At 59.9% G+C, this 230,686-nt stretch carries 203 protein-coding genes, 2 tRNA genes and 1 pseudogene (1 of these 206 cut by a window edge); 107 read left to right on the forward strand and 99 right to left on the reverse strand.

The features are described from left to right. Positions 1 to 111: 111 nt before the first annotated feature. Positions 112 to 2,058: a M23 family metallopeptidase gene (locus GSF67_RS17805; protein ID WP_006313945.1), complete on the forward strand. Its 1,947-nt coding sequence runs from the start codon at positions 112 to 114 to the stop codon at positions 2,056 to 2,058. Between the two features lie 69 nt (positions 2,059 to 2,127). Here the strand turns inward: GSF67_RS17805 and clpB are convergent, their stop codons facing one another. From clpB to GSF67_RS17835, 6 genes are all read right to left on the reverse strand, one after another. Then, positions 2,128 to 4,752 carry an ATP-dependent chaperone ClpB gene (gene clpB, locus GSF67_RS17810; protein ID WP_006313943.1) on the reverse strand — a complete coding sequence of 875 codons (2,625 nt, stop codon included), beginning with the start codon at positions 4,750 to 4,752 and terminating at the stop codon, positions 2,128 to 2,130. A 364-nt stretch (positions 4,753 to 5,116) separates the two neighbouring features. Beyond that, positions 5,117 to 5,902 carry a DUF4167 domain-containing protein gene (locus tag GSF67_RS17815; protein ID WP_176072057.1) on the reverse strand — a complete coding sequence of 262 codons (786 nt, stop codon included), beginning with the start codon at positions 5,900 to 5,902 and terminating at the stop codon, positions 5,117 to 5,119. A 396-nt stretch (positions 5,903 to 6,298) separates the two neighbouring features. Continuing rightward, positions 6,299 to 7,168 (reverse strand): peptide chain release factor N(5)-glutamine methyltransferase, encoded by an 870-nt coding sequence (gene prmC / locus GSF67_RS17820; protein WP_006313938.1) that lies wholly within the window; start codon positions 7,166 to 7,168, stop codon positions 6,299 to 6,301. Further along, on the reverse strand, positions 7,165 to 8,247 hold the full coding sequence (gene prfA, locus GSF67_RS17825; RefSeq protein WP_006313937.1) for a peptide chain release factor 1: 1,083 nt from the start codon (positions 8,245 to 8,247) through the stop codon (positions 7,165 to 7,167). Before prfA ends, prmC begins: the two co-directional genes overlap by 4 nt. 29 nt (positions 8,248 to 8,276) lie before the next feature. After that, positions 8,277 to 10,544, reverse strand: coding sequence for a phosphoenolpyruvate--protein phosphotransferase (gene ptsP / locus GSF67_RS17830; protein WP_006313936.1), 2,268 nt, complete (start codon positions 10,542 to 10,544; stop codon positions 8,277 to 8,279). 175 nt (positions 10,545 to 10,719) lie between these two features. Continuing rightward, on the reverse strand, positions 10,720 to 11,997 hold the full coding sequence (locus tag GSF67_RS17835; protein WP_010973614.1) for an aspartate kinase: 1,278 nt from the start codon (positions 11,995 to 11,997) through the stop codon (positions 10,720 to 10,722). 392 nt (positions 11,998 to 12,389) lie between these two features. Between GSF67_RS17835 and GSF67_RS17840 the strand changes: the two genes are divergently transcribed. After that, positions 12,390 to 14,237, forward strand: a complete 1,848-nt coding sequence (locus GSF67_RS17840) for a DEAD/DEAH box helicase (protein ID WP_006313934.1) — start codon at positions 12,390 to 12,392, stop codon at positions 14,235 to 14,237. 272 nt (positions 14,238 to 14,509) lie between these two features. Here GSF67_RS17840 and GSF67_RS17845 read toward each other — a convergent pair whose 3' ends face one another. Both GSF67_RS17845 and nspC read right to left on the reverse strand, forming a co-directional pair. After that, entirely contained in the window at positions 14,510 to 15,748 is a 1,239-nt protein-coding gene (locus tag GSF67_RS17845; RefSeq protein ID WP_006313933.1) for a saccharopine dehydrogenase family protein, read from the reverse strand. 60 nt (positions 15,749 to 15,808) lie between these two features. After that, positions 15,809 to 16,906 carry a carboxynorspermidine decarboxylase gene (gene nspC / locus GSF67_RS17850; RefSeq protein ID WP_006313932.1) on the reverse strand — a complete coding sequence of 366 codons (1,098 nt, stop codon included), beginning with the start codon at positions 16,904 to 16,906 and terminating at the stop codon, positions 15,809 to 15,811. 282 nt (positions 16,907 to 17,188) lie between these two features. Between nspC and GSF67_RS17855 the strand changes: the two genes are divergently transcribed. From GSF67_RS17855 to galE, 3 genes are all read left to right on the forward strand, one after another. Beyond that, on the forward strand, positions 17,189 to 17,530 hold the full coding sequence (locus GSF67_RS17855) for a YqjD family protein (RefSeq protein ID WP_006313931.1): 342 nt from the start codon (positions 17,189 to 17,191) through the stop codon (positions 17,528 to 17,530). A 4-nt stretch (positions 17,531 to 17,534) separates the two neighbouring features. After that, on the forward strand, positions 17,535 to 17,969 hold the full coding sequence (locus tag GSF67_RS17860; protein ID WP_006313930.1) for a hypothetical protein: 435 nt from the start codon (positions 17,535 to 17,537) through the stop codon (positions 17,967 to 17,969). A 172-nt stretch (positions 17,970 to 18,141) separates the two neighbouring features. After that, positions 18,142 to 19,125: a UDP-glucose 4-epimerase GalE gene (gene galE / locus GSF67_RS17865; protein WP_006313929.1), complete on the forward strand. Its 984-nt coding sequence runs from the start codon at positions 18,142 to 18,144 to the stop codon at positions 19,123 to 19,125. A 100-nt stretch (positions 19,126 to 19,225) separates the two neighbouring features. On the opposite strand, the gene GSF67_RS17870 is transcribed toward galE, so the two are convergent. Beyond that, positions 19,226 to 19,801 (reverse strand): PRC-barrel domain-containing protein, encoded by a 576-nt coding sequence (locus GSF67_RS17870; protein ID WP_006313928.1) that lies wholly within the window; start codon positions 19,799 to 19,801, stop codon positions 19,226 to 19,228. Between the two features lie 236 nt (positions 19,802 to 20,037). Here GSF67_RS17870 and GSF67_RS17875 point away from each other — a divergent pair, with 236 nt between their 5' ends. Continuing rightward, a complete protein-coding gene (locus GSF67_RS17875; RefSeq protein ID WP_035215803.1) occupies positions 20,038 to 21,756 on the forward strand; it encodes a sensor histidine kinase in 1,719 nt (572 codons plus the stop codon). Positions 21,757 to 22,016: 260 nt separating this feature from the next. Here the strand turns inward: GSF67_RS17875 and GSF67_RS17880 are convergent, their stop codons facing one another. Together GSF67_RS17880 and GSF67_RS17885 are read right to left on the reverse strand one after the other, a co-directional pair. Beyond that, a complete protein-coding gene (locus GSF67_RS17880; RefSeq protein WP_006313926.1) occupies positions 22,017 to 23,006 on the reverse strand; it encodes a sensor histidine kinase in 990 nt (329 codons plus the stop codon). A 95-nt stretch (positions 23,007 to 23,101) separates the two neighbouring features. Next, complete coding sequence (locus GSF67_RS17885) at positions 23,102 to 23,896, reverse strand: response regulator (RefSeq protein WP_006313924.1); 795 nt, start codon at positions 23,894 to 23,896, stop codon at positions 23,102 to 23,104. A gap of 137 nt (positions 23,897 to 24,033) precedes the next feature. Here GSF67_RS17885 and GSF67_RS17890 point away from each other — a divergent pair, with 137 nt between their 5' ends. Together GSF67_RS17890 and GSF67_RS17895 are read left to right on the forward strand one after the other, a co-directional pair. Further along, positions 24,034 to 24,240, forward strand: a complete 207-nt coding sequence (locus GSF67_RS17890; RefSeq protein WP_006313923.1) for a NepR family anti-sigma factor — start codon at positions 24,034 to 24,036, stop codon at positions 24,238 to 24,240. After that, positions 24,240 to 24,806 carry an RNA polymerase sigma factor gene (locus tag GSF67_RS17895; RefSeq protein WP_006313922.1) on the forward strand — a complete coding sequence of 189 codons (567 nt, stop codon included), beginning with the start codon at positions 24,240 to 24,242 and terminating at the stop codon, positions 24,804 to 24,806. Before GSF67_RS17890 ends, GSF67_RS17895 begins: the two co-directional genes overlap by 1 nt. A 67-nt stretch (positions 24,807 to 24,873) precedes the next feature. Here GSF67_RS17895 and GSF67_RS17900 read toward each other — a convergent pair whose 3' ends face one another. After that, on the reverse strand, positions 24,874 to 25,344 hold the full coding sequence (locus GSF67_RS17900) for an Lrp/AsnC family transcriptional regulator (protein WP_006313921.1): 471 nt from the start codon (positions 25,342 to 25,344) through the stop codon (positions 24,874 to 24,876). Positions 25,345 to 25,519: 175 nt separating this feature from the next. Between GSF67_RS17900 and putA the strand changes: the two genes are divergently transcribed. Beyond that, the gene (gene putA / locus GSF67_RS17905; protein ID WP_006313920.1) at positions 25,520 to 29,206 is read left to right on the forward strand and encodes a trifunctional transcriptional regulator/proline dehydrogenase/L-glutamate gamma-semialdehyde dehydrogenase; all 3,687 of its coding nucleotides are present in this window, start codon (positions 25,520 to 25,522) and stop codon (positions 29,204 to 29,206) included. A 41-nt stretch (positions 29,207 to 29,247) separates the two neighbouring features. Here putA and GSF67_RS17910 read toward each other — a convergent pair whose 3' ends face one another. The 4 genes from GSF67_RS17910 to GSF67_RS17925 all read right to left on the reverse strand — a co-directional run bounded on the left by GSF67_RS17910 (position 29,248) and on the right by GSF67_RS17925 (position 33,599). Further along, on the reverse strand, positions 29,248 to 30,075 hold the full coding sequence (locus GSF67_RS17910; protein ID WP_176072058.1) for an ABC transporter ATP-binding protein: 828 nt from the start codon (positions 30,073 to 30,075) through the stop codon (positions 29,248 to 29,250). A gap of 8 nt (positions 30,076 to 30,083) precedes the next feature. Then, positions 30,084 to 30,866, reverse strand: a complete 783-nt coding sequence (locus tag GSF67_RS17915; RefSeq protein ID WP_006313917.1) for an ABC transporter permease subunit — start codon at positions 30,864 to 30,866, stop codon at positions 30,084 to 30,086. A 20-nt stretch (positions 30,867 to 30,886) separates the two neighbouring features. After that, positions 30,887 to 31,840 (reverse strand): aliphatic sulfonate ABC transporter substrate-binding protein, encoded by a 954-nt coding sequence (locus GSF67_RS17920; RefSeq protein WP_006313916.1) that lies wholly within the window; start codon positions 31,838 to 31,840, stop codon positions 30,887 to 30,889. A gap of 229 nt (positions 31,841 to 32,069) precedes the next feature. Continuing rightward, positions 32,070 to 33,599 (reverse strand): aldehyde dehydrogenase family protein, encoded by a 1,530-nt coding sequence (locus GSF67_RS17925; RefSeq protein ID WP_083815923.1) that lies wholly within the window; start codon positions 33,597 to 33,599, stop codon positions 32,070 to 32,072. Between the two features lie 212 nt (positions 33,600 to 33,811). On the opposite strand from GSF67_RS17925, the gene GSF67_RS17930 reads away from it, so the two are divergent. Further along, positions 33,812 to 34,714, forward strand: coding sequence for a LysR family transcriptional regulator (locus GSF67_RS17930; RefSeq protein WP_006313913.1), 903 nt, complete (start codon positions 33,812 to 33,814; stop codon positions 34,712 to 34,714). A gap of 33 nt (positions 34,715 to 34,747) precedes the next feature. Here GSF67_RS17930 and GSF67_RS17935 read toward each other — a convergent pair whose 3' ends face one another. Further along, complete coding sequence (locus tag GSF67_RS17935) at positions 34,748 to 35,635, reverse strand: DMT family transporter (protein ID WP_006313912.1); 888 nt, start codon at positions 35,633 to 35,635, stop codon at positions 34,748 to 34,750. 381 nt (positions 35,636 to 36,016) lie between these two features. Here GSF67_RS17935 and GSF67_RS17940 point away from each other — a divergent pair, with 381 nt between their 5' ends. Together GSF67_RS17940 and GSF67_RS17945 are read left to right on the forward strand one after the other, a co-directional pair. Continuing rightward, positions 36,017 to 37,348 carry a UDP-glucose/GDP-mannose dehydrogenase family protein gene (locus GSF67_RS17940; RefSeq protein ID WP_006313911.1) on the forward strand — a complete coding sequence of 444 codons (1,332 nt, stop codon included), beginning with the start codon at positions 36,017 to 36,019 and terminating at the stop codon, positions 37,346 to 37,348. Positions 37,349 to 37,434: 86 nt separating this feature from the next. Next, complete coding sequence (locus tag GSF67_RS17945; RefSeq protein ID WP_006313910.1) at positions 37,435 to 38,454, forward strand: NAD-dependent epimerase; 1,020 nt, start codon at positions 37,435 to 37,437, stop codon at positions 38,452 to 38,454. Here the strand turns inward: GSF67_RS17945 and GSF67_RS17950 are convergent, their stop codons facing one another. The 3 genes from GSF67_RS17950 to GSF67_RS17960 are packed head-to-tail and all read right to left on the reverse strand — an operon-like array spanning position 38,455 to position 42,213. After that, positions 38,455 to 39,501, reverse strand: coding sequence for a glutathione synthase (locus GSF67_RS17950; RefSeq protein ID WP_006313909.1), 1,047 nt, complete (start codon positions 39,499 to 39,501; stop codon positions 38,455 to 38,457). Positions 39,502 to 39,511: 10 nt separating this feature from the next. After that, positions 39,512 to 41,389, reverse strand: a complete 1,878-nt coding sequence (locus GSF67_RS17955) for a flavohemoglobin expression-modulating QEGLA motif protein (RefSeq protein WP_006313908.1) — start codon at positions 41,387 to 41,389, stop codon at positions 39,512 to 39,514. Further along, entirely contained in the window at positions 41,389 to 42,213 is an 825-nt protein-coding gene (locus tag GSF67_RS17960) for an N-formylglutamate amidohydrolase (RefSeq protein WP_006313907.1), read from the reverse strand. Before GSF67_RS17960 ends, GSF67_RS17955 begins: the two co-directional genes overlap by 1 nt. Before the next feature lie 287 nt (positions 42,214 to 42,500). On the opposite strand from GSF67_RS17960, the gene GSF67_RS17965 reads away from it, so the two are divergent. The 6 genes from GSF67_RS17965 to GSF67_RS17990 are packed head-to-tail and all read left to right on the forward strand — an operon-like array spanning position 42,501 to position 46,380. Further along, positions 42,501 to 42,722, forward strand: coding sequence for a hypothetical protein (locus GSF67_RS17965; RefSeq protein ID WP_006313906.1), 222 nt, complete (start codon positions 42,501 to 42,503; stop codon positions 42,720 to 42,722). 18 nt (positions 42,723 to 42,740) lie between these two features. Beyond that, the gene (locus GSF67_RS17970) at positions 42,741 to 43,301 is read left to right on the forward strand and encodes a type 1 glutamine amidotransferase domain-containing protein (protein WP_006313905.1); all 561 of its coding nucleotides are present in this window, start codon (positions 42,741 to 42,743) and stop codon (positions 43,299 to 43,301) included. A gap of 58 nt (positions 43,302 to 43,359) precedes the next feature. Beyond that, positions 43,360 to 43,800 carry a PPC domain-containing DNA-binding protein gene (locus tag GSF67_RS17975; protein ID WP_006313904.1) on the forward strand — a complete coding sequence of 147 codons (441 nt, stop codon included), beginning with the start codon at positions 43,360 to 43,362 and terminating at the stop codon, positions 43,798 to 43,800. Between the two features lie 55 nt (positions 43,801 to 43,855). Then, positions 43,856 to 44,716 carry a TIGR02587 family membrane protein gene (locus GSF67_RS17980; protein WP_006313903.1) on the forward strand — a complete coding sequence of 287 codons (861 nt, stop codon included), beginning with the start codon at positions 43,856 to 43,858 and terminating at the stop codon, positions 44,714 to 44,716. Positions 44,717 to 44,723: 7 nt separating this feature from the next. Then, a complete protein-coding gene (locus GSF67_RS17985) occupies positions 44,724 to 45,134 on the forward strand; it encodes a TIGR02588 family protein (protein ID WP_006313902.1) in 411 nt (136 codons plus the stop codon). Positions 45,135 to 45,153: 19 nt separating this feature from the next. Further along, complete coding sequence (locus tag GSF67_RS17990) at positions 45,154 to 46,380, forward strand: FAD-binding oxidoreductase (protein WP_006313901.1); 1,227 nt, start codon at positions 45,154 to 45,156, stop codon at positions 46,378 to 46,380. A gap of 6 nt (positions 46,381 to 46,386) precedes the next feature. On the opposite strand, the gene GSF67_RS17995 is transcribed toward GSF67_RS17990, so the two are convergent. Continuing rightward, positions 46,387 to 46,872, reverse strand: a complete 486-nt coding sequence (locus tag GSF67_RS17995) for an MgtC/SapB family protein (RefSeq protein WP_006313900.1) — start codon at positions 46,870 to 46,872, stop codon at positions 46,387 to 46,389. Between the two features lie 173 nt (positions 46,873 to 47,045). Between GSF67_RS17995 and GSF67_RS18000 the strand changes: the two genes are divergently transcribed. Further along, positions 47,046 to 47,546 (forward strand): ferritin-like domain-containing protein, encoded by a 501-nt coding sequence (locus GSF67_RS18000; RefSeq protein ID WP_006313899.1) that lies wholly within the window; start codon positions 47,046 to 47,048, stop codon positions 47,544 to 47,546. A 70-nt stretch (positions 47,547 to 47,616) separates the two neighbouring features. Here GSF67_RS18000 and GSF67_RS18005 read toward each other — a convergent pair whose 3' ends face one another. The 13 genes from GSF67_RS18005 to GSF67_RS18065 form a co-directional block, all read right to left on the reverse strand. Then, positions 47,617 to 49,953 (reverse strand): glucose/quinate/shikimate family membrane-bound PQQ-dependent dehydrogenase, encoded by a 2,337-nt coding sequence (locus tag GSF67_RS18005; protein ID WP_006313897.1) that lies wholly within the window; start codon positions 49,951 to 49,953, stop codon positions 47,617 to 47,619. A 95-nt stretch (positions 49,954 to 50,048) separates the two neighbouring features. Continuing rightward, positions 50,049 to 50,390: a hypothetical protein gene (locus GSF67_RS18010; protein WP_006313895.1), complete on the reverse strand. Its 342-nt coding sequence runs from the start codon at positions 50,388 to 50,390 to the stop codon at positions 50,049 to 50,051. A gap of 76 nt (positions 50,391 to 50,466) precedes the next feature. Next, positions 50,467 to 50,763 (reverse strand): hypothetical protein, encoded by a 297-nt coding sequence (locus tag GSF67_RS18015; RefSeq protein WP_006313893.1) that lies wholly within the window; start codon positions 50,761 to 50,763, stop codon positions 50,467 to 50,469. Positions 50,764 to 50,909: 146 nt separating this feature from the next. Next, positions 50,910 to 51,953: a helix-turn-helix domain-containing protein gene (locus GSF67_RS18020; RefSeq protein ID WP_006313891.1), complete on the reverse strand. Its 1,044-nt coding sequence runs from the start codon at positions 51,951 to 51,953 to the stop codon at positions 50,910 to 50,912. A 117-nt stretch (positions 51,954 to 52,070) separates the two neighbouring features. Next, on the reverse strand, positions 52,071 to 52,856 hold the full coding sequence (locus tag GSF67_RS18025; RefSeq protein ID WP_006313889.1) for a 3-hydroxybutyrate dehydrogenase: 786 nt from the start codon (positions 52,854 to 52,856) through the stop codon (positions 52,071 to 52,073). A gap of 4 nt (positions 52,857 to 52,860) precedes the next feature. After that, positions 52,861 to 54,816, reverse strand: coding sequence for an acetoacetate--CoA ligase (locus GSF67_RS18030; RefSeq protein ID WP_176072059.1), 1,956 nt, complete (start codon positions 54,814 to 54,816; stop codon positions 52,861 to 52,863). Further along, positions 54,813 to 55,697, reverse strand: coding sequence for a 3-hydroxyisobutyrate dehydrogenase (gene mmsB, locus GSF67_RS18035; RefSeq protein ID WP_006313878.1), 885 nt, complete (start codon positions 55,695 to 55,697; stop codon positions 54,813 to 54,815). Before mmsB ends, GSF67_RS18030 begins: the two co-directional genes overlap by 4 nt. A gap of 13 nt (positions 55,698 to 55,710) precedes the next feature. Continuing rightward, positions 55,711 to 57,306, reverse strand: a complete 1,596-nt coding sequence (locus GSF67_RS18040; protein ID WP_035215765.1) for a GMC family oxidoreductase — start codon at positions 57,304 to 57,306, stop codon at positions 55,711 to 55,713. Between the two features lie 74 nt (positions 57,307 to 57,380). Continuing rightward, complete coding sequence (locus GSF67_RS18045; RefSeq protein ID WP_006313874.1) at positions 57,381 to 58,388, reverse strand: branched-chain amino acid ABC transporter permease; 1,008 nt, start codon at positions 58,386 to 58,388, stop codon at positions 57,381 to 57,383. A gap of 1 nt (position 58,389) precedes the next feature. Beyond that, positions 58,390 to 59,277, reverse strand: coding sequence for a branched-chain amino acid ABC transporter permease (locus GSF67_RS18050; RefSeq protein ID WP_006313872.1), 888 nt, complete (start codon positions 59,275 to 59,277; stop codon positions 58,390 to 58,392). 2 nt (positions 59,278 to 59,279) lie between these two features. Next, positions 59,280 to 59,981 (reverse strand): ABC transporter ATP-binding protein, encoded by a 702-nt coding sequence (locus GSF67_RS18055; RefSeq protein WP_006313865.1) that lies wholly within the window; start codon positions 59,979 to 59,981, stop codon positions 59,280 to 59,282. A gap of 1 nt (position 59,982) precedes the next feature. Next, a complete protein-coding gene (locus tag GSF67_RS18060; RefSeq protein ID WP_006313859.1) occupies positions 59,983 to 60,789 on the reverse strand; it encodes an ABC transporter ATP-binding protein in 807 nt (268 codons plus the stop codon). A gap of 29 nt (positions 60,790 to 60,818) precedes the next feature. Further along, entirely contained in the window at positions 60,819 to 62,027 is a 1,209-nt protein-coding gene (locus GSF67_RS18065) for an ABC transporter substrate-binding protein (RefSeq protein ID WP_006313854.1), read from the reverse strand. Positions 62,028 to 62,240: 213 nt separating this feature from the next. Here GSF67_RS18065 and GSF67_RS18070 point away from each other — a divergent pair, with 213 nt between their 5' ends. Both GSF67_RS18070 and GSF67_RS18075 read left to right on the forward strand, forming a co-directional pair. Next, a complete protein-coding gene (locus tag GSF67_RS18070; RefSeq protein WP_006313852.1) occupies positions 62,241 to 63,158 on the forward strand; it encodes a LysR family transcriptional regulator in 918 nt (305 codons plus the stop codon). A gap of 136 nt (positions 63,159 to 63,294) precedes the next feature. Next, positions 63,295 to 64,317, forward strand: coding sequence for an LLM class flavin-dependent oxidoreductase (locus tag GSF67_RS18075; RefSeq protein WP_006313850.1), 1,023 nt, complete (start codon positions 63,295 to 63,297; stop codon positions 64,315 to 64,317). A gap of 51 nt (positions 64,318 to 64,368) precedes the next feature. On the opposite strand, the gene GSF67_RS18080 is transcribed toward GSF67_RS18075, so the two are convergent. After that, positions 64,369 to 65,487, reverse strand: coding sequence for a mandelate racemase/muconate lactonizing enzyme family protein (locus GSF67_RS18080; protein ID WP_176072060.1), 1,119 nt, complete (start codon positions 65,485 to 65,487; stop codon positions 64,369 to 64,371). 228 nt (positions 65,488 to 65,715) lie between these two features. Here GSF67_RS18080 and GSF67_RS18085 point away from each other — a divergent pair, with 228 nt between their 5' ends. Then, complete coding sequence (locus GSF67_RS18085; RefSeq protein ID WP_006313847.1) at positions 65,716 to 66,390, forward strand: GntR family transcriptional regulator; 675 nt, start codon at positions 65,716 to 65,718, stop codon at positions 66,388 to 66,390. A gap of 62 nt (positions 66,391 to 66,452) precedes the next feature. On the opposite strand, the gene GSF67_RS18090 is transcribed toward GSF67_RS18085, so the two are convergent. The 8 genes from GSF67_RS18090 to GSF67_RS18125 all read right to left on the reverse strand — a co-directional run bounded on the left by GSF67_RS18090 (position 66,453) and on the right by GSF67_RS18125 (position 74,933). Next, positions 66,453 to 67,298: an ATP-binding cassette domain-containing protein gene (locus GSF67_RS18090; protein ID WP_006313846.1), complete on the reverse strand. Its 846-nt coding sequence runs from the start codon at positions 67,296 to 67,298 to the stop codon at positions 66,453 to 66,455. Then, on the reverse strand, positions 67,295 to 68,134 hold the full coding sequence (locus GSF67_RS18095; protein ID WP_006313845.1) for an ABC transporter ATP-binding protein: 840 nt from the start codon (positions 68,132 to 68,134) through the stop codon (positions 67,295 to 67,297). Before GSF67_RS18095 ends, GSF67_RS18090 begins: the two co-directional genes overlap by 4 nt. A gap of 3 nt (positions 68,135 to 68,137) precedes the next feature. Next, positions 68,138 to 69,052 (reverse strand): ABC transporter permease subunit, encoded by a 915-nt coding sequence (locus tag GSF67_RS18100; protein WP_006313844.1) that lies wholly within the window; start codon positions 69,050 to 69,052, stop codon positions 68,138 to 68,140. Continuing rightward, the gene (locus tag GSF67_RS18105; protein ID WP_006313843.1) at positions 69,049 to 70,056 is read right to left on the reverse strand and encodes an ABC transporter permease subunit; all 1,008 of its coding nucleotides are present in this window, start codon (positions 70,054 to 70,056) and stop codon (positions 69,049 to 69,051) included. Before GSF67_RS18105 ends, GSF67_RS18100 begins: the two co-directional genes overlap by 4 nt. Before the next feature lie 62 nt (positions 70,057 to 70,118). Next, positions 70,119 to 71,723, reverse strand: a complete 1,605-nt coding sequence (locus GSF67_RS18110; RefSeq protein ID WP_006313842.1) for an ABC transporter substrate-binding protein — start codon at positions 71,721 to 71,723, stop codon at positions 70,119 to 70,121. Positions 71,724 to 71,840: 117 nt separating this feature from the next. Beyond that, positions 71,841 to 73,028 carry a Xaa-Pro peptidase family protein gene (locus GSF67_RS18115; protein WP_006313841.1) on the reverse strand — a complete coding sequence of 396 codons (1,188 nt, stop codon included), beginning with the start codon at positions 73,026 to 73,028 and terminating at the stop codon, positions 71,841 to 71,843. Positions 73,029 to 73,572: 544 nt separating this feature from the next. Further along, the gene (locus GSF67_RS18120) at positions 73,573 to 74,322 is read right to left on the reverse strand and encodes an SDR family oxidoreductase (protein ID WP_006313839.1); all 750 of its coding nucleotides are present in this window, start codon (positions 74,320 to 74,322) and stop codon (positions 73,573 to 73,575) included. Continuing rightward, positions 74,319 to 74,933: a nucleoside 2-deoxyribosyltransferase gene (locus tag GSF67_RS18125; RefSeq protein WP_035215762.1), complete on the reverse strand. Its 615-nt coding sequence runs from the start codon at positions 74,931 to 74,933 to the stop codon at positions 74,319 to 74,321. Before GSF67_RS18125 ends, GSF67_RS18120 begins: the two co-directional genes overlap by 4 nt. 163 nt (positions 74,934 to 75,096) lie before the next feature. On the opposite strand from GSF67_RS18125, the gene GSF67_RS18130 reads away from it, so the two are divergent. The 4 genes from GSF67_RS18130 to GSF67_RS18145 all read left to right on the forward strand — a co-directional run bounded on the left by GSF67_RS18130 (position 75,097) and on the right by GSF67_RS18145 (position 79,194). Beyond that, positions 75,097 to 75,723: a ribonuclease D gene (locus GSF67_RS18130; protein WP_006313837.1), complete on the forward strand. Its 627-nt coding sequence runs from the start codon at positions 75,097 to 75,099 to the stop codon at positions 75,721 to 75,723. A gap of 84 nt (positions 75,724 to 75,807) precedes the next feature. Then, entirely contained in the window at positions 75,808 to 77,037 is a 1,230-nt protein-coding gene (locus GSF67_RS18135; RefSeq protein WP_006313836.1) for a hypothetical protein, read from the forward strand. A gap of 47 nt (positions 77,038 to 77,084) precedes the next feature. Beyond that, complete coding sequence (locus tag GSF67_RS18140; RefSeq protein ID WP_006313835.1) at positions 77,085 to 77,393, forward strand: hypothetical protein; 309 nt, start codon at positions 77,085 to 77,087, stop codon at positions 77,391 to 77,393. 259 nt (positions 77,394 to 77,652) lie between these two features. Next, positions 77,653 to 79,194 (forward strand): hypothetical protein, encoded by a 1,542-nt coding sequence (locus GSF67_RS18145; protein ID WP_006313831.1) that lies wholly within the window; start codon positions 77,653 to 77,655, stop codon positions 79,192 to 79,194. Between the two features lie 99 nt (positions 79,195 to 79,293). Here the strand turns inward: GSF67_RS18145 and rpsA are convergent, their stop codons facing one another. Both rpsA and cmk read right to left on the reverse strand, forming a co-directional pair. Next, positions 79,294 to 80,994, reverse strand: a complete 1,701-nt coding sequence (gene rpsA, locus GSF67_RS18150) for a 30S ribosomal protein S1 (protein WP_006313829.1) — start codon at positions 80,992 to 80,994, stop codon at positions 79,294 to 79,296. 170 nt (positions 80,995 to 81,164) lie between these two features. Beyond that, positions 81,165 to 81,797 carry a (d)CMP kinase gene (gene cmk / locus GSF67_RS18155; RefSeq protein WP_006313827.1) on the reverse strand — a complete coding sequence of 211 codons (633 nt, stop codon included), beginning with the start codon at positions 81,795 to 81,797 and terminating at the stop codon, positions 81,165 to 81,167. 226 nt (positions 81,798 to 82,023) lie between these two features. Between cmk and GSF67_RS18160 the strand changes: the two genes are divergently transcribed. Together GSF67_RS18160 and GSF67_RS18165 are read left to right on the forward strand one after the other, a co-directional pair. Beyond that, entirely contained in the window at positions 82,024 to 82,413 is a 390-nt protein-coding gene (locus GSF67_RS18160; protein ID WP_006313825.1) for a TIGR02300 family protein, read from the forward strand. 152 nt (positions 82,414 to 82,565) lie between these two features. Next, positions 82,566 to 82,641: transfer RNA gene (locus GSF67_RS18165), tRNA-Ala, on the forward strand. A gap of 75 nt (positions 82,642 to 82,716) precedes the next feature. Here the strand turns inward: GSF67_RS18165 and GSF67_RS18170 are convergent. Both GSF67_RS18170 and GSF67_RS18175 read right to left on the reverse strand, forming a co-directional pair. Beyond that, positions 82,717 to 83,220, reverse strand: coding sequence for a thermonuclease family protein (locus GSF67_RS18170; protein WP_006313821.1), 504 nt, complete (start codon positions 83,218 to 83,220; stop codon positions 82,717 to 82,719). Positions 83,221 to 83,292: 72 nt separating this feature from the next. Further along, positions 83,293 to 83,667: a PAS domain-containing protein gene (locus GSF67_RS18175; RefSeq protein ID WP_006313820.1), complete on the reverse strand. Its 375-nt coding sequence runs from the start codon at positions 83,665 to 83,667 to the stop codon at positions 83,293 to 83,295. 206 nt (positions 83,668 to 83,873) lie between these two features. Here GSF67_RS18175 and GSF67_RS18180 point away from each other — a divergent pair, with 206 nt between their 5' ends. From GSF67_RS18180 to GSF67_RS18210, 7 genes are all read left to right on the forward strand, one after another. Beyond that, the gene (locus GSF67_RS18180) at positions 83,874 to 84,776 is read left to right on the forward strand and encodes a hypothetical protein (protein WP_006313819.1); all 903 of its coding nucleotides are present in this window, start codon (positions 83,874 to 83,876) and stop codon (positions 84,774 to 84,776) included. A gap of 69 nt (positions 84,777 to 84,845) precedes the next feature. Beyond that, positions 84,846 to 85,817, forward strand: a complete 972-nt coding sequence (gene nadA, locus GSF67_RS18185; protein ID WP_006313817.1) for a quinolinate synthase NadA — start codon at positions 84,846 to 84,848, stop codon at positions 85,815 to 85,817. Next, a complete protein-coding gene (locus GSF67_RS18190; RefSeq protein WP_006313816.1) occupies positions 85,814 to 87,382 on the forward strand; it encodes an L-aspartate oxidase in 1,569 nt (522 codons plus the stop codon). The genes nadA and GSF67_RS18190 overlap by 4 nt, the downstream gene beginning before the upstream one ends. 1 nt (position 87,383) lies before the next feature. Beyond that, on the forward strand, positions 87,384 to 88,241 hold the full coding sequence (gene nadC / locus GSF67_RS18195; RefSeq protein ID WP_006313815.1) for a carboxylating nicotinate-nucleotide diphosphorylase: 858 nt from the start codon (positions 87,384 to 87,386) through the stop codon (positions 88,239 to 88,241). A gap of 145 nt (positions 88,242 to 88,386) precedes the next feature. Then, positions 88,387 to 88,638 carry a GlsB/YeaQ/YmgE family stress response membrane protein gene (locus GSF67_RS18200; protein WP_006313814.1) on the forward strand — a complete coding sequence of 84 codons (252 nt, stop codon included), beginning with the start codon at positions 88,387 to 88,389 and terminating at the stop codon, positions 88,636 to 88,638. Positions 88,639 to 88,650: 12 nt separating this feature from the next. Next, on the forward strand, positions 88,651 to 89,070 hold the full coding sequence (locus GSF67_RS18205) for a DUF3597 domain-containing protein (RefSeq protein WP_006313813.1): 420 nt from the start codon (positions 88,651 to 88,653) through the stop codon (positions 89,068 to 89,070). A 22-nt stretch (positions 89,071 to 89,092) separates the two neighbouring features. Next, complete coding sequence (locus GSF67_RS18210) at positions 89,093 to 89,281, forward strand: hypothetical protein (protein ID WP_006313812.1); 189 nt, start codon at positions 89,093 to 89,095, stop codon at positions 89,279 to 89,281. 75 nt (positions 89,282 to 89,356) lie between these two features. Here GSF67_RS18210 and cydX read toward each other — a convergent pair whose 3' ends face one another. The 7 genes from cydX to GSF67_RS18245 all read right to left on the reverse strand — a co-directional run bounded on the left by cydX (position 89,357) and on the right by GSF67_RS18245 (position 97,742). Beyond that, entirely contained in the window at positions 89,357 to 89,479 is a 123-nt protein-coding gene (gene cydX, locus GSF67_RS18215; protein ID WP_006313811.1) for a cytochrome bd-I oxidase subunit CydX, read from the reverse strand. A gap of 39 nt (positions 89,480 to 89,518) precedes the next feature. Beyond that, entirely contained in the window at positions 89,519 to 90,676 is a 1,158-nt protein-coding gene (cydB, locus tag GSF67_RS18220) for a cytochrome d ubiquinol oxidase subunit II (protein WP_128822077.1), read from the reverse strand. 6 nt (positions 90,677 to 90,682) lie between these two features. Beyond that, the gene (locus GSF67_RS18225; protein WP_006313809.1) at positions 90,683 to 92,260 is read right to left on the reverse strand and encodes a cytochrome ubiquinol oxidase subunit I; all 1,578 of its coding nucleotides are present in this window, start codon (positions 92,258 to 92,260) and stop codon (positions 90,683 to 90,685) included. A gap of 67 nt (positions 92,261 to 92,327) precedes the next feature. Next, complete coding sequence (locus tag GSF67_RS18230) at positions 92,328 to 94,019, reverse strand: amino acid ABC transporter ATP-binding/permease protein (protein ID WP_006313808.1); 1,692 nt, start codon at positions 94,017 to 94,019, stop codon at positions 92,328 to 92,330. Next, complete coding sequence (gene cydD / locus GSF67_RS18235; protein ID WP_006313807.1) at positions 94,016 to 95,791, reverse strand: thiol reductant ABC exporter subunit CydD; 1,776 nt, start codon at positions 95,789 to 95,791, stop codon at positions 94,016 to 94,018. Before cydD ends, GSF67_RS18230 begins: the two co-directional genes overlap by 4 nt. Positions 95,792 to 95,803: 12 nt before the next feature. Then, on the reverse strand, positions 95,804 to 96,382 hold the full coding sequence (locus tag GSF67_RS18240; RefSeq protein ID WP_006313806.1) for a GbsR/MarR family transcriptional regulator: 579 nt from the start codon (positions 96,380 to 96,382) through the stop codon (positions 95,804 to 95,806). A 328-nt stretch (positions 96,383 to 96,710) separates the two neighbouring features. Beyond that, positions 96,711 to 97,742 carry an L-idonate 5-dehydrogenase gene (locus tag GSF67_RS18245; RefSeq protein ID WP_006313793.1) on the reverse strand — a complete coding sequence of 344 codons (1,032 nt, stop codon included), beginning with the start codon at positions 97,740 to 97,742 and terminating at the stop codon, positions 96,711 to 96,713. A 214-nt stretch (positions 97,743 to 97,956) separates the two neighbouring features. On the opposite strand from GSF67_RS18245, the gene GSF67_RS18250 reads away from it, so the two are divergent. The 3 genes from GSF67_RS18250 to GSF67_RS18260 all read left to right on the forward strand — a co-directional run bounded on the left by GSF67_RS18250 (position 97,957) and on the right by GSF67_RS18260 (position 100,771). Next, positions 97,957 to 98,712, forward strand: coding sequence for an SDR family oxidoreductase (locus tag GSF67_RS18250; RefSeq protein ID WP_006313791.1), 756 nt, complete (start codon positions 97,957 to 97,959; stop codon positions 98,710 to 98,712). Between the two features lie 43 nt (positions 98,713 to 98,755). Next, a complete protein-coding gene (locus tag GSF67_RS18255) occupies positions 98,756 to 99,649 on the forward strand; it encodes an NAD(P)-dependent oxidoreductase (RefSeq protein WP_006313789.1) in 894 nt (297 codons plus the stop codon). Positions 99,650 to 99,787: 138 nt separating this feature from the next. After that, positions 99,788 to 100,771 carry an aldose 1-epimerase gene (locus GSF67_RS18260; protein WP_006313785.1) on the forward strand — a complete coding sequence of 328 codons (984 nt, stop codon included), beginning with the start codon at positions 99,788 to 99,790 and terminating at the stop codon, positions 100,769 to 100,771. Positions 100,772 to 100,789: 18 nt separating this feature from the next. On the opposite strand, the gene GSF67_RS18265 is transcribed toward GSF67_RS18260, so the two are convergent. Beyond that, on the reverse strand, positions 100,790 to 101,251 hold the full coding sequence (locus tag GSF67_RS18265) for an Lrp/AsnC family transcriptional regulator (protein ID WP_006313784.1): 462 nt from the start codon (positions 101,249 to 101,251) through the stop codon (positions 100,790 to 100,792). A gap of 167 nt (positions 101,252 to 101,418) precedes the next feature. Between GSF67_RS18265 and GSF67_RS18270 the strand changes: the two genes are divergently transcribed. From GSF67_RS18270 to GSF67_RS18320, 11 genes are all read left to right on the forward strand, one after another. Beyond that, a complete protein-coding gene (locus tag GSF67_RS18270; protein WP_035215794.1) occupies positions 101,419 to 102,132 on the forward strand; it encodes an aspartate/glutamate racemase family protein in 714 nt (237 codons plus the stop codon). Next, positions 102,133 to 102,903 (forward strand): class II glutamine amidotransferase, encoded by a 771-nt coding sequence (locus GSF67_RS18275; protein WP_006313781.1) that lies wholly within the window; start codon positions 102,133 to 102,135, stop codon positions 102,901 to 102,903. 484 nt (positions 102,904 to 103,387) lie between these two features. Then, positions 103,388 to 105,850, forward strand: a complete 2,463-nt coding sequence (locus GSF67_RS18280; protein ID WP_006313780.1) for a glycogen/starch/alpha-glucan phosphorylase — start codon at positions 103,388 to 103,390, stop codon at positions 105,848 to 105,850. Continuing rightward, on the forward strand, positions 105,850 to 108,057 hold the full coding sequence (gene glgB / locus GSF67_RS18285; protein ID WP_176072061.1) for a 1,4-alpha-glucan branching protein GlgB: 2,208 nt from the start codon (positions 105,850 to 105,852) through the stop codon (positions 108,055 to 108,057). The genes GSF67_RS18280 and glgB overlap by 1 nt, the downstream gene beginning before the upstream one ends. Positions 108,058 to 108,078: 21 nt before the next feature. After that, entirely contained in the window at positions 108,079 to 109,341 is a 1,263-nt protein-coding gene (gene glgC / locus GSF67_RS18290; protein ID WP_006313778.1) for a glucose-1-phosphate adenylyltransferase, read from the forward strand. Between the two features lie 5 nt (positions 109,342 to 109,346). Further along, positions 109,347 to 110,789 carry a glycogen synthase GlgA gene (gene glgA / locus GSF67_RS18295; protein ID WP_006313777.1) on the forward strand — a complete coding sequence of 481 codons (1,443 nt, stop codon included), beginning with the start codon at positions 109,347 to 109,349 and terminating at the stop codon, positions 110,787 to 110,789. Between the two features lie 4 nt (positions 110,790 to 110,793). Next, complete coding sequence (locus GSF67_RS18300) at positions 110,794 to 112,422, forward strand: alpha-D-glucose phosphate-specific phosphoglucomutase (RefSeq protein WP_006313776.1); 1,629 nt, start codon at positions 110,794 to 110,796, stop codon at positions 112,420 to 112,422. A 104-nt stretch (positions 112,423 to 112,526) separates the two neighbouring features. Beyond that, the gene (gene glgX, locus GSF67_RS18305; RefSeq protein ID WP_035215759.1) at positions 112,527 to 114,482 is read left to right on the forward strand and encodes a glycogen debranching protein GlgX; all 1,956 of its coding nucleotides are present in this window, start codon (positions 112,527 to 112,529) and stop codon (positions 114,480 to 114,482) included. Positions 114,483 to 114,536: 54 nt separating this feature from the next. Beyond that, complete coding sequence (locus GSF67_RS18310; RefSeq protein ID WP_006313774.1) at positions 114,537 to 115,025, forward strand: MaoC family dehydratase; 489 nt, start codon at positions 114,537 to 114,539, stop codon at positions 115,023 to 115,025. A 27-nt stretch (positions 115,026 to 115,052) separates the two neighbouring features. Next, positions 115,053 to 115,784, forward strand: coding sequence for a transporter substrate-binding domain-containing protein (locus GSF67_RS18315; protein ID WP_006313773.1), 732 nt, complete (start codon positions 115,053 to 115,055; stop codon positions 115,782 to 115,784). A gap of 12 nt (positions 115,785 to 115,796) precedes the next feature. Then, positions 115,797 to 116,837: a DUF2332 domain-containing protein gene (locus tag GSF67_RS18320; RefSeq protein WP_006313772.1), complete on the forward strand. Its 1,041-nt coding sequence runs from the start codon at positions 115,797 to 115,799 to the stop codon at positions 116,835 to 116,837. Here GSF67_RS18320 and GSF67_RS18325 read toward each other — a convergent pair. Genes GSF67_RS18325 through GSF67_RS18345 form a run of 5 tightly spaced genes read right to left on the reverse strand, consistent with a single transcriptional unit; the run spans position 116,834 to position 122,327 of the window. Next, positions 116,834 to 117,388 carry a sarcosine oxidase subunit gamma gene (locus GSF67_RS18325; RefSeq protein WP_006313771.1) on the reverse strand — a complete coding sequence of 185 codons (555 nt, stop codon included), beginning with the start codon at positions 117,386 to 117,388 and terminating at the stop codon, positions 116,834 to 116,836. The genes GSF67_RS18320 and GSF67_RS18325 overlap by 4 nt on opposite strands. Then, the gene (locus GSF67_RS18330) at positions 117,381 to 120,341 is read right to left on the reverse strand and encodes a sarcosine oxidase subunit alpha (protein WP_006313770.1); all 2,961 of its coding nucleotides are present in this window, start codon (positions 120,339 to 120,341) and stop codon (positions 117,381 to 117,383) included. The genes GSF67_RS18325 and GSF67_RS18330 overlap by 8 nt, the downstream gene beginning before the upstream one ends. Beyond that, entirely contained in the window at positions 120,338 to 120,652 is a 315-nt protein-coding gene (locus tag GSF67_RS18335; protein WP_003508553.1) for a sarcosine oxidase subunit delta, read from the reverse strand. Before GSF67_RS18335 ends, GSF67_RS18330 begins: the two co-directional genes overlap by 4 nt. 11 nt (positions 120,653 to 120,663) lie before the next feature. Further along, the gene (locus GSF67_RS18340) at positions 120,664 to 121,074 is read right to left on the reverse strand and encodes a hypothetical protein (RefSeq protein ID WP_006313769.1); all 411 of its coding nucleotides are present in this window, start codon (positions 121,072 to 121,074) and stop codon (positions 120,664 to 120,666) included. Beyond that, the gene (locus GSF67_RS18345) at positions 121,074 to 122,327 is read right to left on the reverse strand and encodes a sarcosine oxidase subunit beta family protein (protein WP_176072062.1); all 1,254 of its coding nucleotides are present in this window, start codon (positions 122,325 to 122,327) and stop codon (positions 121,074 to 121,076) included. Before GSF67_RS18345 ends, GSF67_RS18340 begins: the two co-directional genes overlap by 1 nt. 316 nt (positions 122,328 to 122,643) lie before the next feature. Between GSF67_RS18345 and rpsU the strand changes: the two genes are divergently transcribed. Both rpsU and GSF67_RS18355 read left to right on the forward strand, forming a co-directional pair. Then, positions 122,644 to 122,871 (forward strand): 30S ribosomal protein S21, encoded by a 228-nt coding sequence (gene rpsU, locus GSF67_RS18350; protein WP_006313768.1) that lies wholly within the window; start codon positions 122,644 to 122,646, stop codon positions 122,869 to 122,871. Positions 122,872 to 123,006: 135 nt separating this feature from the next. After that, a complete protein-coding gene (locus tag GSF67_RS18355) occupies positions 123,007 to 123,903 on the forward strand; it encodes a tetratricopeptide repeat protein (protein ID WP_006313767.1) in 897 nt (298 codons plus the stop codon). 71 nt (positions 123,904 to 123,974) lie between these two features. On the opposite strand, the gene GSF67_RS18360 is transcribed toward GSF67_RS18355, so the two are convergent. Then, entirely contained in the window at positions 123,975 to 124,241 is a 267-nt protein-coding gene (locus GSF67_RS18360) for a DUF6074 family protein (RefSeq protein ID WP_010973537.1), read from the reverse strand. Between the two features lie 344 nt (positions 124,242 to 124,585). Here GSF67_RS18360 and GSF67_RS18365 point away from each other — a divergent pair, with 344 nt between their 5' ends. Together GSF67_RS18365 and GSF67_RS18370 are read left to right on the forward strand one after the other, a co-directional pair. Beyond that, entirely contained in the window at positions 124,586 to 124,864 is a 279-nt protein-coding gene (locus GSF67_RS18365; RefSeq protein ID WP_006313765.1) for an exopolysaccharide production repressor protein, read from the forward strand. Between the two features lie 110 nt (positions 124,865 to 124,974). After that, entirely contained in the window at positions 124,975 to 125,964 is a 990-nt protein-coding gene (locus tag GSF67_RS18370; RefSeq protein ID WP_006313764.1) for a glycosyltransferase family 2 protein, read from the forward strand. A 233-nt stretch (positions 125,965 to 126,197) separates the two neighbouring features. On the opposite strand, the gene GSF67_RS18375 is transcribed toward GSF67_RS18370, so the two are convergent. Together GSF67_RS18375 and GSF67_RS18380 are read right to left on the reverse strand one after the other, a co-directional pair. Next, positions 126,198 to 127,166, reverse strand: a complete 969-nt coding sequence (locus GSF67_RS18375) for a polysaccharide pyruvyl transferase family protein (protein WP_006313763.1) — start codon at positions 127,164 to 127,166, stop codon at positions 126,198 to 126,200. A gap of 51 nt (positions 127,167 to 127,217) precedes the next feature. Next, positions 127,218 to 128,183: a glycosyltransferase family A protein gene (locus tag GSF67_RS18380; RefSeq protein ID WP_006313762.1), complete on the reverse strand. Its 966-nt coding sequence runs from the start codon at positions 128,181 to 128,183 to the stop codon at positions 127,218 to 127,220. Positions 128,184 to 128,300: 117 nt separating this feature from the next. Between GSF67_RS18380 and GSF67_RS18385 the strand changes: the two genes are divergently transcribed. From GSF67_RS18385 to GSF67_RS18430, 10 genes and pseudogenes are all read left to right on the forward strand, one after another. After that, on the forward strand, positions 128,301 to 129,779 hold the full coding sequence (locus tag GSF67_RS18385; protein WP_035215757.1) for a lipopolysaccharide biosynthesis protein: 1,479 nt from the start codon (positions 128,301 to 128,303) through the stop codon (positions 129,777 to 129,779). Positions 129,780 to 130,150: 371 nt separating this feature from the next. Next, positions 130,151 to 131,299, forward strand: coding sequence for an acyltransferase (locus tag GSF67_RS18390; protein ID WP_010973532.1), 1,149 nt, complete (start codon positions 130,151 to 130,153; stop codon positions 131,297 to 131,299). Positions 131,300 to 131,303: 4 nt separating this feature from the next. Beyond that, positions 131,304 to 132,095 (forward strand): glycoside hydrolase family 16 protein, encoded by a 792-nt coding sequence (locus GSF67_RS18395; RefSeq protein WP_006313759.1) that lies wholly within the window; start codon positions 131,304 to 131,306, stop codon positions 132,093 to 132,095. Positions 132,096 to 132,120: 25 nt separating this feature from the next. Next, positions 132,121 to 133,302, forward strand: a complete 1,182-nt coding sequence (locus GSF67_RS18400) for a hypothetical protein (RefSeq protein ID WP_006313758.1) — start codon at positions 132,121 to 132,123, stop codon at positions 133,300 to 133,302. Between the two features lie 17 nt (positions 133,303 to 133,319). After that, a pseudogene (locus GSF67_RS18405) lies at positions 133,320 to 134,317 on the forward strand (glycosyltransferase family 2 protein). After that, positions 134,314 to 135,258, forward strand: a complete 945-nt coding sequence (locus GSF67_RS18410; protein WP_006313754.1) for a glycosyltransferase family 2 protein — start codon at positions 134,314 to 134,316, stop codon at positions 135,256 to 135,258. Before GSF67_RS18405 ends, GSF67_RS18410 begins: the two are co-directional and overlap by 4 nt. Beyond that, entirely contained in the window at positions 135,258 to 136,238 is a 981-nt protein-coding gene (locus GSF67_RS18415; RefSeq protein ID WP_006313753.1) for a glycosyltransferase family 2 protein, read from the forward strand. Before GSF67_RS18410 ends, GSF67_RS18415 begins: the two co-directional genes overlap by 1 nt. An 84-nt stretch (positions 136,239 to 136,322) precedes the next feature. Beyond that, the gene (locus tag GSF67_RS18420; RefSeq protein ID WP_176072063.1) at positions 136,323 to 137,228 is read left to right on the forward strand and encodes a UTP--glucose-1-phosphate uridylyltransferase; all 906 of its coding nucleotides are present in this window, start codon (positions 136,323 to 136,325) and stop codon (positions 137,226 to 137,228) included. Positions 137,229 to 137,335: 107 nt separating this feature from the next. Then, the gene (locus tag GSF67_RS18425; RefSeq protein WP_035215786.1) at positions 137,336 to 139,684 is read left to right on the forward strand and encodes a polysaccharide biosynthesis tyrosine autokinase; all 2,349 of its coding nucleotides are present in this window, start codon (positions 137,336 to 137,338) and stop codon (positions 139,682 to 139,684) included. A gap of 124 nt (positions 139,685 to 139,808) precedes the next feature. After that, on the forward strand, positions 139,809 to 140,753 hold the full coding sequence (locus GSF67_RS18430; RefSeq protein ID WP_006313749.1) for a glyoxylate/hydroxypyruvate reductase A: 945 nt from the start codon (positions 139,809 to 139,811) through the stop codon (positions 140,751 to 140,753). Between the two features lie 24 nt (positions 140,754 to 140,777). Here the strand turns inward: GSF67_RS18430 and GSF67_RS18435 are convergent, their stop codons facing one another. Then, positions 140,778 to 143,753: a PAS domain-containing protein gene (locus GSF67_RS18435; protein ID WP_006313748.1), complete on the reverse strand. Its 2,976-nt coding sequence runs from the start codon at positions 143,751 to 143,753 to the stop codon at positions 140,778 to 140,780. Between the two features lie 363 nt (positions 143,754 to 144,116). On the opposite strand from GSF67_RS18435, the gene GSF67_RS18440 reads away from it, so the two are divergent. From GSF67_RS18440 to GSF67_RS18450, 3 genes are all read left to right on the forward strand, one after another. After that, positions 144,117 to 145,115: an ABC transporter substrate-binding protein gene (locus GSF67_RS18440; protein WP_035215784.1), complete on the forward strand. Its 999-nt coding sequence runs from the start codon at positions 144,117 to 144,119 to the stop codon at positions 145,113 to 145,115. A gap of 219 nt (positions 145,116 to 145,334) precedes the next feature. Then, positions 145,335 to 146,222 (forward strand): proline/glycine betaine ABC transporter permease, encoded by an 888-nt coding sequence (locus GSF67_RS18445; RefSeq protein WP_006313746.1) that lies wholly within the window; start codon positions 145,335 to 145,337, stop codon positions 146,220 to 146,222. Further along, positions 146,215 to 147,276 carry a glycine betaine/L-proline ABC transporter ATP-binding protein gene (locus GSF67_RS18450; RefSeq protein ID WP_006313745.1) on the forward strand — a complete coding sequence of 354 codons (1,062 nt, stop codon included), beginning with the start codon at positions 146,215 to 146,217 and terminating at the stop codon, positions 147,274 to 147,276. The genes GSF67_RS18445 and GSF67_RS18450 overlap by 8 nt, the downstream gene beginning before the upstream one ends. Here GSF67_RS18450 and GSF67_RS18455 read toward each other — a convergent pair. Beyond that, on the reverse strand, positions 147,268 to 148,512 hold the full coding sequence (locus GSF67_RS18455; protein ID WP_006313744.1) for a TIGR03862 family flavoprotein: 1,245 nt from the start codon (positions 148,510 to 148,512) through the stop codon (positions 147,268 to 147,270). The two genes, GSF67_RS18450 and GSF67_RS18455, sit on opposite strands and share 9 nt — an antisense overlap. 52 nt (positions 148,513 to 148,564) lie before the next feature. Between GSF67_RS18455 and GSF67_RS18460 the strand changes: the two genes are divergently transcribed. The 3 genes from GSF67_RS18460 to GSF67_RS18470 are packed head-to-tail and all read left to right on the forward strand — an operon-like array spanning position 148,565 to position 150,506. Continuing rightward, the gene (locus GSF67_RS18460) at positions 148,565 to 149,152 is read left to right on the forward strand and encodes a YigZ family protein (RefSeq protein WP_006313743.1); all 588 of its coding nucleotides are present in this window, start codon (positions 148,565 to 148,567) and stop codon (positions 149,150 to 149,152) included. A 50-nt stretch (positions 149,153 to 149,202) separates the two neighbouring features. Then, positions 149,203 to 149,871 carry an RluA family pseudouridine synthase gene (locus GSF67_RS18465; protein WP_006313742.1) on the forward strand — a complete coding sequence of 223 codons (669 nt, stop codon included), beginning with the start codon at positions 149,203 to 149,205 and terminating at the stop codon, positions 149,869 to 149,871. Positions 149,872 to 149,879: 8 nt separating this feature from the next. Next, a complete protein-coding gene (locus tag GSF67_RS18470) occupies positions 149,880 to 150,506 on the forward strand; it encodes a class I SAM-dependent methyltransferase (protein ID WP_006313741.1) in 627 nt (208 codons plus the stop codon). On the opposite strand, the gene GSF67_RS18475 is transcribed toward GSF67_RS18470, so the two are convergent. Beyond that, positions 150,507 to 150,692, reverse strand: coding sequence for a hypothetical protein (locus GSF67_RS18475; protein ID WP_006313740.1), 186 nt, complete (start codon positions 150,690 to 150,692; stop codon positions 150,507 to 150,509). A 184-nt stretch (positions 150,693 to 150,876) separates the two neighbouring features. Between GSF67_RS18475 and GSF67_RS18480 the strand changes: the two genes are divergently transcribed. Beyond that, positions 150,877 to 152,106: a PQQ-dependent sugar dehydrogenase gene (locus GSF67_RS18480; RefSeq protein ID WP_006313739.1), complete on the forward strand. Its 1,230-nt coding sequence runs from the start codon at positions 150,877 to 150,879 to the stop codon at positions 152,104 to 152,106. Positions 152,107 to 152,193: 87 nt separating this feature from the next. Next, the gene (locus GSF67_RS18485; RefSeq protein WP_006313738.1) at positions 152,194 to 153,210 is read left to right on the forward strand and encodes a DNA topoisomerase IB; all 1,017 of its coding nucleotides are present in this window, start codon (positions 152,194 to 152,196) and stop codon (positions 153,208 to 153,210) included. Between the two features lie 107 nt (positions 153,211 to 153,317). Here GSF67_RS18485 and GSF67_RS18490 read toward each other — a convergent pair whose 3' ends face one another. Both GSF67_RS18490 and GSF67_RS18495 read right to left on the reverse strand, forming a co-directional pair. Next, positions 153,318 to 154,040 carry a response regulator transcription factor gene (locus GSF67_RS18490; protein ID WP_006313737.1) on the reverse strand — a complete coding sequence of 241 codons (723 nt, stop codon included), beginning with the start codon at positions 154,038 to 154,040 and terminating at the stop codon, positions 153,318 to 153,320. 1 nt (position 154,041) lies between these two features. Beyond that, positions 154,042 to 155,277: a sensor histidine kinase gene (locus GSF67_RS18495; protein ID WP_006313736.1), complete on the reverse strand. Its 1,236-nt coding sequence runs from the start codon at positions 155,275 to 155,277 to the stop codon at positions 154,042 to 154,044. Positions 155,278 to 155,585: 308 nt separating this feature from the next. Here GSF67_RS18495 and GSF67_RS18500 point away from each other — a divergent pair, with 308 nt between their 5' ends. The 6 genes from GSF67_RS18500 to recX all read left to right on the forward strand — a co-directional run bounded on the left by GSF67_RS18500 (position 155,586) and on the right by recX (position 161,666). After that, complete coding sequence (locus tag GSF67_RS18500) at positions 155,586 to 156,602, forward strand: ABC transporter substrate-binding protein (RefSeq protein ID WP_176072064.1); 1,017 nt, start codon at positions 155,586 to 155,588, stop codon at positions 156,600 to 156,602. Between the two features lie 102 nt (positions 156,603 to 156,704). Continuing rightward, positions 156,705 to 158,168: an ATP-binding cassette domain-containing protein gene (locus GSF67_RS18505; protein ID WP_006313734.1), complete on the forward strand. Its 1,464-nt coding sequence runs from the start codon at positions 156,705 to 156,707 to the stop codon at positions 158,166 to 158,168. Continuing rightward, positions 158,165 to 159,106, forward strand: coding sequence for an ABC transporter permease (locus GSF67_RS18510; protein ID WP_006313733.1), 942 nt, complete (start codon positions 158,165 to 158,167; stop codon positions 159,104 to 159,106). The genes GSF67_RS18505 and GSF67_RS18510 overlap by 4 nt, the downstream gene beginning before the upstream one ends. Beyond that, positions 159,103 to 160,050, forward strand: a complete 948-nt coding sequence (locus GSF67_RS18515) for an ABC transporter permease (protein WP_006313732.1) — start codon at positions 159,103 to 159,105, stop codon at positions 160,048 to 160,050. Before GSF67_RS18510 ends, GSF67_RS18515 begins: the two co-directional genes overlap by 4 nt. 34 nt (positions 160,051 to 160,084) lie before the next feature. After that, complete coding sequence (locus GSF67_RS18520) at positions 160,085 to 161,005, forward strand: SMP-30/gluconolactonase/LRE family protein (protein WP_006313731.1); 921 nt, start codon at positions 160,085 to 160,087, stop codon at positions 161,003 to 161,005. A gap of 70 nt (positions 161,006 to 161,075) precedes the next feature. Beyond that, positions 161,076 to 161,666 (forward strand): recombination regulator RecX, encoded by a 591-nt coding sequence (recX, locus tag GSF67_RS18525; protein WP_006313730.1) that lies wholly within the window; start codon positions 161,076 to 161,078, stop codon positions 161,664 to 161,666. Between the two features lie 3 nt (positions 161,667 to 161,669). Here the strand turns inward: recX and GSF67_RS18530 are convergent, their stop codons facing one another. From GSF67_RS18530 to GSF67_RS18555, 6 genes are all read right to left on the reverse strand, one after another. Next, positions 161,670 to 162,068 carry a cytochrome c family protein gene (locus GSF67_RS18530; protein WP_006313729.1) on the reverse strand — a complete coding sequence of 133 codons (399 nt, stop codon included), beginning with the start codon at positions 162,066 to 162,068 and terminating at the stop codon, positions 161,670 to 161,672. 98 nt (positions 162,069 to 162,166) lie between these two features. After that, positions 162,167 to 162,694: a DUF992 domain-containing protein gene (locus GSF67_RS18535; RefSeq protein ID WP_003498285.1), complete on the reverse strand. Its 528-nt coding sequence runs from the start codon at positions 162,692 to 162,694 to the stop codon at positions 162,167 to 162,169. 247 nt (positions 162,695 to 162,941) lie between these two features. Next, positions 162,942 to 163,751 (reverse strand): ATP-binding cassette domain-containing protein, encoded by an 810-nt coding sequence (locus tag GSF67_RS18540; protein ID WP_006313728.1) that lies wholly within the window; start codon positions 163,749 to 163,751, stop codon positions 162,942 to 162,944. Positions 163,752 to 163,785: 34 nt separating this feature from the next. Continuing rightward, a complete protein-coding gene (gene fhuB / locus GSF67_RS18545) occupies positions 163,786 to 165,750 on the reverse strand; it encodes a Fe(3+)-hydroxamate ABC transporter permease FhuB (RefSeq protein ID WP_006313727.1) in 1,965 nt (654 codons plus the stop codon). Continuing rightward, a complete protein-coding gene (locus tag GSF67_RS18550) occupies positions 165,747 to 166,649 on the reverse strand; it encodes an iron-siderophore ABC transporter substrate-binding protein (RefSeq protein WP_035215754.1) in 903 nt (300 codons plus the stop codon). The genes fhuB and GSF67_RS18550 overlap by 4 nt, the downstream gene beginning before the upstream one ends. A gap of 28 nt (positions 166,650 to 166,677) precedes the next feature. Further along, complete coding sequence (locus GSF67_RS18555) at positions 166,678 to 168,810, reverse strand: TonB-dependent siderophore receptor (protein WP_010973505.1); 2,133 nt, start codon at positions 168,808 to 168,810, stop codon at positions 166,678 to 166,680. A 187-nt stretch (positions 168,811 to 168,997) separates the two neighbouring features. Between GSF67_RS18555 and GSF67_RS18560 the strand changes: the two genes are divergently transcribed. The 5 genes from GSF67_RS18560 (at position 168,998) to GSF67_RS18580 (ending at position 174,342) form a co-directional block, all read left to right on the forward strand. Continuing rightward, positions 168,998 to 169,909, forward strand: a complete 912-nt coding sequence (locus GSF67_RS18560) for a LysR family transcriptional regulator (protein ID WP_006313724.1) — start codon at positions 168,998 to 169,000, stop codon at positions 169,907 to 169,909. Positions 169,910 to 170,164: 255 nt separating this feature from the next. Continuing rightward, positions 170,165 to 170,428 (forward strand): hypothetical protein, encoded by a 264-nt coding sequence (locus GSF67_RS18565; RefSeq protein WP_006313723.1) that lies wholly within the window; start codon positions 170,165 to 170,167, stop codon positions 170,426 to 170,428. 167 nt (positions 170,429 to 170,595) lie between these two features. Further along, positions 170,596 to 172,263, forward strand: a complete 1,668-nt coding sequence (locus tag GSF67_RS18570) for a phosphoethanolamine transferase (protein WP_006313722.1) — start codon at positions 170,596 to 170,598, stop codon at positions 172,261 to 172,263. 66 nt (positions 172,264 to 172,329) lie between these two features. Then, positions 172,330 to 172,983 (forward strand): response regulator transcription factor, encoded by a 654-nt coding sequence (locus GSF67_RS18575; protein WP_006313721.1) that lies wholly within the window; start codon positions 172,330 to 172,332, stop codon positions 172,981 to 172,983. A gap of 21 nt (positions 172,984 to 173,004) precedes the next feature. Beyond that, complete coding sequence (locus GSF67_RS18580; protein ID WP_006313720.1) at positions 173,005 to 174,342, forward strand: HAMP domain-containing sensor histidine kinase; 1,338 nt, start codon at positions 173,005 to 173,007, stop codon at positions 174,340 to 174,342. Positions 174,343 to 174,396: 54 nt separating this feature from the next. On the opposite strand, the gene GSF67_RS18585 is transcribed toward GSF67_RS18580, so the two are convergent. Then, entirely contained in the window at positions 174,397 to 175,701 is a 1,305-nt protein-coding gene (locus tag GSF67_RS18585; protein ID WP_035215748.1) for an MFS transporter, read from the reverse strand. Positions 175,702 to 175,995: 294 nt separating this feature from the next. On the opposite strand from GSF67_RS18585, the gene GSF67_RS18590 reads away from it, so the two are divergent. The 5 genes from GSF67_RS18590 (at position 175,996) to GSF67_RS18610 (ending at position 181,523) form a co-directional block, all read left to right on the forward strand. Further along, positions 175,996 to 177,111, forward strand: coding sequence for an RHE_PE00001 family protein (locus tag GSF67_RS18590; protein ID WP_006313718.1), 1,116 nt, complete (start codon positions 175,996 to 175,998; stop codon positions 177,109 to 177,111). A gap of 246 nt (positions 177,112 to 177,357) precedes the next feature. Beyond that, on the forward strand, positions 177,358 to 177,588 hold the full coding sequence (locus tag GSF67_RS18595) for a helix-turn-helix domain-containing protein (RefSeq protein WP_006313716.1): 231 nt from the start codon (positions 177,358 to 177,360) through the stop codon (positions 177,586 to 177,588). Between the two features lie 226 nt (positions 177,589 to 177,814). Beyond that, positions 177,815 to 179,059, forward strand: coding sequence for an adenylate/guanylate cyclase domain-containing protein (locus GSF67_RS18600; RefSeq protein ID WP_006313715.1), 1,245 nt, complete (start codon positions 177,815 to 177,817; stop codon positions 179,057 to 179,059). 229 nt (positions 179,060 to 179,288) lie between these two features. Beyond that, on the forward strand, positions 179,289 to 180,281 hold the full coding sequence (iolG, locus tag GSF67_RS18605) for an inositol 2-dehydrogenase (RefSeq protein WP_006313714.1): 993 nt from the start codon (positions 179,289 to 179,291) through the stop codon (positions 180,279 to 180,281). A 357-nt stretch (positions 180,282 to 180,638) separates the two neighbouring features. Further along, a complete protein-coding gene (locus GSF67_RS18610; RefSeq protein ID WP_006313712.1) occupies positions 180,639 to 181,523 on the forward strand; it encodes a DMT family transporter in 885 nt (294 codons plus the stop codon). Here the strand turns inward: GSF67_RS18610 and GSF67_RS18615 are convergent. Beyond that, positions 181,520 to 182,599 (reverse strand): ornithine cyclodeaminase, encoded by a 1,080-nt coding sequence (locus tag GSF67_RS18615; RefSeq protein ID WP_006313711.1) that lies wholly within the window; start codon positions 182,597 to 182,599, stop codon positions 181,520 to 181,522. The two genes, GSF67_RS18610 and GSF67_RS18615, sit on opposite strands and share 4 nt — an antisense overlap. A gap of 13 nt (positions 182,600 to 182,612) precedes the next feature. After that, a complete protein-coding gene (gene rocF / locus GSF67_RS18620; protein WP_006313710.1) occupies positions 182,613 to 183,533 on the reverse strand; it encodes an arginase in 921 nt (306 codons plus the stop codon). A gap of 129 nt (positions 183,534 to 183,662) precedes the next feature. Here rocF and GSF67_RS18625 point away from each other — a divergent pair, with 129 nt between their 5' ends. Together GSF67_RS18625 and GSF67_RS18630 are read left to right on the forward strand one after the other, a co-directional pair. Next, complete coding sequence (locus GSF67_RS18625; RefSeq protein ID WP_006313709.1) at positions 183,663 to 184,100, forward strand: Lrp/AsnC family transcriptional regulator; 438 nt, start codon at positions 183,663 to 183,665, stop codon at positions 184,098 to 184,100. Positions 184,101 to 184,222: 122 nt separating this feature from the next. Next, a tRNA-Gln gene (locus GSF67_RS18630) sits at positions 184,223 to 184,296 on the forward strand. Between the two features lie 60 nt (positions 184,297 to 184,356). On the opposite strand, the gene GSF67_RS18635 is transcribed toward GSF67_RS18630, so the two are convergent. Next, positions 184,357 to 185,199: a LysR family transcriptional regulator gene (locus GSF67_RS18635; protein ID WP_006313708.1), complete on the reverse strand. Its 843-nt coding sequence runs from the start codon at positions 185,197 to 185,199 to the stop codon at positions 184,357 to 184,359. A 91-nt stretch (positions 185,200 to 185,290) separates the two neighbouring features. Between GSF67_RS18635 and GSF67_RS18640 the strand changes: the two genes are divergently transcribed. Both GSF67_RS18640 and GSF67_RS18645 read left to right on the forward strand, forming a co-directional pair. Next, positions 185,291 to 185,692: a 4-oxalocrotonate tautomerase family protein gene (locus GSF67_RS18640; protein WP_006313707.1), complete on the forward strand. Its 402-nt coding sequence runs from the start codon at positions 185,291 to 185,293 to the stop codon at positions 185,690 to 185,692. Between the two features lie 43 nt (positions 185,693 to 185,735). After that, positions 185,736 to 186,629: a DMT family transporter gene (locus tag GSF67_RS18645; RefSeq protein WP_006313706.1), complete on the forward strand. Its 894-nt coding sequence runs from the start codon at positions 185,736 to 185,738 to the stop codon at positions 186,627 to 186,629. A gap of 36 nt (positions 186,630 to 186,665) precedes the next feature. Here GSF67_RS18645 and GSF67_RS18650 read toward each other — a convergent pair whose 3' ends face one another. The 5 genes from GSF67_RS18650 to bioB are packed head-to-tail and all read right to left on the reverse strand — an operon-like array spanning position 186,666 to position 191,775. Next, the gene (locus tag GSF67_RS18650) at positions 186,666 to 187,652 is read right to left on the reverse strand and encodes a beta-ketoacyl-ACP synthase III (protein ID WP_035215782.1); all 987 of its coding nucleotides are present in this window, start codon (positions 187,650 to 187,652) and stop codon (positions 186,666 to 186,668) included. Between the two features lie 37 nt (positions 187,653 to 187,689). Continuing rightward, positions 187,690 to 188,982, reverse strand: coding sequence for an adenosylmethionine--8-amino-7-oxononanoate transaminase (locus GSF67_RS18655; RefSeq protein ID WP_006313704.1), 1,293 nt, complete (start codon positions 188,980 to 188,982; stop codon positions 187,690 to 187,692). Continuing rightward, positions 188,979 to 189,617: a dethiobiotin synthase gene (gene bioD / locus GSF67_RS18660; RefSeq protein ID WP_006313703.1), complete on the reverse strand. Its 639-nt coding sequence runs from the start codon at positions 189,615 to 189,617 to the stop codon at positions 188,979 to 188,981. Before bioD ends, GSF67_RS18655 begins: the two co-directional genes overlap by 4 nt. Beyond that, positions 189,614 to 190,759 (reverse strand): 8-amino-7-oxononanoate synthase, encoded by a 1,146-nt coding sequence (locus GSF67_RS18665; protein WP_006313702.1) that lies wholly within the window; start codon positions 190,757 to 190,759, stop codon positions 189,614 to 189,616. The genes bioD and GSF67_RS18665 overlap by 4 nt, the downstream gene beginning before the upstream one ends. Then, a complete protein-coding gene (bioB, locus tag GSF67_RS18670; protein ID WP_006313701.1) occupies positions 190,756 to 191,775 on the reverse strand; it encodes a biotin synthase BioB in 1,020 nt (339 codons plus the stop codon). The genes GSF67_RS18665 and bioB overlap by 4 nt, the downstream gene beginning before the upstream one ends. 232 nt (positions 191,776 to 192,007) lie before the next feature. Between bioB and GSF67_RS18675 the strand changes: the two genes are divergently transcribed. The 9 genes from GSF67_RS18675 to GSF67_RS18715 all read left to right on the forward strand — a co-directional run bounded on the left by GSF67_RS18675 (position 192,008) and on the right by GSF67_RS18715 (position 198,948). Continuing rightward, positions 192,008 to 192,454, forward strand: coding sequence for an acetyltransferase (locus tag GSF67_RS18675; protein ID WP_006313700.1), 447 nt, complete (start codon positions 192,008 to 192,010; stop codon positions 192,452 to 192,454). A 99-nt stretch (positions 192,455 to 192,553) separates the two neighbouring features. Then, positions 192,554 to 193,453: an AraC family transcriptional regulator gene (locus tag GSF67_RS18680; RefSeq protein ID WP_006313699.1), complete on the forward strand. Its 900-nt coding sequence runs from the start codon at positions 192,554 to 192,556 to the stop codon at positions 193,451 to 193,453. Between the two features lie 82 nt (positions 193,454 to 193,535). Continuing rightward, positions 193,536 to 194,456, forward strand: a complete 921-nt coding sequence (locus tag GSF67_RS18685; protein ID WP_006313698.1) for a hypothetical protein — start codon at positions 193,536 to 193,538, stop codon at positions 194,454 to 194,456. Positions 194,457 to 194,552: 96 nt separating this feature from the next. Beyond that, on the forward strand, positions 194,553 to 194,963 hold the full coding sequence (locus GSF67_RS18690) for a hypothetical protein (protein ID WP_006313697.1): 411 nt from the start codon (positions 194,553 to 194,555) through the stop codon (positions 194,961 to 194,963). Between the two features lie 87 nt (positions 194,964 to 195,050). Further along, a complete protein-coding gene (locus tag GSF67_RS18695) occupies positions 195,051 to 195,281 on the forward strand; it encodes a hypothetical protein (protein ID WP_006313696.1) in 231 nt (76 codons plus the stop codon). After that, positions 195,278 to 196,756, forward strand: coding sequence for a TolC family protein (locus GSF67_RS18700; RefSeq protein WP_006313695.1), 1,479 nt, complete (start codon positions 195,278 to 195,280; stop codon positions 196,754 to 196,756). The genes GSF67_RS18695 and GSF67_RS18700 overlap by 4 nt, the downstream gene beginning before the upstream one ends. 14 nt (positions 196,757 to 196,770) lie before the next feature. Then, a complete protein-coding gene (locus tag GSF67_RS18705) occupies positions 196,771 to 198,120 on the forward strand; it encodes a multicopper oxidase family protein (RefSeq protein WP_006313694.1) in 1,350 nt (449 codons plus the stop codon). A gap of 43 nt (positions 198,121 to 198,163) precedes the next feature. Further along, the gene (locus tag GSF67_RS18710; RefSeq protein WP_006313693.1) at positions 198,164 to 198,640 is read left to right on the forward strand and encodes a plastocyanin/azurin family copper-binding protein; all 477 of its coding nucleotides are present in this window, start codon (positions 198,164 to 198,166) and stop codon (positions 198,638 to 198,640) included. A 23-nt stretch (positions 198,641 to 198,663) separates the two neighbouring features. After that, on the forward strand, positions 198,664 to 198,948 hold the full coding sequence (locus tag GSF67_RS18715; RefSeq protein ID WP_006313692.1) for a copper-binding protein: 285 nt from the start codon (positions 198,664 to 198,666) through the stop codon (positions 198,946 to 198,948). Positions 198,949 to 198,987: 39 nt separating this feature from the next. On the opposite strand, the gene GSF67_RS18720 is transcribed toward GSF67_RS18715, so the two are convergent. Further along, complete coding sequence (locus GSF67_RS18720; RefSeq protein ID WP_035215745.1) at positions 198,988 to 200,508, reverse strand: MFS transporter; 1,521 nt, start codon at positions 200,506 to 200,508, stop codon at positions 198,988 to 198,990. A 133-nt stretch (positions 200,509 to 200,641) separates the two neighbouring features. On the opposite strand from GSF67_RS18720, the gene GSF67_RS18725 reads away from it, so the two are divergent. Beyond that, positions 200,642 to 201,514, forward strand: coding sequence for a LysR family transcriptional regulator (locus GSF67_RS18725; protein WP_035215780.1), 873 nt, complete (start codon positions 200,642 to 200,644; stop codon positions 201,512 to 201,514). On the opposite strand, the gene GSF67_RS18730 is transcribed toward GSF67_RS18725, so the two are convergent. Then, on the reverse strand, positions 201,511 to 202,128 hold the full coding sequence (locus GSF67_RS18730) for an exonuclease domain-containing protein (protein ID WP_006313689.1): 618 nt from the start codon (positions 202,126 to 202,128) through the stop codon (positions 201,511 to 201,513). The two genes, GSF67_RS18725 and GSF67_RS18730, sit on opposite strands and share 4 nt — an antisense overlap. Before the next feature lie 218 nt (positions 202,129 to 202,346). Between GSF67_RS18730 and GSF67_RS18735 the strand changes: the two genes are divergently transcribed. Then, positions 202,347 to 203,129, forward strand: coding sequence for a pyrroline-5-carboxylate reductase (locus tag GSF67_RS18735; protein WP_006313688.1), 783 nt, complete (start codon positions 202,347 to 202,349; stop codon positions 203,127 to 203,129). A gap of 55 nt (positions 203,130 to 203,184) precedes the next feature. Here GSF67_RS18735 and GSF67_RS18740 read toward each other — a convergent pair whose 3' ends face one another. The 7 genes from GSF67_RS18740 to GSF67_RS18770 form a co-directional block, all read right to left on the reverse strand. Further along, complete coding sequence (locus tag GSF67_RS18740) at positions 203,185 to 204,783, reverse strand: MFS transporter (RefSeq protein ID WP_006313687.1); 1,599 nt, start codon at positions 204,781 to 204,783, stop codon at positions 203,185 to 203,187. Beyond that, entirely contained in the window at positions 204,780 to 205,220 is a 441-nt protein-coding gene (locus GSF67_RS18745) for a DoxX family protein (protein ID WP_006313686.1), read from the reverse strand. The genes GSF67_RS18740 and GSF67_RS18745 overlap by 4 nt, the downstream gene beginning before the upstream one ends. Further along, positions 205,217 to 205,411 (reverse strand): hypothetical protein, encoded by a 195-nt coding sequence (locus tag GSF67_RS18750; RefSeq protein WP_006313685.1) that lies wholly within the window; start codon positions 205,409 to 205,411, stop codon positions 205,217 to 205,219. Before GSF67_RS18750 ends, GSF67_RS18745 begins: the two co-directional genes overlap by 4 nt. 18 nt (positions 205,412 to 205,429) lie before the next feature. Continuing rightward, positions 205,430 to 207,412, reverse strand: a complete 1,983-nt coding sequence (locus GSF67_RS18755; RefSeq protein ID WP_006313680.1) for an amidohydrolase — start codon at positions 207,410 to 207,412, stop codon at positions 205,430 to 205,432. Next, positions 207,412 to 207,699: a XapX domain-containing protein gene (locus tag GSF67_RS18760; RefSeq protein ID WP_035215742.1), complete on the reverse strand. Its 288-nt coding sequence runs from the start codon at positions 207,697 to 207,699 to the stop codon at positions 207,412 to 207,414. The genes GSF67_RS18755 and GSF67_RS18760 overlap by 1 nt, the downstream gene beginning before the upstream one ends. Positions 207,700 to 207,772: 73 nt before the next feature. Continuing rightward, on the reverse strand, positions 207,773 to 208,462 hold the full coding sequence (locus GSF67_RS18765; RefSeq protein WP_006313678.1) for a hydrolase: 690 nt from the start codon (positions 208,460 to 208,462) through the stop codon (positions 207,773 to 207,775). 138 nt (positions 208,463 to 208,600) lie between these two features. Next, positions 208,601 to 209,533 (reverse strand): VOC family protein, encoded by a 933-nt coding sequence (locus GSF67_RS18770; RefSeq protein ID WP_035215778.1) that lies wholly within the window; start codon positions 209,531 to 209,533, stop codon positions 208,601 to 208,603. Positions 209,534 to 209,651: 118 nt separating this feature from the next. Here GSF67_RS18770 and GSF67_RS18775 point away from each other — a divergent pair, with 118 nt between their 5' ends. From GSF67_RS18775 to GSF67_RS18795, 5 genes are all read left to right on the forward strand, one after another. Next, positions 209,652 to 210,551 carry a LysR family transcriptional regulator gene (locus GSF67_RS18775; RefSeq protein ID WP_006313676.1) on the forward strand — a complete coding sequence of 300 codons (900 nt, stop codon included), beginning with the start codon at positions 209,652 to 209,654 and terminating at the stop codon, positions 210,549 to 210,551. A gap of 756 nt (positions 210,552 to 211,307) precedes the next feature. Then, positions 211,308 to 214,277, forward strand: a complete 2,970-nt coding sequence (locus GSF67_RS18780) for an S-layer family protein (RefSeq protein WP_035215776.1) — start codon at positions 211,308 to 211,310, stop codon at positions 214,275 to 214,277. A 544-nt stretch (positions 214,278 to 214,821) separates the two neighbouring features. Then, positions 214,822 to 216,867, forward strand: a complete 2,046-nt coding sequence (locus tag GSF67_RS18785; RefSeq protein WP_006313673.1) for a hypothetical protein — start codon at positions 214,822 to 214,824, stop codon at positions 216,865 to 216,867. A gap of 101 nt (positions 216,868 to 216,968) precedes the next feature. After that, the gene (glf, locus tag GSF67_RS18790; RefSeq protein ID WP_006313667.1) at positions 216,969 to 218,126 is read left to right on the forward strand and encodes a UDP-galactopyranose mutase; all 1,158 of its coding nucleotides are present in this window, start codon (positions 216,969 to 216,971) and stop codon (positions 218,124 to 218,126) included. Positions 218,127 to 218,342: 216 nt separating this feature from the next. Next, positions 218,343 to 223,535: an S-layer family protein gene (locus GSF67_RS18795; RefSeq protein ID WP_006313666.1), complete on the forward strand. Its 5,193-nt coding sequence runs from the start codon at positions 218,343 to 218,345 to the stop codon at positions 223,533 to 223,535. Positions 223,536 to 223,643: 108 nt separating this feature from the next. On the opposite strand, the gene GSF67_RS18800 is transcribed toward GSF67_RS18795, so the two are convergent. The 7 genes in view from GSF67_RS18800 to GSF67_RS18830 are tightly spaced (at most 57 nt apart) and all read right to left on the reverse strand, a layout consistent with a single transcriptional unit that may run on beyond the window. Continuing rightward, entirely contained in the window at positions 223,644 to 224,354 is a 711-nt protein-coding gene (locus GSF67_RS18800) for a ribonuclease activity regulator RraA (protein WP_006313665.1), read from the reverse strand. 33 nt (positions 224,355 to 224,387) lie between these two features. After that, a complete protein-coding gene (locus GSF67_RS18805) occupies positions 224,388 to 225,185 on the reverse strand; it encodes an NAD(P)-dependent oxidoreductase (protein WP_006313664.1) in 798 nt (265 codons plus the stop codon). A gap of 9 nt (positions 225,186 to 225,194) precedes the next feature. Next, complete coding sequence (gene araD, locus GSF67_RS18810) at positions 225,195 to 226,919, reverse strand: L-arabinonate dehydratase (protein WP_006313663.1); 1,725 nt, start codon at positions 226,917 to 226,919, stop codon at positions 225,195 to 225,197. A gap of 37 nt (positions 226,920 to 226,956) precedes the next feature. Then, positions 226,957 to 228,036: an ABC transporter ATP-binding protein gene (locus GSF67_RS18815; RefSeq protein ID WP_006313662.1), complete on the reverse strand. Its 1,080-nt coding sequence runs from the start codon at positions 228,034 to 228,036 to the stop codon at positions 226,957 to 226,959. Positions 228,037 to 228,058: 22 nt separating this feature from the next. Continuing rightward, a complete protein-coding gene (locus GSF67_RS18820) occupies positions 228,059 to 229,102 on the reverse strand; it encodes a carbohydrate ABC transporter permease (protein ID WP_006313661.1) in 1,044 nt (347 codons plus the stop codon). Further along, the gene (locus GSF67_RS18825) at positions 229,095 to 230,063 is read right to left on the reverse strand and encodes a carbohydrate ABC transporter permease (protein WP_006313660.1); all 969 of its coding nucleotides are present in this window, start codon (positions 230,061 to 230,063) and stop codon (positions 229,095 to 229,097) included. Before GSF67_RS18825 ends, GSF67_RS18820 begins: the two co-directional genes overlap by 8 nt. Before the next feature lie 57 nt (positions 230,064 to 230,120). Then, positions 230,121 to 230,686, reverse strand: the end of a protein-coding gene (locus tag GSF67_RS18830; RefSeq protein WP_006313659.1) for an ABC transporter substrate-binding protein. The gene runs 706 nt beyond the window's last position; the window shows 566 of its 1,272 coding nt (coding positions 707–1,272); the start codon falls outside the window, past its right edge — the gene reads right to left on this strand; it ends in the stop codon at positions 230,121 to 230,123.

A 230,686-nucleotide genomic window follows, 5' to 3' on the forward strand; every position in this document is an offset into this window, starting at 1 on the left:
GCGCTGCAATGTATTTGCCTTGACGTCGATGGATTTGACTCACGGCTTTGAAAGTTGCACATCTTCGCCTGAAGTTTCTGGAGAGCGCATGACCGACGGGGCACAGCTAGTATGACTGCGGATCGCAATGTGATCCGGTCGCTAGGGACGGAGCCGCCAATTCTGGCGGAAGGACGCCGTGCACCCGATCGTCGCGAAATTTCGCTCCGATGGCTCTCCGGTACGTTCCTGACCGGTATTACCTCTTCCATATTGATGGGTGTTGCGCTGTTTGCCGCTCTCGACGGCCGCCAGCAGCTTGCTATTCCCGCCGAGGCCTTCGCCAAGGCGGATATGGGCAACAATGCCACGGAAGCCGCACGTCGCGGCACGCGCCTCGTCGCGCCGAATATCGCGGCCCGGCCGTCCGACCGGTCGATCATGGAAGTTTCCACCGTCATCAATGAAGGCGACAAGGAAGTGGTCCGCAAGGTCCCCTTCTCTCACGTCAAGATTCCGCTGGCTTCCAATTACGCCAAGCAGGACGACTATCCCGCCTTCGACCCTCTGAATATCTTTGCAAGCAATGACGACAAGGATGCTCCCGCCCCGGCGGCGAGCCGGACAGGCACGATCTACGGTTCCGAGGTGGAGTCCGAAGTCAGTCTGAAAACCGTCGCCTTTCCCGTCCAGCATTCCAAATATGCCTTTGCCGGCTCCCTGAGCTTCGATGAGGTCGAGGAGGCGGTACGTTCCAACGGCTCGATCCTGACCGACGGTAACGAGCAGGTTGCGGCCCTTTATTACATCGACCCGCGCCGTTTCGATAATGATGAGGGTGACGTCGACATTACCGCAGGCCTCGCTGCCCGCGTCGTTGAACAGAACATGTCGGTTTCCACCCCGCAATCGCCGTCCGTGCCCGTCAAGGAATATGCCGACGACGTGATCCCTTCCCGCCAGACCGAGACGATCGAGGCCGCCCTGTTCGGCGCCGGTTATTCGAAGGCGCAGTCGTACGAGATTGCGAAGCTTCTGTCGCCGCAGATCCAGTCGGAGAATGTCGAAAGCGGCGATGTCCTGCGCGTCGGCATTATTCAGGAAGACGAAAAAAGCGACATCGTGCGCGTCAGCCTTTACCGCAAGGGCCGCCACATGGTCACCATGGCGATCGACGACCGCAAGAATTTCGTCAAGGCCAGCGAACCGCCGAAGCTCGACGCGGTGGCGACCGCCTTCGACAGCACACCGGCACCGGCCGCCGGCCGCGATCTGCCCAGCGTCTATGACGGGGTTTACCGTGCGGCTCTCGCTTATGGCATGAACCAGAGCATGGTCTCGCAGCTGATCAAGCTTCTCGCCAGCAGCGTCGATTTCCAGGCGCAGCTTAAACCGACCGATACGCTGGAAGCCTTCTTCTCGGTGGAGGATGCGGACGGCAAGGCGACGGACAAATCCGAACTGCTCTACGTCAACGCCAAGTTCGGCGACAACGAAACACGTTTTTACCGGTTCCAGAGCCCGGAAGATAACAGCGTCGATTATTTCGACGAGAACGGCAAGAGCATCCGGCAATTCCTGTTGCGCAACCCCGTTCCGAATGGCCGCATGACCTCCGGTTTCGGCATGCGTCGCCATCCCGTCCTGAAATTCAGCCGCATGCATACCGGTACAGACTGGGCGGCAGCCCGTGGCACGCCGATCATCGCGACCGGCAACGGCACCGTGGAAAAGGCCGGCTGGGCCTCCGGTTACGGCAACCAGACCTTGATCCGCCATGCCAATGGCTATGTATCCTCCTATAATCACCAGAGTGCGATCGCCAAGGGCGTCACCGAAGGTTCCAAGGTCCGGCAGGGTCAGGTGATCGGTTATGTCGGTTCGACCGGCCTTTCGACCGGTGCGCATCTGCATTACGAGCTGATCGTCAACGGCACCAAAGTGGATGCGATGAAGGTGCGCCTGCCGGGCGGCAAGTCGCTTTCCGGTGTGGCGCTGGCGCGTTTCTCCGACGAGAGAAAACGCATCGACAACCTGCTCAACATCGATGAAAAGCCCAATCAGGTGGCGAGCCGCTGATCGCCAGCGAATTCCAGACCGACAGTGTCGACCAAATGAAAAGGGCTCCGTTTCCGGAGCCCTTTCGTTTTATGCCGCATCGGCCGTTTCAGTCTCGGCCTCACCCTTGGCGGGCTTGACCTTGAACAGCAACCGGTCGGTGCCCGAGGTTACCTTGACCCGCGAACCATCGGGGATTTCGCCGCCGAGGATCATTTCCGCAAGCCGGTCCTGAACCGATTTCTGGATCACCCGCTTCAGCGGGCGCGCACCATAAGCCGGATCGTAACCCTTGTTGGCAAGCCAGTTGCGGGCATCCTCATCCAGTTCGAGCGTGATCTTGCGATCGGCCAGAAGAGAGACGAGGCGCTTCAGCTGGATTTCGACGATCGCACCCATTTCGTCACGCCGCAGGCGGTGGAACAGGATGATATCGTCGATACGGTTGAGGAATTCCGGCCGGAAATGCGACCGAACCCGCTCCATGACCAGTTCGCGAACCGAATCCACATCGTCGTTGTCGCCCATCTGCGTCATGAATTCCGAACCGAGGTTCGAGGTCATGATGATGATGGTGTTCTTGAAATCGACGGTGCGACCCTGGCCATCCGTCAGGCGGCCATCATCCAGCACCTGCAGCAGGACGTTGAAGACATCCGGATGCGCTTTTTCGATCTCGTCGAACAACACGACCTGATAAGGCCGGCGTCGAACCGCTTCCGTCAGGGCGCCGCCTTCTTCGTAGCCGACATAACCGGGAGGTGCACCGATCAGCCGGGCAACGGAGTGTTTCTCCATATATTCCGACATATCGAGGCGAACCATCGCGGTTTCGTCGTCGAACAGGAAGCGGGCGAGCGACTTGGTCAGCTCGGTCTTGCCCACGCCCGTCGGGCCGAGAAAGATGAACGAACCGATCGGCCGGTTGGGATCCTGCAGGCCGGCGCGCGAACGGCGAACCGCCTTGGACACAGCCTGAACGGCCTCACCCTGCCCGACAACGGACTTGGCAAGCTCGTCTTCCATACGCAACAGCTTTTCACGCTGGCCTTCCAGCATCTTGTCGACCGGAATGCCGGTCCAGCGGGAAACGACATGGGCGATATTATCAGGCGTCACCACTTCCTGCACCATCGAACCGGCACCGCTGCTGTCGCGGGCTTCCGCCGCAGCCAGTTCCTTTTCGAGGCCGGGAATAATGCCATAGGTCAACTCGCCGGCACGCTGGAACTGACCGTTGCGCTGGGCGATCGCCAGTTCGTTGCGGGCCTCGTCGAGCCGCTTTTTCAGATCAGCGGCATGGCCGAGCTTCTGCTTTTCCGCCTGCCAGCGGGCCGTCAGCGCATCTGCCTTTTCTTCCGTATCGGCCAGTTCATCCTCGAGCTTCTTCAAACGATCGACGGAGGATTGGTCCGTTTCCTGCTTCAGGGCTTCGCGCTCAATCTTCAGCTGGATGATGCGACGATCCAGTTCGTCCAGCTCTTCCGGCTTGGAATCCACCTGCATGCGAAGACGCGAGGCGGCCTCGTCCATCAGGTCGATTGCCTTGTCCGGCAGAAACCGGTCGGTGATGTAACGGTTGGAAAGCGTCGCAGCCGCAACCAGGGCCGAATCCGAGATGCGGACCTTGTGGTGCTGCTCGTATTTTTCTTTCAGACCGCGCAGAATCGAGATCGTATCTTCGACGTTCGGTTCATCCACCAGAACGGGCTGGAAACGGCGGGCAAGGGCTGGATCCTTCTCCACATGCTTGCGATATTCATCGAGCGTGGTGGCGCCGACGCAGTGCAGCTCACCGCGGGCAAGCGCGGGCTTCAGCAGATTGGACGCATCCATTGCGCCATCGGCCTTGCCGGCGCCGACCAGCGTGTGCATCTCATCGATGAACAGGATGATGCCGCCATTTTCAGCCTCCACCTCGTTCAGAACCGCCTTCAGGCGCTCTTCGAACTCACCGCGATATTTCGCACCGGCGATCAGCGCGCCCATGTCGAGCGCCATCAGCTTCTTGTCCTTCAGGCTCTCCGGCACGTCGCCATTGACGATGCGCAACGCAAGGCCTTCGGCAATCGCCGTTTTACCGACGCCCGGTTCACCGATCAGCACGGGATTGTTCTTGGTACGGCGCGACAGGACCTGAATGGTGCGACGAATTTCGTCGTCACGACCGATGACAGGGTCGAGTCTACCCTCGCGGGCTTCCTCCGTCAGGTCGCGCGCATATTTCTTCAGCGCGTCAAAGCCCTGTTCGGCGTTGGCGCTATCGGCCGTGCGGCCCTTGCGAATATCGTTGATGACCTGATTGAGTGCCTGTGCGGTCGCACCCGCCTTTTTCAGGGAAGCCGAGGTGGAAGCCGAGCTTTCGATCGCAAGCGCCTGCAGAAGACGCTCGACGGTCACGAAACTGTCGCCAGCCTTCTTGGCAAGGTCTTCTGCGGTCGAAAATACCTTGGCGAGTGGAGCCGTCAGCGAAAGGCCGCCATTGCCGCCGGAAACCTTGGGCAATTTCGCAAGCGCCGCGTCATTGGCAAGACGCGCTTCCTTGGCGTCGCCGCCCGCACGCTCGATCAGCGATGCGGCCATGCCCTGCTCATCATCAAGCAGAACTTTCAGAACATGTTCGGGCGAGAACTGCTGATGGTTTTCGGCAAGCGCAAAGGTTTGCGCAGATTGCAGAAAACCGCGAACGCGCTCGGAGTATTTATCAATATTCATAGTCGAACCTCCATAGACCGGCCCGCCCGCTTTCGGCACGGCTCCGGGTGTTAGGGTTGAGGCTCCCTCAAAGGCAAGCCCCGCTACGACAGCCGTGTTCAAAGGATTTCACGATCGTCGCCTCTCGATGGTCGGTCGCCGGCGAATGCGGTTTCCGTCCATCCTGCACGAATATGGGAGGCATTTTCATGGGTTTAAAGGGGCGAAAATCCACTGCGCGGGAAATTTTCGCCTGACTTGACCGGCATCAATTCCGCCCTGCGATCAGACTTGGACGGCGACCGGTCTCACACCCATCGCCAAAAACAAAAAAACTCCGGCAAGCCGGAGTTTTTCAATCGCAGAGCTTGTTTGATGACGCTGCTTATTCAGCAGCATTCTCAAGCGTCGTTGCTGCAGCATCTTCACCAGCCGGTGCTTCTTCACCGTCGGCACCTTCCGTAGCGGCGGTGCGACGCGGACGACGCGGACGCGGACCGGTTGCCCGACGCGTCTTGGGTGCTGCGGCCGGTGCTTCCACCTGCTGCTGCTCTTCCTCGACGGCCACTTCCATGGGCGTACCTTCGATGACGGGCTGTGGCGCCTGGCTGGCGTCGTAGACCGGCGGCTGCTGGTCAGTGGCCACCTGCGGCTGGCGCGGCTGACGCTCCTGCCGTTCGCGGCGTTCGGGACGCTCACGACGCTCCTGGCGTGGCTCGTTCCGCTCAGTACGTTCCTGGCGTTCCGGCTGCTGCGCGCGCTCGACCTGTTCGGCCTGCTGCTGCGGTGCAACGAAGTTATCGTCGCCGTCGTTCATATCCATCTCGTCGCCATCGGCGGCATTGTACTCGCCGCGGTCGTCGCGCTGGAAGCGTTCCTGCATCTGGGCCTGAGTCGACGCGATGATGCGGTTGTAATGTTCAGCGTGCTGCAGATAGTTCTCAGCGATCACGCGGTCGCCGGAACTCTGCGCGTCGCGCGCCAGGGCCGTGTATTTTTCCGCTATGTGCTGGGCTGTGCCACGGATTTTAACATCGGGGCCGGAGCTGTCATAAGTCCTGGTGAGCGGGTTACCGCCCTTGCGGTTAAAGTTGTTGTTGTTACCGCCACCATTGTTATTGTTGTTGCTTCCACGCCCCCGGCCGCGCTTGTTCTGCTGTCCTGGCCTCATCAATTGCTCACCTGAATTCTGTTTTGCTGACAATCTGATTATTTTCATGCAATTCCGGGCGGAAAACCGCTGGAAATTTTTCCTGAAATTGCTGCACCACGCGCCCTGCTGAAGATAACCCCAGACAAGACCTCGCGTATGACGACCGGTCGCGCAAAATGCTGCAACGAGCCACCTGCGAACAAAGTTTACTGATTCACATGCCGGAAACGCCCAGCCTTCAGGGCTCTAAAAGAACCCGCTTCGGGACTGAGACCCATACCCTGACGAATCTAAATTCGTCCTCAGCCACCCGGCATGTGGGCGCAAACTATCCCGCTTCCCGCGGAAATCCAAGCCTTTTCTTTTGCTGTGCAAAATATCCTTGCAAAAAATCCGCAGACATATCGCGAAAAACTATCTCCGGAAGGTCAAAACTCTGTCGTTACCGCCATAATCCTTCACGGCATCCAGAAGAGAGAAGCCGTGGGAAGCAAATATAGCGGAAACATCAAGCCTTTGATCGAAACCGATCTCCACACCGACAATGCCGTTTTCCACAAGAAAGCGGCCTGCGTCGGCAGCGATGAGGCGGTACGGTGCAAGGCCGTCCTGACCTCCGTCCAGCGCGGCCATCGGATCGTGGTTACGAACCTCTTGGCCGAGCGTTGCGACGATATCAGTTCTTATATAGGGCGGATTCGACACAATTATGTCAAAGCGACCAGAGATTTTTTCAAACCAGTTACTGCGAATGGTTTCGAAGCGTGAACCGAGACCATTCCTGGCAGCGTTTTTAGCAGCCGTTTCCAGTGCATCGGCTGAAATATCACTGCCGATACCGGACGCCTGCGCACATTCCTTTAAAAGCGCCAGGCAGATCGCACCCGTTCCCGTGCCCAAATCCAGAATGCGGGCGCTGCCCTTTCGGGAAACCGCCTCTTTTAACGCCGGCAACAGCGTATCGACGAGAACCTCTGTGTCCGGGCGCGGTTCGAGCGTTTCCTTCGAGAGAAGAAGATCAAGGCCATGAAACTCGCGGTGGCCGAGAATGCGATGCACGGGTTCACCCTCAGCCCGCCTTTCGATCATAGCCGCAATACGAGCGCTTTCGTCCTGCGTGACCGGATGCTCAGGTTTCATCACGAAATCTGTCAGTGAGAAACCGGTGACATCAGCAATCAGCAGGCGGGCATCAACGAGCGGATCGGCGACACCAGCCGCCTGCAGCCGTTTGCGGGCGGCGATAAGCTCTGCCGAAACCGTTGCGTCACCGCCGCCGCTCAAAGCTGTTGTTCGCCAAGTTGCGCCAGCTGGCCGGCCTGATAATCGGCGATCAGCGCATCCACAAGTTCATCGATCTCACCTTCGATCACGCGATCGAGCTTATAGAGCGTGAGATTGATGCGGTGATCGGTAACACGGCCCTGCGGAAAATTATAAGTGCGGATACGTTCGGAACGGTCGCCGGAACCGACCTGGCTCTTGCGGTCGGCCGAGCGTTCGCTGTCCACCTTCTGACGCTCGATGTCATAAAGACGCGAGCGCAGGACCTGCATGGCCTTGGCGCGGTTCTGATGCTGCGATTTCTCCGAGCTGGTGACGATCAGGCCCGTCGGAAGATGGGTGATGCGAACGGCGGAGTCGGTGGTGTTGACGTGCTGGCCCCCTGCGCCCGAAGCACGCATCGTGTCGATGCGGATGTCTTCCGGGCGGATTTCAACGTCGATGTCCTCCGCTTCCGGAAGCACCGCGACGGTGGCGGCCGACGTGTGAATGCGACCGCTCGCTTCCGTTTGCGGCACACGTTGCACACGGTGCACGCCGGATTCGAATTTCAGCTTGGAGAACACCCCACGCCCGGTGATCGTGGCGATGATTTCCTTGTAACCGCCCGCTTCGCCTTCGCTGGCGGAAAGCACTTCCACCTTCCAGCCCTTGGTCGCAGCGAAGCGCTCATACATGCGGAACAGATCGCCGGCGAAAAGAGCTGCCTCGGACCCGCCGGTGCCGGCGCGAATTTCAAGGATCGCGCTTTTTTCATCCGCCGCATCCTTGGGGAGCAGCAGGACCTGCATGTCCTTTTCAAGCTCACGGATGCGCGTCTCGACCTCCGGCAACTCCATTTCCGCCAGATCGCGCATGTCCCTGTCGGTGGTTTTGTCGGCAAGCAACGCTTCCAGATCGGCGGCCTCGGAAATGGCTTTCTCGTAGTCGCGGATTTTCTTCACAACCGGCTCGAGTTCGGAATATTCCGAAGCCAGCTTCACATAGACATCCGCTGCCGGGCCGGCCGACATACGCGCTTCGATCTCGCCGAAACGTCGTTCCAACTCGCGCATTTTTTCGACGGGAAGCTTCGCCACCAGTCACTCCAATAATGAAACAGGTCGTTTTAAATGGGAATGGAATGCGTCGCGGCAAAGCGTAACAACACCTCGCGCGCACTTTCCAGCGAATTGTGATCGTCCAGCGCCGCGTTCAGCTCTTCGGCAAGGTTGGCGGCATCGAGCCCGAGCAGCATCGCCTTGACCGGACCGATCGCCGTCGGAGACATAGAAACCGAGCGGAAACCAAGGCCGATCAACGCCATGGCCGAAAGTGGCTTGCTTGCCATTTCGCCGCAAAGCGTGACGGCGGTGTGGTGTTTCTCACCGGCGCGCACGATATCGCGCAGAATGCGCAGGAACGGCTTGCCGAGATTGTCAAAACGATCCGACACCCGTGCATTGCCGCGATCGACCGCCATCGAGAACTGGAACAGGTCGTTCGAACCGACGGAAACGAAATCCACCTCCTGCATCAGCTCATCGAGCTGCCACATCAGGGACGGCACTTCCAGCATCGCGCCGAATTGCAGCTTTTTCGGCAGCGCGTGGCTGAACTTCGACAGATGCTGCACTTCTTTCTGCAACAGGTCGCGCGCGGCGCGGATTTCGGACACTTCCGTCACCATCGGCAACATCATGCGCAGTTCAGCACCTGAAGCGGCACGCAACAGCGCGCGCATCTGCGTGCGCATCAGGCCCGGACGATCAAGTGACAGGCGGATCGCCCGCCAGCCGAGTGCCGGGTTTTCCTCTTCCTGGCCGCGCATATAGGAGACGACCTTGTCGCCGCCGATATCCAGCGTGCGGAAGGTAACGCTCTTGCCCTTGGCCTGCCGCAGAACGGAGCGGTAGAAAGCTTCCTGCTCCTCGCCCTTCGGCATATTGGAGGCGATCATGAATTGCAGCTCGGTGCGGAACAGGCCAATGCCATCGGCGCCGGATTCCTCCAGCTGCGGCAGGTCAACCAGCAGGCCCGCATTCATCTTCAGATTGACCTTCTGGCCATCCTTGGTGATCGGCTCGACATTGCGCAGCGCGCGGAACTGTTCCTGGCGCTTGGCGCGCAGGCGAACTTTTTCCTCATAGGCGCGCTGCAAATCCGACATCGGGCGCAAATGCACCTGGCCGTCATCGCCATCGATGATGATCGGATCGTTATTTTCGGCAAGTGCGACGATGCCGGTCGCCTGCCCGATGATCGGGATACCCATGGCGCGCGCGACAATGACGACGTGGCTCGTCACCGCGCCGTCTTCGAGCACCAGTCCGCGCAACTTCTCACGCGGATAATCCAGCAGTTCGGCAGCCCCCATGGCGCGGGCAAGCACGATGGCATCGAGCGGAAAATCCTGCGCGGGATTATGACCGCCGAAACCGATCAACTGGCGCAGCAGCCGGTTGGCGAGATCGTCGAAATCATGCATGCGCTCGCGCAGATAGGGATCGGTCAGGCGCATCATGCGCGCCTTGGTGTCGCTCTGCACCTTCTCGACCGCGGCTTCCGCCGTCAGGCCGTTGCGGATCGCCTCTTCCATGCGCCGCACCCAACCCTGATCGTGGGCGAACATGCGGTAGGTTTCCAGAACTTCGCGATGTTCGCCTTCCGTAGGCACGTCGCGGCGTTGCAACATGTCGTCGATGGAGAGCCGCAGCGAACCTATCGCATCGGCAAGACGCCGGATTTCCGTATCCGCATCCTCGTTCAGAAGATTGGTGACGACGATTCGGGGATCATGCAGCACGACATGACCAAGGCCGATGCCTTCGCCGTAGGCATCGCCATCGATGGACACGGCGCGCGTCAGGTCGAGTTCCACGCCGGGGCGGGTGATCTTCTTCAATTCACCGCTCGCCACTATTTCAGCGATGAGCATCGCAGTTGTCTCGAGCGCTTCAACCTCATCCTCCCGGTATGTTCGGCTGGCCTTGTTCTGGACCACAAGAACGCCAAGAGTGCGACCGGAGCGCAAAATCGGCACGCCGAGGAAGGAATGATAAATTTCCTCACCGGTTTCAGGAAGATAGCGGAACGCGGGATGCGCCTGCGCATCGGAAAGATTGAGCGGCTGGGCGGAAGCGGCAATGGTGCCGACAAGACCCTGCCCCATTTTCAGCTGGGCAAGATGCACGGCATCCTTGTTGAGACCTTCCGTGGCATAAAGCTCCAGCACGCTGTCGGAGCGCAGCACATAGACCGAGCAAACCTCCGCAACCATGTTGCTGGCTATCTGACGGACGATCTGGTCCAGACGCTCCTGCGGCTCAAGGTGCTCCGCCATCATTTCGCGCAGCCGCTTGAGCAGGACGCGCGGACCTGCGGAAAGATCTCTCATCGCGTTTGCTCCCCGACGCTTCCGATCCGAATGTCATAATATTCGAGAATCAAAACGTCATTTAAAAATTTATAGCGCGAGAAGCGCGTCCCGCAAGGGACACGCTTTCATGAAACGCCACATCGGAAGAACGCAACTCCGAAGAATCGGAGCATCGGGAACCGATGTCTCGGGTTCAAGCCTTATCGAGACCGTAAGCGGAATGCAAAGTGCGAACCGCAAGTTCGGCATAGGCGCCGTCGATCAGGATCGAAATTTTGATCTCGGAAGTGGTGATCGCCTTGATGTTGATGTTCTTCTCGGCCAGCGCCTTGAACGCGCTGGCGGCAACGCCGGCGTGGCTGCGCATGCCGATACCGATGACCGAAACCTTGGCGAGGCCCGTTTCGTTCTGCGCGACGTCGAAGCCGATCTGGCCCTTGTTCTCGTCCAGAACGCGCAGAGCCTTGGCAACGTCGCCCGAAGGAACTGTGAAGGTCATGTCGGTGCGCGAACCATCTTCGGAGATGTTCTGCACGATCATGTCGACGTTGATATGCGCTTCGGCGAGCGGTCCGAAAATCGCGGCGGAGACGCCCGGACGGTCGGCGACGCGACGCAGCGAAATCTGTGCTTCATCCTTGGCATAGGCGATGCCGGTTACGACTTCCTGTTCCACGATTTCATCCTCGTCACAAATCAAAGTACCGGGCGGGTTGATGAGGTCGCCCATGCCCGGCGCATCGGGATCCTCGAAACTGGAGCGAACGAAGGTGCGCACCTTGTGTACCATGGCAAGCTCGACCGAGCGAACCTGCAGAACCTTCGCACCGAGAGACGCCATTTCGAGCATTTCCTCGAAGGCGATCTTCTTCATGCGGCGAGCCTTGGGCTCGATGCGCGGATCGGTGGTGTAGACGCCGTCGACATCGGTATAGATGTCGCAACGATCCGCCTTGACGGCAGCGGCGATGGCGACAGCCGACGTATCCGAGCCGCCGCGGCCGAGCGTCGCGATGCGATTATCCGGGCCAATGCCCTGGAAACCGGCAACCACGGCAACCTGCCCCTCACCCATGCGATGAACGATATCCGAACCGTCGATCTCGAGAATGCGGGCGGCGCCATGCGCATTGTCGGTGCGGATCGGGATCTGCCAGCCCTGCCAGGAGCGTGCGTTGATGCCCATGGATTGCAGGGTGATTGCCAGAAGGCCAGAGGTCACCTGCTCGCCGGAGGCGACAACCGCGTCATATTCGCGCGCATCATAAAAGGAGGCGGCATTGGTGCCGGCCACCTTCGCAGCATTCTGCACCCAGTCCACCAGCTCATTGGTTTTGCCGGACATGGCGGAAACGACTACGGCCACTTCATGGCCGGCATCCACTTCGCGTTTCACATGCCGTGCGACATTGTGAATGCGTTCGAGGTTCGCGACGGACGTGCCGCCGAATTTCATGACAATGCGAGCCATAGCCTTGACCAGTACCATCCCATTTTCCCGCCGGCTCCTTCAGGAAAACGGACGGACAAGAACAAACCCAGTCGGCCCTTTCTTTAAAAAGAGCCTCAAGTTGCGGGTCTCTTAGCGAAAAGGAGGGGGGCACGCAATGCCGTTTATGAACCATGCGGTACGCCTTTTAGGCCGCCTTCAAGACGGAGGAAGACACCGCAGAACCGTTAACAGGATAAAACACCCGTAAAAGAGCGTACCGCGGTGCACTGTACAAACGGGCCTATTCGCAGTATGAGCGCGGCAATGCAACCGGCCAGATGGCCGAAATGGCCCGTATCGGCTGCCCCGGAGACATTAGGACCTATTGGTTTCGGGCGGATGCGGGCAGCTTCATATCCGAAAGACGGTAGATGACAGACACCCAGGGTATCGCCCCGGCGATCGCGCAGGCGTTGGAAAAACGCGGCTACAAAGACTTGACCCCCGTACAGCAAGCCATGCTTGCGCCCGAACTTGCCAACAAGGACGCGCTGGTTTCCGCGCAGACCGGCTCCGGCAAGACGGTTGCCTTCGGCATAGCGCTTGCGACCACGCTGCTGTCGGAAAATACCCGCTTCGGTCAGGCTTCCGCACCGCTGGCGCTGGCAATCGCACCCACCCGCGAACTCGCCATGCAGGTCAAGCGCGAGCTGGAATGGCTTTATGAATTCGCCGGCGTCTCCATCGCATCCTGCGTCGGCGGCATGGATATCCGCAACGAGCGCCGGGCGCTGGAGCGCGGCGCCCATATCGTCGTCGGCACGCCTGGTCGCCTGTGCGACCATATCAAGCGCAATGCACTCGATCTATCGTCGATCCGCGCCGTGGTGCTTGACGAGGCCGACGAGATGCTCGATCTCGGCTTCCGCGAAGATCTGGAATTCATTCTGGAAGAATCACCCGACGATCGCCGCACGCTGATGTTCTCGGCCACCGTGCCGCGCAGCATCGCCAAGCTGGCCGAAAGCTACCAGAAGAATGCGGTGCGCATCGCCACCGCTTCCGAACAGAAGCAGCATGTCGATATCGAATATCGCGCGCTTCTGGTGTCGCCTTCCGATCGCGAGAACGCCATCATCAACGCGCTGCGCTTTTACGAAGCCCGCAACGCCATCGTCTTCTGCTCCACCCGTGCCGCCGTCAACCATCTGACTGCCCGGTTGAACAATCGCGGCTTCTCCGTTGTAGCTCTCTCCGGCGAACTGACGCAGAACGAGCGCACACATGCCCTGCAGGCCATGCGTGACGGACGCGCCCGCGTTTGCGTGGCCACCGACGTAGCCGCCCGCGGTATCGACCTGCCGGGTCTGGAACTCGTCATCCATGCCGACCTGCCGACCAATTCCGAAACGCTTCTGCACCGTTCAGGCCGTACCGGTCGTGCCGGCCAAAAGGGCGTCAGCGCCATCGTGGTACCGGTCAGTCAGCGCCGGAAGGCCGAGCGCCTGCTTGAGGGCGCCAAGGTCAGCGCCGCATGGGTGCGCCCGCCTTCAGTAGAAGAGATTGTGGAGCGCGATGGCGCCCGCCTTCTGGCCGACCCGACGCTCAGCGAAGCGGTAACAGATGACGAACGCGATTTCGTCAACAAGCTGCTTGAACAGCACGGCGCGGAAAAAGTCGCCGCCGCCTTTGTGCGCCTTTATCATTCGGGACGTTCGGCACCGGAAGACATTTTCGAAGTCGCGCTCGACAACACTCGCAAGCCCCGTCGCGACAGCTTCGAAACAACCGAAAACAACGCGCCGCGCCGCGACCGCTCCGATTTCTCCGACAGCGCATGGTTCTCGCTGTCCGTTGGCCGAAAGCAAAGCGCCGAGCCGCGCTGGCTTATCCCGATGCTGTGCCGCTTCGGCAAGATCACCCGCCAGGATATCGGCGCGATCCGCATGCAGCAGACGGAAACCTTCGTGGAACTTGCGGCCGACGCCGTCGACCGTTTTACCTCCGCCATCGGCAAGGACATGATGCTCGAAAAGGGCATTCGCCTGAAGCAGATGGAAGGCAAGCCGGAAATGACCGGCAACGCCCGTGAAGACACAAGGCCCGCCACAGCGCAGCGCAAATTCACGAAATCCGACAATGCGGGCGCTCCCCGAGACGACCGCAAGGCTGACGACAAGCCCTGGAAAAAGAAAAAAGCCTTCGGCGACAAGCCGAAATACGAAGGCAAGAAGGACAAGCCTTTCGAGAAGCGTGGGCCGAAGCCGACGAAAGGCTGAGATCACTCTGCCACTGACGACGACGGGGCGTACCTGCTCTCAACATCATCCTCGGGCTTGTCCCGAGGATCTTTTACCTATTGGTTTTTCAACGGGATTGTATCCTCGGCACAGGGCCGAGGATGAGGTGGCGTAGCTGGTTAGACTCCTCTTTCCATCGACTGGCATTACGCCCGTTTTGCGTCCAGTGCGTGATAGATAGGCTGCATAGCCAAGAAAAAAGCCCCGCTTCCGCGGGGCTTTTTCGTCTCTATCCGTCAAGAATGCTGCGCTTAGAACTCCAGCGCGCGATCGCCGTTTTCGTCCTTGATGCGGTTCGGCAGACCAATCTTGTTCAGGATGTTCAGGAACGGCTTCGGCGGCAGTTCTTCCACATTGGCCATCTGCTTCACGTCCCATTCGCCGGTCGCGATGAGCATGGCAGCGGCGACCGGGGGAACGCCGGCGGTGTAGGAAATGCCCTGCGAGCCAACTTCTTCGTAAGCTTCCTTGTGGTCGGCCACGTTGTAGATGAAGACTTCGCGTTCCTTGCCGTCCTTGATACCCTTGACGATATCGCCGATGCAGGTCTTGCCGACATAGTCAGGCGCCAGCGACGACGGATCGGGCAGCACGGCCTTCACCACTTTCAGCGGCACGACTTCCAGACCTTCGGCCGTCTTGACCGGCTTCTCGGATAGGAGTCCGAGGTTCTTCAGGACGGTGAAGACGTTGATGTAGTGATCACCGAAACCCATCCAGAAGCGCACATCGGCACCGTCCATATTTTTCGACAGCGAATGCACTTCGTCATGGCCGGTCATATAGGCCTTCTGCTTGCCGACGACAGGCAGATCGAATTCCTGGCCGACTTCGAACATCTGGTTCGTCTGCCACTCACCCTTCTGCCAGGAATAAACGACGCCGGTGAATTCGCGGAAGTTGATTTCCGGATCGAAATTGGTGGAGAACCAGCGGCCGTGGCTGCCGGCATTGATGTCGACGATATCGACCGAGGTGACCTTGTCGAAATAGTCATCCTTGGCAAGGCGAGCATAGGCATTGACCACGCCGGGGTCGAAACCGACGCCGAGAATGGCGGTAACGCCCTTTTCCTTGCATTCTTGCGCACGCTTCCACTCGTAGTTTCCGTACCACGGCGGCGCCTCGCAAATCTTGGTGGGATCCTCGTGGATCGCCGTATCCATATAGGCAACACCCGTGTCCATGCAGGCACGAAGAACGGACATGTTGACGAAAGACGAACCGACATTGATGACGATCTCTACGCCGGTTTTCGTAATCAAGGCTTTCGTCGCCTCGATATCCATAGCGTCAAGCGCATGGGCCTCAAGTTTCACATCTGTCTTGAGGCTCTTCTTTTCGCGTACGGACTCGACAATCTTGCGGCACTTTCCCAAAGTCCGTGACGCAATATGAATGTCTCCCAATACATCGCTGTTCTGGGCGCATTTATGCGCCACGACCTGTGCTACGCCACCGGCGCCGATGATCAGAACGTTCTTCTTCATTTCAGGTGATGCCTCCTTTTCCCCGCAGGGATAAGCTTCGTTGGATGTTGAAACAGGGTTTTAAGACAGGCTTTGCTCGAAATCGGCAAAGTCGAATTCACGAACGGCGCGCACGGAGCCGTCCAGTTCCTTGATGGCAATCGTCGGCATCTTCACGCCGTTGAACCAATTCTTCTTGACCATGGTGTAACCGGCCGCATCTTGGAAGGAGATACGGTCGCCCACCTTCAGCTCCTTGTCGAAGCGGAAATCGCCGAAAATATCGCCGGCGAGGCAGGACTTGCCGCAGACCATGTAAGGATGTTCGCCCTCGTTCGGCGAGACCTTGGCGGTTTCGCGGTAGATCAGCAGATCGAGCATATGCGCTTCGATGGAGCTGTCGACGATGGCGAGGTTCTTGCCGTTGAACAGTGTGTCGAGAACCGTCACCTCAAGCGTCGTGCTCTTGGTGATCGAGGCTTCGCCCGGCTCCAGATAGACCTGCACGCCATATTTTTCGGAGAAAGCGCGCAGACGGTCGCAGAACTGGTCGAGCGGATAATCGTCACCGGTAAAGTGGATGCCGCCGCCAAGGCTCACCCATTCGGCACGCGACAGCAGCGATCCGAATTTCTCCTCGATCTGCGTCAGCATGCGGTCGAACAGCGAGAAATCACCGTTTTCGCAATTATTGTGGATCATGAAACCGGAAATGCGGTCCATGACCTTATCGACCTTCGCGACATCCCACTCGCCAAGACGGCTGAAGGGACGCGCAGGATCGGCCAGATCGAAGCTTGAGGAGCTGACCTGCGGATTGAGGCGCAGACCACGGGTGATGCCGGATGCTTTATCCGCAAAACGCTCCAGCTGACCGATCGAATTGAAGATGATCTTGTCGGCATTGGCGATCACGTCGTCGATTTCGTAATCGGCATAGGCAACGGAATAAGCATGGGTCTCGCCGCCGAATTTCTCGCGGCCGAGGCGCACTTCGTAGAGCGAGGACGAGGTGGTGCCATCCATATATTGCGACATGAAATCGAACACCGACCATGTGGCGAAGCATTTCAACGCCAACAGCGCCTTCGCGCCGGATTTTTCCCGCACATAGGCAATCTTCTCCATGTTGCGAAGAAGTTTTGTCTTGTCGATGAGGTAATAGGGCGTCTGCAGCATGTCGTTTCACATATTGATTGAAGTCAAGGTCGGTCTTGGATGATGGGCCTTATATGATGCTTGTGACAGGAAAACAAATGTCCGGGGTCGAATTCCTCGAAAATCGCCCCCGACCGGAAATGCCAGTGAAGAAAACATATGGTCGCGCGGAACCAAGCCGGCATGGGCGCGTTTGAATGACGGATAGACGGGTGTCTCGCCCGCCGAAACGAAGGTTAGGGGGCGGCGGCAATCAGTGAAATGCCCTCGTTCCATCAACGATGTTCAGGAAGGACTTCCCTTATGGCAAGCGTGCGCAACGTCAACGACAAGATCCAGCAATCCCTCGAAAACGGTGATGCAGCCGATGTGGCGGCACAGCTCGCTCAGCTTCGCGAAGATCTGGCAAATCTTGCCAAGAGCGTGAAGGCGCTCGGCGTCGGAGCGTCGCACGAGTTGAAGGCACAGGCTTCCCGCGTTGCCGACGACGCGATCTCGGCGTCGAGCGACATGGCCGACACGGTCCGCAACGAAATCTCCACGCTCAACGACAATCTGACGGACCAGGTTCAGAAGAACCCGCTCCAGTCGCTCGGGATTGCTGTCGGCGTCGGTTTCGTTCTTGCTCTCCTGACCCGCCGATAAGCCCATGCTTGAAGCATTGCTGGTCTATCTGGGGGAGACCCAGCGTGAAGGGCGCGTCGTTACGCGACGATTGCGCACGACGATAATCCTGTCGGCTCTGACCGCGATCTTCTTCCTGATCGCCTTCATTGCCGCGGTGGTGGCAGGGTCGATCTATCTCGCCAAACATGTCGGCGCAGGCCCCGCAGCACTCGTCGTTGCCGGTGCTGCCTTCCTGCTCGGCGTCATCATGCTGGTGGCACTCACCATCGTCAAACGGCCAAGAGTATATGCTGCAAGGCCCACCTTGGCGCCTTTGACGGCGGCACCGCTTGCAGCACCCCTCGCCCTGCAATCGCTGCTGACGCTGGCCATTCAGGCGCGTCCCTATGCGACGCTCGCCGTGGCTGTCGCGGCCGGTTTTCTGGCCACGAGGGCCGGTACCAAAAAGACCAAGTAATTTCTTGGCGGCACGCAAAAGGCAAACCGCGCATCCAGGCCATGGATGCGCGGTTTTTTTTATGTTACCGGCGAAGGATAGATCGGCTGATGGCATCCCGCGCCACGCCGCCCTCATTTGAACAAAGTGACATACAGTCTCGGCGCGTCCGTAATTTTCTGAAAGGCCATTGATGAAGAAGAAAGTCCTTGTCGTCGGCGGTGCCGGCTATATCGGTTCTCACACCTGCCTTCTCCTGTCTGAGCGAGGATATGAACCGGTTGTTTTCGACAATCTCTCCAACGGGCATGAGGAATTTGTCCGCTGGGGGCCTTTCGAACAGGGCGATATTCGCGACCGGGCGCGGCTGGACGAGGTCTTCGCCAAGCACCGACCGGAAGCCGTCCTTCACTTCGCCGCGCTTATCGAAGTCGGTGAATCTGTCAAGCAACCGGTGGCTTTTTACGACAATAACGTCATCGGCTCGCTCAACCTGCTTTCCGCCGCCATCGATGCCGGTGTCACGTCGTTCGTTTTCTCCTCCACCTGCGCAACCTACGGATTGCCGGAACAGGTGCCGATCGACGAGACACACCGGCAGGCGCCGATCAATCCCTATGGCCGCACCAAATGGGTGGTGGAGCAGGCGCTGAAGGATTACAGCACCTATAAGGGGCTGCGCTCGGTGATGCTGCGTTATTTCAACGCTGCGGGCGCAGATTTCGAAGGCCGCATCGGCGAATGGCACAAGCCGGAGACCCACGCGATCCCGCTTGCCATCGAGGCTGCACTCGGACGGCGCCAGGGCTTCAAGGTGTTCGGCACGGATTACGACACACGTGACGGCACCTGCGTGCGCGACTATATCCACATTCTCGATCTTGCCGATGCGCATGTGCGGGCAGTGGACTACCTGCTGGATGGCGGCGAGACTGTCGAACTCAACCTCGGCACCGGCACCGGCACCACGGTAAAGGAGCTGCTAGCGGCAATTTCGGAAGTCTCCGGCCGCCCCTTCCCCGTGGAATATACCGGACGGCGCGATGGCGACTCCACCACCCTCGTTGCCAATAACGACAAGGCCAGAGAGGTTCTCGGCTGGGAACCGCGCTATTCCCTCTCGGATATCATAAAATCTGCCTGGGCGTGGCATTCATCCCGCAATGCCGGGGACTGAACAAGCTTAAGCCAACACAAAAAAGCACCGGCCAAATGGCCGGTGCCTTCGCGGGACGACTGATAATCGCCTGTCCCGCTCCTGCCTCCCAGGTATGGAATTAAGGCTTGGTTGCCGATGTGGTCGTGCTGTCAGGGGCGGCCGGCACTGCCGCATTCTTTTCGCTGGCCTTCTGTTCCAGCGTCTTGAATTCCGGCGCGGCCTTCAGCGTTTCCGCCGTTTCAGTCGTGGTCAGGCGGATAGTGCCGTCCTGCGTGTTACGCGTCATTGTAACCTTGTCCATAGGAATGGCCACATCCTTGGCACCGATGCCGAGGAAGCCGCCGACACCAATCACGGCTGCGACAAGACCACCGTCCTGTTCCATGATGAGGTTGGTGACATTACCGATGCTCTCGTCAGCGCCGGTATAAACGGATTTACCGATGTAATCATTGGCGCTGACCTGATTTTCACCCTGCTCGGTGATGTAACCGCCACCAGTTGTCGCCGCGGCGCTATCGGCTGCCGTCGGAGCCGCCGGTGTCATCGGCGTTGCAGAAGGGCTTGCCGGCTCGGTCTGCGCGCTCGGGTTTGCCGGTGCAGGCTGTGTGGTTCCCTGAGCGATGGCGAGCGGCGCGAAAGCAGTCGTACCCATCAGTGCGGCGGTAAAGATAGTCGCGAGTTTCCTAGTCATTTTCGTACCTTCCTTTCATCGTTCTCAACTGGCCGGCGGTGATATTTCCTCCCGCTCCTCGACCGGTTCGATTGGCAAACGGCACGGTTGTGGAAATAGTTCCGATTTTTTCGATCACGGCTTTGGGAGATACCGTGAACCGCAGCAACCAAAGGTAAAAAATCAGCCATTGCTAACGGACGACAGCGCGCTATTATTCCTGCCGTAACAATGCCATGACTGCCGGAGTTTTTTATATGCCTCGACCCGGCAACAGACTGAAAGAAACGATTTCGGCTTTGCGTCGGCGCAGCGCCAATTTTTTCCCGACGGCTTCCATCGGCACTTATCTGGTGGTGATGGCGACCGTCATTACGCTGCCGCTTATCCTTTTCGTCGGTTATCTGATGTTGCGCCTCGAGGCGGAAAAACGCGACGACCTGCAACGGGAAACAATCGAGGACGTGCGGGTGGTTTCCCGCAACATCGACCGTCGCCTGCAGGAAATCGCCACGTCACTCAATCTGCTGTCGCAATTCCCCGAGCTTGAGAATGGAAACCTCGCTGCGTTTCAGGGACGCGTTGCCGAAAGCCTGAAACGGGAGGGCCTCTATGCCCTTCTCGCCACCAAAGATGGTCAGCAGCGGCTTAACACGCGCGTTCCCTACGGCCAGCCGCTGGGCAAGATCCCGGCCGAAGCAAATCTCGCCAAGGCAATTGAATCCCGCCGCATCACCGTCTCTGACCTGTTTTTTGGTTCCACCAGCAAAGAATGGGTATTCAACATCACCATGCCACTCGATCCGGAACTCGGATCGGCCGGAGACGCGTTGATCCTGACGCAGAATGCCAGTGATCTCAGCCGGCTCATTCCCACGGAAAACCTGCCGCGCCATTGGGCGGTCGCGATCATCGATGGCACCAACCGCGTGGTCGTTTCCAGTGCACAGGATGAGGCGGAAGTGGGCAAACCCTTTGTCAACCCCGCCATACTTTCGGAAATGCAGGCCTTCAGCGGCAATTTTTTCGACGGCAAGGGTAATCTCTACGCCTATGCGCAATTGCCAGGCTGGCAATGGAAGACCGTGATGTGGGGACCGCTTGCCGCGAGCCAGGCGGCGCTGATCGACACCTGGCGGCAGATGATGATCGGCAGCCTTGTGCTGGTGCTGATCGCCATCGGCGGCGCCTATCTCGTCGGCCGGCAATTACGCAGCTCCATCCGCGATCTGACCCACATGGCTGAGCGCATCGGTGAGGGCGAAATCGTGGCCCCCGTCGATACCAAGATAAAGGAGGCCAACCAGGTCGCCATCGCACTCTCCAACGCCTCCTTCGACAGAAGCCAGTCGGAAGAGCGGTTGCAGCTCTTGCTGCACGAGCTGGTACACCGCTCCAAGAACATTCTGACCCTGGTTCAGGCGATGATACGACAGCTGGGCAGGGAGAATAAAAGCATTCCGGAGTTTCAGAAGGAGGTGGATCACCGCCTGCGCGGCCTTGGGATGTCGATCCGGGCTCTCGCGGAAGTTCAATGGCAGGGTCTGCCGATCCGCAAGCTGATCGAAACCCATCTCGATGTTTTCGGCACGGTCGTGGAACGCTTCAGGCTGGAGGGCGACGATTTCATGCTGTCTCCGGAAGCGGCGCAAAATTTCGGGCTCGTGGTGCATGAGCTGACGACGAACTCCATCAAATATGGCGCACTTTCGGTTCCGCCGGGAAAAATAACCGTAAGCTGGAAAGCGCTCGAAAAAGACGGCCGGCAGATGCTCCATCTGGTCTGGACGGAGACAGGCGGGCCGCCCGCAACTGAGCCGAGCCGCAAGGGCTTCGGCACCACCGTCATCAAACGCCATGCGGAAGGCGCTTTCGGCGGAAACGTTACCACCGAATATCGCGAGACCGGCTTTGAATGGTCGCTGGAAGCGCCGATGCGCTATTTCATCCCCAAGCGAACCGAGCAGACACACTGAGCCGTCTTCGTCTGGGACAGCCAAAATTGGCCTCTGTCAAAAAAAATGCATTTTGTGGGAACCGAATGGGGCGGCGTGCATTTTTACTACAGGCCAAGCAATTCCCCCGTCCCCGCCTGAAGCTTGGCTGACTATAAACGGGTTTCACCCCTGAAAACCCGTCATAAAAATAGCACGGCTCTCTAATGGGCCGTGCTTTTTTTGTTGATTTCGGGCGTGGAAACGACCGCGCAGCCTCACTCTCACCTCCGCAATCATTGTCATGCGACCGCTGCGTCACCCGAAGGGAATTTGAGGCTATAGACGATCCGTTCCGGCGTAAGCTTATATTCGGCAACGCCACCGAGAGCGGAAGGCACCACCTTTTCCAGCACCACGCTGCCGAAACTGCCGCGCCTGGCCTCAGCCGGTTCCTTCGATGGCATCATCGGCTCGTTCCATTCGACGATGTAAAAATCACCGTCCTGGCGACACTGGAGAGAGATCGGCGGGTGATAGGCCAGATTGCCGCTGTGGCTGACGGTGTTGACGACCAGCTCATGGAAGGCGAGCCCGATATAAAGCGCACCATTCGGGTTGAGCAGCAGGTTTTCGCCTTCAATATGGATGAGGTTGGGATACTCAGGCACATATAGATCGAATTGCTGCCGCAGAAGCTCGAATATGCGCGCACCGCGCCAGTCCGAATCCGTGATGAGATCCTGGCTCTGGGCAAGGGCATGCAGCCGGCCGCGGAACTTGCGCAGGAAATCATCCTTGGTGAGGCTGAAACGGGCCGTCTGGCCGGCAAGGCTCTGAATGATCGCAAGAAGGTTCTTGGAGCGGTGGCTGACCTCGCGCAGCAGCGAGCGCAGAAGCTGTTCGCGCCGCCTTTCCGCCGTCACCTCCCGGATGGTGGTCTTCATCACCACCTGGTTCGACTGGTTGAAGGTGGAGTGGACCTGAAACTGGAAGACGCGGTCATTGCCGGCATTAACTTCCAGCATCCCACGGCTGCCTGCCGTGTTCATGTCCTTCTTGAGTTCAGCCAGTCGGACTGAGAGATCATTGCCAAACAGATTTTCATCAGTCGGGTGCGAATCCGCCGGAAGTTTCCAGACATCCGGCAGATTGGCCACGAATATATAGTCGCGGTTCCAGTCCTGCAGCATGACTGTCTCACCCGAATCGAGCAAGGCAAGAACAAGCGAATCGTGAAGCTCGCTTTCGTCCCTCTCCGCGTTATGCCATGCCAGCCGATGCAAATTCATCTCCTTGCAGAAAGCCGCGGGAAAGCCCCACGACCATAACCGCCAACGCCCGGGCACCACACCGGTTCCCGGTCAGGCTGCGGTTTCGGCAAATTTCAAGCCGCGACGCGTGAGCTTTCGTTGAAAAACAGGGCCTGGCTGATAAGCGCTTTCACCATGTCCGGATTAAACGGCTTCGTCACGAGGAAGGTCGGCTCCGGTCGCTCGCCTGTCAAAAGACGCTCGGGGAAGGCCGTGATAAAGATCACCGGGAGGGTGGTCATCTGCAGGATGTCCTTCATCGCGTCGAGACCGGAGCTGCCGTCGGCGAGCTGGATATCGGCAAGGATCATCTTGGGCTGGGTGCGATGGAAGAGATCGAGCGCTTCCGTGTGGGTGCGGGCGATGCCCGTGACGCGATGGCCGAGATCGGTCACCATCTGCTCGATATCCATGGCGATCAGAGGTTCGTCCTCGATGATCATGATATCGGTTGCCACCTGCCTTGCGATTTCAGAGGCCGCCTCGTCGATCAGTCTGCTGACCTGATCTTCGGACACTCTCAGAACCTCTGCGGTTTCCGATGGCGTGAACTCTTCAACCGTCGTCAAAAGGAAAGCCTGACGGGCCAATGCCGGCACGGCGGAGAGGTTCGCGGAGGCGCGTTTTTCCCAGCCGGACAGGTTTTCGTCGGTCTTAATATTGATCGTGACGGAACTAAAGATCGATACGAACAATTGATAGAGCGAAACGCGATCGCTGCTTGTCTGCGGAAAAATGCTGATATCGGCGATCAGAGCTTCGAGTGTTGCCGCAACATAGGCATCGCCCGTTGATTGTGAGCCGCAAACGGCACGCGCGAACCTGCGAAGATATGGCAGGTGCGGTGCGATGCGTGTAGAAACTGACATGGAATTCTCCCCTTTCATGCGGTCTGCAACGCAAACCCAAGATAGCAACGTGTGTATCGCAAAAAAAGTTCCGGACCGCCGGAACTATTTTTTTAACCGCGCATTCTTGCCACGACACAAAAGGAATACCGGACGTTATGAGCATGTTTCAATCGGACCAAGATTCGCCGGACAACTCGGCGCCCCCCCAGGTTCCACATTCCGGGCGGGCGGTGATTTCCCGCAAGCTCAGGGAGCTCTATGATGCCGTTCAGGAAGAAGGCATCCCTGACAAATTCCTCGATCTTCTCGAAAAACTCGATGAAGCCGAAAGCAAGGCCAACATGAAGGCTTCGGAGGAATGATGGCGAAAGAGCCGGAGCAGACAGAATATAATTTCAAGCGGGAAATGCTGGCGGCGTTGCCGAACCTGCGCGCGTTTGCGATTTCGCTTATCCGTTCGAGGGACCGTGCAGACGACCTCGTGCAGGACACGATCATGAAGGCCTGGGCCAAACAGGACAGCTTTCAGCCCGGCACCAACATGCGGGCATGGCTGGTGACGATCCTGCGCAACGAATTCTACAGCCAGATTCGTAAATCCGGTCGTGAAGTGCAGGATACGGACGGGGTCTATACCTCGCGCCTTTCCGTGCCGCCGGAACAGCACGGGTCCGTCGACCTTCAGGATTTCCGCACCGCACTCGCAAAATTGCCCGACGACCAGCGCGAAGCCATCCTGCTGATCGGTGCCTCGGGTTTTGCCTATGAGGAAGCTGCCGAGATTTGCGGTTGCCCGGTCGGCACGATCAAGAGCCGTGTGAGCCGTGCGCGGCTGCGCCTGCAGGAACTGCTCGGTATCGAAAACGAAAATGAATTCGGTCCTGATGCGCAGATGAGCGCGGTCACCGCCGCCGCCACGGCGGGCTGAAACAACGGAACTGGCAATGACAATGAACGGGCAGACTCGCGTCTGCCCGTTTTTCCGTATCCGCTTTTCAAATACCAGTTTCCTTGACCGACTGCATGACCACGAAGGTCGAGGTATTGGCGACAGATGGCAGACTCGAGATTTTTTCACCGAGCACCCTGCGGTATTTGCGGATGTCGCTGGTGCGGACCTTCAGGAGATAATCGAAGGCGCCAGCGATCATGTGGCACTCCTCCACTTCCTTGATCTTGCGCACCGCCGTGTTGAACTCCTCCAGCGCCTTTTCCCGCGTGTCGGAAAGCTTGACCTCGGCGAAGGCAATGTGATCGACGCCGAGCTTCTGTGGATTGAGCATGGCCCTGAAGCCGAGAATATAGCCCTCATCCACCAGCCGCTTCAGCCGTGTCTGGCAGGGCGTCTTGGAAAGGCCGACCGTTTTTGAGAGTTGCAATACGGACATGCGCCCGTCTTCGCTGAGCACCTCGAGAATCTTGAGATCGAAGTGATCCAGACCGTCTGTTTTTTGACTGTTTGCCATGCGATTTTACGCCGTTCTCTCATCATAAAAGTTCATATTGCCTGTTTTATCCTGAAAATAAGGCCATAGCAATTTTTGCGGCAATGATATTGTGAGTACCAGGATGACAAGCGGCGGGCGGAGGACACGCTGCCGCCGACGATCTGCCTTCAACAGCGTTTTCAGGATTTTCAGAATGGCCGATGGTGCAAGCAATGCCGGTGTAACTATCCAGCAGGCGGGAAACAGTATCTTCCAGAATTTTGCGCCGCCGGTGCGCGAACAGAGCCTGCTGCGCAAGGCGGTCACTGCCGCCTACCGCCGGGCAGAAGAAGAATGCATGGCGCCTTTGATCGAAGCGGCGACGGTGACGGCTGACCAGGCGAAAGCCATTCGCGACACCGCCCGCAAGCTGATCGAGGCGCTGCGTGCCAAAACCAAGGGCACAGGCGTCGAAGGGCTGGTGCAGGAATATTCGCTTTCCAGCCATGAGGGCGTGGCGCTGATGTGCCTTGCCGAAGCGCTGCTGCGCATTCCTGACACCGCCACCCGCGACGCGCTGATCCGCGACAAGATCGCGCGTGGCGACTGGAAGTCCCATATTGGCGGCGGGCGTTCGCTTTTCGTCAATGCCGCCACCTGGGGTCTCGTCATCACAGGCAAGCTCACTTCGACCGTCAATGACAGCGGCCTTTCAGCGGCGCTGACGAAGCTGATCGCCCGCGCCGGCGAACCCGTCATCCGCCGTGGCGTCGACATGGCGATGCGTATGATGGGCGAGCAGTTCGTGACCGGCGAAACCATCGGTGAGGCGATCAAGCGCTCCAAGCCGCTGGAGGAGCAGGGCTTTCAGTATTCCTATGACATGCTGGGCGAAGCCGCGACCACCGCAAAGGATGCGGAGCGTTATTACAAGGATTATGAAAACGCCATCCACACCATCGGCAAGGCCTCCGCCGGCCGCGGCATCTATGGCGGGCCGGGCATTTCCATCAAGCTTTCGGCGCTCCATCCACGCTACGCCCGCGCGCAGGCCGAGCGGGTGATGGCGGAGCTTCTGCCGCGCGTGAAATCGTTGATGCTGCTCAGCAAGACATACGATATCGGCCTCAATATCGATGCGGAAGAAGCCGACCGGCTGGAACTGTCGCTCGATCTTCTCGAGGAACTGGCGCTGGACAAAGACCTTGCCGGCTGGAATGGCCTCGGTTTCGTGGTGCAGGCCTATGGCCGCCGCTGCCCCTTCGTTCTGGATTACATCATCGATCTCGCCCGTCGTTCGGGCCGCCGCATCATGGTGCGTCTCGTCAAGGGCGCTTATTGGGATGCGGAAATCAAGCGTGCGCAGGTGGACGGGCTGGAAGACTTCCCGGTCTTTACCCGGAAAGTGCATACCGATGTCTCCTACATCGCCTGCGCCCGCAAGCTGCTCGACGCGCGCGATCTGGTCTTCCCGCAATTTGCGACCCACAATGCGCAGTCCATGGCGACCATCTATCACCTCGCCGGTCCCGATTTCAAACTCGGCGACTACGAGTTCCAGTGCCTGCACGGCATGGGCGAACCGCTTTACAGCGAAGTTGTAGGCAAAAAGAAACTCGACCGCCCCTGCCGTTTTTATGCCCCCGTCGGCACCCATGAGACGCTGCTGGCCTATCTCGTGCGCCGCCTTCTGGAAAACGGCGCGAACTCCTCCTTCGTCAATCGCATTGCCGATCCGGCCGTGCCGGTAGACTCGCTGCTGGAAGACCCGGTCGAGGTGGTGAAGGCCTACGCCGTTCCCGGTGCGCAGCACGACCGTATCGCCGCCCCCGCCGATCTCTTCGGCCCGGAACGGAAAAATTCCGCCGGCCTCGACCTCTCGAATGAAACAACGCTCTCCGCCCTCGACAAAACACTGAAGGCGGGTGCAGCAACGGAATGGAAGGCTGCGGCGCCACAGGCTGGCGGCCAGACGCGCCCGGTCCTCAACCCCGGCGACCACGACGATGTCGTCGGACATGTGACGGAACCCACCGAGGCCGATGTCGAAGCCGCCATGCAGCGGGCAGCCGCTTCAAGATGGCCCTCCACCCCGGTGGAAGAACGCGCCGCCTGCCTGGAACGCGCCGCTGACGCCATGCAGGCCGAAATTCCTGCGCTGCTGGGCCTCATCATGCGCGAGGCGGGAAAATCCATGCCGAACGCCATTGCCGAAGTGCGCGAGGCCATCGACTTCTTGCGTTATTATGCAGCGGAAGCCCGCAGGAATTTCACCGCCGGCGAAACGCCGCTTGGCCCGGTCGTCTGCATCAGCCCGTGGAACTTCCCGCTCGCCATCTTCATCGGGCAGGTGGCCGCAGCGCTGGTCGCCGGTAACACGGTTCTGGCAAAACCCGCCGAAGAAACCCCGCTTATCGCCGCGCAGGGGGTGCGCCTGCTGCATGAGGCGGGCGTTCCGCAAGACGCCGTGCAGCTTCTGCCGGGCGACGGTAAGACGGGTGCGGCGCTGGTCGGCTCACCACTGACGGCGGGCGTCATGTTCACCGGCTCCACGGAAGTGGCGCGGCTCATTCAGGGCCAGCTTGCCGGCCGGGCTCAGGCCAATGGCCAGCCGGTGCCGCTGATTGCCGAAACCGGTGGCCAGAACGCCATGATCGTTGATTCCTCAGCTCTCGCCGAACAGGTTGTCGCCGATGTCATCGCGTCTGCCTTCGACAGTGCTGGCCAGCGCTGCTCGGCACTGCGCATCCTCTGCCTGCAGGAAGATGTGGCGGACCGCACGCTGACCATGCTGAAAGGCGCGCTGCACGAATTGCGCATCGGCCGCACGGATCAGCTCTCCGTCGATGTTGGCCCCGTCATCACCGCCGAGGCCAAGGGCATCATCGAAAAGCATATTGACGGCATGCGGTCGCTCGGTCACCGCATCGAGCAGATTGCGCTTGCGGGAGAGACCGGCAAGGGAACCTTCGTGCCGCCGACCATCATCGAGATGAAATCGCTCGCCGATCTGAAGCGCGAGGTCTTCGGGCCGGTGCTGCACGTCATCCGCTTCAAGCGCGATCATCTCGACCGGCTGATCGATGAGATCAACGCCACCGGCTACGGCCTGACCTTCGGCCTGCATACGCGTCTCGACGATACGATCCAGCATGTGCTCTCCCGCGTTGCGGCCGGCAATCTTTATGTGAACCGCAACATCATCGGCGCGGTGGTCGGTGTGCAGCCCTTTGGCGGACGCGGCCTTTCCGGCACCGGCCCCAAGGCCGGCGGTCCGCTTTATCTCGGCCGCATGACGGAGAAAGCGCCAAAGATAGACCGCATCGCCAGCCAGCAGGATCAGGCCGCGGTCGATCTCGCCCGCTGGCTGGATGAAAATGGTCAGACCGTCGCGGCCGAAGCCGCACGCCAGGCGGCTGCGCTTTCCGGCCTTGGCTTTGAGGCCGAGCTGGCCGGCCCCGTCGGCGAGCGCAATGTCTATGCGCTGCATCCGCGCGGCAAGATCCTGCTGGTGCCGGCAACCGAACAGGGGCTTTACCGTCAGCTTGCGGCAGCACTCTCAACCGGCAACTCGGTTGTCATCGACAATGCTTCGGGACTGGAAAAGGCGATCTACGGCCTGCCGGCAAGCGTGACCTCGCGCATCGTCTGGGCGGATGACTGGGAAAAATCGGCACCCTTCGCCGGCGCGCTGGTCGAGGGCGATGCGGAACGCGTTGTTGCGATCAACAGGAAGATCGCCGCCCTGCCCGGCCCGCTGGTTCTCGTTCAGGCAGCGACGACGGACGCACTTTCCGGCGAAAGCCAGCCCTATACTCTCGACTGGCTGGTGGAAGAGGTCTCCGTCAGCGTCAACACCACGGCCGCCGGCGGCAATGCCAGCCTGATGAGCATTGGCTAAAACATGGTCCCGGCAGGGTCTCGGCCCTGCCGCTCCATCCTTTATCCGTTGATATCACCACGGCCGAAGAGCTGGTTCAGAACCTGTTCTTCCAGCCTTGCGAATTCCGGCGTGCCGTGGCGGCGCGGGCGCGGCAGTTTCACATCGAGATCGAGCGCGATGCGCCCCTCATCGATGACGACGATGCGATCGGCAAGCGCCACGGCCTCCGACACATCATGGGTGACAAGCACGGCGGTGAATTTTTGCTTGCGCCAGATACGCTCCAGCAGAAGCTGCATTTCGATGCGGGTCAGCGCATCGAGCGCCCCGAGCGGCTCGTCCAGTGCCAGGATTTGCGGATGGGCGACAAGCGCGCGCGCCAGCGCCACGTGTTGCTTCTGGCCACCGGAGAGCACATAGGGCCACTCGCCCGCCCGGTCCTTGAGACCGACCTCGTCGAGAATGCCGAGCGCCTGTTCCCTTGCCGCTTCGCCTTTGGCGATGCCGATCAGTCCCACCGAAACATTGTTTGCGATCCGCTCCCACGGCAGAAGCCGCGGCTCCTGAAACATCATGCGGGTGCGGTTCGATGGGTCTTTCGAGACGGTGCCGGTCGTCGGCGTGTCGAGGCCCGCCAGAATGCGCAAAAGCGTGCTCTTGCCACAGCCGCTCTTGCCAATAACAGCCAGAAACTCGCCTTCCCGCACATCGAGATCGATGCCACGCAGGACCGGCTTGTCGCCAAAGCTTTTCGTGACGTTGCGGAAGCTGAAGGCGACCTTGCCTTCAGCCGGTTTGGCGAGGTGTTCGATCTTCACCTCGGTTCCGGCCGGAAGGGATGGCGGGGCTTCGGGGCGTCTCAGCGTCGTCACATTACCGGTCGACATGGGTTACCTCAGACTTTCTTGAAGGCTGGATGCCATTGCAGGAAGATGCTTTCGAGGAAGCGGGCGAAACTGTCGGCGAGCTTGCCGAGAAGCGCATAGATGAGGATCGACAGCACAACGACATCGATCAGCAGGAACTCGCGCGCCTGCATGGCCATGTAGCCGAGGCCGGAGGACGAGGAGATGGTTTCCGCCACGATCAAGGTCAACCACATGATGCCGAGCGCATAACGCAGTCCGGTGAAGATGGATGGCAGCGCGCCGGGCAGAATCACCCGCCGGAACAGCGTGAAGGGCGACATGCCGTAGGTGCGGCCCATCTCCACCAGTTGCGGATCGACCCCCTGAATGCCGAGCAGCGTGTTGATGTAGATAGGGAAAAACACGCCGAGCGCGACGAGAAAGAGCTTCGCTTCCTCATCGATGCCGAACCACAGGATGACGAGCGGAATGAGCGCCAGATGTGGGATATTGCGGATCATCTGCAGCGTCGTATCGGTGAAACTGCGGGAAAATCTAGACAGGCCATTGGCGAGCCCGAAGATGAAGCCGATGGAGCCGCCGATGGCAAAGCCGGCGAGTGCGCGGGCGGAACTGACGCCGATATTGGCGATAAGTTCACCCGAGAGCAGAAGCCGCCAGAAGGCTTCCGCGACAGCGGAGGGGGCCGGAAGCACGTTGGCAGAAATCAGGCCAACACGCGCCGCCACCTCCCATCCTGCAAGGATGAGGGCGGGAAGCAGCCAGCCGGTGGCCGCGCCACCTATCTCGATACGCTTTCCAGTGCTCATGGCATCCCCTCCGGTCTGGCTCAGTTGGTCGCACCCGACCAGACGGCATCCTTGATGCTGATCTGTTTCGGGATGAGGCCCAGACGATAAAAGCGGTCGGCGGTTTCCTGCTGGCTGGCGACGATTTTGTCGTCGATCCTGGTGATGCCGAATTCCGAGCGGTTGGCGGCAAGCGTCTGCGCCTCCAATGGAACGCCCGTCACCTCGTGCAGGGCAGCCGCCACCTTGTCGCGGTTGGCGGCAGACCATTTCGCCGCTTCGCCCAAGGCACCGACGGTGGTGTTGATCGTATCCGCATGGGATTTGGCATAATCGCGATTGGCGAGGAAATAGGTGCTGACATCAAGAACCTCGCTGGTGCGAGCCAGAGTGACCGGCTTGTAGCGGGTTTCGGCAATCGCGTAGAATGGATCCCATACGGCCCAGGCATCGATCTTGTCGCTGGCAAAAGCAGCCGCGGCATCGGCGGGGCTGAGATAGGTCACATCGATATCACTGAGTTTCAGGCCGTTTTTCTCCAGCGCCGCCACCAGCAGATTGTGGGCACTGGTGCCCTTGCCGACACCGACCTTCTTGCCCTTGAGATCGGCAACCGATTTGATGCCGCTTTCAGGCTTGGTGAAGATCGCCTCGCCCTTGCCGTTCGAAGGAAGCGCCGCGACATAAACGATGGCTGAACCCGCCGCCTGTCCGAAAATCGGCGGTGCATCACCTGTCCAGCCGACATTGATGGAACCGACATTCAGGGCTTCCACCAGCGGCGGGCCTGCCGTGAACTCCACCCAGGACACCTTGACGCCCTTGGCCTCGAGCGCCTTTTCGATGACGCCCTGCTGCCTTGCGATAACCGGCAGGCCGGTTTTCTGGTAACCGATCTTCAGTTCTTCCGCAGCCTGTGCGGCAAAAGGAAGAACAGAAAGAGCGGCGGCGGCGATAAGACCGGCGGAAAGAGCGCGTCGGGTAATGGCTGGCATTTCATCTCCTATCACCAGCCCCACTGGCCGGTCTGCGATATGGAGCAATGCTAGGGTTTTCAATAAAAACGATAGAGAGACAATAATTCAATATAACGGATATGGCAGGAATAAAATTCCGCCACCATCATGCTTCTCCGCAAATATTGGCGGCGGCTCATTTTTAGCCCCAAACGAAAACGCCGGCGCACGCGGCGCCGGCATATACATCAATCGTCCTAGGATGTGCTTATTCGATATCGAAGGAAACGCCCTGCGCCAAAGGCAGCGCCTTGGAATAGTTGATGGTGTTGGTGGCGCGGCGCATATAGGCCTTCCAGGAATCCGAACCGGATTCGCGGCCGCCACCGGTTTCCTTCTCGCCGCCAAACGCGCCGCCGATTTCCGCACCCGATGTGCCGATATTGACGTTGGCAATGCCGCAATCCGAGCCTTCCGACGACAGGAAACGTTCCGATTCCTGGATGTCGCGGGTGAAGATCGACGAGGAAAGACCAGCAGCAACGGCGTTATGCGCGTCGATCGCCTGGTCGAGATCGCTATACTTCATGACATAGAGGATCGGCGCAAAGGTCTCTTCCAGCACCGGACCAACCTGCTTCGGCATTTCGACGAGTGCAGGTTTCACGTAATAGGCATCTGCCGCACCGGTATCCACACGGCCGCCGCCATTCACAACGCCACCGGCCGCCTTGGCAGCCTCAAGCGCCTTTTGCATGCCGTCAAAGGCCGCCTTGTCGACCAGCGGGCCAACGAGTGCGGAACTTTCCAGCGGATTGCCGACGGAGACGGACGCGTAAGCCTTTTTCAGGCGCGGCACGAGCTCGTCATAGACGCTGTCATGCACGAAAAGCCGACGAAGCGTCGTGCAGCGCTGGCCGGCGGTGCCCATGGCGCCGAAGGCGATGGCGCGCAGCGCCATGTCGAGATCGGCAGACGGGCAGACGATGCCGGCATTGTTGCCGCCAAGTTCCAGAATGGCGCGGGCGAAGCGCTTGGCCAGACGCGGACCGACATCGCGGCCCATACGGGTCGAGCCGGTGGCGGAGACGAGCGGCACCTTGGCATTGTTCACCATGGCTTCACCCACGGCGCGGTCACCGATCAGCAGCTGGGACAGACCTTCCGGCGCATCGCCAAAGCGGGCGGCGGCGCGCTCGAAGATGCCCTGCACGGCAAGGGCCGTAAGCGGGGTCTTCTCCGAAGGCTTCCAGACCACCGAATTACCGCAGACGAGGGCAAGTGCGGCATTCCACGACCAGACGGCAACGGGGAAATTGAAGGCCGAGATGACGCCGACGACGCCAAGCGGATGCCAGGTTTCCATCATGCGGTGGCCGGGACGTTCGGTGGCGATGGTGAGGCCGTAAAGCTGGCGGGACAGACCGACGGCGAAATCGCAGATATCGATCATCTCCTGCACTTCACCGAGGCCTTCGGACGGGATTTTGCCCGCCTCCAGCGAGACGAGACGGCCAAGATCGGTCTTGAAGGCGCGCAGTTCTTCGCCCAGCAGGCGGATCAACTCACCACGACGGGGCGCCGGCACATTACGCCAGGTCCTGAACGCCGCATCCGCCTTGTCGACCACGGCTGCGACACCTTCGACCGACACGGACCTGAGGCTCGCGATCTGCTCACCCGTCACGGGGCTGAAGGACGCCATGTCGCCGCCGGTATAAAGATCGCGGGCAACACCCATCTTGTCGAGCAGAGCCGCGGCTTCCTGTTTCACGTCAAGCTTCGTCATCGCATCCATGTCCATCGTCCTTGTGGTTGAAAGGGGAGGAAAGGCCGTTTGGATACGGCGCTTTCAACTCCCGTCACTCATCTTTCCCCGAATTTTTCATTCGTTGTTTGAAACTGGGCCGGCAGCGCTGGAAAACACCGTTCCATTCTTTCCCGTAATCATATATGGCCATAACGACCCTTTTCCAATGAGGAAAGCGGGTAAGTTGATGCGAGAATAGAATGGATCCGCGCAGAAGACTGGTTCCTGATATCATTACCCTGCAAGCGTTCGAATGCGCGGCACGGCATGGCAATTTTACGCGCGCGGCTGAAGAACTCAACCTCACGCAGAGTGCCGTCAGCCGACAGATCGGCGAGCTGGAAGCCCAGACGGGAATGCAGCTCTTCGAGCGCATCCGCAGACGGGTCGTGCTTTCGGAAGCCGGGCGCAAATTCCTGCCCGATGTGCGGCGCCTGTTGCAGCAATCCGAACAGTTGATGGTGCGTGCGGTTTCCGCCGGGACGTCGCATGCATCCCTTTCCGTAGCAACACTGCCGACATTCGGAAGCCGCTGGCTGATGCCGCGCCTCTCCCGCTTCATCGATGCCAACCCCGATATGACGATCACAATCGGCTCACGCTCGCATCCCTTCGATTTTGACGAGGAAGGTTTCGATCTCGCCATTCATTATGGCCAGCCAATCTGGGCACATGGCACCTGTACGTTCTTATGCAATGAAGTGATCGTGCCGGTTGCCAGCCCTGCTTTGCTCCGCCGCGCCGGCGTGAACCGAGCACAGGATCTGGCCCGGCAACCGCTGCTGCATGTCACGACGCGGCCGAAACTCTGGACGGAATGGCTGGAAATGAACGGCGTGACCGCAGACAATGCCTATCAGGGCAGCCGTTTCGACCAGTTTTCGATGATCATCGAGGCCGCCGCGAGCGGCATCGGTTTTGCCCTTCTGCCGCGATATCTCATTGAGGCAGAGCTTGCCTCCAGCCGCCTCGAAATCGTATTCGACATCCCCTTGCAGACCGACAAGAGCTATTATGTCGCCCTGCCGGAGGGACGTCAGGACAATGTACTTGCCCGCGCCTTTCAGGCGTGGCTGCTCGATCAGGTGGGCAAGCCGGTCTAGGCCGTTATGTACGCCTGTGTCGATAATCGACGATCAAAGTCGATTGCGGAAGAACGGGTTCCAGCGCACGGTGCCGAGCCTGACTTTTTCGCGGATCATCGTCAAAAGCCCCGATGCAGCGATGACGGCGAGACCCAGCACCGCGATGGCGTCAGGGTATTCGTGGAAGAAGGTCATGCCGATCGCCACTGCCCAGAGGATTTGCGAATAATGCGAGGGCGCGATCTGGCTTGCCGGCGCAATGCGGGTGGCGACCAGAAGTGTGATCTGTCCCGTCGCCGTGCAAAGGCCGATGAAGGCGAAGGCCAGAAGCTGGTGCAGGTTGGGCATGACGAAATCAGGAATGGAAGCGATCCCATTGAAAGTTAGCCCGTAAATCAACAGCACACCCATGATCGAGGTGCGTTTTTCCTTGCCCGCCAGCGAGCGCAAAAGCACGATGGTCATGGCCGCCAGGAACGCCACGCCGATGGCGGCGATATGGCCGAGTTCCAGCGTCTTGAAGCCCGGGCGTACGACGAGGATGACACCGACGATGCCGGCCAGAACCGCCGCCCAGCGCCATGGGCCGATATTCTCCTTCAGCACCACGGCAGAAAGCACGGTCACGAAAAGCGGCGACAGAAAGATCAGCGCATAAGCTTCGGCCAGCGGAATGGTGGTGAAGGCATAGATGCCGAAAATACCGGCGAAGAGACCGGAAATCGCGCGCCCATGCACAGCAAAGGGCCGGCTCATGCGCCAGAATTCGCGCCACCTTTCCTCCCGTGGCTTGCTGAAGAAGATGAAGATGCCGGAAAAGAGGATGCTGAAGAAGCCGATCTCGAAAACGCTGATCTGTGACCCAAGCGACTTGATCGTGGCATCGCCCATGGAAAAGGTCGCATAAGCGAACAGACCGAGCAGAAAACCCTTTTGCATTTGACTTCCCCGAACATCGACCGCAACGCAAAGCATCCCCCGGCCGCGTGGCGCGACCCGAGCACCCTATTAAAGGGCAGACAGTCTGGCAGATTTGATCCTCGACCCTATGGCTAGACCCGGCTACCTATGAGTGCAAGCCGCAAAAACGGCAAAATTGCCGGATTGGACGCAGCTGGTGCAAATGGCTGCAAGGTGCGGCAAATTTGTCCCGCCAAGGCCATCACATCACCGTCATGGAAAGAGGTTAGCCGGTGTTGATCGTGGCGCTTGGCGACGGACATGAAGGCGGCTAAACATCATCATGCGATTTTTCACCCGCCGATTTCCCCGGCCGGTGCAGCCGCGTTAACATGGCCTCGCTAACCGAAAGGAAAAAGAATGCGGATTGTGATGATCGGTTCGGGTTATGTCGGCCTCGTGTCCGGCGCGTGTTTTGCAGATTTTGGCCATGATGTGGTCTGCGTCGACAAGATGCCGGAGAAAATCGAGGCTTTGAAAAGCGGCCATATTCCGATCTTCGAGCCGGGTCTGGAAACCATCGTCGCCAACAACGCCAAGGCTGGCCGGTTGAGCTTCACGACAGATCTTTCCGCCGCTGTCGCCAATGCCGATGTCGTCTTCATCGCGGTCGGTACGCCTTCGCGGCGCGGGGATGGACATGCCGATCTCGGTTATGTCTACGCGGCAGCGAAAGAGATCGCCCATGCTCTTGATGGTTTCACCGTCATCGTCACCAAATCCACTGTTCCCGTTGGCACCGGCGACGAGGTGGAGCGCATCATTCGCGAGGAAAACCCCTCGGCCGATTTTGCCGTGGTTTCCAACCCGGAATTCCTGCGCGAAGGGGCTGCCATCGAGGATTTCAAGCGGCCGGACCGCATTGTCGTCGGCCTCTCGGATGAGCGCGCACGCCCTGTGATGACCGAAGTTTACCGCCCGCTTTACCTCAACCAGTCGCCGCTGCTCTTCACCACAAGGCGCGCTTCCGAACTCATCAAATATGCCGCCAACGCCTTTCTGGCGATGAAGATCACCTTCATCAACGAAATGGCTGACCTCTGCGAAAAGGTCGGCGCCAATGTGCAGGATGTTTCCCGCGGGATTGGTCTCGATGGCCGTATCGGCTCGAAATTCCTGCATGCCGGCCCCGGTTATGGTGGCTCCTGTTTCCCGAAGGATACGCTGGCGCTCGCCAAGACCGCGCAGGATTATGATGCGCCGGTACGGCTGATCGAAACCACCATCGCCGTCAACGACACGCGCAAGCGCGCCATGGGCCGCAAGGTCATCAATGCGGTGGGCGGTGACGTGCGCGGCAAGAAAATCGCCGTGCTGGGCCTGACCTTCAAGCCGAACACTGACGACATGCGCGACAGCCCGGCCATCGCCATCATCCAGACCCTGCAGGATGGCGGCGCAAAGGTGGTCGGCTACGATCCGGAAGGCATGGCGAATGCCCGGCACCTGATGGAAGATATCGACTATGCGGCCGGCCCTTACGAGGCAGCGGAAGGCGCCGACGCCGTCGTGATCGTGACGGAATGGAACCAGTTCCGCGCGCTAGACCTGCCGCGCCTCAAAGCCATCATGAAAAGTCCTGTGCTCGTGGATTTGCGCAATATCTACCGCACGGACGAGGTCGCCGGCCATGGCTTCATCTATGCCGCGGTGGGTCGCCCGCATGAAGGCAGTTCGGGCAACGACACCTGAAGGCTTCGCTTTCGCAATTTCATCAAGAGATTTTCCGCGCTTCGGTCTGACCGCAAACGCACCAACGGATTCGGGACATAGTCATCATGCGTTATCTGGTTACCGGCACGGCAGGCTTCATCGGTTTTTACGTTGCGAAACGGCTGCTGGATGCCGGACACTTCGTCACCGGCTTCGATGGCATGACGAAATATTACGATGTCAGCCTGAAGGAAAAACGCCACGCCATCCTTGCCCGCTCCAACGGCTTCCGGGCCGAGATCGGCATGCTCGAAGATACCGATGCGCTGAAGCGGGCGGCAGAAGCCGCCGAACCAGAAATCATCATCCACCTCGCCGCACAGGCCGGTGTTCGTTACAGCCTTGAAAATCCGCGCGCCTATATCGATTCCAATCTCATCGGCTCGTTCAACATGCTGGAGCTTGCCAGAAGCCTTAAGGTCAAGCACCTGATGCTGGCATCGACCTCCTCCATCTACGGCGCCAATGAAAAAATCCCCTTTGCGGAAAGCGACAAGGCCGACGAGCCGATGACGCTTTACGCCGCCACCAAAAAATCCATGGAATTGATGGCGCACAGCTATGCGCATCTGCACAAGCTGCCCACCACCGCCTTCCGTTTCTTCACGGTCTATGGCCCGTGGGGACGCCCGGATATGGCGCCGATCAAATTTGTGGACGCCGTCTCCAACGGCCAGCCGATCGATATTTACGGGCAAGGCAATATGAGCCGTGATTTCACCTATATCGATGATTTGGTCGAAGGCATCGTCCGGCTGAGCGCCGTGATCCCATCAGAGGAAAACCGCGTGACACAGGAAGGCGTGACCGACACGCTTTCGCACCATGCACCTTTCCGTGTCGTCAATATCGGCGGCGGCCAGCCGGTGGAGCTGATGCACTTTGTCGAAACGATTGAGAAGGCAGTCGGCAAGCCGGCGATCCGCAACATGCTGCCGATGCAGCAGGGCGACGTGCCGCGCACCTTCGCCTCGCCGGATCTTCTGAGGGCATTGACCGGTTATGTGCCGCAGACCCCGGTCGAAGAGGGCATCAAGGCCCTCGTCGCCTGGTATCGCGGGATGAACGGAAACCGCACGGAATAGTCAAAGCGTCGCCAGCAGCCTGTTCGATAGGGCACCGCCGGATGCCGCCTGCATCGACACCTTGGTTTCCACTGCCTCGATGATCGTATCGCTGAAATCGACATTGGTGAGTTCAAGGATATTCGCCAGCCCGCCCGGCGAGAAGACGTTCACCTCCAATATCTTGTCACCGACGATATCGAGGCCGACAAGGAACATGCCATCCTCCACCAGCTTCGGCCGCATCATTTCGGCAAGCTCAACGATTTCATCCGTCACCTTCACCGCTTCGGCCGTGCCGTTCGCGTGAATATTCGAACGAAGGTCGCCCTTGGCCGGCACACGGCGAAGCGCGGCATATTGCCCGTCGCGCATCAAAGGCCTGCCATTCATCATGAAGAACCGCACATCGCCCTCTTTCGCGGCCGGCAGATAGGCCTGCGCGATCAGGTACCCCTCAAGGCTCACCGCCTCGAAAATCTGGTTGAGATTGGTCTCTTTGCTCGACCCGATCTTGAAGACATTCTTGCCACCGGAACCCTGCAGGGGTTTGACGATGACCCCCTTGGGATGGGTATCGGCAAAGGCGCGGATTTCGTCGACATTGCGGGAAATCAGTGTCGTCGGGCGAACGATTTCAGGAAAGCTCTGAAAATAGAGCTTGTTCTGCGCAAGCGCCAGGCCTTCGGGATCATTGAGCACCACGACGCCGCGCTGCTCGGCAAGCCGGCCAAACAGAATGCCCGCATGGACAGCCCATGGCCGCGTCGTCTGGTCGAGCGAAGGGTCGTTTCTCAGCATCAGCGCATCGATTTCCTCCACATCCATGGTCATGCGCTCAAGCGCCTTGTCCTGGAGCGCCGCATGGAAAGCCTCGGGCTTCTTGTATTTTCCCTTGCGGATGACAGTGGCGTGAACCGCCAGGGTGTCATCGGAGCGTAGGGTAAAATCCCCCGGTGTCAGATAGACCACATCATGCCCACGATTGAGGGCCGCCATGGCCAGCAGGCCCGTCGCGAAGGTCGGCCCCTCGGTTTCGATGGAATTGACAAAAAATGCGATACGCATGAAGCCCCTCCTATAATGTCGCCAGTTCGGCGATTGATAATCCCGCCCGGATTTTCTCCAGGCGCTCATTGGCCTTGGCGGGCAATAAAAATGCAGGCCTGACCCCAGGCGGCCGTAACAGGCCGCGCAAGGCCAGCTCCTGCATGACCGGAAAATGTTTGGCGGCGATCTTTCCCATCCAGAAGGGATCGAGCGCGCCACCCCTGCGCAGATGGTCCAGCACCTCGGCCAGCCCGCGCAGATAAATCGCATCCTTGGAAAGACCGCCGCCACGATAGATGCGCAGCACCATGTTAAAGGCGCCCGCCTCATCAAACCCATGATCGCGGGTCATGATGCGGAAGGTCTCCACGAACGTCGCGCCGTCAAGCATGGCGGCGCAGCCCACGACACGACCGGCGATCAGCCGCAGGCGCTCCCGCGTCATGCCGCCGGCCAGATGCTCCGCCAGCACCGCCAGCCCCTCCTGCACGCCCTCATAACCGGAAAGGCCGGTGCGGAAGAGCCTGAGGCCCTGGGACGAGCCATTGAAATAGGTGAGAAGATGCACGCCGATTTCATGTGACAACAGCGCCTCGACACGTCGCTCTTCCATAACCGTGTGGCGGGAAATCAGCAGCTTCTCGCCCGTCACCATCAGGCCAGGCGGAAGGTCGTCGCGGATTTCGACACGGGCCTTGAACTCCGGTTCCTCTCCCAGATAGGTCTCGACCATCTCCCGAGATTTCTTGGCGACCGCGTAACAATCCACCATGGCGATTTCGCTGGTTTCTTTCGCACGCGGGCAATCCTCGAGCACACGAAGTGCAAGGGTCAGAAGAGCGGGTTCGACAGCGCCATAGAGGGCGCGTGAAAAATCGGTAAAAGTGCGACGGTGCAGGCTTGCAAGCATCGTCAGTTGCAGGTCGATCTCCTGCTGTTTCTCCCGATAGAGATGATAGAGAACCGGGTCTTCCAGATGCTCGAAAACAATGGAATAGAGCTTGCGTTTCTGCTCTTCGACATCGACGCCCAGCGGCCGGTAAAGCAGGCGCGGCGCAAACTGGAAGCTGCCATCGCGAAACTCCTCGAAGGCTCGGCGGGCATTGATCGGCGTGACGGACAGAAGAAAATCGAAGGATGACACGATCTCGTCAACCGAGCGGTCAGCGCGCCGGACGGCGTCGACAAAGGCCTTGCGGCCGAGCGCCCGATGGCTGGTGACCGTCAGCGCATCCGTACCGGACGAAAATGACGAGAATGCCTGTAAACCCGCGTCGAAAAGATCGGCGATCATCGTCTCACGCAGGCCGGGATAGTCAGCACCGGATTCCGGCTGGCGATAGATCGGCGCAAAGCGCACGCTGATGCACGGAAAATCCAGTCCGGCATTCTGAAACCGGAGGACCGGATCGGCTTCCGGCTCCGGCCGGGTGATACGCGGCGTGCGAAAACGCACTTCGGCATCACACACCGCCTTGATGAAAACCCGGCGGGCTTTCTGCGTCTCAGGTTCGGCCGTTGCCGAAACGGAAACCTCGTAATGTGGCAGGAAGGGAGAATCATCAGCCAGCAGGATATCGTGTTCGAGTTCACCGATGTCGAGCACGATGAAAGCACCGAAGCGCTGCCGCATGGCAGCGCCGACGGCCTCGATCAGGGGTGCCGCCTCCTGAATATTCGAAGCGATGAGATAGGAGGCATGGGCGGCGGCGATATCGCGCGCGGCGAGATTTTTCGTACCCCCGGTCAGGTGCAGGCAGAGGAACGGCAACGGCCGGTCGATGTGGAGCCTGCCGTCCTTGCCGACATCACGGCGGATCGCCTTGCCAGCCTCAAGACAGGAGACGACGTCATCCACCAGATCGGCGATGGGGGAAAGTTCTCGGCGAGCGGAGGAACCGGCCATCACCGCGACCTCAGACAGTCTTCGAGAACCGGCTGAAGGGCAGCGATCGTCTCTCTGATGTCCGATACCACACGTCTGTCCGGCTCTCCGGTCCATTCATCCATGAAAAATTTCTTGAATTCGATCGCGATGGCGCAGCCATTTTCGGCAAAGCGCTCATGGATGAAGCGGGTCTGTTCCCCCTTGCCCTGAAAGGCCACGTTCTCGCGCACATCGAGGCGGCGGCCGCCAATGGTCGCGGATGCGAAATGCTGTCCCACCGCACTGACGACATCGTTCCAGCGGCTGCGATCCATGGAAAACGTGCCGATATTGATATCCGGTGCTTCCGCCTGGGCAGTCGGCGGCTCGCCGGCACCCTGGCGGCGGTGATTGTAGCTGTGCACATCCAGTACCACGAAAGGCCCATGCCGCCGCTCGACGGACGAGAGAACGCTCTCAAGCATCGCGTAATAATCCGCATGGAAATCGAGTGAATGGCGAACAGCGTCTTGCGATGGCTCCTCGCTCCACACCTCAAGCCCCCAGGATTGCTCCGGCTTCAGATAGATCGCCTGATCGGCCGCACGATTGAGATCAATTTCGAAACGCGAATGATGAACAACGAGGCGGTTTGTCAGTCCCGCAATCATCTCGCCGGTGAAAGGGTCTTCCTCGCGCAATCTTTGTTCCGGGGAAAGCGCCATCAGGCTGGCTATATCCGAACGGATGAAATGACCATCATGAATGGCCGTACCGATGACTGGCGACCGACCAAAGTCGATCGTCCAGAAACCTTTGTTTTCGGTATCGCCGCGATATTTGTCGTCGTTTCTGGCTGCCATGCTGCCTCCCTGCATGGGGTGTAAAACAATGGAAGACGCCGGTTTGTTCCGGTTAAAATTGCGCACTATTCATTTGCGCGGGGCGATAAAGCCCTTCGAAAAACTGGGGAACCATACCGGAAAGCCCACGTTGTTCTGGCAGGAGGGCCGCCGTGTCAAACGGACACGATGGTGCTGAAGAACACCGGGATTTTTCCGTTTTCTCCCGGTGGCCAACGAAATGGCAGCCGAGCTTCTTACCCATCCGGCGTCCCTCCGTCCGATTTCCACCCTGAAGGAGCCGCGACATGGAAAAGACCGAAACGCGCAAACTTGCGGAAGAATATCTGCGGCTTGGCGGCACACGTCAGGTGATGATCGACGATAACAAGACATTCGTGCGCCAATGGGAGAACGAACCTGCCGACGCCGAACAGTTTTGGCAGGCGCATATCGAAAAACTCGATGCCGAGCGCCGCAAGGACGTGGAATTTTTCCTGCCATCCATCAATTCCGACAAAGAAGACTGAATTTAGAAGGAGACAGACATGACTGCCATCAATGCTGCAAAGATTCTCATTCTCGCGACAGACGGCTACGAGCGCTCTGAGTTGCGCGTGCCCTATGAACAGCTGAAGGCCAGGGGTGCCGACGTGAAGATCGCCTCCATCAAGGAGGGCGAAATCAAGAGCTGGGATGAAAAGAACTGGGGCGACAGCATCGCCGTCGACCTTTCCGCCAAGACAGTGAAAGTGAATGATTTCGACGCGCTGGTTCTTCCCGGCGGCCAGATCAACCCCGATATTCTCCGCCACGATGAGGATGCAATGCGGGTCGTTCGAGATTTCGTCAAGTCCGGCAAGGTCGTTGCCGCCATCTGCCACGCGCCGTGGCTTCTCATTGAAGCCGATGCGCTCCGTGGCCGCGACGCCACCTCTTATTGGTCGATCAAAACAGACCTCAAAAATGCGGGCGCCAACTGGAAGGACGAAAAAGTGGTGACCGACAAGGGGATCATCACCTCTCGCAGCCCTGACGATCTCGATGCATTCGTCGCAAAGATCGTGGAAGAGGTCGAAGAAGGCCGCCACGAACGACGCGCCGCTTAAGATACCAGCACATTGTCGTGCCGCCGGCTTCCGGCGGCACTTTTTTTGGGAGAACGATATGAAAAGCAGATTACTGGCAGGCGGCGCGGAGCGCACCTTCATCCTTATCGTGGATCCCGAGGAGGAGGCCTTTGACGCTATCCGCCGTTTTGCCAGGGCAGAAAATATAAACGCTGCTTCGGTCACGGCGATCGGCGCCTTTGCGACCGCGACGCTCGCATTTTTCGATCTTAAGACGCAGGACTATCAGGAAATACCGGTCGCCGAGCAGAGTGAGGTCCTGAGCCTGCTGGGTGATATCACGCTGGACGAGAACGGCGTGCCTAATCCGCATCTGCATGTGGTTCTCGGTTTTGCCGATGGGTCCACCAGAGGCGGACATTTTCTGAAGGGCGTGGTGCGTCCTACGCTGGAAGTGGTCATTCGCGAAACGCCCGCAGAACTCCGGCGCAGCTATAACAGGGAATTCGGCATTGCTCTGATCGACCCTGCAAAATAAACCGGACGGAACCGGAAAAACGCCATCGCGTTATCTCCTCGCATGAGGGGTCGGGATGGCGGCAGTAGTCAATAGAAAACACGCAGACGATGACGAGGTCAGACAGTTTCTGACCGGTCTGGCGCGCGGCACCGCGGGCGCATTGCTGTTTGCGCTGCCCATGCTGATGACCATGGAAATGTGGTTCCTCGGATTATACGTCAATCCATGGCGGCTTCTGTTGCTCTGCATCCTCAATCTGCCGCTGCTCTTTCTGCTCGCACGCCGCATCGGTTTCGAAAAGACGGATTCCTGGCGCCAGGCCTGGCGCGACACGCTAACCGCCTATGGGCTCGGCATCATGGTGAGTGCAGCCGTGCTTTTGTTGTTCGGCATTCTGAACGACCAGCTGACCGCCTCGAATATCGTCGCCAAGGTCGCGTTGCAGTCGGTGCCGGCCAGCATTGGTGCGCTGCTCGGCCGCAGCCAATTGGGTCAGCGCTCGGACGCGGAAGACGAGGAGGAGGGCGAATATTCTGGCGAGACGGGTTATCTTCACGAGCTGTTCATGATGATGGTCGGCGCGCTCTTCCTCAGCCTCAATGTCGCTCCGACGGAAGAAATGATCCTGATCGCCTACAAAGTGACGCCCTATCACATCCTGGCATTATGCCTGCTCTCCATCGCCATCATGCATGGCTTTGTCTACGCTCTTCACTTCAGGGGCTCGCATCGCCTGCATGAAGGGCAGCAATGGTGGCAAGCTTTCATTCGCTTCACCCTGCCCGGCTATGTCGTTGCCATCGCCATCAGCATCTACACGCTCTGGACATTTGAGCGCCTCGACCACACCTCGCTATCCCAGATCATGAATGCCGCCGTTATTCTCGGCGTTCCAGCCTCTATCGGCGCGGCATCGGCCCGGCTGATCCTGTGAGGAGAAGATGACGATATCGAAAGATGGAAAACAGACGGAAAGCGCCGATCCGCATTGGATCGAATGGGTGACGGGAACCATCTCCACCTTGCTCGTCGCCGCCATGTTCGGCTGGATCGCCTATGACATCTATCGCTATTCACCCGAAGAGGCCCGCTTCGAGATTGCCGTCACCGGCGTGGAGGGGCAGACCGGGCAATATCGAGTGAAATTCGCCATTCATAATCTTTCCATGACCACCGCGGCGCAGGTGCATGTGCGTGGCGATCTGGAGCAAAACGGCGCCTCACCTGAAAACGCCGACGTCACCTTCGATTATGTCGCGTCGGAATCGAAGGACAACGGCACGCTTTTCTTCCGCAGCGACCCCCGCAACGGAACACTCACCCTCACTGTCGCCGGCTATACCGAGCCTTGACCCATCCAGGACACCCCCCATGCCGACATCGGAACTGACGAAAGAACGCGATCTCAGGGATTCAAAGCCGATATGGGCCGATACCCCACGCATCGGCATCCGCAGCACGCACACACCCGCTGCCAACCATTACGACACGATCGTCGTCGGGGCCGGCATCAGCGGCGCGCTGGTATCCCATGCGCTGCACAGGCCCGGACAGACGATGCTCATCATCGACCGGCGCGAACCTGTCATGGGCAGCAGCGTGGCCAGCACGGCGATGATACAGCACGAGATCGACACGCCGCTGACGGAACTCAGAAAGATGATCGGCAAGGATGCCGCCGACAGGGCATGGCAGCGTTCCGCCCGCGCCGTCCTGCGTCTGGAGGAAATCGTTTCTTCGCTCGGAATTTCCTGCAGCATGAAACGCAAACAGGCGCTTTATCTCGCCGGCGATGAAATGGGCTCGCGCGCACTGAAAGCCGAAGCGGCTGCACGTGAAGAGGCCGGCATCGAAGCCCGCTTCCTCTCCACCGGAGAACTACGGGAGCAGTATGGGCTGGACCGGACCGCCGCCATCCTCAGCGACATCTCGGCCTCGGCCAATCCAGCACAGCTGACGGCCGGCCTGCTGCGCCATACGGCGGCCGCAGGCGCGGAAATCGTCTCGAAGCTCGAGATTACCGACCTCAGAAACCGCGGCGACGAGGTTGTTCTCGCCACTGCCGACGGCAAAATCCTTTCCGCCCGCAGCGTCGTCTTCTGCACCGGTTATGAATTCCTGAAAATGCTGGAAAGCCCGAAACATCAGATCATTTCCACCTGGGCGCTGGCGAGCAAAAAAGGGCTCGATCTACCCGACTGGCTGGAGAGCCATATCGTCTGGGAGGCGTCCGATCCCTATCTCTACCTGCGCACCGACCGCGACGGGCGGGTAATCGCTGGTGGAGAGGATGAGGAAAACCCCACCGCCTACCAGTCGGAGCGCAAACTGGCCGCCAAGGCGGAGGCGATCCGCCGCAAGGTCGAAAAGCTTATCGGCATCGATATGGGTGCACCGGACTATCGCTGGGCGGCGGCCTTCGGCACAACTACCACCGGTCTGCCGCTGATCGGCGCCGTGCCGGGCATGAAAAACGTTTATGCTGTGATGGGCTTCGGCGGCAACGGCATCACCTTCAGCCAGATCGCTGCCGAAATCGTGGCAGCCGCCGTCAGTGGCGGCAAGGATCCCGACGCCGATCTCTTCCGCTTCGGCTGATGCCCGTCAATCCTCCTTGATGCCGGCCGCCACCTGCAGGTGGCGGATCGCCCACAACACAACGATACCGGCGCCAGCGGCAACAAGGGCGAGCGGCCACATGCCGAGACCGGCAGAAAGGCCGATCGCCGCAGATAGCCACATGCTGGCGCCCGTCGTCAGGCCTTTGACGTCACCCCGGGTATAAACGACCACGCCCGCCGCGAGAAAGGCGATGCCCGCCGTCACGGCCTCTACCAGCCGAATGGGATCAAGCCGCGCCGCCTCATGGCCTTCCGCCATCGTTTCCATCATGTGGATAGTGATGATGCAGAAGGTAACGGCGGCGAGGCCGATCAGCATGTTGGTACGCAGGCCGGCGGTATTCTTGTGGAATTCCCGCTCCAGACCGATCAGGCCGCACAGGATGACCGCGCCGAACACACGCACCACCAGCACCTCGAAGGGGATGGAAATATTCATGGAAAATTCTTCTGCCAGACTTTGGGGCATGCTCGTCTCTCCTGCCGAAATGTCTCACACTAAGTGTGCAGAGAGACGTTGGTTCCGCGCGACAATATAAAGGTTGCACGCAACGGAGCCGGAACCATTGCGGCGGCGAAAGGTTTGTTTCCCGTGCGCATGGACGCACATCACACAGTTTCACTATCATGGGAGATGAAACGATGGCCGAGAAGAAACTCGACGACCTGTTTTATGACACGCTGAAGGATATCTATTTCGCCGAAAGGCAGATCTTGAAAGCCCTGCCAAAAATGGCGCGGGCAGCGACCGATCCGAAGCTGAAACAGGCTTTTGAAAAGCACAAGGAAGAAACCCAGGGCCACGTCGAACGCCTGCAGGAAGTGTTCGAGATCATTGGCAAACGGGCACAGGGCAAGACCTGCGAGGCCATTCAGGGCATCATCGCCGAAGGTGAAGAGATCATCGAGGATTTCAAGGGCACGCCTGCCCTCGATGCTGGTCTGGTGTCCTCCGCACAGGCGGTCGAGCATTATGAGATCGCCCGCTATGGCACGCTGAAAGCATGGGCGGAAAAGCTGGGCCACACCAAGGCGGTCTCGCTGCTGGACGCTACGCTCAAGGAAGAATCAAAAACCGACGAGGCGCTGACAGCACTCGCCAAGACCTCCGTTAATGCCGCCGCTGAGAAAAAGGCAGCGTAAGGTGCACAGCCAAACAAAAAACCGGAATGGTCACCCATTCCGGTTTTTTTGTGCCTGAAAGGTGAGGACCTCAGGGCAGCGTATACGCGATGACGTAATCACCGGGCTTGGTTCCGACCGAACCGTGGCCGCCCGCGACCATCACCACATATTGCTTTCCGTTTTCGAGCGAGTAGGTCATGGGCGTTGCCTGACCGCCGGCTGGCAAACGCGCTTCCCAGAGTTCTTTGCCCGTGGTGAGATCATAGGCGCGCAGATAGTTGTCGACGGCCGCACCGAGGAAGGCGACGCCGCCCTTGGTGATCATCGGTCCGCCAATGCCCGGTACGCCCACCTTGAATGGCAGCGGCAGCGGCGTCATGTCATAGACCGTGCCGTTCTTGTGCTTGTAGGCGACATCACCGATCCGCAGATCGGCACCCGCGACATAACCCCATGGCGGGGCCTGGCAGGGGATTTTCAGCGGACCGAGGAACGGTCCCATGAAGACGCCATAGGGCGCACCGTCATTGCGGTTGAGGCCTTGTTCGCTGCCCTTTTCATCCTGTCCCTTCGGCGGAATGTCGGCGCGCGGCACGAGCTGCGAGGTGAAGGCGAGATAGGTTGGCATGCCGAACATCACCTGACGCTCGGGATCCACCGCCACGCTGCCCCAGTTGAACGTGCCGAAATTGCCGGGATAGATGATCGAGCCGTTGAGCGAAGGCGGTGTATAGCGGCCCTTGTAATTCAGCTGATGGAAGCGGATGCGGCAGGCGAGTTGGTCGAACATGGAGACGCCCCACATGTTCTTTTCCTGCAGCGGTTCCGGCTTGAACGACAGCGCCGAGGTTGGCTGCGTCGGGGATGTGAAGTCTTCAGGGATGGCTCCGGTCGGCGCCGGTTCCTCGGTAATCGGCAGAAGCGGCTCACCGGTGCGCCTGTCGAGCACGTAGATGTCGCCCTGCTTGGTGGGACCCACGAGGGCCGGAACCGTCTGGCCATCCTTGGTGATGTCGAGCAGCACCGGCTGGGCCGGCACATCCATGTCCCAGAGATCGTGATGTACCGTCTGGCGCACCCAGCGGTCCTTGCCCGTATTGATATCGAGCGCGACAATCGAGGAGGAATATTTCTCGACATTCTCGCTGCGGCCCATGCCAAGCTGGTCCGGCACCTGGTTGCCAAGCGGCACGTAGACGAGGCCGAGGCCTTCGTCATAACTCAGCACCGACCAGCTGTTGGGTGAGTTGGTCGTATAGGTCTCACCCGCCGCGATAGGCTCGGTCTTCTGCGGGTTGCCGGAATCCCAGTTCCAGATGAGAGCACCGCTATTCACATCGAAAGCGCGGATGACGCCGGACTGCTCCTGCGTCGAATAATTGTCGTTCACCGCGCCGCCGATGATGATTTTGCCAGCCGCGATGACCGGCGGCGAGGTCGAATAATAATAACCGGCGGGATTGTACTTCATGCCCTGTTCAAGATGCAGCACACCCTGATCGGCAAAGGAGGTGCAGACCTGGCCGGTGGCCGCATCGAGCGCGATCAGCCGCGCGTCCGAGGTCGGCAGGTACACGCGCTGGGCGCAGGCCGTGCCGGCAGCGGCGTTCGGTTCGGCATAATAGGAAACGCCACGGCACGTCTGGTGCTGGCGATCAGGATTGAGACCGACATTGGGATCGTATTTCCATTTTTCCTTGCCGGTGGCGGCATCGATGGCGATCGCCCAATTATGCGGCGTGCAGATATAAAGCGTATTGCCGATCTTCAGCGGCGTGACCTGATAGGTGGTCTCGCCCACATCATCAGGCAACTTCACGTCCCCCGTCTGATAACGCCAGGCTTCCTTCAACTGGGAGACATTGTCGACGTTGACCTGCGTCAGCGGCGAATAACGCTGGCCATAGGGTGTGCGGCCATATTGATGCCAGTCACCGTCAGGCACTTCGCCGCCATAGACAGGTGCCGCAGATGCGATCTCCTGCGGTAACGAACCCGCCTGATCATGCGGGTCCTGCGCCATGGAATAGCCGGCAACTGCAAAGGAGGCGAGAACGGAAAGCACCAGCGGCCAAGCGTTAGGGCCGTAACTCAGACCGGTCGGGCTTGAAAAGCCAAGCGGTTTCCTGACCCACGGCACCAGCAGCCAAAGGCCAATGAGAATAATGACGCCGCCGCGCGGTCCAAGCTGCCACCAGTCAAAGCCGACTTCCCAGACTGCCCAGGCAAGCGTCGCGACAATGAAAACGGCATAAACGTGAAGGGCGGCGCGATTGCGCTTGAACAGCAGAACGGCCGTCAACAGAAAGGCCAGTCCGGAAAGAAGATAATAAAAGCTCCCGCCCAACATGACGAGTTGAGAGCCGAAGCCGAACAGCGCAAGGCCGATCAGCGTAAGAATGACCGCAGTGACGGTGACTGCCATGAATGAAACCCCCGATTCCTGTCACTTTGTGTGAAATGGAATCGGGCGCAATCTGGTTCCATACAAATTATCATCATGGGGATTTCACCCCGTGATCACGGATTACGCGGTGCCCCGGTCGAATCCTGCGGCGTCGGATTAGTCTCGGTCGATGCCGGCGGTGCCGCGCGGCCATTGGCCGGATTGTTGTCGAAGGTGCCCGAGCCTGACGGCTGCTGCGGCACCGGCGCGGTCTCGGTCTGCGGGTTCTGCGGCAGGTTCTCGTCCGGTTCGAAAACCGAATATTCAACGACAGCCCACACAACCAGCGCAAGCAACACGCTGACAATCAAGATGACGAGAACGGGACGCCCGCGGGATCCCTGTCGCGCACGCGTTGCCGTCTCGCTTTTTGGCGCATCCCGACTGTCGAGATAGCCGGTGTTTTCCCTGGCCATGTCTTTCACTCCCTGTAACCGTTTGGGACCTAATCCTCCGGGATAGGGTTTTGTTCCAGACGGCAGAAGAACGACCTTAACCGCACTCGACCGGCAGACGGGATCGGTTTGAACCGTCACAGTCCGCCACCTCCACCGCGCTGAAGCTTTGCCCGAGGCCGAGCCAGGATACCGGCTGCCGGGCTTCGTCCTCATCCGTTTCCCACGAACAGTCTGCGGGACTGCCGGAACCCGCCAACGGCAAGGGCGGCGTCACACTTCGAAAGTCCGAGCCGAAACGGGCAAAGGAAAGGTATTTTTTTACCCCGCGGCGCCATCCGCGCCACAGGATCAACAGGTCCAGAAAAGCAGGAATTCTCAACATCATGATCATCAGGCAATATTTCTATGAAAAATAACCCGCAGATTTTGACATGTTGGACGCGCATTTGCACCCCTGTTGCAACGCAAACGGGACGAATGGTTAAATTGTGCCAGCGAACCGTCATAAAGTGCCAGCTAAAATTCGACTGATCGGTATCAGCGCCCCAGCTGCACGATCCAGCGCATCCACTCCGCACTGTCCGGCTTCAGAATCTCCGAGGTGACATCACGGTTTTCCGACGCGAAGTGGCGGATCTGGCGCGGGGAGAGGCCGAAGGTCTTTTTAAAGACGCGGCTGAAATTTTCCGGATTGGTGAAACCGTAAGCCGCCGCCACATCGGCAATCGTCATGTGTGATGATTGCGGTGCCCGCAGAAAATCCATGGCGCGTTCGAGACGGCGATGGGTGATACAGGCCGAAAAGCCGCCAAGCGGCTCGAACAGCCGATAGACCGTGCGGCGCGACACACCGAATTCGCCCATCACCTTTTCCACCGACAGGGCAGGATCGAGCAGGTGATTGTCGATATAACGCCGGATAGAGGCCCGCAGCGCCCGCTGCACGCCCTGCGCATTGTCTTCCCGGACGTGGTTGTTGATGGCAGCGGTCGCGAGCTCCAGAAGCGGCGAGACCGTGGCCGCGCCGTCATTGGCATTCATGACATCAAAATGGCGATAGATGCTCGTCATCGTTTCCCGCAGGAGCGATACCAGCGGCAGACCGGCCGGCAGCACACGTTCGTGATGATTGCCGGAGCCGATAAGCCTGCCTTCCAGCAACCGGCGCGGCACTACCAGGCTCAGATGATCGTGATCGGTCGTCGCGGTGGCGAGCGGTTGCGCCATGTCGATGATATAGAGGTCTCCCGGGCCGGCCGTTTCACCCGTGCCTCGCCGCGACATGCTCTTGCCGCTGGCATAAAATTGCAGGAGAAAACCATCCATGCCGTCACGGGCAAGCTTGTTGCGCGACCGGTCGAAATCCTGCGCGGAGGATTGCGTGCGGCCAAGTGCGACATTGCCGATGAAAGCGGCATCGACACTGGCGAAGAAACCATCATCTTGCGAGCTACGCAGCCGGGCATCGAACAGCACGTTGATCGAATCCCGCCACAACCCCATCGCATCGCGCTTCGGCACATGGCGCGTATCGAAACGCGATCGCGCCAGCGGCGCTTCAAAAGACCCTGTGTTCATCATGCCGCTTTTCCGTGAACACGGCGCTCACCTCGCCGTCCACGAAAACTATACAGGATTGAAATCGCCTAACAATGCCGGAAGGTGGCGAGACGGTTCGCAAAGGCAGACACATAAAAATTATTTCGCCGTCCAGCCGCCGTCGATGGAAATGGTAGTGCCGGTAATGGAGCGCGCCATATCGCCCGCAAGATAAAGCGCCATTTCCGCCACTTCCTCCGGCTGCACGAACCGTCTGGTCGGCTGTGGCGCAAGCATCACCTTCTTCACCACATCGTCCTCGCTCATGCCATGCACCCGCGCCTGATCGGCCACCTGGGCTGCAACCAGCGGGGTCCAGACATAACCCGGGCAGATGGCGTTGCAGGTGATGCCCAGCTCGGCCACTTCCAGCGCCACGCTTTTCGTCAGCCCAACCACGGCGTGTTTGGTTGCCACATAAGGTGCCTTGAAGGGTGAGGCGCGTAATCCATGCGCGGACGCGATATTGACGATGCGGCCCCAGCCCCTTTCCTTCATGCCCGGCAGGGCTGCGTGGATCGTATGGAAAGCGCTGTCGAGCGAGATCGCGACGATGCGCGAGAAATCGGCAAAATCGAACTCGTCGATCGGCGCGACCTTCTGGATGCCGGCATTGTTGACCAGCACATCGATATGGCCGAACTCGGCGATGACTTTTTCCGGAAGGTGCGCGCTCTCGTCGTAATGGGCGAGATTGGCGGAAAAATAGACCGGCCGGTGGCGCGCCACTGTCGCAACCGCTTCAAGGGCCTGCACGCCCTCCGCCGCCGTCTCCACACCGTGGACGGCGACCAGAAACCCGGCTTCGGCAAAACGCTTGGCGATGGCGAGCCCGATGCCGCTGGTGGAACCCGTGACCAGCACGGTTTTCGGTTGATCCTCCATCGGTCTAGTCCTTCAGCTGCGGCAGGTTGCGGAAAAGTTCGAGCGATTCCGGATTTGCGAGTGCATCGGTATTCTTCACTGGCCGGCCATGAATGGTTTCGCGCACCGCGATTTCGGAAATCTTGCCTGAACGGGTACGGGGAATGGCACTGACGGCGATGATCCTTGCCGGCACATGCCGCGGCGTCGCACCTGAACGGATGCGGCTGCGAATGGTCTTTTCCAGCTCCTCCGTCAGGACCGCGCCTTCCTTCATGCGTATGAAAAGGATCACCCGCTGGTCGCCGTCAATATCCTGCCCGACGGCAATGGCCTCCTCGACATCAGGCACGGTTTCCACCTGCCGATAGATTTCCGCCGTACCGATACGGACCCCGCCGGGATTAAGCGTCGTGTCCGAGCGGCCATGGATGACATATCCGCCGGAGGGGCGCAGTTCGGCAAAATCACCATGTGCCCAAATACCGGGAAAACGGTCGAAATAGGCGGCGTGATAACGTGAGCCGTCCTCATCGCCCCAGAATTTGACCGGCATGGACAGGTGAGCATTGCGGCAGACAAGTTCAGCGGCGACGCCGCGAACGGAACGGCCTTCATCATCGAGCGTATCGATATCCATGCCAAGCATCGCGCCCTGCAATTCACCGCGATGAACCGACTGCAGCGGATTGCCGCCAAGAAAACAGGCGCAGATGTCAGTACCGCCAGAAATGGAGGCGAGATGCACATCCGCCTTCCAGTCGCGATAGATATAATCGAAGGATTGCGGGATGAGCGGCGAGCCGGTGGAAACGATTGTCCGCAACGATGAGAGGTCATGGCTCTCGCGCGGCTGCAGGCCCGCTTTCAGGCAGGCGTCAATGAACTTCGCCGACGTGCCGAAAGTGGCAATACCCTCGGCATCGATAAGGTCAATCAGCCGCGCGGTATTTGGATAGCCCGGATTACCGTCATAGGTCACCAGTGTCGCGCCGAGTGCCAGACCGGAAACCTGCCAGTTCCACATCATCCAGCCGCAGGTGGTGAAATAGAAGAAGCGTTCGCCCTGCCTGATATCGCATTGCAGCTTCTGCTCCTTCATATGCTGAAGAAGCAGCCCGCCGCCGGAATGGGTGATGCATTTCGGCTTGCCCGTCGTACCGGAAGAATAAAGGATCGTCAGCGGCGCCTTCACGGGCAGACGGTTGAAGGCAATCTCGCCCGCCGCATAGGGCGCGACGAAATCCGCAAGCGTCAAACAGCCAAGATCGGCGAGGCTTTCGGCAACCAAATCACCAATCAGCACGATCTTTTCAGGCCTCGCACTTTCCGCCACGGCGCGGATGGTCGGGCCGACATCGATGCGTTTGCCGGCATAACCATATTCCGGCACGGCGATCAGGATTTTCGGGTCGATCTGCGACAGACGGTCCGAAGCCCCTGCCGGGCCGAAATCCGGCGAGCAGGACGACCAGATGGCCCCGATGGCGCTCACGGCCAGATAACTGACGATCGCCTCGATATCATGCGTGACGATGGCGCCGACACGGTCGCCCTCCTTCACGCCCGCATGGACCAGCGCCTGCACCATGCGCGACACTTCATCATAGAGCTTCCTGCGGCTTATCTCGCGTCGTGTGCCATCGTCGCGATAGGCGATGATGGCCAACCGTTCATCGGCATCGCGCAACAGGTTTTCCGCATAATTGAGCCGCGCGCCGGGATAAAACTCGGCGTCCCGGATCGTCGCGCCGGCTTTGAATGCCGCCTCGCCGCGCGTGCCGATGATCGCGAGTTCGTCCCACAGCGCATCGTAAAACTCATCCGGGGCGTCGATGGACCAGCGCAAGAGGCCGGCATAATCATCGGCAGCCAGACCGTGCAGCGGTGCGGTTTTCGCCGCGAAAGCAAAAAGCGCCGAGTGCTCCAGCCTTTCCCGCGGCGGCACCCACAGAATATCGGATGGCATGGTCTCCATCATGCTTCGCCTCCGCGCAGCATTTCGACAATGGCGGAAAAATCACGCCCGCCGCCACCTTCGCCAACGAAACTCTCATAAAGCGCCGATGCTGCAGCCCCAAGCGGGGTGGAAACACCCGTGCCATTGGCCGCTGCCTGCGACAGCTTCAGATCCTTCAGCATCAAGGCCGCCGCAAATCCGGGCTGGTAATCCTTGTTGGCGGGTGATGTCGGCACCGGCCCCGGCACCGGGCAATAGGTGGTGAGCGACCAGCATTGCCCCGAGGAGGTGGAAGCAACATCGAACAGCGCCTGGTGCGAAAGGCCGAGTTTTTCGCCGAGCACAAAGGCCTCGGAAACCGCGATCATGGAAATGCCGAGGATCATGTTGTTGCAGATCTTCGCCGCCTGGCCATTGCCGCCTTTGCCGCAATGCACGATCTTCTTGCCCATCGCCTCCAGCACCGACTTTGACGCCGAAAAAGCCTCCGGCTCGCCGCCACACATGAAGGTCAGGGTGCCGGCCGCCGCCCCGCTGGTGCCGCCGGAAACGGGCGCATCGACCGAGGGGCAACCGGCGGAAGCGGCCAGTTCATGCGCCTTCAGCGCGCTTTCCATATCCACCGTCGAACAATCGATGAGCAGCGTTCCGGCGGATACCTTTCGAACCAGGTCGCCATAGACCGACACAACATGTTCGCCCTTCGGCAACATGGTGATGACCACGTCCGCCGCGTGCGTGGCCTCAGTCGCATCCGCCGCAACGGGAATTCCGGCCTCTCTCGCCGCCGTGCGGCAGGCTTCGGAAAGATCAAAACCCCTGACGGCGTACCCCGCCTTGACGAGATTGGCGGCCATCGGCAGGCCCATATGTCCCAGCCCGAGAAAAGCGACGGTCTTCATCGGTGCGTTCCTTTCAGCGATTATCCGCAAGGATCATGTCGGCAGCCTTTTCGGCAATCATGATCGTCGGGGAATTGGTATTTCCGGAGGTGATGCGCGGCATCACCGAGGCGTCGGCGACGCGCAGCCCGGCGAGCCTGCGGAATTTCAGCCTGTTATCGACAACGCTCTCCACATCCGACCCCATGCGCAACGTGCCGACGGGGTGGAAGATGGTGGTGCCGATATCGCCCGCCGCCTTGGCCAGATCATTGTCGTTTTCGAAAGACGGGCCGGGCCGGTATTCCTGCGGGTTAAAGCGGGAAAACGCCGGCTGGGCGACGATGCGGCGCGTCAGCCGCATGGCGTCGATGGCCACCTGACGATCGCCTTCGGTGGAAAGATAGTTCGGGCGGATTTCCGGCTGCATGGCGAAATCCGGTCCTTTCACATGCACTGAGCCCCGGCTTTCCGGCCGCAGATTACAGACACTTGCGGTAATGGCCGGAAAAGTGTGAACCGGATCCCCGAACTTGTCGAGCGAAACCGGCTGGACATGATATTCCAGATCGGCGGTTTCCTTTTCCGGCGAAGAACGGGTGAAGACGCCAAGCTGGCTCGGCGCCATCGACATCGGTCCTGAGCGGGTCAGCGCATATTCCAGCCCGATCCGCGCCTTGCCGAACAGGGTGGAGGCCCGTTCATTCAGCGTCAGAACGCCGGAAACCTTATAGACCATGCGCAATTGCAGATGGTCCTGCAGGTTTTCGCCCACCCCATGAACCTCCGCCACCGTGTCGATACCGGCGGCCTGCAAAACGTCGCCACGGCCGACACCGGAAAGCTCCAGAATATGCGGCGAACCGATCGCGCCGGCTGATAGCACCGTCTCGCGCCGTGCGCGCATCTTTTTCAGGACGCCGTCATGGTGGAACTCGACGCCCGTAACTCGGCCCTCCTCGATGATCAGCCGCTTGACATGCGCTTTGGTCAGGACCGTGAGGTTCTTGCGGCCAAGTGCCGGCTTCAGAAACGCCTTGGCCGTGTTCCAGCGCCAGCCCGAACGTTGGTTGACGTCGAAATAACCGGCACCTTCATTGTCGCCCCGATTGAAGTCATCGGTCGCGGGAATGCCTGCTTCGCCTGCCGCCTTCTGGAAGGCGTCCAGCACATCCCAGCGCACGCGGGCTTTTTCCACCCGCCACTCACCGCCGGCGGAATGCAGGTCGCTCTTGCCGCGGTAAAAATCTTCCGACTTCATGAAATAGGGCAGGATGTCGCTCCAGCCCCAGCCCTCGCAGCCAAGCTGGCGCCAGACATCGTAGTCCCGCGCCTGGCCGCGCATGTAGATCATGCCGTTGATGGAGGAGCAGCCGCCCAGAACCTTGCCGCGCGGATAGATCAGCGCGCGGCCATTGAGCCCCGGCTCTTCGGCCGTCTTGAAACACCAGTCGGTGCGCGGATTGTTGATACAATAGAGATAACCGACGGGAATATGGATCCAGTGGTAATTGTCATTGCCACCCGCCTCCAAGAGCAGGACACGGTTGTTCGGATCCTTTGAAAGGCGGTTGGCAAGGACACATCCGGCACTCCCCGCCCCGATGACAATATAGTCATATTCGCCCATGTCGTTCTCCATGCGCCACCCTTGCCGCGTCGTCCCGGACGCGGAGGAGGCTTTTCAAGTGTTTTCAAAAATATCTAGCCGCGGTGCTGGAAGCCGAGTTTTCTCCCAAGCCGCGACGCGTAAAACTCGCCGATCAGACCGCGCCGGAACACCAGGACGCAGGCCATGAATACAAGGCCGGTAATGATGGTGACCGGGAAATCCGATGTCGCAAGATAGTTCTGCAAGGTGACCACGAGGCCCGCGCCGAAAATCGGGCCAATCATGGTGCCGATACCGCCGAGCAACGTCATCAGAATGACTTCGCCAGACATCTGCCAGGTCACATCCGTCAGCGTCGCGAACTGGAAGACCAGCGCCTTCAGGCCCCCTGCAAGACCGGCCAGCGCCGCCGACATGACGAAAGCACCGAGCTTGTAGCGCTGCACGCTGTAGCCGAGCGAAATGGCGCGCTGCTCGTTTTCACGGATGGATTTCAGGATCATGCCGAAGGGCGAATTGACGAAACGCCAGATGACCAAAAGTGCGAGCACGAAGGCGGCCAGCACCGTATAATAGATGTTGAGCGGCGCATTAAGGTCGAGAAGGCCGAAGAGATGGCCGCGCGGCACGCCCTGCAGGCCGTCCTCGCCATGGGTAAACGGCGCCTGAAGGCAGAAAAAATAAAACATCTGCGACAAGGCAAGCGTGATCATCGCGAAATAGATGCCCTGCCGGCGAATGGCGAAAAAGCCGATCACGAGGCCAAGAAGCGCCGCACCCGCCATGCCGATGATGAGACCTATCTCCGGCGTCACGCCCCATTCCTTCACCGAATAGGCGGTAAAATAGGCAGCACCGCCGAAAAATGCCGCATGGCCGAAGGACAGCAGCCCGGTGTAACCGATCAGCAGATTGAAGGCGCAGGCAAACAGGGCAAAGCACAGAAGCTTCATCAGAAAGATCGGATAGACGAACATCGGCGCGGCGATGAGGACGGCAAGCCCCGCCAGAATGAGCACGGTCTTGATGGTGCCGGCAGTCGTCGAAACTTCCGTCTGCGGCATCGCTCCGGCGGTGGGGCTATGGGTGGCTTTGGACATATCAGGCGTCCTTTCCGAAAAGTCCGGCGGGGCGGATGAGCAGCACAAAGGCCATGATGACGAAGATGACGATATTGGAGGCCTCAGGGTAAAACACCTTGGTCAGGCCTTCGGCGATGCCCAGCATGTAACCGGTGACGATGGCGCCCATGATCGACCCCATGCCGCCAACGACGACCACAGCGAAGACGACGATGATGAGGTTGGTGCCCATCAGCGGCGAGACCTGATAGATGGGTGCGGCCAGCACGCCGGTGAACCCGGCAAGGCCGGCACCCAGCGCATAAGTCAGCGTCAGCAGCACCGGCACGTTGATGCCGAAAGCCTGCACCAGCGTCGGATTTTCCGTCGCCGCCCGCAGATAGGAGCCGAGCCGCGTCTTTTCGATCAGCGCCCAGGTGGCGATGCAGGCGACCAGCGAAATGACGACAACGAAGGCGCGATAATTTGGCAGGAACATGAAGCCGAGATTGGTGCCGCCGGCAAGCTCACGCGGCACCGAATAGGGCTGGCCCGCCGCACCATAAAGCCAGCGGAACGTGCCTTCCACCACCAGCGCCAGACCGAAGGTGAAGAGCAGCCCGTAAAGCGGGTCAAGATCATACAGCCGCGACAGCATGAAACGTTCGACGATCGCGCCGAAAAGCGCGACGACGAGCGGCGTCACGATGAGCGCCATCCAGAAATTGATGCCGAAATATTGCAGGCCGAGGAAGGCGACAAAAGCCCCGAGCATATATTGCGCCCCATGGGCAAAATTGATGACGCGCAGCAGGCCGAAAATGACGGCAAGGCCAAGCGATAGCAGCGCATAAAACGAGCCGTTGATAAGGCCGATCAACAATTGCCCGAGCAGGGCCTGAATTGGAATGCCGAAGATCATCGTCATCGTTAAACCCCCAGCACTTTATTGAGTTCGCCCATGCGGGCCGAAAGCTCGCCCACCGGAAAATTGCTGACCATCTGGCCATGATCCATCAGGTAGAAGCGATCAGCGATACGGCTGGCAAACCGGAAATTCTGCTCTACCAGAACCACGGTCATGCCGCGGCTCTTCAGTTTTTGCAGCACTTCGCCGATGCGTTGGACGATGACGGGCGCAAGCCCCTCGGTCGGTTCATCGAGCAGCAGCACCTTCACCCCGGTGCGCAGGATGCGCGCCATGGCCAGCATCTGCTGCTCGCCGCCGGAAAGCTTGGTGCCGGGGCTGGTGCGGCGCTCATGGAGGTTGGGGAACAATTCATAGATTTCATCAAGCGTCATGCCGCCGGAGGCGACCACGGGCGGCAGCATCAGATTTTCCTCGACACTCAGCGTCGCGAAGATGCCGCGCTCTTCCGGCACGAAACCAATGCCGTATTTTGCCGTGCGATGCAGCGGCACCGGCATCATATCTTTGCCACCAAGCTTGATGACGCCCTTGCGGTTGCGGATGATGCCCATGATGGTGCGCAGCGTCGTGGTCTTGCCCACGCCATTGCGGCCGAGAATGGTGATTGTTTCACCCTCGCCGACCGTTAGATCGACGCCGTGCAGCGCCTGGCTTTCGCCATACCAGGATTTCAGGTTGGAGACTTCCAGCATTGCCGCCATATCAAGCCTCCTCCGTGCCCATATAGGCCGTGCGCACGCGCGGATCGGCGGAAACGGCGGCATAATCGCCCTCCGCCAGAATTTCGCCGCGCTGCAGAACCGTGACCTGATGGCAGATATCGGCCACGACCTTCAGATTATGTTCGACCATCAGCACCGCGCGTGTCTTTGCCACCTCGCGGATGAGCTCGGCGACATGGGAGACATCTTCCCCACCCATGCCGGCCATCGGCTCGTCCAGCAGCAGAACCTTCGGATCGAGCGCCAGCGTGGTGGCGATTTCGAGAACCCGCTTGCGACCGTAAGACAGATCGGCCGCAAGCGCGTTTTTTTCCCTCATCAGGCCGACCATGGCGATCAGTTCCTCGGCGCGGGCGTTCAGCCTGTCGAGCGAGGAGAGCGGCAGCCAGAATTGCGTTGCAAGGCTATTGGGCCGCTGCAACGCCACCCGCACGTTTTCCAGAACCGTCAGATGCGGAAACACCGCCGATATCTGAAAAGAACGCACGAGACCGAGACGCGCCACCTTGTCCGGTGGCGTCTTTGTTATATCCGTTCCCATGAAGGTGATCGCCCCGCCCGTCGGCTGGAGAAACTTGGTCAACAGATTAAAGACCGTCGTCTTGCCGGCGCCGTTCGGACCGATCAGCGCATGCACGCGGGCATGATGCACGTCGAGATCGACGTTTTTCACGGCCGCGAATGCGCCGAAGGTTTTGGTGAGACCACGCGCCGAAAGAACGACACGAGGTTTGGCCTGCCCGGCAGGGGGGTCGGCCTGCCCGGCGGGGGCGGGAGCGATCATCATGAAACTTTCCCCTTTTTTACGTCAGTCTTTTATTGCGTCACCAGCGGGCAACCACTTTTTGTGGGGTCCATGAAGGCTTCCTTGCCGGGGATGGTGGCGAGCACCTTGTAATAATCCCAGGGCTGCTTGCTCTCATCCGGCTTCTTCACTTCCATGAGATACATGTCATGGATCATGCGGCCGTTGGCGGCCACATGGCCGTCCTTGGCGAAGACGTCGTTAACAGGCATTTCCTTCATGGCCTTGGCGACGGCATCGGCATCGTCAGTGCCGGCCTTTTCGATGGCCTTCAGATAATGCAGCACGGCGGAATAGGTACCGGTATGGATCATGTTGGGCATGGCGCCGGTGCGTTCCTTGAAGCGCTCACCGAATTTGCGCGATTCATCGTCGCGGTCCCAATAAAATCCTTCCGTCAGCGTCAACCCTTGAGCCGCCTCAAGACCGAGGCCATGCACTTCCGCAAGCGTGAAGAGGAGCGCAGCAAGCCGCTGGCCGCCGGCGACGATGCCGAATTCGGACGCCTGCTTGATGGCGTTGGAGGTATCGAGACCGGCATTTGCGAGGCCGATAACCTTCGCACCCGAGGACTGCGCCTGCAGCAGGAACGAAGAATAATCCGTCGTCGCCAGAGGATGGCGCACCGAGCCGAGCACCTTACCACCATTGGCCTTGACGAAATTGCTGGTGTTTTCTTCCAGCGAATAACCAAAAGCGTAGTCTGCGGTGAGGAAGAACCAGCTGTCACCGCCCTGCTTGACGAGCGCGCCGCCGGTGCCGACCGCCAGCGAATAGGTGTCATAGGCCCAGTGGAAACCATAGGGGCTGCACTGCTTGCCGGTCAGTTCGGTGGTTGCCGCACCGGTGTTGATGGTAATCTTCTTCTTGTCTTTCGAGAGCGCCTGTACGGCAAGACCCACCGACGACGAGGTCAATTCCATGATCGAATCGACCTGCTCGGTATCGTACCATTGCCGGGCAATGTTGGAGGCCACATCCGCCTTGTTCTGGTGGTCGGCGGTGACGACCTCAACCGGCGCACCCAGCACCTTGCCGCCGAAATCCTCGACCGCCATCTTCGCGGCTTCATAAGAGTATTTGCCGCCGAAGTTGGCGTAGACGCCCGACTGGTCGTTCAGGATGCCGATCTTGACCTTACCGTCGGAAATCTCGGCCGCATAAGCGGCAGTGCCGGCGGCCAGTGCCATGGCCGTGGATAAAACGATACTCTTGCGCATGACTTCTCCTCCCAGAGATGATTGCGAGCCTCAGATTGTCTGTGCAGCGGTGAACCGAAACCGTTGCACCCGAATGGCCGCACCGCCCTCCTCAAAGCGATGCATCCTCAGCCTAGACTTCTCGAATTCGGCCGTTGACACAAGAGCCGGGCATTATCAAATTACGAACAGGAACTGTTCATTTTTGAACAGAACTCTTGACGGGAGACGGAAATGGCCACCCCTTTCACCTGGGACGACCTGCAATATTTTCTGGCGGTGGCCCGCACCGGACAGCTCTCATCGGCCGCCCGCAGCCTGCGCACCAGTCACGCCACCGTCTCCCGCCATATCGACCGGCTGGAATTCTCGCTTAAAACCAAGCTGTTCGAGCGAAATCCGCGCGGTTACGAACTAACGACAGTGGGACGGCGGCTGGTGGATACCGTCGAGCGCATCGAGGCGGAGGCGGAACGGCTGCAATCGGATATTTCCGAAAGCGGCAGCCTGCTGCGCGGCGTGGTGCGCCTGAGCGCTCCTGAAGGTTTTTCCAATTTTTTCTTCGTGGAAAGGCTGAAGGACTTCGCCGCAACCCATCCCCACATCATGGTGGAAATGGTGACGATCCAGCAGATCATGGCTTTGTCCCGGAAAGAGGCGGATGTGGCGGTCACACTCGATCCGCCGAAAGCGGGTCCATACATCAACGAACAGATCATCGATTACACGCTGCATATCTATGCCTCGCGCTCCTATCTTGCTGGCCACCCGAAAATCACCCGGCGCGAGGATCTGCCGAATCATTTCTTCATCGGTTACGTGCAGGACCTGATCTTCTCGCCCGGCCTCGATTATATGCGCGACGTGTGGCCCGGCCTGCGCCCCAACTTCCAGTCCTCGAGCATTTTCGCGCAGCTGACCGCCACGCTGAGTGGCCGTGGCCTCTGCATCCTGCCGAACTTCATCGCCGCGCGCTTTCCGGATTTGCAGATGGTGCTACCAGGCGATGTCGAGCTGCGGCGCGGTTACTGGCTGACCAGCCATCAAGATTTTGCCAACGTGCCGCGTGTGCGCTCGCTGATGGATTTCATTCTCACCACCGCGCGTGCGCATGAAAATCTCTTCATTCTCGATCGCAAGTCGATCACCTGAAACGGCCATCGTTCACATTTCGGCGACACCGTGTCTCCGGATGACCGGTTGGAGGAAATCCGGCCCTGCTTATATGACAGACAACAACGAAGCCGGTTTGTGAAAACCGGCATCCTCCGACATCTGGAAGGTCATCATGAAAAAGATCGGATTTCTATCCTTCGGCCACTGGACGCCGTCGCCCCAGTCGCAAACCCGCTCCGCGGCCGACACGCTGCTGCAATCGATCGACCTCGCCGTGGCTGCGGAAGAACTGGGGGCTGATGGCGCCTATTTCCGCGTGCACCATTTTGCCCGCCAGCTGGCCTCGCCCTTCCCGCTTCTGGCCGCCGTCGGCGCCCGCACGAAGAAGATCGAGATCGGCACCGGCGTCATCGACATGCGTTATGAAAACCCGTTCTACATGGTGGAGGATGCCGGCTCGGCAGACCTCATCGCCGGCGGGCGCCTGCAACTCGGCATCAGCCGCGGTTCGCCGGAGCAGGTGATCGATGGCTGGCGTTATTTCGGTTATCGCCCGGCCGAAGGTGAGAGCGAAGAGGACATGGCGCGGCAGCATACCGAGGTGTTCCTCGAGCTTCTGAAGGGTGAAGGCTTCGCTGAGCCGAACCCACGGCCGATGTTCCCGAACCCGCCCGGCCTTTTGCGTCTGGAACCCCATTCCGAAGGGCTGCGCGAGCGCATCTGGTGGGGCTCAAGTTCGAATGCGACGGCAGTCTGGGCGGCAAAGCTTGGCATGAACCTGCAAAGCTCCACCCTGAAGACAGACGAAACGGGTGAGCCTTTCCATGTTCAGCAGGCGCAGCAGATCCGCACCTTCCGGGAAGCCTGGAAAGAAGCCGGTCATACACGTGAGCCGCGTGTATCTGTCAGCCGCAGCATCTTCGCGCTCGTTAATGATCGTGACCGGTCCTATTTCGGTTACGGCAATGAAGGTGACGACAAGATTGGTTACATCGACGACAAGACGCGCGCGATCTTCGGACGCAGTTATGCCGCCGAACCCGAAAAGCTGATCGAACAGTTGAAGGCGGACGAAGCGATCGCCGAGGCCGACACGCTGCTCCTGACCGTGCCGAACCAGCTGGGCGTCGATTACAACGCCCATGTGATCGAGACGATCCTGAAGCAGGTAGCGCCGGCTCTCGGCTGGCGATAACGGCTAGTTCTCGAAATGAGTAAGGCGGCGCATTCTCTGCGCCGCCTTTTTTTATTTCACCGCCTTGCCATAACGGGTGAAGCTTTCAGCCAGCGGCGTGGTGCTCGCGCCCGGCTGCTCCGGCCGTTTGTAGACACCGTCACGCACATGGATCGGCTCTTCGAAATGATCCTTGATCCACGGAATATATTCGAGGATGGTCGATGCGGGGTGCCAGTAGCTCAGATGCACATGCACCTGGCTCATCTCACCCGCATGCGGCACGACGGGCAGGCGGTGGGCGAGTGCGAGGTCGGCGACCTGGATATATTCGGTGATGCCGCCAAGCCGCGTCACGTCAGGCTGGACATAGGCAACCGCGCCGGCATCGATGAAGGAACGGAACGCATCCACCGTATAAAGCTGCTCCCCCAGCGCAATCGGAATGGAGGTGTTGCGCGCCAGCCGGGCATGGCTGGTGACGTCGTCATACCAGAGCGGTTCCTCAAACCAGTAGATATCCAAATCTTTCGCTGCCGCGCAGAAACGCTGGCAGGTTGGCAGGTCCCACTTGCCGTTGCCATCAATGGCGATACGAACAGCGGAACCGACACGTTTGCGAACGGCGGTAAGGCGGGCAATATCGATGTTCGGATCGTCATGCCCGACCTTGATTTTCAGGCGCGTGAAACCGTCTTCCTCCACCGCCCTGGCGCTGCCCGCCAGCAAGTCTTCCAGCGAGAAGGAAAGCCAGCCGATATCGGTATTATAGGCCTCCACCCCTGCCGTGCGGGCGCCGCCGAGATAGTGCCAGAGCGGCACGCCGGCCTTTTTTGCCTTGATATCCCACAGCGCCACGTCGATCGCGGCGAGCGCCAGATGGGTGATCCCAGCCCGGCCGACCCATTGCAGAGAGGGATAACGGCCTAGTTTCGTCCAGAGCCTTGAATGGTCGGATGCATCCTCGTCCAGCAGAAGGGGCGCATAACAATCGCTGATGCAGGATGTGATCAGCCTGTCGGACGGCAGATGCGCGTGGGTGCCGGTGAAACCATACCCCTCGATCCCGTCGCTCGTCGTGATTTTCGCACCGACAACGCCCCAATGGGTGATGCTGTGGGTGGAATCGGAAATGGACTCCGATGTCAGCGGCAGATGCAGGATAAAAGGTTCGACAGCAGCTATTTTCATGATCGGTCATTCCTCGTTGCTTGAACGGCTTGCGAGGAGAAATAGACACGCTTCCGCGATCCACGGACGCGGTGACGGTTTTGGTGAAGCGACCCCCCCGCCCTCCTCCGACGGTTGGTATCCAATGGGGATAGAGCTAACGCAAAAACGGCTTTTGTAAAATAAAAAATTTTTTATTTTTAATATTCAGCCATTGCCTGTCCCGCGAAGCTGGGGGATGATGCCGTCATGAACACGCTGGTCAAAGTCACACTCGCCGATCAGGCGCATCGGGAACTACGCGCCCGCATCGTCAGCGGCAGATTGCGCGGCGGCGAACGCCTGCTGCCGAATGAGCTTGCCGCCGATCTTGGCATCAGCCCCACGCCCGTCAAGGAAGCCTGCCTGAAGCTCGAGGCCGATGGCCTGGTGGTCAATTCCTCAAGGCGCGGCATGGTGGTGCGTGATTTTACCGTGGAGGATGTGGAGGAGCTCTACGCCGCCAGAATGCTGCTCGAAAAAGGTGCGGTGGAAGTGGCTTTCGATGCCGGGCAATTAAACGACGCCCTGCATGCGCAACTGGTGGAAAGCCTTGCTCAACATCGCGCATTCGCCAAGGGCTCAACACTCGATGAATTGTCGAGAGCGCTTTTTTTCGATCGCAGCTTCCATGCAGCGCTCGTTTCCGCCGCCCGCATTCCGGTCATTTCCGGCACGCATGAGCGTATTCTCGACCAGACCCACACAGTGTTCGTGTCGATCCTCGGCGATTACGCCCGCTCTGTCGAAGAACACCAGAATATCGCCGACGCCATCGCCGCCCGCAGCAAGGTCCAGATCGTCGATGCACTATGGCGGCATCTGGAACGCAGCCGGCAGAACACGTTGCGGCAAGTGCGTTTGCTGAAAGAGGCCGTTGGCTGAGCCGAAAAAGAAAAGGCCGGAAATCCGGCCCTTTCGACTGTTGATCGTTCCACCCATCGACCTCAGGCCGTCGCGGCCTGCCGTGCCGCCTTGCGGCGCTCCACGCGGGCGCGGATGGCGTCGACATCCGTGATCGGTGTCGCGGCAAAAAGCTGGCGCGTATAAGGATGCTTCGGATCGGCGAAAAGTTCCTCGCGCGAGCCCTGCTCCACGGCCTCGCCCTTGGAGATGACCAGCACGTCGTCGGCGATATAGCGGACCACGGAAAGATCGTGGCTGACGAAAACATAGGTCAGCTTGAATTCTTCCTGAAGATCGCGCAACAGGTTCAAGACCTGCGCCTGCACCGAAAGATCGAGTGCCGAGACCGGCTCATCCAGAACCAGCAGCGCCGGATTCAGCATCAGCGCACGCGCAATGGCGATGCGCTGGCGCTGACCGCCCGAGAACATGTGCGGATAGCGGTTGAAATGCTCAGGGCCGAGACCGACCTTGACCAGCATGGCCTCAGCCCGCTCGCGGCGCTCGGCAGCCGGTATTTTCGTGTTGATGATGAGCGGTTCCATCAGCACGTCGCCCACTTTCTGGCGCGGGTTGAGACTGCCATAGGGGTTCTGGAACACCATCTGCACCTTGGAGCGCATCTGCGTGTCCGGCCGACGCCTGGAGATATCGACTGGCTTGCCGTCGATCTTGAGCTCACCGCCCGATGCCGGGTCGATCAGCGCGATGATACGGGCAAGCGTCGACTTGCCCGAACCGGATTCGCCGACAATGGCCAGCGTCTTGCCGCGTTCGACGGCAAAATCGATGCCCTTCAGCGCCTGGACGGTTTTTGCACCGCCGAACAGGCCGCCCGGAACGTGATAATGGCGGGTAATACCCTTGCCTTCGACAACGATACTCATCGAACGCCCTCCTTGCCGAAGAAATCGGAGACCGTGGGCAGACGGTCGCCGGTGGCATTTTCCGGCAGGGCCGAAAGCAGTGCCTTGGTATAGGGATGCTGCGGGGCTTCGAAGAGGCTCAAGACGTCCGCCTCCTCCATCTTGCGGCCCTTATATTGCACGACGACGCGGTCGGCGGTTTCCGCCACTACACCCATGTCATGGGTGATGAGGATCAGCGCCATGCCATATTCTTCCTGCAACTTCATCAACAGGTCGAGGATCTGCTTCTGGATCGTCACGTCGAGCGCGGTCGTCGGCTCGTCGGCGATCAAAAGGCGCGGTTTGGAGGCAATCGCGATGGCGATCATCACACGCTGGCACTGGCCGCCCGACATCTGGTGCGGATAGGCCTTGAGCTTCGTTTCCGGCTCGGGAATGCCGACGGCCTGGAAGAGTTCCAGAGCACGCGCACGCGCGGCAGCACCGCTCATGCCGAGATTGAGGCGCAGAACTTCCTCGATCTGGAAACCGACCGTGAAGGACGGGTTGAGCGAGGCGACGGGTTCCTGGAAGATCATGGTGATCTCCCGGCCGATCACCCTGCGGCGCTCCTGCGACGACATGTTCAAAAGGTTCTTGCCGTCGAAGGTCATCTCATCGGCGGTAATCGTCGCCGTATCGGGCAGAAGCCCCATGACGGCGAGCATCGATACCGACTTGCCGGAACCGGACTCACCAACGATGGCCAGTACCTCGTGCTTGTCGACGGAAACATCGATGCCGTCGACAGCCGTGAAGGCACCGGTGGCCGTGGCGAATTTGACGGTGAGGTTCTTGATTTTCAGCAGGCTCATTGCTCAGCTCCGCTTCAGTTTGGGATCGAGCGCATCACGCAGGCCGTCACCCATCAGGTTGATGGCCAGCACCGAGATCAGGATCGTCAGGCCGGGAAGGGTCACGACCCACCAGGCACGCAGGATGAACTCCCGCGCTTCGGCGAGCATCGTGCCCCATTCGGAGGCGGGCGGCTGTGCACCCATGCCGAGGAAGCCGAGCGCCGCAGCATCGAGAACGGCGGACGAGAAGGACAGCGTCGCCTGAACGATCAGCGGCGCAAGGCAGTTCGGCAGGATCGTCTTGAACATCAGCCGCAGATTGCCGGCACCGGCCACGCGGGCAGCGGTGACATATTCACGTCGCAACTCGCTCATGACAGCGGCGCGCGTCAGGCGCGCAAAATGCGGCTGATAGACGATGGCGATGGCGATCATGGCGTTGGTCAATCCGGGACCCAAGATCGCAACCAGCACCAGAGCGAGCAGCAGCGACGGAAACGCCAGGATGACGTCCATCACGCGCATGATGACGGTATCCACCCAGCCGCCGAAAAAGCCGGCGACGAGACCGATGACGATGCCGCCAACAAGGGCGATGGAAACGACGACGACGCCGATGAACAGCGAATACTGCGCACCATAAATCAGCCGGGACAGCATGTCGCGACCGACGGCGTCGGTGCCGAAGAAGAAGCCCGCACGGCCACCTTCCTGCCAGACCGGCGGCACGAGCAGCGCATCGCGATATTGCTGGGTTGGATCATGCGGCGCGATCAGCGGCGCAAAAACCGCCACCAGCACCAGCAGAATGAAAACGGCAAGGCCGATGACGGCACCGCGGTTCTGGCGGAAATAGAACCAGAAATCGGCGATCATCCGGCGGCGGATGGCAGCGTCCGAAAGGCGGACGCCGGGGGTGGTGATCACATCGGTCATTTGTGACGGATCCTCGGATTGATGAGGCCATAGGTCAGATCGACAAGCAGGTTGACGATCATCACCAGACCCGCGATCAGAAGCAGGCCGCTCTGCACGACGGGATAGTCGCGGCGCGAGATGGAATCGATCATCCACTTGCCGATGCCCGGCCAGGAAAAGATGGTTTCGGTCAGAATGGCGCCAGCCATCAGCACGCCGATCTGCAGGCCGATGGTGGTGATGACCGGGATCATGGCGTTGCGCAACGCATGAATGCCGACGACGCGGGAGGCCGACATGCCCTTTGCCCGTGCCGTGCGAACATAATCCTCACCCAGGACTTCCAGCATCGCCGAGCGCGTCTGGCGCGCGATCACCGCCAAGGGAATGGTGGCAAGCACCACCGAGGGCAGGATGAGATGCGACAGGGCAGACGCGAAAGCGCCCTTCTGTCCTGAAATCAGGCTGTCGATCAGCATGAAACCGGTGACGGAGGGGAAGAAATACATCAGCGAAATACGGCCCGACACCGGTGTCCATTGCAGGATGCCGGAGAACATGATGATGAGCAGCAGCCCCCACCAGAAGATCGGCATGGAGAAACCGACAAGCGCCGTCGTCATGGAAATCTGGTCGAACCAGGAACCACGACGAATGGCGGCGATGACGCCGACCGGCACGCCGATTACGGTGGCGATGATGATGGCGACAAGGCCAAGCTCGACCGTCGCGGGGAAGAGCGCCAGGAACTCGGTCAGAACGGGTTTCTTGGTGACCAGCGAATTGCCGAGGTCGCCCTGAAGCAGCCGTCCGAGAAAATGAAGATATTGCTGCCAGATCGGCTGGGCGAAGCCGAGCTGTTCGGCAAGCTGCGCATGCCGCTCAGGCGATATGCCACGTTCGCCCGCCATCAGCAGCACGGGATCTCCCGGCAGGACGCGCACGAAGGCAAAGGCGACGATGGTGATCCCGAGGAATGTCGGAACGAGATAGAGAAGTTTGCCGAAAATGAACCGGATCATGGTTTTTTCCTGAAAAGACGCGCGGAAGAACAGGGTTCTTCCGCGCGTCCAGTTGTTTGGGATTACTCAGCGATATCGACGTTTTCGAAGGTGAAGTCGCCAAGCGGGCTCATGGTGAAGCCGGAAACCTTGGCGGACATCGGAACGAACTGCGTGGAGTGCGCAAGCGTCGCCCACGGAGCCTGTTCCTTGAAGATCACCTGCGCCTGCTCATAAAGCTTGGTGCGCTCGGCGACATCAGTGGTCTGCTTTGCCTTGGAAAGAAGTTCGGAGAACTCCTTGTTGCACCATTGCGCACGGTTTGCACCGCCTTCGCCGGTTGCGGCGCAGGAGAGCAGAACGCCCATGAAGTTGTCAGGGTCACCGTTGTCGCCGGTCCAGCCGAGAATGACGGCACCGTCGCGGTTCACTTCGGTCGACTTCTTGAGGTATTCACCCCATTCGAAGGAGACGATCTCGGCCTTGACGCCAACCTTTGCGAAATCCGACTGGATCAGCTCGGCGGTGCGGCGGGCATTCGGCATGTAGGGACGCTGAACCGGCATCGCCCAGATCTTCATCGTCAGATCCTTGACGCCAGCAGCTTCGAGAGCCTTCTTGGCCGCTTCCGGATCGTATGCGTCGTCCTTGATGCTGTCGTTATAGGACCACATGGTCGGCGGGATCGGGTTCTTGGCAACCGTGCCAGCGCCCTGGAACACGGCGTCGATGATCGCCTGCTTGTTCATCGCCATGTTCAGCGCCTTGCGCACTTCCGGCTTGTCGAAAGGCGCGACGGTCGTGTTGTAGGCGAAGTAGGCGACGTTCAGACCCGGCTGCTCGTCGAGCTTGAGGTTCTTGTCGGCGCGGATCGTGGAAAGGTCAGCAGGGGCCGGGTAAGGCATCAGGTGGCATTCGCCGGCCTTCAGCTTCTGCAGGCGAACGGCCGCGTCAGGCGTGATCGCGAAAATCAGATCGTCGATCTTCGGTGCATCACCCCAGTAGTCGGCATTCTTCTGGTAGCGGATGACCGCGTCCTTCTGATAGGCGACGAACTTGAACGGACCGGTGCCTATCGGCAGGTTGTTGAAGTCTTCCTTGGTGCCGGCCTTCTCAAGCGTATCGGCATATTCCTTCGAGACGATCGATGCGAAAGGCATGGCGATGTTGGCGAGGAACGGCGCTTCCGGGCGGGTCAGCACGAACTTGACGGTGTAATCGTCAACCTTGACGATTTCCTTGATCAGCGACGGCATTTCCATGGAGTTGTAATATTCGTAGGTGATGCCTGCGATATACTGGTTCCACGGGTTCTTGGTATCACCCTGACGGTTGTAGCTGAAGATCACGTCATCGGCGTTGAAATCGCGGCTCGGCGTGAACTTGTCGTTGGAGTGGAACTTCACACCCTTGCGCAGGTGGAAGGTGTATTCCAGACCATCGCTCGAAACGTCCCATTTTTCGGCAAGGCCCGGCTCGACCTCGGTCGTGCCCTTCTTGAACTCGGTCAGACGGTTGTAGACCGGATGCGCGGAAGCGTCGAAGGTGCCGCCTGCGGTATAAGGCGACGGATCGAAGCCTTCCGGCGATGCCTCGGAGCAATAAACGAAGGTCTTTGCCATGGCTGGCATGGCGGAAGCCATGGCAAGCGCAGAGGCGATAAGCAAACTGCGGGTCAGCGTTTTCATCTGGTGGTCCTTTCCCTCTTTTTCTAAGTTCCTGCGGCCCCGTTGGGGGCCTACCTCTTCTGGTCAGCGACGACGCGGAAACCCGTGTCGCCGTTCGGTCTTTCGCCTTCCGACCAATTACCCGGCGACCGGCTGAAACAGCCGGTCGAGGTTCGTTTCCGGTGGGCAGAACCAGCGTGGCCCCGCCTCCGTCATGTAAGCAATATCCTCGAGACGGACGCCGCACTCGCCATAAACGCACAACATCGGCTCGATGGAAAAACACATGCCCGGCTCAAGCGCCGTGGCATTTCCTGCAACGATATAGGGTTCTTCGTGAATATCCAGCCCAAGCCCGTGGCCGGTGCGGTGCGGCAGGCCGGGAACCTGATAATCCGGGCCGAAACCGGCCGCTTTCAGGCTGTCGCGCGCCGCCTTGTCGACATCCTGGCAGGCGGCACCCAGTGTGGCGGCCGCAAAGGCCGCAGCCTGCGCGTCGCGTTCGGCATTCCAGAGAAAACGCTGGCGCTCGGTCGGCGTGCCGAAGACATAGGTGCGGGTGATATCGGAACGATAGCCGTGAAGAATGGCGCCGAGATCGACCAGCACCATATCACCTTCGACAAGCGTCTGCGCATAGGGCACGCCATGCGGATAGGCCGTCGCCTCGCCGAACTGCACCGCCACGAAAAGCGGCTTCAGGCCGAGCGCAATATGGGCGGCGTTGACGAAATCGGCGACTTCGGTGGTCGAGATCCCCGGACGCAGCCCTTCGAAGACGGCCTTTTGCACGCCGTAGCTCGCATCCATCGCCGTCTGGATGAGCGCGATCTCGGCCGCGGACTTGACCTGTCGCTGGGCGACGATCATCGGCTGGGCGGAAATGATCCGGCCTTCCAGGCGCTGCATCAGGGCGGATGCGAAGACAAAGGGGGTTGCGGGATCGATGGCGACAAAATGACCGGGACAGGAAAGTGCGCCAATGCGGCTTGCCATCAGGTCGAAGGGACTTTCATCCTCTTCCCAGACGGCAACGTCACCCGCAATGCGGATGAGTGTCTGCAGTTTCGGCTCTTCAAAGGTCGGGCTGATATAAAGCGGCGCACCCTCGGCTGGAATAAGAGCACCATGGATACGCTCGGAAAGGCCAAGCGACAGGCCGGTATAATAGGTCAGCGACGACGATGCATCGAGCCAGACCGCCTTCACATTTTGCTGGATCATCCGCGCCTGAAGGCCGCGTAGTCGCAACCTGAACTCGTCTTCAGCGATCGATGAAACCGCGATCGGCTGAAATCGCTTCAGCGCCTCTTGAAACTCTGCCATTCTCTCCCCGCCGCTTTCGGGCTCACGGACACAAGCGTGCCGGCAGCCTCCCAAGCGTTCTTTTCCACATGCTTAAACACAGGCATGGGCCTAAGCAATGGGCTGGCAGGGTGCAGCGCCATAAAACTGCGCATATTCATCTAGACATAACGAAATCGTGATCGACGCACGCCGGATTCCCGCGCAGCTTGCCTTGACGCCGAAATATGAAATTCCCCCGGAAATCCAAGGGTAATATGCCCCACATCCCGAACAGAGCCGGGACGCCGCAAAAACACCAGAAGAAAAAGATGCCCAGAAAAGGAAAAAGCCTGCCGCGGGAGGAGGTGCGGCAGGCTTCAAACTTGATCGGTGATTGGGAGGAGGAGTACCACCGATCCACATCGAGCGACACTGGGAGGAGGAGTGCGTCGCTTCGATGATTTGAATATAGCGGTCTCAGCGATTTTTTCCAGAGCAAGTCTCGCAATGCAGCATTGCATTTTTGCATAGCTCGAAAATTCCTGCTTTGTTTTTTAGCACTCCCACAGAAATCGTTGAGAAATCAGCTTTCCCGATAGACTTGGAAACCGGCGAAGGACTGGTTGACGGGCATCAGTTCAAGGCTGTTGATGTTGATATGCTTCGGCTGCGAGGCAACCCAGTAGATCGTATTGGCGATATCGTCGGCCGTAATCGGATTGACGCCCTTGTAGAGATTATCCGAAGCTTCCTGATTGCCGCCGGTGCGCACCAGCGTGAATTCCGTTTCGCACATGCCGGGTTCGATCGAGGTCACCCTGACACCCTTGCCGTGCAGGTCGGAGCGAAGACCGAGCGAGAACTGCCGCAGGAAGGCTTTGGTACCACCATACACGTTGCCACCCAAATAGGGGTAATGGGCGGCCACCGACGAGAGGTTGACGACGATGCCCTTCTGTTGGATCAGCGTCGGCAGAAGATGATGGGTGATGTTCAGGAGACCGGTGATGTTGGTATCCACCATGGTCTGCCAGTCCTTCAGCGCCACCTGCTGAGCGGGCGCGGTGCCAAGTGCCAGACCGGCATTGTTGACGAGAATGTCGATATCCCTGAAATCAGCGGGCAAAGTCGCCAGCGCCTTTTCGGTCGCATCCTCGTCGGTAATGTCGAAGGCGATACCATGAAAGGCCAGGCCGAGTTCAGCCGCAAGCGCCTCCAGCCGTTCCGCCCGCCGGCCCGTGCCGATGACCTTCCAGCCTTCTTTGGCGAAACGCCGTGCCGTGGCCTGCCCGAAACCGGACGTCGCGCCGGTGATGAGGATGGTGCCGCTCATGATGATGCCTCCACTATATCAGTTTTTTCAGGGTCAGTCTGTGTCAGTAATTTTTCAGCCGCCGCCGCGAGACAACGTTTATAGGCGGCCAGATCCGTATAAAGCGCCTCTTCCGGCGCATCGCCAACGATGATCACACCGCCGCGCCGCACTATCCCGCCATGCAGCATGAGATTGTCGACCATGTCGAAATTCTCGATCGACAGCCCGTCCGGTCCACGATACCGGCCCGTTTCATCCAGCGCCACAACGTCGCTATAATGCGCCTTGATGCGGGTGAAATGATTGGCGGCGACATTGGTATAGGCGAAAACCGGCTTGCCCAGCGCGGACATGAAGCCCAGTTCGTAGCTCGTGCCGGTATCGGCGGCGATGCCGCGGAAAGGGGTGAGATTGGCAATCACCGCATCCGCCTCCAGCATCATCCGCTCATCGACTTCATTGATGTTGCAGCCATGGCCGATCCGCGTATCCGCCGGCGGAATCTGCAGGTCACCCGGGGAAAGCGGGATAAAGCCTGCCTCCCGCGCCAGCGACGCCTTGAGGTCGAGCATTTCACGCGCATTCGGGAGAAAGACTTCCGGGCCGGCGAGATAGATTTTCTTTGTCATCGGGAATTCATGCGATCTGTCAGGAAAGGATGATCCGAAACTAACCCGGGGTGTTTCGCAAAGGCAAGCCGCAGCAGCACGGAAACGGTCCATAAAGCGGTATCGCCCAGACGCTCTTTCCTTTATAGCCGGTGCCACAGACAGGAAATTTCCGGAGCAAGACATGGCAGCCATCATCCGTTATCACGAAGGCGATATTTCCGCCGAAGATGCCGCGCGCTACAAGGGCGCCATCGCCATTGATACGGAAACGCTGGGGCTGGTGCCGCGCCGCGACCGTCTCTGCGTCGTGCAGCTTTCGTCCGGCGACGGCACGGCGGATGTTATCCGCATCGCCGCCGGCCAGAGGCAAGCGCCGAACCTCGTCCACATGCTGGCCGATCCCGCCCGCCAGAAGATTTTTCACTATGGCCGTTTCGATATCGCCGTTCTCTTCCACACCTTCGGTGTGACGACCACGCCGGTCTTCTGCACCAAGATCGCCTCGCGCCTCTGCCGCACCTACACAGATCGGCATGGGCTGAAGGACAATCTCAAGGAAATGCTGGAAGTCGATATTTCCAAGGCGCAGCAATCCTCCGACTGGGCGGCCGAGACGCTGTCACCCGCACAGCTCGAATATGCCGCTTCCGACGTGCTTTATCTGCATGCCCTGCGCGACAAGCTGACGGCGCGCCTTATCCGCGATGGCCGCATCGAGCATGCCGACGCCTGTTTCGCCTTTTTGCCGACCCGTGCGAAGCTTGATCTTCTCGGCTGGGACGAGACGGATATTTTCGCCCATAGCTGAGCGCAGCTGCACTTGGCTTAAGCACTGATTTACCGAAATTGCCTATTCTCGGCCGCAACTTTGGACGGCCGGGGACTTTAAAGGATGATCACTCCGCTACAGCAGACGGCGGGCATTGCAGTCAACGACATCATGCGGTCGATGGTGGAAGCCATCGAGGACCGCCAGCGCGAAGAGCGTGAAAAGGCGAACGGCACCAAAAAGGACGATGCGGTCAAAACCCAGCCGCAACCGGACGAAAGCCATCGCGTCGCCAATCAAAAGATAAGTTCCTACCTGTTCGGCATCATGAAGCCGGATGCTGATGCTTTCGCCTCCCTCGTCTCGCGCTTTTCCTCCGCTCTCGGCGTCACGCAGGAAGCCGACGAGTCGAGTTTCTCCTTCGCCCGGCGGCTTCAGGATGCGCTGACCCTCACCGACAATTTCGAAAAGACCGATGCGCAGGGAAAAGCCACGACGATTTCCCTGACCTCCTTCGGCGTTTCGGAAACGCAGGTCACGGATGTGCTGAACAACGGCGTCACCGCCAAGACCGATCCCATGGCCGCCCTCGCCGCTCGTATCGCAAAGGGTGCCGGCCTGACGGGCAAGGAAGAGGATTTTGGCGAGCAGATGTCGAAAGCCATCATGGCGATGCGCGCGACCTTGCCGAAAAATGTCAGCGATCTCGAAGAATCCACCGGCCTCAAACAACTCGGCATCTCCGCCCGGCAGATGATCGCCGCCATCGCCAACCCCTATGGCGACGAGGCGCGCGCCGTGAAGGATGCCCTGAACGATCAGGCGCAGGGCACCCGCTTCATGACGCGGGAAACCCTGAAAATCATCCAGCGCCTCGAAGACGTCGCGGACCCGAAGACCAAGGAAGAGTTGCAGGCCGAGCGTGGTGAAGAACGCATCGGCGAAATCAACGATGCCGAAGTGAAGGCCGAGCGCGAAAAAGATATCAAGGCCCTCGATGTGCAGGGCAAGCTTGAAGACGTGCAGAAACTTCAGGACGTCGTGAAGGAGCATATCGATGCTTCCAAGAACGACAAGACCGGAGGTGCCGACACACAGAAGCCGGTCGATATTTCACCGGAAACCGCCCTGATCTCCGTGCTTGCGGCGACACCGAAGGAAGACGCCGCCCCGGCTGAAAACGAAAATGACCCCGCAAACACAGAGGCGGCCGCCAATCCCGCCGATGCGGAAAACGAGGCCAAAAAACTGCTCGATGCGCAGGGGCTCGTCAAAGACGCCCGCACTGCGATTCTGCCGATCTCGATCGACGATAATGGCCTTTACGAACTGCTGAAGAAAAAGGCGGCATGATTGCCGCTTGCGACGTCACTTGAGCGAAACATGATGTGAGTTCAGACATGACCAATATTTCCGGCCTATCCGGCAGCGTCGTTTACGACAACGAGCCCGATGCAGCGCAGGCACTGCTGTCGATGGCCGCCCCGCCACTCGTTCCCGATGACGCGGCCTTTGCCGCGGCCGGTGACGAGGACCAGCTCATCGCGCCCGCGGAGATGCAACTGGAACGACGCCTTCCCAAAGCAAGCTGGCTCGACGCCATGCCGCCCGAGGCTTTTGAGGATGCAACCAGCGACCCCGACCATATTTCCTCTGTCAACTCCGACGATAATGGCCTTTATCGCATGTTCATCGGTATCTCGCCCTGAGCGCGCCGTCGCGCGCAATGCGTTGGTTAGCCAAATCTTAATATCTGCAAGCCAAGATTGAACCAGATGATTCTATATGCGCAGAAACCGGGATAACGGCCGAGGCGTATATGGCGCTCCCGCATGAGCGGGCGAGATGACACCTGTACATCACCGGCGCGGCGATTTTTCAACATTCAAGCCAGATGCGGATCAGAGAGCCAATGGGGATTGGTCCTTTCGCAGCCAGCCGCGGTCACCGATAGGAACGGAGCGCAGCATGTTACCGCCTGTACAGAAAATTGCGGCTGCCGATGCCGCCTATGGCACGAACTTACCGCTGACGCCGCGTGCACAGGTGAAGGATGCCGTGCCGCCGCAGACGAGCAATCCTGTCCCTGAAAATAGCAGCAGCCTTTTCGCCCGCGCCGCAATCGCCTCCCTTACCAGCGAATTCCAGCTTTCCCGCAGCACGGCAGTTCTGGCGGAAGCGCTGGGCAAGCTGATGAACCTGCCCCGGCGGGATGGCGAAGCCATCGAGACCTATGTGACGCGGCTGACGGAGGCCCTGCGCACCCTGCCCGCTGCCCAGCGTATGGCGCTGGAACAGCAGGTCGGAAAAGCCTTGCAGGGCCTGACCCTTGCGATGCTCGCCGAAATCCTGAAACAGCCGACCGGGCCGGATGCCGCCCGCCTGGCGCTACTGATCGAGCTTTCTCGCTACAGGGGAATGGATCTCGCGACCAAGGCGGTCGTGTCTTCCTATCAGCAGAACAATCCCGCTCCTGCACAGCCCGTCCAGCCGAAACAGCCGAACGCTCCGAGCCAGAATGCAGAAAGCCGACAAAACCCGGTGGCGACGGCACAGCCGGCGAGTTCCGCGATAGCGAGCCGGCTGCTGCCCCTGCTCATCGGCCCGCTTGCCTTTAGCGGCGCAGCAGTGAAGGCCACGGTGACGGCGCTGACCGCACCGCCGGATGCGCGCGTCCCTCTTGCCGCCCCGCCTGCCGACACAGCCGAATTGCCCGGCGATGCGACGAAACCCGGCGCAAAAACGGAAAACACCCTGCGTCCGCTTCCGCCGCAAACGGACAGCGCGCCCAAGGAAATCCCGGCAGAGCCACGCCCGGCCAATCTACCACGCGGGGAGATCAGCGAGACACGCCCTGCCCTTCCGCATCGCGAGATGATGAAGATTGAGCAAAAGGAAGCCCGCCCGGTCTTGCCGTCCATCGCCGGCCAGGCGGAAGGCGACGGCGAGACTGTCGCCAATCTTCTGCCGACCGCCACGACCGGCAAACTTCCCGCCAGAGCGAACGCAACACAGCAGCTTCCGATCACGCCACAGGGCGTTCCGGCGCAGCCTCTCGAAGACCAACCCGCCGAAAAAGCCGCCTTCGCCACGGCCAATGCCCGCCCTTCGGGCGACGAAACCGAGACCATGACCGCTCGCCCCGATGCCCAGCCGTTGCCCCGCGGCACATTGGATCCGGAAGCGAAAATGGCCATGCTGGAGCAATCGGCCTCGCAATCCCTGATCGCCGCTGCCCTCGTAAAGGACGGCACGCCATTACCGCTCGTTGCTTATCCGCCGGCAGATGAAGATCATGAATCGGAAACACCACCCCGCGGCGGCGGTCCATTTTCCGAGGATGAAGCAGAAGGCGAGGCCGAGGCCGGCGCTGACAATTCCGATGATCAGGGGGAAACGGAAGAATGCATCGCCGCCAATGACGCGATCGACGAGCAGGAAAGCGCGCCCGCAGCGGCTTCCGACGACAGTGCGGAGAATTATTATCTCAGGATGAGCGGCATGCTCTGAGAAGAGTGCAGCTGTTCCCGCTCACCTGCTCAACATGCGAGCAATAAAAAACCCGCCGGAAAATTCCGGCGGGTTCTTCATGTCATAAGATCGAAGCGATTATTCGCCGCGGTTCTTCAGAGCCGCGCCGAGGATGTCGCCGAGCGAAGCGCCCGAGTCGGACGAACCGAACTGTGCGACGGCTTCCTTCTCTTCAGCGATTTCCAGAGCCTTGATCGAAAGCATGACCTTGCGGTCCTTCTTCGAGAAGTTGACGACGCGGGCGTCGAAAACCTGGCCAACTGCGAAACGCTCCGGACGCTGATCGTCACGATCGCGTGCGAGGTCGTTGCGGCGGATGAAGGAGGTGATGTCCTCGTGGTTGACGAGCTTCACTTCCACGCCACCGTCGTTAACGGCGATGACTTCGCACGAAACGACTGCGTTCTTGCGCAGGTCGCCGGAGGTTGCGGCTTCGCCGACAGCATCCTTGCCGAGCTGCTTGATGCCGAGCGAGATGCGTTCCTTCTCGACGTCAACATCGAGAACGACGGCCTTGACCACGTCACCCTTGTTGAACTCTTCGATGACCTGTTCGCCCGGACGGTTCCAGTCGAGATCCGACAGGTGAACCATGCCGTCAACATCGCCTTCGAGGCCAATGAACAGGCCGAATTCGGTCTTGTTCTTGACTTCGCCTTCGACTTCAGTGCCGGCCGGATGGCTGAAGGCAAATGCCTGCCACGGGTTTTCCAGCGTCTGCTTGAGGCCGAGCGAGATACGGCGCTTGGACGGATCGACTTCGAGAACGACAACGTCGACTTCCTGGCTCGTGGACAGGATCTTGCCGGGATGGACGTTCTTCTTGGTCCAGGACATTTCGGAAATGTGGATCAGGCCTTCGATGCCCGGCTCCAGCTCAACGAATGCACCGTAGTCGGTGATGTTCGTGACGGTACCGGAGATCTTCTTGCCAACCGGGTACTTGGCGGAGATGCCATCCCACGGATCGGACTCGAGCTGCTTCATGCCGAGCGAGATACGGTGGGTTTCCTGGTTGATGCGGATGATCTGAACCTTGACCTGCTGGCCAATGTTGAGGATTTCCGAAGGATGGTTGACGCGGCGCCATGCCATGTCGGTAACGTGCAGCAGGCCGTCGATGCCGCCGAGGTCAACGAACGCACCGTAGTCGGTGATGTTCTTGACGACGCCGTCAACAACCTGGCCTTCTTCGAGGTTCTGAACGATTTCAGAACGCTGCTCGGCGCGCGACTCTTCGAGAACCGTACGACGCGAAACAACGATGTTGCCGCGACGCTTGTCCATCTTGAGGATTTCGAAGGGCTGCGGGTTGTGCATCAGCGGGGTAACGTCGCGGATCGGACGGATGTCGACCTGCGAACGCGGAAGGAAGGCAACAGCGCCGTCCAGATCGACGGTGAAGCCACCCTTGACCTGGTTGAAGATAACGCCTTCAACGCGCTCGCCAGCTTCGAACTTGGCTTCGAGCTTGACCCAGCTTTCTTCGCGACGAGCCTTCTCGCGCGACAGAACGGCTTCGCCCAGAGCATTTTCGATGCGCTCGACGTAAACTTCGACTTCGTCGCCGACCTTCAGCGTGCCGTCCTTGGACTTCGCGCCGAATTCCTTGAGCGGAACGCGACCTTCGACCTTCAGACCGACGTCAACGATCGCGACGTCCTTCTCGATTGCCGTGACGATACCCTTGGCAACATAGCCTTCGGCAAGATCGTTAGAGGCAAAGGATTCTTCGAGAAGCGCTGCGAAATCGTCGCGCGTGGGGGTAGATACTGACATGAAATCTCCTGAATGCATCCGCGCGGGGGCGAATACAAAGCGCCGGTGGGCTAGTGTTGTTGATACCCGAACCCATGCCCGCCTTTTTCAAAAGGCTTTCCGGCGCAAGGACATGTCTTCAGGCAATTCCGGACTAAACGCAGACGGCGGCAAGCCGTTCCGCGAAAAACCTATCTCTTCAGAGCGGCGTCGATAATCGTGCGCGCGGCCTGAAACGCCGCCTCTATACTCATTTCCGACGTATCTAGCAAGTGCGCGTCTTCAGCCGGCCTCAACGGGCTGTCGGCGCGGCCCATGTCGCGCTCGTCGCGTTTTTTCACCTCGGCGAAAATGGCATCATAATCGCCATTACCGCCATTGGCCAGAATCTCATCGTAACGGCGCCGCGCCCGTACATCGGCAGAGGCCGTGACGTAGAGCTTCACCGGCGCGTCAGGGCAAACCACAGTGCCGATATCGCGTCCGTCAAGCACCGTGCCCGGCTCCCTCGTGGCAAAAAGCTGCTGGGCTTTGACGAGCGCACGCCTCACCGGCGTCATGACAGCAATTTTCGACGCCGCCTCGCCAATCTCGTGCCGGGAAAGAACGGCGCGGTCGAGCCCCGCAAGGTCCAGCTCCAGCGCCATTTTTTCCGCGACCGCTTCATTATCGAGCGGCAGGCCGGCATCGAGAAGAGCCTTGGCGGTTGCCCTGTAGGTCAGCCCGGTATCGAGATGATGAAAGCCATAGGTCTCCGCGATCTTGCGCGAAAGCGTTCCTTTGCCCGCCGCAGCGGGCCCGTCTATGGCAATCGTAAAGGTCATGAAGCGTCCTGTCGGTGCATCCGTTATAGATATAATAAAGTGTGTCATGCCTCTCTTTTTATATCAGCATTCACACATGGGGCTTGCGCCATGGGAGGCAGCACCCGAAGTTTGTCTTTGACACGAAAGAGCGCAACGATTAAGGGGACCGGCTATAAATTTTACCGTCTATGCCGGTTTTACGGCGTACACACCGAAACTCATTCGACAATTTGAGGCTTAGACAGTGGCAAAAACGGAACTTGGTACCAAGCGTACAGACCCCGATACCGGCAAGAAATTCTACGACCTGAACCGCGACCCGGTCGTTTCTCCCTATAGCGGCAAGTCCTGGCCGCTCTCCTTCTTCGAGGAAAGCACGGCTCAGGCCAAGATGGAGCAGGCTGAGGAAGAGGAAGTGGCGGAAGTCGACGCCGAAAACACGGAAGTCGAACTCGTTTCGCTGGAAGATGCCGATGGCGACAACAGCGGCGACGATATCCCTGATCTGGGCGACGACGACGATGATGTCGAAATCGACGACGACGACGACACCTTCCTCGAAACCGATGACGAAGATGACGACGACGACATGTCCGGCATCATCGGCGTACCGGGCGACGACGAAGAAGCTTGATTTTACTTGATAATTCGGCCCGACGACAAAAAAATGACGCCGGGCCGTTTTTTATGCTTGCACTCGCCGGAAAGCCGCAGTAGTAAGCCGCCACCGAACGGAACAACAACCGCTTCGGTTCCCGGAACCGGAAGAAATGCCGGAACCCTTATGGGGCTATAGCTCAGCTGGGAGAGCGCTTGCATGGCATGCAAGAGGTCAGCGGTTCGATCCCGCTTAGCTCCACCAAATCTTCTCAGACAAAAATATCTCACATTCGGTCAACCGGTTTATCCCGTTGCGCAACGCGGCTTGAAGCAATCGTTATTGCAACAACGCCCGCACATCCTGCCCGTTGATCCGGCACTCCAAAGATCGGGGCGTACTGCCCTCCTTCCCCATCTCGCGACACTCCAGATATCGGCCGCGCAGGCGGTTCTGCAGCGCCTTGAAGGCATTGAGGCCGCAGGCGTAACGGCGGCCGTCGGGACCGGTGCAGACGCGGTTGCGTTCGATCTCCTCCACGCCGGCGAGTTGGAATTCCTCACCCCTGAAGGTGAAGCGGCTGCTGGAGATCACCCGCAGGCGCTGGTCGGCATGCATTTTCAGCGGATAGAGATCGGGCGGTGTCGCAATACGCTCGTAAGTCTGGCTGCGAGGATCCACCCGCACCGGCGCGGTCGTCCACAGCAGTTCCGTATTGGCGGCCAGACCCGTCGGCGCGGAGGTCGACTCGCCATCGACCAGCGAGGCGATACGGATGCCTGCTATGCCGAGGCCTATGGCCAGAAGGATTTGAAACAGCAAAATTGCGATCTGCCGGACCATGTCACCGCAACATCAAACAATGAACGACATAAAATCGATAGGCCGCCTCATAAAGCTGCGGCCGGCTGCATGTCACATCAATAAAACCTTGCCCGCGCTGACATCCCGCACCGTGCCCATGGCCATGATCGGGATCCGGTCGCCATCCAGAATCACTCTTCCCGTCGTCCGCAACCAGCGAAAACCGCCGGATTTGAGCCGAATGCGGTATTCCTGATCGTAGAACACGCCATTCGTCAGCGAATTATAAACAGCCTTGGCGACGCGGGCCCGAGAGCTGCTCTCGATCTGCGCAATGAAGTCTTCAACCGGAATGCCGTGGGCGGCTTCTTCCGGGGAGAATTCACGCAGGCGGGCGGTCACGGCATCCAGATAGACCAGATTTTGCCCGACGTTCCAAGTGTAGTAACCCACAAGTGTCTCTTCGAGAGATATGTTTTCCAGCATCGGCCTTCTACAGTCTGAAATGCTTGTGCCGGGTCTGTAACACACATGACGGCAGACGGCTAACCACAAGAATTCATCCTTTTGTCTGACGAAACCCTGTTTCCGCGCCGCCATTTATCGACAGGCCTTTTCGGCAGCCATGTTGGCGAAGCAACCTTCCTGTGCCAAGAAGGCTGATACCGCAGCCAGCGACCAGAGGAGCCGCCGTGACCATCGGGCTTGCCCATGCCGAACTCATCGCCGTCGTCACCGCCATCACCACGGATGAACCACGTGTCATGACCGTTCGCGAAGGGGCGGCCCTTCCCTCGGGTCCGTTCGAATTCGGACACAGGACGCTTCAGAGCGGGCTGCGGGAATGGATCCACGAACAGACCCATCACCCCGTCGGTTATCTCGAACAGCTCTATACTTTCGCCGATCGCGACCGCAACAACGAGATTTTGGGCGGCAGAACCATTTCCATCGGTTATCTCGGCCTGGTGCGCGAGCAGGAGGCGCCCAGTGGCAAAAGCGCCTTCTGGCACGGCTGGTACGAATATTTCCCGTGGGAGGACCATCGCCAGGGACGCCCCGATATTCTCGACAGCATTATCGACAGGCTGCGCGCCTGGGCCGATTCCGAGCCGGACAGCAGGACCCAGCGTCACCTGCGCGCCGATTTCACCTTCGGGCTGGATGGAGGTGGCTGGAACGAGGAACTGACCCTGCAGCGTTACGAACTGCTCTATGAGGCGGGACTTGTCGAGGAAGCGCAGGGCGAACCGCGGATCAATTTCGGCAGGCCGATGTTTGCCGACCACCGCCGCATCCTTGCCACCGGCATCGCCCGTCTGCGCGCCAAGATCAAATACCGGCCGGTGGTGTTCGAGCTTATGGCCGATAGCTTCACCCTGCTGCAATTGCAGCGCGCTATTGAGGCGCTGGCCGGGCTGACGCTGCACAAGCAGAATTTCCGCCGGCTGATCGAACAGCAGCAGCTGGTGGAGGAAACCGGCGACATGGCGACTGAAACCGGCGGCCGCCCGGCGAAGCTTTTCCGCTTCCGCCAGACCGTTCTTGATGAACGCGCCCTTTCCGGAACGAAACTGCCCCTCTCCCGCAATTGACATATGCTCACAATGAGAATATGTCTTCGTCCCAGATATACTCAAAAAGAGTATAAATGGGAGAGCACCGTGAACGAGCAGATTTCCGCCGCTAGCCTTTATGACCGCGTTGCCCGTGTCATTCCAAAGGCCGAATGGATGGGCTTTCAGGATGATGTCGAGGCAATCCTTGAATTGAAACGCAAGCGCAACGCCGTCATCCTCGCCCATAATTACCAGACGCCGGAAATCTTCCACGGCGTCGCCGATATCGTCGGGGACAGTCTCGCCCTTGCCCGCAAGGCAATGGAGGTGGAAGCGGATGTGATCGTTCTGGCCGGCGTGCATTTCATGGCCGAGACGGCAAAGCTGCTCAATCCGGAAAAAACCGTACTTATTCCGGATATGGCCGCTGGCTGCTCGCTCGCCGATTCCATCACGCCGGAAGACATCGCGCTTCTGCGCAAGGCCTATCCCGGCGTTCCTGTCGTCACCTATGTGAACACGTCAGCGGCGGTGAAGGCTGCGTCCGATATCTGCTGCACGTCAGGCAATGCCCGCCAGGTGGTGGAATCGCTCGGCGTGCCGCGCGTTTTGATGCTGCCGGATGAATATCTGGCGAAGAACGTGGCCAAGGAAACCAATGTCGAGCTGATCGCCTGGCGTGGCCATTGCGAAGTGCATGAGCTTTTCACCGCCGATGACATCAGGGAACTGCGCGAAAGCCATCCCGGCGTTATCGTGCTGGCGCATCCCGAATGTCCGCCTGAGGTCGTAGACGCTGCGGATTTCTCCGGCTCCACCGCCGTCATGTCTGACTATGTCGGCCGCGAGCGCCCTGCCCGCGTGGTGCTTCTGACGGAATGCTCGATGAGCGACAACGTCGCCGTGCATCATCCCGATGTCGAGTTCATCCGCCCCTGCAATCTCTGCCCGCACATGAAGCGCATCACGCTTGGCAATATCCGCACGGCACTGGAGGAAAATCGCCATGAGGTGACGGTCGATCCGGCCATTGCCGGTGCCGCCCGTCGCGCCGTGGAAAGGATGCTGCAGATATGAGCGAGTTTTTGCCGCAGCGGGACTGGACGGTCATCGTCGGCAGCGGCATTGCCGGGCTGATGGCGGCGATGACGCTGGCGCCGCAGCCCGTGCTGCTTGTGACGCGCGGCGCGCTCGGCGGCGAAACCTCAAGCGCCTGGGCGCAGGGCGGCATCGCGGCCAGCCTCGGGCCGGATGATCGCGCAGCCCTGCATGTCGCCGATACGCTCGCTGCGGGCGATGGCCTTTGTGATGAAGATTTGGTGGTTGGCATCGTTTCCGCCGCCCCCGCCGTCATAGATGCGCTGGAGCGGGCAGGCGTTCGCTTCGACCGGGACGCCGGCGGCAACTATGTCTTCGGGCTGGAAGCCGCCCATAGCCGGCGGCGCATTCTGCATGCCGAAGGCGACGGGTCGGGTGCGGCGATCGTCAGGGCTCTTGCGGATGCCGTTCGCCGTACGCCTTCGATCACGGTTCTGGAAGGCACGGAAGTGCGCCGGTTGCTGACGGAAGATGGCGTGATCGCCGGTCTCGCCTGCGCCGGCCCGAACGGCAGCTTCCTTCTGCCAGCAAGCCAGGTCATTCTCGCCACCGGCGGTCTCGGCGGACTTTATGACGCCACGACCAATCCCTCCGGCAATTTCGGGCAGGGCATCATGCTTGCCGCCCGCGCCGGCGCCATCCTTGCCGACATGGAATTCGTGCAGTTTCACCCAACAGCACTTTCCTCCCCCCGGCGACCGCTGGCGCTGGTGAGCGAAGCGGTGCGGGGTGAAGGCGCCCTGCTTCTCAATGAAAACGGCGAAAGGTTCATGGCGGCAGTGCCGGGCGCGGAACTGGCGTCGCGCGATATTGTCGCCCGCGCCATCGACCGTGAAATCCTGCGCGGCGGCAGGGTCTTTCTCGATGCCCGCCAGGCGCTCGGCTCCGGTTTTGCCAGCCGTTTCCCGTCAATCGACCTGCTTTGCCGCGAGGCAGGCATAGACCCCGCCCGCGAACTCGTGCCGGTCCGCCCGGCCGTGCATTACCACATGGGCGGTGTCGCCACGGATAACAAAGGCAGAAGTTCGGTGCGCGGGCTCTGGGTTGCGGGGGAAACCGCCTGCACCGGCCTTCACGGCGCAAACCGGCTTGCCAGCAACTCGCTGCTGGAGGCGGCAGCGATGGGCATGCGTGCGGCGCAGGATATTGCCGGCCGGCCCGCACCCGCGGCAAGATCGGCGGCTGCCGTTTCGCCCAACGCGACAGCTGATTTTTCGCCCGCCGATCTCGCCGCTGTCAGGCCCATCGTTTCCCGTCATCTCGGCATCGTCAGACATGCCGCGGGACTGGCCGAAGCCATCAGGGACTTACTGCCGCTTGCCGAGCGAAACGGCCCGGCCTCCGACCCGGCGGTGGTCGCTCTCTCCATCGCCGTTTTCGCAGCCCTGCGGAGGGAATCGCGCGGCGCGCATTTCCGTGACGATTTTTCGCAGAAGGATGCCAAGGCCATGAGACGCCGACTGAGCCTGAACGACGTCGTCACCGTCGCCCATGAATTTTCCTCTTCCAGCCTTGCAACAGCCGGTTTCGCGCGGAGCGCCTGACATGATCCTTTCCCCCCTGCCCCGCCTCATCATCGAACCGCTCGTGCGTAATGCCCTTCTGGAAGACTTGGGCCTCGCGGGCGACATCACCTCCACCGCCGTCATCCCCGCCGACCACCGCTCGGTCGTTGTCATGGCGGCGCGGGAGCCGGGCGTCATCGCCGGGCTCGATGCGGCGGAACTTGCCTTCCAGCTTGTGGACCCGGCGATCAGGATGAACAGGCACATTGCGGATGGGGCAGCCGTGGCGGCCGGCGATATCATCGCAACCATCGAAGGGCCGTCTCGCGGGCTTTTGACTGGGGAACGCACGGCGCTGAATTTCCTCGGCCATCTCTCGGGCATCGCCTCCGTCACCGCAAAAATCGTCGCCGCCATTGCCGGCACCAAAGCGTCGGTCGCCTGCACCCGCAAGACGACGCCGGGGCTGCGGACGCTGGAAAAATATGCCGTGCGCGCCGGCGGCGGCATAAACCACCGTTTTGCGCTTTATGATGCCGTTCTCATCAAGGACAATCATATCGCCGTCGCCGGCAGCGTGCGTGAGGCCATCCGCCGCGCAAGGCAGGGCGTCGGACATCTCGTCAAGATCGAGGTCGAAGTCGATACGCTCGTGCAGTTGCACGAGGCCATGGAAGAGGGTGTGGATGCGGTTCTTCTCGATAACATGACGCCGGAACAGCTGCGCGAGGCGGTAGAGATCGTTGCCGGTCGCGCCATCACCGAAGCCTCTGGCCGCATCAATCCGCAGACGGCGGCAGCCATCGCCGCCACCGGCGTCGATCTTATCTCCATCGGCTGGATCACCCACAGCGCGCCGGTTCTTGATATCGGGCTGGATTTTGAGAGCCAGAGTTGAGTTTGCGCTAACGTACACGCCTCACGGAACAAAACTTCCGCGTCTTCGTTAATAATCGCCTGGGGTCAATTCAAGGCGGGGGGACGTGCGCAAAAAATGCGGGTCCATATGCCTATGACCTCTCTCTAGAAAGGAAAGGCTTGTTATGGAAGACGCACAAGTTGGCTGGATTGCAGCAATCATCATCGGCGGCGTAGCTGGTTGGCTCGCCGAACAGTTCATGAAAAGCAATATGGGTGTTTTCATGAACATCATCCTCGGCATTATCGGGGCCATCGTCGCCAATTTCCTTCTGGGGCTCATCGGCGTCTCGCTCGGAGGCTGGATTGGCTATCTCATCGCAGGTTTCATCGGCGCCTGCATTCTCATCGCCGTCGGGCGCGCATTTCGCAGATAAGGGGAGGACAGAATGAGCTTTTTCAACAAGATCAAGGACGCGATTTTCGGCAAGGCCGAGGCCGCGCCGCAGACTTCGGCTCCTGCCGGAACACCTACGACCACCGCAACCCCGGCAGCACCGACCCAGCCTGCCTCACCGGCACCGACAGCTGCGGCTCCCGCGCCCATCGGCACCGTCGACGTCGCCTCCATCCTGGATGCGGCAGTCAAGAAGAATGGACAGAAGCTCGACTGGAAACATTCGATTGTCGATCTTCTGAAGGCGCTCGATCTGGACAGCAGCCTCACTGCCCGAAAGGAACTGGCGAGCGAACTGGGTTACACCGGCGACACCTCGGATTCGGCGACCATGAATATCTGGCTGCACAAGGCGGTCATCAAGAAGCTCTCCGAAAACGGCGGCAAGGTTCCGGCCGACCTTCTGGATTGAACCGATAAACGGGAGAACCGCGATGGACGACTATTCCAGCCTGAGAGAGCAGATCGGCCAGGATCTCGACACCCTGCACAGGACCGAGAACCCGAAGTCGATTTTCGAAATCGCCGATGACTATCTGCTGGGAGATCCAAATCTCAAGCGAGCCATCGTCGAAGACATCATCAAGGAAGAAGCGGACAAGCGCGGTATCGCGATCCACTGAACACACGCGACAAGCGCGGCTGTTTCACACGAAGGGCGGCATCCAGACCGGGTGCCGCCCTTTTTGCTTCAAGCGTCATTTTTCCGGCTTCGCTTCGGCCTTCTTCGCGTTTTCTTCCATCAGCTCATACCACATGGCGTTCATGACGGCGAAGATGGCGGCGAGAGGCAGGCCGAGCAGCCAAGCGAAATACCACATGTTCGATCTCCTTCTTTTCAAACTTTTCCTGGAATTGCGTCAATAAGCGTGGCCGCTGTCGTCACGGATCGCCTTTTCATCCACCTTGCCCCACAGCACGCGATAGACCCACGAGGTGTAGGCAACGATCATCGGAACGAAGATGAGCGTGACGACCAGCATGTTGAATAGCGTCATGTGGCTGGACGATGCGTCCCACACCGTCAGGCTCGACCTGGGATCGACCGAGGACGGCAGGATGAAGGGAAACATCGTAAGCCCGACGGTGGCGATGATGCCGAAAATCGCGAGCGAACTGGACAGCAGTGCCAGGACTTCCCTGCGGGCCCTGAAAAGGATGAAAGCGACGAGCGGGAAGACGAGACCAAGCGCCGGCGCCAGCATCATCCACGGATGTGCCGCATAGTTGGCAAACCAGACACCACCCGCAACCTCGACCGTCTTGGACAGCGGGTTGGAGGGACCATCGGTCACGACTTCAGAGGTGAAGCGATAACCATCGACCCCGAGCCAGAGAAAGACACCGCCGAGCGCGAAAAGAACTGTCGTGGCAAGGGCCGCAATGCTGCCGAAACTGCGCGCACGGGCAGCCACCGGACCTTCGGTCTTCAGCACCAGCCAGGCCGCACCATGCATTACCAGCATGGCGACGGAAACGAGGCCGCAAAGAAGGGCATAGGGGTTCAGAAGCTCGAACAGTGTCGTGCCGTCGTAGAAAATCCTGAGGTCGTCGTTAAAGTGGAAGGGAACACCCTGCAGCACGTTGCCGATCGCCACGCCAAAGATCAGCGCCGGCACGAAGCCGCCGACGAACAGGGCCCAGTCCCAGCTGCTGCGCCATGCCGGGCTCTCGCGCTTGGAGCGATATTTGAAACCGACCGGCCGCAGGATCAGCGCGAACAGGGTGGCAAACATCGCCAGATAGAAACCTGAAAACGAAACCGCATAAAGCGGCGGCCAGGCGGCAAAGATCGCACCGCCGCCAAGGATCAGCCACACCTGGTTGCCTTCCCAGACCGGGCCGATGGAATTGATGACGACACGGCGCTCGATATCCGTCTTCGCCACGAAGGGCAGCAGCGCGCCCGTGCCGAGATCGAAACCGCCCGTCACGGCAAAGCCGATAAGCAAAACGCCGAGCAGCAGCCACCAGATGACGCGAAGGATTTCATAGTCGATGAGTTGATGCAGGATCATGATATCTTACTCCGCAGCGACGAGTTTTTCAGGAACGAGCGGCGCCTCCGGCTCATGGTCCGGATCTGGCCCCTTGCGGATCGCCTTCAGCATCAGCCCCATTTCGACGATGAACAGCACCGTGTAGATGGCGATGAAACATAAAAGCGTAATCAGGACAGTCGAAGCGCTGAGGTTGGAGACGGCAGCGGCCGTTGGCAGCACACCCTCGATGATCCACGGCTGGCGGCCGAATTCGGCGACCACCCAGCCCATTTCGGCGGCAATCCACGGTAGCGGAATGGCAAAGACCGCCACTTTCAGCAACAGCGGATAATGATCCAGCCGACGGCGGGCCGAGAGATAGAAGAAGGTCGCCGTCAAAAGGATGAAGAACATGCCGAGGCCGACCATGATGCGGAACGACCAGAACAGCGTCGGCACATGCGGGATGGTGTCGGCAGCGGCCTTGGCGATCTGCTCTTCGCTCGCCTGACGCGGATCGTCGACATAGCGCTTGAGCAGCAGGGCATAACCAAGCTCGTGGCCGACTTCGGCGAAGGTGCCGCGCACCTCTTCCGGCAGCTCTGCGCCCTTGCCGGTGGCGCGTATCTGCATCAGCGCGTCATAGGCCTTGATACCGTCGCGGATGCGGGTCTTTGCCTGCTCGACAAGATCGTTGATGCCTGGGATTTGCGTATCAAGCGAACGGGTGCCGATGAGGCCCATCACCCATGGGATTTTGACCGCAAAATGCGTCTCGCGCGCTTCCTGATCGGGAAAACCGATGGCCGTGAAGGGAGCGGGCGCCGGCTCGGTTTCCCACATGGCCTCGATGGAGGCGAGCTTCATCTTCTGGTGTTCTGTCGAGAGATAACCGCTTTCGTCCCCCAGCACGACCACCGAAAGCGCGGATGCCAGACCGAAGGAGGCGGCAACCGTCATCGACCGCTTGGCGAGATCGACGTGGCGACCTTTCAGCACGTACCAGGCGGAGACGCCGAGCACGAAGATGGAGGCCGTCACGTAGCCGGCGGAAACGGTGTGCACGAATTTCGCCTGCGCCACCGGGTTGAACAGGACCGCGAAGAAGTCAGTCACTTCCATGCGCATGGTCTGGGGATTGAAGGCGGAGCCCGTCGGGTTCTGCATCCAGCCATTGGCGATCAATATCCACAGCGCCGAAAAATTCGAGCCGATCGCCACGCACCATGTCGCGACGAGGTGGCCGAGTTTCGACAGCTTGTCCCAGCCGAAAAAGAACAGGCCGACGAAGGTGGCCTCCAGAAAGAAGGCCATCATGCCCTCGATCGCCAGCGGCGCGCCGAAGATATCGCCGACATAGTGACTGTAATAACTCCAGTTCATGCCGAACTGGAATTCCATGACGATGCCGGTGGAAACACCGAGCACGAAATTGATACCGAACAGGGTGCCCCAGAATTTCGTCATCTGCCGCCAGATCGTGCGGCCGGTCATGACATAGACCGTTTCCATGATGGCGATCACCACCGACAGCCCGATCGTCAGGGGAACGAACAGGAAGTGATATAAAGCCGTCACTGCAAATTGCAGGCGCGACAGCGCCACTATGTCGAGTTCCATAGTCTTACCCACCTTTTCCGGAAGGCCGGCCTTCCATTTTCAAAACGACGCCGGCTCTCAAAAAATCTCAGTCCGGGCGCAGTGTCTCAAGCACTACGCCGTATTCCGGGGTGCCGCTTTGACATTCATCAAACTGGCGCCCCTCTCTCAGCACGATGATACGATCGGCAAATTCCGCCTCGCGGCGATTATGGGTGATCATCAAGACAGTCTTTCCCTCTGCCCTCGCGAAAAGCCGGCCGAGCACATCCCGGGCGGTTTCGCCGTCCAGCCCTTCCGTCACCTCGTCGAGAAGCCAGAGCGGCCTGTCGGCAAGCAGGAAACGGGCAAGCGCCAGCCGGCGCGACTGGCCGCCGGAAAGACCCTGCCCGGCCTCACCGAGCTTCGTTTCCAGCCGTTTCGGCAAGGTTCTGACGTGTTCGGCAAGCCCGGCCGCCTCGAGCGCGTCCCGCAACTCAACCCCCGTTGCGGCAGGCTTTGCCAGCCGCAGATTGTCGGCGATGCTGTCACGGAAAAGCTGGCTGCGCTGCGTCATCAGGGTGGACGGCAAGGCACGGACCGAGCCCGCAGCCGGGTGCAACTCGCCCGCCACCAGCTGGATGAGGCTCGTCTTGCCCGCACCGCTTGCACCGACGATCGCGACCCGTTCCCCGCAGGCGACTGCAAGGTTGATATTCGTCAGGACCGGATGCTCGTTCCCTTCCCGCTCCAGACGCACGCCTCTAAGCTCCGCCGCGATGCCACTCGCGGGTAATGCGGGACAGTGCGCGTCGGCCGTTGCAGAAAGGCGCGGCGCAATACGCCTTGCGGAAAACAGCGTACGGCCCAGCTCCATCGCCCCGCGGCGAAGCGCCGTGAAAGGCTCCAGCGCAGCGAAACAGACTAGCAGGCCAAGTGCGGCGGCCGGTGCGCTCACCGCCCCATGCTCCGCCAGCCAGGCCATGCCGAGAAGGGCGGCGCTCAAGAGAATGGCCGCTGAAAGGCCAAAGGAAAAACCGGCATTGGTCTCGATGCGGTTGAGGCTGTCATCACAGGTGGCGAGATAGTCATCCGCGCGCTTTACCGCGGCAACCTGCGCGGAAAGCCGGCCCGTGGTCAGCAGCTCCGTCTGTCCGCTCACGAGATCGGCCGTGCGGGCGCGCAACGCCTCGAGCCCGATGGCCCGCCGGCGCGAGAATTTTTCCGCTTTCAAGGCAGAGCGCGCAGAAATGCCGAGACCCGCCGCAATGAGGAAGGTGGCTGCCAGCACACCGGCAAGCGGGTGCAGGAAAGCAAGCCCGAAGCCGGTCACGAGCGCGGCAAGGATGGCGACGGCGGCGGGAACCAAGACGCGCAGATAAAGCGAATCCAGCGCGTCGATATCCGCCGTCAGCCGGTTCAGCAGACGGGCGGGCCGCGCTTCCAGAGATTTCGCCGCCTGCGGTGCGGCAAAACCGCGAAACAGTTTCTCCCGAAGCGCCGCAAGCACGGAAAGCGTGGCTTCGTGGGTCGTCATGCGCTCGCCATAACGGGCGGCGGTGCGTGCCAGCGCCAGAAGGCGAATAGCCGCCGAGGGGGCAAAGACATCAAAGGCGAAGGCCGTCGCCGGCAGCAGGCCGGCAATGGCCGCCGCGGTAATGAACCAACCGGACACGCCGAGAAGACCGATGCCTGCCAGAACAGTCGTGACCGCCAGAACCGCACCCGCAAGCAGCATGCCGCGCCGTGTCGACCAGAACAGGGCGATGACGGGTCTCAATATGGCAAAACGCGCGATCATGGCTGCCCCCTCGAATGGATCGCCGTCATATCCACGATCCTGTCCATGCGTGCCGCAAGTACCGGATCATGGGTCGCGACGATCAATGTCCTGCCCTTTGCCAGTTGCAGCAGGTTATCCGTGACGAGAGCAGCCGTTTCCCGGTCGAGATGCGCGGTCGGCTCATCGGCCAGAACAAGCTGCGTTGCCGGATCGGCGAAAGCGCGCGCTATGGCGAGCCGCACCGCCTCCCCGCCCGAAATGCCATTTCCGCCGTCTCCGATCTGCAAATGCCGGCGCGCCTGCGTCAATCCATCCAGTCCGGTGCGGTGCAGGACCTCTTCCACCATGGCCTCGCTGACCGCCAAGCGGCCAAAACCAATATTCGCCTTCATGGACGCGGCAAAAAAGAACGGCTTCTGACTGACCCAGCCGATCGTTCCGCGCAGCCCATCAGCCGTTGCGTCATCAAGCGTGACGCCGCCGATCCTGATTACGCCCTCACCCGCCTCGGCCAGCCCGGCAATCAAGGAGAGTACAGTGGATTTGCCACAACCGGAAGCCCCAAGAATCGCAACTCTCTCGCCCTGCTGAACCGTCAGGTTGAAATTCCGGATGACAGGCGGAGCATTCGGGTAAGCGAAGGAAAGGTTTTCCATCTCCAGCGGGCCGAGTGTCGGAGATGGCGCGCGCACCACATCCGCGCCCTCGCCAACGATTTTCGAGCCCCCCACCGTCAGTGTGGCGAGCGCATCGAGCGCCGCCTCGCCAGCCGCCCGATCATGCCAGACGGCGGAGAGTTCCCGCAATGGCTCGAAAAAGGCCGGCGCGAGGAGCAGGATGAAGAGGCCCTCTGCCAGCGTGAGTTTTTCGCCCCAGGCGCCGAAATCCAAAAAACCGAGCAGGTGGAAACCGATATAAACGGCGGTCATGGCAACACCGATCGCAGCAAAAAGCTCCAGCACGGCGGAGGAGAGGAAGGCGATCCTCAGAACGGCCATCGTCCGCTTCTTGAGGTTCTGCGCATCGGCATCGAGGCGCGCCGCCGTCAGGTCAACGGCCTTGAGCGTGCGGATCGTTTCCAGCCCGCGCAGGCGATCGAGCAGGAAGGCATTCATGTTGCCCGTCTCGGCCAGCTGCTTTTCACTGGCGGCCTTGGCCTGCCAGCCGATCAGGGCCATGAAGAGCGGGATGGTGGGCATGGCGAGTAGAAGCACCAGCGCCGCAATCCAGCTAAAGGGCAGGATGGCGAGCACGAAAACCAGGGGGACGATGGTGGCTTTCATGCGCGCCGGCTGGAACCGGGAAAGATAGGGCACCAGCGCTTCCGCAGCCTCCGCCACGATACCTGCCGCCTCACCCGAGGCCGTGCGCGACAGATCGAGCGGGGAAACCTTCGCCACGGCCTGCAACGCCTCGAACCGCCGCTGCGAAAGCGCTGCGCGTGCGGCACGGAAGGACCGCCGCGCCGCGACTTTTTCCATCCACGCCTTGAGAAGCCCGAGGATAAGGACCGCAACGGCGGCCGGCACGATCGCCATCATCGGCTCGCCATCGGCAATTTTTCCAACTGAAAAGGCCAGCAGGCGCGCCTGCGGCAGCCAGAGCAGCGCCGGCAGCACATGCAACAGGGCGACGGATCCGCCAACCGCGGGCGCATGTTGCGTTTTTACCGCGGTCTTGTCGGGGGCAACGTTGCGCCGGGCTCGACCGAAGAACCGCCGTTGCCCGGCACCGGGCACGGGACAGTCTGTGGCATCACCATCGGCCGATCGGGGGATGTGTGCGGACATGGTCACGACCGATCACCCTTTCTTCTTCGTGCCGCGGGGTCTTGCAAGCGAGACGATCTTGTCTTTCGCCTCCAGAAGCTTCGTGACCTTGGAACCGAGCGCCAGAAGCGAGGCCAGCCTCTCCGTCTCCAGCCGCTTCACATCATCATACCAGCCGGTAAGCTGCTCGATCAGCGTCTTCATCTCGTCGATGCGCCTTTGCGCATGCCGCTCATCTTCGTTTTCCGGCGTCTCCATCAGGATTTCGCGCAGCACGCTGAGCGTGGGATCGATCTCGCGCTTTTTCCGCTCCTCGGCGAGCGTGCGCAGAATCTGCCAGACATCATCAGGCGTCGTGAAAAAATCGCGCCTGTCACCGGGGAAGTGCTTGAGAATTGCAAGGTTCCACGCCTGAAGCTCCTTCAGGCTCATCGAGACGTTGGAACGGGAAATGCCGAGCGCCTCGACGATCTCGTCCGCACAGAGAGGCTGCGGCGAAATGTAAAGCAAAGCATAGACCTGGCCGACGGTACGGTTGATTCCCCAGCGGCTGCCCATCTCGCCAAAATGCAGCACGAAGGACTGAACGAGCGGTGACAGGCTGGTTGGCATTTCTTCACTTCCTGAATTTTCAGTAATTTCTGAAATTTCGATAACGCAAAAAACCGCAGGCAGCAAATCACCTTTTTGACCTGCGTCAAAATGTGCAAACCGGTGGGGCAGATCGGCAAAGGGCGGTCAGGGGCCGCAAAATATGAGACTGGAATCCCCGGCATCAGAGCGGATTGCGCTGCTTGAGGCCGCGGCCTCATCGCAAATCCATGATATCGGTAACAGCGCCGCTAGATCGCGCCACGCCCAAAACCATGCATAAAAAATCGGCGGCGGAATTATCCGCCACCGATTGAAAATAGCTCATCACTGTCCGCAGCAAATGCGCTTAGGAAAAGGCGATCTGCACCTTCATGGCGCGGCTGCGATCCGAGGCGAATTCGAAGGCCGAGATGGCGTCGGCAAGATCGACGGTCTGGGTGATGAAGGGTTTGACGTCGATCAGGCCCTTGCGCATCAGCTCGACGCCGGTGGCGAATTCCTCGTGGAAGCGAAAGGAACCACGCAGGTCGAGTTCCTTGGCTGTGATCGCCATCATCGGCAGGCTCATATCGCCGCCGAGCCCGAGCTGGACGATGATGCCGCGCGGCCGCAGTGCCGTAATGCCGCCGGCAAGCGCCACGGCCGCACCCGAGCATTCATAGAGAATGTCGAAGGTTCCCTTGTTTGCACCATAAGCGGCGAGCGCATCGGGCTCATCCTTGCTGTTGATGACACGGTCCGCCCCCGCTTCACGCGCTTTGGCGAGCGTGAAATCGGAAAGGTCGGTGGCGACGATTTCAGCCGCACCTGCCCGGCGCGCAGCCAGAATGGAGAGAATGCCGATGGGGCCGCAACCCGTGACGAGCACACGTTTCCCTAGCAAATCACCGGCCCGGCGTGTGGCGTGCAGCGTCACCGCCAGCGGTTCCGCCATGGCGGCTTCCCCGGCGCTGAGACCGTCTGCCGGCACGCATTGCAGGGCGTCCGCCACCAGAACTTCCCGGAACGCGCCCTGAATATGCGGGAAAGGCATGGCGCTGCCATAAAACCGCATGTTGAGGCACTGATTGTGCAGACCCTCCTGGCAGAAGCGGCAGGTCCGGCATGGGCGCGACGGCGAAACCGCCACCAGACCGCCGATCTTCAGCCCCTCCACGCCTTCGCCCAGTTCCTCGATGACGGCAGAAACCTCATGGCCTAGCACCATGGGTTCACGGAGCCGCACGGCACCGAAACCGCCATGATTGTAATAATGCAGATCGCTGCCGCAGATTCCGCCCCTCGCCAGACAAAGCCGCACCTCGCCCGGTCCCGGCTTTTCCTCCGGCCGGTCTTCGATGCGCACATCCTTTGCCCCGTGGGCTACAATCGCTTTCATGACAACTCCGTTCAAGCGTCCGCCACTGCGGCGCATAAAATTCCGCATCCAACTTGCTGCCGCACGACGGACCTTGACCCGCCTTGCCAGTTCGCCACCCGCCCGATACGTACCGAAAACGGGCGCGCCAGCCTTGACATCCGCCCTCAAACGGATGAATGTTATCGGTAACATATATCTTCAAGAATGCAATGTCGAGAGACTGGAGGAAACAGTGGGCCTTAATTTGTTCGATCTTTCCGGCCGCCGCGCCCTGTTCACGGGTTCGTCCCAGGGCATCGGTTTCGCGCTGGCGCAAGGGCTTTCGGAAGCCGGGGCGGAAGTGGTGCTGAACGGGCGCGACGAAGCGAAGCTGAAAGCAGCCGCTGCCGGCATCAAGGGCGCGAGAACACTTGCCTTCGACGCCACCGATCACGGCGCGGTGCGCGAGGCCATCGACCGCTTCGAAGCGGAGGTGGGCGCGATCGATATTCTCGTCAACAATGCCGGCATGCAGCACCGCACGCCGCTCGAGGATTTTCCGGCCGACGCCTTCGAGCGCCTGCTGCAAACCAACATCGCCTCGGTATTCCACGTCGGACAGGCAACCGCGCGCCACATGATTTCGCGCGGGCGCGGCAAGATCATCAATATCGCCAGCGTTCAGACAGCGCTTGCCCGCCCCGGCATCGCGCCCTACACCGCCACCAAGGGTGCCGTCGGCAATCTGACCAAGGGCATGGCGACAGACTGGGCCAAATATGGCCTGCAGTGCAATGCCATTGCGCCCGGTTATTTCGATACCCCGCTCAACGCCGCCCTTGTCGCAGACGAGACGTTTTCGGCCTGGCTTGAAAAGCGCACGCCGGCCGGACGCTGGGGCAAGGTGGAAGAGCTTGTCGGAGCCTGCATTTTCCTGTCGTCCGACGCGTCGTCCTTCGTGAACGGCCATATTCTCTACGTCGACGGCGGCATCACCGCGTCCCTGTGACAAATACCAAAACACGACACCTTGGGAGGAGGCCGTAAACAGCATGACCGGGAAGAACAACATTGCTCTCATCGGCGCGGGCGCCATGGGCGGCGCGATCGGCACACGGCTGGTGGAAACCGGCAATCACCTGACGGTTTTCGATCTGGATGCGGAAAAGGTCGCGGCGCTGACAAGCCTTGGTGCGGAGAGCGCTCGAACGGCGGCAGAGGCGGCCGCGGTTTCCGACGTGGTCATCCTCAGCCTCAACTCGCCGAAAATTGTTCGCATCGCCGTCTTCGGCAAGGATGGCGTGGCGGCAGGGGCAAAAGCCGGCACGCTAATTATCGACATGTCCTCCATCGACCCGGAAGCGACCAAGGAACTGGCGGCCGACGCCGCTGAAAAGGGCCTGCGCTGGGTGGATAGCCCGCTTTCGGGCGGCGCACCCAAGGCGCTCATCGGGCAATTGACGCTGATGGCTGGCGGCAGCGAGAAGGATGTGGCCGATGCCCATCGCGTGCTGCAGCATGTCGCCAGCAACTACACCCATATGGGCCCCTGTGGCGCCGGGCAGACAACCAAGCTCATCAATCAGGTTCTGTGCGGCCTAAACTTCCTTGCGGTGGCGGAAGCAACGCAGCTCGCGCTGGATGCCGGCGTCGATGCCGCCAAGATACCGCAGGCGCTGAAGGGCGGCCGCGCCGATAGCGCCATCCTTCAGGAATACATGCCACGCTATGTGGCGAAGGATTACCGCCGCACCGGCCGCATCGACAATATGGTCAAGGATCTGAACGGCGCGCAGGATCTTGCCCGGCGCACCAACACGGCCATGCCGCTGACTGCGGTTTGCGCCGAGGTGCACCGCATGCTGACGGCGGCGGGGCTCGGCGGAGAAGACCAGGCGGCGCTGATGGAATTTTTCAGCGGCGCAAAACAAACCTTCCCTGACTGATTTTCATCGCGAGCGCCACGGATGTGTGCGGCGCATCATAGCCATTGCGAAATGTCGCTGCAGCGAAGATGATCGGGCGAATCGGCGAGGCAATCGGCCCGGCCGTCGCAGATGCATGCATGTAAAGGACAATTCCCGATGACCACTTCCGCAACAGGCACGGGGATTGCCGGTCTGACCGTTTCCGGCAACGGTTTTTGCGCCGAGATCGCTTATGAGGGCGCAACGCTTCTCAGCTGGCGACCGCTCTCTGCCGATGGCGAAAAGGGCGAGGATCTGGTTGACGGATATCTGACAGCCGCGGAATTGCAGTCGCAGAACGGCGTGAGAAACGGCATTCTTGCGCCCTTCACCAACCGCATTCCGCAAGGCCGATATGATTTCGGCGGCGAAACGCACCACATCGAGCCGGTGCTTGACCATGAAGACCTTGTTTTCCACGGCTTCGCCCGCGCCCTGCCCTTTGTTCTCAACCAGTCCTTCGAGGAAAATGGCGCGCAAATTCTTGTCTTCCGGACGGAAATCGCGCCCGGCGATTTCAAGGGTTACCCCTATCGGCTCACCATCGAGGTGGAGTATCGCTTTGCGGGCCACGACGTCACCATCGACATACGCGGCACCAATCGCGGCGACCGGCCTTTGCCTTTCGCCGCCGGCTGGCATCCCTATTTTCGCCTGCCCGGTTCGACGTCCATCGACGACCTTCTTCTCACGCTGCCCTCGCGAACCGCGATCGAAACGGACGACGATCTCATTCCCCTGCGGGATCAGCAGGGCGGCATCGTCACACGGGACGACACCCGCTTTCTCTATGCGCCGCTATCCGGTCATGTAGCGGATGTCTGCTTCACCGATCTGATCGCATCCGAAAACGGACTTTACGAAACACGGCTCGAAAACCGGCATAACGGATCGAGCCTCACGGTCTGGCACGAGCGTGGCCACATGCATGTCTTCACCGGCGATACGCTCGCCCGCGACAGGCGGCAATCCATCGCGCTCGAACCGGTGGAAACGCCCACCAATGCCTTCAACCACGGGGAACTCGCCGCTGCAATTACCTTGCAACCGGGCGAGACGCGCAGCTTCCGCTTCGGCGTCCGTTTTGAGGCGGGCCGCTGAGAGGAGCTCGATGGTCCCTCAGATATGCGTCGTCGGCAGCGACGAAGACAGCTTCACCGTTTCCATGGAGATATAGGCGGACATGTCGTAAAGCTGGACGCGGCGCAGGATCTGTTTGTAGACCGTGTCGTAATATTCGACATTCGGCAGCACCAGTTTCAGAATATAGTCGAAATTGCCGGTCAGCCGGTGAACCTCGACGATTTCAGGTATGGTGCTGACGGCGGCATGGAACCTGTCCAGCCAGTCTTCCGCATGCAGCCCCGTCCTCACCAGCAGGAAAACCGTGGTCGGAAGGTTGATCTTCCGTCGGTCGAGCAGCGCCATCGTGCCGGTCACATAGCCTTCGGTGCGCAATCGCGTGATACGGCGCGAACAGGCGGATAACGACAGGGAAACCTGCTCCGCAATGTCGGCGAGCGGCGTTTCGGCATTTTCCTGGAGAATCGCAAGGATTCGGCGGTCGCGATCATCAATCATCCGGAAAGAATGCACAGGTTAACGCAATAACGCAAGAATTTTGCAGAGTTTGCGCAAATACCGCCCCTTACTTGCATATGCAGCCTGAAAACCATGAAAAAACGCACGCCGTTTTCGTGGCGGCGATGGCATTCTTGTCTTCAATCAAACTCGATAAGGGGAAACTTATGAAACGCATCGGCCTGATCGGCGGCATGAGCTGGGAATCCACCGCAACCTATTACCGCATGATCAACGAGGCCGTGCGCGACAGCCGCGGCGGTCTGGTCTCGGCTGATATCGTCATGCATTCGCTCGATTTTTCCGAGGTTGTCGCCCTTCAGAAGGCTGACCGCTGGGATGAAGCGGGCGCGCTTCTGGGCGCTGCCGGTGCACGCCTTGCCAATGCCGGTGCCGATTGTGTGCTGATCTGCACCAACACAATGCATCTCGTTGCAGACACGGTTGAGAAAATGTCGGGCGTCGCCCTGATCGACATCATCGACGAAACGGCGGCCGCCCTGAAGGCGGACGGGCGTCGCAAGCCGCTGCTGCTCGCCACCCGCTACACGATGGAACATGGCTTCTATACTGACCGGATGCGCCAGCATGGTGTGGACCTGGTCGTGCCCGAAGCGGACGACCGCGCTGCGATCCATGACATCATTTTCGGCGAACTGTGCCAGGGCGAAATCAAGTCCTGCTCGCGCGAACGCTACCTTGCCGTCATCGAAAAGGCCCGTGCACTCGGCGTCGATTCCGTCATTCTCGGCTGCACGGAAATTTCACTACTGATCGATCCCGATGCGCTGCCGCTGCCGGGGTATGATTCAACCGCCATTCACGCGAAGGCCGCCGTCGACTTCGCGCTCGGAGACAAGGCATTCGACAGAGCCGCATGAATGTGCCGCCTTTTTGCCTATTCCGGTAAACCTGTCTGGCTCGACAGCCTGCTGATCGAGCCGGAAGCATCATTGGTAAGCCAGTCCATGGCCGCAAGAGAAGCAAAAACCGTCGTCAACGGCGATGGCTGCGGCCTTGGCTGGTATGGCGAACGGGGAACGCCCGGCGTCTTTCGCGACACCCGGCCCGCCTGGTCCGATGCCAATCTGGCCGCGCTCTGCCAGCAATTGCGCTCCGGCATGTTCATGGCCCATGTCCGCTCCGCCACGTCAGGCGAGGTATCCCGTGCCAATTGCCATCCCTTTGCGCATGGCCAATATCTGTTCATGCATAACGGCCAGATCGGCGGTTACGAGCAGATAAGGCGCGACATCGATTCCCTTATCCCGGACGATATCTATGCATCCCGGCGCGGCACCGGCGACAGCGAAGCCATTTTCCTGATTGCCGCCGGCCTTGGTCTCGATGCGGATCCGGTTCGCGCCATTTCTACCGCGCTCCGCCTCTGCCAGGAAAAGATGGTTGCGGCGGGCGTGTCTTCGGCTCTGCGCTTCAGCGCGGTACTGATGGATGGCGATTGCGTGCATGCCTTCCGCTGGTCAAGCGACGACAAACCGCCGACCCTCTACTGGCGCGGGTTGGAAGAGGGCATTGCGTTGAGTTCCGAGCCCTTTTCCTTCGATTGCACCCCCTGGTGCGCCGTTCCACCGAACACCAGCGTGACGATCCGCGCAGGCGAAATGGTGGCGCAGCCTTTTTGCCTGGGGTGAACACGTTATTATCGCCCGGTTTCGCGCAACCGCCACCGGGGACCGGTGAGGCTGCGGCGAAGACCCATTTATTTTCATTGAACTTTTGCAGCCGCGAAGGCTAGTGTGTGGTTCAGGGCATCAGGCTGAAACCCGTGCGCGGTTTTCGGCCCGGTGTTTAAACATGATAATTGAGCGAAACAGATTTCAGGACCGGTGAACCATTTATAAAGTGTTGCAGCCTCTTTCCCTTTTTTGAACGATGCCCGGCATCGCAACGACCACGCGAACCTTTTCGGTAACGGCGGATAAAGGGCTGGTAATGCCTTCGGCGATCCTTGGGACGCGGAAGAAAAAGTCTTATTTTTCATAACCCTAAGCCGTTCAACTTTCCGTAAAAATTGCTGTTGCCACACCTCCATATCGATGCATAAACTGGCATCAGCAAAGGCAACACGGATCGACCTCTCAGACCCTCTCCTCCCACCAAGGTGCTGACCGACCAATGATCAATAATCTTACCGCCGCCGATCTTCCCCGCCCCGCCCCGCGCAGTTCCAACCCGGAAATCATGGCTGCGGAAATCATCGAGCGACTGACCTACCGCATCGGCAAGGACGTCAAGGTTGCGAAACCGCATGACTGGCTGACCGCAACCATCCTCGTCGTGCGCGACCGCATCATCGACAAATGGATGGCATCCACCCGCAAGGCCTATGCCGACAATTCCAAGCGCGTTTATTATCTGTCGCTGGAATTTCTGATCGGCCGCCTGATGCGCGACGCCATCTCCAATATCGGCCTGATGCATGAAATCCGCGATGCGCTGTCCTCGCTTGGCGTCGATCTGGATGTCATCGCAGGGCTGGAGCCGGATGCTGCACTCGGCAATGGCGGCCTCGGCCGTCTCGCCGCCTGTTTCATGGAATCCATGGCAACAGTCGATATTCCCGCCTATGGTTACGGCATTCGTTACGTGCACGGCCTCTTCCGCCAGCAGATGGCGGATGGATGGCAGGTGGAATTGCCGGAAACCTGGCTGGCGCATGGCAACCCCTGGGAGTTCGAACGCCGCGAAAGCTCCTATGAAATCGGCTTCGGCGGATCGGTGGAGACGATCGGCGGATATGAAGACCCGCAGCGTTTCGTCTGGAAACCGGCCGAACGTGTGATCGCCATGGCCTATGACACCCCGGTCGTCGGCTGGCGCGGCACCCGCGTCAACACGTTGCGGTTATGGTCTGCGCAGCCTATCGACCCCATTCTCTTGGCCGCCTTTAATGCCGGCGACCATATCGGCGCATTGCGCGAGAGCAACAAGGCGGAAAGCCTGACGCGGGTTCTCTACCCTGCCGATGCGACCCCGGCCGGGCAGGAACTGCGCCTGCGGCAGGAGTTCTTCTTCTCCTCCGCCTCGCTGCAGGACATTCTGCGCCGCCATCTCCAGCAATATCCTGACTTCACCTCGTTGCCGGACAAGGTCTCGATTCAGCTCAACGATACCCATCCGGCCATTTCCATCTGTGAAATGATACGCCTGCTCTGTGATGTGCACGGTCTTGAATTCGACGAGGCCTGGAAGATCACCCAGGGCACCTTCTCCTACACCAACCACACGCTTCTGCCCGAAGCGTTGGAAAGCTGGCCGGTGCCGCTGCTCGAGCGTCTTCTTCCAAGACATATGCAGATCGTCTACGCGATCAACGCCAATACGCTGCTCTTTGCCCGCAAGGAAAAGAAGATGGCGGATCAGCAGATCCGCTCGATCTCGCTGATCGATGAAGGCGGCGAGCGCCGTGTGCGCATGGGCAATCTCGCCTTCATCGGCTCGCATTCCATCAATGGCGTTTCGGCGCTTCATACTGAGTTGATGAAGGAAACGGTCTTTGCCGACCTGCACAGCCTCTATCCTGAACGGATCAATAACAAGACCAACGGCATCACCCCGCGCCGCTGGCTGATGCAGTGTAACCCCGGCCTCACCGGGTTGATCCGGGAAGCCATCGGCGACGATTTCCTCGACGATGCGGAAAAGCTCATCGCGCTTGACCGTTTCGCCGACGATGCCGGTTTCCGTGAGAAATTCGCCGAAGTGAAGCGCCTGAACAAGGTGCGCCTCGCCAACACCGTGGCGCAGCGCATGGGCATCCGCGTCGATCCTTCGGCCATGTTCGACATCCAGATCAAGCGCATCCACGAATATAAGCGCCAGCTTCTGAACCTTATCGAAACGGTGGCGCTTTACGACCAGATCCGTTCCCACCCGGAACTGGATTGGGTGCCGCGCGTTAAGTTCTTCGCAGGCAAGGCGGCGCCGAGTTATCACAACGCGAAGCTGATCATCAAGCTTGCCAACGATATTGCCCGGGTCATCAACAACGACCCGGCCGTGCGCGGGCTTCTGAAGGTGGTGTTTATTCCGAACTACAACGTCTCGCTTGCGGAAATCATGGTTCCCGCCGCCGATCTTTCCGAACAGATTTCGACCGCCGGCATGGAAGCGTCCGGCACCGGCAACATGAAATTTGCCCTGAACGGCGCGCTCACCATCGGCACGCTCGATGGCGCGAATGTGGAAATGCTCGAACATGTCGGCGCTGACAACATCGTCATCTTCGGCATGACGGCGGAAGAAGTCTCCAGGGCTCGCGCCGAAGGCCATAATCCCCGCGCCATCATCGAAGGGTCTGCGGAATTGTCGCAGGCGCTGTCATCAATCGCGTCGGGCGTGTTTTCACCGGATGACCGTTCGCGGTTTTCCGCCCTGATGGATGGCATCTACAACAGCGACTGGTTCATGGTGGCTGCCGATTTCGACGCCTATGCCGATGCACAGCGCAAGGTGGACGCGATCTGGAGCGATCAGGATAGCTGGAATACGAAAGCAGTGCGCAACACGGCGCGTATGGGCTGGTTCTCGTCCGACAGGACGATCCGCCAATATGCCACCGAGATCTGGAGAGCCTGATGAAAAAACCGCTCAATTCGGCCGAAGAGAAAAAGACTGGCGACATCACGAAGGCTGAAATCGAGGCGATCAAGAGCGGTTTGCACTCCAATCCCTTTGCCCTTCTCGGCGTTCACGAAACGCCGGAAGGGTTTTCCGCCCGCTGTTTCATTCCCGGTGCCGAGGAGGTTTCCGTCCTGACGCTGGACGGAAATTTCGTGGGCGAATTAAAGCAGATCGATCCGGACGGTTTTTTCGAAGGCCGGATCGATCTTTCAAAGCGCCAGCCTGTGCGTTACCGCGCCTGCCGCGATGATGCCGAATGGGCGGTGACCGACCCTTACAGCTTCGGCCCGGTTCTTGGCCCCATGGACGATTATTTCGTACGCGAGGGCTCGCATCTGCGGCTATTCGACAGGATGGGCGCGCATCCGCTGAAGCTCGAGGGCGTCGAAGGTTTCCACTTCGCCGTCTGGGCTCCCAATGCGCGGCGCGTTTCCGTGGTCGGCGATTTCAACAATTGGGACGGTCGCCGGCATGTGATGCGCTTCCGCAAGGATACCGGCATCTGGGAAATCTTCGCGCCTGACGTCTATGCCGGCTGCGCCTACAAATTCGAAATCCTCGGTGCGAACGGCGAGCTTCTGCCGCTTAAGGCCGACCCCTATGCGCGGCGCGGTGAATTGCGGCCGAAGAACGCTTCCGTCACTGCGCCGGAATTGACGCAGAAATGGGAAGACCAGGCCCATCGCGAACATTGGGCACAGGTGGACCAGCGCCGCCAGCCGATCAGCATCTATGAGGTGCATGCCGGTTCCTGGCAGCGCCGCGAGGACGGCACTTTCCTCAGCTGGGACGAGCTGGCCGCGCAACTCATTCCCTATTGCACGGATATGGGCTTCACTCATATCGAGTTCCTGCCGATTACCGAACATCCCTATGATCCCTCCTGGGGTTACCAGACGACCGGCCTTTACGCCCCGACCGCCCGTTTCGGCGATCCGGAAGGTTTTGCGCGTTTCGTCAATGGCGCCCACAAGGTCGGCATAGGTGTTCTGCTGGACTGGGTTCCCGCGCACTTCCCCACCGACGAGCACGGGCTGCGCTGGTTCGATGGCACGGCGCTTTACGAACATGCCGATCCGCGTCAGGGTTTTCATCCCGACTGGAACACGGCCATCTATAATTTCGGCCGCATCGAGGTGATGTCCTACCTCATCAACAATGCGCTTTATTGGGCCGAGAAATTCCATCTCGACGGCCTGCGTGTCGATGCAGTCGCCTCGATGCTCTATCTCGATTATTCCCGCAAGGAAGGCGAGTGGATCCCCAACGAATATGGCGGGCGCGAAAACCTCGAATCCGTTCGTTTCCTGCAGAAGATGAATTCCCTGGTCTACGGCACTCATCCGGGCGTCATGACGATTGCAGAGGAATCCACCTCCTGGCCGAAAGTGTCCCAGCCGGTTCACGAGGGCGGGCTTGGTTTCGGCTTCAAATGGAACATGGGCTTCATGCACGACACGCTGAGTTATTTCTCGCGTGAGCCGGTGCACCGCAAATTCCACCATCAGGAACTGACCTTCGGGTTGCTTTACGCCTTCACCGAAAATTTCGTGCTGCCGCTTTCCCATGACGAGGTGGTGCACGGCAAGGGATCGCTGATCGCCAAGATGTCGGGCGACGACTGGCAGAAATTCGCCAATCTCCGGTCCTATTACGGCTTCATGTGGGGTTATCCCGGCAAGAAACTGCTGTTCATGGGGCAGGAGTTCGCCCAGTGGAGCGAATGGAGCGAAAAGGGATCGCTCGACTGGAACCTTCGCCAATATCCGATGCATGAAGGCATGCGCCGCCTCGTGCGCGATCTCAACCTCACCTATCGATCCAAAGCCGCCCTGCACGCCCGTGACTGCGAACCCGACGGCTTCCGCTGGCTTGTCGTCGATGATCACGAGAATTCCGTCTTCGCCTGGCTGCGCACGGCGCCTGGTGAAAAACCGGTGGCGGTCATCTGCAATCTCACCCCGGTCTACCGGGAGAACTATTATGTGCCGCTTCCTGTTGCGGGGCGGTGGAGGGAGATTCTCAACACCGATGTCGAAATTTATGGCGGCAGCGGCAAGGGAAATGGCGGACGTGTTCAGGCGGTCGATGCCGGCGGAGAAATCGGGGCGATGCTCGTCCTGCCGCCGCTTGCCACGATCATGCTCGAACCGGAAAACTGACAGACAGAGAGGGAGGACACTATGTCGGAAAAAAGAGTTCAGCCTTTGGCGCGTGATGCAATGGCCTATGTCCTCGCAGGCGGAAGAGGAAGCCGTCTGAAGGAACTGACGGATCGCCGGGCAAAACCCGCGGTTTATTTCGGCGGTAAGGCGCGTATCATCGATTTTGCGCTTTCCAACGCGCTCAATTCCGGTATTCGCCGCATCGGCGTCGCCACGCAATATAAGGCTCACTCCCTCATCCGCCACCTGCAACGCGGCTGGGACTTCTTCCGTCCCGAGCGTAACGAAAGCTTCGACATTCTGCCGGCTTCGCAGCGCGTGTCCGAAACGCAATGGTACGAAGGCACCGCCGACGCGGTTTACCAGAACATCGACATCATCGAGCCCTATGCCCCAGAATATATGGTCATTCTGGCCGGCGACCATATTTACAAAATGGACTACGAATACATGCTGCAACAGCATGTCGATTCCGGTGCCGACGTCACGATCGGCTGCCTTGAAGTGCCGCGCATGGAAGCGACCGGCTTCGGCGTGATGCATGTGAACGAAAAAGACGAGATCATCGACTTCATCGAAAAGCCGGCCGATCCGCCCGGCATTCCCGGCAATGAAGGTTTTGCGCTCGCCTCGATGGGCATCTACGTCTTCCACACGAAGTTCCTGATGGAAGCGCTGCGCCGCGATGCCGCCGATCCGACCTCCAGCCGCGACTTCGGCAAGGACATCATTCCCTATATCGTCGAACACGGTAAAGCCGTTGCGCACCGCTTCGCTGATTCCTGCGTGCGTTCGGATTTCGAGCACGAACCCTACTGGCGAGACGTCGGCACCATCGATGCCTATTGGCAGGCCAATATCGACCTCACGGATGTGGTGCCGGACCTCGATATCTACGACAAGTCCTGGCCGATCTGGACCTATGCGGAAATCACCCCGCCGGCGAAATTCGTGCATGACGATGAAGATCGCCGTGGTTCGGCCGTATCGTCGGTCGTCTCCGGCGACTGCATCATTTCCGGTGCAGCGCTCAACCGCAGCCTGCTGTTCACAGGGGTGCGCGCCAATTCATACTCCCGCCTTGAGAATGCCGTAGTACTGCCGAGTGTGAAGATCGGGCGTCATGCCCAGCTCAGCAATGTCGTCATCGACCATGGCGTGGTCATTCCGGAAGGACTGATTGTAGGAGAAGACCCCGAACTGGATGCCAAACGCTTCCGCCGCACGGAAAGCGGCATCTGCCTTATCACCCAATCGATGATCGACAAGCTGGACCTGTAGAGCCCATGAATGTCCTTTCGGTTTCATCCGAAATTTATCCCCTGATCAAGACCGGAGGGCTCGCCGACGTTGTCGGCGCGCTCCCCATCGCGCTCGAAGCCCACGGCGTCAGAACGCGGACATTGATACCCGGCTATCCGGCGGTGAAAGCCGCCGTGACGGACCCCGTCAAATGTTTTGAGTTCACCGATCTGCTTGGCGAAAAGGCCGATCTGCTCGAAGTCCAACACGAAGGGCTAGACCTTCTGATCCTCGACGCGCCCGCCTATTACGAGCGTTCCGGCGGCCCCTATCTCGGCCAGACCGGCAAGGATTATCCTGATAACTGGAAGCGTTTTGCGGCGCTGTCACTGGCGGCGGCGCGGATCGGCGCCGGTGTGCTCCCCGGCTGGCGGCCGGATATGGTGCACGCGCATGACTGGCAGGCCGCCATGACGCCTGTCTATATGCGTTATGCCGAAACACCGGAAATTCCGAGCCTTCTCACCATCCACAACATTGCCTTTCAGGGCCAGTTCGGCGCGAACATCTTCAGCAAACTTGCCCTGCCCGCTCACGCCTTCGGCATGGAGGGCATCGAATATTACAACGACGTCAGCTTCCTCAAGGGCGGCTTGCAGACGGCAACCGCGCTCAGCACGGTCAGCCCATCCTATGCGGAAGAAATCCTGACCGCGGAATTCGGCATGGGGCTTGAAGGGGTGATCGGCAGCCGCGCCCATGTGCTGCACGGCATCGTCAACGGCATCGACGCCGATGTCTGGAACCCAGCCACCGACCATCTGATCCACGACAATTATTCCGCCGCCAATCTCAAGAACCGTGCCCTGAACAAGAAGGCGGTCGCCGAACATTTCCGTATCGATGATGATGGCAGCCCGCTATTCTGCGTCATCTCCCGCCTCACCTGGCAGAAGGGCATCGACCTCATGGCGGAAGCCGTGGATGAGATCGTTTCCCTCGGCGGCCGCCTGGTCGTGCTGGGCGCGGGCGATGTGGCACTGGAAGGCGCGCTTCTTGCGGCGGCATCCCGCCACCATGGACGCGTCGGTGTTGCCATCGGTTACAACGAGCCGCTGTCGCATCTCATGCAGGCGGGTTGCGACGCGATCATCATTCCCTCTCGCTTCGAGCCCTGCGGCCTGACCCAGCTTTACGCGTTGCGTTACGGCTGCATTCCGGTCGTCGCCCGCACCGGCGGCCTTGCCGACACCGTGATTGACGCCAACCATGCCGCCCTCGCCAGCAAGGCGGCAACTGGCGTACAATTTTCACCCGTCACACTTGACGGTCTGAAACAGGCGATCCGCCGGACCGTCCGTTATTATCACGACCCGAAACTGTGGACACAAATGCAGAAACTCGGAATGAAATCCGATGTTTCCTGGGAAAAAAGCGCCGGTCTCTACGCCGCGCTTTATAGCCAGCTTATTTCGAAAGGCCATTGAACCAATGATCAAGACTATCAAGACGACGCCTTATCAGGACCAGAAGCCGGGCACATCCGGCCTGCGCAAGAAGGTGCCAGTCTTCGCCCAGGAAAATTATGCCGAGAACTTCATCCAGTCGATCTTCGACGCGCTTGAAGGTTTTGAGGGCCAGACGCTGGTGATCGGCGGCGACGGCCGTTATTACAACCGCGAAGTCATCCAGAAGGCGATCAAAATGGCCGCCGCCGCCGGTTTCGGCAAGGTGCTGGTCGGTCAGGGCGGCATTCTCTCGACGCCCGCCGCCTCCAACGTTATCCGCAAATACAAGGCCTTCGGCGGCATCGTGCTTTCCGCCAGCCATAATCCCGGCGGCCCGACCGAAGATTTCGGCATCAAATACAATATCGGCAATGGCGGCCCAGCACCGGAAAAGATCACCGACGCGATCTATGCTCGCTCTAAGGTCATCGACAGCTACAAAATCTCTGATGCAGCCGATATCGATCTCGACAAGATCGGCAGCTTCAAGGTGGATGAACTAACGGTCGACGTTATCGATCCGGTTGCCGATTATGCTGCGCTGATGGAAGAGCTGTTCGATTTTGGCGCCATCCGTTCTCTCATCGCCGGCGGCTTCAAGGTCGTCGTCGATTCCATGAGCGCCGTCACCGGCCCCTATGCCGTTGAGATCCTCGAAAAGCGTCTCGGCGCTCCCAAGGGCTCCGTCCGCAACGCAACACCGCTGCCCGATTTCGGCGGCCACCATCCCGATCCGAACCTTGTCCATGCCAAGGAGCTTTATGACGACGTCATGAGCCCGGAAGGCCCGGATTTCGGCGCGGCTTCCGATGGTGATGGCGACCGCAATATGGTTGTCGGCAAGGGCATGTTCGTCACTCCCTCCGATAGTCTCGCGATCATCGCCGCCAATGCCAAGCTGGCGCCCGGTTATGCCGCCGGCATTTCCGGCATCGCCCGCTCGATGCCGACCAGTGCGGCAGCCGACCGCGTCGCTGAAAAGCTCGGGCTTGGAATGTACGAAACCCCGACCGGCTGGAAATTCTTCGGCAATCTCATGGATGCCGGCAAGGTGACGATCTGCGGCGAGGAAAGCTTTGGCACCGGTTCGAACCATGTGCGTGAAAAGGATGGCCTGTGGGCCGTGCTTTACTGGCTGAACATTGTCGCGGCGCGCAAGGAAAGTGTGAAGGACATCGTCACCAAGCACTGGGCCGAATATGGCCGCAACTATTATTCGCGCCACGACTATGAGGAAGTGGATTCGGATGCCGCCAACACGCTGGTGGCCATCCTGCGCGAAAAACTCGCGACACTGCCCGGCACCAGCTACGGCAATCTGAAGGTCGCGGCGGCGGATGATTTTGCCTATCACGATCCGGTCGACCAGTCTGTCAGCAAGAACCAGGGCATCCGCATCCTGTTCGAAGGTGGCTCGCGCATCGTGCTGCGCCTTTCCGGCACCGGTACTGCGGGCGCGACGCTTCGCCTTTACGTCGAGCGTTACGAGCCGGATGCGGCCCGTCACGGCATCGAAACGCAGACGGCGCTCGCCGATCTGATTTCCGTTGCCGATACCATCGCCGGCATCAAGGCCCATACCGGCCGCAGCGAACCGACTGTCATTACCTGATAACGTCCGCCCGCTCATGAGGGACGCGCAAGCGCCCCTCATTCGGCCTTGCCTCTGCTTTCTCCGATCTGGAGGAGGCACACCATTCTCCGGAGAGACAGACCATGCAGATACCACCCGTTTTCCCCAAAGGCGCAACCCGAACGGAAAACGGAGTGGAGTTCACTGTCTATTCCCGCCACGCCTCGCAAATCGATCTCTGCCTGTTCGATGACGCTGGCGAGAAAGAGACGGCGCGCCTGCCGATGATGCGCGGCGAGGACGACGTTCATCGGCTCACACAGGCAGACGCCGGGCCCGGCACGCGATACGGCTTCCGTGCCCACGGCATTTACGCCCCCGAACATGGTCTGTGGTTTGATCCTGCAAAGCTGCTGCTCGACCCCTATGCCACCGAGATCGACCGCCCCTTCCGGCACGATCCCTCGCTTTATGTCTTTGGCGCTGAAACAGGCGCGATCATGCCGAAGGCGATCCTTTCCGAGCACGAGCCGGTCAAGCGCCAGCCGCCTCGTTTTGCCTGGGGCGGGTTGATTTACGAACTTGCCGTCAAATCCTTCACCCAGCTGCATCCTGATGTGCCTGAAGATATCAGGGGCACCGTCGCGGCACTGGCGCATCCCGCCATTCTCGCGCATTTGAAAAAAATCGGCGTCGATGCTGTGGAATTGATGCCGATTACCGCCTGGATCGACGAACGCCACCTGCCGCCGCTCGGGCTTTCCAATGCCTGGGGTTATAATCCGGTCGGCTTCATGGCGCTCGATCCGCGCATCTGCCCCGGCGGTGTGCGGGAACTGCGCGATACGGTTGCGGCGCTGCATGCGGAAGGTATTGGCGTCATTCTCGATCTGGTCTTCAACCATACGGGTGAAAGCGATATCGAAGGCTCGATTCTATCACTGCGCGGCCTCGATAATCTCACCGCTTTCCGTCACCCGCAGGGAAAGCCGGGCGTGCTGGTCAACGATACCGGCACCGGCAATACGGTTGCCTGCGACCACCCCTATATCCGCCAGCTCATCGTCGATTCGCTGCGGCATTTCGTTCTCAACGCCGGCGTGGATGGCTTCCGTTTCGATCTCGCGCCGGTGCTCGGCAGAACAGCCGCGGGTTTCGACATGGCGAGCGAGACGCTGGCCGCCATGCATTCGGACCCGGTGCTTTACGACCGCCTGCTGATCGCCGAACCCTGGGATATCGGCCCCGGCGGTTATCAGCTTGGCAATTTCCCAGAGAGTTTCCTGGAGTGGAACGACCGCGCCCGCGATGACATGCGCCGGTTCTGGCGTGGCGATGCTGGCATGACCGGGGCGCTCGCCAATGCGCTGTCCGGCTCCTCGCCGATCTTTTCCCGCCATGGCCGCTTAAAAAGCCGCAGCGTCAATTTCCTTGCCGCCCATGACGGTTTCACCCTGTTCGATCTCGTCAGCCATGAGCGCAAGCACAATGAAAAGAACGGCGAGAACAATCGCGACGGCCATAATGACAACCATTCCTGGAACAATGGTTTTGAAGGCCTGACCGACGACCCCACCATTGTCGCCGCCCGCCTTGCGGATGTGAAAGCGCTGCTTTCCACGCTTTTCGTCAGCCGCGGCACCCTGATGTTGACGGCGGGCGACGAGGGTGGCCGCAGCCAGCAGGGCAATAACAATGCCTATTGCCAGGACAATGAGATAAGCTGGGTCGACTGGTCATCGCTTGTCCCTGAGTTGATCGACCACACAGCGTTTCTCGCCGCACTGCGCAAGCGCTTCGGTGTGTTTTCTGAGAGTGGCTTCTTCTCCGGCAGGGGCGACGTGACATGGCTTGCCCCGGGCGGCGAACCGATGACGGTTGCTGACTGGGAGAGGCCGGATGGGCAGGCCTTCGCCATGGTGCTTTCCACCCCGGACCGGGAAACCGGCAAAGCTACCGAGCTTGCCGTGCTCATCAATCGCGGCCGTGACATCGTTCCCTTCACCTTGCCGGGCGATGGTTGGCGCGCCATCGGCACGGATTTCGGCAATCCCGCCTTCCTGCCCGCCCGTTCCGTGGTGTTTTATCTGCGCGGTTGATCCCTTCGCGTCACCAGCCGTATAAATCGTGGGAAACAATGCGGACGAGGTAACATGACAAAAGAAATTGCGCTGGCGGAAATAAAGGGCCGCGTCGGCACGGAAATGGGTGTTTCCGACTGGATCACCGTCGACCAGACAATGATTAATGCCTTCGGGAAAGCGACACTGGATGAACAGTTCATCCATATGGACCCCGAGCGCGCCCGTGCTGAAAGCCCTTTTGGCGGCACGATTGCCCATGGGTTCCTGACGCTTTCGCTGCTTTCGGCGCTGAATTACGACGCGCTGCCCCGCATTCGCGAGCAGACCATGGGCATCAATTACGGCTTCGATGCCGTCCGTTTCGTCACCCCCGTGAAAAGCGGTGCGCGGGTGCGTGGCCGGTTTACGCTGGCGGAAGCGCGTTTTCGCGGCGCGGCCATGCTGATGACGACCTATGATGTGACGGTGGACATCGAAAACGAAAAAAAGCCGGCGCTCACCGCCCGCTGGACCACCATCAGCCAGTTCAACCCGGAAGACAGGCCAGAAGACGCCTGAAACGCATAATGTGTTGGGGAGGAAAATATGAGATTTGCTTATTTGATAGAACCTCCTTTTAACTTCAGAAAAGAAACAGGAGAAATAGCAGGCTGCGATGTGGAATTAGCGCGACGTGCGCTCGCCATCGCAGGATTCAGCCATGTCGAGTTTATCGAAACCGAGTTTTCGAGTTTGCTTTCAGGTCTGGAAGACAATCGTTGGGATATGACCACCGGCTTGTTCGATACGATGGAGCGCAGGCAAGTTGCGGCCTTCAGCACGCCCATATGGTCGCTCGCCGATGGTCTGCTCGTGAAAAAAGGTAATCCCAAAAACGTAAGAGGCTACGCTTCCGCGGCTGCCAACCCCGAATGCAGGCTGGCCGCGATCAACAAACAGACCCAACTTAATGCCTGCCTGGACGCAGGCGTACCTGCCAGCCGAATTCTCGTATTTGAAACTTACGAAGAAGCTGTCCAAGCCATTATCGAGGGACACGCGGATGCTTATGCGAGCGTCGCAATCGCACATTCCGGCTTTCTGGAACGACATCGCGGATTGGAACTTGATATCGTTCCGGTATCGCGCTCAGAAAAAAAGCCCGCGGCAGGTGCTTTCGCCTTTAGAAAGAAGGATGAGAGCCTCCGAAACGCAGTAAATTCCGCTATTAAGAGATGTATGCACACAGCCGAATACCGGACTATGATGCTTGAATATGGCTTTGACGATGTAGCACTTTCGCCTGTCCGCATCGAAGGACAGCCATCTGTTACCTAGAGGATGCAGACCATGCATGACGAAGCCGTGAGGAATGCGTTTCTCGTTCAGGCAAAGGCCTGCGACAGCCTCGGGTCTCCCTTTACCGCACGGCTTTGTCGCGCCGTGGCCGCAAGGCTCGACCGCCAGACGGAGGTGGGCGAGACGATCCTGTCCTGGCCCGGCGATGTCGGCCCCTCCGGTGATTCCGTTCCCCTGCGGCTGGCGGGGGCGCTGCACGCGCTCGCCATTCAAGAAAAGATCGCGCCACTTGTCGATATTCCGCCTGATGACGAGGAGGCGCTGTGGCAGGCCTGCGCCAGCGCCCTGCGGTTCCATCAGGTCTTTATCCTCGAAAGGCTGAAATCGCCGCCGCAGACCAACGAGGTCCGCCGTTCCGCCGTGCTGTTGCCGGGCTTTCTTTCGATAGCCGAGCACACCGGCAAGCCGCTCGTGCTGTCCGAGGTGGGGGCGAGCGCCGGGCTCAACCTGCAATTTGACCGATACCGCTATCGTCTCGGCGACTTTGCATGGGGCGAACAATCCGATGTCTTCCTGTCGCCGGAATGGCGCGGCGGCACCCCGCCGGATGGGCGGATCGAGGTCATTGAGCGTGCGGGATGCGACCTCAATCCGCTCGATCCCTCTTCGGCCGAGGACCGCCTGCGGCTGATGTCCTATATCTGGGCCGACCAGACCGACAGGCTGGAGCGCACTGCCGCTGCCTTACGGATCGCGGTGGAGAACGGCCTGCAGGTGGAGAAAGCCGATGCGGTCGACTGGCTGAAACGCCGCCTTGCCACGCAACATACTGGCGCGACCCATGTCGTCTATCACTCCATCGCCTGGCAATATCTGCCGGATGCCCTGAAACAGGCGGGCGAGGCATCGATCGCTGAAGCCGGAGCCCGCGCCACGCCGGAAGCCCCGCTTGCGCGCCTGCAAATGGAGGCGGATGCGACACCTGGCGGTGCCGCAATTACCCTGCAGATATGGCCCACCGGCGATAAACAGGAGATCGGCCGGGCCGATTTCCATGGACAATGGGTGGAATGGCGGGGTTGGAGCGGCTAAACCGCCACGTCGGCCGCCGCTTCCTGCAATAGCCCACCGACATAGTCCGCGAAGGAACGCCAGCATTCCACCCGGAATGTATCATCCGCCGTGCGCAGCAGCACCACTTCCGCCTTGCCGAAAACCGTGCGCGAGCAGGCGCCGACAGGGAACCTCGCTTGAGACAGGTCCTGCGGGCAGCCGGCATTGAGTGCGGCTTCCGCGCCCGCGCCAGAAACGATGACGGCTGTGTTGCGGTGGGAAACATCGGTCGCGGAAAACAGCCCGGAGACGCCGGCAAGCGCCGCCATCAGGTCGCTTTCGCCCTGATCGATCACCAGCCACTCATCCGGGCCGAGCCACAGAGCAAAGCGCAGGCCTGATGTGACGGAGCCTTTCGGGCTGGTGGGAAGCGCAAGGCCTAGTGCTTCCGAAAGCGCCGGCACGGCACTTTCCCGCGCCCGCAACGACAGCCGCGAGGCGGAAGCGGCGGGTTTCAGCGAAACGAACGGCGAACCGCCGTGAAAATCCTCGAGCACGGATTTGCGTTTTGCGTGCAGCATGTCAGCCATTGAGACGGGTTCCTTCCTTGTCGAGGAAGACCATGTCGGTCACTTCGACGGCAATGGTTTTATCGGCAAGCGGAATATAGAGCGTTTCGCCCATGCGCGCCCTGCCATCCGCCACCAGCGCAAAAGCGATGGAGTGGCCGAGATTTTCCGACCAATAGGCGGAGGTGACATGGCCAAGCATGGTCATCGGCTTCGGCTGGTTCGGATCGGCAACGATCTGGCCGCCTTCGTCGGGCACGGTCAGCCTGTCCTTCGTCTTCAAACCGACGAGCTGCTTGCGGCCGGTGCGCGTCAGGTCAATGCGTTTCAGGCCGCGAATGCCGACGAAATCAGTCTTCTTCTTGGAAACGGCCCAGGCGAGCCCGGCATCGTCAGGTGTCACCGTGCCATCCGTATCTTGACCGACGATGATATAGCCCTTTTCCGCACGCAGAATATGCATGGTCTCGGTGCCATAAAGGCACCCGCCGACGGCTTCCGCCCTGTCACGGATCGCGGACCAGACGGCTGCGCCATAGTCGGCCGGCACATTGATTTCGAAACCAAGTTCGCCGGTGAAAGAGACGCGGAAAAGCCGCGTCGGCACACCGCAGAACTTGCCCTCGGCCACCGCCATATGCGGGAAGGCTTCCGGCGACAGATCGATACCTTCGACGAAGGGCGCGATCACCTCGCGCGCCTTCGGCCCCTGCACGGCAATGACCGCCCATTGTTCGGTCGCCGAGGTGAGCCAGACATTGAGATCGGGGAATTCGGTCTGAAGATAATCTTCCATGTGCTGGAGCACACGCGGCGCGCCGCCTGTCGTCGTCGTCACATGGAAGCGGTCCTCGGCCAGACGCCCGACAACGCCGTCATCATAAACGAAGCCGTCTTCGCGGGTCATGATGCCATAACGGCAGCGGCCGGGTTTCAGCGTATCCCAGGCATTGGTGTAGATGAGGTTCAAGAACTTCGCCGCATCCGGACCGACCACCTCGATCTTGCCGAGTGTGGAGGCATCGAACACGCCGACGCTTGTCCGCACCGTCTTGCATTCGCGGTTGATCGCCGCATGCATGTCCTCGCCCGCACGCGGGAAGAACCAGGCGCGTTTCCAGTTGCCGACGTCTTCGAACACCGCGCCGGCTGCCAGCTCTTCCTCATGCATCGGTGTCTTGCGGGTCGGGTCGAACAGCGCGCCGCGCGAATGGTTGATGAGCGTGCCGAAAGTAACCGGCGTATAGGGCTGGCGGAAGGTGGTGAGACCGACCTTGGGCAAATCCCGGCCAAGCGCTTCCGACGCGATGGCGAGGCCATGCATGTTCGACATCTTGCCCTGATCGGACGCCATGCCATTGGTGGTGAAGCGCTTGATATGCTCGACGGAATGCATGCCCTCGCGCACGGCAAGGCGGATATCCTTGGCGCAGACATCGTGCTGGAAATCAATGAAGGCCTTGACGCCGGTGCCCTCACCCGCGCCTTCGGCCGCACCGATCATGCCACCGGTCCAGGCCCTTGCATTCTCGCCGGAAAACGCCACCGAACCGCCGCCGGCAGCTGCCGCTTCGGCAATGATCGCGGCAAGATCGTCCGTGCCGTTGCAGGCGCCAATGGAAACGCAGTTCTGCACATGGATATCAGGCAGGAAACGCTGGTTAGCCGCGTCAAACTTCAGCTTGCCGCGCGATTGTGAGAAGAGATGCACGGACGGCGTCCAGCCCGCCGAAACCACAAGCGCGTCTATGGCGATCTTGCGCTTGTTGGAGCCGCCATTGCGGCCAACGGTCATGGAAGACACGCGCAGGCGGCCGGCGGTGTTGTAAACACTGTGGCCTGCCAGCACTTCGATGCCGAGCGCCCGTGCCTCGTCCAGCAGGCGCTGGTCCGGGTTCTCGCGGCAATCGACGATGGCGGCGATCTTCACGCCGGCCTTTTTCAGGTCGAAGGCTGTCTCATAGGCCGAATCATGGGCGGTATAAACACCGACATTATGGCCGACGGACACGCCGTACTGGTTGAGATAGGTGCGGGCAGCTGCAGCCAGCATGATGCCCGGCCGGTCGTTGTTAGCAAAGACCATATGGCGCTCGATTGCACCAGCGGCCAACACCACCTTTTTGGCGCGCACCTGCCACAGCCGCTCGCGCGGCTGGTGTCTGGCCGGCGTGGCGAGATGATCGGTGACGCGCTCCGCCAGCGCGACGAAATTGTGGTTGTAATAACCAAAGGCCGTCGTGCGCGTCAGAACCCGCACATTCGACATGGACTGAAGTTCGGCGAGAACCTTCTGCGCCCACTCGTAACCGGGCAGACCGTCGATCACCGCGCCGGTATCGAAGCGCAGCGCACCGCCGATCTCGGCATTCTCATCCACCAGAATGACGCTGGCGCCTGTTTTCGCCGCCGACAGCGCCGCCGTCAGGCCGGCAACGCCGGCACCGGCGACCAACACGTCGCAATGGGCATAACGGCCGGAATAATGATCAGCATCCGGTTCGCTCGGCGCCTTGCCGAGACCGGCAGCGCGGCGGATCAGCGGTTCGTAAATCTTGTGCCAGGCGGCCTTCGGCCACATGAAGGTCTTATAATAAAAACCGGCCGCGAACATCGGCGACAGGAGGTCGTTGACGGCGCTCAGATCAAAGGACAGCGACGGGAAACGGTTCTGCGAGGCAATGATGGCGCCGTCGAACACCTCCTGCACCGTGGCGCGCACATTGGGCTGCTTGCGTAGGCTGTCTCGCGACACGTCAATCAGCGCGTTCGGCTCCTCCGGTCCGGCAGACAGGAAACCGCGCGGGCGGTGATATTTGAACGAGCGGCCGATCAGATGCACGCCATTGGCCAGAAGCGCTGACGCAACGGTATCGCCCTCCAGCGCCGGATAAATCTTGCCGTCGAAGGTGAAACGCGCGGTTCTGGCCGGGGTGAGGCGACCGGCGCCCTTGATACGATAGTCGCCGCTCATTGTCCGGCTCCCTTTTCTGCGGAAAGGACCGTCTCAGTATCCGGTTTGGGTTCGCCGGCCTTGTAGGTCATCAGGAATTTATCGCTGACGGAATCGCGGGCGGCGTTGAAGAAACGGCCGCAGCCGTGAATGTGACGCCAGCGCTCGAAAACGAGGCCCTTGTCGTTGTCGCGAATGAAGAAATACTCCGCGAAGGCCTCGTCGGAAATATCGGCGATGTTTTCCGGCCGGGCGATATGGGCTTCGCCCGCCCAGCGGAATTCCAGTTCGGAACGGTCTTCCCCGCAATAGGGGCAATGAATCAGAAGCATCGTCGCTCCACCTAGAGAGAGTTTTCCGGAAGTGCTGTTCCGGCGGGTTGGTCACACAGCCGCTTTCCCATGGCTACGAAAGGGGAAAGCCGCTTTAAAAGCTGCTCGAAATTATCGAAGGGACGCAGCGCCGAGGCCCGGCCCATATTGACGATGGCAACCGCCATCATGTCGGTGTCGATCGCGAAGGGGTAGTCCTGCTCGCCATCCTCCTTCTCGCCGACAAAATAGACCATCTTGTCCGCCAGACTTGGCGCACAGAGAAGCAGGCCTTTTTCCGCCATGAAAGGCCAGTCTTTCTCACCCTGCATCTTCCGGATTTTCTGGCTGCGAAAATCCTGTACCTCGGGAATGACGCTGCCGACGGGCACGGCCGCGGCCACGCCGGATATGTTGATCGCAAGCATGGCCGCCGCCAGCATCAATGCGCTACCGCGGCAGCGGCAGCCTCGTCGATAAGCCGGCCGGTACGGAACCGGTCGAGCGTCAGGCCGGCCGCCAGACGATGCGGTTCACCGCGGGCGATGAGATGCGCAAAGAGATTGGCCGAACCCGGCGTTGCCTTGAAGCCGCCCGTACCCCAGCCGCAATTAACGAAGAGGTTCGGCACCGGCGTCACGCTCTGGATGGCGGAACGATCAGGTGTGTTGTCGGTGATGCCGCCCCATTGCCGCATCATCTTCACACGCCGGAAAATCGGGAAGAGCTCGCAGATGGCGTCGAGCGTATGGGTGATGATCTGCAGACCACCGGTCTGGGAATAGGAATTATACTGGTCCGTGCCGGCACCAATCACCAGCTCGCCCTTGTCGGACTGTGAAATATAGGCATGTACCGTGTTGGACATGACAACGCAGGGGAAGATCGGCTTCAGCGGCTCTGACACCAGCGCCTGCAATGGATTGGAATGCAGGGGAACGCGCACATCAGCCATTTTCATGATGACCGAGGAATGGCCAGCGGCGGAGACGCCGATTTTCTTCGCGCCGATGAAACCGCGATTGGTCTCGACGCCAGTTACAGCCCCGTCAGGCCCGCGGCGAATGCCCGTGACCTCGCAGTTCTGGATGATATGCACGCCGCGGTCCGAGGCCGCGCGCGCATAACCCCATGTCACCGCATCGTGGCGCGCCGTGCCGCCGCGGCGCTGAAGGGCAGCACCATTGATGGGATAACGCGCATTGCCTGATATATCGAGCGGCGGGCAATAGGCTTTTGCCTGCTCCGGCGTCAGCCACTCATTGTCGATGCCATAAAGACGGTTGGCATTGATGTGGCGGCTGAAGGATTGCCGATCATGAATATTGTGCGACAGCATCATCACGCCACGCGCCGAATACATGACGTTGTAATTGAGGTCCTGGCTCAAGCCTTCCCACAGTTTCAGGGAATGCTCATAAATATCCATGCTCTCTTCATAGAGATAGTTGGAGCGGATGATGGTGGTGTTACGGCCGGTGTTGCCGCCGCCAAGCCAGCCTTTTTCCAGAACCGCGACATTGGTGATGCCGTGTTCCTTGGCCAGATAATAGGCAGCGCCCAACCCGTGGCCGCCGCCGCCGATGATGATGACATCATAGTCCTTGCGCGGCTCGGGCGAGGCCCATTGCGCATCCCACCCTTTATGACCCCGCAACGCCTCACGCGCCACGGCAAAAACGGAATATTTGCGCATTCGCAGTCTGCTCCTCAAGAACCGGCCAGAGGCCGTAAACATAGTCCCGGCCCGTATCATACACATGGCAAATCGGGAGGGGAGGCAATATTCATTTTGCGACGTCGCAATGATTTTGTTTCGACATTGCGGTCAGAATGCGGGACACGCCGCATTTTGCAGGGGGATTATGCGCTACCGGCTGGACTTGCTGCAAATGATCTGATATTGCACCACACCAATCGCCCGGCTCGCCAGCCGGACGGACCATTTTTGTTTGCGTGCGAATGCCTTTATTCGCACAGCAAGATAACCAAACTAAAGGAACGGGTTTAACGTGCAGGTACTAGTCCGCGACAATAACGTTGATCAGGCGCTCCGCGCCCTGAAGAAAAAGATGCAGCGCGAAGGCATTTTCCGTGAAATGAAGATGCGCGATTATTACGAAAAGCCCTCCCAGAAGCGCGCCCGCGAAAAGGCTGAAGCCGTTCGCCGCGTTCGCAAGCTGGCACGCAAGCGTGCGCAGCGCGAAGGTCTGATTGCGGCCCCGCGCGCGAGCCGTTAATAGGTCGTCTTTTGGACGTTTTTGAATGCTTGTTGGGCGGGGGCGATCAATTCGCCACCGCTCTTTGTGTTTGTGGTCGGAGACAAATCGTGGGACAACGATTATGAGACCGGCCTGCGAGGGAACCCACACCGAATGATCGCTGTCGACGCCTGTGTTGTGAAAAACGCCGATGCCTCCACGCGCCGGTTGCCATTGAAAAACAACAGAGGGTTTCGCGCTTCTCTGGTCATTTGTACTGTGCTTGCCGGTCTTTCCGGCTGTGCGACATCCAACCAGACGGAAGATGTGTTCAGGATCGACCGTGCCCAGGGCTCGCAGGAAAACATCGCCTCGCTCACCTCGGTCATCAACGCCAATCCGCAGGATCCGGAAGGTTACAATGTCCGTGGCTCGGCTTATGGCCGCGCCGGCGATTCGCGCCGCGCCATCGAGGACTTCAACAAGGCGCTGCAGCTGAACCCGCGCTTTTACCAGGCCTACGCCAACCGCGCGCTCGTTTACCGCAATAGCGGACAGCAGCAGCAGGCCCTGCAGGACTACAACGCCGCTCTGCAGATCAATGCAAGCTATGATGTTGCATTGATCGGCCGCGGCAATCTTTACCGCCAGTCCGGCCGCGTGAACGAAGCCTTCAACGATTTCTCCCGCGCCATCGAGCTGGAAACCACCGACGGACGCGCCTGGCACAATCGCGGCCTGATCTACCAGCTGCGCAACCAGCATGCCCAGGCGATCGAGGACTTCTCCAAGGCAATCTCGCTGTCGTCGACATCGCCGGAGCCCTATAACGGCCGAGGCCTTTCTTATGTCGCGCTGAACGACGACGAAAATGCCTTTGCCGATTTCAACCACGCCATTTCGCTCGATGACAAGGTGGCGGAATCCTGGGCCAACCAGGCGCTGGTCTATGAGCGCCGCGGTGACATGGCCAAGGCCGCAAAGTCCTATTCGCACGCAGCGCGGCTCGACCCGAAATACAAGCCGGCGCTCGATGGTGTTGCACGCACGCGCGGCGCGGGCGCTTCCTGATCAAACAGGTACGAACAAAAAAGCCGGCGGGTGTATCACCCGCCGGCTTTTTTAATGGCACCGAAAGCGCCTCAATGGCTGTCGCGGCGCGCCTCGGGCGTGGCGTCGCCCGCCCACAATTCCGCCTGCACTGCGTTTTGAAATTCCATGACCTCGCGCCGCATGGCCGCATCCTCATAACCGAGCGCCATCAGACGGGCGGCCAGTTCGCGGCACTCCTTGCGCCAGAAATCATTCGCCTCCACACCATGCAGTCGGTCGAGCATGGTTGCACATCGTTTTACGTCGGCAATGCGGTTCTTTGCCGGAAAGGCGATTACTTCTGAACTCGTTGTCACGCGGGCACCTTGCTCTTGCTGAGGAATCAATACCGACTTTTTAAAGGCGAGATGGTTAACGAAGTCTGCAGAACGCGTAAGACAGCCTGCAATCGCTGCGTGAGAAGGGTTTCATGCCCTTTGAGAAACATGAAACGGCGTCGCGCGGCAGCCCCGATTGGGGGCAAGTCACCGATTACCGAGCAATTTACCAATCCGGATTACCGAAATTTCATGCGGTTGGCGTTAGAAGAAGTATATATGTGTGTTGAAACAACACCGGTCTCATCGTATATTTCTTGCAAAGAAAAAAAATGCCGCAGCGCAGCCAAAAACGGAGAAATCGTTCTCGGGAGGAGAGCACCATGTATGCACCTCGTGTTTTTTTCAGCATGATCGGTGCATTGCTTGCTTTTGCGGTTGCCACATACTTCATCCACGGATCGTTCTATACCGCCTTCATCCAGACCCTCATCTGTGCCGTCATTCTGCAGGTCGGTTATTTTATTGGGATTCTGGTTCTTGTCAGCAGGGAAAAACGGCGGATGCGGGAAACCTTCTTGCTGGATCGCAACGCCGAGACAATTGCGACGGACACGGTCAAAAGCGCCCCGCCGCATGGTGCCAAACTGACCGATATGTGAGCTTTTAAGAAGCTTCATTTATTGCGTCGCAAAAAAATCGCTTGCATCCACACCCATGACACTTTCTGCTGGCCAAATCCTGACGGTTGGTCAAAGCAGAAGGACAACACATGGTGAGCGGTTCACAGCCCATTTGCGTCATCATCGCTGCGAAAAACGCATCCGAAACAATCGATATCGCCATTCGCTCCGCACTTGTGGAACCTGAGGTCGGCGAGGTCGTGGTGATCGACGATGGTTCCACCGATACGACAAGCGATGTGGCGCATGCGGCGGATGACGGCACGGGGCGGCTCCGGGTTGTGCGATTCGAGGTTAATCGTGGCCCTTCGGCTGCGCGCAACCATGCAATCTCGATTTCCTCTGCCCCGCTCATCAGTATTCTCGATGCGGACGATTTCTTTTTCCGCGGCCGTTTTGCCGCCATGCTGGCCGATGACGACTGGGACCTGGTGGCCGACAATATCGCCTTCATCCAGCAATCGGTTCCCGGCGCATCCTCCATGCAGCCGGCCCGCTTCGAACCGCAGGCGCGGTATCTGTCGCTCACGGAATTCGTGGAAGGCAATATTTCCAGGCCCGGTGTGGAACGCGGAGAAACTGGCTTCTTGAAACCCGTGATACGTCGCGATTTTCTCGACAAACATGCGCTGCGTTATGACGAGGGCCTGCGGCTCGGCGAGGATTACGAACTTTACGTGCGGGCCCTTGCTGCCGGCGCGCGTTACAAGGTCATCCGCCATTGCGGTTACGGCGCGATCGTTCGCGGCAACTCCCTGAGCGGCCGCCATCGCACGGAAGATCTTCGTCGTTTATACGAGGCGGACAACGCCATTCTGGCTGGCTGCCAGCTCTCGGCCGAGGAAAAGACAATCTTGCGCGAACATGAAAAACACATCCGCGCCAAGTTCGAGCTTCGCCATTTTCTCGATGCAAAAAAGCAGAATGGCATGGGCGGCGCGCTGAGCCACGCCCTGACGCGGCTACCCGCCCTGCCCGCCATCACGCGCGGCATCTGGAGCGACAAGACTGCGCGCTTCCGTAAAGTGCCGCCGGTCAGGGATGTGCGTTATCTGCTGGATGGCACGCCGGTTTCGTGAGCGGGAAAGACCACCTCGCCAAACTCTCTGCCGTCATCCTCGGCCCTGTGCCGAGGATCTAATCCCGTTGCAGAAAATCGAAACGTTGCGGATCCTCGGGACAAGCCCGAGGATGACGTCGGCGCAATTGGCATGAACGGCAGTGCGAGCAATGACGACAGAGACGTTAGAGAACGGCATCCCCAAGCGCGAAGGCGGCAAAAAGTTCTCTGCCGCGTCTATGGCCTTCACCCTCAAAGATAATCCCGCTTCACCGTTTCCAGAACGGCGGCGAAACGCTCCTTGCGCTCCTCCAGCCGGCCATCCGGGCTGAGGCGCGGTTCCGCACGGCTTGCCTGCCAGAGTGCCAGCGTGGAAGGCGCGGCCAGCACCTGCTTGGCCAGTTTGCGCAATGACCGGGGTTGCGTTTCCTGTGGCCGCACCAGCACGTCACCCTCATGCGCCGGGCTTTTATGCGCTTGGGCAGAACCGGCCTCGGCGACAACTGGGGCTGACGGTGAGGGGAAACTCATGCCCCAGAAACGCGAGCCTTTTTTCGCGGCCTCGGCGCGGGTGGAGACCGGAACATAACGCGGCTGATAGTCGACACCGACGCTGCCGGCCCAGTCGCTCCATTTGAAGCTGTTGATCGACGGCGAGGTGCTGACCGCGACCCACGGCACGCGGAAGGCATCAGCAAGGATTGCGCCGTGCATGGATTCGGCCACGATGAATTCCGACTGGGCGATGGCGCGAATGACCGCCTTCGCCTCGCCGCGCGGGTCGAGATAGGTCAGGCCCGCCGGTTCGCACACGGTTTCCCACATGCCGAATTCCGCCGATTCCCAATGGGGAACGAAGGTCTTCTTGTAAAGCTTGGGCAGACCTTTGAAGTCCGGCATCTCGGTGACCATAACGGCCGGATCGACAATGCCCTTTTCGGGCGCGAGACCCAGCTTGGCCGCGGTTTTTTCGCCGCGCACGCAGCGAATATCCCAGAACTCGGTGCTGATATCCGGCACCGCGCCATAACCATAACCGCTGCCGATCACCAGCTTGCGCTGTTTTCCGGGCAAAAGAACATCGTTCAGGACAGTGCCGACGCCGACCAGCATGACGTCGTCATGCACATCGCGCAGGCCGGGGAGCAGAAAATCCCACAGCCACAGGTTGAGATCGTCACCAAAATTGCCGTGATGAGATTCCCAGTGGTAAGGTTTCATGAGGTCACTCCTGGGTAAAAAACATATAAATTCTTGCGGGCGAGAATTCGCTCATCTTGAGCGGCCGATTTTTCCTGCACCGAGCTCGAAAGCGGCACGCAGCAGTGCGGGATCACGCATCGCCCATTTGAACAGCAGCCCGAATTGAGGTGCCCTGCGCCGTTTCAGATTGCCGGCCTGGCTCCACAGCGCCTGTTTGCGGGCGGTGTTTTTATAGGAAGCAATCGAGGCCACATCGGCCGGCCGGCGTGAAAAACGCCCCTCCAGCGTATCGAGCGCCACCCAGGTATTGAACTGCTGGCGCAGAAATTCCGGCGAGGTATTGTCGATGCTGTGAAAGATATTGACGCCCATTCCGCGCATCGCGCCGGCATCGTCACACAGCAGCGTGCGCTTCGATGCGAGGATGGAATCACAGAAAAACAGCACATCTTCGGCCGCCAGTCTGAGCGCTGGATCGAAGCGGATCTTCTCGAAAAGAGGACGGCCGATCACCATGCAGGAGAGATGCAGGAAGCTCCAGTTGCGCAGCATGACGCTGGCGAGATCCGGCAGTTCGATCACCAGCGGTTTCTCGGAAAGCCGTGCCGCACCCTCATTCTTCTCCAGCTCGGAAATGGCGAAATGATAATAAAATTCGTCACTTGCCTGCATGGATGCCCAGTAGCACTCGCCGCCGTAGGTGTTAAGCGCGAAGGCGGCATTGCGCAGATGATCGGGGGTCCACATATCGTCGGAATCGAGAAAGGCGACATAGTCTGTGCCATCAGGCACATGGTCGAGACCCGTGTTGCGCGCACCGCCCGGACCGGCATTGGCCTGCTTAATGACAATAATCCGGTCTTTCTGTTCCTGCGAAATTTCCGCAAGCTCCTGATCGATCGGGTATGGCGATTCGTCATCGACGATGACAAGATCGAAGTCCTGGTAAGTCTGCGCAAAAACCGATGCGAGTGCACGTCCCAAGACACCGTGCTGCTTTTGGTAGTAGGGAATGACGACAGTAAATCTTGCCATTGTTTCGCCCCTTGCGTTGATCAAGAAGTGTCGGGCCCGATCCTAAAAGCGGCCCCGATGGTATCGGCAACTCCCAACCGGCTTCCTCCCGCCGGCCTCCAGAAACAGGATGCTTGTATGCCCCCAGCGCCAAATGTAAAGACCATCACCACGAATGTCGGCTGGAGCGTTTTATCAAAAACAGGGACATTCGGGCTTAAGTTTGTCACGGTCCCCATCCTCGCACGTCTCCTCTCTCCGGAAGAATTCGGGGTGGTGGCGGTAGGACTAACGGTTGTACAGTTCCTGACCATGATTGCCGGCGCGGGACTGACCTCTGCGCTGATCGTCGAGAAGGAAGAGGATATGGATACGATCCATACCGTCTTCTGGGCCAATCTGGCGATCTCCTGCACCATGGCCGCCGTGCTCTACATCTTCGCGGAATTTTTCGGCGGGCTGCTGGGCGCGGTGGAAAGCGCCTACCTGCTGCGCATCATGGCCTTCCTCATTCCATTGCAGCTGGCCGGCGATGTCGCCTATTCGCTCTTGGCCCGGCGGATGAACTTCAGCAAGGACGCGCTCTGGAGCATGGCTTCGGAAAGCATTGCGGCGGTGGTGGCGGTGGCTCTGGCGCTTCTCGGCTTCGGCGTCTGGGCGCTTATCATCCAGCTTTTTGCCGCGGCCCTCATCCGGCTTGTCGGTCTTTACGCCGTCTCGCGCTATTGCCCGCGTTTCGTCATGAAACCGCGCCGACTGGTGCCGCTTCTCGGCTTCAGTTCCGGGCTGATGGGCTCGGAAATCGCTAATTTCGTTACCTTCCAGTCGCCGATGGTGGTCATCGCCAGGCATCTCGGTCTTGCCGATGCCGGCGCCTATTCCGCCTCCAACCGCTTTGCCAGCATCCCCAATCAGGTGGTTCTATCCGCCGTCATGGGCGTTCTGTTTCCGGCCTTCAGCCGTATGATGGACGATCCCCAGCGCCGCCGCGATGCCCTGATGTTCAGCACGCAGGTGCTGACCGTGCTGCTCGCGCCGATGATGTTCGGCCTCTGGGCCGTGGCCGAGCCGGCCATGCTCGTGATCTTCGGACAGAACTGGGCCTATGCCTGGCCGGTTCTCGGTCTTCTTGCCCTTTCCAAGGCCATTCTCACCCCCTGCAGCACCTTCATTCCCTATCTCAAAGGCGCTGGTTACGGTCGCGTGCTGTTCTGGTCCGCGACGGTCCGCGCCATCGTCACCACGGTTGCGGTGTGGCTTGCCGCCCTTTATGGTACGCTGATCGACGCCATGGTGTGGCTCTGCATCGTCAATGCGGTGACGTTGGTCGCCTATTCCTGGGCCGTGTTCAAGGCAAGCGATACACCGTTTTTCCGCGGCCTCTATGTCAGCAGCAGGCCGATGATCGCGGCGCTGATCATGGCCGTTGCGGTGCGTTATCTGCTTCACGTCCTTTCGGGTCATATTCCGAGCGCCACCCTTCAGGTCCTTGTCGGTGCCGCCGCGGGTGGCGTTATCTATGGCGTCCTGATCCTGCTGACCGAAAGGGCGCTGCTGGGAAAAATCCTTGGGATGGTGAAATCACGGCGCATGCGCGATACCGCAACCCAAGGTTAGAAATTTCGTCGGGAAGTACGCCTCATTTCCGCCGTTAACCGGTCCTTGCCGCGGCGCGCCCGTCCGCCGCAGCAAGGCCGGACACCGCTGTTTTTGCAGTGCAACATCACGACAAACGACAAATCCACACAGTTTAGAGATTTTTAACGACGGATAAATTGTATAAAAATCATTTTATTTCAACTGTTTGTCTTTTGACGACTCCGCAAATGGCTAAAACGCCAGACATTCACCCGCAAAATCTAAGCTTGTGTTTTTCCCGCGTCGCCACATTTTATCCCAAAGTCGAAACCAGACTTTCCAGTGCGGGCGCAAGTTCGCTCTGGTTGCAACGCGGCGTGGGGAGACGCCGCCAAATAGGGGTGACTGATGTGACTGTCGATCAGAACCTATCCTCCCGTATCAATTTGATGCGCATATTGTTGATCTCGGGGATCGTGTTCGTGCATGTGCCGCACGATGCCGAAACGAGCCCATTTCTCGGCCTCTACGGGTTCTTTGACTGGCTGCGGGTTTTCCTGGGCGATGCGCTGTTCCGCATCGGCGTCCCCTGTCTCAGCGCGATATCCGGTTACCTGCTGTTTCGTCGCGGCATGAGCGGTTTCGATTATCCGGCAACGATCCGTTCCAAGTCTAAAACCGTGCTTTTACCCTTCCTGCTGTGGAATGGTGCGCTGTTTGCCGTTGTGCTGCTGGTGCAGTTGTTCGATGTCGGTGTGGGTTATTTCCCCGATCTCTGGAACGCCAGCCCGCGTGAAATCATCAGCCACGGAACGGCGCTCGAAGAGTTGCCGGTGAATGTGCCGCTGTATTTCCTGCGCGATCTCTTCGTCTGCATCCTGCTGTCGCCGGTGCTTGCCTTTCTGATGCGCCGTTTCGCGCTGCCAACACTGGCGATCCTGCTCATCATTACGGCGATGCCTGACCTGACAATCTTCATCGTCCAGAAAAAATCCATCCTCTTCAGCTTTTCGCTCGGCATTGCGCTCGCGCTGCACCGGGTCGATGTCAAGGCGCTCGATCCCTATGCCCTGCCGATCATGGCGCTGACCTTCGCCGCCTCCGCCATGCTGGCGACCGGCCTTTATTTCACCGGCCCGGAATTTACCTTCTGGCTCAACATGTCGCGCAATCTGCTCGCCGTCTTCGGCGCGCTCGGTTTCTGGGTCTCTTCCTCGATCCTCATCCGCAGCCGGCTTGGCCAACGGCTTGCCGACACCGGCAGCCTGAGCTTCTGGATATTCTGTGCCCATTACCCGTTGCTTGTCATCATGTGGATGGTTTGGAACAAGGGTGGCCCGGACTTCTATCCCGCCTTCTATATCAGCGCGACGCTTTCCGCCTTCGTCATTCTGGTGATCAGCAACGCCCAGACCCGCAAATACCTGCCGGCCATCTATGGCGTGCTGACGGGAAGCCGTAACGGCAAACGCAGGACGAAAGCCGATGTTGCGAACAAACGGAATTCCATCATCGGCCCGCCCACATCCGAAACGCTTTATTCGCAACGACAGAGGTGAACCAATGACAACATTTGTCACCCGCGTTCAGACACGCATTTTTCTTGCCGCAGCCCTCTCGATCACGGCTTTCGCAGCACCGATCCACGCGCAGGAAGGCAATGGCATGTCCTTCATCGAGAACTTCGACCAGATGGACAGAAGCTTCTGGTATGTTTCCGACGGCTGGAACAACGGCGCACATCAGAATTGCACTTGGTCGAAGAAGCTGGCGACGGTCGAAAACGGCCAGCTGACGCTCGGTTTCGAGGAGGCCAAGGCCGGCGAGCGCAACTTTGCCTGCGGAGAAATCCAGACCAAGGGGCGTTATCGTTACGGCACCTATGAGGCCCGCATGAAGGCCGCTACCGGCTCGGGCCTGAACTCCGCCTTCTTCACCTATATCGGCCCGACAGACAAGAAACCGCACGATGAAATCGACTTCGAGGTGCTGGGAAAGAATACCGGCAAGGTGCAGCTCAACCAGTATATTGCCGCCAAGGGCGGCAATGAGAAGCTGGTGCCGGTGGAAGGCGGAGCCGATGCCGGTTTTAACGACTACGCTTTCGTCTGGGAGCCGCAACGCCTGCGTTATTACGTCAATGGCAAGCTCGTCCATGAAGTGACGGACGAGACGAAAATCCCGCAAAACGCCCAGAAGATTTTCTTCAGCCTGTGGGGAACGGACACGCTGAAGGACTGGATGGGCAAGTTTTCTTATACCGGCGCAACCCAGATGATCGTCGACCGTTTCGCTTTCACGGCGCTCGGCGACAAGTGCCAGTTCCCGGAATCCATCGCCTGCGCCCTCAACTAACCGATTTTAAAAACCGGAACCCCGTATGACCCATGTTCTTTATCTCGCGCATGATCTGTCGGACCCCGCCATTCGCCGGCGGGTGCTGACCCTACTTGCGGGCGGGGCGCGGGTCACGCTGGCGGGTTTCCGGCGCGGGCAGAACCGGCTGGCGGAGATCGAGGGTGTCGTTCCCGTTGTGCTCGGGGAAACCGCCGACGGACAGTTTCTGCAGCGCATGGCGGCGGTTGCGAAAGCCAGCCTCTCTCTGGGCAAGACATTGGGCGGCATTCCGGCCCCTGACGTCATTCTCGCCAGAAACCTCGAAATGCTGGCGCTGGCAAAGCGGGCCATGTCGATCTATTTCGGCGAGCCGGCGCTGGTTTACGAATGTCTCGACATTCACCGCCTGCTTCTCAACAAGGGCAAGCCCGGTCAGATGCTGAATGCAGCGCAGCGTTATTTCGCCCGCGACGCTAAGCTGCTGGTGACGAGTTCTCCGGCCTTCGTGGAGCATTATTTCAAGCCCGTCTCCGGCCTTAACCTTCCCGTCCTTCTGCAGGAAAACAAGGTGCTGGCGCTCGACGCCACCTTTGCCGCCACGCCGCAACCGCGCGCACCGGCCCCCGGAGAGCCTTGGAAAATCGGCTGGTTCGGCGCACTTCGCTGCCGCAAATCGCTCGAAATCCTTGCCGACTTTGCCCGTCGCATGGAAGGCAGGGTCGAGATCATCCTGCGCGGCCGGCCGGCCTATTCTGAATTTGCCGATTTCGACGGTTTCGTGGCTGCCGCCCCGCATGTGCATTTCCACGGGCCATACAAAAACCCCGAGGATCTTGCCGCCATCTACAACGAGGTGCAGTTCACCTGGGCGATCGACTTTTTTGAGGAGGGCCAGAATTCGAGCTGGCTGCTGCCCAACCGGCTTTATGAGGGCTGCCTTTACGGCACGCTGCCGATTGCGCTTGCCGGCACGGAAACCGCCCGTTTCATCGAAAAACGCGACATCGGCTTTGTCCTGTCACATGCACGCCCGGACGATCTCGCCGCCCTGTTCGGCCAAATGACGCCGCAAACCTATGCGGGCGCCTTCAACACCCTCTCGGCAATCAACAGGAAACAATGGCTGACGGACCGCGACGATTGCCGTCAGCTGGTGCAGCACTTGTCCTCGCTTTCCAAATCCGCTTCCGGCCATGCCCGTGAAGCGCAGTTTTCACCCGTGTAGTGCGTAGGGGGCAAATCATGGAAGGTCTTGGTCATTCCGGCATCAGAACGCTGATCGTCATTCCCTGCCTCAATGAGGCAAAGACGATCGAGGGGCTGCTTGTCAAATTCACCGGCGCGATGCAGGGGCGTCTTTTCCGCATCGTCGTTGCCGATGGCGGCAGCACGGATGGAACCCGCAATATCGTTTCCGCCTTCGCAGCGACGGATGACCGCGTCACGCTGCTTGCCAATCCGAAGCGCATTCAGAGCGCCGGCATCAACCTTGCCGTTGCGACCTTTGGCGAGGATTTTGACTACCTCATTCGCATCGACGCCCATGGCGATTATCCCGATGATTATTGCCAGCGGCTGATCGAGGATGCCGATCGTACCGGCGCGGATTCCGTCGTCGTCGCCATGGATACGGTCGCCACGGCCTGTTTCAGAAGGCGACGGCCATCGCCCAGAATTCCAAGCTCGGCAATGGCGGTTCCAAGCACCGCGAAGGTGCCAAGGGTCACTGGATCGATCACGGCCACCACGCCTTGATGCGGATTGCCGCCTTCGATGCGGTCGGCGGTTATGACGAGAGCTTCAGCCATAACGAGGATGCCGAGCTTGATTTCCGGCTGCGCAAATCCGGTTTTCGCATCTGGATGACCGACAAGACCCGCATGACCTATTATCCGCGCGCCAGCGTCATGCCGCTCTTCAGGCAATATCTCGCCTATGGTCGCGGCCGCGCGAAGAACCTGTTGAAACATCGCTCGATCCCGAAGATCCGCCAGATGATTCCGCTCGCCGTGCTGCCGGTCTTCGTGCTTGCATTGCTGTCGCTCGTGCATTGGGCGGCGCTTATTCCGCTCGGCCTCTGGATCGCCGCATGTGTGGGTTATGGCTTGTGGATGGCAATAGGTCAGAAAAACCCATACGGCCCCCTCGCCGCCTTCTCGGCGATGGTGATGCATCTGGCCTGGTCCACCGGCTTCTGGCTGGAACTCCTGAAATTCCGGGGAAGAAAGGCTGTCTCATGACCGACAACACCGTCACCCTCCCGCATGATTCGAAAACCGTCGATATCGGCATCTGCACCTACAGACGCCCGGCGCTGGTTGCCACACTTCTGTCACTCTTCGAGCTGGACGTGCCGGAAGGCGTGAAAATTCGCTTGATCGTCGCCGATAATGACGAGCAGCCGAGTGCCAAGGCGAGCGTCGATCGCCTGCGCGAAACCGCCCCCTTCGAGATTACCTATGTGCATTGCCCGAAATCGAATATTTCGATTGCCCGCAATGCCTGCTTGTCAGAATGCAAGGCGGATTACCTCGCCTTCATCGATGATGACGAAACCGCCCCGCCACATTGGCTCACCGCCCTTCTCGAAAAGGCCGAAGAAACCGGTGCGGAAACCGTTCTAGGCCCCGTGACGGCGGTGTACCGGGACAATGCCCCGGGCTGGATGAAACGCGGTGATTTCCACTCGACCGTTCCAGTCTGGGTGAATGGCGAGATCATCACCGGTTATACCTGCAACACGCTTCTCAAGATGGAAGCGCCCGCGGTGAAGGGCCGGCGCTTCGCCTTGGCGCTCGGCCAGAGCGGCGGCGAGGACACGCATTTCTTCTCGCATCTTCACGCCGCCGGCGGCCGCATCGTCTTTGCGGAAGATGCCGTGCTATCGGAGCCGGTTCCGGAAAATCGCGCAAGCTTCATGTGGCTTGCAAAGCGCCGCTTCCGTTCCGGCCAGACCCATGGCCGTGTGCTGGCCGAGAAAAAGCCCGGTGCACGCCGCGTGGTGCAAGTGCTGAGGGCCGGTTCGAAGGCGCTTTATTGCGCCGTCTTTGCCGCGCTGAACGGTTTCAACGCCGTACGCCGCAATCGTTATGCGCTGCGTGGCGCGTTGCATATGGGCTCAATGAGCGGCGCCTTCGGCGTGCGTGAAATCCGCCAATATGGTGCAGTGGAGGCGACCTGATGGAAAATCTTGCCTCGCCACCCGATATCAGCTTCGTCATCGCCGCCTATAATGCCGCCGATACGATCGAAGCCGCCGTTCAAAGCGCGCTCGACCAGCGGGGTGTAACGCTGGAGGTGATCGTCGTGGATGACCGTTCCGCTGACGATACCATCCCGTTCGTGGAGGCGATTGCCGCCATCGATTCCCGTGTCCGCCTGCTTGCACTCGAAGAAAATCGTGGTCCGGGCGGTGCGCGCAATGCCGGCATCGAAGCCGCGACCGGACGCTGGATTGCCGTGCTTGATTCCGACGATGTCATCCGCCCGGAGCGCTCCGCCTGCATGATGTGCCGGGCCGAAGCCGCCAATGCCGCCGTCGCGGTCGACAATCTCGATGTCGTCTACACCGACGGCAGGCCGATGGAGACGATGTTTCCCGAAGAATTTCTGGAGGAACGAGCGGTTCTCACGCTTGAGGACTTCATTTCCTCCAACATCCTGTTCCGCTCCACCTTCAACTTCGGCTATATGAAACCGATGTTCCGGCGCGACTTCCTCAATAACGAGGGACTGCGTTTCCGCGAGGATATCCGCATCGGCGAGGATTATATCCTGCTCGCCTCAGCGCTTGCGGCCGGCGGTCTCTGCGTCATCGAACCGAAGCCGGGTTATATCTACAATATCCGCGAAGGCTCGATTTCGCGTGTGCTCGAACTTCATCACGTCGAGGCAATGATGCGGGCGGATCAGGAGTTCCTGAGCCATTACACATTGCTGCCCGCCGCCATGGATGCGCAGCAGGCGAGAGCCCGCAGCCTGCAGCTGGCGCATAATTTTTTGACATTGGTGGAAAACATCAAGCGCCGCTCGGTACTCGGCGCCTTGAAGACCACGATCAGGGATCCCGCCGTGCTGGGGCATTTAAGAATGCCCATTGCAGTGCGGCTGAGGAGGCTGCGGGACGCGATGTTTGCGCCTGCGGCAAAAATACAGGGGTGAGAAGGCAGATTTCGTGAAATTTGCGCGCGGACGACCTCTGCGCGGGGACTGGGGACAGATCAAACCTTGATGAAGGAGAACACGATGGACCTGAACAGAACTGTCAGAAAAGCCGTCATTCCGGTAGCCGGCAACGGCACGCGGTTTTTGCCCGCCACCAAGGCGATGCCAAAGGAAATGCTGACGATCGTTGACCGGCCGGTCGTGCAATATGCTGTCGATGAGGCCATGCAGGCCGGCATTGAACACATTATTTTTGTGACCAGCCGCAACAAGACCGCCATCGAGGACTATTTCGACAGCGCACCCGAACTCATTAACACGCTCACCCGCTCCGGTAAGACCGTGCAGGTGCTGCAGCTGGAAAAGATGCTGCCGGTTGCCGGCACCGTCAGCTACACCCGCCAGCAGGTGCCGCTCGGTCTGGGCCACGCCGTCTGGTGCGCGCGTGAACTGGTGGGCAAGGAACCTTTCGCCCTGCTTCTGCCTGATATGGTGTCCTATGGTGCGCGCGGCTGCATTGCCGGACTGATGGAGCTTTACGACGAAGTCGGCGGCAATATTCTCGGTGTCGAGGAATGCCTGCCGGAAGAAGTCTCATTCTATGGCGTCGTCGGCGTCGGCCAAAAGGTCAATCACGGCTTTTCCGTCACTGAAATGGTCGAGAAGCCGGAACCGTCCAAGGCGCCTTCGAATTATTACCTGAATGGCCGTTATATCCTGCAGCCGGAAATCTTCGATATTCTCGCCAGGCAGGAACGCGGCGCGGGCAATGAGATTCAGTTGACCGATGGCATGAAGCGACTTGCTGAAAAGCAGCCGTTCCACGCGCAGAAATATTCGGGTCGCACCTTTGATTGCGGCAGCAAGCAGGGCTTCATCGCCGCCAACGTCGCCTTCTCGCTGATGCGTTCGGATATGGAGGCCCAGGTCCTCGCTTCGGTGAAGGAACTGATTGCAAACCACGAAAGCCGCGTCCAGGCGGCCTGACGTTCATCGCGCCACCGGGGAGGCGGCCGGCGCACCGATAACGGGAGGCGGGAAGGCGAGCGATGCTCGGCTTCCCGCGTACCATTTTTAATTCACAAGGTAGGTCCATGCACCACAAGACCTTTAAATCCAATATTGGTTTTCCGGAATCCGGCAAGGATTCCGACACGTTCATCGACCTCGACCGCCTGTGGGCCGCCGTGGTGCGTCGTGCCAATGTCATTGCTGCCTCCGTCATTGCCGCCGTCGTTCTCGCCGGCCTCTATCTGGTGCTTGCAACTCCCGTCTACACCGCCATGACGCAGGTGCTCCTGGATGAAAGCCTGTCCCGCTATGCGGAAGAGGAATCGCCGGTGCCGGCCGCCCAGATCGTCGATAACCGCATCGCCAGCGCCGTGGAAATCCTCAAATCCAAGGAAATGGCGCTGACCGTGGTCGACAAGGCCAAGCTCGACGAGAACGACACCATCGTCAATCCGCCGATGTCGCCGGTCGAACTCGTCAAATCTTCCGTGCGCGGCATCCTCGATCTCGTCCTGCCGGGCGATCCACCGGTCTCCGAGGCCGCGATCCGCGCCGGACGCCGCGAAAAGGCGGCCGCCGTGCTGCAGCAGTCGCTGGCGGTGGAACGTGTCGGCCGCAGCTCGGTCATCGCCATCTCAACCCGCTCGACCGACCGGCAACTCGCCGCGCAGATCGCCAAGACCTATGCGCAGGCCTACCTTACCGAACAGCTGAACGCCAATTTCGACGCCAGCGAGCGCGCCTCCGTATGGTTGCAGGAGCGCATGACCGACCTCAACCAGCGCGCCCAGGCGGCGGAGCTCGCAGTCCAGAAGTTCCGGTCCGACAACAATATCGTGTCCTCACGCGGCGAACTCATGTCGGAAAGCCAGCTTGCCGATCTTAACGGCCAACTGATTGCTGCGCAGGCGGATGCCGCCACGGCATCTGCCCGCTACAGCCAGTATAAATCGATTATCGACCGTGGACCGGAAACGGCTGTAGACAATGCCGTTGTCTCGGCCCGTGATACCGACAATTCGGTCATTCAGGATTTGCGCAAGCGCTACATCACCATTTCCGACCGGCAGCGCGGCATCGTCCAGCAATTCGGCGCTGACCACCCGCAGGCGACCGCACTCGACGCCGAGAAAAAAGAGTTGTCGCAGCAAATCTTCCAGGAATTGCAGCAGCTGACCGGCAGCTTCAAGAACGAGTTTGATGTTGCCAATTCTCGCGTTCAGTCGCTGCGGGACAATATCGACAAGGTCGCTGGCCGCAATTCCGAAGCCAATATCACCATGGTGCAGTTGCGCGAACTCGAGCAGCGGGCAACGGCGTTGCGCACCCTCTACCAATCCTATCTCGGTCGTTTCGAGGAGGCTTCGCAGAAACAGTCGCTGCCGATCGCCAAGGCCCGCATCATTTCCGAAGCCGGTCTGCCGACATCACCTTCCAGCCCGAAAAAGACCATGACCATGGCGCTTTCGGTCATCCTCGGCCTAATGCTGGGTGGCGGTATCGCCGCACTTCTGGAATTTCGTGATCGCTTCTTCCACACCGGCAACGATGTGCGAGACAATCTGCGCATGCGTTTCCTGGGCTACCTGCCCTTCATCGGCGAAAGAGGCGTGGAAAATGCCAAAACCGGCAATAGCGCCGCCACCCCCGGGGGCGAGAACGCTACGCTTGACGAAAGCGGGCAGGTCTCCTTCCAGAAAATGCTGCGCCTTGCCGTCGACAGCCCGCGCTCCAGTTTCGCCGAAACGCTGCGCAACGTGAAGCTGACGGCGGATGTCGTCATTCAGGAACGCCAGTGCCGGGTTATCGGCGTCATTTCCTGCCTGCCGAACGAAGGCAAGTCGGTCGTGGCACTTAACCTCGCCGGGCTGATCGCCTCGACAGGCAAACGCACGCTTGTCGTGGACGCCGATATCCGCAATCCCGGCCTCAGCCGCATGCTGACGACACGCCAATCCGCCGGCCTCGTCGAAGTCGTGCTCGACGAAGTTCCGTGGACGCAGGCGGTGAAGGTGGATACGCGCACCAAGATGGGTATCCTGCCGGTTTCCACCAGCAACCAGTTCGCCCATTCGAGTGAATTGCTCTCCTCCTCCGGCATGCGCAAATTCATCGATTCTGCTCGCGAAGCCTGCGATTACATCATCGTTGACCTTGCGCCTGTCGTTCCCGTGATCGACGCCAAAGCTTTTGCGCCGCAGGTGGACGGCTTCGTCTTCGTGACCGAATGGGGCAAAACGCCGATCCAGATGGTGCAGAACCTGATGGCCAATGAACCGCAGATCGCCAACAAGACGCTTGGCATCGTGCTCAACAAGACCGACATGACGGAATTGCAGCGTTATGCCGGCCCCGGCGGTTCGGAGCATTATCACGAGAAATTCTCGGCCTATTACGGCGACGCAAAGCCGCCCGTGAAGGAAGATGCCTGATCATGAAACGGCCCGGTGAAAACCGGGCCTTTTTTCTGCTAGGGTACGATCGACAAACCGATGGCATTGCCCGGCGAAATGCGCATTGATGGCGTAACGCCAAATCGCAAGCAGGACCAATCTCATGCCATCACCCATCGCGTTTGTTTCGCGGATGAATGCGGAAACGGAAGCCGTCTGGAAACAGGCGCTGTGCGCCGCCATGCCGGAAGAAGACATCCTTTCCTTTTCCGAATTGAGCGCGGAACAGAAAAGCCGGGTGGATTTCGCCATCGTCGCCAATCCCGATCCCGCCGATATTGCCGCACTTCCGGGCCTCACATGGATTCACAGCCTGTGGGCGGGTGTCGAGCGGCTGGTGCTGGAACTGGGTGAGAAAGCTCCGCCCATCGTTCGATTGAAGGACCCCGAGCTTTCCCGCGTGATGGCGGAAGCCGTGCTGGCATGGACCTATTATCTGCAGCGCGACATGCCGGCCTATCGCAAGAACCAAGAAAAGGCGCTCTGGCAGGAGCTGGACTATCGTCACCCCGGCGAGATGACCATCGGCCTGCTCGGCCTTGGGGCGCTCGGAACGGCGGCAGCGGAGCGCCTCACCCATGCCGGTTTCAACGTCAGTGGCTGGAGCCGTTCGGAGAAGGCAATTGCGGGTGTGGAAACACTGACCGGCGATGACGGGCTGCAAACATTGCTCGAAAAAAGCGACATTCTCGTCTGCCTCGTGCCGCTCACCGATGCGACGCGCGGGCTTCTCGACGCCGGACGTCTCGCCGTGATGAAACAGGGGGCCGCACTCATCAATTTCGCCCGTGGCGCCGTCATTGTCGCCGATGACCTGCTCTCTGCTCTCGATTCCGGCCGGATTTCGCACGCCGTTCTCGATGTCTTCGAACAGGAGCCGCTGCCCACGGCTTCGTCCTTCTGGCGGCACCCGAAAGTCACCGTCCTGCCGCATATTTCCGCGCCGACAAGCCGGGAGAGTTCGGCCCGCATCGTGGCGGGGAACGTCCGCATCTGGCGGGAGACCGGCAGGCTACCGGACACGGTCGACATGATCCGCGGTTACTGAGCCGGCGACAAGACGGCGGGCGGCCTATTCCGCCCCCGTCGCCTTTGCCGTATGAGCCCGTTCGACGGCCGCGACGATCTGCTGCTCGTCATAGGGCTTGGTCAGCAGCACCGCGCTTTCGGGCGCCCCTTCCGGCAGATGGCTGTCACCCGTCGCAAACACGATTGCAAGCCCCGGCTTGCGGCGCAGGGCCTCCGCCGCCAGTTCGCCGCCCTTCATGTCGGGCAGGCCGAGATCGGTAACGAGAACGTCTATCGGGTCCGCCTCGATCACCTCCAGCGCCTGCGCGGCATTTCCCGCCTCGACGACGGCAAAACCGCTATCCGACAGCATTTCCGTCGAATTCATCCGGATCAACTCATCGTCCTCGACCAGCAGCACGCGGATAGACCTGTTTTCGCCGTCAACCGCGCTCGCGGTTTGGGAAGGTTTGGAATAACCGTTCATGGCCGCCGGTTGTGCTCTCGAGAGCGATACCTGCTTGCGATTGGCGATCACATGGCGAAGGCGCCGTGCCAGTGCTTCGCGTGTATAGGGCTTGGAAAGAAGTTCCACCCCGGCATCCAGCTTGCCGCCGTGCACGATGGAGTTTTCCGTGTAACCGGAGGTGAAGAGAACGGCGAGATTGGGCAGCCGCTCCTGCGCGCGGCGCGCCATTTCCCGGCTTTTCAAAGACCCGGGCATCACCACGTCGGTGAAGATGACATCGATCGGAATGCCGCTTTCCACCACCGTCAGGCCGGCCTGCGCATCACGGGCGGTCAGCACCCGGTAACCGAGGTCACCAAGCGTCTCAACGACGGTGTTGCGCACCTCCTCGTCATCCTCCACCACGAGAATGGTTTCCGTTCCGCCCTCGACGGGACCGGTCGGCATCACCACTTCCCTGTCCTCATCGGCAGCGGAGCGCGGCAGATACATCTTCACCGTCGTGCCCTGCCCCACCTCGCTATAGATGTTGACGTGGCCGCTCGATTGTTTCGCGAAACCATAGACCATCGAAAGACCGAGACCGGTGCCCTTGCCCTCCGGTTTTGTCGAGAAGAACGGTTCGAAGACCTTTTCGAGGATCTCCGGCGACATGCCCGATCCCGTATCGGTGACAGCGAGCATCACATATTGCCCCGCCGAAACCTCGGAATGCTTGCGGGCATAATCACGATCGAGAACCGCATTGCCAACTTCGATGGTCAGCTTGCCGTGCCCCTCCATGGCGTCGCGCGCATTGATGGCGAGGTTGAGCAGCGCATTCTCCACCTGGTTGGGATCGGCATAGGTGTTCCAGAGACCACCTGACGTAATGACCTCCACCTCTATCCCCTCGCCGAGCGAACGGCGCAAAAGATCATCCATGCCGGTCACGAAACGGGCGATATTAATGACGCGCGGCTCCAGCGCCTGTCGGCGGCCGAAGGCCAGCAGCTGGCTGGCGAGCTTTGCACCACGATGGACACCGGCAAGCGCATTTTCCAGCCGCCTTTCGGCGCGTTCATTGCCGATCACATCCTTAGACAGCAATTGCAGATTGCCCGCGATCACCTGCAGAAGATTGTTGAAATCATGCGCCACGCCGCCCGTCAGCTGGCCGATGGATTCCATCTTCTGCGCCTGCTGCAACGCCTTTTCGGTCTGGCGGCGCTCCGCCATTTCCATCTCGACACGCGCTTCCAGGCCTTCGTTCAATTGCCGAAGCTGCTCTTCCGCCCGGATGCGGTGACGAATCTCACGCTCAAGATTGCTGGCATGTTCCTTGAGGGTGTCTTCCGACTGCCGTTGCTCGGTAATATCCGTGTGAACCCCGACCCATTCGGCAATGGCGCCGTCCTTGTCGAAAATCGGCACGCCGCGGATCGAAAAAGTGCGGTAGACGCCGTCATGGCGGCGCACCCGATGTTCCCAGAGGTAGGTCGACTTTTCCGCGACCGCCCTGTTCCAGCTGTCAACAGACCCCTGCCTGTCTTCCGGGTGAACCGCGTCCGCCCAGCCAAAATCCTGATATTCTTCAGGGGTTTGTCCGGTCATGGCGGTCCAGGCGGGCTGCTCGCCCCGCATCCTGCCATCGGCGCTGTTGGTCCACAACACGCCATGCACCGCCTCCACCGCTGCGCGGAAACGGTTGTTGCTGATGAGGATTTCCTGCTCCGAGCGCTTGCGTTCCTCGATGTCGATGATCAGCACATAGATGCCATCGATGGAGCCATCCGAAATATAGCGCGGCACATAGCTGATTTCGGCGGCGCGCAGGCTGCCGTCCGGCCTGCGGATCACCGTGTCGGAAACGATCTTCTCACCAGCAAGCGCCCGGTCGAGATAGGTCCTGCGGGCTTCGAAAAACGCCGCGCCGACGATGTCGGGCACGCTGCGGCCGATCACCTCCTCGGCACGTCGTCCGAACCATTCCAGATAGCCGTCATTGGCGAATCTATAGACGTAGTCACGATCGACATATCCGACCAGAATAGGCAGGGCATTCGTCAGCCGGCTAAGCTCCATGCGGCTCTGCTCAAGCGCCTCCAGCGCCCTCACCTTATCGGTATTTTCAAGCACGGTGCATAAAACGCCGTCCACCGTGCCGCCCTCGTTATAGATCGGCGTGTAGAACAGATCGAAGATCACCTCTTCCGGCACGCCATGTCGCATGAGCGTCATTGGCTGGTCGCGATAGGCCATCACCTCGCCGCGGAAACCGGCTTCCAGGATGCGGCTGTTCCAGTCCCATATTTCCGGCCAGATGCCGGGCACTGTTCCGCCAAGTGCCCGCGGGTGATAATTGCCGGCGATCTCGGCATAACCGTCATTGTAGATCATCACATGATCGCTCCCCCACATCAGCACCTGCGGAATAGGAGAGTTGACGACGGAATTGGCCTTCTGCCTCAGATTTTGCGGCCAGTCGCAAATAGGACCGAGCGATGTCTTCGACCAGTCGAAGCGGCGCACAAGCTCACCCGTTTCACCGCCACCGATCGGCCATACCGGGGCAGCACGAAGATTGGTCATTCAACATCACCACAAATCGAGAGGAAACCTCCCGTAATACACGACGAGAGAAAAGTCCAAGAAAACAGAAACTTCCGCTTATTGTTCCAGAGGTTTTTCAAAAAATCGAAAAAGTTCCACCGCGTCACAAATTTCGTGTCGCAACCGCTAAAGAACGTGAAAATTCAGAGCCTTCGCACCGAAAATTTCACTAATAAAACCCTTCACAAGCGGCTTTGCTTGACGATTGCCATCCTCAATACGCCAGAAACTGCCGCAAACGGAATGGCCACAAAGGAATTATTAAGCCTCAATAAGGGTGCTGGCGGTCGCGGTGCCGTCAGCGCCCGGGTCTTCGCCACACCGCGACCAGAGGGAACAAAAATGAAAATACTTTTGGGTGCCACAATTCTTTCTGCCGGCTTCGCCTTTTCAGGCGGCGCGGCCTATGCCGCCGACTGCGGAAACGTGACGATCGCCAGCATGAACTGGCAATCCGCCGAAGTCGCCGCCAATCTCGATAAGTTCATTCTTGAAAAAGGCTATGGTTGCTCCGCCGAAATCGTGACCGGCGACACCGTGCCGACATTGACCTCCATGGCCGAAAAAGGCCAGCCGGATATCGCCCCCGAGGCCTGGGTCAGCCTGCAGCCGGAAATCGTCAAGCACGGACTGGAAGGCGGCAAGGTCGTCGCGGCCGCCAAGATCCTGTCGGACGGCGCCGTCCAGGGCTGGTGGATTCCGAAATATCTCGCCGATGCCAATCCCGATCTCAAGACCATTCCTGACCTTTTCAAACACCCCGAACTGTTCCCCGCGCCGGAAGACAAGTCCAAGGGCGCCGTGTTCAACGGCCCGCAGGGCTGGGGCGGCACTGTTGTCACCGCACAGCTCTTCAAGGCTTTCGGCGGTGAAAAGGCGGGCTTCACCCTGGTCGATACAGGCTCGGCCGCAGGCCTCGACGGTTCCATCGCCAAGGCTTACGAAGCCAAGCAGCCATGGGTCGGTTATTATTGGGCCCCCACGTCGTTGCTCGGCAAGTATGAGATGGTGAAGCTCGGTTTCGGCACCGAATATGATTCGGCCGAATGGAAACGCTGCACCTCGGTTGCCGATTGTCCGGACCCGAAGCCAAACGCATGGCAAGTGGATGACGTGCAGACGCTCGTCAGCAAGAGCTTTGCCGACCGTGCCGGCCCGGCCATGGACTATCTCAACAAGCGCGCCTGGACCAACGCCACCGTCAACAAGTTGATCGCCTGGATGACCGACAACCAGGCAACCGGTGAAGACGGCGCCAAGCAATTCCTGAAGGAAAACGAAGCCCTTTGGAAGGGCTGGGTCTCTCCTGAAGTTGCGGAAAAGGTCAAGGCCGCCCTTTAAAAGCGCGTCCTCACATATCTGCCCGGCGACCGGCGTTCGTCAATGGCGACGCCGCGCCGCATCCGCTCCGGAATGCCTGACGGCTTCCGGGCGATGATGCGCCGGTTCAACAGAGTGTTCCGCCCTGTGTCCTCAAGGACGCGCGGCGCTCTGGCGATTTTACTCCCGGAGTACGGAGGATATAGATCCCCGCCTCCGGTTCTTCATGGAGAACAGGATATGGAATGGCTTTTCAAATTTCCGACCATGAATGACGATGCTCTGCGCGCGCTGAAAAAAGTCATCGACGAGGGATTCCGGGGCTTCACCCGAACCTATGGCGGCGCGATTGAGGGGCTGTTCACCCCCCTGCAGAGCTTTCTCATCTGGGCGGAAAGGCTTTTGATCGGCGCACCCTGGCCGGTCGTTATTCTTATTGTCGGCGCGCTCGCCTGGTTTGCCAGCCGCAGCGCTACCATCGTTTCACTGTGTTGCGGCATTCTCTTCGCCATCGGCTGGTTCGGCATGTGGGAAGACACGATGAAGACGGTCTCGATGATCTTCGTCTGCGCGGTCATGTCCATCGTCATCGGATTGCCGATCGGCATCGCCATGGCGCGATCGAACCGCCTGCAGAACGTGGTTAATCCCGTCCTCGACGTGATGCAGACGATGCCGAGCTTCGTTTATCTCATTCCCGTCGTCATGCTGTTGGGCATCGGCCGCGTGCCTGGCGTCATCGCCGTCATCATCTACGCCATTCCGCCCATGATCCGGCTGACCAATCTCGGTATCCGCATGGTCGACCACGACGTGCTGGAGGCGGCCGACGCTTTCGGATCCTCGAAGCGCCAGAAACTGTTCAAGGTGCAGCTGCCGCTCGCACTCCCCACCATCATGGCCGGTATCAACCAGACCATCATGATGGCCCTCGCCATGGTCGTCATCGCCTCCATGATCGGCGTGCAGGGTCTTGGCCAGCCGGTGCTGAAGGCCATCGCCAACCAGTATTTCACGCTCGGCGTGTTCAACGGGCTTGCCATCGTCGGCATCGCCATCATCTTCGACCGCATCAGCCAGGCCTATGGCCTTCGTCTGCAAAAACACCGGGAAGTGGCGCATGGCTAGTCAATCGATCGAAATTCGCAGCCTCTACAAGATTTTCGGCTCCAAGGCGGCAAATCATGTCGAAGCCGTGAAGGCCGGCATGTCCAAGGCTGAGCTCAACACCACGCATGGCCATGTGCTTGGCCTGCGTGACATCAACATCACCATGCCGGGCGGGCAGATCACCGTGATCATGGGCCTTTCCGGCTCGGGCAAATCGACGCTGATCCGCCACGTCAATCGGCTGATTGACCCGACCGCTGGCGAAATCCTCTATGGCGGCACCGATGTCTGTCGCCTCAACGAAGCGGATCTTCTGGAATTTCGCCGCCACAAGACGGCGATGGTATTCCAGAAATTCGGCCTGCTGCCGCATCGCAACGTGCTGCAGAATGTCGTCTACGGCCTTGAGGTGCAGGGTATCGACAAACGCGAACGCGAGGAGCGGGCCGAAGTCTGGATCAGGCGCGTGGGGCTCGAGGGTTTTTCCAACCATTATCCCAACCAGCTTTCCGGCGGCATGCAGCAGCGTGTCGGCCTCGCCCGCGCGCTCACCAACAATGCCGAAATCCTGTTGATGGACGAGGCCTATTCCGCACTCGATCCACTGATCCGTGTCGACATGCAGACGGTGCTGCTGGAATTGCAGAAGGAGTTGAAGAAGACCGTGGTCTTCATCACCCACGATCTCGACGAGGCGCTGCGGCTTGGCGACAAGATCGCCATCCTGCGTGACGGCGAGATCATCCAGCAGGGCACGGCCGCCGAGATCGTGATGTCACCAGCCGACAGCTATATCGAGGCCTTCGTGGAAGAGGTCAATCGCGGCAGGGTCATTCGCCTCGGCGCCATCGTGCAGCCGGAATTTTCCGGCCAGTCCCGCCTTCAGCTCGACGCGGATATGACGGTCGAGGAAGGCCTGCGGGCGCTCGTGCGGGAAAATGTCAGCAGCGCCACGGTCGCAGGAGAAAATGGCAAGGTGCTCGGCACTGTCACCACCGACGCCATCATGCACTGCCTCGTCAGGACCGCGCGTGGCGAGGAAGGCGGCATGGCGGAACGGCTGTCAGGCTGAACTTTCAAGCCACCCGGCCAAACCCTTCGCCGCCGCCTTGCCGGTGGCGAAACAGGCGGTCAGGAGATAACCGCCGGTTGGTGCCTCCCAGTCCAGCATTTCCCCGGCAACGAATATGCCGGGGATGCTTTCCAGCATGTAGTTCTCGTCAACACCGCTCCACGCGACGCCGCCCGCTGCCGAAATCGCCTCGGCAATCGGCCGCGGCCGCAGGAGCGGTATCTCCAGGTGTTTCAGTCTCGCTGCGACGAAACCATCCGGCATGGCCGCAATATCAGGGAAGATTTCCCGCAGCAGCCCGACCTTGACGGCGGAGAGACCGGCGGCCTTACGCATGCGGTTTGCGAAACTCTCCTTCCGGCCGAGCTTTTCCAGATCGCGGCAGAGCCGTTCCACCGTGCGTCCGGGCGCAAGATCAACCGCGAGCGCCGCGCCGCCTGCCTGTTCCAGCCGGTCGCGCAGTGCGGCGGAATGGGCATAGACCACGCTGCCCTCGATGCCATGTTTCGTGATCACGAACTCGCCCTGAAAGGCTCCGGCCGGAGAAATCGTCACCGTGGATTTGACGGCCTCGCCAGCAAAACGCTCCCGGAAAATATCGCTCCAATCGACGTCGAAACCGCAATTGGCGGGGCGGAACGGGGAAACTCCCACACCCTTCTGCGCCAGCACTGGCACCCACGCGGCATCGGAGCCGAGCCGTGGCCAGCTCGCGCCGCCGAGTGCCAGCAACACGCCATCGGCCTTGATGGTGACTTCGCCGTCAGGCGTTGCAAACACCAGCTGGTCGCCGGAAAAACCCGTCCAGCGATGTCGTGTCCGGATGGTGACGCCCTGCGCTTCCAGTCGCGCAAGCCAGGCGCGCAACAGCGGCGACGCCTTCATCACCCTGGGAAACACCCGGCCGGAGGTGCCGACGAAGGTTTCCTGCCCCAGCCGCTCAGCCCAGTCGCGCAGCATCTCAGGCGTGAAATTATCAAGGGCGGCGCGCAGTCTCGGTTCCGCCTCGCCAAAACGGTGGCGGAAACTGTCGTAATCTTCGGCATGAGTGATGTTGAGACCGGATTTTCCGGCCATCAGTAATTTGCGCGCCACGGTCGGCATAGCCTCGAACACCGTCACGGCATGGCCCGCGGCCGAGAGCATCTCGGCTGCCATCAGCCCCGCCGGCCCGCCGCCGATAATCGCGACCTGCCTCGCCTCGCTCAAAACCCTCTCCTTAGCCATCTTTGCCATTGAGAGCCTTATACCGATTTCCGGGTGCGAATATATGCGATATTGAACGCGGATGTTCACGCTCGACCGCCCCGTTACCTTTTCGCAGGATATCAAAAAAAGCCGCTTCATCGCCTTTGCCGCACCGGTAACCGGCGAGGAGGATGCGAAGAACTTTCTGGCAGTGCATTCGGACCCCGATGCCAACCATAATTGCTGGGCCTGGCGAACGGGTCAGACATATCGTTTCAGCGACGATGGCGAGCCTTCCGGCACGGCGGGAAAACCGATCCTTCAGGCGATAGACGGTCAGGCGCTGGATAATGTCGCGGTTCTCGTCATCCGCTGGTTCGGCGGCATCCTGCTCGGCAGCGGCGGGCTGATGCGCGCCTATGGCGGCACGGCGGCGGCCTGCCTCCGGCTCGGCGAGACTTCACCCGTCATCGCCTATGTCAGCGCGACCTTGAGCTGCCCCTTTTCCGATCTGGCGCTGGTGAAATCGCGGCTCTCTGCCACGCCGAACCTGCGGCTGGAGAGAGAGGAATTCACCGGCACCGGCGCGGATATGCTGCTCTCCGTTCCGGCCGAAGAAGCCGAACGGCTGACCCGGCTTCTGAGCGACCTGACCAGCGGGCGCGTCAATCTGCATATTCCGGACTAGCGCATTTTCCAGCGACTGTCCGAATGCGCAATTCGTGCTAAGGAAGCGATATGTCACTTAAGCTTTCCAACCCCATCTACTATCCGCCGCTCGACCCCTGGCTCACCATCGTGCACCGCGATGACGACCTGCTGGTTCTGGACAAGCCGAGCGGGCTTCTGTCCGTGCCGGGGCGCGATCCGGCGCTTTCCGACAGCCTGATGACGCGGGTGCAGAAGCAGTTTCCGAAAGCGCTGATGATCAACCGGCTGGACAAGGACACGTCAGGCATCGTGCTGATGTCGCTCAACCGCAAGGCGCATGCGGCAATCGCAGCCCAGTTCGAGAAGCGTGAAACGCGCAAATCCTATGTGGCCATCGTCTGGGGCACGGTGGCGGGCGAAGAAGGCGAAGTGGACCTGCCGCTGGCGATCGACCCCGACAACAAGCCCCGCCACCGGGTGGACCATGAAAATGGCAAGCCGGCGCAAAGCCTTTGGCGCGTCCTGGAGCGATTGCCGCTTCCCGCGACGAGGCTGGCGCTTACGCCCCTTACCGGCCGCACCCACCAATTGCGTGTGCATATGAAGGCGCTAGGCCACCCCATTCTCGGCGATGAATTTTATGCCGAAGGTGAAGCACTTACCGCCGCGCCGCGCCTGATGCTGCATGCGCAAGAGGTTGGCTTCCGCCATCCGGATGGCCGTGACGTCACCTATACCGTGCCCTGCCCGTTCTGAGGTCGCAGATGAAGGAACAAAACGAAAGTTTCGTGGTGGATTTTGTTGGCGGTGCGGTTGGCCACCGTTTCCGCTCCGGCGAAGGGCGCGGACAGGCCCTGCCGAAAGCCGCCGGTTTCACTAAAGGCCGCACGCCGAAAATCGTCGATGCAACGGCCGGGCTGGGGCGGGATGCCTTCCTGCTCGCATCGTTGGGAGCCGAGGTCACCCTTATCGAACGTTCGCCTGGCATGCATGCTCATCTCGCTGATGGTATCAGCCGCGCCCTGGAAGCGGGCGGCGCCTATGCCGAGGCGGCGTCGCGCATGACGCTGCTGCAGGGTGATTCCCGTCAATTGCTGAAAGAGCTTTCACCCGAGGTGGTGGTCATCGACCCCATGCATCCGCCCCGCCACAATACGGCGCTGGTGAAAAAAGAAATGCGGGTGCTGAGGGAACTAGTGGGCTCCGATCCGGATCAGGTGGAGCTGATGGAGGTGGCGCTTGCCCATGCAACAAAGCGGGTGGTGCTGAAATGGCCGCTGCGCGCCGATCCGATGCCGGGCATTCGCAAGCCCTCACACCAGATCATCGGCAAGAATACGCGCTATGATGTCTTCATGATCTTCGGGAACTCTCTCGACCAGCAGGAATGATCAGCGGAAGTTTGGCCTGCGCTGTGCATTCATCAAAAGCTCGTGCCGCGAAGCGAACTCGCCAAACAGCTTTCTGAGCCTGACTTCCTCGGCCTTGTCCAGCCGGTAACGGCGGCAGAATTCCGCGACGTTGAGGATCGGCTTCGGTCTGTTTCCGTCTATCGTCTTGTTGTCGATGATCTGCATGGCACCCTCCGTATAACAGAGTCCAAACGTCGCCCACGCCTCGCGGTTCCCTATGAATTCGCATGGATGAGAAAAGAGCGTGGCGTCTGCACACGCAATGATCAAGTTTTCTTGAAACTCTCGAAGGAAACGAAATTCTCACCAAATGGTTTCCTGCGTGACCTTAACGATGGAAGGGAGACCCATGTTCCACAAAAACCGATTTCTGAGTTCGACGATCCTGTGCGCGCTGCTCGCCGTGCCGCTTGCCGGCGCCGCCCACGCCCAGACCGCTCCGGCTGCCGAAACCAAACGGCCGAATGCGCCGGATCAGAAACCGGCTTTTGAGGGCCAGACCCGGGCGCCGCAGGCTGCCACCCAGCCAAACGTTGAAAAAACCGTTGTCGCCGAGGGCCTGCCACATCTGTGGTCCATGGAATTCCTGCCCGATGGCCGGATGATCGTCGCTGCCAAAGAGGGCGCCATGCATATCGTCGCCGACGGCAAGGCCAGCCCGGCGATAGAAGGCGTGCCTGAGGTCGCCTCAGACGGACAGGGCGGTCTTCTCGACATCGCGCTGGCGCCGGATTTCGAGACATCGCGCAAGATATTCTTCTCCTTCTCCGAACCGCGTGACGGCGGCAACGGCACCTCCGTGGCCTCCGCAAAATTGACCGAAGAGGGCGGCGCGGCGAAACTTGAAGATGTTGCAGTGATTTTCCGCCAGATGCCGACCTATGACGGCGACAAACATTTCGGCTCCCGCCTCGTTTTCGGTCCGAACAACGAGCTTTACGTCACCGTCGGTGAACGTTCGGACGCAAAGCCGCGCGTGCAGGCGCAGGATCTATCGAGCGGTCTCGGCAAGGTTTTCCGCATCGATACCGAAGGCAAGGCGCTTGAGGGCAACCCCTTTGCCGGTCAGCAGAATGCGCTTCCCGAAATCTGGAGTTACGGTCACCGCAACATGCAGGCGGCGGCACTGGATGGTCAGGACAGGCTCTGGACCGTAGAACATGGCCCCAAGGGCGGCGATGAGCTGAACCTGCCGAAAGCGGGACTGAATTATGGTTGGCCGGTCATCACCTATGGCGTCGAATATAGCGGCCGGTCCGTCGGTGAGGGTGCCACCGCCAAGGAAGGCATGGAGCAACCGGTCTATTATTGGGACCCGGTCATCGGCCCCTCCGGCATGGCCTATTATGACGGCGACCAGATTCCCGAATGGAAGGGCGCCTTCATTGTCGGTGGCCTGGTAAGTCAGGGTCTCGTTATCCTGCATATCGACGGCGACAAGGTCGCGACCGAAAGCCGCCTGCCGCTTGAAGCGCGTATCCGCGACGTCAAGATCGGGCCGGATGGCGCGGTCTACGCCGTGACGGAAGAGCGTGGTGGTGGAAACTCGCAGATTCTGCGGATCGCCAAGGCCGGTTGAGAAAACTCGTGATCGGAACGACAGGCTGCCGGAACGAAGGCGGCCTGTTTTTCGTTTGCCGCAGCGTGAAACCTGCCGGGAAAAACAATGCCACAACCGCCGACTCGCCTTCTTGCCAAAATCGGGCTTGCCTATGTCAATGACCAGGAGCCGGGGATTGCCCGTGAAAAGCGCGGGCGCGGTTTCTGTTACCGGCTACCGGGCGGCGATCTCCTCTCCGATAGCGTCGAACTGAAGCGTATCAAATCGCTCGGCGTGCCGCCCGCCTATAGAGACGTATGGATCTGCATCGACCCGGCGGGCCATCTACAGGCCACCGGCTTTGATGCGCGCGGGCGAAAACAATATCGCTATCATCCCGACTGGCATGCGCTCAGAGGTGAGACGAAATTCTTCCAGCTCAAGAGCTTCGGTAAGGCGCTGCCGGCCATACGTCGCCGCGCGATGGCGGATATTGGGAAGCAGGACCATGGGCAGGAGATGACGCTTGCGGCACTCACTCTCCTTCTTGACGCCGCCTATCTGCGCGTCGGCAATCGCTCCTATCTTGAAACCAACGGCACCTATGGCGCGACGACCCTGCTCAAGCGCCATGTGTCCTTCGGTGAAACCATCGAACTGCGTTTTGCCGCCAAGGGCGGGCAGAAAGTGAAACGGCAGTTGCGCCACCCGCGCCTTCAGAAAATCCTCGAGGAAATCGCCGACCTGCCCGGCAAGGAACTCTTTGTCTGGCAGGACAGCGAAAACCGGGTGCATTCCGTCGATTCCAGCGATCTCAACGCCTACCTCTCAGGCATTGGCGGTCAGGGCATTTCGGCCAAGACCTTCCGCACCTGGGGCGGAACGCTGGCGGCCTTTTGCAACGCGATGGAACACGTCGCGGCTGGTGAAAAACCGAGCATAAAGGGCATGTGCCAGGCCGCGGCATCAGAGCTTTCCAACACGCCCGCCATCTGCCGCAAGAGCTATGTGCACCCGGCCGTTCTCGATATCGCCACAGAAGAAAAAGCCCGGAAAAAACTCGGTCGCATCCTGAAGGTCGGTGCAAAACCCGTCTCCGGCCTCAGGGCCGATGAAAGACGGCTGCTGGCCTTCCTGCCTTAGAGCATTTCCAGTAAAAGTGCGTCGCGGTTTTACGTCCGGATAATGCGATAAAACAAAAAGATAGAGCACATCCGCCGCTTCCGTTTAGAGCGGATGTGTTCTAGCGGTCAGCGGCTTGTTGCCCACTCCGCCAGCTCTCGCTCCGCCCTTTCGAGAGCGCTGTAATTCAGGAGTTTGCGCAGGAAAGCCACGGTCACGGCGCGGGTTCGGAGATTATACCGCCCTTCCGCTTCGTCGTCGCCAGCCGCCTGATGCACGTTCAGTTTCTCGTAAAGGCTCTGCAACCGGTTCTGCACGCTGCGCAGCGACAGGTTGCGGCGGCGCGCAATCGCCTTGTCTGTGAGGCCCAGCGCGACATCCACGAGAATTTCATATTCGGAATCGGTAAAACCATGCGCCTTGCCGAGGCTCTTTTCCTGCAACCCGCGAACTTCCCGGTCGATCACGCATTGCGCCTCGATGAAGATGCTGCGCAGCGCCAGCCTCAGGCGGTCATCAGAGGCGGATTTCAGCACGTAACCATAGGCGGCCCCTTCCGGCACGATACGGGACACACCGCGCACATAGGCCTCATCCGAATAGTTCGACCAGAACAGGATGCGGGTGTCCGGCCGCTCCTTCCAGATGGTGCGCGCCGCCTCGATGCCGTTGCGCTCGTTCATCTGCAAATCCATGACGATGTGGGCTGCCCGGTTTTCCCTCGCGAGTTTTTCGCCGGTTCTGCCGTTGGCCGCCTCCAATACCTTGTCGCATTCCGGCAGGGCAGCTCTGACCGCCTCATTCAGATAGGCGCGGTGCAGCGCATCGTCCTCGACGATCAGCACGTCCATGTCACACATCCTCTCGATGATCGAAAGCGTCTTCTGGCAGGATCACGGTGATGCATGTACCCGCCCCGTTGCGATTGCCGCCGATATCGAATCTCGCCGAGATCAGCCGCGCCCGTGTCTTCATGTTGCCGATGCCGAGACCGCCGGAAGCAGCGCCATCACCGCCGCCATTGCCGTCATCACTGACTGTCACCCTGAGCCCGCCATCGACGGCGGTGAGGTTCACGGCAATGGTTTCCGGCTGGGCATGACGAATGGCGTTATTCACCGCCTCCTGCACGATGCGGAACAGCGAGATGGCCACCGTCTTGTCGAGCCTTTCCACCAGCCCGTCCGTCTCATCCGTTACAGACCACTCTATAACTGAGCCGCTGTCGCGCACGGAGCGGTCCACATAGGTCTCGATGGCCTCAACGACGCCGAACAATTGCAGGATCGAGGGTTTTGCCTCCTCGATGATTTCGCGCAGGTCCTGCATGCAATGCTGCAGGCTGCGCACCACCGGTTCCAGCATCTCGCCGGAAACATCGGCGGAATGGCTCATGCGCTCGATACGCCGCGCAAGCCGTGTCAGATCTGCCAGCGTCTGATCATGCAGGTCCATGCCGATGCGCTGCCGCTCGGCCTCCAGCGCCTCCGTCAATTGCAGCGCGCCGAGGCGCAGACCTTCTTCGCGGGCATTGGCGCGCGCCTCCTCGATGGCTGAGCGTTTGGCCTGTTCGGCGGCGCGGATGGCATAGAAATAGGGCGCCAGCATATCGGCGACCGCGCGGGCATTCGCCACATCCTCCATCGTATAGGCATTCGACTGGTGCGAGGAACAACTGAGCGCGCCGATAATGTCGCCATGCACCTTCATCGGCACATGCAGGCGGCTATGCAGATTAAGCTCGATGATGGGGCTCGAAAAAGCACCTTCGAAATGAAAGCGCGGATCGGAACAGGCATCACCGCTCAGCAGGTGTTCCACGGCGCCTGACAGCAACGAGCGGATCGGGCTTCCGGTCAGAAGGGCCGGCGGCTGCCGGCTCCAGGCGCTGACGAGCCCGCTCTCATAGGCAATGTGATATTTGTCATCCAACTGCTTGATGCAGACATCCATATGATCATGCGGGATGATATGGCTGATCTCGGTGGCGACAGCCTGAATGATGGCATTAAATTCCAGCTGCCCGGCGAGCAGCCGCGCAATACCCATATAGTGGTGGAAAAGAGCGCTTTTCGGCGTATCCAGCATGTGCGGACGCCCTCCCAAGCGCCTGCCTAATCGACATCAGGCGGCGCAGTTTTAAACACATCAGAACGCCGCATCATTCATTCTGCGCCCGGCAATGCCGTTTCGTCCTGCGGGTTCCCGCATGCTTTCTGCGGAAAACCGCAGGAAGATTGCCGTGATCCGCCTATACAAGCCAAATCTTCTTGGTCATTCTCGCTTGTACTGGGGAACGGAGCTCCAGTGCAACGGGATTTCGTCTGCCGCCGAGGAGATTTGCGGCAGGTGAGGGTTCCGGACCCCGAAAGGGCAAGCCACCAGGGAGGAAATCAATGGCTTTCAGAAAGATGCTTCTGGCATCGGCCGCTGTCGCATGCGCAGCTCTGCCGATCACCGCTCACGCCGATACGTCGGCCAAAAAAATCGCGCTCTCAAACAATTACGCAGGCAATTCCTGGCGTCAGGCGATGCTGACCAGCTGGGACAAGATCACCAAGCAGGCCGTGGCCGACAAACAGGTGGCCGCCGCCGACGCCTTCACGACCGCCGAAAACCAGGCGACCGAACAGGCAGCCCAGATCCAGAACCTCATCCTGCAGGGTTATGACGCCATCGTCATCAACGCCGCTTCGCCGACCGCGCTTAACGGCGCGGTGAAGGAAGCCTGTGATGCCGGCATCACCGTCGTGTCTTTCGATGGTATTGTCACCGAGCCTTGCGCCTGGCGCATCGCCGTCGATTTCAAGGCGATGGGCGAAAGCCAGATCGATTATCTTGCCAAGGCCATGCCGAAAGGCGGCAACCTGCTCGAAATCCGCGGTCTCGCCGGCGTTTCCGTGGATGACGAAATCCATGCCGGCATCGCCGCCGGTGTCGCCAAGAACCCGCAGTTCAAGATTGTCGGTTCGGTCAATGGCGACTGGGCGCAGGATGTTGCCCAGCGCGCCGTTGCCGGCATTCTGCCGAGCCTTCCCGAAGTCGCGGCTGTCGTGACACAGGGCGGTGACGGTTACGGTGCGGCACAAGCCTTCGCCGCCGCCAAGCGCCCGACCCCCACCATCGTCATGGGCAATCGCGAAGACGAGCTGCAATGGTGGAAACAGCAGAAGGACGCGAGCGGCTACGAGACCATGTCGGTCTCCATCGCCCCCGGTGTCTCGACGCTCGCTTTCTGGGTGGCGCAGCAGATCCTCGACGGCAAGGACGTGAAAAAGGACCTGACCGTTCCTTTCCTGCGCATCGACCAGGGCAATCTTGAGGATAACTTCAAGAACACCCAGAAGGGCGGCGTCGCGAATGTGGAATATTCGCAGGAAGACGCCCAGAAGGCCATCGCCTCGGCCAAATAAGGCCGGGCACCGTCCCGATGTGACCGATTGCGGCGCTCCTAAAAACGGGCGCCGCAACAGCCACCGATATTATCCTTTTTCAGATCACTGGCGTAATTGCTCATGAATGACATCATCGAGGCGGAAGAAGTCGTCGCCGCGCGCGGCGTGAAGGTCGTGTTCGGCGCGGTCAAGGCGCTGGATGGGGCCGATCTCGTTATCCGTGCCGGGGAATGCCTCGGGCTCGTCGGCCATAATGGCGCGGGCAAATCCACCATCGTCAACGTCGTCAATGGCGGGCTGACGCCGCATGAAGGCTCCATTTCCTACGGCAGTGACCGGAACCGCCAAGGCATCGCGGCCGCGCGTGCCAGCGGCGTGCGCTGCGTGTTTCAGGAACTGTCGCTCTGCCCGAACCTGACGATCAGCGAAAATGTCCGCATCATGCATGCCGCTATCAGCGGGCGGAACTGGCGCGGGCGGGCACTCGTCATGATCCGCCAGACGCTCGATGAGATTTTTCCCGGCCATGGCATCGATTGTGAATTGACGATTGCCGAACTTTCCATCGCCGAACGGCAGATGGTGGAAATCGCCATCAATTTCTGCAGCACGCCTGACGCCCCGAGGCTGGTGATCCTCGATGAGCCCACCTCGTCGCTCGATGCTGGCCTTGCCGAACAATTGATGGATTATGTCCGCCGTTTTGTCCGCACGGGCGGTTCGGTGCTGCTGATCTCGCATATTCTTGGCGAAATTCTTTCGACCGCCACCCGCATCGTGGTCATGAAGGATGGCCGCGTGGTGGCCAACCGGCCAGCGGGCGAATTCACCACGCGCACGCTGGTGGAGGCCATGGGCAGCGTCGTCAAGCAACAGGACAGGCAGAAAAGCGAAAACCGCAAGGCGGGCGAAAAGGTGCTGTCCATGCCGGCGCGCCGGGGCGAAGGCCTTGCCTTCGAGGCCTTTCGCGGTGAGATCATCGGCCTTGCCGGTCTTGGCGGCCATGGCCAGACCGAAGCGCTTCTCGAGCTTTACCTTGCCCGCAACAGCAGCTGGCTGCCGGCGCGCAAGACCGATATCGCCTTTGTCGCGGGTGACCGCAGCCTGAACGGCACCTTCCCGCTGTGGAGCATCCTCAAGAACCTCTCCATCACCTCGCTCAGGGATATTTCATCCGCAGGCATGGTGGACAGGACGAAGGAAACCGAACGCGGCGATCAGTGGAAAAAGCGCATCGAAATCCGCACGCCTGATATGGGCAATAAGATCCTGTCCCTTTCCGGCGGCAACCAGCAGAAGGTGCTTTTCGCCCGCGCGCTCGCCACCACCGCCAGCACCGTTTTGATGGATGACCCGATGCGCGGCGTTGATATCGGCACCAAACAGGAGGTCTATGACATCTTGAGAACCGAAGCCTCCCATGGCCGCACCTTCATCTGGTATTCCACCGAAATGGATGAAATCCGTCTCTGCGACCGCGTTTATGTCTTCCGCGATGGCGCCATTCAGGCGGAACTCGTCGGCGATGACATTACCGAGCAGAATGTGCTGGCTGCCTCCTTTGCCGGAGAGGACCACGCATGAAACTCTCGGCAAACGCCCTCCGCCTGATCATTCCCGCCGCCTCGCTCGCTTTCCTGCTCGCCGCCGTTTTCTATATGCAGCCGCGTGCCATGAGCTATACCGGCATGAACCTGCTGTTCAATCTGGCGGTGCCGATCGCACTCGCCACCATTGCGCAGATGCTGATCATGTCGGTCAACGATCTCGACCTGTCGATGGGCACCTTCGTCAGCTTCTGCGCCTGCGTCACCGCCACCTTTCTGCAGACCTCGCCGCTGACAGGCATTGCGATTTTCGCCGGGGCGATTGCGGTTTACGCGGTACTGGGCGCAGTGATCCACATCCGCAACCTGCCTTCCATCGTCGTCACCCTTGGCATGAGTTTCGTCTGGGGCGGCCTTGCCGTGCTGATCCTGCCCTCGCCCGGCGGTCAGGCACCCGCCTTCATCCGCACGCTGATGACGGCGAAACCGCCCTTCGTGCCGATCGCCATCGTCGCCAGCATCCTGATTGCTGTCGTCGCCCATTACATCGTCATGCGCTCCTCCTTCGGTGTGCTGATGCGCGGGGTTGGCGGCAATTTCCGCTCGGTCGAGCGCTCCGGCTGGTCGGTCGTCGGCATTCGCGCCGCAACCTTTGCGCTCGCCGGTTTCTTCGCGGTGCTTTCGGGCATCGCCCTTGTCGGGCTGACCACTGCGGCCGATGCCAATATCGCCCTGCGTTACACGCTGCTGTCGATTGCCGGCGTCATCCTCGGCGGTGGTGAATTCGTTGGCGGCAGGGTGTCGCCCATCGGTGCCGTCATCGGCGCACTGACGCTGACGCTCGCCGGCTCGTTCCTCTCCTTCATGCGCATTTCGCCGGACTGGCAGATCGGCGCTCAGGGGGCGATCCTCATCATCGTGCTGGCGCTGCGCATCCTGCTCAACCGTCTCGAAAAGCGGGAGAAAAATCAATGAACGGGCTTTCGTCTTTCACCAGAAAACCATGGATCTGGTCCTTTGCCGCAACGGCTGCGGTGTGGATCATCACCGTGCTCTTCACCGGCGGCGCAAGCTCCTTCGGGCTGTCGCATGCGGCGCTCACCTTTGCGGCCTTCTCAGTCATCGTCGGCATCGGCCAGATGTTCGTGATCACGCTCGGGCCGGGTAATATCGATCTCTGCGTTCCCGCAACGATGACTTTGTCGGGCACGCTCGCCCTGAAATTTATGGATGTGTCCGACAGCCTCATCCTGCCCGGACTGCTGATCGCCATCCTGATCGGCATTGCCATCGGCATCGGCAACTATGCGCTGATCAAGCTCCTGCGCATTCCCCCGATCATAGCGACGCTGTCGATGAGCTTCATCGTACAATCCATCGCCATCTGGTCGAACCGCGGCCTGCGCATCAAGCCGCCGGAAACATTGGCGACATTCGCGATATCAAGCTCATTCGGCATTCCGAATGTGGCGCTTGTTGCGCTGCTGCTGTCGGTCATCGCCTGGCTGCTGCTCGACCGCACATTTTACGGACGCTGGATTGCCGCCATCGGCCAGAGTACCTTCGCTGCCCGCATGACCGGCATTCCTGTGGATGGCACCCGTTTCGTCACCTATGTGCTCTGCGCCGTGCTGGCGGCGATTGCCGGTTATCTCCTCGCCAGCTTCTCGGGAGGTGCGGCGCTCAACATGGGATCGGAATATCTGCTGATGTCCATCGCCGTCGTGGTTATCGGCGGCACCGCGGTGTCAGGCGGGGATTCCAACGTTCCTGGTATCTGGGGCGCCTCGCTTTTCATGTTCCTGGTGGTATCGATGCTGAACACCTATGGTTTCGGCGCCGGCATCCGCCTCATCCTCACCGGCCTCATCATCATTTCAGTCATTCTTCTGGCAAGCGGCCGCAAGGCCACGCGCTGAACCCAAACGACAAGCTCTCAAGCGGATCACGCTCATGACCACAGACAAGACCTCCCCTTACGAAATCCACGATGACCGCTTCCGCCATCTGATCGTCGGCAATGCGGAACTGGAAGAGCTTTATTCCGGCTGCCGCTGGGCCGAAGGCCCGGTGTGGTTTGCCGATCTCAACTGCCTGCTGTTCAGCGATATTCCCAATGAACGCATGTTGCGCTGGGTGCCGGATGGCGGGATTTCGGTATTCCGTCAGCCCTCCAACTTCACCAACGGTAATACCCGCGACCGGCAGGGGCGACTTGTCTCCTGCGAACATGGCGGCCGCCGTGTGACCCGCACCGAGGTTGACGGCTCTATCACCGTTCTTGCCGACAGCTACGGCGGTAAAAGATTGAACTCACCCAATGATGTCGTGGTCAAATCCGACGGCAGCATCTGGTTCACCGACCCGACCTACGGCATTCTTTCCGACTATGAGGGCTACAAGGCCGAGCCGGAGCAGAAGACGCGCAATGTCTACAGGCTCGACCCCGCAACCGGAAAGATCGACATCGCCATCGACGACTTCGTGCAGCCGAACGGCCTTGCATTCTCGCCCGACGAGACGAAGCTTTATGTCGCCGACAGCTCCTATAGCCACGATATATCCCGCCCGCGCCACATCCGCGTCTTCGACGTGGTGGACGGTGTGAGGCTCGCCAACGGCCGGGAATTCTGCAATCTCGACAATGGCCTGCCGGATGGCTTCCGCCTGGATATCGCCGGTAATCTCTGGACTAGCGCCGGCGATGGCGTTCATTGCTTTGCGCCTGACGGTACGCTGATCGGCAAGATCAAGGTGCCGCAGACGGCGGCGAACCTCACCTTCGGTGGCCCGAAGAAGAACCGCCTGTTCATCACGGCAACGAAATCGCTCTATTCGGTTTATGTCGCCGCAACAGGCGCGCAGACGCCCTGAGACGCCGAAACCGAAGAATTCAGGCCGGGAGGGAACTGGCAAGACGGCTCAAGCGCGTTATAAATGCGCCATGAGTGACGATTCCAGCCTCTTCCTGACTGACGATATGGAGTTCGACGGCGAAGCGCAGGCCGTTGAGCCCACCAGCCGTATGCTTTCCTGGGCCCGCAATTCCGCTCTCTACCGGCTGCAACAGCGTATGATGACGGAAAAGCAGCTGCGCGACGCCATCATGCGCAAGGCCCGGGAGAAATTCGAGGATATCGGCCCGGCGCAGGTGAAGGCGCTTGGCGAATTTGCCGTGACTTTCGCTTATGGCATCAAGGCGCTCGACGATACGGCCTATGCGGAGATTACCGTGCGAAGCGGCCAGCGCAGCGGCAAGTCAAAACGTGGGCTGGCGCAGAAACTCCAGATCAAGGGCATCGCCCGGGAAACGGCAACGGCCGCGTTGCAGGAGACCAACGATATGGTTGCCGCCGTCATCTTCGCGCGCAAACGCGCTTTCGGGCCTTATCGCCGTGTCGAACCGGACGAAAAACGCAAGGCCAAGGAATTTTCCGCTTTCGCCCGCAACGGCTTCAGTTTCGAAATCGGCGCGAAGGTGATGGCGATGACGACGGAAGAGGCGGAGGACATCCTCTCCGACGCTCCTCTCTGACATTTATTGCGGCAGGGGATGTGTTTTTAGGTAGGCGATCAGATCAACAATATCGGTTTCGCTCCACAGCCCGAAAAAACGCATCGCGTTTCCGGGAATCGCCTTTTTCGGGCTGGCAATGAATTTCTGCAGCTCGTCTTCCGTCCAGACCCGTCCAGCCGCACCGGCATCCTTGAGCGCCTGCGAATAATGGCCGTAATCGGCCACTGCCGCCATCGGCCTGCCGACCACACCCATCAGATGTGGCCCCATGCGTGTGCGCGGCGCATCGACGCTATGGCAGGTGGAACAGCGGCTGAAAACCTTCTCGCCATGCGCGGCGTCGCCCTCGGCGAAGGCGCTTGCCGCAAGCAGGAGAAAAAACGCGGTCGCAGCCGCAGTTTGTTTGGATACGGAAATCATGGCCCGGATAATACAACGCCCTCTCCGTCTGACAACGAAGAGGGCGTGTTTTGACATACGACAGAATGCCCGGTGAAAAACACCGGGCAATTCGCCGATCAATTCATGGCGGTCAGCGTCACGGACGTGCCGGTCGCTGCAAGGTTGAGGCCAACCTGACCGGTCACGCTGACCGTCTGCAGCTGGATGGAGCCTGACGTGCCGCCAACGAGAACGTTGGTGCCGACACCGAGACCGACGGTGACTTCAGCCGTTGCGCCCTGATAGAGGCCGCCCAGCGAACCGCGGTGGTAACCGGCGGTCGGGGCGAAAACGGCCCAGACCAGACGGCCCTGCGTGGTGAAACCGAGGTCAACGCCCATCTTGCGGATGGCGCCGGTGTAATGGTCGGTGCGACGTGCGCCCATGGTGGACTGGAAGGTGCAATCCAGTTCCTTGGCCGAGCCGATCACGTAACCGACGCCACCGCCGATATCGCAGGTGAGGTAACCGATCTTGACGCCGTTGCGATCGTCCTGCTCCTGCGGAGCCGGCTCATATCTTGCAAGGTCGGCGGCGAGTGCGGAAACGGTTCCGCCAAGGCCCATCGTCAATGCGGCAAAAGTTACGGCAACAGCCTTTTTCATCTGATTTTCTCCTGTTTTATTCCTACCCGCAGCAGCCCTTCTTGCCCTCTCCGGATATTGAATTCCGCACTGTTAACGTTTGTTCCGAAAAATCGATCCAAAACAACTTAATTGGAGGCGATGAAAGCGAAACGGTTAACAATGTCTAATGGCGGTAGGCTGGCATTAAGACATTGTTAGGGCGGCAAATGCGCGCGGAATCACCATCAACAACAAGCGTTTGCGGCCGTTGTTTTGCTGCAACATCTCAAAGCGGCAAGGCGACGGGAAGGCCGGTGGCGGCATGGGTCATAACATCCATGCGCACGCCATAGATGCGCTCCAGCGTCTCCGGGTTCATGATCTCCCGCGGCGTTCCGCGGGCAATTAGTTGGCCGGAATGCAGCGCGACGATCTCGTCGCAAAAGCGAGCCGCCATATTGACATCGTGCAGCACCACGATGACGCCGAGACCCTTTTCGCGCGAAAGTCTCTGCACCAGTGACAGCACCTCGAGCTGATGCGCCATGTCGAGCGCGGAGATGGGTTCGTCGAGAAGCAGGCTTTCGGCATTCTGGGCCACCAGCATGGCAAGCCACACGCGCTGGCGCTCGCCGCCGGACAGCGTGTCCACCAGCCGGTCGCGGAAGGCGACGGTATCGGTGAGTTCGATCGCCTCGTCCACCTTCTCCTGATCCGCCTTGCTGAATTGCCCGAGCGCGCCATGCCAGGGATAACGGCCGAGTGCCACCAATTCGCTCGCCAGCATGCCGGAGGCGGCCGGCGTATATTGCGGCAGATAGGCGAGCTTGCGCGCGAATTCGCGGTTGCCCCAGAAATTTAACGGCTTACCCTCGAACGAAACCCGGCCCGCCGTCGGCTCCTGCATGCGCGCTAGGATTTTGAGCAGCGTCGATTTTCCCGAACCATTATGGCCGATCAGGCCGATGGTCTTGCCGGTCGCAAAACGTGCCGTCAGCGGCTGCAGCAACGTCCGGCCCGGCACTTCCATGGTGACGCCATCAAGAGAAAAAAGCGACGTATCGTCGTAAGTGACCACAGGCGCTGCCTGACCCATGATTTTCATCTCCGTAAATCGACTGAAAAAATCATCATCGCCTGCCTGACAGCCAGATCAGGTAAGGCGCGCCGGCCAGAGCCGCAAAAAGCCCGAGCGGCAGCTCATAGGGAAAGGTGACCGTTCGCGCACCGAGATCGGAAAGCGCCATCAGCACCGCACCGAACAGGAAAGAGGCGAGCAGGTGGTCACGCGGCGTAGTGAAACCGGCCCGCAGCGCAATATGCGGCGCCATCAAGCCGACGAAACTCAAGGGGCCAACGAGCAGCGAAGCGGCGCCGGTGGCAATGCCCGCCACCGCAATGACGGCGATACGTGCGGCGCTGAGCGGCAGACCGAGGGAAAGCGGCACGTCCCGCCCGAGCGGCAGGATCGTCAACCAGCGGGTCACCGAGAGGGCAGCGACCAGTAGCACGACGGAAAGGATGGAGAGAAAGATCGCCGAAGCCGGTGTCGCCGTCGAACCCGAGCCGCTGAGCCAGGCGAGAATCTGCCATGCCCGCTGATCGCCGATGGCAAGCAGCGCCGAGAGCACCGCCGAGCAAAGCGAACTGACGGCAATACCCGCCAACAGGATTTTTTCCGGAGCCAGATGCCGGCGCACGGCGAAGAACAGCACCAGGATCATGACGGCCGCCGAGCCGATGCCGGCGCCGCAAAACAGTTCGAACAGACCCGCCGCCGGAAAAATCGTGATGGCGGCGGCAAAACCAAGGCCGGCACCACCGCTGACGCCGATCACTTCCGGGCTTGCCATCGGGTTGCCGGTCAGCCGCTGCAAAAGCGCACCCGCCATGGCGAGAAGACCGCCGGCGGCTATGGCGGCCACCAGCCGCGGCCAACGGAACGGCAGAAGAGTTTGCAGGTCACTGGCCTTGAGCATTGTCCAGCCATCAGGCCCCTTGCCGATGACGAGTGCGGCAAATACCAGCACCGCCATGATGACGAGCACCGGCAGCAGGGCCGAAGGGCCGCGTCTTGGGGCGAGATCGACGCCTTCGCCACGATGAACGTCGGTCGGCCGGATTTTCGGCAGCAGCCACAAAAGCAGCGGCCCGCCGATCAGTGCCGTCACGGCACCCGTCGGGAAAACTTCCGCCGTCGTACTCGCCAGAAGCTGCACGAGGCCATCGCAGAACCAGAGGAGCAGACCGCCCAGCAAGGGCGAAACCAGCAATACGGAGGATGACCGCCGCACACCGAGCGCCCGGGTAAGTGCCGGTGCGGCAAGACCGATGAAGCTGACAAGGCCGACCGCGGATGCAACAAAAGCAGCCAGCATGACCGCGACGGCGGCGACCGCCAGCCTGATCGAAAACAGCGACACGCCAAGCGAACGTGCGCCGGAATCGCCAAGGCCGAGAACCGTGAGCGGTCTTATCAGTAGGCCGGTCAGGGCAAGCCCCGCGAGAAGCTGGAAAGCGAGCATAACGGCATTCGACCAGTCCTGCTGGCTGAGCGAACCGCCATTCCAGACGACGAGGGACATCAGATATTCGCCCTGCGCCAGCGTCAGCGCCGCGGAAACGGAGGCTGCGGTGATGCCGACCAGCAGCCCTGACACCACCATGGTCACCGGCTCGAAGGAGCGTCGCCAGCCGAGAAGGAAGACGACGCCGGCCGCAGCAGCTGCGCCAGCGAGCGCCACCAATGCGCGGTTGCCATCCAGCACCGAAGGAAAAAACAGGGTGGCGATGACGATGGCGAGCTGCGCGCCCGCCGAGATGCCGAGCGTCGACGGGTCGGCAATCGGATTGCGCAGCAATTGCTGGAAAAGCGCACCTGACAGGCCGAGCATCGCCCCCGCAAGAATGGCGACCGCCACACGCGGCAGCAGGCTGAAGGCGAAGATGATCTGGTCCATCGACATGGATGCGGCATCGAATGGCAGGCCCGGCCATGCGCCGAGGGGCAACCGTTGCAGGCCGGCATGCAGGGAAAGGCCGCAGGCAAAAAGGAACAGAAGCCCGAAGAAAAACTGGAGAGGCCGTGCCGTCACAGGGCTTCTCCCTGTGCCGTCAAGGCCTCGGTCAGAAGCCGCGCAAACCGCATGCCGGCGGTGATACCGCCATAAGGGCCGACATTGCCGAGCGTCACCACCCGGCCTTGCCGCACCGCCGGAAGCGCGCGCCAGATGGCGCTGTTGCGTAGGCCTTCCCGGGCTTCCACCGGAATATCGGAAACGATGACGATACGTGCCTCGGGCGAGGCGGCGAGATTTTCGAGCGGCACCGGCGCCGCGAAGGTGAATTGCGACCGGTCCACCCAGGCATTGGCAAGCCCCAGCCTGCTAAGGATATCGCCGAACATACTGTCCGCACCAAAGGCACGAAAATGCCGGGCATCGCCGATATTGATGACATACGTCGGGCGTGCGGAAAAACCGGCAAGGCGGGTCCGCATGGCTTGCATGGCAGCGTCCGTTTCGATGAGAACCTTACGCGCCTCGTCAGTGCGCCCGAGCTTTTCACCAAGTGCGGTGACCGCCGCCAGCGCCTTCTCGAACGGTGGCTCGCCCTTCACGTAAAAGGGCAGCGAAAACACCGGAGCGATCGCTTCCAGCCTGCCGGTGTAGCGCGTGTAAAAAGGCGAAATCAGGATGAGATCGGGCCGGGTGAGTTGCAGAAGCTCGAAATTCGGCGCGCCGCGCAGACCGAGATCGGCGACACTTTCCGGGATATCAGGCTCCACTGCACCGGCGCGGAACTGGATGAGTTCGGTCGCCGCCACCGGCATGACGCCGAGTGCCACTGATGTTTCGAGCATCGCCCAGTCAATGGCGGCTATGCGCGGGGTCTGTTTTGCCCGTGCCGTACCGGCAAAGGCCGAAGCAGCAAGCATGCCCAAAAACTCCCGCCGCCCCCAGAGGGGGGACATCCATCGATCCTTGCGCGTCATGCCCCTGCTGCTTCACTCTGATATGGCTTTACCAACGATAGGTCAGCTTGCCCATAACCGTTCTTCCGTCACCGTAATAGCATCCGAAAGTGGAGCAACTAGAAATATATTCTTTATCAGTCAAGTTTTGCACCTGAAGAGAGGCGCGGTAGCCGTTTTTCTCGTAATGCACACCGAGATCGAGCAAAGCGAGGCCCTTCATTTCGAAGGTATTGGCGGCGTCGCCGTAACGCTTTCCGACATAACGGACACCACCTCCGATGCCGAAACCCTCGAGCGCGGTATCTTCGGCAAAGGTGTAATCCAGCCAGAGGCTTGCGGCGTGCCGGGGCGTGCTATCAAGCTCCTTGCCATCATTCACACGGCCGGAAACCTCGCTGTCCATATAAGTGTAGGCCGCGCGCAGGTCGAGCCCGTCGGTGAGGCTTGCTACCCCTTCCAGTTCGAGGCCTTTCACGCGCGCCTCGTCCATCTGCTGTGTTACGCCGCCCACCGTCGTGGTGACATTCTTCTGCTTCAGATCGTAGATCGCGGCGGAGAAGAAACCATCGAAACCCTCAGGCTGGTATTTGATGCCCGCCTCCCACTGTTCCCCGGTGGTGGGCTTCGGTGCATCGCCGACAGCCGGCTGCGGCACCGGCTCGAAGGAGGTGGCGTAGCTGACATAGGGCGCGAAGCCGCCATCGAAGAGATAGCTGACGCCGACACGGCCCGTCAGCTTGTGGTCATCCTTGTCGAGCGTGCGGTAGGTCGTGCCGTTGAAGGTGGTGCCGCTGGTGCTTGCCCAATCCTGCCGCAGGCCGGCGGTGATGCGCCAGTTCTCGATCGCCATCTCGTCCTGTGCATAAAAACCGATCTGGGAAATATCCGTCTTCACATCGGCATAAAGTGTGCGCGAGGTCAGGCTGATCGGCCCGCCATAGACAGGGTTGACGGGGTTGAGCGGCGTCGCCGCCCAGAACTCTGTTTTAACGTTATTGTCGAAATAACGGTAATCCAGCCCGACAAGCAGGGTGTGGTCGATTGGCCCCGTGGAAAAATCCGCCTGCAGGCTGTTGTCGATGTTGAAGGTGTTCAGTAACTCGTCCTGGAACGTCGCGTTGCGACGGATGAGATTGCCGATCATGCCGCCGCTGGTCGAAGACATGCCGAGCGCCCGGTAGGACCAGTCGAAATTGGAATAACGTGCATTCTGCCGGAAGGTGAAGGTCTCGTCGAAACGGTGCTCGAATTCATAACCGATATTGGTGAATTTGCGGTTTGACGTGTCGAAGGAGGGATCGCCGACATAAAAGCTGCGATCCAGCATGTTGCCCGGCCGCGAATAAGTCAACGCCGGCGGCAGGCCGGAGGGCGAACTGGGATTATCGTGCTGATAGGAGGCAAGAACCGTCAGCTTCGTGTCCTCATCCGGCTGCCATGTCAGCGCTGGGGCGATGAAATAGCGGTCGTTCTGCAGATTGTCTGTCTGGGTGTGAGCCTTGCGGGCAAGGCCGGTCAGACGATAGGCGAAACTGTCGGTGCCCGCCACCGGTCCGCCGATATCGAACATCGACTGGTAATAATCGAAGCTGCCAATCTGTGCGCCCACTTCGCCGAAACGCTCGAAGGTCGGTCGCTTGCTGACGAGATTGATGAGACCGCCGGGATTGCCCTGACCATAAAGCACCGAAGCCGGCCCGCGAATGACTTCCACCCGTTCCAGACCGTAGACCTCGTAAGGAGGCGCACCGGCCGTGCGCATCAGCCGCAGGCCGTTGAGAAATTGCAGCTGGTTCCCCTGAAAGCCGCGGATGCGGGGCGCATCGAAACGCGGATCTGCGCCCGAAGGCTGCGCGACGACGCCGGGCACATAGTTCAGCGCCTCGCTAAGATTACGGACAGTCTGCGCATCCATCTGGTCTTTGGTGATGACGGAGACCGATTGCGGCGTCTCGACCAGCGAGCGACCTGTTTTGGTGGCGCTGGCGCTGGTTTTCGCGACATAACCTTTTACCGGTGCCTTGGGATCCTGGTTTTTGGCGCCCTCGACGGTGATAGTTTGCAATAACGTCGTTCCGGCTTCCTGAGCAAGCGCAGCAGCGGGGGCGAGGAAAGCCACATAGGCAATGGCGGCACAACCACCAGCCAGAATGGAAATGTGTTTGGATTTTCCCTGCACGCCAATACCCTTCGTCACCCGCACCGCCTTGAAGCGGTTTTTTCTGGAGAATTTAAGTCATCTTATTACGCAAGGTGCAAATCGTGATCCAATAAGTGACACCTGTTTTTTTCATAACTATTGATTATGAAAAATCACGTCGATAATAGCTTGGAATTATTCAAATCTAGTGCGGAAGGCCGCGAAGATGGGCAGGAAACCGGCAGGTCGTGCGGATACATTCGAGCTACGGCACCTGCGCTATTTCACCACGCTGGTGGACGAGCGCAATTTCGAGCGTGCCGCAGCTCGCCTTGGCATTGCCCAACCCGGCTTGAGCCAGCAGATCATGGCGCTCGAAGATATCGTCGGTATGCCTCTGCTCGACCGGACGCGCCGGTCGGTGAAGCTAACGACATCGGGCCAGCTGCTCTATGAAGACGCCCGTAAAATCCTTGCCAATGCCGAGGCGGCACTTGCCTCACTCAGACGTGTTGGCCGTGGCGAGACTGGGCGTATCTCCATCGGTTATGTCGCCTCTGCGGCCTATTCCGGCCTGCTGATCCAGTCCATCGCCAGTTTCCGCGCCTCCCATCCGGATGTGGAGCTGCAGCTCATCGAGATGGAAATGCGGCTGCAACTCGCAAAGATCGCCGATGGCAATCTGGATTTCGCCTTCATCCGCCCGCCCGCGCCGATCCCGGAAGGCGTTGCGACCCATGTGGTTCTGCGCGAACCCTTGATGGCCGCCCTGCCGGAGAACCATCCTTTGGCATATGCGCTGCAACTCGATCTCAAGAACCTCGCCGCGGAAACCTTCATCACGCCGCGACAACCGCCGGATGTCGGCTTTCACTACAATACGATAGAGGCCTGCAACGAGGCCGGTTTTCAGCCGGTGATCAGCCCCGAAGGCCGGGACTACACCACCATTACCAGCATGGTGGCGATCGGCCTCGGCGTCGCGCTGGTGCCACGCTCTCTCGACTGTCTGCGATTGCCCGGCGTGCGCTACGTGCCGCTTGCTGCAAGCGCCACCACCTCGGACCTCGCAATAGCGCACCGGAAAACGGAAGCCTCGCCCGCCGTGAGGGCCTTCATTCTCCACGCCCGCAGCTAAAGCGGTCCTTGTCAGGAATATCCAAGCCCGCCCGCCTATCCTGTGGACGAAAAATCCGCCCAACTTTTTTTGCAACGTATCGATGACAACAGGCCGATACGGCGCAACCGCATGAGATTGCGGGAAAAATGCCGCACTCGTCGGCAAGCCGGAAACGAGACTGAAATTCGGCCGGACTGTTTCTCGTGACCGCTTGTCCCCGCTGCCCCGACGCGGCGCATAATCACGGCAGATTTCGACGTACGGGAGACAAAAATGGCTGAGACTTACGAACACCACGCGGCGGGCCTCGAATCCCCGGCACTCCACGCTTTCGATGTCCTTCCCGACGATGTGATCCCGCTGCCTTCCCCCACGCGTGCCGTCGGCAATGCCGGCCATCTTTGCCTCACCCTGCTTTCAGGGCCGACGGTGACCTTCCAGAACCTGCAGGAGGGCCACGCGCGTATTCGACGCGCACCACCGCCACGGGAATCGCCGGACTCAACTGAGCGCCGTCTGTCGCCAACCGCCGCCTAGCGGAAACACAACCTTATCGGGAAATTCGATGTTATATGACACTTTCGTGACAGGCGTTCAGGTTGATGTCAGCAAAGACGCGCATCGGCCACTAATCGGGCCGTGCGGCAGTGTGGACCGGGGTGCTTGCGCCCTCTGGTCGCTGCCATCGGCCAATCGGAAATCTGGTGGATCTGATAGTGGCTCTTTTGACCTCGAAAGCGACGGGAACAACAACATTTCGTCCGGAAATCGGCAGCGTGGCGCTCAGCCTGATGACGGCGGCTTATCTGCTGCTGTTTACGAACCGCACCTTCTGGTCGAAGGTCCATACCTATCTCTCCGCCTATCCGGTTGCCATCGCAGCCCTTTATTTTGCCATGGCCGCCTTTTTCGGCGCTCTCATCATCATTTTTTCCGCCAAATATCTCATCAAGCCGTTCTTGATCCTTCTGGTCTTTGCGGCGGCGGCGGCCTCCTGGTTCATGGATCGCTACGGCATCGTCATAGACAGCGACATGATCCGCAACGCCATGGAAACGACCCAGGCGGAAGCAGGCAATCTGATTACGCCTGGTTTTCTCTGGCATATGGCGATTTACGGGCTGGTGCCGTCCATCCTCATCGTTGCGGTGCGCATCCGGCATCGGCCGATCCTCGACAAGCTGCTGTGGAACACCATCAGCATCCTGGTCTGCCTCGCCATTGCGGGCATCATCAGCTTTGCGAATTCCAAGACCCTCACGACCGCCATTCGCCAGCACAAGGATATCGTCAAGAGCGTCAACCCGTTGTCGCCGATGATCTCCAGCATCCATTATTTCACGCAGGCGGGCCAGGAAGCGGAGATACAGGTGAGCCCGGTCGGCACGGATGCAAAGCTGATGCCCGCGCTCGGCGGCGTTCGCAAACCGCGCATCACCGTCATCGTTGCCGGCGAGACCGCGCGCGCCGCGAATTTTTCCCTCAACGGTTATGGGCGCGACACCAATCCGGAACTCGCCAAACGCGACGTGATCTATTTCCCCAACACCACCAGCTGCGGCACGGCGACGGCGATTTCCATTCCCTGCATGTTCTCGAAATTCACGCGCTCGCAATATAGCCACAGCAAGGCGCTCGCCAATGAAAACCTCATGGATGTCCTCGTCCATGCCGGCGTCGGCGCCACATGGCTGGACAACAATACCGGCAGCAAGAACGTCGCGGACCGCATCCCCTATTTCGACCTGCCCTCCACCAATGACAGCCGCTTCTGCACCGGCGGCGAATGCCGCGATGATATCTTCTTCGACAAGCTCGATGCCTGGCTGGACAACGTCAAGAAGGACAGCGTGATCGTGCTGCACCAGATGGGCAGCCACGGACCGACCTATTATCTGCGCTACACCGATGAATTCCGTAAATTCACCCCGGATTGCCGCACGGCCGAACTTGGCAATTGCAGCGACGCGGAGATCGTCAATTCCTACGATAATACGCTTCTTTACACCGACCATTTCCTCTCGACCGTGATCGACAAGCTCAAGACACGCTCCGACAAGCTGGCGACGGGCATGATCTATGCCTCCGACCACGGTGAATCGCTGGGTGAGAACGGCGTTTACCTGCATGGCGCGCCCTATCTGCTCGCGCCGGACCAGCAGACGCATGTGCCGTTTCTCGTCTGGTTCGACGACGATTTCGCGACGTCCATGGGGCTGGACAAAGCCTGCCTGGCAAAGAGCGCTGCGGAGGGCGGGCGCTCGCACGACAATTATTTCCACAGCATCCTCGGCATGATGAGCGTCTCGACTTCGGTCTACGATCCCTCGCTTGATGTCTTCAGTGGCTGCACCAGACGGCAGACCAGCTGAGCAGACAATGCTTGACGCTTATCCGGACAAAGAGATACGCAAGACGACGCGTTAGAGGGAGCTGTCTTGCGGGTTCTGCTTGTTGAAGACGATTATGTGCTTGGAGAGGCGCTGCGAGACCATGTCGCGGCGGCTGGCCATGCTGTAGACTGGTTCAAGACGCTGGGCGACGCCATGGCGGCGACGCTGACCATGGGTTATGGCCTGATCCTGCTCGACATGCGGCTGCCTGACGGCGAGGGCATCACCCTTCTGCAATCCCTGCGCAAGCGCGACGACGCGACACCGGTAATCATCCTGACGGCGCATGACCAGGTCTCCGACCGGATTGCCGGGCTGAATGCCGGGGCCGACGACTATGTGGTCAAGCCCTTCGATCTCAACGAGCTTTCGGCGCGCATGCTGGCGGTTTCGCGCCGTTACGAGGGCCGCTCTGCACCCGTCATCCGCCTGCCCGGCATCGAGATCAACCAGGTGGCGCGCAACATTACCGTCGATGGAACGGCGCAGACATTGAGCGCCCGCGAATGGGCGGTGCTGGAAAAGCTGGTCGAACATCCCGGCGCGGTCGTTTCGAAAGCGCAATTGCACGACACGCTCTATGAATTCGGCGCGGAAATAGAGAGCAACACGGTCGAGGTCTATATCAGCCGGCTGCGCAAGAAAATCGGCCATGACCGCGTCGAGACCGTGCGCGGCGTCGGCTACACCATCAAGTAGACGAACCGCAGGCAGGCACAGATGGCCAGACCGACCAGCATGACCCGCAAACTCGTGACGGCGTTGACGAGCGTTGTCGCCGTATCCTGGCTACTCGCCTGCGCTCTGGGCGTCATGGCGATGCAGGACGAATTTGCCGAGATTTTCGATGCCGGCCTTGAAGAAACTTCGGAAAGGCTGCTGCCGCTTCTTCTGGACGACCTGCGTGAAAACAATACCGCGCCGGCCGCACAAAAACTCAACCAGTCGGCGGAAGGGGCGGAATATCTGACCTACCAGGTTCGCGACCGCGAGGGCCAGGTCGTGCTGCACTCGCATGATAGTTCGACGGAGCCTTTCGAAGTCGGGCTTGATCCAGGGTTTTCCGAGACGTCGTCGCAACGCATCTTCACTGTCGCCTCGCCCGATGGCAATTATTTCCTGCAGGTGGCCGATGCCTTTGCCAATCGCCGCGAGGCAATCATAGAGGCGGGCAGCGCCTTGATGCTGCCTGTGCTCATTCTCATTCCCGCCAGCATTTTCGCCGTCATCGTCGTCGTGCGCAGAACCCTGCAACCCGTGCAGACATTGCGTGACGAAATCGGCAAAAAAGACGGCGGCAATCTCGCCCCGCTCGCGACACAGCCGTTCCCGGCCGAACTGCACCCCATTGCCCGTTCGGTCAACCTGCTGCTCGGGCGGCTGCGATCAACGATCGAGGCCGAGCGGGAATTCACCGCCAACAGCGCCCATGAATTGCGCACGCCGATTGCGGGCGCGCTGGCGCAAGCGCAGAGGCTGCGCGCCGATATTCCGCCGGAGCTCTCGCCCCGCGTCGAGAATATCGAAAAATCCCTGCAGCATCTCGCTCATCTCGCCGAAAAACTGCTTCAGATGTCGCGGGCGGAAGCGAAGATCGGGGTTACCGATAAAACAAGCGATCTGATCCCCGTGCTTGAACTCGTCATTGACGACATGAGCAGAACCGCGCTCGGCACATCCCGCATCCACTTCACCAATCGCTGCGAAGGAAACCTGCCTTGCCGGATCGGTGCGGATGCCTTCGGCATCATCATCCGCAATCTTCTTGAAAATGCTCTGATCCACAGCCCGGCGGAAAGCCCGGTGCAGGTCATCGCCGAAACGGATGGCACAATCCGCATCGTCAATGCCGGGCCCGTCATCGATCCGGCCTTGTTGCCCAAGCTGACCACACGTTTCACCCGAGGCCAGACAACGGCTGATGGCACCGGGCTTGGCCTTGCCATCGTCAAAAGCCTGGTGGAACAGGCAAGCGGTGAGCTGGTGCTTTCCTCTCCAGTCTCCGGCCGGCAGGATGGCTTCGAAGCCTGCGTGATCCTTCCGGTCGAAACGGCCTGAAAACAAAAGCCCCGCCGGGAGACGGGGCTTTCTTGGGGCCGGTATGGCTGAGGCTCAATCCTCGTGGATATGGCTATGATCGCGCGTATCGCGCATCTTCACATAGACCACCAGAGACAGCGCGATCATGATCGTCACATACCAGAAGAACCAGTTTTCGTGGCCGATCTGCTTGAACTTCAGGGCCACGAATTCCGCGGTTCCACCGAATATGGTGTTCGCCAGCGCATAGGGCAGAGCCACGCCGAGCGCGCGGATATGGGCGGGGAACATTTCCGCTTTCACCACCGCATTGATGGAGGTGTAACCCGTGACGATCAAGAGCCCGACCAGCACCAGAACGAACGCCATGATCGGATCCGTCGTCGTCGCCAGCGTGCTGAAGATGAGATAGGTGAACAGCGTTCCGAGAATGCCGAAGCCCACCATCAGCGGTTTGCGGCCCACCCTGTCCGACAGCGCGCCGGCAAGCGGCTGGCACAGCATGAAGACGAACAGCGCAGCCGTGGTGATTTCCGTGGCACTTTCCTTGCTGAAGCCCGAGGTGTTGACGAGGAATTTCTGCAGATAGGTCGTATAGGCGTAAAAGGCGAGCGTGCCGCCTGAGGTCAGCGCCATGACCATCATCGCTTCTCGCGGATAATGTTTGAACAGCGCCCAGCCGCTGGATTTCGGCTTGTCCGCCTCGCCGGCCTTGGCGTTTTCGAAGGATTGCGTTTCGGCAAGGCCGCGACGGATATAAAATACCGCAATTGCCAGCATGCCGCCGATGAAGAAGGGAATGCGCCAGCCCCAGGAGCCGAGCTGTTCCGGCGTCAGAACCCGCTGCAGCACCAGAAGCACTGCCAGCGCCAGAAGCTGGCCGGAAATCAGCGTCACATACTGGAAACTGGAGAAGAAGCCACGGCGGCTCTTGCCGGCCATTTCGCTGAGATAGGTGGCGCTGGCACCGTATTCACCGCCGACGCTGATGCCCTGCAGGAGGCGAGCGAAAACCAGGATCGCAGGTGCTGCAATGCCGATCGTTTCATGGCCGGGCGTGACTGCGATCAGAAGCGAACCGAGACACATCAGGGTAACGGAGAGTGTGAGGCCCGCCTTGCGGCCCTTGCGGTCGGCATAGGTGCCCATGAACCAGGCCCCGATGGGCCGCATCAGAAATCCGACGGCGAAGACGGCGGCCGCACTCAGCAATTCGGCGGTCTGGTTGCCGGAGGGAAAGAAGACCGGCGCAAAATAAAGGGTGAAGGCCGAATAGACATACCAGTCGTACCATTCGACGAGGTTGCCCGCCGAGCCGCCGATAATCGATTTCAAACGGGTTTTCTGATCCGGCGCCGTGGCGGGACCATTTGCCATAATATTCACAGGTAAACTCCAATTCATCTTCGTCTGGAGATGGAAGGGCGAACGGAAGGTGTGATGATTTGTCGCTCCTGGACGGGGATATATACCCGCCATGCTGCGATGCGCAAGTTTATGCGGCATTGCAGCAAGAGGGCAGGAAAGGCGATGTTGGCGCATGTCTTTCTGATCCCCGGTCCTCCACACGGGATCCGCACAACAAGACGAAGACCATGATAGCGGGAAAAATCAAGCCACGCCATTCCGATCCGTCTTGTAAGCCGCGCACGCTCAAACTAAAAAATATCAATGATTTACGACATATCGGACATCCAGATCGAAAAGCTCCTCATTGCCGCCGCCCGTGCGGGCGAAGCGCTTGCGCGACTGGATGAGCGGATCAGCCGCTCGCCGATGAAACAGGGCTTCATCGAAAGACAGGATTTCACCGATGCCATTTCCTCGACGTGGGTGGATGGTGAACTCGTTCATATGGAAGATCTGGTCTTGCATGATGCCCATATGGATGTGCGGGCACCCAGCCATGAAATGACGGCGGCACACCGGATTCTGCGATCGAGACGGCTGATCTTTTCCAATGCGGCCGGCTGGGCCTTCACCGCGCCCGGCCTCGCGAGGTTAAGGGGCAAGATCGCACCTGCCGGTGCGGAGACCGTCGCACCACCACGGGAAACCTTGGATCGATCACCTGAGGAGGATGACGACGCCGTGAAAGACACAGCGCTGGATGGCGCCTTTTCCGAGCTGGATGCGCTGTTGGCGCGAAGCTCCGCGACCCTTGACGCAATCACCACCGGCAACGCGCTTCCGACGATACGCAGGGAGGAAAGCAATGACATCATCAACGAACCTGATTGGGACGAGGATGAACGGCTGAAAGAATGGTGGGATGTGCATGCGCGCACGCAGGAATTGCCGGCAATCCTCCGCACCGCCGTCCTGCTCGATGCCTGGAACATCATTGAGGTGCTGCAGCGCAGCCCCTGGCTCGGGCGGCTTCTGGCCGCCGCCTTCCTGCGTGAAGGCACAGTCACGCCAGATCATCTGCCGGCACTGAGCATCGGTCTTCGCGCCGTGCCGCGCGAACGCCGGCACGCAAGAAACCAGACACAGCGCCTTTCTGCCCTGCTCGACTGTTTTTACGAGGCGGCACAGGCCAGCCTGAAGGAACATGACCGGCTGAGCCACGCAAGGGAGCGCATGATGCGTAAACTGACTGGCCGGCGCTCCTCCTCGCGGCTGCCCGAACTGGTGGAGCTTGTCGTCTCGCGGCCGGTCGTGTCGGCGGCGATGATCGTCAAGGAACTCGGCACCACACCGCAGGGGGCAATCGGCCTCGCCAAGCAGCTGGAATTGCGGGAAGTTACAGGGCGCGGTCGTTTTCGCGCCTGGGGCATGCTTTAACCGTCACCGCACTCTGCAAAGGCCCGGAAAACGGCAGTATCTTAGGCCTCTTTTTCTTGAAAACCGCCGCAGCAATGCGGCGATCACGAATCTTAACAAAATTTAACTATTGCGTAGGTGGGCGAAGCGTCTATGTTCCCCGCTGCGTTGCAGCACGATTTCTTCTCCGGCAACGCGGTCGCATTCGGCCCGGCAACTTTTCTGTGCCGCCCGCATTTAAGTGTCCACCATGAGGGAGATGCAATAATGACAATTTCAATTACACAACCTGATTCCGATCACGAAACCGATGCTCCTTTTGCAAAAAAAGTCCTGATGGCGCGCACGCTTGCCGGCTATACGGTCGAACAGCTTGCCGTCACCTGCGGCCTGACCACCAGCGAAATCCGTGCGCTGGAAGACGGCACGGACAGCGATCCGCGGCGCATCCGCCGCGTTGCCGCAGCCCTGCATATTCCTGTCGAAACCGTTATCTGATCGTCCACCGCGAACGGTCACTGAAACTCTGAAGCGCCGCCGGGGACGATGTTCACGGGAACATCGGGGCGGCGCGCTTGGCCTTGGGCCACAAATCTCTTCCGGAACATTTTCCGCAGCGCTCTCTTAACATTTTCGTTATCCGGCACCACATGGGGTTCACGAGCGACCATGGTCGGCATGACTGCGCCCGTTCGAGAGCGGCAACAACCTCCGGAATCCTGCCATGACACTAAGCCTTGACACCGAAGAACGGGTTTCTTCCGCAGTGGATGAATTGTGGCCTGTGGAGAGGACCGAAATCCTTGACTGGCTCGTCACTGGCACCAAGGACGAACGCTTTATCGACGAGATATTCGTGGAGCTTTGCGACAGGCTGCGGGCGAGCGGAGTTTCCGTCGCAAGGGGCGTGCTTGCTTTCCGCATTCGCCATCCGCAATGGCTCGGCGCGCGCATTCTGTGGAAAGCCGGCCTGCCCACCGCCGATATCGCCACCTATGGCTATGGATCTGAAAATACGCCCGAATATCTCAATAGCCCCATCAGCGACATTCACCAGGGCGCCACCGAAGTCCGCCATCGGCTGACCGGCGAGGAAATCGACGAGCCGGGCTATTCCATCTATGAAGAGTTGCGGGCCGAAGGGCTGACGGATTATTGCGCCTGGCCGATCGAACACACCTTCGGCAAGCGCCATGTCGCCACCTTTTCCAGCGACCGGCCGGGCGGCTTTACGGAAGCGGAAGTCCTCGCCCTGAAAAACCTTTTGCCCGCCCTGGCGCTGGTGAGTGAGATTCGCCTGAAAAACCGCATGACGCGCACCCTTCTCGAGACCTATGTGGGTCCGCATGCGGGTGAAAAAATCCTCAATGGCGCAACGACGCGCGGCAGCGGCATCACGGTGGGCGCGGCGATCCTGATCTGCGACCTGCGCAATTTCACCCATATTTCCGACCTCTGGCCGCGCGACGATGTCATCGAGCTTCTGAATGGCTATTTCGACGCCATGTGCGATCCCATCGAGGAAGCCGGTGGTGAAATCCTGAAATTCATGGGCGATGGGTTGCTGGCGATTTTCCCGCTCAGCGATCCCAAGGCCTGCGAAAACCTGCTGAAGGCCATCGCCAGCGCGCAGAAGGGTCTCGTTGCGCTCAATGAAATCAACTGCCGGAAGGGCCATGATCCCCTGGGTTACGGTATCGGCGTGCATGTCGGTGATGTCATGTATGGCAATATCGGCTCGAAAACCCGCCTCGATTTCACCGTCATCGGCCCCGCCGTGAATATCGCCTCACGGCTGGAAACGCTGACCAAGGAGACCGGACGCAACGTGCTTTTCTCCGAAGAATTCGTCCGCATGGCCGGGAACCGCGACGCGCTCGAAAATCTCGGCCCCTGGCTTCTGCGCGGCCTCGAAACCCCCGTTGAAGTCTATGCGCTTCCGCCAGAGACAGACACGATCGCCCCTTAAACCGGTCGCCAGACCCCTTCGTCCCGCAATCCCCCGCAGGGCCTGTTGGCAAGGCGGGGGATTTCGCGTTCTCGACCTGCTTCCCGCCCCTCGCCCCCTGTCAAAACGCTTGACACATCTGCGATGTCGATCTAGCAAAATAGAACATATATTCCATATCGAAACATTGCTTGCATTCATATTCTGTCTCTCCAGGAGTGAGGGACGGGTGTGAGAAACCGGAGGAAAGATGGTTACGAAATTGGCACTGCTCGGCGCTGGACGGATCGGCAAGGTCCACGCCAAGGCGATCACCACCGACAGCCGTGCGAAGCTGGTGGCCGTTGTCGACGCCATGGCCGGTGCTGCGGAAGCCATCGCCCGCGAGGCGCAGTGCAAGGTGAGCACGATCGACGAGGTGCTGGCCGACAAGACGATCGATGCCGTCATCATCTGCACGCCGACCAACACCCATGCCGACCTGATCGAGCGTTTCGCCCGCGCCGGCAAGGCGATTTTCTGCGAAAAGCCCGTCGATCTCGATGTCGCCCGCGCGGAAGCCTGCGCCAAGGTGGTGGAAGAGACCGGCGCAAAGGTGATGCTCGGTTTCAATCGCCGTTTCGATCCGCATTTCCAGGCCGTTCACAAGGCAATCGAAGACGGCCGCATCGGCAAGGTGGAGATGGTCACCATCACCAGCCGCGATCCCGGCCCGCCGCCGGCCGAATATATCAAGGTTTCCGGCGGTATTTTCCGCGACATGACCATTCATGATTTCGACATGGCCCGTTTCCTGCTCGGCGAGGAAGTGGAAAGCGTGTTCGCGACCGGTTCGGTTCTCGTCAATCCGGAGATCGGCGCGCTTGACGATTTCGACAGCGCCAGCATCATCCTGACGACGAAAAGTGGCAGGCAGGCCATCATCTCCAATTCGCGCCGCGCGACCTATGGTTACGACCAACGCATCGAGGTGCATGGTTCGGAAGGCTCGGCAGCTGCCGAGAACCAGCGTCCGGTTTCCATCGAGATCGCCAATGCGGACGGTTATACCCGCCCGCCGCTGCATGATTTCTTCATGACGCGTTACACGACGGCCTATGCGGCGGAAATCACAGCCTTCATCGACAGCATCGAAAACAATGTCTCACCTTCACCTTCCATCAAGGACGGCCTGATCGCGCTGAAACTTGCCGATGCGGCGCTAAAATCCGCAACCTCGAAGACGGTAGTGACGATCGGCTGAGAGGCTGTAAGCATGGTACCGAATCGGCGGCGAAGGCTGCCGTTCTCTCATCCTCGGCCCTGTGCCGAGGATCTGATCACATTGAATAAAATCAATTACTTGCAGATCCTCGGGACAAGCCCGAGGATGACGTAGGCGTGATTGCCACGATTTTTCATTGCCATTATTGGCCCAAGAATTCCGTAGCACAGCCCGAGCCGGCAATTCGCCCTTCTAAAAAGCCGGCGTCCGGACTTGCATGGCAGCTATTCAGAAAATAAGGTTGTCTGACAAGGTTCGGCCGTAACATATGGTCGACACCCACCTCATTCACCCCGAATACTCTTTTGCCGGCGGCAGTCGGATAGCGGTTTTCTTATGCCATCAGCCAAGACCGGTTTTCTTTATGCGCTTGTCGCCTTCACAATCTTTGCGGCGCAGGATGGCATATCGAAACATCTGGGCAGCGCCTATCCGCCCGTCTTCGTCGCCATGCTGCGATACTGGGCTTTCGCCGTCTTCGTTTTGTTGATGGCTGCAAGGTCGGCGGGTGGCATCCGGGGCGCCGTCATGGCAAACCGTCCCTGGCTACAGATCAGCCGTGGCGTGCTGCTTGCCGTGCAGATCGTTTTTTCCATCTTCTCCTTCGCCGTCGTCGGGCTGGCGCATAGCCATTCCATCCTCGCCTCCGCACCGTTGATCGTTGCGGCACTGTCCATGCCTTTGCTGGGAGAACATGTGGGCTGGCGGCGCTGGTGCGCCATTTTCGTCGGCTTCATCGGCGTTCTCGTCATCCTCAAGCCGGATGGCGACGGTTTTGACAACAAGCTAATCATCACCTTCGTGGCCGCCTTCATGCTTGCGCTCTACAGCGTCCTCACCCGGCTCGGCAGCAAGAGCGATTCAGCCATGACCAGCTTCTTCTACACCGGCGTGGCCGGCGCAGCGGCGCTGACACTGGTCGGCCCATTTTATTGGGTCAACCTCGCCCCTCAGGATTGGGGATGGATGCTGGCGCTGTGCATTACTGGCATGAGCGGCCATTATTGTCTGATCAAGGCGTTCGAACTGGCGGACGCAGCCTCCGTGCAACCCTTTTCCTATTACCAGCTGGTGCTGGTCTCCATTATCGGCGTCACCGTCTATGGCGAGGTGGTGACGTCCAATATGGTCACTGGTGCAGCCATCGTTATTGCCGCCGGCCTCTTCACCATCTGGCGGGAACATGTGGTTGCGCGAAGAAACCGCCGGGAAGCGAATTAGGCCTGCTGGCGATCACCGGTTTGAACAAGAGCTGCCTCACAGCGCAGCAACATGCCGAACAGATCGCGCGGCTCGTCCGGATCGGCCAGCAGGTCAAGCTCGGTATAAAGCCCGGTGGCAGCAAGTTTCGAGCGCACGTAACGCAGCGCCGAAAAATCTTCCGTCGCAAAACCAACGCTGTCGAACAGCGTGATCTGCCTGTCGCCTGCCCGCCCTTGCTTTTCACCTGATATGACCTGCCAGAGCTCGGTGACCGGATAATCCGCCGGCAATTGCTGGATTTCGCCTTCAATGCGCGTCTGCGGCGGATATTCGACGAAGATATCCGATCGCAGCAGAATGTCCCGGTGCAGTTCCGTCTTGCCGGGGCAGTCGCCGCCGACGGCGTTAATGTGGATGCCGGGCCCGACCATGTTATCGGTCAGGATCGTCGCATATTGCTTGTCGGCCGTGACCGTGGTGATGATGTCAGCCCCTTCGACCGCCTCTTCGGCAGAGCCGCAAATCTCGATGGCAAAACCCTGCCCGGCCAGATTGCGGGCGCATTTTTCACTGGCGGAAGGGTCGATATCGAAAAGCCGCAGCGTATCGATGCCGAGAATGGCCTTGAAGGCGCGCGCCTGGAACTCGCTCTGCGCTCCATTGCCGATGATGGCCATGGAGCGCGCATTCGGGCGGGCTAGATATTTCGCCGCAACGGCGGAGGTGGCGGCGGTGCGCAGCGCCGTCAGGATCGTCATTTCGGTCAGAAGCAGCGGATAACCGTTGCCGACATCGGAAAGCACGCCGAAGGCCGTCACGGTCTGGCGGCCCTCCTTCATGTTCTTCGGGTGGCCGTTGACATATTTGAAGCCGTAAAGCGTGCCGTCGCTGGTGGGCATCAGCTCGATGACCCCCTCCTTCGAATGCGAGGCGATGCGCGGCGTCTTGTCGAAGCTTTGCCACCGGCGGAAATCCTCTTCCACCACTTCGGCAAGTTCGCGCAGGAACGTATCGATCCCCACTTTGAGCACCAGCTTCATCATGTGATCGACGCTGACAAAGGGCACGATATTGAGATTTGGTATCACGGTCATCGCATCACCCCTTTCAGCCGGCACGCGTCGGGCGGTCCATAACGCGTTTGCCCATCAGGCTGGTGGCAAGATCCACCATCAGGGTCGCCGTCCTGCCACGCTCATCGAGAAACGGGTTGAGTTCCACCAGGTCGAGACTGCAGACCAGCCCGCTATCATGCAGCATTTCCATGACCAGATGCGCCTCGCGGAAGGTCGCGCCACCCGGAACCGTGGTGCCGACAGCGGGCGCGATGGACGGTTCGAGAAAATCCACATCGAGACTGACATGCAGAAGCCCGTTTGCCGCCTGAACCCGCGCCAGGAATTCGCGCAGTATAACGGCAACCCCATGTTCGTCTATCGAACGCATGTCATGAACGGTGATGCCGCTCTTTTCCAGCGCAGCCCTCTCGGCGGGATCGACGCTGCGAATGCCGATCATGCCGATATTCTCTTCCGCAACGGCATGGGAAAGCGGCGGAAAATAGCCGGAAAAACCGTCACGCCCGCTGAAATAAGCGACCGGTGTGCCGTGCAGATTGCCACTGCGGGTGGTCTCCAGCGTGTGATAATCGGTATGGGCATCCAGCCAGAGCACAAAAAACGGCCGGCCCGTTTCCGCCACCCGGCGTGCCATGCCGGCCACGGTTCCGGCCGAAATCGCATGGTCGCCGCCGAGGAAGATCGGCACGGCATCCGCGCTTTCGCGATAGGCAGCCTCCGTCAGCGCCTCGGTCCAGGCCACGGTTTCGGCGAGATGATGCACGGCCGGGTTGGGGTGGCAGAATTCCCTGAGCGGCGCCGGCATCACATTGCCGGTATCGACCACCCTATGCCCCAGTTCTTCAAGAGCATGGGCAAGCCCCGCAACACGATAGGCGCTCGGCCCCATCTCGCAGCCCAATTGCCCGGCCCCGATCTGCAACGGCGCACCAACAAGCCTGATATCCATTCCCGTCCTCGCTTTCCCAACCGATCGTTGCACTAGACCATGGAGACATGGCAGAATGAACATTAAATATTGGCAATATTATCGAAATGATCTACCATTCTGGTAAAATTCTTTTATCGAAATGGCATAATGGACACTCTCGACGAACGCCTCATCACGCTTTTGCGGCATAATGGCCGGCGCAGCATTTCCGATCTGGCGGTGGAGACGGAAACCTCGCGCGCGACGGTTCGCGCGCGCATCGAAAAAATGGAAAATGACGGTTCCATCATCGGTTATACCGTCATCCTGCGTGCGGATGCCGTGGAGGCCGCGATCCGCGGCATCATGATGATCGAGATTGAAGGCCATGTGACGGACCGCGTCATCCGCACCCTCGGCGGCTTTCCCGAGATCTCCGAAATCCATACCACCAACGGCCGCTGGGACCTGATCGTGGAACTGAATGCCGCCACCCTCAGCGATTTCGACGCCGTGCTGCGCCGTATCCGCCTCGTGCCCGGCATTACCGGCAGCGAGACCAGCCTTTTGCTCTCCACCCCCCGCTCCACCCGCGCAAGACTCTGACCCGGAGACAAAACGCAAAAGCGGGATAAAACGCATTTTTCGATTTTTTCGACTTGCGCGCCGCAATAAATCATCTATATGACGACCCACCAAAGCGAACGCGGCAGCGCGCTTCAGGCTTTTGGGGAATAGTTCAATGGTAGAACGACGGACTCTGACTCCGTTAATCTTGGTTCGAGTCCAGGTTCCCCAGCCAATCCTCCCTAAATTCCCTTAAATCCTCGATTTTCCCCTCGTGCCTGATATCATTTTGGCACTAATCGCCCGCGCCTGATACCGCAGCGACAAGCGCCCTGATGGCCGATGCGTGAGACGGTGTCCGCGCACGGGACAGAAGAACGATGTCCGAGGGTGGCAACGGTGGCAGGCCGAGTTCGGCGCCGCGGTCAGGCAGGCCTCGGGCGCTGATGTCGCCGAGGGCGGCGATGCCTGCACCGGCATGAACCCCTTCGAGAAGCGCCGAGCAGCTTCCGGCAGTGAATGCGTCCCGCCAGACCACGCCGGCCTTTCCAAGCTCGGATATTGCAATATCCCGGACTCCACATCCAGGCCCAAGAGACACTAGCGGAACGGCGCTGTTGGCGCGCGGTCGCCAGTCCGGAGCCACACGCCATCCCAGCCTGTCGGTGCGCAGCACTTCGCCGTCGGACCCGCCGCCATTGCGACGGATGATGGCGGCATCGGCCAGGCCGGACGCGAAGCTTTCCTTCACCTGGCGGGAAAATCCCAGGGTTACGTCGATAACGGCATTGGCCGGCAGCGATGCGCGCATCGCTCTTATCGCTGCCGAAAGGCGGCTCCCGATCGCGTGATCACTGGCCGCCAGCGCGAAATGCAGCGGCGGCTCGTCACTGAAGTTCAGCGCGTCCTCATGTTTGGCCAGCAGCTCGCGCGCCTTGGGCAGAAACACCTGCCCGTCCTCTGTCAGCCGAAGGTGGCGTGGCGAGCGGTCTATCAACCGTCTGCCGAGGCGCTGCTCCAGCATCTTAAGCTTCTGGCTGACGACGGGCTGCACGGTCCCCGCAGCCTCGGCCGCCCTCGTCAGGCTGCCCAGTTCGACGGAGAGAATGAAGAGGCGCACGCTTTCAAGGTCAATCATATGAAATCGCTATGAATGGAATAATAATCATTATCTTCTCATTATGATGAAATATGCGCAAGGTGGTTTTCGGCAACAAGGAGATAACACCATGCCCATGATCAAAGCCCGCTACACCAGACCCCAGAATGTAGCCGATCCTAAACTGGATGTCGCAGCGTTCCTGTCCCGGCTGACCGCCGAAATCCTGCACAAGGACCCGGCCGTTACCGCCGTTCTCGTCGAAAGTGCCGATCCCGCTGACTGGATCATTGCCGGATCGAGCGTCGCCGAACAGAAGGTCGCAACATTTTATGTCGAGGTCTCGATTACCGATCACACCAACATAAAGGACGAGACGACCGAATGGGTGCGCCGCGTTTATGAAGAGATGAACAGGCTGCTTGGCCCGGTGCACGAAGCAAGCTATGTGCTGGTCCACGCCGTGGATGGCGACGCCTATGGTTATGGCGGGCAAACGCAGAACCAGCGATGGGCGCGCAAGCACGCATGATAAGGCGAAGCGATGAGGCAGACCCGCGGAGCAGTGGAACGAGATGGTAATCTATGAACTGGCCGCCGTGGGCGCCGCAACCTGCTGGGCGATGACGGGGCTTATTTCCGCCCGCCCGGCGGGGCATCTTGGCGCGCTCGCCTTTAACAGGACAAGGCAGCTTTTTGTCGCCTCGGTGCTGGGTCTTTACGTCCTCGCATCGGGAACCTGGCGGGATTTGCAGCCGGACGCGTTGTGGGCGCTGCTGCTGTCCGGCTTCATCGGCATCTTCGTTGGCGATACGCTGCTTTTCACCTGCCTGAACCGGCTGGGGCCGCGGCGCTCGGGAATCCTGTTTGCGCTCAATGCTCCGATCGCCGCCGTGCTTGGCTGGGCCATCCTTGGCGAGCAGCTTTCCGCCACAGCCGTCGCCGGTATTGGGCTTACCCTTGCGGGCGTTCTGCTCGCCATCCTCTTCGGCAAACGTAAGTCGCAGCTGCACGCATGGGAAAGCGTGAAGGGACCGCTCTGGCTAGGCGTGCTCTTCGGCCTTCTTGCAGCGCTCAGCCAGGCGGTCGGTTCCCTCATCGCAAGGCCGGTCATGGCCTCGGGGGTCGATCCCATTGCCGCCTCCATGCTGCGGGTCGGCGTCGCCGCCATCTGCCTTACCGCCTTGACGATGCTCCCCATCAAAGCCGTCAAACCCAATGGGTCGTTAACCGTCAGCATTTTTCTGCGGACGGTGCTGACCGGCAGCATCGGGCTTGGTTTCGGCATGACGCTGCTGCTTTTTGCGCTGTCCGGCGGCAAGGTCGGCATTGTCTCGACGCTCTCCGCAACAACACCCGTCATCATCCTGCCATTGCTCTGGCTGCGAACGGGCGAGCGGCCGGCATCCGGCGCATGGGTGGGAGCCGCGCTCGTCGTTATCGGCATGGCGCTGGTGTTCTGGCGCTGAAATGTGCCGCGTCACCTCATTGCAGCGGCCACAAGGCTATACGCGATAAACCACCGCCCCGCCCGTCATGCCTGCACCCGCCGCGGTCAGAAGCAGGGTTTCGCCGCTCGCAAAGGGCCGTTCGGCATTGGTGATGGACAGCGACAGCGGAATGGTTGCGGCGGAAGAATTGCCGAAGCTTTCTATGGTGCGGACCGTCTTTTCCCGCGCCATACCGAGATTACCGCAAACGGCGTCGAACATGCGGGCATTGGCCTGATGCGGCACGAAACGGCTGATATCGGCTGCGGTCAGTTCCGCCTCATGCAGCACGCGCTGAGAGGTGTTTGTCATCAGCGCCACGGCGCGAGAGAAAACCTCCCGGCCATCGCGCATCGTCATCAGGGCATCTTCTGCAATCATACCGGCAGAAAAAGGCTGGCTGCTGCCGCCTGCCGCGATCTGGATGAGATCGTAACCGCTGCCATCGGCAACGAGATCGGCCGATAACACCCCCCGTTTCACCTCCGGGCACGGGGTCAGCACCACGGCACCGGCGGCATCGGCAAACAGGACGGCGCTCGCCCTTTCCGCCGGATTGATGCGGCGGCTGAGAATATTGGCGGCGACGACGAGGACGGCGCGGCCGTGGGTGCGGACAAAACCATCCGCGAGGGTGAGCGCATAAAGAAACCCGGAACAGGCCCCGGCAAGATCGATCGCACCCGAGCGCGTCAAACTGAGCCTGTGTGCCAGCAGCGGCGCGGAAGGCGGCAGAAGATGATCCGGCGTAGAGGTGGCAAGCAGCGTCAGCGCGATGTCATCGGCATTGATCTTCGCATCCTCCAGCGCCATCCGGCCAGCCTTTTCGGCAAGGCCGCTCAACGTGTCGCCCGCCTCCGCCCAATAACGGGAGCGAATGCCGGTCCGTCGCTCGATCCACCCAGCTTCCAGCCCCAGACTGGCCTCTATTTCGGCATTGTCGATGCAACGGGCCGGAACGGCATGACCAAAACCGGCCATGCGGGAAGAGCGTGTCTGCATTGTCAGGACTTTCGCAATGGTCTGAACATCGCCATTTTCATTTGCCGACGGCGTAAGATTTTGCCGATGCGACATCGGTCACGATCCCGGCAACCTCATCGATAACGTCGAAGGCGCGCGTCAGATCACCAGCCGTCGAACAATAGGGCGGCATCAGATAAAGCACGTTGCCAAGCGGGCGGATGAGAAAGCCGCGCTCGCGGAACAGCTGGCGCATGCGTGGACCGGCCTCGGAAAGATAGCCACCCGCCGGCACCACGAGATCGAGCGCGGCAATGGTGCCCGCCTGCCGGATGTTGGCGAAACGGCCATCATCAGCGAAGCGCCTTATATGATCGCCCAGCGTCTGCTGTATTTGCCCGATGCGCTGGAGAACCGGTTCATCCCGCCAGACCTGAAGATTGGCGACGGCGGCGGCGCAGGCAATCGGATTGGCCGTGTAGGAACTCGAATGGAAAAAGGTCTTGCGGCGGTCGGTCGAAAAATGAGCATCGAAAATCTGCGCGCTGCACAGCGTCGCCGCCAGCGGCAGCGAACCACCGGTCAGCCCCTTGGAGGTGCAGAGAATATCCGGTGAGATTGCCGCCTGTTCGCAGGCGAAGACGGTCCCGGTCCTGCCCCAGCCGGTCATCACCTCATCGGCGATGACGAGGCAGCCATGGCGTTCTGCAATCTGTTTCAGTCCGGCTAGAACATTAGCAGCGTAGACCTTCATGCCACCGGCACCGAGCACCAGTGGCTCGATCAGCAATGCGGCGACACGGCCGGAACGGCAGTAAGCCTCGAACATATCCAATGTTCGCTGCTCGCTACCCGCCTCCGGAAAAGCCAGCCGGTCGACGCCGAAAAGTAGCGGTTCATAGGCAGCGTTGAACACACCGCGCTCGCCGGTCGACATGGTGCCAATGGTATCGCCGTGATAACCATGCTCCATCACCACGATGCGATCGCGCTTTTCACCGCAATTGTGGAAATAACCGAGCGCCATTTTGAGCGCCACTTCCACCGCCGTTGAACCGCTATCGGAATAGAACACATGGCTTAGTCCACTAGGAGCAAGCTCGATCAGCCCCCGGGCGAACGTCTCAGCCGGTTCATGGGAAAATTCGGCAAAGATGACCTGATCCAGGGTCTCGGTCGCGGCGCGGATGGCCGCCATGATCGCCGGATGCCGGTGCCCATGGGTAATGACCCACCAGGATGAAATCGCGTCGAACAGCCGATTGCCATCCTCATCCACCAGAAACGCCCCGTCCGCTGAGACCACACGTTTCATCGGCGGTTCCAGCCCATGCTGGGTGAAGGGATGCCAGACCGGGGAAGGGCTCATGCCGGCACCTCCAGAAAATCAGCGAGATTGAAGTGTTGGGCGAAGGCCTGATGTAATGCCTCGGGCGTCAATTCCGGCAGGCGCGGCAAACGGCCGAGCCGGCGCACCGCGCCGATATCGGTTATGACGCGCTCGTTTTCCCTGTCTTCATCGCCGATGAAAACCACGCCCTGCACCGGAATGGCGCGATGCCGCAGCGCCTCGAGCGACAGCAGCGTGTGGTTGATGGTGCCAAGTGCGGTTCTGGCGCACAGGATGAGCGGAATTTGCCAGAGGGCAAAGATATCGGCGAAGAGCAGCCTGTCCGTCAACGGCACCAGAAGCCCGCCAGCCCCTTCGATGACAAGCGGCCCGTCCGGTCGCGGCGGAAGCAGACGCGCGGGATCGATTGAAACATTGTCGAGACGCGCCGAAAGATGCGGCGAGGCGGGCGTCTTCAACCGATAGGCTTCCGGCAGGATGCGCGCGTGCGACGCGCCGGCGAGCCTTGCCACCGTCTCGCTGTCGGTTTCTTCCTCCAGCCCTGACTGCACCGGCTTCCAGTAATGGGCCTCAAGAGCATGGGTAAGCGCTGCCGCAAAAACCGTCTTGCCGATGCCGGTATCCGTGCCAGAAATCACGAAACGCAGGCTCATGCCGCTTCCTCCCGCATCGAAACGGCAAGCAAGCCGACCATGGCGGCAATCTGGCTTTCATCCACGTTGAGCGTGATGGCGATGCGTAGCCGCGCCGTACCTTCCGGCACCGTCGGCGGGCGGATCGCCCGCACGTCAAAACCGCCTTGCTGCAGCCGTGCAGCAATCTTCAGTGAGCGGACATTGTCGCCGATCATCACCGGCAGGATCTGCGAACCGCTGGGTGTCACACCCAGTTGGCGGTGCAATTCTTCGCCGGTAAAACCTACCAACTCGGCCAGTCGCGACCGCCTTGAGGGTTCGTCCGCGACGATGCGCAAGGCCTCCCGCACCGCCGTCGCCATCAGCGGCGAAGGCGCGGTGGAATAGATGAAACCGCGGGCGCGGTTGACGAGATAATCGGCAAGAACCGCAGGCAGGCTCAGAAGCGCGCCGGAGGCACCGAGCGCCTTGCCGCAAGTGTGGAGCGCCACCACATTGCCCCGGCCTTCCAGTTGCGCGGCAAGACCACGCCCACCGGGGCCGAAGACGCCGGTGGCATGTGCTTCATCGACAACCAGAAAACCGCCATGCCGTTCGGCAATATCGGCCAGGGCCGAAAGCGGCGCACAATCGCCATCCATGGAATAAAGGCTCTCGACCGCGATCCACGGCCGGCCGCTACCACCCGCCTGCCGCCAGCGGATTATCTCCCGCTGGAAAGCCTCCACCTCATTATGCGGCACGGCCACCGCCTTCGCCTTGCCCGCCGCAATGCCATCATGCACGCTGGCATGGATCAGGGCATCATGGAGAACAATATCGTCCCGCAAAGGCAGGGTGGAAAAAAGCGCGACATTGGCGGCAAAACCGCTGCCGAAATAGATGGCTTTTTCGGCCCCGAAAAACGCCGCCGCTTCCGATTCCAGCGCCTCATGTTCGGGGTGATTGCCGCGCAGCAGCCGTGAACCGCCGGCGCCCACCGGCACGCCTTTGCCAATGGCGTGAGCAATCGCCGCCTTCAGGCGCGGCGCTTCGGCAAGCCCGAGATAGTCGTTGGAGGTGAAATCGATCCCCTCCCGGGGCGCAAGCGCACGCAGGCGCGATTTGCGGCTAAGGCCGGCAAGCTTCGCCTCATAAGGAGAGAGCGCCGCGATATTCACCGGCAGCCTCCCGCCTCGGAAGATTGCAGCTCCATCGGCTTCAGGCCGAGCCGCCGGAAGAGCGCCGTATCGTGATCCTCCCCCGGATTATCTGCCGTCAGCAGCGTTTCGCCGATGAAGATGGAATTGGCGCCGGCGAGGAAACACAGCGCCTGCGTCTCATCACTCATTTCCGTGCGCCCGGCCGAAAGCCGCACATGCGAACGCGGCATCAGGATGCGCGCGAGCGCAATGGTGCGCACAAAATCGATCGGGTCGACGGGATCGGCATTGGCCAGTTTCGAGCCCGGGATCGGGATCAGCATGTTGATCGGCACGCTTTCCGGCGGAACCGGCAGGTTGGCGAGCGTCACCAGCATCGAAATCCGGTCTTCGACCGTTTCCCCCATGCCGAGAATACCACCGGCGCAGACCTTGATGCCGGCATCACGGACATTGGCGAGCGTCTCCAGCCGGTCCTCGAAGGTGCGGGTGGTGATGATCTCGGAATAAAACCGCTCTGATGTGTCGACGTTGTGATTGTAATAGTCCAGGCCGGCATCGGCCAGCCGTTCGGATTGTTCCGGCGTCAGCATGCCGAGCGTCATGCAGGTTTCCATGCCGAGCGCTTTCACGCCCTCGACCATAGCCACCACAGCCTCCATGTCGCGCTCCTTGGGATTACGCCAGGCCGCACCCATGCAATAACGCGTCGCCCCGCCGTCCTTCGCCTTGCGTGCCTCGGCCAGCACCCGCTCCACTTCCATGAGCTTGGAAGCTTTGAGACCGGTCGGATTGCGGGCGGACTGGCTGCAATAGCTGCAATCTTCAGGGCAGCCGCCCGTCTTGATCGACAAGAGCCGGCTCATCTGGATCGCGTTCGCATCGAAATGACAGCGATGCACCTGCTGCGCACGAAACAGCAGGTCGTTAAACGGTAAATTATAGATAATTTTTGCCTCCTCAAGGGAGAAATTTGTTTCAACTACCGGAATCAGGGCTGGTTTTCTGTCAATCTGCGTCGCAAGCTGGTCCATATGTCGACCTCTTTCCAAAAATAAATAGATAGAACTTATTTTTATCTATTTTTTTCGAACGTCATTTTGCAAGCACTTTTTTCGAAAGCGTTTTCCGGCACCGAATACAGATGGGATCAAGCGGGGGTTAGACACGCGCGTTTTGGCGTAGAAATTCATTGAGTACGCATATGCTCACGAAAAGATCGGACCCGCCCATGGCGCGAAAAGATCGCAATTGCTAAGGGTGGGCATGATAACATTTCGTGCCTCCAACAGCCGCGACACGGCCCGTATCCTCGACATATGGAGCATGGCCGTCGATGCGACCCATGGCTTCCTCCTTCCGGCGGATCGCGCCGCGATCGGTGAGGAAGTCAGAGCTTTCCTGCCGCAGGTGCCGCTGATGCTCGCCGTCGATGCTGCAGATCATGCCCTCGGCTTCATGTTTCTGCATGAAGGGCATATGGAGGCGCTTTTCATCGATCCGGACCACCACGGCAAAGGCATCGGCAAGGCACTGGTAGAAAGCGCGCTTGCGCTTCATCCCGCGCTGACCACCGATGTCAACGAGCAGAATGGCGAAGCGCTGGGCTTTTATCGCCGGCTAGGCTTCGAGCCGACGGGGCGCTCCGACCTCGACGGACAGGGGCGCCCCTATCCGCTCGTCCATCTTCGATTTCGCGCAACGCAAAAATAGACCGCCGGCATCGTCGGGGAGGACAAGGCCACGAACACCATCATCCGTTTCGCAACCGATGATTTTCTGCCCGAGCACCGCTTCGACCAATGGCGGGAGGTGCGCGGCAAAAGCCTGTTCGGCGTGACCATCGAGCTGGCACGGAATCTCCGCCACAGCTTCAAGGGTTCGTTTCAGGCGCGGGCGCTCACCGGTGCTGTCGCAACAGAAATGCGCGCCTCCTCCTATCGGGTCAACCGCACCGAAGCCGATATTGCCCGCATCGCCGGCGACAGCCTCTGCATCGGCTTGCAGGTGAAGGGCTCTGGATTTCTGCATGCCGGCCGGGACCGGGTTCACAACGTCAGCGGCGGCGATATCACCATCAACTATTCGGACCTGCCCTATGACGCGATACCGGGCGGCGAGGCTGCTTTTCACTACAGGATGCTAAAAATCCCGGTGGACTACGAGGTCATGCTCGGCCAGCCGACCGACGACCTGTTTGCCACACGGTATGCAGAGAATACCGCCGTTTCCCGCCCCTTCCGGGCGCTTTTCGATGCGCTCAACGCCGATCACGCCAGGCTTATCGACCCTGCCCGTGACGTGGCCCACATTGCCCGGCTGGCCATGGCGGTCCGGGGCCGGCTTTCGCCCGCCATGCCGGAGGTCCGCGCAGCACTCAGGACCGGGCTCTGTTATGCGGCTCAGGAAATCATGATGCGGAAAAAAGCCCGTCAGGAGCTTTCGCCTGCTACGGTGGCAAGAGAACTCGGCATTTCGCTGCGGCAATTGCATGTCGTCTTCGAAGGCGCGGAACTATCGTTTTCCCGCACGCTTTCCGCCATGCGGATCGAGGAAGCAAAACGATTGCTGCTGGCGTTTCCCGCCTTGCCGGTCACGCAGATCGCCTATGGCTGCGGCTTCGACAGCCTCGCCACTTTCTACCGGGTATTCACCGCCACCTATGGCATGACACCCGGCGAAGCCCGCATCACGGATATGCCGCCGGCTTAAAATTTCAGCTCTGCGCGCAATGAGAAGACGCGCCATTTCAGCTCCTGTAAGGCCCGTAGATCACCTCATCCCGGAGGGGGCCATGACCAGTTTTTTCGACTTTGCGATTTCCCAATTGCCGGCCGCCACCGCCGATCGCCGGGGACCGGCACCGGACGACATCGACGCGATGCTCCGGAGAGATTCCTTCGCTGCGGCGCTGCGCCTGCTGGCGGGAAGTTTCATCGCGCTTTACGAGGGCTCACCCGAGATGACGACGCTTTTCGCGACACGCCAGAGCCGGCTTCTTTGCCACGCGCTCCTCGCGCTCTATTTTCAGAAATCCACCGCCGAAGAGGGTGAAATCGCCCTGACGCGCGAAGATTTTGGCCATCTGGCACTCCGGCACGGCCTTGCCAGCGATCGTGTCGCTTATGTCTTCTTCAAGGAAGCCCTGAAACGCGGGTTGACACGGCCGGTAGATGCCACCGAAGATCAAGCCACAGGCGTCGTTCCTTCACCGCCGGCTCTCGCCATGCTGGCGCAATGGTACGATGTGCATTTTCAGGCGCTGGACCTGCTCGACGAAGGTTTTCGGGCATCCCGCTTCATTCAGCGCTCGGAAACCACGCTTCCCCACATTCACCCCCATGTGTCGCGGGCATTTCTCTCCCATCCGGAAGTGCGTTGTCCGGGCCCGCTTTCCATTATCTTCAACTGGTTCGATGCGGGCGGGCTGCTGATGGACCGCCTGATCGCGGGGATCGACCGGGAGCTCCCGGCCGAACAGGGCAGGCGTTTCACTGATGTGCAGACCGTAACACAGCTAGCGACCTCGCTCTCCCTGTCACGTAGCCATGTCGGCCGCAAACTTGCGGCAGCCGAACTGATCGGCGGCATCGGTTGGAGCGGACGGCGCGGCCGTTCCGCGCTGTGGATTTCGCAGGGTTTTTACGAGGAATATGCCCGCACGCAGGCCCGCAAGCTGCTCATTCTCGATGAAGCCCTGATCGGTTTTGTATGAAGCTGCAGAGGCGATCAGCCTCAAAACAAGGTTTTCATCGATGGTTATGAAGTATATCCATTGACAAATCACGGGACAACGGCTTTTCTAAAGCACATGCGTGAAACGTTGCGAGCCTCGAAATTGCTGGCCCTTCTGTTTAGACTGGTGATGATCCTATCACTGGCAGGCTACAGCGTTTCCACCGTCAACGCCGCAATGCATGGTCCCGACACCGTGGGAATGCAGCACGATCAGTCCGCCATGATGGATCACGGCAAGATGATGGATCATGGCGGTTTGGTCATGACATCAGACAATCATGATAACCACAACATGGCCGACAATGACAGCGGCGTCAAAAAGCCCGCAAAGCCGCAATGCTGCGGCGATTTCTGTCTCGGCATGGCGGTTCTGATCGACCACGACAGCATTGGCACGCCCGTCATCAGCAGCATCCGTTCCTTCCCCGACGACAGCAAGGCACCGGGCCAGAGCCCGCTGCTGCACCGTCCGCCCAATATCTGAACAGGCAAAGCCCGCCTTTGGGCAATGACCGTGCGTGAGCGGCTTTAGCGCCGTCGCGCCGCTGCATCTCCTGTTCGGAAAACACCCATGAACCCGATCCATATTGTGGTCGCGGCGCCCCTGCTTCTGGGCGGCTGCACAGCCACACCCGTGATGAATAATGCCGCCTCCTATGACGACGCGGCAAACCCAACGCTTGGCGTCGTCCCTTCCCGCTACCAGACCCCGGTCTCGGGTTACACGGCCCGCATGCCGGTCGATCCAAAACCCTGGCGCGATCAGAACAATGCGCAGGCTCCGAAAGGAGACCCGTCATGATGACACGACCATTCACACTCGGATCAAAACTCGCAGCAGTCCTATCGCTGCCGCTTTTTCTCAGCGGCTGTGTATCTGCTGCACAATATGCAGGCCGGGACGCCGGTTTTACGACTGTCTCGGCGAAGACATCCGAGGCGACCGGAAAGCAGACCGCCTGGGTGCAGAACCGGGCTGAAGCCCGGGCGACAGAAGCCCGCGTCAAATCGCTGATGGCGGCCAGCAAGACCCTTGATGTCGAGACGGCAGTACAGGTGGCGCTTCTGAACAACAAGGGCCTGCAGGCCGCCTATGCCGACCTGGGTGAATCGGCTGCCACGGCATGGCAATCGACGATGTTGATCAATCCGGCAGTCGGCCTGGGACTGACGGGTATCGGCACGCCGGGCCTCAGGGCCTACAAGACGATCGAAGGTGTCCTCACCAGCAATATTCTGGCACTCGCCACGCTCAAAAAAAATGTCGAAATTGCCGATACGGGCTTTCGCAAGGCGCAGCTGGGCGCGGCACTGAAAACGCTGCAACTGGCTGCGGATACCCGTCGCGCATGGATTTCCGCCGTGGCGGCTTCGGAAAACGTCGGCCAGTTGGCCCAGGCGCAGACCGCTGCGGCCGCCGCTTCGGAACTTGCCACCAAACTCGGTGAGTCAGGCGCGATGAACAAGGAAGGCCAAGCCCGTGAGCAGGTGTTTTACGCCGAACTCACCGGCCAGATCGCCAAGGCGCGGCTGGAGGCCCGTCTTGCCAGGGAGGAACTCACACGGCTGATGGGGCTGTGGGGATCAGATATCGAATACAGCATCCCCACCCGTCTGCCGTCACTTCCCAAGGTGCTGGCCCAGCGTGACACGATCGAGGCCGAGGCCTTGCAACGTCGGGTGGATTTGCAGATGGCCAAGCTCGATCTTGAAGCAACTGCCCGGTCGTTCAAGCTGACCGAGGCGACCCGCTATGTCACCGATCTCACACTGCGCTCCGGTTTCGAGACCGAGCGCGAACGGGATGAAGACCGCATAAAGAAAAGGACGACCGGGCGCGCCGAACTGGAGTTCGTCATTCCAATCTTCGATTCCGGTCAGGCCCGCATGCGGGAATCCGAACTTGCTTATATGCGCGCCGCAAATCTGCTGGCGGAAAAGGCGGTCAATGTCCGTTCGCAAGCCCGCTCGGCCTATCAGGCATACCGCTCGACCTACGATATCGCCCTGCACTACCGCAACAGCGTCGTGCCGTTGCGCAACCGGATCGAGGAGGAATCGATGCGGACCTATAACGGCATGCTCACCAACACTTTCGAGCTGCTGGCCGACAGCCGCGAAAAAGTCAATTCCAACCTGCTCGCCATTGATGCCAAACGCGACTTCTGGCTTGCCGAAGCCGGACTCGCTCCCGCCATTTACGGCGGCGGTGCGGGTGCGGCTGGCGGAGAGACCGAGGTTGCCGCCGCATCCGGCGGCGGCGGTGGCGGACATTGAGAAAGGAAAAGACCATGTTCAATAGAAGACAACTTCTGGGCGTCAGCGCCGCAATGGTCTCCTCGGCGGCCTGGGCGAAAACTTCCAACAGCAGCCTGCCGGAAGCGGCATTGATGGAAACGGCGGCAACACAGGCACCGGTGAAGCCAACCACAGGCCCCGACTACAATCCGGTCGTCACCATCAACGGCTGGACGCTTCCCTTCCGGATGAACAATGGCGTCAAGGAATTCCATCTTGTCGCCGAGCCGGTGGAGCGCGAAATGGCCGAGGGCATGACCGCCCGCCTGTGGGGCTATAACGGCCAGTCACCCGGCCCGACCATCGAGGCCGTCGAGGGCGACCGGGTGCGCATTTTCGTGACCAACAAGCTGCCGGAACATACGACGATCCACTGGCACGGCATGATTCTGCCGTCGGGCATGGATGGTGTGGGCGGTCTGTCGCAGCCGCATATCCCCGTTGGCAAGACTTTCGTCTACGAGTTCGACCTCGTGAAATCAGGCACCTTCATGTACCACCCGCATTCTGACGAGATGGTGCAGATGGCGATGGGCATGATGGGCTTCTTCGTGATCCACCCGAAAGACCCGGCCTTCATGCCTGTGGACCGCGATTTCGTGTTCCTGCTCAACGCCTTCGATATCAATCCCGGCGCCTCCGTCCCCAAAATCATGACGATGACGGATTTCAATCTGTGGGCTTGGAACAGCCGGGTGTTCCCGGGCATCGATCCGCTGGTGGTTTCCAAGGACGACCGGGTGCGTGTCCGGGTCGGCAACCTGACGATGACCAACCATCCGATCCATATGCATGGTTACGATTTCGAGGTGACCTGCACGGATGGCGGCTGGGTGCGGCCGGAGGCGCGCTGGCCTGAGGTCAGCATCGATATCCCCGTAGGCGCCATGCGGGCCTATGAATTCGACGCCAAATATGTCGGCGACTGGGCGATCCATTGCCACAAGTCGCACCACACGATGAATGCCATGGGACATGACGTCCCGACCTTCATCGGCGTCGATAAAAAAACCGTCACCGAAAAGATCCGCAAGATCCGGCCGGACTATATGCCGATGGGCACCGCCGGCATGGCCGACATGGGCGCGATGGAAATGGAAATCCCTGAGAACACCGTCCCCATGATGACTGGATGGGGACCACATGGCCCGATTGAGATGGGCGGCATGTTCTCCGTGGTGAAGGTTCGCGAAGGCATCTCCGCGGGCGATTACACCGATCCCGGCTGGTACGAAAACCCACCCGGGACACAGGCCTGGGAATGGACCGGCGAATTGCCGGATACGCAAAAAAACTCCGACCCCAAAACGCAGATCACGCCGAAACCGATGAAACACGGCTGATCGTGCAGATCACACCCCCCACCAGAACCAAGGAAACCATAAAATGACCAGACTGAAACTTGCACTGCTTCTCACCGCTCTCGCCACGCCCGCTTTTGCAGGCGGCACCCACTCCGGCGGCGACAACGTAATGGCGATCGGCGAACCGGGCGACAAATCCAAGGTGACCCAGACCATTCAGGTAACGATGAAGGAAACGCCTGACGGCAAGATGATGTTCACCCCCGCCAAGTTCGAATTCAAGAAGGGCAAGACCGTGCGTTTTGCCGTGAAGAATGTCGGCGAACTGGACCATGAATTCATCCTCGACGAACAGAAGGCCAATCTGGAGCACAAGGCCGTCATGGCAAAGGCTCCCGAGATGGAACACGACAATCCGAACGCCATCAGCCTCGCGCCGGGCGAAAGCGGCGAAATCGTCTGGAAATTCACCAATGACGGCATGTTCGAATTCGCCTGCCTGAAACCCGGGCATTACGAAGCCGGCATGCGCGGCGATCTCAAAGTTTCAGCAAAGTAACCCACTTAACAAGGATCACGACCATGAAAACCATCGTTAACATCACCCTCGCCGCAGCACTTCTGCTCGCCGCTCCCTTCAGCGCCTTCGCCCAGGAATTTACCAAGGGTACGGTGAAAAAAGTGGATGTTGCCGCCAAGAAGGTCACCATTACCCATGAAGACCTGAAAAACCTCGATATGCCTGGTATGACCATGGTGTTCCGCGTGAAGGACGACGCCATCCTCGCCAAGCTCAAGGAAGGCGCGAATATCGAATTCATCGCCGAACGTGCCGATGGCAAGCTTGTCGTCGCCCAGGTGAAATAAGACCGCAAAAAGCCGTTCGGAAAAAAGGAAGGGCAGCGGTTACTCGTTGCCCTCCCACCGTTGGCGGCCAAAAACCAGGTAGCTGAGCGCGGCAAGCAGCCAGACGCCAATGCCCGCATAAACCATCACCAGCCCAAAACCATCTGCCAGCGCCCGATGAACAAGCCTCTCTGAAACCTCTTGAGGCAGGGCGCTTACCGTTCCGGCCGCAATCTTTTCCGCAAGCGATTGCAGGGCCTTCATTTCCGTGCCCACAGGCAGATTTGCCCGCAACGAAGCCCGGACGCCCTCCACCAGAATGAAGCCCATGATGGGGATGTTGATGGCAAGCGAGATCATGCGGGCGCTCATGTCGATGCCGGACGCCATGCCGGAGCGGGCGGGGGAAACCGCGCCCGTGGTGGTGTTGGTGACCGGCGTATTGGTCAGGCCGAGCCCGATGCCGGCAAGAATGCAGCCGGGCAGCATGGTGAGCCAGCTGGCATTTTCGATGCCGCTGCCGAATTTCATCAGCATGAAACCGAGGCCGATAGTGAACAACCCGGCCGGAATGACGAGGCGCGGCTGATAACGCAACGACAGGCGCTCTGCGAGCGGCGGCATAACCAGCGCCGGCAGCGTATAGGCAAGCAGGCCGAGGCCGGCGGTGACGCTGTCATAACCGAGACCGGCCTGTAACCAGATCGGCAGATAGATCATGAACGGCCAGAAGCTGATATTCATCGCCGCCGAACCGATGATCGCGCCGGAAAAAGGCCGGATGCGGAACACGGAGAAATCGAACATCGGCCTCTGCGTGCGCTTTTCAGCAATCACGAAGGCAACGAAGCTCGCGACCGAGATACCGAGGATAAGAAGCGCCATCGGGCTCGCAAAACCGAGCTCGGGCCCCTGCGTGATGAAAAAGGCAAGGCAAAAGACGGCGACCGAAAGTGTGACCATGCCGGCAAGATCAAGGCAGGCCGCCTCCGGATCGCGCGATTCTCCCACGCCGCCCGCGGCAAGCAGCCACGTCACGATGCCGAGCACCACATGAACGAGAAACACCCATTCCCAGCTCCACAGCGCGACAATGGCGCCGCCGATGATCGGGCCAAAACCCAGCCCCACGCCAGAGACGATGCCCCACCAGCCGAACGCCATGCCACGCTCCCGGGCCGTGCGGAACTGGTGCGACAGGATGGCGATCTGGCACACCAGCATCGCCCCGCCGCTCAATCCCTGAAGGAAGCGGGCGCCGATCAATACGGAAACACTCTGCGTCATTCCGCAGGCAAGGGAAGAAAGCGCGAAAGCGACAATGCTGGCAATAAAGACGCGTTTGCGTCCAAAGCGGTCGGCCAGCGCGCCGGTTGCCATCAGCACCATGGTCACGCCGATCGTATAGGCGTTCATGATCCACTGAAGCTGGCGGAAATCCGCCTGCAGCACCTCTTCGAGCGTGGGCAGGATTGCCGGAACACTGGAAATTTCCAGTCCGAACATCAGGGCGGAGAGACAAACGGCAGCAAGCGCCATAGCGCTTCTGCTGCCCGCTTGTTCGGTAACAGCAAGGGTCATTCTTCAGCCTTTCGTGGGTGGAGGCGCAACAGGCGCCATCCGCTCAATAAACCAAAGGCAAACTAGTCAAGGCTTGACCATAACGGAATTGGATGATTGATTATTTCAGAGACAACAAATTGGAATGACCGAGATGAGCACGCTGGATGTGGAAGCCGTCGAGGCCTTCGTCACTATCGCTGATCTGCAGAGCTTCACCCGCGCCGCCGAAACGCTGGGCACCACCCAGGGCGCCATCAGCGTCAAGCTCAAACGGCTGGAAGACAGGCTTGGTCAGCGGCTGCTCGAAAGAACACCGCGTTCGGTGCGCCTGTCCGCCCAGGGGGCGGTGTTTCTCGCACCCGCCCGCGAATTTCTCGCGGCTCACGATCGTGCACTGGCAGGCCTTTCCTCGCCGCGCCGCCGTTTCGGCCTCGGCATTGCCGCGCATGTGGCGGGGCCAGAGGTGCCGACGCTTCTCGCGAGGCTCAACGACCACGACCCCGGCCTTACGATTGAAGTCCGGATGGACCATTCCCGCTCCCTGCTCGATGCCTTTGACCGTGGGGAAATCGATGCGGCCATCATCAGGCGCGAGGACGACCGGCGCGACGGCGAGGTGCTCGGACCGGAGCATTTCGGCTGGTACGCAACTCCGCAATTCGAACATCGTCAGGGCGAACCTCTCAGGCTGGCGGCACTTTCACCCGCTTGTGGCGTGCGCAACATCGCCACCCATGCCCTGGATGCGGCGGCGATTGCCTGGACGGAGGTATTTCTCGGCGGCACATCATCGATGGTGACCGCAGCCGTCTCGGCCGGGCTTGCGATTTCCGCCTTTTCCTGCCGTCTTGCGCCACCCGGGACAGTCGAGGTCAGCCAGCGTTTTGGACTGCCGCCTCTGCCCTCCAGCGAAATCATCATGTTTTCGACCCTGACCGACAGCAGGTCCCGCGAAGCGTTGCGTACACTTGCCGCCGCCTTTCGCGAGCATAGGCCGGGACCAATTTCGCCTGATATCGGCTAAGCGGCGAGCGTGAATTCTTCCGGCTTCAACTTTCCGCTCCGCAGGAGATGTTGCAGGGCATAGGAAACTGAAAGTGCATCACCGAGCGCATCGTGGCCCTGCAAAGGCGGATGCTCCACGCCGTAATAGTCGGCCAGACTGTTGCTGGGCGTTTTCGCCAGGTCCTCGACCGGCATACCCGCAGCAAGCAGGAGCCTGACGGCATTGTCGAAGCGACAGGCGGGCATAGGCGGCTGGATACCCGCGACATAAGTGCTGATCGCCATCATATTCAACTCGTCCTTGCCCCATGACCAGCATTGGGCACCTTCGGAGAAGCTGTCGAAACTCGAGAGGGCATCCTGCAAAGGAACGCCTTCCGCCTCGATATTCTCCTCGGTGATCCCCGTCAGCCTGGTGAAGAACGGATCAATCGCATATCGCCTGCCATGACGGTCGACCGGAGAGATAAGGACCTTACAGGTCTCCAGAAGCGGAAATCCGCCCTCAAGCCCGAGCTTGACGGCACCGATCTGCGCGATGACGGGATCGGGATCATGGGCCGCACACCAGAATCTGCGCTGCGACCCCTCCAGGCAGAGGAACTCGCAGTCGAATATGATTGCCTTTTTCATCGATGGCTCTCCCGCCAAAAAACAGGTCAGCCGGAACCGGAAGTGGCGACCCATGTCAAATTCAATAGCAGTCCCACATCATCGAGTGTGGCGGGCTTCGTTTCAATCGCAAATTAAACGCTATCTGCTTGTCGACAATTCCCGGCAGAAAACTTAGCATCGGATGGAAATGACACAGCCGATGCCTCTGTCGGCCCATTCGCCGCAGTGGAGTATTCATGTCCCTTCCCCAGAAAATCGGTTTCATCGGAACGGGTGCCATCACCGATGCGATGGTGCGCGGCCTGCTTGCCAAGCCCGCCGCCGTACCGCATGTCATGGTGTCCCAGCGCAGTGCGGATATCTCGGCCAGACTTGCCGCCGATTTTCCGCAGGTGATCATCTCCGGTGACAATCAGATGATCGTTGATGGCTGCGATACCGTCATGCTGGCAATCCGTCCGCAGATCGCCGAAGAGGTCATCCGGCCTCTGCGGTTCCGGGACGGGCAGAAGGTCATCAGCGTCGTGGCCGCAACCAGCCGCGACGCGCTTCTGGACTGGATCGGTGCGGATGTACGTCTCGCCCAAGCGATCCCGCTGCCCTTCGTCGCCCGGCGTAAGGGCGTCACCGCGATTTATCCCGCCGATACCGATACCGCCGCGATCTTCAACGTGCTCGGCGATGCGGTAGAATGCGAAACAAAAGCGGAATACGACCTTCTGGCCGCCGCCAGTGCGCTGATGGCCACCTATTTCGGCATCCTGCAAACAACAACGGAGTGGCTGACGGAGAACGGCCTGCCGGAAGACAAGGCGCGGGCCTATGTCACGCCCCTCTTTGCCGGTCTCTCCGAAGTGGCCCTGCTGTCAGGCGGCAAGACTGATTTCACCGAGATGAGCCGCGAATTCGCCACCAAGGGCGGCCTCAACGAGCAGGTCATGCAGGACTTCGACAGAAATGGCGGTTCCAATGCGCTGAAAGAGGCATTGAGCCGGGTGATGGAGCGGATCGCGCAATAACCGGCGGGCTTTAAAAAAACGAGAACGAAAAAGGGGCCTTTCGGCCCCTTTCTGTTTATGCTTTTCCTGGACGATTGATCGTGAGGAAGTGGCGCACGACAGGCTTTTCCAGCCCGGAATGGTAAGCAAGCACCTTGCCCTGCAAATCCGCATCGGCATGGGAAACCCGCTTGTGCTGGCGCAGATGCTCAGCCCAGGATTCCACCATGAACCATTCCACGATCTTCTGCGGATCGGCGGAGTCTTCGGTGACACCCCAGCCATAGGCTCCATCGCGGCGGCGCTCCTGGGAGAGTTCGTCCAAGGCATGCAGGAAAGCCGAACGGTGATGCTTCTCGACAGTATATTCGATCAGGATCAGAACCGGGCCGCGATCATGGGCCACAGGCTCGGCAACGAGCGGTTCGGGCCAATGGTTGGACGGCACCATATCCGCATCACCCGCAGGCAGTTTCAGGCGATGCATGATGAGGCCGGCGATGAAGAGACCGGCTGCACCGATCAGCAGGGTGCCCGGCACACCCGCGGCTTCACCCACAGCACCCCAGCCAATGCTGCCCGCCGTCATCGCACCATTAAAGACGGTGAGATAAACCGCCAGACCACGACCCCGCACCCAGTTCGGCAAGATCGCCTGGGCTGCGCCATTGAGCGTCGTCAGTGCCGTGATCCAGGCGCCGCCGAGGAACAGCAGGATGATGATGGCAAGCCATTTCGGCGGTGCGAACGACAGCCCGGCCATGACGAGCGCGGTGACGATGGCGGCACCCAGAAGCAGGCCATCGGCATCAAAACGGGCACGCAGCTTCGGCATGACCAGCGCACCGGCGATCGCACCGGCCCCGACGGCGCCGAGCAGGATACCGTAGAAACTCGCATCTCCACCCAGCAATTGCCGGGCGACCAGAGGCAACAGCGCCCAGACGGCACTGGCGAAAGCAAAGAAGATCGCGGCCCGCAGCAGGACGACATGCAGTGGCCGGCTGGCGCGGGTGTAACGAAGGCCGGCCCGGAATGCACCGAAGAAATTCTCCTGAAGTGCATCATTGGCGTTCTTCGCCCGTGGCCACCACAGAAGAGCGGCGATGACAAAGAAATAGCTCGCGACATCGGCACCATAGGTAAAGGCAGCACCGAAGGCCGCAAGCAGGATGCCGCCGACAGCGGGGCCGATGGAACGGGCGATGTTGATGCCGAGCGAATTCAGCGCCACGGCGCTCTTGATGTCCTCGCGCTTCACCAGTTCCGGCACGATGGCCTGCCAGGTCGGCCCCATCAGTGCCGCACCGATGCCGCCAAGGAAGGTGAGGCCGATCAGGGCGCTGACGGACAACATGCCGGTATGGGCGAGAACCATGAGGGTGACGCTGACCGAGGCCAGCAGCAGCTGGACTGCGATCAGGAATTTGCGGCGGTCGAGAATATCGGTCAGCACGCCGGCCGGGATCGCCAGAAGAAAGATCGGCAGGGTTCCGGCCGCCTGAACCAACGCGACCGCCGCCGGCGAGGCCGAAAGATCGGTCATCAACCATGAACTGGCGACATCACGCATGAAGCTGCCGGTATTGCCGAGAACCGTCGCGGCCCAGAGGACGGCGAAAACCGGTTGCGCAAGAGGAGCAAAGCTGCTCGCCGAGGATTTTGCGGCACTCATTTGCCTGTTCCTTTCGTGAGATCGATTGCAGCGACGATAACAAAGGCGCCGGCCAGACCGAGATGTTCGAAGAAGGCATTGGTGGCCATCATGCGGTCCATGCCGGGTGCCATTTCCCAGAACCGGAGAGCGATGAAGGTCGCAAGAAGCGTGAAGCCCGAAAGCGCCAAAGCACCCGCCCAGCGCAGGACACCCGATACCACCATGGCGGAGGCGGTGAGTTCAAAAATAATGACAAAAACGGCAAATGCCGCCGCTGGCTGCAGGCCAAAATGGTTCATCTCGGCAATCGCGCCGGGAAAATCAAAGATCTTGGTGAGCGGCCCCTGAATATAGGCCGAACAAAGCGCCAGAAGTGCCGCGGTTCGTGTGACAGGCGCGGCGACGATTTCAGCAAGAAGCCCGCGAAGGCGAAGGGTCGAAGATGGATCAGTCATTTTAATGCTCCTGCGATCTGGCCGTCGATGTATGCGGCGCTGCGTTCATCTGATGGAGCGATATTGGCGCAAAGGATTGCCGCCAACAATTGCATCAATTGTTTCGATATAATTGCATAATCTGCAATATTCTTTTTGTTGCCGTCCGAGGTTTGCAGGCAACGGGCGGCGGCGTGCGTCGCCCGTTGCATTTCTCTTGTCGATCAGGCTCAGACTGCCCAGCAGGAGCAGCCCAATGCGCCGAAAAAGCCCTTCAGATCGGCAATCGGCAGTTTCGATGTCCAGGCACCGGCATGGTCGTGACCATGAACACCGCAATCACTGGCGCAACCGCAGGAGGTGATGGCGGCGCGTCTCAGCGAGTTCTTTCCGGCACCCTGCGGCTCGCCCCAGGCGGCATATCCGCCGAAGGTGCGGACCGGCGACCAGTCGGGCATGGCGGGCGGAATATTGCTCTCATCAAGCACCCTGAAGTCGCCGGCACCATAAACGATCTTGCCACCCACCATGGTCAGTTCCGAGGTGAGGAAGGATATTTCATCTTCCGCGCAGGAGAAATAATCCTTGTCCGGCACGACGAGATCGGCGAACTGCCCTTTCTCGATGCGGCCCTTCTTGCCTTCTTCGTTGGAGAACCAGGTGACCTTTTCCGTCCACATGCGCAGCGCCGTTTCACGGTCGAGGCAATTGGCGCGTGGATAAAGCTGCATGCCGCCAACGGTCTTGCCGGTTACCATCCAGAACAGCGACACCCACGGATTATAGGAGGCAACGCGCGTTGCATCCGTGCCCGCCGAGACGTTCACGCCCTTTTCCAGCATCCGCGCAATCGGCGGTGTGGCTTCCGCCACGCCCTGGCCATAACGTTCGACGAAATATTCGCCCTGATAGGCCATGCGATGCTGGGTCGCGATGCCACCACCAAGGGCGGCGATGCGATCGATCGAGCGATCGGAGATCGTTTCGGCATGGTCGAAGAACCAGTTCAGCCCTTCGAGCGGGATATCGCGGTTGACCTTTTCGAAAACGTCCAGCGCCCGGGAGATGGTCTCGTCATAGGTGGCGTGCAGGCGCCACGGCCAGCGATTTTCCGCCAGAATCCGGACGACATCTTCGAGTTCGCCTTCCATCTCCGGTGGCATATCCGGCCGCGGCTGACGGAAATCCTCGAAATCGGCGGCGGAAAACACCAGCATTTCGCCCGCACCATTATGCCGGAAATAATCGTTGCCCTGCTTGTATTTGACCGATGACGTCCAGTTGAGGAAGTCCTCCTTTTCCTGCTTCGGCTTCTGCGTGAAGAGGTTGTAGGCCAGCCTAACCGTCATCTGGTTCTCATCCGACAGCTTCTGGATCACCTCGTAATCGTCAGGATAATTCTGGAAACCGCCACCGGCGTCGATCACGCCGGTCACACCCAGCCGGTTCAGCTCACGCATGAAGTGGCGGGTGGAATTGACCTGATAGTCGAGCGGCAGTTTCGGCCCCTTGGCAAGCGTCGAATAGAGAATGCCGGCATTCGGCTTGGCGAGCAGCAGACCCGTGGGATTGCCGTGGGCATCGCGGGTAATCTCGCCGCCAGGCGGGTTCGGCGTATCCTTGGTATAGCCAACGGCGCGCAGGGCTGCACCGTTCAACAGCGCCCGGTCGTAGAGATGCAGAAGGAAGACCGGCGTATCCGGCGCCACCGCATTGATTTCCTCGATGGTCGGCAGACGCTTTTCAACGAATTGATGCTCGGTGAAACCACCAACGACGCGCACCCATTGCGGGGCCGGCGTGATTGCCACCTGACGCTTCAGCATGTCCATGGCATCGGCAAGCGAGCGAACGCCGTCCCAGCGCAGTTCCATGTTGAAGTTCAGACCGCCACGAATGACGTGGGTGTGGTTGTCGATCAGGCCGGGCAGCACGCGCTTGCCCTTGAGATCGATGATCTTCGTTTCCGGCCCGGCAAGGGCCATGACCTCGGCATCGCTTCCCACTTCAACAAACAGACCATCCTTGATGGCGACTGCCGTTGCATTCGGATTGCCGCGATCAAGTGTCGTGACGCGGCCATTGTGAAGGATGGTATCTGGATGCATGGACGAAGCTCCGCTCTTGATGGGATCAGCGGCCTTAGCCGGTGAAAACAGATTCGGAAAGGCGAGACTGGATGCCGCGCCGAGGAAAGTGCGTCGTGTCGGCATCAGCTTTTCTCCCGGTTGGTCGGCTGCTGCGTCTGCGCGAGAGCCGTTTCAGAACCACCCTTGGGCATATGGCCGAACATGTGCGGCTTGATCTGGTTGAACCACGAAACGGCGGCCGGTTCCCTGTCGATGATCGTCCTTGCGAAGGGGATGATCTGTTCTCCGACCAAGATGCCCAGCAGACCGACAAGCGCAATCACGGGCGGCGCGGGCGAGCGCACGTTAAGCAGGCTGTAGACGATGCCGACCAGCAGGCCGGCGCCAAGCGACAGAAGATAGACTTTCATGGAAACCTCCTTTGGATGGATAAAGCCGCGCCGGCCGGGATACTGGTCCCGCCGGCGTGGCATGGCTGAAAGCTTATCTCGCGGGGTTCGGGCCGATGCGCTTGCCGTGCTTGACGCGCTCTGCACCACCATGAACATGGGTGACGGCATAATCGATGCCCATGCCGTAGGCACCGGAATGTTCCTTCACCAGCGAGGTGACGGCGTCATAGGTTTCCTTGCGAGCCCAGTCGCGCTGCCATTCCAGCAGCACCTGCTGCCAGGTGACGGGAATGACACCCGCCTGCACCATGCGGTCCATGGCATATTTATGCGCATCGAGAGAAGTGCCGCCGGAGGCATCCGCCACCATGTAGATCTCGTAATCCGCGACATCATGCAGCGCCGAGAGTGCGAAGGTGGTGTTGCACACTTCCGTCCACAGACCGGAGACGACGATCTTCTTGCGGCCGGTGGCGGCATTTTTCGCCAGCGCATCGCGGACATTCTGGTCATCCCAGGAATTCATCGAGGTACGTTCGAGAATATCGTTTTCCGGGAAGACCGCGAGCAGCTCCGGGAAGGTGTTGCCGGAGAAGCTTTCCGTTTCGACCGTGGTGATGGTTGTCGGGATGTTGAAGATCTTTGCCGCCTTGGCGAGGCCGACGACATTGTTCTTCAGGGTCTGGCGGTCGATCGACTGCACACCGAAAGCCATCTGCGGCTGCTGGTCGATGAAGATCAACTGGCTGTTTGCGGGCGTGAGGACTTCAAGCTTCGACATGGTGGTTCTCCGTTCAGGTGGTGATTGCCGGTCTACGGCGGTGAAATTGACAAGGCTTCGCTGACCGGCTGTCCGTCAGGGGCAGCCGTCTTGAGAAGGCGGAATGGTATGGTCAGTCGATACGGATCAGCGATCCGCCTATGCGGCGAGCGACACCAGGTTCGCCTCGATCTGGTTGCGGAAAGGCTCGTAGCGGCTGGGCAGCTTCAGCGCTTCGCCCAGATGCGCGGTATCCTCGTCGCGGTCGAAACCGGGTTCATTGGTTGCGATCTCGAACAGGATTCCGCCCGGCGTCCGGAAATAGATTGCCCAGAAATAATCGCGATCGATGACGGGGGTGACCTGGTAACCAGTATCCATCAGGGCCTTGCGCACTTCCAGCTGCTTTTCGCGGTTTTCGACCGCAAAGGCGATATGGTGGACCGAACCTGCTCCCTGACGGGCAAAGGGCGTATTCGGCAGGGTCGCAAGATCGATCGTATCGGCCCCGTTGCCGCCGGGAATGACATAACGCGTTACGTTGCCCTCGGCATCGGCCCGCTCATATCCCATGAAGCGAAGAAGTTCTTCGGTGGCAGTCGTGTCATTCAGGTTGAAGCGTGCACCGGAGAAACCGCGTATGGCGTTTTCCTCGGAAATGCCCTCGGCCTGCCAGGCGGCGCGTCCATCATTTGCCGTTTCGATCAGGGCCAGGCCATCGCCATCGGGACCGGTGAAACGCAGGCGATTGGCGCCGAAGACCGTGTCGGCCTGAATGCCGGCGGCGCCCTTTGCAATCAGCCGGTCTTTCCAGAAGCCCATGGCACCCTTCGGGATGGAGAACTGCGTCTCGCCCACCTCACCCACGCCGGGGCGGCCCGCCATCATGTGGTCGAAAGGAAAATAGGTCATCACCGTGCCGGGCGTTCCCATTTCATCACCATAATAAAGGTGATAAACGCTGGGTTCGTCGAAGTTGACGGTCTTCTTCACCCGGCGCAGGCCGAGCGTATCGGTGAAAAAGCTGTTGTTCTGCCGCGCATCCGACGCCATCGAGGTAACGTGGTGCAGGCCCTTGATATCCTTGATCATCATCGGCGCCTTTCGTGGTCGCTGTGTTTGTTTCGATGGACAAAGATGTAACCCGCTTGATCACGTTGCGGAATTGCAATATTTCTCTCGAATGAATTGCGATTTTTGAAATAATGCGATGAACGATCACAAAGCTCTCAAAATCTTTCTGATGGCGGCCGAGAAGCGCAATTTCGCGCAGGTCGCCCGCGAACTCAGCATGACGGCCGCCGGCGTCACGCGCGCTATTGCCGCGCTCGAATGTGATCTCGGTGTGCAACTATTCGTCCGCACCACCCGGCAGGTATCGCTGACCACAGATGGCGCCGTCTTCGCCGCGCAGATACAGCCTGCGGTCGAGGCGCTGGAGAATGCCCGGCGCGATGTCCGCAACGCCCACAAGGCCGATGAGGGCCGGCTCAGGATCAGCGCGCCGACATGGCTCGGCAAGACGGTGCTGCCGCCGATCCTGTCGGGTTTCCGGGAATTGTATCCGAAAATGTGTTTCGAGATTTCCCTGTCGGACGGCCTGGTCAATATTGTCGATGACGACTACGATCTGGCGATCCGCATTTCGTCGGCCCCGTCAGACAAATTCACCATCTGGCGCAAGATCAGGGCTGTGCCGAGAATCCTGGTGGCGGCACCGGGCAGCCGGTTCACACAGATGAAACATCCAAGCGACCTCACCCCTGACGATTGCCTTGCCTATAGCGGTGAAAGCCGGCGGGAAAACTGGATCCTCTCGGATGGCGGATCGAGCATCACCATAACGGCCGGTCGCGCCTTCAGCGCCAATAATGGCGAGGTTCTGGCCGATATGGCAGCCGATGGCGCAGGTGTGGCCATGCTGCCGGGATTTCATATCGCCGAACATATCCGCAGCGGCCGGCTTGTCCATATTCTGCCGGGCTGGGCCCCACCGGAACTCTGGCTGACGCTCTATTATCCGCCCTATCAGACCCTGCCGCCGCGCATCGCCACCTTCTCGAAATTCTTCGAAGAACAGTTGACGGCCCATATGGTGGCGCTCGACTAGAGCCGGCACATTCCAGCATGACGACGCGCGGAAGGGCGGCGGTTATAAGAGCGATCTGACTGCAATAGCGGGAAGGCTCTTTCGACGCCCGTTTGCGGAATGTCGTCATCAGCGTATGGCTGAATTAGCCTATTCGTCGCATCTGCCCGACTGAAGCATTGTCATGGCCTAAAAACAGCTTCCGATTTTAAAAAAATCTAATACCAGCGTAGAGAATCAAGAAAAAAACGATTTTTCAACCCCGGCGGGCAAGCGTTACATAACTTCATCAGCCCCTACCAAGCATCGTTATTCAGTTTAGGGCGAGACCGACAACCAGAACCCGATACTCCTGCCATCCCGAAGTCATGCTACCTATACGATAGCGAACGCATCTGGTTTCTGGCAGTGAAAGATGGCCAAACCGACACTTGTCCGCTTTATTTTATACTTCACTAGAATCTAAAATATGCATCTACCAAGAATAGATGGCGCCACTCTAAATATTAACTCGGCTTTAAATGTTCGCCTGATATGACACGCACGTCGTGAGCTTCTTAAGCGGCAAGAAATTATTAGCGGCATTCGCACAAGCTAGCGTGGAAAATCCGGGTCCGATCTCCGGCTCGAATTGCATGAAGCGTTTCCAGCGCAGGTTCACATGAGCCATGTTCTCCACAATTTCGCTTTATTTGCGGATGCCGGGTTCCTGTCATCATGGGCAGTGTCTGGCAGCAGATAGGCGTGACCATCCGCCATTCGGTAAAGGACACGTTCATGACTTCGATCCTCTCTTCACTGTCTGCTGTGCAGATTTCCAAGCTTTCCACGTCGACGATCGCCGGCCTGACGTCGGAAGACGTAAATGCTCTTGATAGCACCAAGATCAAGGCTCTCTCTTCGTCTCAGATCGCCTCGTTGAGCACGGATAACCTTGCTCTTTTCAGCTCCGAAGACCTCCGCGCCATTTCAGTAACGGCGGTCAAGGGCCTGACGCTCACCCAGATGGCGAAACTGAGCTCCGCCCAGGTCAGCAGCCTGTCTTCGTCCCAGGTCACGGCACTTTATGCCAGCCAGATCGACGCCATGTCGACCGACCAGATCAAGGCGCTTAACTCCTCTCAGGTCGCAGGGCTCAGCTCCGCCCAGGTCGCAACGCTGAGCAGCGACGAACTCGCTCTCTTCACCACCGACGAGATCAAGTCGATCAGCGCCAATGCCATCGCAGGTCTTTCCGCGGCGGCTATCGCCGGTCTCAGCACCGACAATGCAGCCGCACTGACGAAGTCCCAGATCGCCGCCATGTCTTCCACGCAGTTCAACGCGCTCACGTCGGGCAGCCTTGCAACCTTCTCGGCGGACGAAGTCAAGGCGATCAGCAACAAGATCCTCGCTGGCCTCGATGTCACCAAACTCAGCACCGGCAACATCGCAGCCCTCAGCAAGGCACAGGTTTCGGCGCTGTCGACGACACAGTTCGCTGCCATGTCGACCGACCAGATCAAGGCCCTCACATCCGATCAGGTCGCCGGTCTCAGCTCCGCGCAGGTCGCGACGCTCAGCAGCGACGAACTGGCTCTCTTCTCCACCGACGAGATCAAGGCGATCGGCGCCAACGCCGTTGCCGGCCTGTCTGTCGCAGCCCTGGCGGCGCTTACCACCGACAACGCTGCAGCACTGACGAAGACGCAGATCGCGGGTCTGTCTTCGACACAGCTGAATGCCCTGACCTCCGCCAACCTTGCCACCTTCTCTGCAGACGAGATCAAGGCCATCAGCACCAAGGCGCTGGCCGGTCTCGATGTTACCAAGCTCAGCACCGGCAACATCGCCGCGCTGACCAAAACCCAGGCCGCATCGCTGTCCTCAACACAGTTCGCAGCCATGTCGACCGACCAGATCAAGGCCCTCACATCCGAGCAGGTCGCCGGTCTCAGCTCCGCGCAGGTTGCGACGCTCAGCAGCGACGAACTGGCTCTCTTCTCCACCGATGAGATCAGCGCCTTCAGCGCCAATGCGGTCGCTGGCCTTTCCACAGCAGCCCTGGCTGCCCTCACCACCGGCAATGCAACCGCACTGACGAAGACGCAGATCGCTGGTCTGTCTTCGACACAGCTCAATGCCCTGACATCAGGCAGCATCGCCACTTTCTCCGCCGATGAAGTCAAGGCCATCAGCACCAAGGCACTGGCCGGCCTCGATGTGACCAAGCTCAGCACCGGCAACGTCGCAGCCCTCAGCAAGGCACAGGTTTCGGCGCTGTCGACGACACAGTTCGCTGCCATGTCGACCGACCAGATCAAGGCCCTCACCTCCGAACAGGTCGCCGGTCTCAGCTCCGCGCAGGTTGCGACGCTCAGCAGCGACGAACTGGCTCTCTTCTCCACCGACGAGATCAAGGCGATCGGCGCCAACGCCGTTGCCGGCCTGTCTGCCGCAGCCCTGGCGGCGCTTACCACCGACAATGCATCCGCACTGACGAAGACCCAGATCGCGGGCATGTCGTCCACGCAGATCAATGCCCTGACCTCCGCAAACCTTGCCACCTTCTCTGCAGACGAGATCAAGGCGATCACCACCAAGGCTCTCGGCGGTCTCGATGTCACCAAGCTCAGCACCGGCAACATCGCCGCGCTGACCAAAGCGCAGGTTACATCGCTTTCCTCGACGCAGTTTGCAGCCCTGTCGACCGACCAGATCAAGGCTCTCAACTCCGAGCAGGTTTCGGGCCTCAACTCTGCCCAGGTTGCGACACTGAGCAGCGACGAACTGGCTCTCTTCGCCACCGACGAAATCAAGTCGATCGCCGCCAACGCCGTTGCGGGCCTGTCTGCTGCGGCTCTGGCGGCGCTTACCACCGACAATGCATCCGCACTGACGAAGACGCAGATTGCTGGTCTCTCATCCACGCAGCTCAACGCCCTCACCTCCGCAAATCTCGCTACCTTCACGGCAGACGAGATCAAGGCGGTCACCACCAAGGCGCTGGCCGGTCTGGATGTCACCAAGCTCAGCACCGGCAACGTCGCAGCCCTCAGCAAGGCACAGGTTTCGGCGCTGTCGACGACACAGTTCGCTGCCATGTCGACCGACCAGATCAAGGCTCTCACCTCCGACCAGGTTGCCGGCCTCACCTCCGCGCAGGTTGCAACACTGAGCAGCGACGAACTGGCTCTCTTCTCCACCGATGAGATCAAGGCGATCGGCGCTACTGCCGTCTCCGGTCTGTCTGCCGCAGCTCTGGCGGCGCTTACCACCGACAACGCATCCGCACTGACGAAGACCCAGATTGCCGGCATGTCTTCGACGCAGCTCAACGCCTTCAACTCCGCGAACCTCGCCACCTTCACGGCGGACGAAGTCAAGGCGATCACCGCCAAGGCTCTCGGCGGACTTGATGCCACCAAGCTCAGCACCGGCAACATCGCCGCACTCAGCAAGACACAGGCGGCAGCATTGTCCACGACGCAGTTCGCAGCGCTCTCGACAGACCAGATCAAGGCCCTCACATCCGAGCAGGTCGCAGGTCTGAACTCTGCTCAGGTCGCGACGCTCGACAGCACCGAGCTGGCCCTGTTCTCGACAGACGAGATCAAGGCCATTGGCGCCAACGCCATTGCCGGTCTTTCCACTGCGGCCATTGGCGGCCTCAGCAGCGCGCAGGCTGGAGCACTTTCGGCCCAGCAGATGAAGGTCATGAACGATGCCCAGGTCGAGGCGGTCATCAAAGCCTACAAGACAGTATAAGGCTTAAGAACCCAGACAACACACGACGCGGCCAAAAGCCGCGTCGTGGTACGTTTGAAATAACCTTCCAGAATGTTTCAAAAGAGCGATCAGTATCTCTTGGCGAAAATATCCATCGCCGCGCCAACCCTCAAAATCGCTTATTTTTTCAGTGAAATACGCGATAGTTCTATCTACCCATAAACCGCAATCAATACCCTCACCATTGGCAACGATTACATCGTCTTTTCTTTTCGATACTTCATGCGTGAGGGGAACGGCAATTTTGTTAGATCAACCCTTCAATCATCATGATAACGGCGGGATGAAACATCCCCATCCGCAGAACATGTGAGCAATCATCGCTTCGCATGACTGCGCCAGCGCTTCGGAAGCCGCCGTTTAACTAGAGGGTCATTTCACCTCTCCGGGCCAGCGGACGATCCGGGCAGGCAATCCGGCTTTAAACACATCCAGCCACAGGCAAGTTATCTGCGATAGCTAAAGACGGCCCATCAACAGGCTGTTTTATCTTCGACCCTTTGTCGCCTTGCCGCAGGATGTCATGACCGCCAACCACGCCTCTCCTTCAAACGACGCCGCCGCTCCCAGCGCCCTCGATCTCGCGCGGAACCAACGGTTGAGCCTCATGGATCTGCTGAGCGTATCAGAGGCGCTCAATGCCGCCGGCCAGCAGGCCGCTGCGGCAGAGCTTTACAAGACCTGGGTCGCATTCAACGACAATAACCCGACGATCCATCTCGCCTATTTCAACTATGCCGTCATGCTCAACCAGCTGGGCGATCGCGCAGGTGCGGTACAGGCGTTCCGGGCGTGTCTGAAGGCCAATCCGGAATTTGCTCCCGGCCACATCAATCTCGGCCGCGCGCTTGAAGATGCCGGGCTGATTGGCCACGCGGTGGAGCAATGGTCGCATTATGCCGAGGCGACGAAAAATGTCGACGCCGAGACGATCGGCCATCGGCACATGACCCTGCAGAACATGGGCCGGGTTCTCGAAGGCGCCGGCAAGCTCGAAGAGGCCGAAACCGCTTTGCTGCAGGCATTTGAACTGCGGCCAGAACTGCCGGAAGCCGGCCAGCACTGGGCATCGTTGCGACAGCGTCAGTGCAAGTGGCCGATCCTCGCTCCTTCGAACCACATTCCTGCGCGCAAGATGCTCGATGCGATGTCGTCGCTGACGCTGAGCTGTTACGCCGACGACCCGATATTCCAGCTGGCCAAGGCTTATCGCCTCAGCAAAACGCTGATCGGCGCGCGTCCGGACCTCAGCCGTTTTCCGCGAAGATCACCGAAGCAGAAATCCGGCACCGGTCAGCGTCTGCGCGTCGGTTACCTCTCATCGGATCTTCGAGATCACGCCGTCGGCTTCGCCCTTTGCGAAGTTCTGGAACTGCATGACAAGGACAGCCTAGAGGTCTTCGCCTATTATTGCGGCAATGTCCGCAGCACTGACAGCACGCAGGAACGCATCAAGGCCGCAGTCCATTGCTGGAGGGATATTCACGGTGTGGACGATGCCACCGCCGCATCACAGATCATCGCCGACGAGATCGATATATTGATCGACGTGAATGGCTACACCAAGGACGCGCGCGCGAAAATCTTCGCCTATCGTCCTGCACCTGTCATCGTCAGCTTCTGCGGTTACCCCGGATCGATGGGCAGCCCGTTCCATCAATATCTGATCTCTGACGGCTACATGATCCCGCCGGAGAACGAAATCTATTATTCCGAGAAGGTGCTGCGCATCGCCTGCGACCAGCCGCTCGACCGCAAGCGGCCCATCGCCGCCCGGCCGAGCCGTGCCGACGTCGGACTGCCGGAGGATGCCTTCGTTTATGCCAGCTTCAACGGCATGCAGAAGATCACCGAAAACTGCTTCGCACGATGGATGACCATCCTGTCGGAGACGCCCGGCAGCCTGCTATGGCTGCTGACGGGGGATGATGACGTCAATCAACGCCTGCGAGACCTTGCGGAAAAGAGCGGCGTTGCGTCCGAGCGGCTCGTCTTCGCACCGAAGGCCCAGAACCCGCAGCATATTGCCCGCATCGGCCTTGCCGATCTGTTTCTCGACACATTCCCCTATGGCGCGCACTCCACGGCATCGGATGCGATAACCTCAGGCCTGCCCGTCCTCACCATGTCCGGCAAGACCTTCGCCGCCCGCTTCTGCGGCAGCATCGTCACCGCAGCGGGCGTGCCGGAGATGATCTGCTCTTCACCGGAAGATTATGTCGCCCGTGCCATCGGTTTCGAGCGAGACCGCCAAAGCCTTCTGGAGGTCAGGGAATCGATCGCCCGGCAGCGCGAGACGAGCGTCCTGCGGGATATCCCTGCGCTCGCACGGCGTCTGGAAGAACTCTTCTGGCAAATGCAGGGCGAATGCGAGCGCGGCGAGACCCCGGTGCCCGATCTCAGCAATCTCGATATTTATTATGAAGCGGGTGCTGAAGCGCTGCTGGAAAACATCGAGTTCGAGGACGAACAGAGCTACCGCGAGCGCTACCTGAAGAAGCTGAGGCAATGGCACGATTACGCGCCGATCCCTTATGACCGCCGCCTCTGGCAGAACCCGGACAATTGAGCGCCGCATCAAACGGCACCGGCCAGGACAAATGCCATGCGGCACCTCCCGGCAAATCTTGACCGCCCGCGGGGCGATGGATGAACAGGACTGACTTACCAATGATCGCGGACGAAAGAATTGTCATTGTGGGCGCCGGGCTTTCCGGCGCGGTCATTGGCCGCGAGATTGCACTGGCGGGCTATAGGGTGGACATCCTCGATGCCCGCGATCACATTGCCGGCAATTGCTACACCGAACGCGACGACGAAACCGGCGTCATGGTGCATGTTTACGGTCCGCATATTTTCCATACTGACGACAGGGAAGTCTGGGAATACGTCAACAGCTTCCAGACCTTCATGCCCTATAAGAACCGCGTCAAAACGACGAGCAGCGGGCAGGTCTACTCCCTTCCCGTCAATCTGCACACGATCAACCAGTTCTTCGGCAAGAATTTCCGGCCCGATGAAGCGCGGACCTTCATCGAGGACAAGGCCGACAAATCGATCACCGATCCACAGACCTTCGAGGAGCAGGCGCTGCGCTTCGTCGGGCGCGATCTCTATGAGGCTTTCTTCAAGGGATATACCGAAAAGCAATGGGGCTGCTCGCCGACGGAACTGCCGGCCTCCATCCTGAAACGCCTTCCCGTGCGCTTCAATTACGACGACAATTACTTCTTCCACAAATATCAGGGCATGCCGGAAAGCGGTTATACTGACATGATCGAGCGCATCCTCGATCACCCCAATATTACGGTAAAACTCGGCACGCGCTTTGACCGCGCCGAAGCGCCGGCCACCGGACACGTCTTTTACTCCGGTCCGCTCGATGGCTATTTCGATTTCGAATTCGGCCGCCTGGCGTACCGGACGCTCGACTTCGAACGGTTCACCTATGACGGCGACTATCAGGGCTGCGCGGTGATGAATTACGGCGACGTGTCGGTACCCTTTACCCGTATCACCGAACACAAGCATTTTTCGCCATGGGAAGACCATGCCGGCTCCGTCTGCTACCGGGAGTTCTCCCGCGAATGCGGCCCGCAGGACATTCCCTATTATCCGATCCGGCTGGTCGAGGACAAAGAACAGCTCGCCGATTATGTGGCCCGGGCCGAACGGGAGGCATCGGTCACCTTTGTCGGACGGCTCGGGACCTACCGTTATCTCGACATGGATGCGACCATCCGCGAAGCGCTCGACACTGCCCGCCTCTATCTCGCCAGGCGATCAGAGGGCGGTTCCATGCCGGCATTTCTGCATTCACCCGTCTGAGACTTATCGGCCGGCGAGCATGCCGGTGTCCTAGCCTCTGCTGTGCTGAACTCAATATTGCAAAGGGCGATCGGCCGAAGCGCAACTTAAGGTTCAGGCAAGCCCAATTGCGTACTCAACATCTGAAAAATGATGGACCTGAGTAACCGATGCTCTTCCGGGGGCTGGGGGCAGGAAATTCATCTGTCGAGGCTTGGGCTTTAGGATTTTCCAGACATGACGTCGATCATTGCTTCCCTGAATGTCAATCAGATCAGATATCTCTCGACAGAGGCAGTCGCCGCCTGGACAACCGAGGACGTCGCGTCACTCTCCACAACGCAGATCAAGGCGCTCTCATCGGATCAGATCGCAGCATTGGATGTGGAGGATGTCAAAATCCTCAATTCTCAGCAGCTGAGCGCCATTTCACAGGGCGCCATTGTTGGTTTGACGCTGGATCAACTCAACATTCTCGATCAATACGCCATCAAAAGTCTGAGTGCGAGCCAGGTTTCCGCGCTGACGACCACCCAGTTTCATGCCCTGACGACGGACCAGGCAGAAGCCCTGACCTCTTCCCAAGTGCGCGTTCTCAGCTCAGCGCAACTTGCGGCGCTGAGCGCAGAGGATATCGCAACCTTCTCGACCGCTGACATGGCGGCGATCACGGCCAAAGCCATGCCGGGCCTCGGCACGGAGGTGATCGCAGGACTTACCCCGGACCAGATCGCGGCGCTGAACATCAGCGCGATCGCAAGCCTGACGACCGAACAGATCGCGATCCTGAGCCCGCAGCAGGCGGAAGCCCTGACCCCTGCCCAGGTGAGGGTGTTGAGCTCGCTTCAGCTCGCTGCCCTCGGCACAGACGATATCGCCACCTTCTCCGCGGCCGACATCGCCGCTATTACCGGCAAGGCCATAACGGGCCTGAGCACCGAGGCAATCGCGGAACTGACGGCGGATCGCATCGCGGCGCTGAATGCAAGCGCGATTGCCGGCCTGACGACCGAGCAGATCGAGGCCCTGAGTACCGCCCAGATAGCCGCCTTGACGACGGCGCAGATTGCCGCACTCAAAACGACCCATGTCGCGGCCTTGAGCACGAGCCAGGTTGAAGCCCTGTCACCGTTACAGGTACGGTCGCTGACTGCGTCGCAGCTCGCGGTCCTGAGCGCAGAGGACATCGCAACATTCTCCACCGCCGATATTGCCGCGATCACGGGCACAGCCATGCCCCGCCTGGGCACGGAGGCGATCGGCACTCTGACGCTGGATCAGATCGCCGCGCTGACGACGGCCCAGATGAACGCCCTCAGTTCGGCACAGTTCCAGGCCCTGAGCGCTGGTCAGGTCGAGGCCCTGTCGGCCACTCACATTGCCGCCCTGAGCTCCGGCGTGATCGCTAGCCTGACAGCCGATCAGATCGAAGCCTTCAGCACCCGGCAGGTCGAGGCCCTCTCCGCGGCACAGGTGAAGCTGCTGAACTCGGCTCAAATTGCAGCCCTGAGCCCGGATGATATCGCGACATTTTCGACCGCCGATATTGCGGCGATTGCCGGCAAGGCAATATCAGGCCTGAGCACCGGCGCAATCGCCGCGCTGACCACCGCTCAGATCGCCGCCCTGACGACCGGCGCGATCGCCAGTCTGACAGACGACCAGATCGAAGCCCTGAGCACCAGTCAGGTCGCGGCCCTCTCCCCGACACAGGTGAAATCGCTGAGTTCAACGCAACTCGCTGCCCTGAGCGTGGAAGATCTCGCGACCTTCTCGAGTGCCGATCTTGCCGCGATTACCGGTAAGGCCATGTCGGGCTTGAGCACGGATGTCATTGCAGCACTGACCGCCGCTCAGATCGCCGCCTTCGGCGCCAGTGCGATTGCCGGCCTGACGTCCGATCAGGTGGAAGCCTTGAGCGGCAGCCAGGTCAGCCTTTTGTCCGCCACGCAGATCAAGGCGTTGAGTTCAACGCAGGTCGCCGCCTTGGGTAGCGATGTCGCTGCCTTGTCCACCAGCCAGACCGCCGTATTGAGTGCGGCAAGCATCAAGGGCCTGACCCCGGAGCAGATTGCAATCCTGCGCGCCGATCAGGTCTCGGCCTTGACCACGGCCCAGATCGCGGCTCTCAGCTCGGGACAGATAACGGCGATGGGCGCCAGCAACATCGCATCGCTTTCCGTGGCCCAGATCGCGGCCATAAGCACGTCAAGCATGACCGGATTTTCAACCGGCCAGATCGCAGCGCTCAGTACCGAGCAGATTTCCAGGCTGTCGAGCAGGCAGATGGCAATGTTGAGCTCGGCACAAATTGCGGCGCTTGGCACCGAGGCCGTAGCGGCTCTTTCGACAGCACAGATTTCCGGCCTGAGCGCCGCGGGTATTTCTGGGCTGAGCAAGCAGCAAGTGGCGACATTCAGCACCGCCCAGGTTGAAGCCCTGACGAGTGCGCAGATCCTCAACTTCAGTTCCATGCATATTGCCGAACTGGGCACGGAAGATCTGGCAAAATTCACCACCAAGGATATCGCTGCGATCAGTTCAAGTGCGATCGCGGGATTGTCGACGGAGGCAATAGCCTCCCTGACGACCGCTCAGATTGCGGCTCTGAACACGCAAAGCATCAATGCGCTGAGCACCGCACAGATTGCGGCCTTGACGACCGCTCAGGTCGAGGCCTTGACCTCCAACCAGGTCAGTGCACTCACCTCGAAGCAAATCGCGGCCTTGAGCACGGACGACATCGCGACGTTCTCGACCAAGGACATTGCCGCAATCAGTTCGGATGCGATTGCAGGCCTCTCCGCGGAGACCATAGCGTCGCTCGCGACAGGCCAGATCGCCGCACTGAATGTGAGAAGCATCGCGTCGCTCAGCACCGTGCAGATCGTGGCCCTGACAACGGCTCAGGTCGAGGCATTGACCACTGTTCAGGTCGGCGCGCTCAGTTCTACGCAGCTCGCCGTCCTGAGCACGGACGATATCGCAACCTTCTCGACGAGGGACATGGCCGCGCTCGGTTCAAGTGCGATCGCCGGCCTATCGAAGGACACCGTAGCGTCGCTGACGACAGCCCAGATCGGCGCGCTGAGCATGGCCGGCATCAGCGGGCTGAGCACGGGGCAGATCGCCGCATTGACGGGTGATCAGCTCAACGTCCTCACCAATACCCAGATCGCCGCCCTCACCTCCAAGCAGGTTGCGGCATTTGATGTGAGCGACATCACGGCACTGTCGACAGGCCAGATCGCCGCCCTCAGCGCGGCGGGTGCGGCAGGTCTCACCACCGATCAGATCGCCGCCCTGAGTACCGATCAGGTCGGGGCGATGACCAGCGGCCAGATCGCGGCTCTCAGCGCAAAACAGATCGCCGCTCTCGGCACCGACGATATTGCGACTTTCTCGACCGGGGACATCGCCGCGCTCAGTTCGAATGCGGTTGCGGGCCTTTCAAGGGACACCGTGGCATCGCTGACGACAGCCCAGATCGGTGCGCTGAGCATGGCCGGCATCAGCGGGCTGAGCACGGGGCAGATCGCAGGCCTGACAAGCGAACAGGTCAACGTCCTCACCAATGCCCAGATCAGCGCCCTCACCTCAAAGCAGGTTGCGGCACTTGAGATGACCGATATCGCCTCGCTTTCAGCGGCACAGATAGCCGCTATCGGCGCCGCAGGCGTGGCAGGCCTCACCACGGATCAGATCGCCGCCTTGAGTATCAGCCAGGTCGAGGCCCTGACCAGTGCCCAGATCGCGGCCCTGAATTCGAAACAGATTGCGGCTCTCAGCGCAGACGATCTGGCTATCTTCACCACCGCGGAAATGGCCGCGATCGGTTCTGCTGCGATCTCCGGCCTGCCGGCATCGACCATCGCATCCCTGACGACGGCGCAGATCGCGGCCCTCGGCGCGGCGGCCGTATCGGGACTCACCACCGACCAGATCGCCGCCCTCGGCACCGGCCAGGTGGACGCCCTCACCAATGCGCAGATCGGCGCCCTCACCTCCAAACAGGTGACGGCACTCAGCGTTTCCGGCATCGGCTCGCTTTCATCAGCCCAGATCGCCGCTCTCAGCACAGCGGGCGTGGCGGGCCTCACCACGGATCAGATCGCCGCCTTAAGCACTAGTCAGGTCGAGGCCCTGACCAGTGCCCAGATCGCGGCCCTGAGTTCGAAACAGATTGCGGCCCTCGGTGCCGATGATCTTGATATCTTCACCACCGCCGAAATCGCCTCGATCGGCTCCAGTGCGGTCGCGGGCCTGTCGGCGTCGACCATTGCATCCCTGACGACGGCGCAGATCGCGGCCCTCGGAACCGCGGCCGTATCGGGCCTTACCACCGACCAGATTGTGGCCCTTGGCACCGGCCAGTTGAACGGCCTCACCAGCGCACAAATTGGCGCCCTCACCTCCAGACAGGTTGCAGCCCTCAGCGCGACCGGCATTGCCGCGCTGACGAAAGGCCAGATCGCCGCTCTCGACGCCAAGGCTGTCGCGGGCCTTGGCAGCGTGCAGGCAGGCGCGCTGAGCGTCGAACAGGTCGAAGCCCTGTCCACCCGTCAGATTGCGGCGTTGACTTCGGATGCACTTCAGGGACTGTCTACCGACATGCTCGAGACCTTCTCGCCGGATGAACTCGCGGCGATTGGCGCGGGCGCGATAAAGGGGCTGTCCACGAACTTTATCGCCGCGCTTTCCACGGCAGAGGTTGCCGCCCTGAGTACCGCAGGCGTCTCCGGATTGACCAGCGAGCAGGTCGATGCCCTTGGTAAGGACAGGATCGAAGCCCTGTCCACCAGCCAGATCGCCGCATTGAGCTCATCCGGGCTGGCCGGGCTGACATTGGAGGATATGGGAACATTCTCCAGCGGCGAACTTGCTGCAATCAGTTCAACGGCCATCAGGGGCTTGTCCAACAGCGTCGTCGCTTCCCTGTCTTCAGAGTCAATCGCCGCACTGACGACAGGCCAGGTGGCGTCGCTGAGCTATGGCCAGGTGGCGGCAATGGATGCTGCACAAATCGGCGCATTGTCGACATCCCAGGTCAGCGCCCTCAGCGCAAGGCAGGCGGCCGCGCTTGGTGCAGACGACCTCACGACATTTTCCGCCGAACAGATCATCAGCTTGAGTTCAAGCGCGATCCCGGGATTGAGCACCAGCACACTTGCAGGCCTCACGACTTCCCAGGCCGCAGCCTTCACGCCCGGCCAGATCGCGGCCATGACATCGGCTCAGGTTACCGCGTTGAACAGCAGCAAGCCGGCGAACAGCTCCGTGCAGGAAATCGCTTCCTTCCTCTCGACCCCCGCGGTGACGTCTTCGGCGCAAGATAATACGGGCAATACCAGCGGATCGGGCGGCACGTCGACCACGGCGCGGGACTCGTCCGACGTCGCCTCAGCCATCCTGTCTTATCTTGATGTCTGAGCGGTCCTTTTCCCAGATACGGCGGACGGGATTGTTCGCGAAATGCTAAAAAAGGAAACGGGCGTCACCGCAAGGGACGCCCGTCAATGCGACCAACTTTGAGAACGATCAGCGTCCGTGCTGTTTGCGCCACGCGGCAAAGGCGACCTGATGTTCTTCCTTGGTGCAGGGATAAAGCCCGATGATCGTTTGGCCCGCCTTGACCTGTTCCACCACGAAATCCTCGTAAGCCGTCATTTCCACCGCTTCCGTCGCCACTTCATCGGCAATGCCGGCGGGGATGACGATGACGCAATCCGCATCGCCGACGATAATGTCACCTGGGAAAACCGGCGCGTCGCCACAGCCGATCGGGCCGTTGATCTCGATCGCCTCGTGTTTGGTGAGGTTGGTCGGGCTGGAAGGCCGGGTGTGGTAGGCCGGAATATCCAGCTCGGCAATCGTGGCCGCATCGCGAAAACCGCCATCGGAAACGATGCCCGCACCGCCGCGCACCATCAGGCGCGTCACCAGAATATCGCCGGCCGAGGCGGCAGAGGCATCCTTGCGGCTGTCCATGACAAGCACATGGCCGGGCGGGCAGGTTTCGATGGCGACGCGCTGGGGATGGGCGGGATTGCGGAATTCCACCAGCTGGTTGCGATCCTCGCGGGCCGGCATGTAACGCAGGGTAAAGGCCGGGCCAACCATATTCTTGCCCTTGTAACCCAGCGGGCGCACGCCCTGGATGACCTGGTTGCGCAGGCCGCGCTTGTAAAGCGCCGTCGCCAGCGTGGCGACGGAAATCGTCAACAGTTTTTCGCGCGTTTCATTGTTCATGTCTGGCTCCTCGCAATGGCCGAATAATGTGTTTCAAGTCCTGTGAATGGGCTCGTCGATAAAGATGCCGCCCTGATATTTCGCGATCGCGGCCTCCGGGTCGGGGCGCGGCACATCGCGTTCGATTTCCGCCAGGTAGCGTGCGGCATTGTCGCACCGTTGCCAGCCGAGAAAATCGACATGGGAATTGTCCCACCAGCTGTCGTCATTGGCCGAAACACCCCAGATGACCGGGCATCCAAGCTTCGGCACGCGGAATGTGGCCTCGATCAGCGAGACGAAATCCCCGTAGCTGAGCCAGGTGGACAACATCCGCCAGTTGGAGGGTTTTTCTTCGCAGGAGCCGATGCGGACAATCGCCGTCTCCTGGCCGAATTTGGAATGGTAGAGGCTCGCCATCGCCTCGCCGAAAATCTTCGAGACGCCATAAAGACCGTCCGGCAGAAAGGGCGTCTCAGGGGCAAGCTGCTGACCCTGCGGATAATAACCGATCGTGTGGTTGCTGGAGGCGAACAGAATGCGCGGCATGCCGTTCAGCCGTGCCGCCTCATAGAGATTGTATACCCCACGCAGATTGGCGGCCTCTATCGGGTCAAACGCCCTCTCGACGGAAACGCCGCCGAGATGGACGATGCCGTCGCAACCCTTGACGAGATCGTGCACCGCCTGCTCGTCTTCGAGCGCGCAGGAAACGAGTTCCTCGTGAGCTGCCGGCGTACCGAGGTCAACAACGTCGGAAAGGCGGATGGTCTCGGCGACATGGCCAAGCCGTGCCCGCAGCATGCTGCCCAGCTTGCCGCCGGCACCGGTGATGAGCAATCGCTTCAACATGTCTCGTCCTTAGAAAATATCGGGCTCGCCGGCAGTGCGGCCGAAATCCGTCTGCAGGAAGTCGAAGTCGCAGCCTTGATCGGCCTGGGTGACGTGCTTGGAGAAAAGATAACCGTAACCGCGTTCATACCGTGGTGCCGGCGCCTGCCAGGCCGCGCGGCGACGAGCGATTTCCTCTTCGCTGACCAGCATGTCGAGGCGACGCTGAGGCAGGTCGAGGCGTACGATATCGCCGGTTTTCAGGAGCGCCAGCGGGCCGCCGACGAAGCTTTCCGGCGCAACGTGAAGCACGCAGGCACCGTAGGACGTGCCGGACATGCGGGCATCGGAAATACGAAGCATATCGCGATGACCCTTTTTGATCAGCGCCTTTGGGATAGGCAACATGCCCCATTCCGGAAAGCCCGGACCGCCGAGCGGACCGGCATTACGCAGCACTAGCACATGGTCGGGCGTTACATCGAGATTCTCATCGTCAATGGCGGCTTTCATCTCGGGGTAGCTGTCAAACACCAGCGCCGGGCCCTGATGCACATGCAGTTTTGGATCGCAGGCCGCTGGCTTGATGACGGCGCCGTCAGGGCAGAGATTGCCACGCAGCACCGCAAGCGATCCTTCCGCATAAACAGGATTATCGAGCGAGCGGATGACGTCGTCATTATAGACCTTCGCACCTTCGAGATTTTCGCCCATGCTGCGGCCGGTCACGGTCAGTACGGAACAGTCGAGACGACTTTCCAGCTGCTTCATCAGCGCCCTCAGACCGCCGGCGTAAAAGAAGTCCTGCATCAGATAGTCCTTGCCGGAGGGGCGGACATTGGCGATGAGCGGCGTAACGCGGCCAAGTTCGTCCAGTTCATCCAGCGTCATCGGTACACCGGCGCGGCGCGCCATGGCGATGAGGTGGACGACGGCATTGGTGGAACAACCCGTCGCCATCGCGACGATGGCCGCGTTGCGGAAAGCTGCCGCCGTCAGGATATGGTCCGGTGTCAGATCTTCCGAAACCATCTCGACAATGCGGCGGCCACAGGCCGCGGACATGCGCTGATGCTCGGAATCCACCGCCGGAATTGAAGAGGCGCCGGGCAGTGTAATGCCAAGTGCGTCGGCAATGGCCGTCATGGTCGAGGCCGTGCCCATTGTCATGCAGACACCGGCAGAGCGGGCGATGCCGCCCTGCACGCCACGCCATTCCTCGTCCGTGACATTGCCTGCGCGGCGCTCATCCCAATATTTCCAGGCGTCCGAACCCGAGCCCAGAACCTTGCCGGCATAATTTCCGCTCAGCATCGGGCCGGCGGGCAGATAGATCATCGGCACACCGGCTGAGATCGCACCCATGACGAGGCCCGGCGTCGTCTTGTCGCAACCGCCCATCAGCACTACGCCGTCAAGCGGATGCGAGCGGATCATTTCCTCCGTCTCCATCGCCAGCATGTTGCGGTAAAGCATCGATGTCGGCTTGGTGAAGCTCTCGTCCACCGAGAGCGACGGCATTTCGACCGGGAAACCGCCCGCCTGCAACACGCCGCGTTTCACATCCTTCACCCGTTCAGGGAAATGCGAATGACAGGTGTTCAGCTCTGACCAGGTGTTGAGGATACCGATGACGGGTTTGCCGACAAAATCCTCCTCCGCATAACCAAGCTGCATCATGCGCGAGCGGTGGCCGAAGCTGCGCAGGTCGTCAGGTGCGAACCAGCGGTCGGAGCGGAGTTTTTTATCGGTCATGTCAATGGTCCTGCGTTGCGGGTTGCGCCTGAGGCTGTCAGTCCTGCCGGAGCGTCAGCCCGCTCGTCGTATCGAAGAGATGGATGTGTTCCAGCGGCGCCGACAGGCGGATGACTTCGTCCGCCGATGTCGAGGTCTGGCCGGAAAGATGCAGCGTCACCCGGGTGCCATCACCCAGAGTGCCGTAAAGATAGGATTCACCGCCCAGCTGTTCGGCGGTGCGCACCGACATGGTCAGTGCACCTTCGCCACCCGCCTGCACATGGTTCGGACGGATGCCGAGCGTCACTTTCTGACCGGGCTTATAGGCAAAACCGGTCTGCGGCAGGGGGATCAGTTCGCCGGTGGCGATCTTCAGGGACGGCGTTGCATCCGACGTTACTTCGCCGGCAAAGAAGTTCATCTTCGGCGAGCCGATGAAGCCGGCCACAAAGAGATTGGCCGGGCGGTTATAAAGATCGAGCGGCACACCGAACTGTTCGAGCTTGCCGGCGCGCAGAACGGCGATCTTGTCAGCCATGGTCATGGCCTCCACCTGATCATGCGTCACATAGATCATGGTATTGCCGAGCCGCCGGTGCAGGCTGGAAATCTCGCCGCGCATATCGACGCGCAGCTCCGCATCAAGGTTGGAAAGCGGCTCGTCAAAGAGGAATACGCGCGGCTCGCGCACCACGGCCCGGCCGATGGCGACGCGCTGGCGCTGACCACCCGACAGGTCCTTCGGGCGACGCTCCAGCAGTTGGTCGATCTGCAGCATCTTGGCGACCTGGGTGACCTTCTCGGCGATGTCCTTCTTGGGGGTGCCGATATTCTCAAGTCCGAAGGAGAGGTTTTCGCGCACGGTCATATGCGGGTAAAGGGCATAGGACTGGAAAACCATGGCAAGGCCGCGGTCCGCGGCCGGCACCGTGTTGACCACGTCGCCGCCGATGACGATATCGCCGCCGCTCAGTTCCTCGAGGCCCGAGATCATCCGCAGCAGGGTCGACTTGCCGCAGCCGGAAGGGCCGACGAAGACGCAGAATTCGCCGTGCTTGATATCGAGATCGACACCCTTGATCACATCGAGGGCACCATATGTCTTTTTGACCTGACGAAGCTGAATACTTGCCATTGTCGTATTTCCTCCCTGAGGATTATTTGCCGCCAGTCGATGCAATGCCGGTGGCGATGTATTTTTGCAGGAACATGAAGACCAGCGCGATCGGGGCGAGTGTCAGCACCGTCATGGCCAGAAGGTTGCTCCATTCCGTCGTCATCTCCCCCTGGAAGGAATTGAGCGCCAGCTGCAGGGTGAAGTTGTCGTTGCGGGTCAGCACGATCAGTGGCCAGAGGAAATCGTTCCAGCGCCACATGATCGCGAGGATCGCCAGAACAGCAAGCGCCGGGGCCGAGAGCGGCAGGATGATCCGCCAGTAAATCTTCCACTCGCTGGCCTTGTCCATGCGTGCCGCATCGAGGATTTCATCCGGGATCGTCAGCATATATTGCCGGAGCAGGAAGACGCCGGTCGGTGTCGCAGCGCCCGGAATGATGACGCCCCAGAGACTGTTGATCAGACCGAGCTGGCTGGTGATGAGAAACAGCGGCACGAGCACCACGGTCTGCGGGATCATCAATGTGCCGACGACCAGCGCCAGCACCACACCCCTGCCCTTGAACTCGTATTTCGAGAGCGCGAAGGCCGCCATGGAATTGACGATCAGCATGATGAGGGTGGAGGTCACCGTGATGAAGGTCGAGTTCCAGAAATAAAGCGGGAAATTGAAACGCTGGAAAAGCTCGGTGTAGTTTTCCGTCGCAAGCGCCACTTTTTCGGCCGGCTTCAGCTCGTTGAACTGCATTTTCAGCACTTCCGCGGGCTTGGCGGGATCGACAACCTGGGCCACGAGGCCGATGCGTCTGATCATGCCGAACGTGCGACCGTCCTTGTCGACATAGGCCGGCAGCGGCGCCGCCTGCCCATCCACAACAACGGTTTCCTGGCTATAGGGCAAAAGGCGCGGCGGGAAGCGCTGGAGATCGGCTTCCGTCTTGAACGAAGAGAGCACGAGCCAGACGACGGGACCGAACATCATCAGCACGGCCACGCCAAGATAGGCGTAGGACAGCCAGTCGGTCCAGTGCAGCTTGCCGTTGCGGCCGCGGGTACGGGTCAGAAATGCGCCAATCCTAGCCATCGACCTTGCTCCTGTTTGCCCGGAATTGCAGGGCGGTCAGCACCACGAGCACCACGGCGAGCAGCAGCGAAGCGGCAGCCGCAAGGCCGAAATTGCGGGGCGTCCCGGCAAAGCCGGTCTGATAGATGAACTGAATAATGAAGGTGGTCGCCGAACCCGGGCCGCCACCCGTGAAGGCAAAGACTTCATCGAAGGTCTGCACGCCCTTGATGAGCGACAGGACGAGAACGACGAGCATGGTGGGAGCGAGCAGCGGCAGGGTGATGCGCCGGAAGATACGCCACGGGCTTGCCTTGTCGAGCTGCGCCGCCTCGTAGACATCGCGCGGGATCGCCTGCAGGCCGGCGAGAAGAATGAGCGTATAGAAGCCCATATGCGCCCAGACCGACAGGAAGACGGACCAGCCGAAGGCAAGATTGGCTTCAAGCAGCCAGTCCACCGAACCGAGGCCGAGCCCCTCCATCGCCGCGTTGAGAACGCCGAAACGCTGGAGAATCCACTTCCAGATCAGCGCGACCACGACGGGCGAGAGCAGAACCGGGAAGAAGAACACCGCACGGAAAAAGCCGCGCGCGCGGATATCGCGGTTGAGCACGACGGCCGTGATCAGCGAAAAGCCGACCATGAAACCCACCTGCAGCACAACGAAAAACAGCGTGTTCCAGACAGAGCGCCAGAACAGGTCGCGCTGACAGGAATTGGGATCGAGGTAATTCTGACAGGAGAGAAGGACCGAAAAGTTTTCGCCGCCCACGGAAGGGCGCTCCGAAAGCAAGATGTGTTCGCTGCCGGTCACGGAATAGGCCATGTTCAGCGCGATAGGCAGAAAGGCGAAGACCGCGAACAGGATCAGGTTGGGCGTCAGAAACACCCAGGCGATCCGCCGGTGGCCGAGAACCTTCTGCAGGAAGGCAAAGGGCAATTCGACGATGCCCATGACGGGCGCAAGAAATTTATACATGAGGGTCCTCCTTCGATCCGGCGCGGCGCGGCATGCGCCACGCCGGAAGGCGATGGATCACTTCGCCTGTTTCAACGCTTCCTCAAGGTCCGTCTTCGCGCGGGCCATGGCTTCATCAACGGTGCTTTCACCGACGATGGCCTGCGTGATGCGCTGGACGGAGATGTTGAACATGGCGCGGTTGTTCTTGTAGCCCTGATAGGCATAGGCAATCGGGCTGAGGCTCGGGATCTGGTCCAGCCAGGCATTCATGGCCTTCTGCGTCGCAGGCGTTGCGCCGGTATAGGTCACGCCCTTGTCGGCCACGGACTTGTTGGCGGGAACGTTGCGGGTGCGAACCGTAAAGTCGAGATAGTTCTCGCCCTGCGCCATGAAGTTCAGGATATCGGCAACGATCTTCGGGTTCTTGGTCTGCTTGAAGCCAACGATGCCGGTACCACCAGGCATGCCGGTGCAGGCAGCGCCACCGCAGGGCTGCGGCACGACTTCCCAGTCGAACGCATCGCCCACCTGGCTGTCGAACCGCGCGGTCTGCCAGCTGCCGGAATAATAATAGACCAGCTGGCCGTTGATGAATTCCTGCGCGGCGTCGCGATAGGTATTGCCGCCCTGCCCGGCCCAGA

Source organism: Agrobacterium sp. CGMCC 11546 (genome assembly GCF_013365515.1).
Classification (GTDB): Bacteria; Pseudomonadota; Alphaproteobacteria; order Rhizobiales; family Rhizobiaceae; genus Agrobacterium; species Agrobacterium fabrum.

Coding starts and splice junctions, on each gene's coding strand:
- nspC (WP_006313932.1), bottom strand. CDS start 16,906: ATGCTGCAGACGCCCTATTACCTCATCGACAAGACAAAACTTCTTCGC.
- GSF67_RS18510 (WP_006313733.1), top strand. CDS start 158,165: ATGAAACTCTCGGCAAACGCCCTCCGCCTGATCATTCCCGCCGCCTCG.
- GSF67_RS18750 (WP_006313685.1), bottom strand. CDS start 205,411: ATGCAACGGGCGACGCACGCCGCCGCCCGTTGCCTGCAAACCTCGGAC.
- GSF67_RS18565 (WP_006313723.1), top strand. CDS start 170,165: ATGGCTGAGACTTACGAACACCACGCGGCGGGCCTCGAATCCCCGGCA.
- GSF67_RS17815 (WP_176072057.1), bottom strand. CDS start 5,902: ATGAGGCCAGGACAGCAGAACAAGCGCGGCCGGGGGCGTGGAAGCAAC.
- GSF67_RS17930 (WP_006313913.1), top strand. CDS start 33,812: ATGGATCCGCGCAGAAGACTGGTTCCTGATATCATTACCCTGCAAGCG.
- GSF67_RS18600 (WP_006313715.1), top strand. CDS start 177,815: ATGACACTAAGCCTTGACACCGAAGAACGGGTTTCTTCCGCAGTGGAT.
- GSF67_RS18365 (WP_006313765.1), top strand. CDS start 124,586: ATGTATGCACCTCGTGTTTTTTTCAGCATGATCGGTGCATTGCTTGCT.
- iolG (WP_006313714.1), top strand. CDS start 179,289: ATGGTTACGAAATTGGCACTGCTCGGCGCTGGACGGATCGGCAAGGTC.
- GSF67_RS18795 (WP_006313666.1), top strand. CDS start 218,343: ATGACGTCGATCATTGCTTCCCTGAATGTCAATCAGATCAGATATCTC.
- GSF67_RS18785 (WP_006313673.1), top strand. CDS start 214,822: ATGACCGCCAACCACGCCTCTCCTTCAAACGACGCCGCCGCTCCCAGC.
- GSF67_RS18395 (WP_006313759.1), top strand. CDS start 131,304: ATGACAACATTTGTCACCCGCGTTCAGACACGCATTTTTCTTGCCGCA.
- GSF67_RS18695 (WP_006313696.1), top strand. CDS start 195,051: ATGAACCCGATCCATATTGTGGTCGCGGCGCCCCTGCTTCTGGGCGGC.
- GSF67_RS18065 (WP_006313854.1), bottom strand. CDS start 62,027: ATGCGCAAGAGTATCGTTTTATCCACGGCCATGGCACTGGCCGCCGGC.
- GSF67_RS18775 (WP_006313676.1), top strand. CDS start 209,652: ATGAACGATCACAAAGCTCTCAAAATCTTTCTGATGGCGGCCGAGAAG.
- GSF67_RS18230 (WP_006313808.1), bottom strand. CDS start 94,019: ATGATCGCGCGTTTTGCCATATTGAGACCCGTCATCGCCCTGTTCTGG.
- GSF67_RS18505 (WP_006313734.1), top strand. CDS start 156,705: ATGAATGACATCATCGAGGCGGAAGAAGTCGTCGCCGCGCGCGGCGTG.
- bioB (WP_006313701.1), bottom strand. CDS start 191,775: ATGGACCAGCTTGCGACGCAGATTGACAGAAAACCAGCCCTGATTCCG.
- GSF67_RS18625 (WP_006313709.1), top strand. CDS start 183,663: ATGGACACTCTCGACGAACGCCTCATCACGCTTTTGCGGCATAATGGC.
- GSF67_RS18610 (WP_006313712.1), top strand. CDS start 180,639: ATGCCATCAGCCAAGACCGGTTTTCTTTATGCGCTTGTCGCCTTCACA.
- rocF (WP_006313710.1), bottom strand. CDS start 183,533: ATGGATATCAGGCTTGTTGGTGCGCCGTTGCAGATCGGGGCCGGGCAA.
- GSF67_RS18280 (WP_006313780.1), top strand. CDS start 103,388: ATGATCAATAATCTTACCGCCGCCGATCTTCCCCGCCCCGCCCCGCGC.
- GSF67_RS17890 (WP_006313923.1), top strand. CDS start 24,034: ATGAGCATGTTTCAATCGGACCAAGATTCGCCGGACAACTCGGCGCCC.
- GSF67_RS18355 (WP_006313767.1), top strand. CDS start 123,007: ATGATCGCTGTCGACGCCTGTGTTGTGAAAAACGCCGATGCCTCCACG.
- GSF67_RS17900 (WP_006313921.1), bottom strand. CDS start 25,344: ATGGCAAACAGTCAAAAAACAGACGGTCTGGATCACTTCGATCTCAAG.
- nadC (WP_006313815.1), top strand. CDS start 87,384: ATGATCCTTTCCCCCCTGCCCCGCCTCATCATCGAACCGCTCGTGCGT.
- recX (WP_006313730.1), top strand. CDS start 161,076: ATGAGTGACGATTCCAGCCTCTTCCTGACTGACGATATGGAGTTCGAC.
- GSF67_RS17960 (WP_006313907.1), bottom strand. CDS start 42,213: ATGGCAGCCAGAAACGACGACAAATATCGCGGCGATACCGAAAACAAA.
- GSF67_RS18430 (WP_006313749.1), top strand. CDS start 139,809: ATGCCATCACCCATCGCGTTTGTTTCGCGGATGAATGCGGAAACGGAA.
- GSF67_RS18650 (WP_035215782.1), bottom strand. CDS start 187,652: ATGCAGACACGCTCTTCCCGCATGGCCGGTTTTGGTCATGCCGTTCCG.
- GSF67_RS18475 (WP_006313740.1), bottom strand. CDS start 150,692: ATGCAGATCATCGACAACAAGACGATAGACGGAAACAGACCGAAGCCG.
- GSF67_RS18490 (WP_006313737.1), bottom strand. CDS start 154,040: ATGGACGTGCTGATCGTCGAGGACGATGCGCTGCACCGCGCCTATCTG.
- GSF67_RS18085 (WP_006313847.1), top strand. CDS start 65,716: ATGAACACGCTGGTCAAAGTCACACTCGCCGATCAGGCGCATCGGGAA.
- GSF67_RS17840 (WP_006313934.1), top strand. CDS start 12,390: ATGACAGACACCCAGGGTATCGCCCCGGCGATCGCGCAGGCGTTGGAA.
- GSF67_RS17835 (WP_010973614.1), bottom strand. CDS start 11,997: ATGGCTCGCATTGTCATGAAATTCGGCGGCACGTCCGTCGCGAACCTC.
- GSF67_RS18645 (WP_006313706.1), top strand. CDS start 185,736: ATGGTAATCTATGAACTGGCCGCCGTGGGCGCCGCAACCTGCTGGGCG.
- glgC (WP_006313778.1), top strand. CDS start 108,079: ATGTCGGAAAAAAGAGTTCAGCCTTTGGCGCGTGATGCAATGGCCTAT.
- GSF67_RS18025 (WP_006313889.1), bottom strand. CDS start 52,856: ATGGAGGATCAACCGAAAACCGTGCTGGTCACGGGTTCCACCAGCGGC.
- GSF67_RS18200 (WP_006313814.1), top strand. CDS start 88,387: ATGGAAGACGCACAAGTTGGCTGGATTGCAGCAATCATCATCGGCGGC.
- GSF67_RS18445 (WP_006313746.1), top strand. CDS start 145,335: ATGGAATGGCTTTTCAAATTTCCGACCATGAATGACGATGCTCTGCGC.
- GSF67_RS18530 (WP_006313729.1), bottom strand. CDS start 162,068: ATGATTTCCGTATCCAAACAAACTGCGGCTGCGACCGCGTTTTTTCTC.
- GSF67_RS18595 (WP_006313716.1), top strand. CDS start 177,358: ATGACAATTTCAATTACACAACCTGATTCCGATCACGAAACCGATGCT.
- GSF67_RS17950 (WP_006313909.1), bottom strand. CDS start 39,501: ATGCGTATCGCATTTTTTGTCAATTCCATCGAAACCGAGGGGCCGACC.
- putA (WP_006313920.1), top strand. CDS start 25,520: ATGGCCGATGGTGCAAGCAATGCCGGTGTAACTATCCAGCAGGCGGGA.
- GSF67_RS18715 (WP_006313692.1), top strand. CDS start 198,664: ATGAAAACCATCGTTAACATCACCCTCGCCGCAGCACTTCTGCTCGCC.
- GSF67_RS18825 (WP_006313660.1), bottom strand. CDS start 230,063: ATGTATAAATTTCTTGCGCCCGTCATGGGCATCGTCGAATTGCCCTTT.
- rpsA (WP_006313829.1), bottom strand. CDS start 80,994: ATGTCAGTATCTACCCCCACGCGCGACGATTTCGCAGCGCTTCTCGAA.
- GSF67_RS18410 (WP_006313754.1), top strand. CDS start 134,314: ATGACCGACAACACCGTCACCCTCCCGCATGATTCGAAAACCGTCGAT.
- GSF67_RS18040 (WP_035215765.1), bottom strand. CDS start 57,306: ATGGGCGAATATGACTATATTGTCATCGGGGCGGGGAGTGCCGGATGT.
- GSF67_RS17910 (WP_176072058.1), bottom strand. CDS start 30,075: ATGTCGACCGGTAATGTGACGACGCTGAGACGCCCCGAAGCCCCGCCA.
- GSF67_RS18190 (WP_006313816.1), top strand. CDS start 85,814: ATGAGCGAGTTTTTGCCGCAGCGGGACTGGACGGTCATCGTCGGCAGC.
- GSF67_RS18590 (WP_006313718.1), top strand. CDS start 175,996: ATGATTTACGACATATCGGACATCCAGATCGAAAAGCTCCTCATTGCC.
- GSF67_RS17980 (WP_006313903.1), top strand. CDS start 43,856: ATGGCGGCAGTAGTCAATAGAAAACACGCAGACGATGACGAGGTCAGA.
- GSF67_RS17945 (WP_006313910.1), top strand. CDS start 37,435: ATGCGTTATCTGGTTACCGGCACGGCAGGCTTCATCGGTTTTTACGTT.
- clpB (WP_006313943.1), bottom strand. CDS start 4,752: ATGAATATTGATAAATACTCCGAGCGCGTTCGCGGTTTTCTGCAATCT.
- GSF67_RS17955 (WP_006313908.1), bottom strand. CDS start 41,389: ATGGCCGGTTCCTCCGCTCGCCGAGAACTTTCCCCCATCGCCGATCTG.
- GSF67_RS18120 (WP_006313839.1), bottom strand. CDS start 74,322: ATGAGCGGCACCATCCTCATCACCGGCGCGACGTCCGGTTTCGGGCAG.
- GSF67_RS18485 (WP_006313738.1), top strand. CDS start 152,194: ATGCCACAACCGCCGACTCGCCTTCTTGCCAAAATCGGGCTTGCCTAT.
- cydX (WP_006313811.1), bottom strand. CDS start 89,479: ATGTGGTATTTCGCTTGGCTGCTCGGCCTGCCTCTCGCCGCCATCTTC.
- GSF67_RS18460 (WP_006313743.1), top strand. CDS start 148,565: ATGTTCACGCTCGACCGCCCCGTTACCTTTTCGCAGGATATCAAAAAA.
- GSF67_RS18690 (WP_006313697.1), top strand. CDS start 194,553: ATGCGTGAAACGTTGCGAGCCTCGAAATTGCTGGCCCTTCTGTTTAGA.
- GSF67_RS18720 (WP_035215745.1), bottom strand. CDS start 200,508: ATGACCCTTGCTGTTACCGAACAAGCGGGCAGCAGAAGCGCTATGGCG.
- GSF67_RS18045 (WP_006313874.1), bottom strand. CDS start 58,388: ATGTCCAAAGCCACCCATAGCCCCACCGCCGGAGCGATGCCGCAGACG.
- GSF67_RS18000 (WP_006313899.1), top strand. CDS start 47,046: ATGGCCGAGAAGAAACTCGACGACCTGTTTTATGACACGCTGAAGGAT.
- GSF67_RS18735 (WP_006313688.1), top strand. CDS start 202,347: ATGTCCCTTCCCCAGAAAATCGGTTTCATCGGAACGGGTGCCATCACC.
- GSF67_RS18450 (WP_006313745.1), top strand. CDS start 146,215: ATGGCTAGTCAATCGATCGAAATTCGCAGCCTCTACAAGATTTTCGGC.
- bioD (WP_006313703.1), bottom strand. CDS start 189,617: ATGAGCCTGCGTTTCGTGATTTCTGGCACGGATACCGGCATCGGCAAG.
- GSF67_RS18130 (WP_006313837.1), top strand. CDS start 75,097: ATGGCAGCCATCATCCGTTATCACGAAGGCGATATTTCCGCCGAAGAT.
- GSF67_RS18135 (WP_006313836.1), top strand. CDS start 75,808: ATGATCACTCCGCTACAGCAGACGGCGGGCATTGCAGTCAACGACATC.
- GSF67_RS18080 (WP_176072060.1), bottom strand. CDS start 65,487: ATGAAAATAGCTGCTGTCGAACCTTTTATCCTGCATCTGCCGCTGACA.
- GSF67_RS18105 (WP_006313843.1), bottom strand. CDS start 70,056: ATGATCCGGTTCATTTTCGGCAAACTTCTCTATCTCGTTCCGACATTC.
- GSF67_RS18740 (WP_006313687.1), bottom strand. CDS start 204,783: ATGAGTGCCGCAAAATCCTCGGCGAGCAGCTTTGCTCCTCTTGCGCAA.
- cydB (WP_128822077.1), bottom strand. CDS start 90,676: ATGATCCTGCATCAACTCATCGACTATGAAATCCTTCGCGTCATCTGG.
- GSF67_RS18090 (WP_006313846.1), bottom strand. CDS start 67,298: ATGAGTATCGTTGTCGAAGGCAAGGGTATTACCCGCCATTATCACGTT.
- GSF67_RS18770 (WP_035215778.1), bottom strand. CDS start 209,533: ATGATCAAGGATATCAAGGGCCTGCACCACGTTACCTCGATGGCGTCG.
- GSF67_RS18260 (WP_006313785.1), top strand. CDS start 99,788: ATGACCACTTCCGCAACAGGCACGGGGATTGCCGGTCTGACCGTTTCC.
- GSF67_RS18380 (WP_006313762.1), bottom strand. CDS start 128,183: ATGGCAAGATTTACTGTCGTCATTCCCTACTACCAAAAGCAGCACGGT.
- GSF67_RS18465 (WP_006313742.1), top strand. CDS start 149,203: ATGTCACTTAAGCTTTCCAACCCCATCTACTATCCGCCGCTCGACCCC.
- GSF67_RS18550 (WP_035215754.1), bottom strand. CDS start 166,649: ATGACGCGCAAGGATCGATGGATGTCCCCCCTCTGGGGGCGGCGGGAG.
- GSF67_RS17965 (WP_006313906.1), top strand. CDS start 42,501: ATGGAAAAGACCGAAACGCGCAAACTTGCGGAAGAATATCTGCGGCTT.
- GSF67_RS18300 (WP_006313776.1), top strand. CDS start 110,794: ATGATCAAGACTATCAAGACGACGCCTTATCAGGACCAGAAGCCGGGC.
- GSF67_RS18635 (WP_006313708.1), bottom strand. CDS start 185,199: ATGATTGACCTTGAAAGCGTGCGCCTCTTCATTCTCTCCGTCGAACTG.
- GSF67_RS18640 (WP_006313707.1), top strand. CDS start 185,291: ATGCCCATGATCAAAGCCCGCTACACCAGACCCCAGAATGTAGCCGAT.
- GSF67_RS18535 (WP_003498285.1), bottom strand. CDS start 162,694: ATGAAAAAGGCTGTTGCCGTAACTTTTGCCGCATTGACGATGGGCCTT.
- GSF67_RS18675 (WP_006313700.1), top strand. CDS start 192,008: ATGATAACATTTCGTGCCTCCAACAGCCGCGACACGGCCCGTATCCTC.
- GSF67_RS18805 (WP_006313664.1), bottom strand. CDS start 225,185: ATGTTGAAGCGATTGCTCATCACCGGTGCCGGCGGCAAGCTGGGCAGC.
- GSF67_RS18270 (WP_035215794.1), top strand. CDS start 101,419: ATGAAACGCATCGGCCTGATCGGCGGCATGAGCTGGGAATCCACCGCA.
- GSF67_RS18345 (WP_176072062.1), bottom strand. CDS start 122,327: ATGCGCAAATATTCCGTTTTTGCCGTGGCGCGTGAGGCGTTGCGGGGT.
- GSF67_RS17915 (WP_006313917.1), bottom strand. CDS start 30,866: ATGAGCACTGGAAAGCGTATCGAGATAGGTGGCGCGGCCACCGGCTGG.
- GSF67_RS18095 (WP_006313845.1), bottom strand. CDS start 68,134: ATGAGCCTGCTGAAAATCAAGAACCTCACCGTCAAATTCGCCACGGCC.
- glgA (WP_006313777.1), top strand. CDS start 109,347: ATGAATGTCCTTTCGGTTTCATCCGAAATTTATCCCCTGATCAAGACC.
- cmk (WP_006313827.1), bottom strand. CDS start 81,797: ATGACCTTTACGATTGCCATAGACGGGCCCGCTGCGGCGGGCAAAGGA.
- GSF67_RS18655 (WP_006313704.1), bottom strand. CDS start 188,982: ATGAGCCCTTCCCCGGTCTGGCATCCCTTCACCCAGCATGGGCTGGAA.
- GSF67_RS18075 (WP_006313850.1), top strand. CDS start 63,295: ATGAAAAAGATCGGATTTCTATCCTTCGGCCACTGGACGCCGTCGCCC.
- GSF67_RS18540 (WP_006313728.1), bottom strand. CDS start 163,751: ATGGGTCAGGCAGCGCCTGTGGTCACTTACGACGATACGTCGCTTTTT.
- GSF67_RS18780 (WP_035215776.1), top strand. CDS start 211,308: ATGACTTCGATCCTCTCTTCACTGTCTGCTGTGCAGATTTCCAAGCTT.
- GSF67_RS18700 (WP_006313695.1), top strand. CDS start 195,278: ATGATGACACGACCATTCACACTCGGATCAAAACTCGCAGCAGTCCTA.
- GSF67_RS18255 (WP_006313789.1), top strand. CDS start 98,756: ATGACCGGGAAGAACAACATTGCTCTCATCGGCGCGGGCGCCATGGGC.
- GSF67_RS18705 (WP_006313694.1), top strand. CDS start 196,771: ATGTTCAATAGAAGACAACTTCTGGGCGTCAGCGCCGCAATGGTCTCC.
- GSF67_RS18580 (WP_006313720.1), top strand. CDS start 173,005: ATGGCCAGACCGACCAGCATGACCCGCAAACTCGTGACGGCGTTGACG.
- GSF67_RS18520 (WP_006313731.1), top strand. CDS start 160,085: ATGACCACAGACAAGACCTCCCCTTACGAAATCCACGATGACCGCTTC.
- GSF67_RS18245 (WP_006313793.1), bottom strand. CDS start 97,742: ATGAAAGCGATTGTAGCCCACGGGGCAAAGGATGTGCGCATCGAAGAC.
- GSF67_RS18010 (WP_006313895.1), bottom strand. CDS start 50,390: ATGGCCAGGGAAAACACCGGCTATCTCGACAGTCGGGATGCGCCAAAA.
- GSF67_RS18265 (WP_006313784.1), bottom strand. CDS start 101,251: ATGATTGATGATCGCGACCGCCGAATCCTTGCGATTCTCCAGGAAAAT.
- GSF67_RS18800 (WP_006313665.1), bottom strand. CDS start 224,354: ATGAACAATGAAACGCGCGAAAAACTGTTGACGATTTCCGTCGCCACG.
- GSF67_RS18820 (WP_006313661.1), bottom strand. CDS start 229,102: ATGGCTAGGATTGGCGCATTTCTGACCCGTACCCGCGGCCGCAACGGC.
- GSF67_RS18370 (WP_006313764.1), top strand. CDS start 124,975: ATGGTGAGCGGTTCACAGCCCATTTGCGTCATCATCGCTGCGAAAAAC.
- GSF67_RS18495 (WP_006313736.1), bottom strand. CDS start 155,277: ATGCTGGATACGCCGAAAAGCGCTCTTTTCCACCACTATATGGGTATT.
- GSF67_RS18050 (WP_006313872.1), bottom strand. CDS start 59,277: ATGACGATGATCTTCGGCATTCCAATTCAGGCCCTGCTCGGGCAATTG.
- GSF67_RS18425 (WP_035215786.1), top strand. CDS start 137,336: ATGCACCACAAGACCTTTAAATCCAATATTGGTTTTCCGGAATCCGGC.
- glgX (WP_035215759.1), top strand. CDS start 112,527: ATGCAGATACCACCCGTTTTCCCCAAAGGCGCAACCCGAACGGAAAAC.
- GSF67_RS18815 (WP_006313662.1), bottom strand. CDS start 228,036: ATGGCAAGTATTCAGCTTCGTCAGGTCAAAAAGACATATGGTGCCCTC.
- GSF67_RS18515 (WP_006313732.1), top strand. CDS start 159,103: ATGAACGGGCTTTCGTCTTTCACCAGAAAACCATGGATCTGGTCCTTT.
- GSF67_RS18005 (WP_006313897.1), bottom strand. CDS start 49,953: ATGGCAGTCACCGTCACTGCGGTCATTCTTACGCTGATCGGCCTTGCG.
- GSF67_RS18760 (WP_035215742.1), bottom strand. CDS start 207,699: ATGAAAGTCTATCTTCTGTCGCTTGGCGCCGGCCTGCTGGTCGGCATC.
- GSF67_RS17995 (WP_006313900.1), bottom strand. CDS start 46,872: ATGCCCCAAAGTCTGGCAGAAGAATTTTCCATGAATATTTCCATCCCC.
- araD (WP_006313663.1), bottom strand. CDS start 226,919: ATGACCGATAAAAAACTCCGCTCCGACCGCTGGTTCGCACCTGACGAC.
- GSF67_RS17845 (WP_006313933.1), bottom strand. CDS start 15,748: ATGAAGAAGAACGTTCTGATCATCGGCGCCGGTGGCGTAGCACAGGTC.
- GSF67_RS17990 (WP_006313901.1), top strand. CDS start 45,154: ATGCCGACATCGGAACTGACGAAAGAACGCGATCTCAGGGATTCAAAG.
- GSF67_RS18240 (WP_006313806.1), bottom strand. CDS start 96,382: ATGCCAACCAGCCTGTCACCGCTCGTTCAGTCCTTCGTGCTGCATTTT.
- GSF67_RS18480 (WP_006313739.1), top strand. CDS start 150,877: ATGTTCCACAAAAACCGATTTCTGAGTTCGACGATCCTGTGCGCGCTG.
- GSF67_RS18020 (WP_006313891.1), bottom strand. CDS start 51,953: ATGATGAACACAGGGTCTTTTGAAGCGCCGCTGGCGCGATCGCGTTTC.
- GSF67_RS18755 (WP_006313680.1), bottom strand. CDS start 207,412: ATGCCGACACGACGCACTTTCCTCGGCGCGGCATCCAGTCTCGCCTTT.
- GSF67_RS18310 (WP_006313774.1), top strand. CDS start 114,537: ATGACAAAAGAAATTGCGCTGGCGGAAATAAAGGGCCGCGTCGGCACG.
- GSF67_RS17970 (WP_006313905.1), top strand. CDS start 42,741: ATGACTGCCATCAATGCTGCAAAGATTCTCATTCTCGCGACAGACGGC.
- GSF67_RS18125 (WP_035215762.1), bottom strand. CDS start 74,933: ATGACAAAGAAAATCTATCTCGCCGGCCCGGAAGTCTTTCTCCCGAAT.
- GSF67_RS17940 (WP_006313911.1), top strand. CDS start 36,017: ATGCGGATTGTGATGATCGGTTCGGGTTATGTCGGCCTCGTGTCCGGC.
- GSF67_RS18745 (WP_006313686.1), bottom strand. CDS start 205,220: ATGACTGATCCATCTTCGACCCTTCGCCTTCGCGGGCTTCTTGCTGAA.
- GSF67_RS18015 (WP_006313893.1), bottom strand. CDS start 50,763: ATGATCATGATGTTGAGAATTCCTGCTTTTCTGGACCTGTTGATCCTG.
- GSF67_RS17935 (WP_006313912.1), bottom strand. CDS start 35,635: ATGCAAAAGGGTTTTCTGCTCGGTCTGTTCGCTTATGCGACCTTTTCC.
- GSF67_RS17925 (WP_083815923.1), bottom strand. CDS start 33,599: ATGGATGCGATGACGAAGCTTGACGTGAAACAGGAAGCCGCGGCTCTG.
- GSF67_RS18455 (WP_006313744.1), bottom strand. CDS start 148,512: ATGGCAAAGATGGCTAAGGAGAGGGTTTTGAGCGAGGCGAGGCAGGTC.
- GSF67_RS18060 (WP_006313859.1), bottom strand. CDS start 60,789: ATGATGATCGCTCCCGCCCCCGCCGGGCAGGCCGACCCCCCTGCCGGG.
- GSF67_RS18335 (WP_003508553.1), bottom strand. CDS start 120,652: ATGCTTCTGATTCATTGCCCCTATTGCGGGGAAGACCGTTCCGAACTG.
- GSF67_RS18375 (WP_006313763.1), bottom strand. CDS start 127,166: ATGAAACCTTACCACTGGGAATCTCATCACGGCAATTTTGGTGACGAT.
- mmsB (WP_006313878.1), bottom strand. CDS start 55,697: ATGAAGACCGTCGCTTTTCTCGGGCTGGGACATATGGGCCTGCCGATG.
- GSF67_RS18435 (WP_006313748.1), bottom strand. CDS start 143,753: ATGACCAATCTTCGTGCTGCCCCGGTATGGCCGATCGGTGGCGGTGAA.
- GSF67_RS18115 (WP_006313841.1), bottom strand. CDS start 73,028: ATGGCAGAGTTTCAAGAGGCGCTGAAGCGATTTCAGCCGATCGCGGTT.
- GSF67_RS17920 (WP_006313916.1), bottom strand. CDS start 31,840: ATGCCAGCCATTACCCGACGCGCTCTTTCCGCCGGTCTTATCGCCGCC.
- GSF67_RS17895 (WP_006313922.1), top strand. CDS start 24,240: ATGGCGAAAGAGCCGGAGCAGACAGAATATAATTTCAAGCGGGAAATG.
- GSF67_RS18055 (WP_006313865.1), bottom strand. CDS start 59,981: ATGGCGGCAATGCTGGAAGTCTCCAACCTGAAATCCTGGTATGGCGAA.
- GSF67_RS18765 (WP_006313678.1), bottom strand. CDS start 208,462: ATGTCGAAGCTTGAAGTCCTCACGCCCGCAAACAGCCAGTTGATCTTC.
- GSF67_RS18030 (WP_176072059.1), bottom strand. CDS start 54,816: ATGATGGAGACCATGCCATCCGATATTCTGTGGGTGCCGCCGCGGGAA.
- GSF67_RS18225 (WP_006313809.1), bottom strand. CDS start 92,260: ATGGAACTCGACATAGTGGCGCTGTCGCGCCTGCAATTTGCAGTGACG.
- GSF67_RS18560 (WP_006313724.1), top strand. CDS start 168,998: ATGGGCAGGAAACCGGCAGGTCGTGCGGATACATTCGAGCTACGGCAC.
- GSF67_RS18615 (WP_006313711.1), bottom strand. CDS start 182,599: ATGACCGTGATACCAAATCTCAATATCGTGCCCTTTGTCAGCGTCGAT.
- glf (WP_006313667.1), top strand. CDS start 216,969: ATGATCGCGGACGAAAGAATTGTCATTGTGGGCGCCGGGCTTTCCGGC.
- GSF67_RS18170 (WP_006313821.1), bottom strand. CDS start 83,220: ATGGTCCGGCAGATCGCAATTTTGCTGTTTCAAATCCTTCTGGCCATA.
- GSF67_RS18725 (WP_035215780.1), top strand. CDS start 200,642: ATGAGCACGCTGGATGTGGAAGCCGTCGAGGCCTTCGTCACTATCGCT.
- ptsP (WP_006313936.1), bottom strand. CDS start 10,544: ATGAGAGATCTTTCCGCAGGTCCGCGCGTCCTGCTCAAGCGGCTGCGC.
- galE (WP_006313929.1), top strand. CDS start 18,142: ATGAAGAAGAAAGTCCTTGTCGTCGGCGGTGCCGGCTATATCGGTTCT.
- GSF67_RS18210 (WP_006313812.1), top strand. CDS start 89,093: ATGGACGACTATTCCAGCCTGAGAGAGCAGATCGGCCAGGATCTCGAC.
- GSF67_RS18585 (WP_035215748.1), bottom strand. CDS start 175,701: ATGGCAAATGGTCCCGCCACGGCGCCGGATCAGAAAACCCGTTTGAAA.
- GSF67_RS17885 (WP_006313924.1), bottom strand. CDS start 23,896: ATGTCAGTTTCTACACGCATCGCACCGCACCTGCCATATCTTCGCAGG.
- GSF67_RS18385 (WP_035215757.1), top strand. CDS start 128,301: ATGCCCCCAGCGCCAAATGTAAAGACCATCACCACGAATGTCGGCTGG.
- GSF67_RS18500 (WP_176072064.1), top strand. CDS start 155,586: ATGGCTTTCAGAAAGATGCTTCTGGCATCGGCCGCTGTCGCATGCGCA.
- GSF67_RS18315 (WP_006313773.1), top strand. CDS start 115,053: ATGAGATTTGCTTATTTGATAGAACCTCCTTTTAACTTCAGAAAAGAA.
- GSF67_RS18320 (WP_006313772.1), top strand. CDS start 115,797: ATGCATGACGAAGCCGTGAGGAATGCGTTTCTCGTTCAGGCAAAGGCC.
- GSF67_RS18275 (WP_006313781.1), top strand. CDS start 102,133: ATGTGCCGCCTTTTTGCCTATTCCGGTAAACCTGTCTGGCTCGACAGC.
- GSF67_RS18205 (WP_006313813.1), top strand. CDS start 88,651: ATGAGCTTTTTCAACAAGATCAAGGACGCGATTTTCGGCAAGGCCGAG.
- GSF67_RS18415 (WP_006313753.1), top strand. CDS start 135,258: ATGGAAAATCTTGCCTCGCCACCCGATATCAGCTTCGTCATCGCCGCC.
- GSF67_RS17875 (WP_035215803.1), top strand. CDS start 20,038: ATGCCTCGACCCGGCAACAGACTGAAAGAAACGATTTCGGCTTTGCGT.
- GSF67_RS18100 (WP_006313844.1), bottom strand. CDS start 69,052: ATGACCGATGTGATCACCACCCCCGGCGTCCGCCTTTCGGACGCTGCC.
- glgB (WP_176072061.1), top strand. CDS start 105,850: ATGAAAAAACCGCTCAATTCGGCCGAAGAGAAAAAGACTGGCGACATC.
- GSF67_RS18175 (WP_006313820.1), bottom strand. CDS start 83,667: ATGCTGGAAAACATATCTCTCGAAGAGACACTTGTGGGTTACTACACT.
- GSF67_RS18440 (WP_035215784.1), top strand. CDS start 144,117: ATGAAAATACTTTTGGGTGCCACAATTCTTTCTGCCGGCTTCGCCTTT.
- GSF67_RS17870 (WP_006313928.1), bottom strand. CDS start 19,801: ATGACTAGGAAACTCGCGACTATCTTTACCGCCGCACTGATGGGTACG.
- GSF67_RS18685 (WP_006313698.1), top strand. CDS start 193,536: ATGACCAGTTTTTTCGACTTTGCGATTTCCCAATTGCCGGCCGCCACC.
- GSF67_RS17855 (WP_006313931.1), top strand. CDS start 17,189: ATGGCAAGCGTGCGCAACGTCAACGACAAGATCCAGCAATCCCTCGAA.
- GSF67_RS18325 (WP_006313771.1), bottom strand. CDS start 117,388: ATGGCTGACATGCTGCACGCAAAACGCAAATCCGTGCTCGAGGATTTT.
- GSF67_RS17975 (WP_006313904.1), top strand. CDS start 43,360: ATGAAAAGCAGATTACTGGCAGGCGGCGCGGAGCGCACCTTCATCCTT.
- GSF67_RS18330 (WP_006313770.1), bottom strand. CDS start 120,341: ATGAGCGGCGACTATCGTATCAAGGGCGCCGGTCGCCTCACCCCGGCC.
- GSF67_RS17805 (WP_006313945.1), top strand. CDS start 112: ATGACTGCGGATCGCAATGTGATCCGGTCGCTAGGGACGGAGCCGCCA.
- GSF67_RS18145 (WP_006313831.1), top strand. CDS start 77,653: ATGTTACCGCCTGTACAGAAAATTGCGGCTGCCGATGCCGCCTATGGC.
- GSF67_RS18730 (WP_006313689.1), bottom strand. CDS start 202,128: ATGAAAAAGGCAATCATATTCGACTGCGAGTTCCTCTGCCTGGAGGGG.
- GSF67_RS18070 (WP_006313852.1), top strand. CDS start 62,241: ATGGCCACCCCTTTCACCTGGGACGACCTGCAATATTTTCTGGCGGTG.
- GSF67_RS18340 (WP_006313769.1), bottom strand. CDS start 121,074: ATGCTGGCGGCGGCCATGCTTGCGATCAACATATCCGGCGTGGCCGCG.
- GSF67_RS18420 (WP_176072063.1), top strand. CDS start 136,323: ATGGACCTGAACAGAACTGTCAGAAAAGCCGTCATTCCGGTAGCCGGC.
- GSF67_RS17880 (WP_006313926.1), bottom strand. CDS start 23,006: ATGAATTTGCATCGGCTGGCATGGCATAACGCGGAGAGGGACGAAAGC.
- GSF67_RS18710 (WP_006313693.1), top strand. CDS start 198,164: ATGACCAGACTGAAACTTGCACTGCTTCTCACCGCTCTCGCCACGCCC.
- GSF67_RS17860 (WP_006313930.1), top strand. CDS start 17,535: ATGCTTGAAGCATTGCTGGTCTATCTGGGGGAGACCCAGCGTGAAGGG.
- cydD (WP_006313807.1), bottom strand. CDS start 95,791: ATGTCCGCACACATCCCCCGATCGGCCGATGGTGATGCCACAGACTGT.
- GSF67_RS18110 (WP_006313842.1), bottom strand. CDS start 71,723: ATGAAAACGCTGACCCGCAGTTTGCTTATCGCCTCTGCGCTTGCCATG.
- GSF67_RS18140 (WP_006313835.1), top strand. CDS start 77,085: ATGACCAATATTTCCGGCCTATCCGGCAGCGTCGTTTACGACAACGAG.
- GSF67_RS17985 (WP_006313902.1), top strand. CDS start 44,724: ATGACGATATCGAAAGATGGAAAACAGACGGAAAGCGCCGATCCGCAT.
- GSF67_RS18470 (WP_006313741.1), top strand. CDS start 149,880: ATGAAGGAACAAAACGAAAGTTTCGTGGTGGATTTTGTTGGCGGTGCG.
- GSF67_RS18400 (WP_006313758.1), top strand. CDS start 132,121: ATGACCCATGTTCTTTATCTCGCGCATGATCTGTCGGACCCCGCCATT.